This window comes from Burkholderia seminalis DSM 23518 (assembly GCF_902832885.1).
In the GTDB taxonomy this organism is placed as follows: domain Bacteria; phylum Pseudomonadota; class Gammaproteobacteria; order Burkholderiales; family Burkholderiaceae; genus Burkholderia; species Burkholderia seminalis.
Map to the genome: position 1 here is coordinate 57672 of NZ_CADFDK010000003.1, position 230686 is coordinate 288357.

The 230686-nt window shown below is 68.7% G+C and carries 198 protein-coding genes, 4 pseudogenes and 2 riboswitches (2 of these 204 only partly in view); of the genes and pseudogenes, 119 read left to right on the top strand and 83 right to left on the bottom strand.

The window, feature by feature from the left end:
• Positions 1 to 623: the end of an efflux RND transporter permease subunit gene (locus HWX00_RS10860; protein WP_175027776.1), read on the top strand. Its footprint begins 2482 nt before the window's first position; only the last 623 of its 3105 coding nucleotides appear in the window; its start codon lies off the left edge, out of view; its stop codon occupies positions 621 to 623.
• Between the two features lie 304 nt (positions 624 to 927).
• Here the strand turns inward: HWX00_RS10860 and HWX00_RS10865 are convergent, their stop codons facing one another.
• On the bottom strand, positions 928 to 2265 hold the full coding sequence (locus HWX00_RS10865) for an aminotransferase-like domain-containing protein (protein WP_175027775.1): 1338 nt from the start codon (positions 2263 to 2265) through the stop codon (positions 928 to 930).
• Between the two features lie 477 nt (positions 2266 to 2742).
• On the opposite strand from HWX00_RS10865, the gene HWX00_RS10870 reads away from it, so the two are divergent.
• Positions 2743 to 3501, top strand: a complete 759-nt coding sequence (locus tag HWX00_RS10870; protein ID WP_124609960.1) for a sulfite exporter TauE/SafE family protein — start codon at positions 2743 to 2745, stop codon at positions 3499 to 3501.
• A 136-nt stretch (positions 3502 to 3637) separates the two neighbouring features.
• On the opposite strand, the gene HWX00_RS10875 is transcribed toward HWX00_RS10870, so the two are convergent.
• Entirely contained in the window at positions 3638 to 4660 is a 1023-nt protein-coding gene (locus HWX00_RS10875; RefSeq protein ID WP_124671155.1) for an ABC transporter substrate-binding protein, read from the bottom strand.
• Between the two features lie 140 nt (positions 4661 to 4800).
• A riboswitch (guanidine-I (ykkC/yxkD leader) is annotated at positions 4801 to 4922 on the bottom strand.
• Between the two features lie 432 nt (positions 4923 to 5354).
• Positions 5355 to 5486, top strand: a riboswitch (guanidine-I (ykkC/yxkD leader).
• 57 nt (positions 5487 to 5543) lie between these two features.
• Between HWX00_RS10875 and HWX00_RS10880 the strand changes: the two genes are divergently transcribed.
• The 6 genes from HWX00_RS10880 to HWX00_RS10905 all read left to right on the top strand — a co-directional run bounded on the left by HWX00_RS10880 (position 5544) and on the right by HWX00_RS10905 (position 14443).
• Positions 5544 to 6311 (top strand): urea amidolyase associated protein UAAP1, encoded by a 768-nt coding sequence (locus tag HWX00_RS10880; RefSeq protein ID WP_034190451.1) that lies wholly within the window; start codon positions 5544 to 5546, stop codon positions 6309 to 6311.
• 11 nt (positions 6312 to 6322) lie between these two features.
• Positions 6323 to 6979, top strand: coding sequence for an urea amidolyase associated protein UAAP2 (locus tag HWX00_RS10885; RefSeq protein ID WP_034190452.1), 657 nt, complete (start codon positions 6323 to 6325; stop codon positions 6977 to 6979).
• Entirely contained in the window at positions 6976 to 10581 is a 3606-nt protein-coding gene (uca, locus tag HWX00_RS10890) for an urea carboxylase (protein WP_069706401.1), read from the top strand. Before HWX00_RS10885 ends, uca begins: the two co-directional genes overlap by 4 nt.
• The gene (gene atzF / locus HWX00_RS10895; RefSeq protein ID WP_069706400.1) at positions 10578 to 12446 is read left to right on the top strand and encodes an allophanate hydrolase; all 1869 of its coding nucleotides are present in this window, start codon (positions 10578 to 10580) and stop codon (positions 12444 to 12446) included. Before uca ends, atzF begins: the two co-directional genes overlap by 4 nt.
• Positions 12447 to 12511: 65 nt before the next feature.
• Complete coding sequence (locus tag HWX00_RS10900) at positions 12512 to 13486, top strand: ABC transporter permease (protein WP_059562099.1); 975 nt, start codon at positions 12512 to 12514, stop codon at positions 13484 to 13486.
• A gap of 45 nt (positions 13487 to 13531) precedes the next feature.
• A complete protein-coding gene (locus tag HWX00_RS10905; protein ID WP_049028185.1) occupies positions 13532 to 14443 on the top strand; it encodes an ABC transporter ATP-binding protein in 912 nt (303 codons plus the stop codon).
• A gap of 29 nt (positions 14444 to 14472) precedes the next feature.
• Here HWX00_RS10905 and HWX00_RS10910 read toward each other — a convergent pair whose 3' ends face one another.
• The 8 genes from HWX00_RS10910 to HWX00_RS10945 form a co-directional block, all read right to left on the bottom strand.
• On the bottom strand, positions 14473 to 15666 hold the full coding sequence (locus tag HWX00_RS10910) for an MFS transporter (protein WP_069706450.1): 1194 nt from the start codon (positions 15664 to 15666) through the stop codon (positions 14473 to 14475).
• Positions 15667 to 15810: 144 nt separating this feature from the next.
• On the bottom strand, positions 15811 to 17238 hold the full coding sequence (locus tag HWX00_RS10915; RefSeq protein ID WP_124609965.1) for an MFS transporter: 1428 nt from the start codon (positions 17236 to 17238) through the stop codon (positions 15811 to 15813).
• A 206-nt stretch (positions 17239 to 17444) separates the two neighbouring features.
• Positions 17445 to 17888: a type II 3-dehydroquinate dehydratase gene (gene aroQ, locus HWX00_RS10920; RefSeq protein ID WP_069706399.1), complete on the bottom strand. Its 444-nt coding sequence runs from the start codon at positions 17886 to 17888 to the stop codon at positions 17445 to 17447.
• Between the two features lie 19 nt (positions 17889 to 17907).
• Positions 17908 to 18741, bottom strand: coding sequence for a shikimate dehydrogenase (gene aroE / locus HWX00_RS10925; RefSeq protein WP_059562215.1), 834 nt, complete (start codon positions 18739 to 18741; stop codon positions 17908 to 17910).
• Positions 18741 to 19961 (bottom strand): CaiB/BaiF CoA transferase family protein, encoded by a 1221-nt coding sequence (locus tag HWX00_RS10930; RefSeq protein ID WP_034190460.1) that lies wholly within the window; start codon positions 19959 to 19961, stop codon positions 18741 to 18743. Before HWX00_RS10930 ends, aroE begins: the two co-directional genes overlap by 1 nt.
• Positions 19961 to 20419 (bottom strand): MaoC family dehydratase, encoded by a 459-nt coding sequence (locus HWX00_RS10935; RefSeq protein ID WP_034190461.1) that lies wholly within the window; start codon positions 20417 to 20419, stop codon positions 19961 to 19963. The genes HWX00_RS10930 and HWX00_RS10935 overlap by 1 nt, the downstream gene beginning before the upstream one ends.
• 2 nt (positions 20420 to 20421) lie before the next feature.
• On the bottom strand, positions 20422 to 20814 hold the full coding sequence (locus tag HWX00_RS10940) for a VOC family protein (protein ID WP_034190462.1): 393 nt from the start codon (positions 20812 to 20814) through the stop codon (positions 20422 to 20424).
• Positions 20811 to 21761, bottom strand: coding sequence for a ketopantoate reductase family protein (locus HWX00_RS10945; RefSeq protein WP_034190463.1), 951 nt, complete (start codon positions 21759 to 21761; stop codon positions 20811 to 20813). Before HWX00_RS10945 ends, HWX00_RS10940 begins: the two co-directional genes overlap by 4 nt.
• Before the next feature lie 81 nt (positions 21762 to 21842).
• On the opposite strand from HWX00_RS10945, the gene HWX00_RS10950 reads away from it, so the two are divergent.
• A complete protein-coding gene (locus HWX00_RS10950) occupies positions 21843 to 22775 on the top strand; it encodes a LysR family transcriptional regulator (RefSeq protein WP_034190464.1) in 933 nt (310 codons plus the stop codon).
• A gap of 142 nt (positions 22776 to 22917) precedes the next feature.
• On the opposite strand, the gene HWX00_RS10955 is transcribed toward HWX00_RS10950, so the two are convergent.
• The 5 genes from HWX00_RS10955 to HWX00_RS10975 form a co-directional block, all read right to left on the bottom strand.
• Complete coding sequence (locus HWX00_RS10955; RefSeq protein WP_175027774.1) at positions 22918 to 25185, bottom strand: LamG-like jellyroll fold domain-containing protein; 2268 nt, start codon at positions 25183 to 25185, stop codon at positions 22918 to 22920.
• Positions 25186 to 25314: 129 nt separating this feature from the next.
• Complete coding sequence (locus HWX00_RS36775; protein ID WP_226194316.1) at positions 25315 to 25629, bottom strand: transposase domain-containing protein; 315 nt, start codon at positions 25627 to 25629, stop codon at positions 25315 to 25317.
• A gap of 23 nt (positions 25630 to 25652) precedes the next feature.
• Positions 25653 to 27119, bottom strand: a complete 1467-nt coding sequence (locus tag HWX00_RS10965) for an efflux transporter outer membrane subunit (RefSeq protein WP_175027773.1) — start codon at positions 27117 to 27119, stop codon at positions 25653 to 25655.
• A gap of 71 nt (positions 27120 to 27190) precedes the next feature.
• A complete protein-coding gene (locus HWX00_RS10970; protein WP_175027772.1) occupies positions 27191 to 29185 on the bottom strand; it encodes a MacB family efflux pump subunit in 1995 nt (664 codons plus the stop codon).
• Between the two features lie 4 nt (positions 29186 to 29189).
• Positions 29190 to 30371, bottom strand: a complete 1182-nt coding sequence (locus tag HWX00_RS10975) for an efflux RND transporter periplasmic adaptor subunit (protein WP_175027771.1) — start codon at positions 30369 to 30371, stop codon at positions 29190 to 29192.
• 680 nt (positions 30372 to 31051) lie between these two features.
• Here HWX00_RS10975 and HWX00_RS10980 point away from each other — a divergent pair.
• Both HWX00_RS10980 and trxA read left to right on the top strand, forming a co-directional pair.
• Positions 31052 to 31492 carry a methyltransferase domain-containing protein gene (locus tag HWX00_RS10980; protein WP_226194315.1) on the top strand — a complete coding sequence of 147 codons (441 nt, stop codon included), beginning with the start codon at positions 31052 to 31054 and terminating at the stop codon, positions 31490 to 31492.
• 232 nt (positions 31493 to 31724) lie between these two features.
• A pseudogene (gene trxA, locus HWX00_RS36780) lies at positions 31725 to 32045 on the top strand (thioredoxin); the annotation flags it as partial.
• Positions 32046 to 33036: 991 nt separating this feature from the next.
• On the opposite strand, the pseudogene HWX00_RS37145 reads toward trxA, so the two are convergent.
• The 6 genes and pseudogenes from HWX00_RS37145 to ansP all read right to left on the bottom strand — a co-directional run.
• A pseudogene (locus HWX00_RS37145) lies at positions 33037 to 33141 on the bottom strand (transposase); the annotation flags it as partial.
• Between the two features lie 363 nt (positions 33142 to 33504).
• A complete protein-coding gene (locus HWX00_RS11000; RefSeq protein WP_175027770.1) occupies positions 33505 to 34326 on the bottom strand; it encodes an IclR family transcriptional regulator in 822 nt (273 codons plus the stop codon).
• A 35-nt stretch (positions 34327 to 34361) separates the two neighbouring features.
• Positions 34362 to 35168, bottom strand: a complete 807-nt coding sequence (locus tag HWX00_RS11005) for a transglutaminase family protein (protein ID WP_049034049.1) — start codon at positions 35166 to 35168, stop codon at positions 34362 to 34364.
• 8 nt (positions 35169 to 35176) lie between these two features.
• Positions 35177 to 36118, bottom strand: a complete 942-nt coding sequence (locus HWX00_RS11010) for an alpha-E domain-containing protein (protein ID WP_069245754.1) — start codon at positions 36116 to 36118, stop codon at positions 35177 to 35179.
• 64 nt (positions 36119 to 36182) lie between these two features.
• Positions 36183 to 37595 carry a circularly permuted type 2 ATP-grasp protein gene (locus HWX00_RS11015; RefSeq protein WP_069245753.1) on the bottom strand — a complete coding sequence of 471 codons (1413 nt, stop codon included), beginning with the start codon at positions 37593 to 37595 and terminating at the stop codon, positions 36183 to 36185.
• 67 nt (positions 37596 to 37662) lie between these two features.
• Positions 37663 to 39153 (bottom strand): L-asparagine permease, encoded by a 1491-nt coding sequence (ansP, locus tag HWX00_RS11020; protein ID WP_049036810.1) that lies wholly within the window; start codon positions 39151 to 39153, stop codon positions 37663 to 37665.
• A 515-nt stretch (positions 39154 to 39668) separates the two neighbouring features.
• On the opposite strand from ansP, the gene HWX00_RS11025 reads away from it, so the two are divergent.
• From HWX00_RS11025 to HWX00_RS11045, 5 genes are all read left to right on the top strand, one after another.
• On the top strand, positions 39669 to 40475 hold the full coding sequence (locus HWX00_RS11025) for a transporter substrate-binding domain-containing protein (protein ID WP_034189546.1): 807 nt from the start codon (positions 39669 to 39671) through the stop codon (positions 40473 to 40475).
• Between the two features lie 89 nt (positions 40476 to 40564).
• Positions 40565 to 41251, top strand: coding sequence for an amino acid ABC transporter permease (locus HWX00_RS11030; RefSeq protein ID WP_049036812.1), 687 nt, complete (start codon positions 40565 to 40567; stop codon positions 41249 to 41251).
• Positions 41248 to 41898, top strand: coding sequence for an amino acid ABC transporter permease (locus HWX00_RS11035; protein ID WP_034189548.1), 651 nt, complete (start codon positions 41248 to 41250; stop codon positions 41896 to 41898). Before HWX00_RS11030 ends, HWX00_RS11035 begins: the two co-directional genes overlap by 4 nt.
• Complete coding sequence (locus tag HWX00_RS11040; RefSeq protein WP_034189549.1) at positions 41885 to 42634, top strand: amino acid ABC transporter ATP-binding protein; 750 nt, start codon at positions 41885 to 41887, stop codon at positions 42632 to 42634. The genes HWX00_RS11035 and HWX00_RS11040 overlap by 14 nt, the downstream gene beginning before the upstream one ends.
• Positions 42635 to 42889: 255 nt before the next feature.
• Complete coding sequence (locus tag HWX00_RS11045; protein WP_175028479.1) at positions 42890 to 44044, top strand: aldose epimerase family protein; 1155 nt, start codon at positions 42890 to 42892, stop codon at positions 44042 to 44044.
• Positions 44045 to 44071: 27 nt separating this feature from the next.
• Here the strand turns inward: HWX00_RS11045 and HWX00_RS11050 are convergent, their stop codons facing one another.
• Positions 44072 to 44932 carry a PhzF family phenazine biosynthesis protein gene (locus HWX00_RS11050; RefSeq protein WP_175028480.1) on the bottom strand — a complete coding sequence of 287 codons (861 nt, stop codon included), beginning with the start codon at positions 44930 to 44932 and terminating at the stop codon, positions 44072 to 44074.
• Positions 44933 to 45198: 266 nt separating this feature from the next.
• On the opposite strand from HWX00_RS11050, the gene HWX00_RS11055 reads away from it, so the two are divergent.
• The gene (locus tag HWX00_RS11055; RefSeq protein ID WP_226193865.1) at positions 45199 to 45975 is read left to right on the top strand and encodes an NUDIX hydrolase; all 777 of its coding nucleotides are present in this window, start codon (positions 45199 to 45201) and stop codon (positions 45973 to 45975) included.
• Positions 45976 to 46006: 31 nt separating this feature from the next.
• On the opposite strand, the gene HWX00_RS11060 is transcribed toward HWX00_RS11055, so the two are convergent.
• A complete protein-coding gene (locus tag HWX00_RS11060) occupies positions 46007 to 46978 on the bottom strand; it encodes an AraC family transcriptional regulator (RefSeq protein ID WP_175028481.1) in 972 nt (323 codons plus the stop codon).
• Between the two features lie 94 nt (positions 46979 to 47072).
• Between HWX00_RS11060 and HWX00_RS11065 the strand changes: the two genes are divergently transcribed.
• The gene (locus tag HWX00_RS11065) at positions 47073 to 47906 is read left to right on the top strand and encodes an oxidoreductase (protein WP_034189553.1); all 834 of its coding nucleotides are present in this window, start codon (positions 47073 to 47075) and stop codon (positions 47904 to 47906) included.
• 153 nt (positions 47907 to 48059) lie between these two features.
• Positions 48060 to 48896 carry an alpha/beta fold hydrolase gene (locus tag HWX00_RS11070; protein WP_034189573.1) on the top strand — a complete coding sequence of 279 codons (837 nt, stop codon included), beginning with the start codon at positions 48060 to 48062 and terminating at the stop codon, positions 48894 to 48896.
• A 103-nt stretch (positions 48897 to 48999) separates the two neighbouring features.
• Here the strand turns inward: HWX00_RS11070 and HWX00_RS11075 are convergent, their stop codons facing one another.
• Positions 49000 to 49920, bottom strand: coding sequence for a LysR substrate-binding domain-containing protein (locus HWX00_RS11075; protein WP_175028482.1), 921 nt, complete (start codon positions 49918 to 49920; stop codon positions 49000 to 49002).
• A gap of 164 nt (positions 49921 to 50084) precedes the next feature.
• On the opposite strand from HWX00_RS11075, the gene HWX00_RS11080 reads away from it, so the two are divergent.
• Positions 50085 to 50735 carry a LysE family translocator gene (locus HWX00_RS11080; protein ID WP_124610147.1) on the top strand — a complete coding sequence of 217 codons (651 nt, stop codon included), beginning with the start codon at positions 50085 to 50087 and terminating at the stop codon, positions 50733 to 50735.
• Between the two features lie 84 nt (positions 50736 to 50819).
• On the opposite strand, the gene HWX00_RS11085 is transcribed toward HWX00_RS11080, so the two are convergent.
• Together HWX00_RS11085 and HWX00_RS11090 are read right to left on the bottom strand one after the other, a co-directional pair.
• The gene (locus HWX00_RS11085) at positions 50820 to 51527 is read right to left on the bottom strand and encodes a DUF3142 domain-containing protein (RefSeq protein ID WP_034189556.1); all 708 of its coding nucleotides are present in this window, start codon (positions 51525 to 51527) and stop codon (positions 50820 to 50822) included.
• Positions 51528 to 51534: 7 nt separating this feature from the next.
• On the bottom strand, positions 51535 to 53706 hold the full coding sequence (locus HWX00_RS11090; RefSeq protein ID WP_175028483.1) for a PA5441 family protein: 2172 nt from the start codon (positions 53704 to 53706) through the stop codon (positions 51535 to 51537).
• 450 nt (positions 53707 to 54156) lie between these two features.
• On the opposite strand from HWX00_RS11090, the gene HWX00_RS11095 reads away from it, so the two are divergent.
• From HWX00_RS11095 to HWX00_RS11105, 3 genes are all read left to right on the top strand, one after another.
• Complete coding sequence (locus HWX00_RS11095; RefSeq protein ID WP_175028484.1) at positions 54157 to 55677, top strand: hypothetical protein; 1521 nt, start codon at positions 54157 to 54159, stop codon at positions 55675 to 55677.
• A gap of 32 nt (positions 55678 to 55709) precedes the next feature.
• The gene (locus HWX00_RS11100) at positions 55710 to 56036 is read left to right on the top strand and encodes a hypothetical protein (RefSeq protein WP_051701020.1); all 327 of its coding nucleotides are present in this window, start codon (positions 55710 to 55712) and stop codon (positions 56034 to 56036) included.
• A gap of 147 nt (positions 56037 to 56183) precedes the next feature.
• Positions 56184 to 57236, top strand: coding sequence for an AraC family transcriptional regulator (locus HWX00_RS11105; protein ID WP_175028485.1), 1053 nt, complete (start codon positions 56184 to 56186; stop codon positions 57234 to 57236).
• 21 nt (positions 57237 to 57257) lie between these two features.
• On the opposite strand, the gene HWX00_RS11110 is transcribed toward HWX00_RS11105, so the two are convergent.
• Both HWX00_RS11110 and HWX00_RS11115 read right to left on the bottom strand, forming a co-directional pair.
• Positions 57258 to 58673: a hypothetical protein gene (locus HWX00_RS11110; protein WP_034189560.1), complete on the bottom strand. Its 1416-nt coding sequence runs from the start codon at positions 58671 to 58673 to the stop codon at positions 57258 to 57260.
• Positions 58674 to 58802: 129 nt separating this feature from the next.
• A complete protein-coding gene (locus HWX00_RS11115) occupies positions 58803 to 59564 on the bottom strand; it encodes a 2-keto-4-pentenoate hydratase (RefSeq protein ID WP_175028486.1) in 762 nt (253 codons plus the stop codon).
• Positions 59565 to 59860: 296 nt separating this feature from the next.
• Between HWX00_RS11115 and HWX00_RS11120 the strand changes: the two genes are divergently transcribed.
• From HWX00_RS11120 to HWX00_RS11130, 3 genes are read left to right on the top strand one after another with little or no spacing between them, the layout of a single operon-like run.
• Positions 59861 to 60340: a universal stress protein gene (locus HWX00_RS11120; RefSeq protein WP_034189562.1), complete on the top strand. Its 480-nt coding sequence runs from the start codon at positions 59861 to 59863 to the stop codon at positions 60338 to 60340.
• 15 nt (positions 60341 to 60355) lie between these two features.
• Positions 60356 to 60547: a DUF2964 family protein gene (locus tag HWX00_RS11125; RefSeq protein WP_034189563.1), complete on the top strand. Its 192-nt coding sequence runs from the start codon at positions 60356 to 60358 to the stop codon at positions 60545 to 60547.
• A gap of 58 nt (positions 60548 to 60605) precedes the next feature.
• Positions 60606 to 62342, top strand: a complete 1737-nt coding sequence (locus tag HWX00_RS11130) for a site-specific integrase (RefSeq protein WP_175028487.1) — start codon at positions 60606 to 60608, stop codon at positions 62340 to 62342.
• 62 nt (positions 62343 to 62404) lie between these two features.
• On the opposite strand, the gene HWX00_RS11135 is transcribed toward HWX00_RS11130, so the two are convergent.
• The gene (locus HWX00_RS11135) at positions 62405 to 64435 is read right to left on the bottom strand and encodes an SMI1/KNR4 family protein (RefSeq protein ID WP_175028488.1); all 2031 of its coding nucleotides are present in this window, start codon (positions 64433 to 64435) and stop codon (positions 62405 to 62407) included.
• A 285-nt stretch (positions 64436 to 64720) separates the two neighbouring features.
• On the opposite strand from HWX00_RS11135, the gene HWX00_RS11140 reads away from it, so the two are divergent.
• Positions 64721 to 65044 carry a TfoX/Sxy family protein gene (locus tag HWX00_RS11140; protein WP_034189565.1) on the top strand — a complete coding sequence of 108 codons (324 nt, stop codon included), beginning with the start codon at positions 64721 to 64723 and terminating at the stop codon, positions 65042 to 65044.
• Between the two features lie 71 nt (positions 65045 to 65115).
• Positions 65116 to 66033, top strand: a complete 918-nt coding sequence (locus HWX00_RS11145) for a hypothetical protein (RefSeq protein WP_059561308.1) — start codon at positions 65116 to 65118, stop codon at positions 66031 to 66033.
• 30 nt (positions 66034 to 66063) lie between these two features.
• Here the strand turns inward: HWX00_RS11145 and HWX00_RS11150 are convergent, their stop codons facing one another.
• Both HWX00_RS11150 and HWX00_RS11155 read right to left on the bottom strand, forming a co-directional pair.
• A complete protein-coding gene (locus HWX00_RS11150) occupies positions 66064 to 67215 on the bottom strand; it encodes a branched-chain amino acid ABC transporter substrate-binding protein (RefSeq protein ID WP_175028489.1) in 1152 nt (383 codons plus the stop codon).
• Positions 67216 to 67256: 41 nt separating this feature from the next.
• Positions 67257 to 68486: an NAD(P)/FAD-dependent oxidoreductase gene (locus HWX00_RS11155; protein WP_124610154.1), complete on the bottom strand. Its 1230-nt coding sequence runs from the start codon at positions 68484 to 68486 to the stop codon at positions 67257 to 67259.
• Between the two features lie 231 nt (positions 68487 to 68717).
• Between HWX00_RS11155 and HWX00_RS11160 the strand changes: the two genes are divergently transcribed.
• Entirely contained in the window at positions 68718 to 70130 is a 1413-nt protein-coding gene (locus HWX00_RS11160) for an aminotransferase-like domain-containing protein (RefSeq protein WP_175028490.1), read from the top strand.
• A 25-nt stretch (positions 70131 to 70155) separates the two neighbouring features.
• On the opposite strand, the gene HWX00_RS11165 is transcribed toward HWX00_RS11160, so the two are convergent.
• Both HWX00_RS11165 and HWX00_RS11170 read right to left on the bottom strand, forming a co-directional pair.
• Positions 70156 to 72330: a DUF4132 domain-containing protein gene (locus tag HWX00_RS11165; protein WP_175028491.1), complete on the bottom strand. Its 2175-nt coding sequence runs from the start codon at positions 72328 to 72330 to the stop codon at positions 70156 to 70158.
• Complete coding sequence (locus tag HWX00_RS11170) at positions 72323 to 72601, bottom strand: hypothetical protein (protein WP_175028492.1); 279 nt, start codon at positions 72599 to 72601, stop codon at positions 72323 to 72325. Before HWX00_RS11170 ends, HWX00_RS11165 begins: the two co-directional genes overlap by 8 nt.
• A gap of 307 nt (positions 72602 to 72908) precedes the next feature.
• Here HWX00_RS11170 and HWX00_RS11175 point away from each other — a divergent pair, with 307 nt between their 5' ends.
• Positions 72909 to 74333 (top strand): aminotransferase-like domain-containing protein, encoded by a 1425-nt coding sequence (locus HWX00_RS11175; protein WP_175868106.1) that lies wholly within the window; start codon positions 72909 to 72911, stop codon positions 74331 to 74333.
• Positions 74334 to 74367: 34 nt separating this feature from the next.
• On the opposite strand, the gene HWX00_RS11180 is transcribed toward HWX00_RS11175, so the two are convergent.
• A complete protein-coding gene (locus HWX00_RS11180; protein WP_034189950.1) occupies positions 74368 to 75528 on the bottom strand; it encodes an NAD-dependent formate dehydrogenase in 1161 nt (386 codons plus the stop codon).
• 234 nt (positions 75529 to 75762) lie between these two features.
• Between HWX00_RS11180 and HWX00_RS11185 the strand changes: the two genes are divergently transcribed.
• Complete coding sequence (locus tag HWX00_RS11185) at positions 75763 to 77295, top strand: FAD-dependent oxidoreductase (RefSeq protein WP_175029295.1); 1533 nt, start codon at positions 75763 to 75765, stop codon at positions 77293 to 77295.
• A 41-nt stretch (positions 77296 to 77336) separates the two neighbouring features.
• The gene (locus HWX00_RS11190; RefSeq protein WP_175029294.1) at positions 77337 to 77714 is read left to right on the top strand and encodes a DUF5594 family protein; all 378 of its coding nucleotides are present in this window, start codon (positions 77337 to 77339) and stop codon (positions 77712 to 77714) included.
• A gap of 49 nt (positions 77715 to 77763) precedes the next feature.
• On the opposite strand, the gene HWX00_RS11195 is transcribed toward HWX00_RS11190, so the two are convergent.
• Entirely contained in the window at positions 77764 to 77982 is a 219-nt protein-coding gene (locus HWX00_RS11195) for a DUF6566 family protein (protein ID WP_034189953.1), read from the bottom strand.
• A 122-nt stretch (positions 77983 to 78104) separates the two neighbouring features.
• Between HWX00_RS11195 and HWX00_RS11200 the strand changes: the two genes are divergently transcribed.
• Positions 78105 to 78743 (top strand): MarC family protein, encoded by a 639-nt coding sequence (locus HWX00_RS11200; RefSeq protein ID WP_175029293.1) that lies wholly within the window; start codon positions 78105 to 78107, stop codon positions 78741 to 78743.
• A gap of 45 nt (positions 78744 to 78788) precedes the next feature.
• Positions 78789 to 79253 (top strand): hypothetical protein, encoded by a 465-nt coding sequence (locus HWX00_RS11205; protein WP_175029292.1) that lies wholly within the window; start codon positions 78789 to 78791, stop codon positions 79251 to 79253.
• A gap of 140 nt (positions 79254 to 79393) precedes the next feature.
• Here HWX00_RS11205 and HWX00_RS11210 read toward each other — a convergent pair whose 3' ends face one another.
• A complete protein-coding gene (locus HWX00_RS11210) occupies positions 79394 to 80986 on the bottom strand; it encodes a PAS domain-containing hybrid sensor histidine kinase/response regulator (protein WP_175029291.1) in 1593 nt (530 codons plus the stop codon).
• Between the two features lie 282 nt (positions 80987 to 81268).
• On the opposite strand from HWX00_RS11210, the gene HWX00_RS11215 reads away from it, so the two are divergent.
• The 11 genes from HWX00_RS11215 (at position 81269) to HWX00_RS11265 (ending at position 93427) form a co-directional block, all read left to right on the top strand.
• On the top strand, positions 81269 to 81637 hold the full coding sequence (locus HWX00_RS11215) for a chemotaxis protein (protein WP_175029290.1): 369 nt from the start codon (positions 81269 to 81271) through the stop codon (positions 81635 to 81637).
• 210 nt (positions 81638 to 81847) lie between these two features.
• Positions 81848 to 82627, top strand: a complete 780-nt coding sequence (locus tag HWX00_RS11220) for a BON domain-containing protein (RefSeq protein ID WP_226193862.1) — start codon at positions 81848 to 81850, stop codon at positions 82625 to 82627.
• Positions 82628 to 82673: 46 nt separating this feature from the next.
• Positions 82674 to 85451, top strand: a complete 2778-nt coding sequence (locus HWX00_RS11225) for an ABC transporter transmembrane domain-containing protein (protein WP_175028770.1) — start codon at positions 82674 to 82676, stop codon at positions 85449 to 85451.
• Entirely contained in the window at positions 85396 to 85920 is a 525-nt protein-coding gene (locus HWX00_RS11230; protein WP_175028771.1) for a hypothetical protein, read from the top strand. Before HWX00_RS11225 ends, HWX00_RS11230 begins: the two co-directional genes overlap by 56 nt.
• A gap of 154 nt (positions 85921 to 86074) precedes the next feature.
• Entirely contained in the window at positions 86075 to 86854 is a 780-nt protein-coding gene (locus HWX00_RS11235; RefSeq protein WP_124669553.1) for an SDR family oxidoreductase, read from the top strand.
• Entirely contained in the window at positions 86845 to 87456 is a 612-nt protein-coding gene (locus tag HWX00_RS11240) for a D-glycero-alpha-D-manno-heptose-1,7-bisphosphate 7-phosphatase (RefSeq protein ID WP_034189961.1), read from the top strand. The genes HWX00_RS11235 and HWX00_RS11240 overlap by 10 nt, the downstream gene beginning before the upstream one ends.
• Entirely contained in the window at positions 87453 to 88655 is a 1203-nt protein-coding gene (locus HWX00_RS11245; protein ID WP_059561385.1) for a glycosyltransferase family 9 protein, read from the top strand. Before HWX00_RS11240 ends, HWX00_RS11245 begins: the two co-directional genes overlap by 4 nt.
• A gap of 3 nt (positions 88656 to 88658) precedes the next feature.
• Positions 88659 to 90404 (top strand): carbamoyltransferase family protein, encoded by a 1746-nt coding sequence (locus tag HWX00_RS11250; protein ID WP_069705788.1) that lies wholly within the window; start codon positions 88659 to 88661, stop codon positions 90402 to 90404.
• Positions 90401 to 91402, top strand: coding sequence for a glycosyltransferase family 2 protein (locus HWX00_RS11255; protein WP_175028772.1), 1002 nt, complete (start codon positions 90401 to 90403; stop codon positions 91400 to 91402). Before HWX00_RS11250 ends, HWX00_RS11255 begins: the two co-directional genes overlap by 4 nt.
• Positions 91399 to 92487 carry a glycosyltransferase family 9 protein gene (locus tag HWX00_RS11260; protein ID WP_059561230.1) on the top strand — a complete coding sequence of 363 codons (1089 nt, stop codon included), beginning with the start codon at positions 91399 to 91401 and terminating at the stop codon, positions 92485 to 92487. The genes HWX00_RS11255 and HWX00_RS11260 overlap by 4 nt, the downstream gene beginning before the upstream one ends.
• On the top strand, positions 92477 to 93427 hold the full coding sequence (locus HWX00_RS11265; RefSeq protein ID WP_175028773.1) for a glycosyltransferase family 4 protein: 951 nt from the start codon (positions 92477 to 92479) through the stop codon (positions 93425 to 93427). The genes HWX00_RS11260 and HWX00_RS11265 overlap by 11 nt, the downstream gene beginning before the upstream one ends.
• A gap of 10 nt (positions 93428 to 93437) precedes the next feature.
• Here HWX00_RS11265 and HWX00_RS11270 read toward each other — a convergent pair whose 3' ends face one another.
• Positions 93438 to 94466 carry a sigma-54 interaction domain-containing protein gene (locus tag HWX00_RS11270; protein WP_034189966.1) on the bottom strand — a complete coding sequence of 343 codons (1029 nt, stop codon included), beginning with the start codon at positions 94464 to 94466 and terminating at the stop codon, positions 93438 to 93440.
• A 351-nt stretch (positions 94467 to 94817) separates the two neighbouring features.
• Between HWX00_RS11270 and HWX00_RS11275 the strand changes: the two genes are divergently transcribed.
• A complete protein-coding gene (locus HWX00_RS11275; protein ID WP_034189967.1) occupies positions 94818 to 96185 on the top strand; it encodes a sigma-54-dependent transcriptional regulator in 1368 nt (455 codons plus the stop codon).
• Between the two features lie 17 nt (positions 96186 to 96202).
• Here the strand turns inward: HWX00_RS11275 and HWX00_RS11280 are convergent, their stop codons facing one another.
• Together HWX00_RS11280 and HWX00_RS11285 are read right to left on the bottom strand one after the other, a co-directional pair.
• Complete coding sequence (locus HWX00_RS11280) at positions 96203 to 97126, bottom strand: glycosyltransferase family 2 protein (RefSeq protein ID WP_175028774.1); 924 nt, start codon at positions 97124 to 97126, stop codon at positions 96203 to 96205.
• The gene (locus HWX00_RS11285) at positions 97105 to 97815 is read right to left on the bottom strand and encodes a PIG-L family deacetylase (protein ID WP_175028775.1); all 711 of its coding nucleotides are present in this window, start codon (positions 97813 to 97815) and stop codon (positions 97105 to 97107) included. Before HWX00_RS11285 ends, HWX00_RS11280 begins: the two co-directional genes overlap by 22 nt.
• 101 nt (positions 97816 to 97916) lie before the next feature.
• Between HWX00_RS11285 and HWX00_RS11290 the strand changes: the two genes are divergently transcribed.
• A complete protein-coding gene (locus tag HWX00_RS11290) occupies positions 97917 to 100229 on the top strand; it encodes a hybrid sensor histidine kinase/response regulator (protein ID WP_175028776.1) in 2313 nt (770 codons plus the stop codon).
• A gap of 25 nt (positions 100230 to 100254) precedes the next feature.
• On the opposite strand, the gene HWX00_RS11295 is transcribed toward HWX00_RS11290, so the two are convergent.
• Entirely contained in the window at positions 100255 to 101301 is a 1047-nt protein-coding gene (locus HWX00_RS11295) for a UDP-glucuronic acid decarboxylase family protein (RefSeq protein ID WP_175028777.1), read from the bottom strand.
• Positions 101301 to 102620, bottom strand: coding sequence for a glycosyltransferase family 4 protein (locus HWX00_RS11300; RefSeq protein WP_175028778.1), 1320 nt, complete (start codon positions 102618 to 102620; stop codon positions 101301 to 101303). Before HWX00_RS11300 ends, HWX00_RS11295 begins: the two co-directional genes overlap by 1 nt.
• 243 nt (positions 102621 to 102863) lie before the next feature.
• Here HWX00_RS11300 and HWX00_RS11305 point away from each other — a divergent pair, with 243 nt between their 5' ends.
• The 7 genes from HWX00_RS11305 to HWX00_RS11335 all read left to right on the top strand — a co-directional run bounded on the left by HWX00_RS11305 (position 102864) and on the right by HWX00_RS11335 (position 107574).
• Entirely contained in the window at positions 102864 to 103259 is a 396-nt protein-coding gene (locus tag HWX00_RS11305; RefSeq protein ID WP_034189972.1) for a BON domain-containing protein, read from the top strand.
• A gap of 27 nt (positions 103260 to 103286) precedes the next feature.
• The gene (locus HWX00_RS11310; RefSeq protein WP_175028779.1) at positions 103287 to 104315 is read left to right on the top strand and encodes an SDR family oxidoreductase; all 1029 of its coding nucleotides are present in this window, start codon (positions 103287 to 103289) and stop codon (positions 104313 to 104315) included.
• A 27-nt stretch (positions 104316 to 104342) separates the two neighbouring features.
• Positions 104343 to 104642 carry a DUF2795 domain-containing protein gene (locus HWX00_RS11315; protein WP_049035074.1) on the top strand — a complete coding sequence of 100 codons (300 nt, stop codon included), beginning with the start codon at positions 104343 to 104345 and terminating at the stop codon, positions 104640 to 104642.
• 66 nt (positions 104643 to 104708) lie between these two features.
• Complete coding sequence (locus tag HWX00_RS11320) at positions 104709 to 105275, top strand: hypothetical protein (RefSeq protein WP_175028780.1); 567 nt, start codon at positions 104709 to 104711, stop codon at positions 105273 to 105275.
• A 127-nt stretch (positions 105276 to 105402) separates the two neighbouring features.
• The gene (locus HWX00_RS11325) at positions 105403 to 106260 is read left to right on the top strand and encodes an SDR family oxidoreductase (RefSeq protein WP_049035082.1); all 858 of its coding nucleotides are present in this window, start codon (positions 105403 to 105405) and stop codon (positions 106258 to 106260) included.
• Between the two features lie 41 nt (positions 106261 to 106301).
• Entirely contained in the window at positions 106302 to 106907 is a 606-nt protein-coding gene (locus HWX00_RS11330) for a DUF4142 domain-containing protein (protein WP_175028781.1), read from the top strand.
• A gap of 58 nt (positions 106908 to 106965) precedes the next feature.
• Positions 106966 to 107574 (top strand): DUF892 family protein, encoded by a 609-nt coding sequence (locus HWX00_RS11335; RefSeq protein WP_034189977.1) that lies wholly within the window; start codon positions 106966 to 106968, stop codon positions 107572 to 107574.
• Between the two features lie 67 nt (positions 107575 to 107641).
• On the opposite strand, the gene HWX00_RS11340 is transcribed toward HWX00_RS11335, so the two are convergent.
• Positions 107642 to 108952, bottom strand: coding sequence for an NRAMP family divalent metal transporter (locus HWX00_RS11340; protein WP_175028782.1), 1311 nt, complete (start codon positions 108950 to 108952; stop codon positions 107642 to 107644).
• On the bottom strand, positions 108949 to 109656 hold the full coding sequence (locus tag HWX00_RS11345) for a UdgX family uracil-DNA binding protein (protein ID WP_175028783.1): 708 nt from the start codon (positions 109654 to 109656) through the stop codon (positions 108949 to 108951). Before HWX00_RS11345 ends, HWX00_RS11340 begins: the two co-directional genes overlap by 4 nt.
• Before the next feature lie 191 nt (positions 109657 to 109847).
• Between HWX00_RS11345 and HWX00_RS11350 the strand changes: the two genes are divergently transcribed.
• Positions 109848 to 110336, top strand: coding sequence for a response regulator (locus HWX00_RS11350; protein WP_175028784.1), 489 nt, complete (start codon positions 109848 to 109850; stop codon positions 110334 to 110336).
• A gap of 212 nt (positions 110337 to 110548) precedes the next feature.
• Here the strand turns inward: HWX00_RS11350 and HWX00_RS11355 are convergent, their stop codons facing one another.
• The 3 genes from HWX00_RS11355 to HWX00_RS11365 all read right to left on the bottom strand — a co-directional run bounded on the left by HWX00_RS11355 (position 110549) and on the right by HWX00_RS11365 (position 111886).
• A complete protein-coding gene (locus HWX00_RS11355; protein ID WP_034189979.1) occupies positions 110549 to 111031 on the bottom strand; it encodes a PRC-barrel domain-containing protein in 483 nt (160 codons plus the stop codon).
• 89 nt (positions 111032 to 111120) lie between these two features.
• Positions 111121 to 111552, bottom strand: coding sequence for a CBS domain-containing protein (locus HWX00_RS11360; RefSeq protein WP_034189980.1), 432 nt, complete (start codon positions 111550 to 111552; stop codon positions 111121 to 111123).
• A 79-nt stretch (positions 111553 to 111631) separates the two neighbouring features.
• Positions 111632 to 111886 (bottom strand): hypothetical protein, encoded by a 255-nt coding sequence (locus tag HWX00_RS11365; protein ID WP_034189981.1) that lies wholly within the window; start codon positions 111884 to 111886, stop codon positions 111632 to 111634.
• Positions 111887 to 112052: 166 nt separating this feature from the next.
• Here HWX00_RS11365 and HWX00_RS11370 point away from each other — a divergent pair, with 166 nt between their 5' ends.
• From HWX00_RS11370 to ligD, 12 genes and pseudogenes are all read left to right on the top strand, one after another.
• Positions 112053 to 112358 (top strand): hypothetical protein, encoded by a 306-nt coding sequence (locus HWX00_RS11370; protein WP_034189982.1) that lies wholly within the window; start codon positions 112053 to 112055, stop codon positions 112356 to 112358.
• Positions 112359 to 112545: 187 nt separating this feature from the next.
• The gene (locus HWX00_RS11375; protein WP_376698767.1) at positions 112546 to 112788 is read left to right on the top strand and encodes a hypothetical protein; all 243 of its coding nucleotides are present in this window, start codon (positions 112546 to 112548) and stop codon (positions 112786 to 112788) included.
• Positions 112785 to 113094 (top strand): annotated as a pseudogene (locus tag HWX00_RS11380) (hypothetical protein). Before HWX00_RS11375 ends, HWX00_RS11380 begins: the two are co-directional and overlap by 4 nt.
• Positions 113095 to 113119: 25 nt before the next feature.
• Positions 113120 to 113434, top strand: a complete 315-nt coding sequence (locus tag HWX00_RS11385) for a hypothetical protein (protein WP_034189983.1) — start codon at positions 113120 to 113122, stop codon at positions 113432 to 113434.
• Between the two features lie 212 nt (positions 113435 to 113646).
• Positions 113647 to 115080: an RNA polymerase factor sigma-54 gene (gene rpoN / locus HWX00_RS11390; RefSeq protein WP_175028785.1), complete on the top strand. Its 1434-nt coding sequence runs from the start codon at positions 113647 to 113649 to the stop codon at positions 115078 to 115080.
• A gap of 74 nt (positions 115081 to 115154) precedes the next feature.
• Positions 115155 to 115343: a DUF3008 family protein gene (locus HWX00_RS11395; RefSeq protein ID WP_049028728.1), complete on the top strand. Its 189-nt coding sequence runs from the start codon at positions 115155 to 115157 to the stop codon at positions 115341 to 115343.
• Between the two features lie 46 nt (positions 115344 to 115389).
• A complete protein-coding gene (locus HWX00_RS11400) occupies positions 115390 to 115551 on the top strand; it encodes a DUF1328 family protein (protein WP_027792525.1) in 162 nt (53 codons plus the stop codon).
• Positions 115548 to 115934 (top strand): DUF3022 domain-containing protein, encoded by a 387-nt coding sequence (locus HWX00_RS11405; protein ID WP_175028786.1) that lies wholly within the window; start codon positions 115548 to 115550, stop codon positions 115932 to 115934. Before HWX00_RS11400 ends, HWX00_RS11405 begins: the two co-directional genes overlap by 4 nt.
• Before the next feature lie 122 nt (positions 115935 to 116056).
• On the top strand, positions 116057 to 118162 hold the full coding sequence (katE, locus tag HWX00_RS11410; RefSeq protein WP_175028787.1) for a catalase HPII: 2106 nt from the start codon (positions 116057 to 116059) through the stop codon (positions 118160 to 118162).
• A 15-nt stretch (positions 118163 to 118177) separates the two neighbouring features.
• Positions 118178 to 118681, top strand: a complete 504-nt coding sequence (locus HWX00_RS11415) for a DUF421 domain-containing protein (RefSeq protein ID WP_175028788.1) — start codon at positions 118178 to 118180, stop codon at positions 118679 to 118681.
• A 37-nt stretch (positions 118682 to 118718) separates the two neighbouring features.
• Positions 118719 to 119714: a non-homologous end joining protein Ku gene (gene ku / locus HWX00_RS11420; protein ID WP_175028789.1), complete on the top strand. Its 996-nt coding sequence runs from the start codon at positions 118719 to 118721 to the stop codon at positions 119712 to 119714.
• Between the two features lie 24 nt (positions 119715 to 119738).
• On the top strand, positions 119739 to 122534 hold the full coding sequence (gene ligD, locus HWX00_RS11425) for a DNA ligase D (protein ID WP_175028790.1): 2796 nt from the start codon (positions 119739 to 119741) through the stop codon (positions 122532 to 122534).
• A 5-nt stretch (positions 122535 to 122539) separates the two neighbouring features.
• On the opposite strand, the gene HWX00_RS11430 is transcribed toward ligD, so the two are convergent.
• Positions 122540 to 123859 (bottom strand): cation:proton antiporter domain-containing protein, encoded by a 1320-nt coding sequence (locus tag HWX00_RS11430; protein ID WP_124669534.1) that lies wholly within the window; start codon positions 123857 to 123859, stop codon positions 122540 to 122542.
• 42 nt (positions 123860 to 123901) lie between these two features.
• Complete coding sequence (locus HWX00_RS11435) at positions 123902 to 124258, bottom strand: DUF3175 domain-containing protein (protein WP_034189992.1); 357 nt, start codon at positions 124256 to 124258, stop codon at positions 123902 to 123904.
• 157 nt (positions 124259 to 124415) lie between these two features.
• Here HWX00_RS11435 and HWX00_RS11440 point away from each other — a divergent pair, with 157 nt between their 5' ends.
• From HWX00_RS11440 to HWX00_RS11460, 5 genes are all read left to right on the top strand, one after another.
• A complete protein-coding gene (locus tag HWX00_RS11440; protein WP_175028791.1) occupies positions 124416 to 124832 on the top strand; it encodes a hypothetical protein in 417 nt (138 codons plus the stop codon).
• Between the two features lie 96 nt (positions 124833 to 124928).
• Positions 124929 to 125294, top strand: coding sequence for a DUF3022 domain-containing protein (locus tag HWX00_RS11445; protein WP_049029431.1), 366 nt, complete (start codon positions 124929 to 124931; stop codon positions 125292 to 125294).
• A 198-nt stretch (positions 125295 to 125492) separates the two neighbouring features.
• Positions 125493 to 126041, top strand: coding sequence for a type 1 glutamine amidotransferase domain-containing protein (locus HWX00_RS11450; protein WP_175028792.1), 549 nt, complete (start codon positions 125493 to 125495; stop codon positions 126039 to 126041).
• Between the two features lie 4 nt (positions 126042 to 126045).
• The gene (locus HWX00_RS11455) at positions 126046 to 126378 is read left to right on the top strand and encodes a DUF1488 family protein (RefSeq protein WP_175028793.1); all 333 of its coding nucleotides are present in this window, start codon (positions 126046 to 126048) and stop codon (positions 126376 to 126378) included.
• Between the two features lie 256 nt (positions 126379 to 126634).
• A complete protein-coding gene (locus HWX00_RS11460) occupies positions 126635 to 126880 on the top strand; it encodes a hypothetical protein (protein ID WP_034190091.1) in 246 nt (81 codons plus the stop codon).
• A gap of 30 nt (positions 126881 to 126910) precedes the next feature.
• On the opposite strand, the gene HWX00_RS11465 is transcribed toward HWX00_RS11460, so the two are convergent.
• The gene (locus HWX00_RS11465; protein ID WP_175028794.1) at positions 126911 to 128161 is read right to left on the bottom strand and encodes a phosphatidylserine decarboxylase family protein; all 1251 of its coding nucleotides are present in this window, start codon (positions 128159 to 128161) and stop codon (positions 126911 to 126913) included.
• Positions 128162 to 128271: 110 nt separating this feature from the next.
• Between HWX00_RS11465 and HWX00_RS11470 the strand changes: the two genes are divergently transcribed.
• Positions 128272 to 128520: a hypothetical protein gene (locus HWX00_RS11470; RefSeq protein ID WP_175028795.1), complete on the top strand. Its 249-nt coding sequence runs from the start codon at positions 128272 to 128274 to the stop codon at positions 128518 to 128520.
• A gap of 102 nt (positions 128521 to 128622) precedes the next feature.
• Here HWX00_RS11470 and treY read toward each other — a convergent pair whose 3' ends face one another.
• The 12 genes from treY to HWX00_RS11530 all read right to left on the bottom strand — a co-directional run bounded on the left by treY (position 128623) and on the right by HWX00_RS11530 (position 151340).
• The gene (gene treY / locus HWX00_RS11475; RefSeq protein ID WP_175028796.1) at positions 128623 to 131388 is read right to left on the bottom strand and encodes a malto-oligosyltrehalose synthase; all 2766 of its coding nucleotides are present in this window, start codon (positions 131386 to 131388) and stop codon (positions 128623 to 128625) included.
• Positions 131385 to 133628 carry a 4-alpha-glucanotransferase gene (gene malQ / locus HWX00_RS11480; RefSeq protein ID WP_175868108.1) on the bottom strand — a complete coding sequence of 748 codons (2244 nt, stop codon included), beginning with the start codon at positions 133626 to 133628 and terminating at the stop codon, positions 131385 to 131387. Before malQ ends, treY begins: the two co-directional genes overlap by 4 nt.
• Positions 133625 to 135496: a malto-oligosyltrehalose trehalohydrolase gene (gene treZ, locus HWX00_RS11485; protein WP_175028251.1), complete on the bottom strand. Its 1872-nt coding sequence runs from the start codon at positions 135494 to 135496 to the stop codon at positions 133625 to 133627. Before treZ ends, malQ begins: the two co-directional genes overlap by 4 nt.
• A gap of 8 nt (positions 135497 to 135504) precedes the next feature.
• The gene (gene glgX / locus HWX00_RS11490; RefSeq protein ID WP_034190002.1) at positions 135505 to 137619 is read right to left on the bottom strand and encodes a glycogen debranching protein GlgX; all 2115 of its coding nucleotides are present in this window, start codon (positions 137617 to 137619) and stop codon (positions 135505 to 135507) included.
• Between the two features lie 32 nt (positions 137620 to 137651).
• Positions 137652 to 139859 (bottom strand): 1,4-alpha-glucan branching protein GlgB, encoded by a 2208-nt coding sequence (gene glgB / locus HWX00_RS11495; protein WP_175028250.1) that lies wholly within the window; start codon positions 139857 to 139859, stop codon positions 137652 to 137654.
• A complete protein-coding gene (gene treS, locus HWX00_RS11500) occupies positions 139856 to 143269 on the bottom strand; it encodes a maltose alpha-D-glucosyltransferase (RefSeq protein WP_175028254.1) in 3414 nt (1137 codons plus the stop codon). The genes glgB and treS overlap by 4 nt, the downstream gene beginning before the upstream one ends.
• Complete coding sequence (locus tag HWX00_RS11505; RefSeq protein ID WP_175028249.1) at positions 143269 to 146661, bottom strand: maltotransferase domain-containing protein; 3393 nt, start codon at positions 146659 to 146661, stop codon at positions 143269 to 143271. The genes treS and HWX00_RS11505 overlap by 1 nt, the downstream gene beginning before the upstream one ends.
• A 154-nt stretch (positions 146662 to 146815) precedes the next feature.
• The gene (locus tag HWX00_RS11510) at positions 146816 to 147304 is read right to left on the bottom strand and encodes a phage protein NinX family protein (protein WP_175028248.1); all 489 of its coding nucleotides are present in this window, start codon (positions 147302 to 147304) and stop codon (positions 146816 to 146818) included.
• Between the two features lie 28 nt (positions 147305 to 147332).
• Complete coding sequence (locus HWX00_RS11515; protein ID WP_175028247.1) at positions 147333 to 148124, bottom strand: endonuclease/exonuclease/phosphatase family protein; 792 nt, start codon at positions 148122 to 148124, stop codon at positions 147333 to 147335.
• Positions 148115 to 150313, bottom strand: a complete 2199-nt coding sequence (locus tag HWX00_RS11520) for a VTT domain-containing protein (protein ID WP_175028246.1) — start codon at positions 150311 to 150313, stop codon at positions 148115 to 148117. Before HWX00_RS11520 ends, HWX00_RS11515 begins: the two co-directional genes overlap by 10 nt.
• Positions 150310 to 150648, bottom strand: coding sequence for a hypothetical protein (locus HWX00_RS11525; protein ID WP_124669520.1), 339 nt, complete (start codon positions 150646 to 150648; stop codon positions 150310 to 150312). The genes HWX00_RS11520 and HWX00_RS11525 overlap by 4 nt, the downstream gene beginning before the upstream one ends.
• The gene (locus HWX00_RS11530) at positions 150645 to 151340 is read right to left on the bottom strand and encodes an MgtC/SapB family protein (RefSeq protein ID WP_034190093.1); all 696 of its coding nucleotides are present in this window, start codon (positions 151338 to 151340) and stop codon (positions 150645 to 150647) included. The genes HWX00_RS11525 and HWX00_RS11530 overlap by 4 nt, the downstream gene beginning before the upstream one ends.
• A 176-nt stretch (positions 151341 to 151516) precedes the next feature.
• Here HWX00_RS11530 and HWX00_RS11535 point away from each other — a divergent pair, with 176 nt between their 5' ends.
• Together HWX00_RS11535 and HWX00_RS11540 are read left to right on the top strand one after the other, a co-directional pair.
• Positions 151517 to 151759, top strand: a complete 243-nt coding sequence (locus tag HWX00_RS11535) for a DUF6566 family protein (protein WP_034190009.1) — start codon at positions 151517 to 151519, stop codon at positions 151757 to 151759.
• A 74-nt stretch (positions 151760 to 151833) separates the two neighbouring features.
• The gene (locus HWX00_RS11540) at positions 151834 to 152541 is read left to right on the top strand and encodes a succinate dehydrogenase/fumarate reductase iron-sulfur subunit (protein ID WP_175028245.1); all 708 of its coding nucleotides are present in this window, start codon (positions 151834 to 151836) and stop codon (positions 152539 to 152541) included.
• A gap of 29 nt (positions 152542 to 152570) precedes the next feature.
• On the opposite strand, the gene HWX00_RS11545 is transcribed toward HWX00_RS11540, so the two are convergent.
• The 5 genes from HWX00_RS11545 to HWX00_RS11565 form a co-directional block, all read right to left on the bottom strand.
• Positions 152571 to 153593 carry a Rieske (2Fe-2S) protein gene (locus tag HWX00_RS11545; protein WP_226193853.1) on the bottom strand — a complete coding sequence of 341 codons (1023 nt, stop codon included), beginning with the start codon at positions 153591 to 153593 and terminating at the stop codon, positions 152571 to 152573.
• A 26-nt stretch (positions 153594 to 153619) separates the two neighbouring features.
• Entirely contained in the window at positions 153620 to 154672 is a 1053-nt protein-coding gene (locus tag HWX00_RS11550) for a Rieske 2Fe-2S domain-containing protein (protein WP_175028243.1), read from the bottom strand.
• A 12-nt stretch (positions 154673 to 154684) separates the two neighbouring features.
• Positions 154685 to 155767: a terpene synthase family protein gene (locus HWX00_RS11555; RefSeq protein ID WP_175028242.1), complete on the bottom strand. Its 1083-nt coding sequence runs from the start codon at positions 155765 to 155767 to the stop codon at positions 154685 to 154687.
• Between the two features lie 13 nt (positions 155768 to 155780).
• A complete protein-coding gene (locus HWX00_RS11560; RefSeq protein WP_034190014.1) occupies positions 155781 to 156743 on the bottom strand; it encodes an SAM-dependent methyltransferase in 963 nt (320 codons plus the stop codon).
• A 623-nt stretch (positions 156744 to 157366) separates the two neighbouring features.
• On the bottom strand, positions 157367 to 158041 hold the full coding sequence (locus tag HWX00_RS11565; RefSeq protein WP_034190015.1) for an HAD family hydrolase: 675 nt from the start codon (positions 158039 to 158041) through the stop codon (positions 157367 to 157369).
• Between the two features lie 230 nt (positions 158042 to 158271).
• On the opposite strand from HWX00_RS11565, the gene HWX00_RS11570 reads away from it, so the two are divergent.
• Positions 158272 to 159456 (top strand): sugar transporter, encoded by a 1185-nt coding sequence (locus HWX00_RS11570; protein ID WP_059561142.1) that lies wholly within the window; start codon positions 158272 to 158274, stop codon positions 159454 to 159456.
• Positions 159457 to 159531: 75 nt separating this feature from the next.
• On the opposite strand, the gene HWX00_RS11575 is transcribed toward HWX00_RS11570, so the two are convergent.
• The 3 genes from HWX00_RS11575 to HWX00_RS11585 all read right to left on the bottom strand — a co-directional run bounded on the left by HWX00_RS11575 (position 159532) and on the right by HWX00_RS11585 (position 163483).
• Positions 159532 to 160701 (bottom strand): helix-turn-helix domain-containing protein, encoded by a 1170-nt coding sequence (locus tag HWX00_RS11575; protein ID WP_226193877.1) that lies wholly within the window; start codon positions 160699 to 160701, stop codon positions 159532 to 159534.
• A 170-nt stretch (positions 160702 to 160871) separates the two neighbouring features.
• A complete protein-coding gene (locus HWX00_RS11580; protein WP_034190018.1) occupies positions 160872 to 161999 on the bottom strand; it encodes an NAD(P)-dependent alcohol dehydrogenase in 1128 nt (375 codons plus the stop codon).
• A gap of 14 nt (positions 162000 to 162013) precedes the next feature.
• Positions 162014 to 163483, bottom strand: a complete 1470-nt coding sequence (locus HWX00_RS11585) for a benzaldehyde dehydrogenase (RefSeq protein ID WP_175028240.1) — start codon at positions 163481 to 163483, stop codon at positions 162014 to 162016.
• 1046 nt (positions 163484 to 164529) lie between these two features.
• Between HWX00_RS11585 and HWX00_RS11590 the strand changes: the two genes are divergently transcribed.
• From HWX00_RS11590 to HWX00_RS36785, 11 genes are all read left to right on the top strand, one after another.
• Positions 164530 to 166689: an alpha-galactosidase D gene (locus HWX00_RS11590; protein ID WP_244131167.1), complete on the top strand. Its 2160-nt coding sequence runs from the start codon at positions 164530 to 164532 to the stop codon at positions 166687 to 166689.
• 138 nt (positions 166690 to 166827) lie between these two features.
• Positions 166828 to 167265: a hypothetical protein gene (locus tag HWX00_RS11595; RefSeq protein ID WP_154233787.1), complete on the top strand. Its 438-nt coding sequence runs from the start codon at positions 166828 to 166830 to the stop codon at positions 167263 to 167265.
• A 352-nt stretch (positions 167266 to 167617) separates the two neighbouring features.
• Positions 167618 to 168754 (top strand): muconate/chloromuconate family cycloisomerase, encoded by a 1137-nt coding sequence (locus HWX00_RS11600; protein WP_175028239.1) that lies wholly within the window; start codon positions 167618 to 167620, stop codon positions 168752 to 168754.
• 52 nt (positions 168755 to 168806) lie between these two features.
• Positions 168807 to 169742 (top strand): catechol 1,2-dioxygenase, encoded by a 936-nt coding sequence (catA, locus tag HWX00_RS11605; RefSeq protein WP_175028238.1) that lies wholly within the window; start codon positions 168807 to 168809, stop codon positions 169740 to 169742.
• A gap of 113 nt (positions 169743 to 169855) precedes the next feature.
• Positions 169856 to 171214 (top strand): Rieske 2Fe-2S domain-containing protein, encoded by a 1359-nt coding sequence (locus HWX00_RS11610; protein WP_124669511.1) that lies wholly within the window; start codon positions 169856 to 169858, stop codon positions 171212 to 171214.
• Positions 171211 to 171699, top strand: coding sequence for a benzoate 1,2-dioxygenase small subunit (gene benB, locus HWX00_RS11615; protein ID WP_034190024.1), 489 nt, complete (start codon positions 171211 to 171213; stop codon positions 171697 to 171699). Before HWX00_RS11610 ends, benB begins: the two co-directional genes overlap by 4 nt.
• 39 nt (positions 171700 to 171738) lie before the next feature.
• A complete protein-coding gene (gene benC, locus HWX00_RS11620) occupies positions 171739 to 172761 on the top strand; it encodes a benzoate 1,2-dioxygenase electron transfer component BenC (RefSeq protein ID WP_175028237.1) in 1023 nt (340 codons plus the stop codon).
• Positions 172758 to 173534: a benzoate diol dehydrogenase BenD gene (gene benD, locus HWX00_RS11625; protein ID WP_175028236.1), complete on the top strand. Its 777-nt coding sequence runs from the start codon at positions 172758 to 172760 to the stop codon at positions 173532 to 173534. The genes benC and benD overlap by 4 nt, the downstream gene beginning before the upstream one ends.
• Positions 173535 to 173619: 85 nt before the next feature.
• Positions 173620 to 174018, top strand: coding sequence for a RidA family protein (locus tag HWX00_RS11630; RefSeq protein ID WP_175028235.1), 399 nt, complete (start codon positions 173620 to 173622; stop codon positions 174016 to 174018).
• A 149-nt stretch (positions 174019 to 174167) separates the two neighbouring features.
• On the top strand, positions 174168 to 174665 hold the full coding sequence (locus HWX00_RS11635) for a low affinity iron permease family protein (protein ID WP_049030435.1): 498 nt from the start codon (positions 174168 to 174170) through the stop codon (positions 174663 to 174665).
• 136 nt (positions 174666 to 174801) lie between these two features.
• The gene (locus HWX00_RS36785) at positions 174802 to 175062 is read left to right on the top strand and encodes a hypothetical protein (protein WP_226193849.1); all 261 of its coding nucleotides are present in this window, start codon (positions 174802 to 174804) and stop codon (positions 175060 to 175062) included.
• Here the strand turns inward: HWX00_RS36785 and HWX00_RS11645 are convergent.
• Positions 175040 to 175750, bottom strand: coding sequence for a response regulator (locus tag HWX00_RS11645; protein ID WP_175028234.1), 711 nt, complete (start codon positions 175748 to 175750; stop codon positions 175040 to 175042). The two genes, HWX00_RS36785 and HWX00_RS11645, sit on opposite strands and share 23 nt — an antisense overlap.
• A gap of 599 nt (positions 175751 to 176349) precedes the next feature.
• On the opposite strand from HWX00_RS11645, the gene HWX00_RS11650 reads away from it, so the two are divergent.
• Positions 176350 to 176571 carry a hypothetical protein gene (locus HWX00_RS11650; protein ID WP_034190039.1) on the top strand — a complete coding sequence of 74 codons (222 nt, stop codon included), beginning with the start codon at positions 176350 to 176352 and terminating at the stop codon, positions 176569 to 176571.
• 31 nt (positions 176572 to 176602) lie between these two features.
• On the opposite strand, the gene HWX00_RS11655 is transcribed toward HWX00_RS11650, so the two are convergent.
• The 3 genes from HWX00_RS11655 to HWX00_RS11665 form a co-directional block, all read right to left on the bottom strand.
• Positions 176603 to 177142, bottom strand: a complete 540-nt coding sequence (locus tag HWX00_RS11655; RefSeq protein ID WP_034190040.1) for a GNAT family N-acetyltransferase — start codon at positions 177140 to 177142, stop codon at positions 176603 to 176605.
• Between the two features lie 220 nt (positions 177143 to 177362).
• Entirely contained in the window at positions 177363 to 177584 is a 222-nt protein-coding gene (locus HWX00_RS11660) for a hypothetical protein (protein WP_034190041.1), read from the bottom strand.
• Between the two features lie 65 nt (positions 177585 to 177649).
• Complete coding sequence (locus HWX00_RS11665; protein WP_034190042.1) at positions 177650 to 177913, bottom strand: HPr family phosphocarrier protein; 264 nt, start codon at positions 177911 to 177913, stop codon at positions 177650 to 177652.
• Positions 177914 to 178246: 333 nt separating this feature from the next.
• On the opposite strand from HWX00_RS11665, the gene HWX00_RS11670 reads away from it, so the two are divergent.
• Together HWX00_RS11670 and HWX00_RS11675 are read left to right on the top strand one after the other, a co-directional pair.
• Positions 178247 to 178585: a zinc ribbon domain-containing protein YjdM gene (locus HWX00_RS11670; protein ID WP_175028232.1), complete on the top strand. Its 339-nt coding sequence runs from the start codon at positions 178247 to 178249 to the stop codon at positions 178583 to 178585.
• Positions 178586 to 178626: 41 nt separating this feature from the next.
• Complete coding sequence (locus HWX00_RS11675) at positions 178627 to 179463, top strand: class I SAM-dependent methyltransferase (protein WP_034190044.1); 837 nt, start codon at positions 178627 to 178629, stop codon at positions 179461 to 179463.
• Positions 179464 to 179507: 44 nt separating this feature from the next.
• Here the strand turns inward: HWX00_RS11675 and HWX00_RS11680 are convergent, their stop codons facing one another.
• The gene (locus HWX00_RS11680; RefSeq protein ID WP_034190045.1) at positions 179508 to 179693 is read right to left on the bottom strand and encodes a ribbon-helix-helix protein, CopG family; all 186 of its coding nucleotides are present in this window, start codon (positions 179691 to 179693) and stop codon (positions 179508 to 179510) included.
• Between the two features lie 86 nt (positions 179694 to 179779).
• Complete coding sequence (locus tag HWX00_RS11685; protein ID WP_034190046.1) at positions 179780 to 180538, bottom strand: YoaK family protein; 759 nt, start codon at positions 180536 to 180538, stop codon at positions 179780 to 179782.
• A gap of 241 nt (positions 180539 to 180779) precedes the next feature.
• Here HWX00_RS11685 and HWX00_RS11690 point away from each other — a divergent pair, with 241 nt between their 5' ends.
• Together HWX00_RS11690 and HWX00_RS11695 are read left to right on the top strand one after the other, a co-directional pair.
• Positions 180780 to 181130 (top strand): hypothetical protein, encoded by a 351-nt coding sequence (locus tag HWX00_RS11690; protein ID WP_034190047.1) that lies wholly within the window; start codon positions 180780 to 180782, stop codon positions 181128 to 181130.
• The gene (locus tag HWX00_RS11695; RefSeq protein ID WP_006489184.1) at positions 181127 to 181339 is read left to right on the top strand and encodes a twin transmembrane helix small protein; all 213 of its coding nucleotides are present in this window, start codon (positions 181127 to 181129) and stop codon (positions 181337 to 181339) included. Before HWX00_RS11690 ends, HWX00_RS11695 begins: the two co-directional genes overlap by 4 nt.
• Positions 181340 to 181524: 185 nt before the next feature.
• Here HWX00_RS11695 and HWX00_RS11700 read toward each other — a convergent pair whose 3' ends face one another.
• Positions 181525 to 182445 (bottom strand): AraC family transcriptional regulator, encoded by a 921-nt coding sequence (locus HWX00_RS11700; RefSeq protein WP_049028927.1) that lies wholly within the window; start codon positions 182443 to 182445, stop codon positions 181525 to 181527.
• 139 nt (positions 182446 to 182584) lie between these two features.
• On the opposite strand from HWX00_RS11700, the gene HWX00_RS11705 reads away from it, so the two are divergent.
• Both HWX00_RS11705 and HWX00_RS11710 read left to right on the top strand, forming a co-directional pair.
• Entirely contained in the window at positions 182585 to 183550 is a 966-nt protein-coding gene (locus HWX00_RS11705) for an SDR family NAD(P)-dependent oxidoreductase (RefSeq protein WP_175028231.1), read from the top strand.
• Positions 183551 to 183871: 321 nt separating this feature from the next.
• Entirely contained in the window at positions 183872 to 185089 is a 1218-nt protein-coding gene (locus HWX00_RS11710) for an acyl-CoA dehydrogenase family protein (RefSeq protein ID WP_175028230.1), read from the top strand.
• Positions 185090 to 185119: 30 nt separating this feature from the next.
• Here the strand turns inward: HWX00_RS11710 and HWX00_RS11715 are convergent, their stop codons facing one another.
• Positions 185120 to 186307, bottom strand: a complete 1188-nt coding sequence (locus HWX00_RS11715) for an LLM class flavin-dependent oxidoreductase (protein WP_175028229.1) — start codon at positions 186305 to 186307, stop codon at positions 185120 to 185122.
• Positions 186308 to 186486: 179 nt separating this feature from the next.
• The gene (locus HWX00_RS11720) at positions 186487 to 187671 is read right to left on the bottom strand and encodes a porin (protein ID WP_175028228.1); all 1185 of its coding nucleotides are present in this window, start codon (positions 187669 to 187671) and stop codon (positions 186487 to 186489) included.
• Between the two features lie 490 nt (positions 187672 to 188161).
• Here HWX00_RS11720 and HWX00_RS11725 point away from each other — a divergent pair, with 490 nt between their 5' ends.
• Positions 188162 to 188506, top strand: a complete 345-nt coding sequence (locus HWX00_RS11725) for a DUF3088 domain-containing protein (protein WP_175028227.1) — start codon at positions 188162 to 188164, stop codon at positions 188504 to 188506.
• Between the two features lie 42 nt (positions 188507 to 188548).
• Positions 188549 to 189547, top strand: a complete 999-nt coding sequence (locus HWX00_RS11730) for an ABC transporter substrate-binding protein (RefSeq protein ID WP_175028226.1) — start codon at positions 188549 to 188551, stop codon at positions 189545 to 189547.
• Between the two features lie 56 nt (positions 189548 to 189603).
• Here HWX00_RS11730 and HWX00_RS11735 read toward each other — a convergent pair whose 3' ends face one another.
• The gene (locus HWX00_RS11735) at positions 189604 to 189924 is read right to left on the bottom strand and encodes a hypothetical protein (RefSeq protein ID WP_034190054.1); all 321 of its coding nucleotides are present in this window, start codon (positions 189922 to 189924) and stop codon (positions 189604 to 189606) included.
• A 465-nt stretch (positions 189925 to 190389) separates the two neighbouring features.
• Between HWX00_RS11735 and HWX00_RS11740 the strand changes: the two genes are divergently transcribed.
• A complete protein-coding gene (locus HWX00_RS11740) occupies positions 190390 to 191664 on the top strand; it encodes a hypothetical protein (protein WP_069705731.1) in 1275 nt (424 codons plus the stop codon).
• Positions 191665 to 191715: 51 nt separating this feature from the next.
• Here HWX00_RS11740 and HWX00_RS11745 read toward each other — a convergent pair whose 3' ends face one another.
• Together HWX00_RS11745 and HWX00_RS11750 are read right to left on the bottom strand one after the other, a co-directional pair.
• Positions 191716 to 192558, bottom strand: a complete 843-nt coding sequence (locus HWX00_RS11745) for a hypothetical protein (RefSeq protein WP_124608249.1) — start codon at positions 192556 to 192558, stop codon at positions 191716 to 191718.
• Positions 192559 to 192953: 395 nt separating this feature from the next.
• Positions 192954 to 194651, bottom strand: coding sequence for a M4 family metallopeptidase (locus tag HWX00_RS11750; RefSeq protein WP_175028225.1), 1698 nt, complete (start codon positions 194649 to 194651; stop codon positions 192954 to 192956).
• 1402 nt (positions 194652 to 196053) lie between these two features.
• Here HWX00_RS11750 and HWX00_RS11755 point away from each other — a divergent pair.
• From HWX00_RS11755 to HWX00_RS11845, 19 genes and pseudogenes are all read left to right on the top strand, one after another.
• The gene (locus tag HWX00_RS11755; protein WP_034190058.1) at positions 196054 to 196296 is read left to right on the top strand and encodes a hypothetical protein; all 243 of its coding nucleotides are present in this window, start codon (positions 196054 to 196056) and stop codon (positions 196294 to 196296) included.
• Between the two features lie 164 nt (positions 196297 to 196460).
• Positions 196461 to 197732, top strand: a complete 1272-nt coding sequence (locus tag HWX00_RS11760) for an HlyD family secretion protein (protein ID WP_034190059.1) — start codon at positions 196461 to 196463, stop codon at positions 197730 to 197732.
• Positions 197733 to 197743: 11 nt separating this feature from the next.
• Positions 197744 to 199966, top strand: a complete 2223-nt coding sequence (locus tag HWX00_RS11765; RefSeq protein ID WP_175028224.1) for a peptidase domain-containing ABC transporter — start codon at positions 197744 to 197746, stop codon at positions 199964 to 199966.
• Complete coding sequence (locus tag HWX00_RS11770; RefSeq protein ID WP_175028223.1) at positions 199967 to 201394, top strand: TolC family protein; 1428 nt, start codon at positions 199967 to 199969, stop codon at positions 201392 to 201394.
• Positions 201376 to 202966 (top strand): annotated as a pseudogene (locus tag HWX00_RS11775) (acyltransferase domain-containing protein). The gene HWX00_RS11770 and the pseudogene HWX00_RS11775 overlap by 19 nt, the downstream one beginning before the upstream one ends.
• 74 nt (positions 202967 to 203040) lie before the next feature.
• Positions 203041 to 209019, top strand: coding sequence for an SDR family oxidoreductase (locus HWX00_RS11780; protein ID WP_175028222.1), 5979 nt, complete (start codon positions 203041 to 203043; stop codon positions 209017 to 209019).
• A complete protein-coding gene (locus tag HWX00_RS11785; protein WP_175868109.1) occupies positions 209016 to 213038 on the top strand; it encodes a cytochrome P450 in 4023 nt (1340 codons plus the stop codon). Before HWX00_RS11780 ends, HWX00_RS11785 begins: the two co-directional genes overlap by 4 nt.
• Before the next feature lie 20 nt (positions 213039 to 213058).
• Positions 213059 to 214459, top strand: a complete 1401-nt coding sequence (locus HWX00_RS11790; RefSeq protein WP_175868110.1) for a flavin-containing monooxygenase — start codon at positions 213059 to 213061, stop codon at positions 214457 to 214459.
• Positions 214456 to 215172 (top strand): ABC transporter ATP-binding protein, encoded by a 717-nt coding sequence (locus HWX00_RS11795; RefSeq protein ID WP_175868111.1) that lies wholly within the window; start codon positions 214456 to 214458, stop codon positions 215170 to 215172. Before HWX00_RS11790 ends, HWX00_RS11795 begins: the two co-directional genes overlap by 4 nt.
• On the top strand, positions 215172 to 216578 hold the full coding sequence (locus HWX00_RS11800; protein ID WP_175868115.1) for an ABC transporter permease: 1407 nt from the start codon (positions 215172 to 215174) through the stop codon (positions 216576 to 216578). The genes HWX00_RS11795 and HWX00_RS11800 overlap by 1 nt, the downstream gene beginning before the upstream one ends.
• 51 nt (positions 216579 to 216629) lie before the next feature.
• Positions 216630 to 217409 (top strand): outer membrane lipoprotein-sorting protein, encoded by a 780-nt coding sequence (locus HWX00_RS11805; RefSeq protein WP_175029387.1) that lies wholly within the window; start codon positions 216630 to 216632, stop codon positions 217407 to 217409.
• Positions 217406 to 218722: a hypothetical protein gene (locus HWX00_RS11810; protein ID WP_069706213.1), complete on the top strand. Its 1317-nt coding sequence runs from the start codon at positions 217406 to 217408 to the stop codon at positions 218720 to 218722. The genes HWX00_RS11805 and HWX00_RS11810 overlap by 4 nt, the downstream gene beginning before the upstream one ends.
• 16 nt (positions 218723 to 218738) lie before the next feature.
• Complete coding sequence (locus tag HWX00_RS11815) at positions 218739 to 219155, top strand: DUF4345 domain-containing protein (RefSeq protein WP_059561056.1); 417 nt, start codon at positions 218739 to 218741, stop codon at positions 219153 to 219155.
• On the top strand, positions 219148 to 220260 hold the full coding sequence (locus HWX00_RS11820) for an esterase/lipase family protein (RefSeq protein ID WP_175029388.1): 1113 nt from the start codon (positions 219148 to 219150) through the stop codon (positions 220258 to 220260). Before HWX00_RS11815 ends, HWX00_RS11820 begins: the two co-directional genes overlap by 8 nt.
• A gap of 18 nt (positions 220261 to 220278) precedes the next feature.
• Positions 220279 to 221280, top strand: coding sequence for a lipase secretion chaperone (locus HWX00_RS11825; RefSeq protein ID WP_226193840.1), 1002 nt, complete (start codon positions 220279 to 220281; stop codon positions 221278 to 221280).
• Between the two features lie 431 nt (positions 221281 to 221711).
• Complete coding sequence (locus HWX00_RS11830) at positions 221712 to 222488, top strand: Crp/Fnr family transcriptional regulator (protein WP_175028216.1); 777 nt, start codon at positions 221712 to 221714, stop codon at positions 222486 to 222488.
• Between the two features lie 162 nt (positions 222489 to 222650).
• Entirely contained in the window at positions 222651 to 225050 is a 2400-nt protein-coding gene (locus HWX00_RS11835; RefSeq protein WP_069706210.1) for a putative bifunctional diguanylate cyclase/phosphodiesterase, read from the top strand.
• A gap of 20 nt (positions 225051 to 225070) precedes the next feature.
• On the top strand, positions 225071 to 225808 hold the full coding sequence (locus HWX00_RS11840) for an iron-containing redox enzyme family protein (protein ID WP_124608258.1): 738 nt from the start codon (positions 225071 to 225073) through the stop codon (positions 225806 to 225808).
• A 117-nt stretch (positions 225809 to 225925) separates the two neighbouring features.
• On the top strand, positions 225926 to 226672 hold the full coding sequence (locus HWX00_RS11845) for a response regulator transcription factor (protein ID WP_034190072.1): 747 nt from the start codon (positions 225926 to 225928) through the stop codon (positions 226670 to 226672).
• Positions 226673 to 226900: 228 nt separating this feature from the next.
• Here the strand turns inward: HWX00_RS11845 and atpC are convergent, their stop codons facing one another.
• Entirely contained in the window at positions 226901 to 227341 is a 441-nt protein-coding gene (gene atpC, locus HWX00_RS11850; RefSeq protein ID WP_175028215.1) for an ATP synthase F1 subunit epsilon, read from the bottom strand.
• A 9-nt stretch (positions 227342 to 227350) separates the two neighbouring features.
• Positions 227351 to 228220, bottom strand: a complete 870-nt coding sequence (gene atpG, locus HWX00_RS11855; RefSeq protein ID WP_059561356.1) for an ATP synthase F1 subunit gamma — start codon at positions 228218 to 228220, stop codon at positions 227351 to 227353.
• 147 nt (positions 228221 to 228367) lie between these two features.
• Between atpG and HWX00_RS11860 the strand changes: the two genes are divergently transcribed.
• The 3 genes in view from HWX00_RS11860 to HWX00_RS11870 are tightly spaced (at most 10 nt apart) and all read left to right on the top strand, a layout consistent with a single transcriptional unit that may run on beyond the window.
• The gene (locus HWX00_RS11860) at positions 228368 to 229327 is read left to right on the top strand and encodes a phosphate acetyltransferase (RefSeq protein WP_059561045.1); all 960 of its coding nucleotides are present in this window, start codon (positions 228368 to 228370) and stop codon (positions 229325 to 229327) included.
• Between the two features lie 10 nt (positions 229328 to 229337).
• On the top strand, positions 229338 to 230558 hold the full coding sequence (locus HWX00_RS11865; RefSeq protein WP_175028214.1) for an acetate/propionate family kinase: 1221 nt from the start codon (positions 229338 to 229340) through the stop codon (positions 230556 to 230558).
• A protein-coding gene (locus HWX00_RS11870; RefSeq protein ID WP_059561043.1) for an alpha/beta fold hydrolase crosses the window boundary here: on the top strand, positions 230555 to 230686 show its beginning. Its footprint extends 990 nt past the window's final position; 132 of the gene's 1122 nt are visible here — the first part of the coding sequence; the start codon lies at positions 230555 to 230557; its stop codon lies beyond the right edge, outside the window. Before HWX00_RS11865 ends, HWX00_RS11870 begins: the two co-directional genes overlap by 4 nt.

Here is a 230686-nt window from a genome sequence, read left to right on the forward strand (position 1 = left end):
TCGCGCAGCTGCAGCCCATCATCGCGAAGCTGCCGGGCGGCTACCGGATCGAGGAGGCCGGTTCCATCGAGGAGGCCAACAAGGCGACCAATGCACTCGCGCCGCTGTTTCCGATCATGATCGCGCTGACGTTGCTCATCATCATTTTCCAGACGCGCTCGATTGCCGCGACCATGATGGTGTTCGCGACCAGTCCGCTGGGTCTGATCGGCGTGGTGCCGACGCTTCTGCTGTTCAATCAGCCCTTCGGCATCAACGCCTTGGTCGGGCTCATTGCGCTGTCCGGCATCCTGATGCGCAACACGCTGATCCTGATCGGCCAGATCGAGGTGAACACGCACGCGGGCATGATGCCGTTCGATGCGGTGGTGGAGGCGACCCTGCAGCGCTCGCGGCCGGTGATCCTGACGGCGGTTGCCGCGATGCTGGCGTTCATTCCGCTGACCCATTCCGTGTTCTGGGGCACGCTGGCTTATACGCTGATCGGAGGAACCTTCGCCGGAACGATTCTGACGCTGGTGTTTCTGCCGGCCATGTACTCGATCTGGTTCAAGATCCGGCCCGCGGCAGGAGAAAGCCGTTCCGCGCTCGAACCCAGCGCCAGCGTGACGACGGAGGCATGAGCGCGCCGGGCGATGAAGGTATCGCCCGGCGCCTCGCGACGCGGAGTCGACCTGCGTCCGGTTGCGAGCCCGGCGGCGAACGGATTGACGCTGCGGGAAGGCGAGCCATGGCTTGCAGTCGAGATCGGGAGAGGCGATCCGGTGCGCCCCGTTTGTTCTTTGCGCGGTGACTTCGGGGCGTCGGGCCGTGGCACGGAATCGGACCGACGCCGGACGGCGACTCGATGCGGCGGCGGGAGGTGACCGGCAGGTGGGACGAGATCCGGCGTTCGCAGGCCGGCAATGCCGGCCGGGACAAGACGGACTACCGATCAGTATGGTCTTTCACCACGTTCGCGACTGTCTCGAGGGAGCGCCGGAGCGTGTCGAGGTCGACCGAACCCAGTGCCAGGCGAACGGCGTGCGGAACGTGTCTCGACGCAGCAAAGGGATGTGCCGTCGACACCGAGATGCGCTCACGCAGCAACGCCTTCGCAACGGCATCCGCCCGAACCTCGTGTGGCAGCGGCAGCCAGACGAAGTACGACGAGGAGTGACGGACCGGCTTCAAATGACCGAGGACTTCGCTCACGACGGCCTGGCGCAGGGAAGCGTCACGCCGTTTCTCCGCTTCGAGCCTTGCAACGGTGCCGTCCTCGATCCAGCCGCAGGCAATCGCCGTCATGGCGGCGGGCGTGTTCCAGACGGTCGCCCGGATCGGGCGTTCCAGTTTGCCGACCCAGTCGCGCGGTGCGTTGACCATGCCGATGCGCAGCCCCGTCGCGACGCTCTTCGACAAGCTGGACACGTACACCGTCAGTTCGGGCGCAAGCATCGCAAGCGGCGGCGGCGGCGGACGCTTCTCCAGAAAGGCATAAGCCGCATCCTCGATCAGGATCAGTCCGTGTTGCCGGGCAATGGACACCAGATGACGCCTTTGACGGGCGCTCACCACCCATCCCAGCGGGTTATGCAGGGTCGGCATCGTGTACATCGCGCGCACCCGTCTTCGCCGGCACAATTTCGCCAGGGCATCCAGATCGGGGCCGTCTGCCGCACCTGGAATCGTCACGAGTTCGAGCCGGAAAGCCTCGGCGGTCAGCTTGAAACCGGGGTACGTCAGCGCGTCCACCGCGACGACGTCGCCGGGGTCGAGCAATGCCATGGCGGTCGCGGTGAGCCCGTGCTGTGCGCCGCTCACGAGCAGCGTGTTCTCGGGTGACGCCGACAAGCCGCGGCTCGTCAGATGGCGGGCCATGGTCTCCCGCTCGTGCGGCCGCCCGCCATGGGGATGGTAGCGAAGCAATGCGTCCAGGTTGCCTGACCCCGCCAGCTCTCGCAGCGCCGTTCTCAGAAGCTCGCCCTGACCCGGCATGGAAGGGTTGTTGAAGTTCAGGTCGATCGCGCCGTCGTTCCAGGCCTGGAGATCGACGCCATGACCGCGCGGAAGCACTTCCTTCACAAACGTGCCGCGGCCGGTTTCACCGCTGACCAATCCCATTGCATCGAGCTCGGCGTAGACGCGCGTGGCGGTCGCGAGCGACAGGCCCTCTCGCGCGGCGAGATCGCGGTGGGTCGGCAGTCGGGTTCCAGGACGCAGTCGACCTTCGTGGATGTCCGCCGCGAACCGGTCAACCACTTCCTTGTAGCGAAGTCGAGGCATGTCGATTCAATACAATCGTTTGAATGTACCGATTATCTTCCAAACATCGCGCGTGATACCAACGCTTCTCGCGTCTTGTCGCAGTCGCTCGCCTTTACGCATCGACATTTGTGCAGGTCACGCGCCTCCAGGATCAGAAATTACGGTGCAATTCGACAGATTTACATACGCCGAAACCTGCGATCCGGATGACGCTTGCCGGCCCGGAAAAGAACTGAAGGGAGCCGGCCTGGCAGGCTGCTGCACGTCCAAGACATCGCCGGATGTATCCATGACAATAATTTGATTGTACTGACATGGCGAACTACGATGCGTTGTCGATTCAAGCCAGACCCGCGATTTCCGGCAGATCGCCGCACTGACGGTCAGCGCGAGCGTCACACCGACCCGGCGCGCCGGACTGCATGCGCCGTCGTTTGCGGGGTCGATCTCACCGAATACGCTTCCCGTTACCGAGGTGAAGGGAAGGGAGGCAACATGGAACTGAACGTCACTGTCATCCTCATCACTTTCGCCGGTGTTTTCCTGATCTGCTTCATGAAGGGCGCCTTCGGTGGCGGTTTCGCCATCGTCGGCATCCCGCTGCTGTCGCTCGTCATGGATCCCGTCACGGCGGGCGGCTTGCTTGCGCCGCTGTTCATTGCAATGGATCTGTTCGGTCTGCGGTACTGGAAGCCGTCGACCTGGTCCAAGCCCGACCTCGTGTGGCTGGTGCCCGGACTGGTCGTCGGCATCGGGATCGGTTATGTGCTGTTTCGCGGGCTGGACCACCGGGCAATCGCCATCGTGATGGCCGTCGTGACACTGACGTTCGTCGGAATGTGGTTCATGCGAGGGGGTGAAGTCGTGGTGCGTGCGCGCTCGTCGCGCAAAGCGGTCGCAGCCGGCATGACCTCGGGCATTACCACGATGGTCGCGCACTCCGGAGGGCCGCCGTTGGCGATGTACCTGCTGCCGCTCGGTCTTGGCAAGCAGATGTATGCCGGGACGACCAGCATGTTTTTCACGGTAGGCAACCTCCTCAAGGCGTTGCCCTGGCTGGCGCTGGCGAGGCCGACGGGCGCTGTCTGGGCGTTGATGGCCATCTGCCTTCCCGCCATTCCCGCGGGCGTCTGGCTGGGCTGGCGCCTGCATGACAGGCTGAACCAGCGTCAGATGTACCGAGCCTGTTATGGCCTGCTGATGGTCACGGCCCTGAAACTGCTGTGGGATGGTGCATCCGGATTTCTGCGTTAGAGATCCTGCGCTGTTGCTCGCGACCGGCTGGTGGCAGCGTGCGCCGATTCGACAGTCGGCCCGCGGCGGCCACCGCGCGGCCGTTCGTCGGGAACGGCCGGATCGGTAACCGGGGCGGCACGCGGGCCGGCCGCCGTCAATGCGGCGCGGTGAACCGCGGATCGATGTACGCGTCGACGTCCTGCGACTGCTTGTACACGGCGTTGCGCACGTTGAACGCGTTCGCATTGCGCGTCGAGCCGTAGATGGAGTCGAGCCCGTCGCCCTTGCGGAACGCACGTTTCGCGGCGGCCTCGTCGAGCAGGTGCGTGCCTTTCAGCAGCGGAAGGTATTGTTCCGGCGCGAGTCCGACGCGTGCCGACATGATCTTGACCGCGTCGCCCTGCGTCTTCGGATCGTTGATGTACGCGACGCAGCGATACCAGACCTTGACCACCTTCGCCCAGTCGGCCCGGCGCGCGGCGAGGCTCGTCGGCGCGACCGTGATCGCGTCGTAGATCAGCCCCGGCGCATCGGCCGACGTGAAGATCGCCCGCGCGCCCGGTGCGCGCTTCAACGCTTCGCCCGCATTCGGTTGCCACGCGGCCACCGCGGCGATGTCGGCCGACGAGCCGAGCACCTGCGGCAGTTCGTTGGTTTTCGCATTCACGAGCGTGACGTCGCTGTTCTTGAGCCCGTGCTTCTGCAGCGCGGTTTCAAGCAGCAGGTGGTCGACGAGGCCGAGTTCCACGCCGACCTTCTTGCCCTTCAGCGCCTCGACGGTGCGCAACGGCGGCTTCGCGACGATCATGTCGTTGCCGGCCGAATAGTCGGTCAGCAGGATCATCACGTTCTTCGCGCCGGACGCGCCGGTGACGAGCGCATCGCCGTTGGTCGCCGCGACCGCGTCGAGCTTGCCCGCCGAAAACGCGTCGAGCGACGCCGAGTAATCGAACCATTCGAAATCGACGTCGACGCCGGCTTCCTTGAACCAGCCCTTGTCGAGCGCGACCTGGAACGCGACCCAGCCGGGCCAGTCGCTGTAGCCGATCTTCAGCGGGGCGGCGGCTTGCGCGGCGGGGGCCGCCCACAGCGCGGCAGCCGCGACGGCGGCCCCCACTGCGTGGCGGACGAAACGGAAGGACGACAGGCGGCGGAACGCCGGGGCGGGACGGGTCATCGTTGTTCTCCAGGAGACCGGGATCGGGATCGTCGATACGGACCGCGCGCGAACGCACGGTCCGACTGCGTGACCGGTTCCTGCGGATGCGGAACGGAAAAAGCGGCCACGGAGAGGCACGATGGCCGTTGCCATCGCCAATCTCCCGGGCTTTTGTCCCGCCGTGTAGCGCATGCGCGTCCGCTCTCGCGATCGGACGAACCCGCGCCGGGCTGCTCTCGGACCAGACGTTCGGTGAACCGGAACCCTAGCACCCCTAAGATGCGACGCCGCCGCACCTCTCGGCGTCATGCCGAGCGAGAAGCGTGCCAACGGCACGCGGCGGCGCGTTTCAGCGGCGGCGCGTGGCGCGCTGAAGTTCGATGAAGCGGGCGGCGAACAGCGCGGTCAATACGCGCCGGAGCAGGTCGAGCTTGTTCATGAGGGGCGGGACATCGAGTGACGGTGTGCCGATTCAGCAATGCCCGTGCCACCGTGTATCGCACCATGCGCGATCGCATTGCACGCACTGCGCCGGTGCGCGTTCGCGTGTGCGTGGTGCGCCGCGCGCCCGGTGCGGGGGCAAGCGGACGCGGCGGCTTCGCGCATGCCGGGCGTCGGCGCGCCGCCGTACGGCGTCGTGCGGTCGGGGCGAGGACGTTGGCACGCAATTCGCTTGATCGACGTTCGAGAGGTGCGAAGCAATTTGCATCATCTTCAGGATCGCTAGGGTTCCGGTCGTGCGGCGTACGCCGCGCGATGCCTGGTCCGAGAGCAATCCGGTCTTGCCTTTGCCTCGATGCGAGGAAACGGCGAGGCTCCACGGAGGGATAAAAGCCCGGGAGGTCGCGATGTCGTTCGGTCGCCCTCTCACGCCTTTTGTCCAACCGACCCCGGAGCCGCCATGTCGCCGAGCCCCCAAGCCACCCCCGTCTCTGTCCTCGCGCCACCGCCGCACGTCGCGTGGGAAACGCTGATTCCTGCCGGAACCCATTGGTCCGGCATCCTGCGCCGCGGTCTCGCGCTGCGCATCGTCGACGTCGACGGCGGCGCGAACCTGTCTGCCGTCTTTCATCGCCAGGAAGACCTGCTCGAACGTTACAACATGGCCGACACGCTGAAGGCGCAGCACACCGCGCATCTCACGCGCGGCCATGCGCTGTACACGGACATGGGGCGCGTGATCGCGTCGATCACCGCCGATACGCTCGGCTGGCACGATCCGCTCGGCGGCGTCGGCGATGCGCGGTTGTTTGCGCACAAGTACGGCACGACGTCGTACCAGGCCGATCGCAACGCGATGATCCGCAACGGCCGCGACAGTCTCGTGCTCGAGCTCGCGAAATACGGGCTGTCGGCGCGTGACCTGGCCGCGAACGTCAACTTCTTCAGCAAGCTGGACACGCGCGAGGACGGCGCGCTCGATTTCGTCGCGGGACATTCGCCGGCCGGCAGCGCGCTGGACCTGCGCTTCGAGATGAACACGCTCGCGGCGTTCTCGACCGCGCCGCATCCGTTCGATCCGCGCCCCGACTATGCGCCGAAGGCCGTGAAGCTGATCGCGTACCGCGCGTATCCGGCCGATGGCGCGGCGCCCGACGACGACCCGTGCCGGCGCGCGTGCGCCGAGAACACGCGCGGCTTCGCCAACACCGACCGTCTGTTCGCATAAGGAGCGAGGCCATGCCGATCATCGAAAGCCGTCTCGACCCGCGCGACGCAATCCACGACGTCACGCTGAACGCGGGCGACCCGTGGCTGTACGACCTGAAGCGCGGGCAGGTCCTGCGCATTCTCGACCTCGAGGGCAACCAGGCCGTCGATACGCTGTTCTACCGCTCCGACGATCCCGAGGAGCGCTACAGTGCGCAGGACACGATCCGTGCGCAGCGCAACCTGTACCTGAGCGCGGGCAGCGTGCTCGTCTCGAGCCGCGGCAATCCGATGGCGACGATCGTCGCCGATACGTGCGGCCGCCACGACACGCTCGGCGGTGCCTGCGCGGCCGAGAGCAACACGGTGCGCTATGCGCTCGACAAACGCTACATGCACAACTGCCGCGACAGTTTCCTCAACGCGATCGCGCACTGCACATGCGGAACCGGCGCGCGGCTCACCAAGCGCGACCTGGTCGGCAATGTCAATTTCTTCATGAACGTACCCGTCACGCCGCGCGGCGGGCTCACGTTCGAGGACGGCATCTCCGCGCCCGGCAAATACGTCGAGATGCGCGCGGAGATGGACGTCACGGTGCTGATCTCGAACTGCCCGCAGCTCAACAATCCGTGCAACGGCTACAACCCGACGCCCGTGCGGCTGACGATCTGGGAGGCCGCATGAGATTCTCCAAAGTGCTCGTCGCGAACCGCGGCGAAATCGCCTGCCGCGTGATCCGCACGCTGAAGCGCCTCGGCATCGCGTCGGTCGCGATCTATTCGGACGCCGATCGCGACGCGCGCCACGTGGCGCTCGCCGACGAGGCCGTGCGAGTCGGGCCGGCACCGGCGGCCGACAGCTATCTGAACGTCGCGGCGATCCTCGCGGCCGCGCGCGAGACCGGCGCGCAGGCGGTGCACCCCGGCTACGGCTTCCTGTCCGAGCATGCCGGTTTCGCCGACGCATGCGAAGCGGCCGGCCTGCGCTTCATCGGGCCGCGCGGCGATCACATGCGCGCGTTCGGTCTCAAGCACACCGCGCGCGAACTCGCCGCCGCGCAGGGCGTCGCGCTGCTGCCGGGCACCGGGCTGCTCGACGACGTGGCGACGGCGCTCGCCGAAGCCGACGCGATCGGCTACCCGGTGATGCTGAAAAGCACTGCGGGCGGTGGCGGCATCGGCATGTCGCTGTGCCGCGATGCCGCGCAGCTCGGCGCGGCGTTCGAATCCGTCGTGCGGCTCGGCACCGCGAACTTCGCGCATGCGGGCGTGTATCTCGAGAAGTTCGTCGAACACGCGCGGCACATCGAGGTGCAGATCTTCGGCGACGGCCGTGGCGGCGCGATCTCGCTCGGCGAACGCGATTGCTCGGTGCAGCGGCGCAACCAGAAAGTGATCGAGGAAACGCCCGCGCCCGACCTGACCGACGCCGAGCGCGACGCGTTGCACGCGAGCGCGGTGCGGCTGGCGCGCGCGGTGAGCTACGCGTCGGCCGGCACGGTCGAGTTCGTGTTCGACGCGAGCGCGCGGCGGTTCTATTTCCTCGAGGTGAACACGCGGCTGCAGGTCGAGCATGGCGTGACCGAAGCGGTGACGGGCGTCGATCTCGTCGAATGGATGATCCTGCAGGCCGAAGGCGACCTGCCGCCGCTCGACACGCTTGCCGTTGCGCCGCGCGGCGCGAGCATTCAGGTGCGGCTCTATGCGGAGGATCCGCACAAGCAGTTCCAGCCGAGTGCCGGGCTGCTCACGCACGTCGCGTTTCCCGAAAACGTGCGGGTCGACGGCTGGATCGAGGCAGGCACGGAGATCAGCGCGTTTTACGATCCGCTGCTCGCGAAGCTGATCGTGCGCGGCGACACGCGGCGCGACGCGCTGGCCGCGCTGCGGGCCGCGCTCGAACAGACCGAGCTGTACGGGATCGAGACCAATCTCGACTACCTGCGTGCCGTGGCCGGCTCCGACACGTTTGCGCGCGGCGCGCCGACGACCGCCTTTCTGTCGCGCTTCGCGTTCGCGCCGCACACGATCGACGTGCTCGACGGCGGCGTGCAGACCACCGTGCAGCAGTCCCCGGGGCGCGTCGGCTACTGGAGTGTCGGGGTGCCGCCGTCGGGTCCGATGGACGATCGCGCGTTCGATCTCGCCAACGCGCTGATCGGCAACCCGCGCGACGCGGCCGGGCTCGAGTTCACGATGGTCGGCGCGACGCTGCGCTTCAATACCGCGACGCTGTTCGCGCTCGGCGGCGCGCCGCTCGCGGCCACGCTCGACGGCGAACCCGTGCCGTTCTGGCAGGTCGTTCGCGCGCGGTCGGGCGCGGTGCTGAAACTGGGCGGCGTGACGGGCGCGGGCGTGCGTGCGTGTCTCGTCGTCAAGGGCGGGCTGCAGGTGCCCGACTATCTCGGCAGCAAGGCGACCTTCACGCTCGGCCAGTTCGGCGGCCACGCGGGCCGCGCGCTGCGCAAGGGCGACGTGCTGCATCTGCACGCGGACGCCGGGCGCGGCGACGCGGGCGCGGCGCTGTCGACGGCCGACGTTCCCGTGCTGACGCATGCGTGGACGCTCGGCGTGCTCGATGGCCCGCACGGCGCACCGGATTTCTTCACGCCGGACGACATCGCGATGCTCCACGGCACGCAATGGACGGTCCACTACAACTCCAGCCGCACCGGCGTGCGGCTGATCGGGCCGAAGCCGCGGTGGGCGCGTGCGGACGGCGGCGAGGCCGGGCTGCATCCGTCGAACATCCACGACAACGCGTATGCGATCGGTGCCGTCGACTTCACCGGCGACATGCCGGTGATTCTCGGCCCGGACGGGCCGAGCCTCGGCGGTTTCGTGTGTCCGGTGACGGTCGTGCGCGACGAGTTGTGGAAGCTCGGGCAGTTGCGGCCGGGCGATACCGTGCAGTTCGTGCGTGCGGGCGCGTCGGCCGGGAAACCGGCTGACGAGATCGTGCAGTCGACGCGCGACGTCGCCGCTGCTGCCTGCGCGGCGCCCGGCGAATGCGTGCTGCATCGCGACCCGTCGGCCGGCGGCGTCGGCGTTGTCTATCGGCGCTCGGGCGATCGCAACGTGCTGGTCGAATACGGGCCGCTCGTGCTCGACCTGAACCTGCGCTTTCGCGTGCACGCCCTCATGTGCTGGCTCGACGCGCACCGGTTGCCCGGCATGCTCGACCTGACGCCGGGCATCCGTTCGCTTCAGGTGCAGTTCGATGCAAGCGTGCTGCCGCTCGAAACACTGCTCGCGCATCTGCAGGCCGCCGAGCGCGAATTGCCCGACGTGGCCGACATGCGCGTGCCGAACCGCATCGTGCATCTGCCGCTGTCGTGGGACGACCCGTCGACGCGCGTCGCGATCGAGCGCTACATGCAGTCGGTGCGGCCCGACGCGCCGTGGTGTCCGAGCAATATCGAGTTCATCCGGCGCATCAACGGCCTTGCGAGCATCGACGACGTGAAGCGCATCGTGTTCGACGCGCGCTACCTGGTGATGGGGCTCGGCGACGTCTACCTCGGCGCCCCCGTCGCGACGCCGATCGATCCGCGCCACCGGCTCGTGACGACCAAGTACAACCCCGCGCGGACCTGGACGCCGGAGAACGCGGTCGGCATCGGCGGCGCGTATCTGTGCGTGTACGGGATGGAAGGGCCCGGCGGCTATCAGTTCGTCGGCCGTACCGTGCAGATGTGGAACCGTCACCGCAGCACGCGCGAATTCGAAGCCGGCAAGCCGTGGCTGCTGCGGTTCTTCGACGAGATCCGTTTCTATGAAGTCAGCGAGGCCGAATTGAGCGAGTTGCGCGCGGATTTCATCGCGGGCCGCGCGACGCTGAAGATCGAGGATTCCGTGTTCGATCTGCGCGCCTACAACGGCTTCCTGCACGACGAGGCCGACTCGATCGCGGCGTTCAAGGCGACGCAGCAGGCCGCATTCGACGCCGAACGCGAGCGGTGGCGGGCAGCCGGCCATGCGGAATACGTCGGCGAGACGGAGCAGGACGACGCGCATGCGGCGCCGGCGGCGGCCACGCTCGACGATACGCAGCGGGCGATCGCCGCGGACGTGTCGGGCAGCGTATGGAAGGTGCTGGTGGAAGCCGGTGAGCGCGTGACCGAAGGGCAGGTCGTCGCGATCGTCGAATCGATGAAGATGGAGGTGGCGGTGACGGCAACGGAAGACGGCACGATCGAGACGATCGATTGCGCGCCCGGCGCGGCGGTGGTGGCCGGGCAGCGGCTGATGGTGATGAAGGCGGGTGCCGCCGAGGAGGTGGCATGAGCACGACGGAGCACTCGATCCTGCCGGGGCTGCAATCGATTGCCGCGCTGCGCGCGCGCTACGCGGCGGGCGACCTGACGCCGCATGCGCTCGTCGATGCGATTGCCGCGCATTTCGACGCGGGCGATCCGCACCATGCGTGGATCCGGCCGCTGACGCGCGACGAGATGTCGTCGTATGCCGACGCGCTGGCCGGTCGCGACATGGCGTCGCTGCCGCTTTACGGCGTGCCGTTCGCGATCAAGGACAACATCGACCTCGCCGGCATACCGACGACGGCAGGCTGCCCCGCATACGCCTACACGCCGGCACGCAGCGCGCCCGTCGTCGAACGGCTGATCGCGGCCGGCGCGATTCCCGTCGGCAAGACCAATCTCGACCAGTTCGCGACCGGGCTCTCGGGGCAGCGCTCGCCTTACGGCGCGTGCCGCAATGCGCTCGATCCGCGCTACGCGTCGGGCGGCTCCAGCTCGGGGTCGGCCGTGGCGGTCGCGCTCGGCGTCGCAGCGTTCTCGCTCGGCACCGACACGGCCGGCTCGGGGCGCGTGCCGGCCGCGTTCCACGGGCTGGTCGGGCTCAAGCCGACGCGTGGCGTGCTGAGCACGCTCGGCGTGGTGCCGGCCTGCCGGTCGCTCGATTGCGTATCGGTGTTCGCGCGTTCGGCGGACGATGCGCGCACGGTGTTCGCCGCCGCGCACGGCGTGACCGAAGGCGACCCGTACGGGCGCGCGTGGCAACCGCTGTTGGGCGCGGACGGCTTGCGAGCGCACGCGGCGCGGCCGCTCGGGCAAGTGCGTTTCGGCACGCCGCGGGCCGATCAGCTCGAATTCTTCGGCGACGCGTCGTATCGCGCGGCCTGGGCGGCGGCGCTCGAGCGGCTTCGCGCGACCGGCGCGCAACTCGTCGAGATCGACTTCGGCCCGTTCCTGGCCGCCGCGCGGCTGCTGTACGAAGGCCCGTGGGTGGCCGAGCGGCTCGCCGCGATCGGCGCGTTCGCCGCGCGCGAACCCGATGCGCTGCATCCGGTGATCCGCGAAATCGTCGGCGGCGCGTCGCGCTTCAGCGCCGCCGATGCGTTCACCGCGTTCGACCGGCTCGCCGCGCTGCGGATCGACGCGGCCCGCGCGTGGGATGGCCTCGACGCGATCGTGATGCCGACCTCGGCGACGACGGCCACCGTCGACGCGCTCGAAGCCGATCCGATCGCGATCAATTCGCGCTTCGGCTACTACACGAACTTCGTGAACCTGCTCGACCTGTCGGCAATCGCGGTGCCGGCGGGCGCGTGCGAAACCGGGCCGCACGCGGGGCTGCCGTTCGGCATCACGTTCGTCGGTCGCGCGCACGACGATGCGCGGCTGCTCGATCTCGCGCACGCGTGGGGCGACGGCGCCGCGAGCGCCGGCGACCTCCGGCCATCGGCAGCCGCGGTCACGCCGCGTGCTGCATCGGCCGGCGTCGTGCGGCTGGCCGTCGTCGGCGCGCATCTTCGCGGCGAACCGTTGAACGGCCAGCTCACGGAACGCGGCGCGCGCTTCGTCGCCGCCACCACGACGGCGCCCGCCTATCGCCTCTATGCGCTCTCCGCCGAGGCGAGCGGCGGCGTGGCGAAGCCGGGCCTCGTGCGCGTGCCGGACGGCGGCGCGCCGATCGCGGTCGAGATCTGGGAGATGCCGGTCGAGGCATACGGCAGCTTCGTCGCCGGCATCGCGGCGCCGCTCGGTATCGGCACGCTTACGCTCGCCGACGATTCGCGGGTGCAGGGCTTCCTGTGCGAGAGCGTCGCGCTGGGCGACGCGCAGGACATCACGCGCTTCGGCGGCTGGCGGGCCTACCGCGCGCAGTCCGGCGGCGCATTGCACTGATTGCACGGTCGCGCGCTGCCGCGGCAGCCGCGCGACCGGTACCCGAAACCGAAATGGAGATTCCCATGACAACGACCCGCAACACGACCGGCTGGCTCGCGGTGCGCCGCGAGCTGACGACGCGCGGCAAATGGACCCTCGGGCTGGCGTCGTTCCTGCTGCCGTTCGCCGTCTGGTGCCTGATCAGCTACGTGCCGTTCGTCTGGCATCCGCAAATGCGCGTGACGAATCCAGGCAGCGTCGACTATTTCCAGACCGGCATGCAGGTCGATCGCGACGTGTTCGACGACGAGCTCGCGCATGCGCGGGCCGCCCACGCCGCGGTGCCCGAAGGCGTGCGCGCGAATCCGGTCTACCTGCCGGCGCCGCATCAGGTGCTGCGCGCGTTCTACACGGCGTTCACGACGCCGCCGGCCTCCCGCGACGGCGTATGGCTGCACGAGAGCCTGTGGCACAGCATCCGCATCATCTTCTGGGGCTTCGTGATCTCGTCCGCGATCGGCGTGCCGCTCGGCATCGTCTGCGGCACCTTCAGCGCGCTCGCGCGGCTGCAGGAGCCGTTCCTGGAGTTCTTCCGCTACCTGCCGGCGCCGGCGTTCGGCGCGTTGATGGTCGCGATACTCGGCATCTACGATGCGCCGAAGATCGCGATCATCGTGATCGGCACGCTGTTCCAGCAGGTGCTGATCATCGCGAATACCACACGCAAGCTCGAATACGGGCTGTTCGAGGCCGCGATGACGCTCGGCACGAAGAAGCTGAAGCTGCTCACGCATGTCGTGATTCCGGGCGTGCTGCCGGACCTGTATCGGGATCAGCGGATCCTGCTCGGCTGGGCATGGACCTACCTGATCGTCGCCGAACTCGTCGGCACCAGTTCCGGCATCACGTGGTACATCAGCCAGCAGGCGCGCTACCAGCATTTCGACAACGTGTATGCGGCGATCCTGATGATCGGGATCATCGGCCTCGGCACCGACATCGTGCTCGGGCTGCTCGGACGCCGGTTCTTTCCGTGGGACCGCACGCTCAAGGCGTGACATCCGTTGACGCAACCCCATCGACCGTTTCTCGCAGAGGGCATCATGCAGAACCCCCAGGCCGTTCCCGATTACCTGGTTCAATCCGACGCGGTGCGCGAGCGCTTCGCGCGGCTGAAGGCCCGCGACGTGATACTCGACGTGCGGCACGTCGGCAAGCGTTTCGCGACGCCGCAAGGCGAATGCATCGCGCTCGACGACATCAGTTTCCGCACGCACCGGCGCGAGTTCGTGTGCGTGATCGGCCCGTCCGGCTGCGGCAAGTCGACGTTGATCCGGATCCTGGCCGGGCTCGAGGCGCAGTCGAGCGGCGAGGTGCTGCTGGACGGCAAGCCGGTGCAGGGGCCGGGCGCCGATCGCGGGATGGTGTTCCAGGGCTATACGCTGTTTCCGTGGCTCACGGTGAAGAAGAACGTGATGTTCGGCCTGCGCATGAACGGCAGCAGCAGCGGCGAGGCCGAGCGCGAGGCGCTGCAGTGGCTCGATCTCGTCGGGCTGACGCGTTTCGCGGACGTGTATCCGCATCAGTTGTCGGGCGGCATGAAGCAGCGTGTGGCGATTGCCCGCGCGCTCGCGAACCGTCCGCGGATCCTGCTGATGGACGAACCGTTCGGTGCGCTCGACGCGCAGACGCGGGCGCGGATGCAGGCGCACCTGCTCGACATCTGGCGCAACATCGACGTGACGATCCTGTTCATCACGCACGACCTCGACGAGGCGATTTTTCTGGCCGACCGGATCCTGGTGCTGAAAGCGAACCCCGGCGGAGTGCAGGAACTGATCGAGGTGCCGGTGCCGCGGCCGCGCGACCTCTCGCAGGTCAATACGCCCGAGTTCATCGCGACGAAAGCGCGGCTCGAGGCACTGATCCATCCGAAGGAGGCCGTCACGGCGGAAGACGAGGGTGTCAAGCCGCACATGATCCGGATGACGGACGTTTCGGACAACGTCGAGTAGCGGCGAGCGTGCCGCGACATGTCACGCGGTCACGCGGTTGCGTGGTTGATTCGGGGCAGCCATGCAAACGCGATCGTCACCAGCGTCACGCCCACCACGAGCATCGGCACCACCATGGGCCACGCGCCCAGGTGATAGCGCGGATCGGTGAAGCTCGCTGCCGTCTGGCCCGCGCTGAACGCGAAGAACATCATGATGAAGCCGGACCAGGAGACGGCGCGGCCTGCAAGGTGGGGCAGGCCGCTGACCGCTCCAGCCTGTCCGCACGGCTGATGAATGCCGTGGCCGAGGCAATACACGCCATGCCCGACGAGCAGCGGCCAGATGCTGCCGGGAAGCAGCGCGCACCCCAATGCCTGGATCACCGCGCCGGACAGGCTCAACGTCGCGCCTTGTCGTACCGTTCGCAACATGCTTTGGCGGCGCAGCAACACGCGGCAGCCAAACGTACTCAGCACGTAGACGAGCGTCCCGGTTGCCGGTATCCAGCCATAACGCTGGGGCGAGATGCCGAGCTGCCCGATGTAGATCGTCGGCGACAGCAGCAGAAAGCAGAACATGCCGGTGTACGTCGACGCGGCCAGCAGCGTCCATACCCTGAACGGGGCATTGCCGAGTATCTCGCGCACCTCCTGGGTCGAGTTCCGGCTCGGCGGGCTGCGCACGAAGCTTTCCTCGAAGCCGTACCAGCACATGACGAGCAACCCGAACGCATACACGCTCATCCCGGCGAGCACCCATCGCCATCCGGCTTGCTGGGCGACATACGCACCGAGGAGCGGGGCGAGGAACGCCATCATCCCCATCCCCATGAAACCGCGCGCCATCACGTACGGACCGTCGCCCGCCGAATACCGGTCGCGCACCGTCGCACGCGCGCATACCAGTATCGCGGCCATGGCCAGCCCCTGCATCGCGCGAGCGGCCACCAGCATCGCCGCGGTCGAGGCCAGCGCAGCGGCCAGCGCGGTCAGCGCATAGAGCGCAAGGCCGGTCAGCAGCACGGGGCGGCGGCCGAACCGGTCGGCAAGGCTGCCCATCGGCAATTGCCCGACACCGAATATCAGCGCGAAAACCGTGAGGCTGACACTGGCGGAGCCCAGCGTGGCGGCGATTTCGGGCAGCGCCGGCAGGTAACTGTCGGTCGCCACCGGCTGGGCCGCCAGCAGAAGCGGTAACATGAGCGCGAAGTTCAGGCGAGCGGGTCGCGTGGTGTCCGGCATGGCGGTTTTCGACACGGTATCGGGCATCGAGCTTCGAATAAGGGCAGCGGTTACGCAAGGTTGCTCGTGCGGCGAGGGCGGCCGCGGCGAGCTGAAATGGCTGGACGGAAGGGGCGCCGAACCCGACGCCCCGCCGAACGCCGGTTAGCCGCCGACGGATCCGGGCACGGGTTCGCGCACGACGCGATCGTGCGACAGTGCCTCGGCGCGCAGCAGGTCGTATTCTGCCTTGCCGACCGGTTGCGCGTTCGCTCGCCCCAAATCGTTCAAATGGACACGACTGGTCTCGCGTGCGCTCCAGGCCGCGAGCGACGCGATCATGGTGATGCCGAACGCGATCGCACCGACGATCAGCCAGACGTGATGGGCACCCGGCGGCGCGACCGCGGTGAACAGCGCGGGCAGCATCGCCGTGGCCGCGGTACCGAGGTTCTGCGCGATGGCCATCGCCGAGACGCGCGTGCGGGTCGGGAAGAGTTCCGGGTAAAAGGCGGGAAATACCGCGTTGTAGCCCTGGTACACCACGCCCCACATCAGCATCGACATCACGAAGGCGAGCGGCACGTTCCGGATGCTGATCGCATACAGGTAGGCGAACGCGAGCAGCCCGGCGGCCAGCGAGCCGACGATGATCGGCGGCCGGCGGCCGACGCGGTCGGACAGGTTGCCGACGAACGGGATCACGATCATCGCAACGATATTGCCCATCACCGTGATCCAGAGATAGACATCCTTCTGGAATCCGATTCCATACGCCGGCTGGACCGCATAGGCCGCGCCGAAGATCGTGGCGACGACCGGAATCACGTTCATCATCGACATGCAGGCCACGCGCAGCATGTCGGGAAAGTGGTGCCTGAAAGCGTCGGCCACCGGCGAGCCGGCTTGCGACCGGTTGCGCACCGCTTCGTCGAAGGCCGGCGACTCGTCGACCTCGCGGCGAATGATCAGGCCCGCGACGATGACCAGCGCACTCAGCAGGAACGGAATGCGCCAGCCCCAGCTGTCGAATTGCGCGGACGGCATGTAGTAGGCGAGCGGCAGGAACACGGCGGCGGCCAGCACTTGCCCGGCCTGCACGCCCTGCAGCGTGAAGCTGACGAAGTAGCCGCGCCGGCCGAACGGCGCGTGCTCCAGGATCATCGAGCTCGCGCCGGTGATCTCGCCGGCCACGGCGAAACCCTGCAGCAGGCGAAGCGTCACGAGCAACGCGGGCGCGATCAGCCCGGCTTGCTGATAGGTCGGCAGGAGGCCGACGCCGACGGTCGAGATGCCCATCAGGAACATGCAGAACAGCAGGACGGTTTTCCGTCCGCGCGTATCGCCGAGGTGGCCCAGCACGAACGCGCCGATCGGGCGGGACACGTAGCCGACGCCGTAAGTGGCCAGCGACGCGATGATGGCGGTGGTGGGGCTGCCGTGCGGAAAGAATATCTGCGGGAAGATCAGCGCCGATGCCGTGGCGTAGATGAAGAAATCGTAGTATTCGAGCACCGATCCGATCCAGCCGCTGATGGCGGCTTTTCTCGATTGGTGCCTGCCCCTGGGCTCGTCTCGCAAGGTCGTGGTCATCGTCGTCTCCGGATATTGATATGCGTGCCGGGCAAGGCGGGTGATGCGCGGCGTCGTCACTGCCCGATGTGTCGACGCCGTCGTGCGACCAGACCGCGGCCAGTCGATACGGCGCGCGGCGAGCACGCGCGGTGCGCAACGCCGCGCGCTGGCGACGGCTGCGCATGCGCGTCGGTCCCGCATCGGCAGCCGATGCGGGAATCGGCTTATTCGTCGCCGAGCGCCGAAACCGCGGCCCTCAGTGCGAGCAGATAGCTTTGGACCCCGAACCCGCAAATCTGCCCGCTGACGATCTCGGCCAGGACGGAGTGATGCCGGAACGGCTCGCGTGCATGAATGTTGGACATGTGCAGCTCGACGATCGGGCACGTGAGGATCGCCAGGGCATCGCGAATGCCGTAGTTGTAATGCGTCCATGCGCCCGCGTTGATCAGCACCGCGTCCTGGCGTTCCTCGAAAGCGCGATGGATGCGCTCGCACATCGCGCCTTCGCCGTTGGTCTGGAACGACTCCACCTGTACGCCCAGTTCCGTCGCCAGCGCTTGCAGCCGCGCATCGATCTGCGCGAGCGTGATCGTCCCGTACTGCGCGGGATCGCGCTTGCCGAACATGTTGTGATTGATGCCGTGCAGCATCAGGATCTTCTTCATGCGAATCTCCGTCGCGGGTTCAATCAAAGGGCACGGCCAGGCGATCGATCACCGCGCTGGTCTGCGGGCGTACGCCGCGCCACCACGCGAATGCTTCGGCCGCCTGCTCGACCAGCATGCCGACGCCATCCGCGATCCCGTGGACCCCTGCGTTTTTCGCGAGCCGCAGAAACGGCGTCAGACGCTTGCCGTATGCCAGTTCGTAGGCCGTGCCGGCCGGGCTGAACACGCTCGGCGGGACCGGCGGCAGGTCGCCGGTCAGGCTGGCCGACGTCGCATTGACGACCAGGTCGAAACGCCCCATCCGGGCGAGGTCCGCGTAGCCGCTGGCGACGAGCGGACCGCGTCCGGCGACCTGCTCCGCCAGTGCGCGCGCCTTGTCGACGTCGCGATTCGCGATGACCAGTTCGGCCGGTCCCGCTTCGAGGAACGGCAACAGCGCGCCGCGCGCCGCGCCGCCTGCGCCGAGCACCAGCACACGCTTGCCGGCCATCGGCAGGTTGAGGTTCGCTTCGATGTCGCGCACCAGCCCGATGCCGTCGAAGTTGTCCGCCAGGATGCGGCCGCCGTCGAACTTGAGCGCGTTGGCCGCGCCCGCCAGCCGCGCCCGCTCGCTGCGTTCGTCCGACATCGCGAACGCGTCGAGCTTGAACGGCGCGGTGACGTTGATGCCTTTGCCGCCACCCTCGAAAAACGCCCGAACCGCGGCCGCGAACGCGCCTGCCGGCGCGACGGGCCCCTCGATCGCCGTATAGCTGATGTCCTGCCGCGTCTCCTTCGCGAACAGCCCGTGAATCAACGGGGATTTCGTGTGCCCGATCGGATTGCCGATCACCGCGTATTGGTCGGTCATCATTGGCTCGCTTTTGAATAGAGGACGCCGTCGGCCTGCATCGCGTCGATCTCGGCCGAATCGAACCCGAGGGCGCGCGCGACTTCCGCGTTGTGCTGCCCGAGATCGGGCGCGACGTCGCGAATCGTCGTGTCGCAATCGGAAAACCGGAACGGCAGGTTGGGCAGGCGCAGCGTCCCGTAGCGCGGATGCTGTTGCTCGACGACCATGCCTCTGGCCTGGATCTGCGGATCGTTCAGCACTTCGTCGATGCGCTGCACCTTCGCGCACGGCACGTCGATGCCGTCCAGCAGGTCCAGTACCGACGCGACGGAGCGCGCGGCCACCCACGGCTCGACGACCGACAGAATCTCCGCGCGGTGCGCGTTGCGCCCGACGCTGTCGTGGAAGCGCGTATCGGCGCCGAAATCCGCCGGGCCGCCGTGCGTCGCGATCAGCTCGGCGAAGCGTTTCCACGCGTCGTCGACTTGCGCGGCGATCACGAGATCGCCGTCCGACGCGCGGAACACGCCGTAGAGCGTCGAGGTCGGCATGTCGTGCCCGGTCTGCTCGGGCAGCACGCCCTGCAGCGTGTAGCACTGCACCGCATATTCGTGCATCGATACCAGCGTGTCGTACAGCGCCATGTCGATGTGCTGCCCGCGGCCGCTCTTCACGCGCCCCAGCAGCGCGGCGTTGATGGCCGCGACCGCATGGATGCCGGTGTACATGTCGCCGAGCGAGATGCGCAGCAGCGGCGGCCGTTCGCCCGGCGTGCCGACCATCTGCATGATCCCGCTCTTGGCCTCGGCGATCAGCCCGAAGCCCGCGCGATGCGCATCGGGGCCGGTATGCCCGTACGCGGAAATCGAACAGTAGACGAGGCCCGGATTGCGCGCCGACAGTTCGTCATAACCGAGCCCGAGCTTGTCCAGCGCGCCCGGCCGATAGTTCTCGATGAACACGTCGGCGGAGTCGCACAGCCGCTGCATGAATGCCTTGCCGCGCGCGTCCTTCATGTTGACGCTCACGCCGCGCTTGCCCATGTTGAGCTGCAGGAAGTAGCCGCTTTGCTGGTCGTCGAGCACGGTCGCGTGCTGCCGTCCGGCGTCGCCCGACCCGGGGCGCTCGACCTTGATGACTTCGGCGCCGAGCGCCGCCAGACAGCGTCCGACATACGGCCCGGCAAGGAAGTGGCTGTAGTCGACGACGCGAATGCCTTCGAGTGGGCGAGCCTGCATTACAGTGCCTCCGGGCGGCGCGGCACCATCAGGCGATGCTCGCCGTGTTGAACGACCTGACCGTCCTGATTGATCAGCTCCGACGGCAGCACGACGATGCCCCAGCCCGGGCGACTCTTGCTCGCCCGCATCGAGCCGACGCGGAACTTGACGTGAAGCACGTCGCCGACCTTGATCGGCAGCAGGAAATCCCAGGTCCAGCCGAGCGACATGCCCGGCAGAAAGCGATAGTCGCTCTGCGTCTTCAGGCCGTCGGCGATGGACAGGCCGAACAGCCCGTGCGCGACGAGGCAGCCGAAGTGGCTGGCGTTCGCGTATTCCTCGTCCACGTGGACGGGCGTATGGTCGCCGGTGAGGTCGGCGTACGCGAGGATGCGCGCCTTGGTCACGGTGTAAGTCGGGCTCGTGCACGTGTCGCCCTCGCGGGCGTCGTCCCAGTATTTTTCGACGATCGTCATGGTCATGCCTCCGCGCGCGGGTTGATCGCCAGTGCCTGCGCGACGCAGGAAGCCGGCCTGGCCTGGATCAGTTCGACCGCCAGCCCGTCGGGCAGGCGAAGCCAGTTCCGTCCCTGCGGCATTTCCGTCACGCCGAATCGTTGTGCCGCGGCCAGCGCGGCCTCCAGGTCCTCGCACATCACGCCGAGATGGGCGAGGCGGCCTTCCGGGCCGTCGTGTTCCGGCGCGTGGATGAACTGCAGGCCGCCGAGCGTCCAGTACTGCCGCGGCGCGTCGAGCGTGCCGTCCACTTCGCGCAGGGTCATGCCGAGCACGTCCTCGAAGAAACGGATGTGCCAGCGGATGTCCTTCACCCAGATCGCGACGTGTTCGAGATAGGCTTTCGGGACGCTCATGCGGCGGTCTCCTTCCGTTGACGGTCGGCCATCGCGCGTTCCAGCCCCTTGATGCAGGCGACGAGCGTGGCATTGACCGGGGTCGGCACGCCGTAGCGCTGCCCCCAGCGCACGACCGAACCGTTGATGAAGTCGATTTCGGTGATCGAGCCCTTCTCGAGGCTTTGCAGCATCGACGTCTTGAAGCTCGCGGGCAGCCCCTCGGCGGCCAACGTCCATGCCTGCTCGGGATCGGTCATCGACAGCTTCACGCCCGCCGCCTGGGCGGCCGCGATCGCCTCGGCCACGGCCGCGAGCGACGTCGCCTTCAACAGCGGCTCGTCGTAAAGCTGCCCGTAGGTGAGGCCGGTCAGGCCGGTCAGCGCGCCCGTCGCGACATTCACCAGCAGCTTGTCCCACATCGTGCCGACGATGTTGTCGCTGATCGTCGTGGCGAGGCCCGCGGCATTGAACGCGGCGGCGATTGCCTCGACGCGCGGCGTGATGCGGCCGTCGAGTTCGCCGATATAGGTGTATTTGCCGATCACGCCGGATTCGATGTGACCCGCGCCGCGCAGCACGCCGCCGACGTAGGTCTTGCCCGCGAGGACGCGCTCGCGGCCGACGACGTCGATCAGGATGTCCTCGTGTCCGAGGCCGTTCTGCAGCGACAGCACGGTGGTATCGGGCCCCACCAGCGACTGGGCGCCGCGGATGGCCGCATCGGTGTGGAACGACTTGACCAGCACGACCACCAGGTCGGCCACGCCGACATCGGCAGCCCGCGTCGTCGCGTGGACCCGTACGTGGCGGGTGCCGCCGGTATCGTCGACGCGCAGGCCGTTATCGCGCATCGCATCGACGTGCGCGGGCGAGCGGTCGATCAGCCAGGTCTCGTGGCCACCTTGGGTGAGGGTGGCGCCGATCGCGCAGCCCAGTGCGCCGGCCCCCAGAATCGCTATTTTCAATGGCTTCTCCTTGACGTATGGCGTCACGATAGGAGTCGCCGCTCATGCCGACAATGCAATGGATACAATGTCGTCATTGCCATGGACAATAACGCCACGATGCCCGCAGACCTGCCCGACCTGAAGCTGCTTCAGCTTTTCGATCTCCTGTACGACGTGCGCAGCGTCACGCGCGTCGCCGAGCAACTGGGCCAGAGCCAACCGACGGTCAGCATCTGGCTCGGGCACTTGCGGGAACATCTGCACGATCCGCTGTTCATTCGCACGCCCGGCGGCATGGCGCCGACCCCGCAAGCCGACGCGCTGATCGGGCCCTGCCGGGAAATTCTCGAATCCCTGCGGCGCTTCACCGCGTGGGAGATCGCGTTCGATCCCGCGACGGCCCAGCGACGGTTTCGCATCTGCATGACCGACGCGAGTCACGTCACGCTGCTCCCGCGGCTGCTGGCCCATGTCCGCGCGCAGGCGCCCGGCGTCCGGCTGGAAGCCGCACGGATCGACGGCAATACGGAACGCGCGCTCGAATCCGGCGAGGCCGATCTCGCGATCGGCTACGTGCCGTGGCTGGGCGGCGGTATTTATCAGCAGAAACTGTACGACCAGGACTGGGTCTGTCTGGCCAACCGGCATCATCCGAGGATTCGCGGCCGTCTCGGCGCGAAGCAGTACCGTGCCGAAGGCCATGTCGCCATTACGGGGGGAACGGGGGCGCAACTGCTCGAACAGGCGCTGCGGCAGGCGCGCATCGAGCGAGACGTCGTGCTGGAGTTGCCGGGTTTCCTGGGTTTGGGTGCGATCGTCCAGACGACCGACCTGATCACGACGTTACCGCGCCATATCGGCCAGACCCTGGCTCAGGCGAGCGATCTGGCGGTTCATGCCTGCCCGATCCCGGTCGAAGGCTTCGCGGTTCGGCAGCATTGGCATGCGCGCTATCACCACGAGGCCGGCAATCGATGGCTGCGCGGTGTCGTGATCCGGTTGTTCGGTGCATCGCATCCGTCCACGGCGTAGGGAAGTGCGCGTGTTCGGCGGTGCCTGGAGACCGAACGTCACCGCCGGACGGCAGCCACGAACGGCAGCCACGAACGGCATGACCGGTTCTCGATGCACCGATCGTGCCGCCGTGTGGCCGGACGGCGTGCGCTTGGCGGCCTCAACCGTTCATCAGCGCCACGATCTGCGCGGCGCCGAGCGCGCCGCGGTAAATGCGCAGGTCCTCGAGCAGGCCGTTGAAGGTCGAGACGGGGTACTGCGATTTGCCGAGCCAGTTATGCGTGAGACCGCCGAGCCGGAACGGCGCGAGAAACATGCCCGTGTTGCCGGCGACCGGCTTGCCGTTCATGTAAAGCGTCGCCGTCGGGCCGGCGAGCGTGACCGCCACGTGCACCCATTGCTTGTCCGGCATCGTCGGTGCGTCGACCATCTGGTCGCCGAACCCGTTCACCGCGATCGCGAAGCGCATCGACTGATTGTCGGTGCGCCAGTCGGTACGCGGCATCAGCGTGACGTAGCTGCCGAAGCGGCCGCTCAGGTCGAGAATCGGCGCCCAGCTTTGCCCGCGGTCGTTCCAGTACACCCACACCGCGATCGTGAAATCCGCTACGTCGGACAGAATCTCGCCCGCCAGTTCGACGTACGCGCCGGCTCCGTTGAGCGACACCGCATGGGTGCGGCGTCCCGGGGCCCATGTCGCCCCGTTCAGCGTGCCGTGGTGGCCGTTGCCCGACCGGTCGGCGGCCGTGAGGCCGCTGCCCTCATCGAACGTCAGGTGCGCGAGCAACAGCGTCGAGGTTGCCACCTTCACCTCGTTCGACGCGGCCGATTCGCCCGCCGGCGTTTGCGCCGTGACGACATAGAAGTACGTGCCGGGCCCGGGCGGCGTATCGGTGTGCGTCAGCCAATCGGTGACGCCGGTGCGGAGGGTGGTGTACGGCCCCCCGGCGATCGTCGCGCGCTTGACGTTGTAGCCGCTCGCATTGCTGCATCCCCACCAGGACAGCACGACCTTGTCCGCGCTTGCGTAGCCCGTGAGGCCGCTCGGCGTCGGGGCCGGCGTGCCCGGATCGCGCGTGCACGTGAGCGTGCCGTAGCCGAGCTGGTCGTAGCCGCCGCTGGCGCTGCCGTAGTTGCCGCCGCCGCCTTCCGGCGCAACGAATTCGGCAAAGCGTTGCGTGTAAGGTGCCGCGAGACCCTTTCGATTGATGTAATGGTTTGCCACCAGGGCCCAGCAAGGGCGGCCGCCGCCTTGCGAACCGGTCGCGAACGCCGTTTGCGTGACGTCCACGTTCCGGTAGGTGGCGAACGGCACGGGGAAGAACGAGCCGTCCGCCTGCTTGAGGTTCGACTTCGCCACGTATTCGGCGCCCGCCAGGAAGCGGTTGTTGTCGTAACCGTACAGATCGATGCCCTGATTCCACGCCATCTCGCAGATCGCGCCGGTCAGCGCGATGCCGAGCTGGGCATGGCCCTGGTCGCGGCCGGCTTCCTGCCATTGGCCGAGGTAACCGGGGTGTACGAAATACACGGCCATGCCGATACTGCCGTTGCCGGCGCCGTTCTTGAAGTACGAGACGGCATCGTCGACGATATCCGCGTTGTCGCACAGTACGCCGATGGCCAGCATCGACGCGAGGTTGCACAGTTCCCAGTTGGCCCAGTAATGCGTGCGTTGGCGGTCGACAGGGCGGTGCAGGAACCCGTGGTTGATCGGATGGAAGACATCGAGCATCATCTTCTGAAACGCGGCGAGGCCGCTGGCACTCCAGCCGTCGTAACCGCGCATCATCTCGCCCACGTTCGCGAATTCGTAGCCGTAGATGCCGGCAGCCAACGCCACGTTGCTGTTGCCGCCGAGCGCCGTGAGCGTCGACGACCACCTGTCCAGGTACTCCACCGCCTTGTCGCCGTGACGCTTGTCACCCGATACCCGCCAGCACAGTGCATGGCCATAGGCGAAGGCGATGTCGCCGTAGAGGATCCAGTAGTTCTCGTTGCTCCCGCCGCGCCTGATCTCGGGCTGCGGGTTCGGGATGCTCGTCAGGCGGGTATGGAAGTTGGAGAGAAGCAGGTTCCAGCTGTCGATCCACGGGGAAGCATGTGCGCCGACCTTGGCGCGCATGCGTGCGAAATCCGCTTCGGTATGCAGTAGGCCGGGATGGGAAAAGGTGCGGATTCGAGCGGCGCCGGTCGATGGCGTACCGCCCTCGCTACCGTTCGATGCGGGCATGGTGCCCGACGACTGACCGCTACTGGCCGGCGCTGCGCGCACGCCCTCGGCAAACGCGTTTTCACTGTCTCCGCCACATCCTGCCAGAAGCGTTGCACTGAGTCCCATCAGGAAATGGCGCCGCGCAATGTTTTCGATGATACCGAGCCCGGCGACTTCCTCCGATAAGGGTGTCGCCGTGTCCTTGTCTCTCATGTATGGACTCCTTTTCTTTTGATGTAATCGAATTGTTAGTGAATGTACTAACTGTTCCGTATTTTGTTGTGAGCGGCTGGGTATTCTATCCAGCAGGGCAGGGGGGCGATCAAGAGGCAAATAACGAATTCACTGATGACATGTGTTTGTCATGTCGGCGACGTAGCGGCATCGAGACGCGCGGGGACGCCGTCGTGCGACGGTCATCGGACACTTGGGCATGGCACACGGGCGCGCGCATCCGGTATCGGCGACGGGTGGAATTCGAATGTGCGAAGGCTGCGATGAGGGCGGAGCTATCTTACTTGACGCGCGCGAGACATGACGTTGCGCCGTGGAAGGCCTTCTCCAAGGCATGAGATCCGCGTAGTCGTCGGCGGTTGCAGCGAGCGGCAATCTGGTGAACAGCCAGACCAGATAGCGATATGGCTCGACGCGGTGCAAGCGTGCGATGCTGCAAGGCTTGACTACCTTCCACCGAGCGCAACATAAAGTGCCACCTGGTTGATAAGGGCCGCATAGCGGGAGCTTGCGAGTTCGGCATCGGCGTTGCGGCTCGCCTGCTGCGCGTCGAGCAAGTTCTGCAGGGGAATTGAACCCGCCCGATATTGCCAGCCGATGCGTTGCTCGCGTTGTCGTGCTGCTTCGAGCGCATCGGCCCATTGCGTGATCTCGGCCTGATAGTCGGCACGCGCGGCAAGTGCGTTCTCTACGTCGCCGAGTGCCTGATAAAACGTCCTGGCGAATGCGACCGCCGCGGCATCATAGGCGGTTTGCGCCGAACCCACCTGCGCTTTCATCGTCCAGACGTTCAGAAACGGCGCCGCGACATCGGCTGCGAGCGTGCCGAGCGGGTTTTGCAGCAGATTGCGCAATGCGTCGCTCGCGGTACCGGCCGACCCCGTCAACGTGAGGTTAGGGTAGAAACTGGTCCGTACGGCATCCACCGTTGCGAGTGTGCTTCGCGTGCGCAACTCCGCCGCCATGACGTCTGGACGCCGAACGAGCACGGAAGCCGGCACACCCGCGGCGACGGCGGGCAACGGGGTCGTCAGACGCGCCGAAGGTACGACGAAGACTTCGCCTGGTGGCTGACCCAGCAAGATCGCGAGCGCGTTTTCGGTTTGGGTTCGCTGCGCCAGTAGCGCATTGCGCGACGCGCGTTGCGACGCGAGCGATTGACGGGCGGCAAGCAGGTCCACTGCCGTAATCGCCCCCGACGCATACCGGACATTCGTCAATGCCTGCGTTTGCTCGCTGTAAAGAATCGATGCATCGCTCTGTTCGATCTGTTCCGCCAGCAGCGCGAGCAACCAATAGTCTTGGGCGACCAGGGATGCGACGGTCATCTTGACCGTCCGTTCATCCTGCTCGGTTGCCCGCGCCTCCCAGCGCGATGCATCGGTCGAACTCGACAGCGAACCCCATAGGTCGACGACATAGCTGGCCGATGCGAGAAGCGATTTCGAGTGCGACACCACGCGCGCACCACCCAGCGAATGAGAATTCGACAACGCCGCACTAGAGCTGATCAGGGGCAATTGGTTTGCGCGGGCGAGATCGACGGCAAATTGCGCCGCGCGCAGATTGACGACGGCGGTCTTGAGATCGTGATTGCCAGCCAACGCCCGCTCGATAAGCTGGCTCAGTTCGGGATCGCCGAACGCGTTCCACCACGGGTCGATACTCGCATCACCACCGGGGTTTGCTTCCGTGTCTGCCGGCGACAATCTGGACGCATCGGGAACGTCACTCCAGCTGTACGATGCTCCGACCGACACGGAAGCGGGTGTCTGCCCCACGGCAGCAGACTCTGTCTGCCAATGCCGGGGAATCGAGACCTCGGGCCGCGTCCATGTCGTGCGCGTCAACGTCCCGCATGCGGCGACGCCCAGCGACACGATCAACAAGGCGATCGTGCCGAATCGCGACATCGACCTGGACGCTCGAGCCTGCCGTAGAGCCGTACGTATCAAAACAGCATGCAATGAATGAGGGAACTTGCTCATTCGCGGGCCAGTGCTTCTGCCGGGTTGAGGCGCGCGGCCTGACGCGCCGGGAAGTAGCCGAACACGACACCCACGAGCGCGGCACTGGCGAACGCAGTCACGATCGAGTCGAGCGACAGCACCATGTAGAAACGACTATGAGGCTCGGAAAAAAACCGGATGACACCTAACGCGAGCGCCACACCGACCGCTCCACCGGCGACGCATAGCCAGACGGACTCGATAAGGAACTGGTCGCGAATATCGGATCGACGCGCGCCGATCGCCATGCGGATGCCGATTTCATGGGTGCGCTCCGTCACCGACACGAGCATGATGTTCATCACGCCGATGCCACCGACAAGCAAGGAAATGCCCGCAATCGACGCAATAAAGAGTCGAAAGGTTTCGTTCGACGCCGTCGCGACCTGAAACAAGGCATCCGAATTGAAGGTCGTGAAATCGATGGCACCGTGGCGCATCTTCAGAACCTTGTTGATGCCGGCGAGCGCGGCGCTCGAAGGTACGCCGTCGGCGAGCCGGACGGTGACGCTCTGGAGATCGTACGATCCGGTCATACGCGACATGACCGAGGTGTACGGCATATAGAGCCCCAGCGTACCGGGTGCAAACGACATGGCGTTCGAACCCGCCACGCCGATCACATGGCACGGCAGATTTCCGACGAGTACCACTTTCCCTATCGGCGAATCGGAGCCGAACAGCGTTTGCCGGGTCTTCTCATCGACGACGACGACCGGAGCGTTCGATTCGACCAGCGACTCGTCGAAAGGCCGGCCTTCGATCATATGGATGCCGTGGACGCGAAAATAATCGGGCCCTGTGCCATGAACTGTCGCGGATACGTTTTTATTGCCCACGCGAATCGTTCCGGTGCTCGTCACTTCCGGCGTCACGCTATCAATGTAGCTTTGCGCCTGTAGCGCGTGCACGTCGCCGAGACTCAGCGTATGAATCGAGTTCGCACGCAAATCGCCGGCCATCCGTCCCGGATAGATGCTGATCGTATCCGTGCCAAACTGCCGTAAATGATCGATGATTGCTCTGCGGCTTCCCTCGCCACGAGCGACCATGCAGGCAACTGACGCAATACCGGCAATAATGCCCAGCATCGTCAGGAATGAGCGCAGACGATGGTTCGCCGCCGAGTGCATGGCAAGCCGGAATGCTTCGATGAGCCGGCCCAATGCAAGCGGCTGCGCATGCTTGCGCCGAAGCGAAACCGGAGGCTCGACCGGTGACGCAGATTGCACATTGGCGGGCTTTTCCGGTTCCGTCGATTCCGGCCGCCTATCGCCGACGATGCGCCCGTCGCGAATCTCGATGATCCGGCGCGCATGCCGGGCGACGTCCATATCGTGCGTGACGATGATGATCGTATGGCCCTGCCCGTTGAGCTCGTGGAACAGCGCCATCAGTTCTTCGCCGCTCTGGCTGTCGAGTGCGCCTGTCGGTTCGTCGGCGAGAATGATGTCGCCGCCGTTGATCAAGGCTCGCGCGATGCTGACCCGCTGCTGTTGACCGCCAGAGAGCTGCATCGGCCGATGGCTGAGGCGGTCACCAAGACCCAAACGCTCGAGCAGCTTCGTTGCTCGTCCGCTTCTTTGTTCTGCGTCGAGGCCCGCATAGACGGCGGGTGCTTCGACGTTGGCGAGTGCGGTCAAATCGTTCAGCAACTGATAGCGCTGGAATACGAAGCCGAAATGCTCCCGACGCAACTGCGCGAGTGCGTCTGCATCGAGCGACTGCGTCTCGACTCCGGCGATCCGGTAAGTACCCGAGGTCGGCGTGTCGAGACAACCGAGGATATTCATCAAGGTCGATTTTCCCGAACCCGATGCGCCGACGACGGCCACCATCTCACCTCGTTCGATGCGCAGATCGATCTGGTGCAGGACGGTAACCGCCGCCTCGCCGGCTCCATAGGTGTGGCTCACACCCTCGAGTTCGATCAGCGCCGGATTCGACGTCTGTGCGTGTGGCGTGGACATTCCGTTACCCCGCCATGCCGTATGGATCACGCGGCCCTGCGCCGGAAGACTGTCCGACGACGACACGATCTCCCGCCCCAAGGCCGCTGACGATCTGCACAACGGTGTCGTTGGCAATGCCAGTCCGTACTATCCGGCTCGTGACGTTGCCGTTGGCCGCCAGCACCCGCACCGTCGCGCGCCCGTCGCGTGGCGGTGCAGTCAGTGCAGCGACCGGCAGGACCGCCACGTGTCGCGCACGCGCAAGCACGACCGACACCTGTGCCGTCATCGAAATGCGAAGTCGATGATCGGGATTCGGCATATCGAGCCGGCCGATGTAATAGATGGCCGTATTCGTCGCCGACGAAGTTGTCGTGGGACTGGTGGTCGTGTCGGTCATGATCGAGTCCGGCGCGGGCTCGATGGCTTTCAGCGTGGTTTCATATCGACGCGACGGGTCGCCGAGAATCGTGAAATAGGCGGGCAGGCCAGGCCTGAGCCGCACCACGTCGGCCTCCGAGATTTGCGCCTTGACCTGGATCGTGTCGAGGCGCGCGATCTTCACCAGATTCGGCGTCGTCTGATTGGCGTTGACGGTTTGGCCCTCTACCGCGAGCACGGCGACGACTTCTCCGTCGCTCGGGGCAACAATGCGCGTGTAGCCAAGCGTGACGCGCGCAGTGTCCACATTGACCTGCGCTACCTTCATCTGGGCATGACTCGTTTCGACGTTTGCGCGAGCCACGTCGAAGGCTGCCTGTGTCGTTTCCAAATCGGCATGCGACCCGGCGTCATGTTCAGCCAGTTCCTTCTGCCGTCGCAGCGCGAGCCTGGCCTGGACAAGCGACGCCTCGCTCGAATGCACTGCGGCCACCGCGCTTTGCAATTGGGCCCGAGCCGTGTCCAATGCGTAGATCTGTGGCTGCGAGTCGATTTCCGCGATCAGCTGACCTTTCCTGACATGGTCGCCGAGCGTCACGTGCATCGACTTGATCTGGCCGTTGACCTGCGCGCCGACGCTAACGAGATCCGCTGCGCGGATCGTACCCACGGCCTCGACGGTCGATTCGATGTCCTGATACGAAACCTGGGCGGTAACGTATTGAATATTTGGCTTGTCGTGCCGTGTATATCTGAAGGCGACGGCCACCACTATTGAAATGGCCAAACCTAAGGTGACGTACTGGATAACCTTTTTTCTCACGACACATGCGCCTTCTTATCCGAAGTCCCAGCTTGCCTCGCTGGATGACGCGTTGCGCATATACGCGCTAAACGACATCATGTCGATGGCCGACTCAGCTTCTTGTTTGCTTGTTGATTCTGGTTGATGTCACAGAATAACCGGAGCCAATTGGAATATTTTTGCTTTCTCGTTCTAGAATACCTTCCAACCTGTCCAGCAACCTTTTCGTAAACCCCCGCTCGAAAATACATGCCCACGGCCCAACCCGGGACAGTTCGGCTTGGAAACCTTCAGGCGTATCGCTTGCTTTTTTTAACTCCAAAGCGTCTCGATATCGATCGGCAAGAATTTGCAAAAATCACGATTTTTTTGAAAAAAAATTCCAGATTATTTCGGCGAAAATTACAGAATAGGAAGTGCGCGTGCACATGGCTTACCAAATATTATTAGAATGAGGTTTCCAGTGAAATCCACAAACATCCGTCCTGCGGAACGCCGAGTATGCAGTATTTTGTTGGGATTTCATGCATCCATTTTCACTGCAGTGGACATCCACTTATTTTTCCATACGCCAAATTGGCAGTTCGAAACGTTCGTCACGATATTTACGCTCACTTACAGTGTTATCGCCTTTGCTTACTATTTAATAAATAAATATCGGCAGTGATGAATGCGAAACAGCGGGCCACGGATTTCAATTGCCCCATCCAATGGATGCGGCATTTTTAATGCCTGAAAATGATTGCGACGCGTTTGCTGCGGCGTATGACACCGGCAACGAAGTGAATGCTTGGAATGCCTTCAATGAACGACCAGCGATTCTTTCGATGGCCGGCGATGTAGCCAATCTTCGCGTGCTCGATGCGGGGTGTGGCGGTGGAGCGCATGCGGCGGCACTCGTTGAACAAGGTGCGAACCTCACCGGCATAGACGCACGCGTGGGGCTGTCGGACATCGTTCGGATCCGCCTGAAAGGGTGTGTGTCGTTGATCCTGGCAAACCTGAATGAGCCGCTACCACTTGCCGGAGAGGACCTGGAAAAGATCGCGAACCACGCGTTTTTCCTCGGGCCGCCATGGGCATTTCCATTTCGACGGCGACGCATTCCATCTGTTCGCCAGGGTGCTGACAACGCATGATTTGCAGCTGGAAATCGCCCCCGTCAAGGTGATCGACGAAGTCGCGAAGCGTCTGGAGCGGTACTGCAGGGCTACCTGATCTTATCGAAACCCTCCTCTCTATGTCTTCGATTTTGACGCGCGAGCTTGCCGACCAATTCGCCGGCCTGGCGCCGCGGAGGAGTCGCGACGACGGCCCGCAAGTCAGTGAGGCACGGCCGATTGAGATCGAACTAGCAAACAGGAACCTGAAATGAGTGATTTAATAGATGTGACCGAAGCGAGCTTCGAGTCCGATGTGACGTTGAACAGCCGCCCAGTACTGATCGACTTCTGGGCCGAATGGTGCGGACCGTGCAAGGCGCTGGCGCCGACGCTCGAGAAAGTGGCGCGGAGCTTCGATGGGAAGGTCGACATCGTTAAGGTCAACGTCGACGAGCACCCAGCACTGCGCAAGCGCTTCGGCGTGCGCGGCATTCCCACCCTGGTGCTCATGAAAGGCGCCCACTAGGCGGGCCGCATGGTGGGGTCTCGTTCGGCCACGCAACTCGCCAGCTACCTGGATGCGCACCTGGGAACCGTCACGCAACTGTCGAAGCCCGATGTCACGCTATCTGCGTTCGGCGGCGATCCGCAAGTGAAAGCAGATCGAATTGCACGTTTGCGTGATTATCTGACGCGCATGCAACCGCCACGGAGCGTCCCCATGTGGCCGGAAAACGTCAGCAGTGCGTTCACCTTTGTCGTCGGCTCGTCCGACCCGGACGAGTGGGCGACCGCGCTGGGCATGCCGACCGATGTGGTGGAACTGGCGCGAGTGCTGTCGAGCTACCGCGGCACCAATTTCAACGTCGCGGTGTTCGTCGCCGACTGGCTGGAGAGCGTACCGGTGGGCGCCAACCTCTCGGCGCTGCCGCGCCGGCTACTGAACGCCATTCTGGTGAGTCCGCTTCTCTCGGATACGCTGGGCGGGGACGCGGCATTGCTTGCGATTCGGGACGAGGTGGCCGCGCTGCATGTCGCGGAGATGGACGGCTCGCATCAGGCGGACGCGAGGTGGGCGGCCGTGGCGCAAACGGCCCAGGAGGCGGCCGCCGGGCCCACCGAAGGGAACCGGGCAAGGGCAGCCGCCGTGCTGGTAGCAGCGGCGTCTTCGTTGGCCCGGAATCCGGACATGCTGGCAGAATTCGTCGCGGCCCTTTGCAGATTCGTTCAAGCGTGCCTGAAGGCCGAATGCAACTGGAGCGATGAGGATGAGACTCGTTTTTTCAAATTGATGCGCGGCATCGACAAGCATGCGCGCGAGACCGGCGCCGAGCCGCCGAGAGGCAAAGCGATGGAGAAACGTGTGGCGGAGATCGATCCCCAACTGATGGAGCGGTTCCTCTTCCAATACGAAGAAGGCCAACGAGCCTCGAGCGAGCGGGGCAGCCAGATCGGCGACCTGCTGATTTCTCTAACCCGACAATTCGCTTGAGGGTAGTGTCAGGCTGTTCGAGAGACGGACGAGGGAGGGCAACGCGACAACACTCCAGCGACTATTTATAAAGATCGGGATCCCGACGCTACTTCGACACGAGATCCGCGTTCAACCCATGCGCGCGTGCAGCTTCCACCAGTGAACGTGTCGGAGCTCGTATTTCCGCTACGACCTGCATGCGAAACTCATTCGTGTAATTCTTTGAGCCTCATCGGCTGCAGTGATGGGCATCGCCACTATCCATATAGTTGCGCACACAATCAATTTAACATAATTAACACTCTCGTCGGACCACATGCCAGCCTCTTGGAGGCTTGTAGCGAGCGTCCCGAGCGTAACCGAGTTCGTGCGGGCAATTTGGGGGCATTTTGGCGGGAAACTGCTCGACGTCCCTTTGCCAGCAAGGCATTGCGGTCGATATTAGATTGCCGCTGAGCCAAATATGGGTAGGGGGCTATCTGCGCCTGTGGGAGTCTTATCTGGCCGATCCCCGCGAGCGATGGTTGTAGTCTGCTGCCTTCCGCCATGCCGGGCTCTCGTGCCGGGTTTCCCGTCAACAGGGGGTGTGTTGGGGTATCGACAGATGATCGGCCGTGCGGAGCAAGGCCGCAACGACCTTGTCGACCGTCGGCGCCATGTGCGCGTCGATCCGGCGCATGTACGGACAGGTCAGCACCGCGATCGCATGGTCGGACGACCGGAGGATCGGCGCGCTCAGATCGGTCACGCCATAGGCCTGACGGCTGTCCTGGCGCAGGTAGCCGGACTGCCGGATGGACTGGCATGCATACGCGAGTTCCTGCTCGTTCAGCGGCGCCTCGCCCTTGACCTTGCGATGCTCGGCCAGCATGTGCGCGCGTTGCTCGGGGCCCTGGAACGACAGCATCACGCGCCCCGACGCGGTATCGGCGAGCGCGATACGGGAGCCTAGCCGCACGGATACACCCCACGTGCCGGGGCCGTCGACCTGCGCGATCACGAGCAGGTTGCCGCGGTCGTAGACGGTCAGATGGCACGACTGTTCGACCGCATCGGCGAAGCGTTGCATCGGCGCCAACGCATCGGCGATCAGCCGGTTCATCGGCGGATGCCGGTGCGCGAGCGCGAACAGCTTGAGGCCGAGCGTGTAGCGATCGCCGCCGGTCGAACGCATCACGTAGCGGCGTGCGACGAGGCGCTCGAGCATCCGGTAGATCTCGCTCGCGTTGCGGCCGAGTTCCTTCGTGATTTCGGTGCGGGTGAGGCCTTCCTTCTGCTCGGACAGGAGTTCGAGAATGTCGAGTCCCTTGTCGAGCGCCGGGGCGCGATAGCGGTCGATCGCGTCGATCGAATCCGGCAGCTCGAAGTCGGATGGCAGGGCGCGGGTCGTTTGCATCGTCGGTGCGAGTGCCGGGATTTTCGTCGCTCGACTCATCGGGCCGGCAGGGTGACCGCGATGTCCACAGCCAGCGTTTCCGCGCCCGAATTCGACCGGATGCGGGTGACGGGCGCGGCGCTGCAAGCGTCGATGCCGGTCGCCAGCTTCACGTAGTGTTCGTCCGGGCAGAGGTTGTTCGCCGGATCGAAGCCGATCCATCCGAGCGGGTCGACGTAAACTTCAGCCCACGCATGATCAGCGGCTCCGGTGTCGTCATCGTCGCTGATCAGATAACCGGAAGCGAAGCGCGCGGGAAGGCCGAGCCGATGCGCCACGGCGATGAAGACATGCGCATGGTCGCGACATGTCCCGCCGGAACGGATCCACGCCGCTTCCGCATCGGTGGCGTCGTCGTCGTTCTCGAACCCCGATGCGAGGCGATCGTGCACGATGTCCATCAATTCGTGTAGTTGCAGCAGACGGTTCTGCGTGCTCTTCAGGGCCGACGCAAGTTCGATCAGCGAGTCCCCGGGGCGCGTGAGCGGCGATTCGCGCAGGAACAGCCACGGATTGGTCCGATCGTCCGCGGAGCCCAGCACGCCGTCCTTGTTGTGCGTCGTCACTTCGCCGCGTGAAACGATGACGATCTCCGGGTCGTCGTTCGGGCGACGCACCAGGTCGACATGGTTTCCGAATCCGTCGATGTACGACAATTCCGGCTGCCTGTCGTTTGCGAGCAATTCCCAACGTTCGACCGTTTGGCCGGGATTCGACAACGGTCGCAGTCGAAGGCGCTGCAGTGCCTGCGGCAATGGCGTGTCGAAGGTATAACGCAGGGTGTGGGCGATTCCGATATGCATTGCGGTACTCAATCGAAATTGTAGGCCTGGGCGATGTCGAGCCCCAGTTGCTGATTGCGCCGAATGAATCCGGTCAGGAACTCGTGCAGGCCGTTCTTGAAGATGCGTTCGATCGTGCTGTCGGACAGCATCGTGAGCGTCTGCGCGGCGGTGTCGTGGCACGCGTGAGCGGTGCCATGCTCCTTCACGAGCAAGTTGAGACTCGACATGACGCGCCCGTAGCAATGGCGCAGCGAACGCGGCATGCGGCCGTTCAGGAGCAGGTAGTCGGCGATGTTCATCGGCTTGTACTTCACGCCGTACACCCAGCGGTACGAGTTGTGCGCTTCGACCGACCGCAGGATCGATTCCCAGTGGTTGGTATCGAGGATCGTGCCGACGTGCGACACCGACGGCAGCAGCAGGTGGTACTTCACGTCGATGATCCGCGCGGTGTTGTCCGCGCGCTCGATGAATGCGCCGATCTGCGCGAAATCGAAGATCTCGTTGCGCAGCATCGTGCTGTAGAAGCTGCCGAGGATCAGCGCGGTTTCGCGCTTCACTTCGTCGAGCACGGCCGGCAGCTCGCTCTCCGGCACCGGCTGCGCCAGCGCGCGGCGCAGCGCGAGCCACGCGCCGTTCACGCTTTCCCACGCCTCGCGCGTGAGCGCCGTGCGCACCATCCGCGCGTTCGAGCGCGCGGCCTCGATGCACGACAGCACGCTCGACGGGTTGTCGCGGTCGCGCAGCAGGTAGTCGGTCACCGTATCGGCCGCATACGCGTCGTATTTCTCCCGGTAGCCGTCGTCCGCGCCCGAGCTGACGAGCACCGACGACCATTCGGCCGGCGCGTCGGACGTGCGCGTGAGCGCCATCCGCAGCCCGGCATCGACGATGCGCGCGATGTTCTCCGCGCGCTCGATATAGCGGTACATCCAGTAGAGCCCGCTTGCAGTACGCCCCAGAAGCATCTCGTGTCCACTCCGTCTTCGTTCGGTTCGCGCGCCGGCTGCGGCGCGCGCGGTCGCATCCGGCTCAGTCGGCCAGCACCCAGGTGTCCTTGGTGCCGCCGCCCTGGCTCGAGTTGACGACCAGCGATCCCTCCTTCAGCGCCACGCGCGTGAGCCCGCCCGGCGTGATGCGGATCCGGTCCGACACCAGCACGAACGGCCGCAGGTCGACGTGGCGCGGCGCGAGGCCGGCGTCGGTGAGGATCGGCGTGGTGGACAGCGCGAGCGTCGGCTGCGCGATGTAGTTCGCCGGACGCGCGCGCAGCTTCGCGGAAAACGCCTCGAGCTCGGCCTTCGACGCGCACGGGCCGACCAGCATCCCGTAGCCGCCCGAGCCGTGCACTTCCTTCACGACCAGTTCGTCGAGATGCTCGAGCACGTACTTCAGGCTGTCGGCCTCGCCGCAGCGCCAGGTCGGCACGTTCTCCAGCAGCGCCTTGCGCCCCGTGTAGAACTCGACGATCTCCGGCATGTACGAGTAGATCGCCTTGTCGTCGGCGATGCCGGTGCCCGGCGCGTTCGCGATCGTGATGTTGCCGGCGCGGTACACGTCCATGATCCCCGCCACGCCGAGCACCGAATCGGGGCGGAACGTGAGCGGATCGAGGAAGGCGTCGTCGACGCGGCGGTACAGCACGTCGATCGGCTGGAAGCCCTCGGTCGTGCGCATCGCGACGCGGCCGTCGATCACCTGCAGGTCGCTGCCCTCGACGAGGTGCACGCCCATCTGGTCGGCGAGGAACGAGTGTTCGTAGTACGCGGAATTGTGGATGCCGGGCGTGAGCACGGCCACGGTCGGGTTGTCGGCGTTGCCGCCCGGCGGGCACACCGCGGCGAGCGACTGGCGCAGCATCTGCGGATAGGTCTCGACCGGGCGCACCTTCACCTGCTGGAACAGCTCCGGGAAGAGCTGCATCATGGTCTCGCGGTTCTCCAGCATGTAGGACACGCCGGAGGGCGTGCGCGCGTTGTCCTCCAGCACGTAGAACTGGTTCTCGGCGGTGCGCACGATGTCGACGCCGATGATGTGCGTGTACACGTTGCCGGGCGGCCGGAAGTCGATCATCTCCGGGATGAACGCCTCGTTGTGCGCGATCAGGTGCTTGGGCACGATGCCCGCGCGCACGATTTCCTGGCGGTGGTAGATGTCGTCGAGGAAGGCGTTCAGCGCCATCACGCGCTGCTCGATGCCGAGCGAGAGGCGGCTCCATTCGGCGCCCGAGATGATGCGCGGGACGATGTCGAACGGAATCAGCCGCTCGGCGGCCTCCGCGTCGCCGTAGACGGCGAACGTGATGCCCGTCTTGCGGAACACGCCTTCCGCGTCGTGGGCTTTCTGGGCGAGGCTCGCGGGATTCTGCGTGTCGAGCCATGCCTTGACTCGCGAGTAGGGCGGGCGAACCTGATCGCCCGCAAGCATTTCGTCAAACGGTGCCATTGAATTGTCTCTTGTTCTGCGAGGCGGCCTGCGTCGGCCTCAGGCCGTCCGCCAATTGCGCGTCGGCTCAGTCGTTGCCTTTTTCGAGTACTTGCTGGGTCAGCGTGACCGACGGGATGGTCGGTTTGAGCAACCCGCGGCGTGCGCGGCTGCTCAGCCATTTCCAGCCGGCCACGAGCAGCAGCGCGACCAGCGGGATCGAGGCGATCGTCCAGGTGCCGTTCGGATAGTCGAATGCCATCAACACCAGCACGCCGAGCAGGAACAGCAGCGTGAGCCACGACGTCACGGGCGCGCCGGGCATCCTGAACGACACGTCGTCCACCTCGCCGCGCCTGACCGCGGCGCGGAACTTCATCTGGCACACGACGATGAAGCCCCACGTGCTGATGATGCCGAGCGACGCGATGTTCAGGACGATCTCGAACACGTTCGACGGCACGAGATAGTTGAGCAGGACGCCAACCACATAGATCGCGACGGTCACCAGAATGCCCGCGTACGGCACGGATTGCGCGCTCATTCGTCCGAGGAATGCGGGGGCCGAGCCGCCCATCGACAGCGAACGCAACACGCGCCCGGTCGAATAGAGGCCCGAGTTGAGGCTCGACAGCGCCGCCGTCAGCACCACCAGGTTCATCACCGAGCCGATGCCCGGCACGCCGAGCGCGCCGAAGAACGTGACGAACGGGCTCTGGCCCGCCTTGTACGCACTCCACGGCAGCAGGCAGACCAGCAGAACGACCGAGGCGACGTAGAAGATCGCGATGCGCCAGATCACGTTGTTGATCGCGCGCGGCAGCACCTTGCGCGCATCCTTGCACTCGCCGGCCGCCGTGCCGACCAGTTCGACGCCCGCGAACGCGAACACCACGCCCTGCACCAGCACCAGCGCCGGCATCAGTCCGTGCGGAAAGAACCCGCCGTTGTCGGTGATCAGATGCATGCCGGTGTCGTGGCCGGCCACCGGCACGCCCGTGCCGAGGAGCACGGAGCCGATCGCGAGAAACAATACGATCGCGGCAACCTTGATCAGCGCGAACCAGAACTCCATCTCGGCGAACCACTTTACGCCGATCAGGTTCATCGTCGCGACGATGCAGAGCGCGACGAGCGCGAAGATCCACTGCGGCACGGCCGCGAACGGCGCCCAGTAATGCATGTACAGCGCGACGGCGGTGATGTCGACGATGCCGGTCATCGCCCAGTTCAGGAAGTACATCCAGCCTGCGACGAACGACGCCTTCTCGCCGAGGAATTCGCGCGCGTACGACACGAAGCTGCCGCTGCTGGGGCGATGCATCACGAGTTCGCCGAGCGCGCGCAGGATCAGGAACGAGAACGCGCCGCATACCAGGTAGACGATCGCGAGCGACGGTCCGGCGGCCTGCAGGCGGCCGCCGGCGCCGAGGAACAGACCGGTGCCGATGGCCCCGCCGATCGCGATCATCTGTACCTGTCGATTGCCGAGGGTCTTGTGATAGCCGGCTTCGTGCGATTCGAGCCAGCTGCGTTTGTTGGTTTCGCCCGTTGTCGACGGTTCCGGAAGCGATGCCATGATTGCGTCCTCGTGCTCTGAAGTGATTGCATTCGTCCCGATCGCGGGACGATCGGGAACGACTCGTACCGGAGAACCCGGGCGCGGAATCAGGCGCGCCCGTCCTGCTTGCGATTTGCCGATCGCGGCGAAACGCACGGTATGTCGCGAACGTATTCGGCCGTAATTCCCGTCACAAACGGAATGCAAATTTGGACTGAACCTGTTCGAATCCGTGCATATGGGCCACGACGATCGCGCCGCAAAACGCGCCGGCCGGCACCGCGCATGCACGGCGGTCGTGTTTCCCGGGTGAACCGGTTAGGTAATTTGGTGCGCCCGCGCGCGCTGCGGGGGCAACGGCTGTCGCCGATGCCGACTCATGCACCGAAATGAGGAATGCGGGTTGCCGGCATTTCCCGCTCGTGCCGGCACGGCAAGCGTTTCACGGCAATGGCCCGGTTTTTGCTGGAGTTGCATCGGCCGCGCAACGGTTGCGCGCTGCCCGACGACATACCAGACAAGGAAGATTCACCGTGAGCCCGACGACTCGACCGTTCCCCCGACGCACCTGGCTGGCTGCGCTGATCGCCGCACCCGTGATGGCGCTGTTCGCCGCTGCACCGGCACATGCCGACGCGCTCGACACCATCGCGAAAAACGGCGCGCTGCGCGTGGCGGTGCCCGAAGACTATCCGCCCTTCGGCTCGGTCGGCACGGACATGCAGCCGCAGGGCTACGACATCGACATGGCCGAGCTGCTCGCCAAATCGCTCGGCGTGAAGCTGAAGCTGGTGCCCGTGAACAGCGCGAACCGGATTCCGTACCTGACGACCAACAAGGTCGACATGGTGATCTCGTCGCTCGGCAAGACGCCCGAGCGCGAGAAGGTCATCGACTTCTCGACCGCGTACGCGCCGTACTTCCAGGGCGTGTTCGGGCCGGCTGACGTGAAGGTGAGCGGGCCCGCCGACCTGACCGGCAAGACGGTCGGCGCCACGCGCGGCGCGCTCGAGGAGATCGCGCTGACGCAGCTTGCGCCGAACGCGACGATCAAGCGCTTCGAGGACAACAACGCGACGATCCAGGCGTTCCTGTCGGGGCAAGTGCAGCTGATCGCCGCCGGCAACATCGTCGCGGCGGCCATTCTCGCGAAGAATCCGCCGCGCCGGCCCGAGGTCAAGTTCGTGATCAAGAATTCGCCGTGCTTCGTCGGCGTCAACAAGAACGAGCCGCGCCTGCTCGCGAAGATCGACGATGCGATCACGCATGCGAAGCAGGACGGCACGCTGGGCGCGATGTCGCGGAAATGGCTCGGCCAGCCGTTGCCGGCGGGGCTGTGACGGATCGCCGTGTTGCCTGATACACCGCCGCGGCCGGCGCCGCCGGCGCGGCGGGTGTCGTTGTCCGAACCTGAACTTACTCAATCGTCATGAGCTACCAGCTTCAATTCGGCGATCTCGCCGAATACGCCGGCGTGTTCGCGAGCGGCGCGGCGATCACGCTCGCGCTGACCGCGGTCGCGACCGTGCTCGGCGTGGCGATCGGCGTGCTCGGCGCGGCCGCGTACAGCGTCGACGCGCCGGTGGTCGTGCGGCTGCGCCCGCTGATCGGCGCGTACGTCGAGGCGATCCGCAATACGCCGTTCGTCGTCCAGCTGTTCTTCATCTTCTTCGGATTGCCCGCGCTCGGCGTGCACATCGACGAATACACGGCCGCGATTCTCGCGATGACGCTCAATCTCGGCGCGTACTCGGTCGAGATCGTGCGCGCGGGCGTCGCCGCCGTCCCGAACGGGCATCTCGAGGCGGCGTCCGCGCTTGCGATGTCGCGCGCGCAGATGCTGCGCCACGTCGTGCTGCCGCAGGCGCTCGCCAAGGTGTTTCCCGCGCTCTCGAGCCAGATCGTGATCACGATGCTCGGTTCGGCGGTCGTGTCGCAGGTCTCGGTGGCCGACCTGACCTATGCGGCGGGCTACATTCAATCGCGCAACTTCCGCGCATTCGAGACGTATTTCGTCATCACGCTCGCGTACCTGGCGATGGCGCTGCTGCTGCGCGGCGCGCTCGGTTCGATGGGGCGCCGCCTGTTCTCCCGTCGTGTGCGAGGTGCGCGATGATCGATTTCACGTTCGGGCAGATTCTCGCCAACCTGCTGCTGGCCGCGCGCTGGACGATCGTGCTGTCGATCGTGTCGTTCCTGTCCGGCGGCCTGGTCGGCCTCGGGGTGCTCGTGATGCGCGTGTCGGGTTCGCCGGTGTTGCGTGGCGGTGCGAAGCTGTACATCGAGGTATTCCAGGGCACCCCGTTGCTGATGCAGCTGTTCATCGTGTTCTTCGGCCTGCCGCTCGTCGGGCTCGACGTGCCGCCGTGGGTCGCGGCCACGGCCGGGCTCACGTTCTTCACCAGTGCGTATCTCGCCGAAATCTGGCGCGGCTGCGTCGAGGCGGTGCCGAAAGGGCAGTGGGAGGCCTCGGCGAGCCTGGCCATGAGTTATGTCGAGCAGTTGCGTCACGTGATCCTTCCGCAGGCCGCACGCATCGCGATCGCGCCGACGGTCGGCTTCGGCGTGCAGGCCGTGAAGGATACGGCGCTGGTGTCGATCATCGGCTTCACCGAGCTGACCAAGGTCGGCATCGCGATCTCGAACGCGACGTTCCGGCCGTTCGTCGTGTACGGGCTCGTCGCACTGATCTATTTCGCGCTCTGTTACCCGCTTACCCGTTATGCGCGCACGTTGCAAAGGAGATGGCATGTCGCTCGTTGAAACCCGTGGTCTCGAAAAGAACTTCGGTACCCATCATGTGCTCAAGGGCATCGATTTCTCCGTCGAGCGCGGGCAGGTCGTCTCGATCATCGGCCGCAGCGGCTCCGGCAAGAGCACGCTGCTGCGCACGCTCAACGGGCTCGAGAGCATCGACGCGGGCACGATCTCGGTCGACGGCGAGCGTGTCGATGCGCGGCACGCCGACCTGCGCGCGCTGCGGCTCAAGGTCGGGATGGTGTTCCAGCAGTACAACCTGTTTCCGCACCTGAGCGCCGGACAGAACGTGATGCTCGCGCAATCGGTCGTGAAGAAGGCGCATCGCCAGCAGGCGCGCGCGATCGCGGAATTGATGCTCGAGCGCGTCGGCCTTGGCGACAAGTTCGACGCGTTTCCGGAACAGCTGTCGGGTGGCCAGCAGCAGCGCGTGGCGATCGCGCGGGCGCTCGCGATGAAACCGAGCGTGCTGCTGTGCGACGAGATCACGTCCGCGCTCGATCCCGAGCTCGTCGGCGAGGTGCTGGGCGTCGTCGAGCAACTCGCGCGCGAGGACATGACGCTGATCATGGTCACGCACGAGATGAACTTCGCGCGCGCGGTGAGCGACCGGATCGTGTTCATGCACCAGGGCCGGGTGTGGGAAACCGGGACGGCCGAAGAGATCTTCGAGCGGCCGCAGACGGTGGAGCTGACGCGGTTTCTGGGCAGCGTCCGGAATACGGAAGCGGTGGCGCGCTGACAGGCCACTCCTGAGCGGTGCCGACATCGGCGCCGGCTCGACACCGACGTTTCAGCCTGCCGTGCGCCGCGCGGTATCCGGTGCGCGCGAGCCGGACGTGCCGCCGTATCGATGCGCTTCCGTGCGATCATGCGCGTGCGATGGCGCGGCGCCGTGTTCGGATCCCCGAGACGAGACCGGTTCCGCCTGTCGCCCGGCGGCGTGCGGGCACGCAGCTTGCGCGCAGCCGCCCGTCGCAACGCTTCGGAGGCTTCCATGAAACGACCACACCCGCTGATCGCGATCTGTGCGGTCGCAACGATCGGGTTCCATGCCGGTATCGCCTCGGCGGCGCCCGACGTATCGATCCGCCGCGCCGATTACGGAAAGACCGCCGCCGGGCAGCCGGTGGCCCAGTACACGCTCGCGAACCCGCGCGGCGTGACGTTGAAGATCATCACGTACGGCGGCATCGTGACCGCGCTCGACGTGCCGGACCGGTCGGGTCACGTCGCCGACATCGTGCTCGGCTTCGATTCGCTGCGCGATTACGAGGCCCACAACGGCAACATCCATTTCGGCGCACTGATCGGCCGTTATGCGAACCGGATTGCCGGCGGGCGTTTCGCGCTCGGCGGCGGCACGTGGAAGCTGCCGGTCAACGACGGGCCGAACACGCTGCACGGCGGCCCCGACAGTTTCGACGCGAAGGTGTGGACGGTCGCCGGTACGCGGAGCGACGCGGACGGTTCGAGCGTCACGCTGCGCTACGTGAGCCCCGACGGCGAGAACGGTTTCCCCGGTACGTTGACGACGGACGTGACCTACACATTGACGCCCGACAACGTCATTCGCATCGACTATCGCGCAACGACCGACAAGGACACGGTCGTCAACCTGACCAACCACAGCTACTTCAACCTGGCGGGGCAGGCCGGCGGCAGCGTCGAGCGGCAACTGATCGAGATCGCCGCATCGCGCTTCACGCCGGCCGACGCCACGTCGATTCCGACCGGGCAACTGGCGAGCGTCGCGGGCACGCCGATGGACCTGCGCCAGTTGACGCCGATCGGCGCGCGTCTGCGCGACGCGGATCCGCAGCTCATGATCGCGCACGGCTACGACCAGAACTGGGTGCTCGACCAGGGCGGCCAGCCGGCACCGGCGTTTGCCGCGCGCGCTTACGACCCGGCGTCGGGGCGTTTCCTCGAGTTGTACACGACCCAGCCGGGGCTGCAGTTCTACACGTCCAACGGGTTGAACGGCAGCGTCGCGGGCAAGGGCGGAACGCTTTACCGGCAAACCGATGCGTTCGCGCTGGAAGCCGAGCATTTTCCCGACTCGCCGAACCATCCGGCGTTCCCGACGACGGTACTCAAGCCGGGCGAGACGCTGCACGAAGTGACGGTGTGGCGGGTAGGGGCACGATGAACGAAGGCGACGCCCGGCGCGCGCGCGTCATAGGTTGACGACGCCGCGGCCGATTTCGATCACGCGTCCGCCGACGCCTATGTCGCCCGTTGCGCCGATCGACAGCCGCAGCCGGCAAGGCCGGCCGACGGCGTCGCCCTGTTCGACCAGAAACGCGGCGGGCAGATCGTGTCCGGCGGCAAGCAACCAGCCGCCGAGATTCGCACAGGCCGACCCGGTGCCCGGATCTTCCGACACGCCGCCGCCCTGTTTCACGAAGAAGTAGCGCGACACGACCGTCCCCGGGCGCTCGGCGTCGAACGCGAACACGTATGCGGTCCTGCGCCCGAGCCTGCTGCGAGGCCAGATGTCCAGGCAGGCGCTGTCGGGCTGCGCGCGTCGCACGGCGGCGGGATCCCTGAGCGCGACCAGCAGTTGATCGGCTCCGGTGTCGACCCACTTCGGCGGCGCGAGCAGATCGTCCTCGGCGAGCCCCAGCAGCGCTGCCGTCTGCGCATCGGACAGCTCGCACGGCGCCGTGTTCGGCATGCCCGCATGCGGCGCGGTGAAGGTCCAGACGTCGTCGCGCGCGTGGACGTCGACGATGCCCGCCTTGAATTCGAGTGCGAGCGTATCGCCGGTCTTGCGCAGGTCGCGCACGACGTGCGCGGTGCCGAGCGTCGGGTGGCCCGCGAAAGCCATCTCGTAGCCCGGCGTGAAGATGCGGACACGCGCATGCGCACGCGCCGACGGCAGCACGAAGGTCGTCTCCGACAGGTTGAACTGCACGGCCAGCGCCTGCATGGTCGCGTCGTCCATGCCGCGTGCGTCGTCGAACACGCAAAGCGGGTTGCCGCCGAACGTCGATTCGGCGAAGACATTCAACAGGCGAAAGGCATACGGCGTCATGTGAATCTCGCGTGAGGGGGCGCTTATCCGGCTTCGAAACCGGATGAACCGGCCGTGGGTACCGGCGTGATCGACGCACGGAATGGCCGTGCGGTACGCCATTGTGCCCGCAAGCTGCGCGGCGCGGCGCGGCGCACCCGCGATCCGTTTTTCATGCATCATCGGGTGTCTCCGATGCGTCGACGACGAACCGGCACGGGTATTCCACCCCCTGCCACGATGGCGAGAATTTCTTGCGTGGAAGCAGGCAGTCGCGCGCGAGGCGCGTGCCTTTTTCGATCGCATCCGGACCCGGGTTCATCGTTTTTACGACAACGACGCCTTGCCTTTGCAGCACCTGTCGGGTTCAGCGTCGCCCAGCGCTTGCAGGTTCAACCATGCGGGAGGAAGACATGGCATCCGACGGAAGCGCCCGGAATGCGGAGAAAGCGCGGGCCGCTTCACCGCAGGCCGTGCTGGAAAAGATCGTGCGTGGCGTAAAGGGCTTCGGGATTCCCGCCGACACGGACTGGCCCACGGCAGCGCAATATCTGGCGGGCGACGACGGCCAGTGGAAATTGTCCGCCGTGCTGGTCCCGATCGTCGCGCGGCGCGAGCCGACGATCCTGCTCACCAAGCGGTCGTCGGGACTCAGCGAATACGCGTCGCACGTGAGCTTTCCGGGCGGGCGTCCGGCGGCGTCCGATGCCGGTATCGGCGCGACGGCGCTGCGCGAGGCGTTCGAGGAAATCGCCCTCGATCCCGGCGCGGTGCAGGTGGTCGGATGCATGCCGATCCATCGCACCCGAAAGCGTCGTCACGCGATTTTTCCGGTGGTCGGCATCGTGCCGGAAGCCGCCGCCTGGGAGGCCGCGCCGGCCGAAGTCGAGGCAATCTTCGAGTTTCCGTTTTCCGCGCTGCTGAATCCGGCGCTGCCGCGGCAATACGTCGACGGCGAACGCGCGGGCGGCTGGTACTGGGCCGATCAGCCGCAGGACATCTGGGGCGTGACCGCGTTCATCCTGAAGTCGCTGGCCGGCCTGGTGCTCGACGCCGATCGATGAGCGCCTGCGTCGCGCCGGGTTCCGGTGTCGATCAATGCGACGACACGAACACCGCATCGTCGAATGCATCCGGAATCGCGAAGCTGTCGCGCATGCGCCGCGTCTCCTGCGCCGGCGTCAGGCCGAACAGACGCTTGAATTCCCGGCTGAACTGCGACGGGCTCGTATAACCGACCGCATAACCGGCGGCCTCCGCCGTCAGGTCCTGACGCACCATCAACAGGCGCGCCTGATGCAGGCGCGTCGACTTCAGGTATTGCATCGGCGACACCTGCGTGATCGCCTTGAAGTGACTGTGAAAACTCGGCACGCTCATGCCGGCCGCGTCGGCCAGTCGCGACACGTCGAGCGGCTGCGCGTAGTCGGCATGGATCACGCGTAACGACCGCCCGATCCGGCCGAACTGTCCGCGCATCGCCAGCGCGCCGCGCATCGCGCTGCCCTGGGCGCCGGTGAGCACGCGGAAATACAGTTCGCGCAGCAGCGCCGGGCCGAGTATCGCGGCGTCGAGCGGCCGGTGCATCGCCTCGACGAAACGCAGCACCGACGCGTGCATCGCTTCGTCCATCGGCGTCGACATCATGCTTCTCGGTGCGTGCACGGGTTCCGCGCTGCCTTCGCGGTCGATCTGCGCGGCGAGTTCGGCGGCCAGCGTGAAATCGAGGTGCAGGTACAGCGCGAGCAGCGGGCGCTCGGGCGTGGCGTCGGTTTCCATGCTGAACGGGACGGGCACCGACACGGCCAGGTAATGGTGTTCGTCGTACAGATAGCGCTCGCCGCCGAAGTAGCCGCACTTGGAGCCCTGGCACACGATCACGATGCCGGGGTCGTACAGCACCGGCGTGCGCGACAGCGCGCGGTTCGAGCGCAGGATGCGCACGCTCGGCAGCGCCGTCAGGTTGTAGCCTTCGTCGGGCGCCAGCGTGCGCAGCAGCGTCACCAGGCGTTTCCGGTCGCGCGGCGACAGCGACGGATATCGGGCGGAGGTTGGGGCGTCGCTCATAGTTTTGTGCAAGAAAATCAGCGGAATCGGGCTTAATCGACATCGATCGTCAGACTAGTATGCATGCTTCAATCGACATTCGGGAGAAGCACACATGGCATCCGGCAACATCATGCTCATCACGGGCGTCAGCAGCGGATTCGGTCGCGCGCTGGCGCAGGAGGCGCTGGCGGCCGGTCACACGGTGGTCGGCACCGTGCGCAGCGCGCAGGCGGCACGGGAATTCGAGGCGCTGTCCGCGCATGCGGCGGTCGCACGCGTGCTCGACGTGACCGACTCCGATCGCATCGACGGCGTCGTCGCGGACATCGAGGCGAACGTCGGGCCCGTCGACGTGCTGGTGAACAACGCGGGCTATGGGCACGAAGGGATCATGGAAGAAGCGCCGCTCGCGGAGATGCGCCGGCAGTTCGACGTCAACGTGTTCGGCGCCGTCGCGATGATGAAGGCGGTCGTGCCGTTCATGCGCGAACGCCGGCGCGGCCGCATCCTGAACATCACGTCGATGGGCGGCCACATCACGATGCCGGGCATCGCCTACTACTGCGGCAGCAAATTTGCGCTGGAAGGCATTTCCGAATCGCTCGGCAAGGAGCTCGAGCCGTTCGGCATCGCGGTGACGGCCGTGGCGCCGGGATCGTTCCGCACCGACTGGGCCGGCCGCTCGATGGCGCGCACGCCGCGCTCGATCGCCGACTACGACGCGCTGTTCGACCCGATCCGCCAGGCGCGCGAGGAAAAGAGCGGCAAGCAGTTGGGCGATCCCGCGAAGGCCGCGCGGGCGATGCTCGCCGTCATCGGCGCCGACCACCCGCCCGCGCATTTGTTGCTCGGCAGCGATGCGCTGCGGCTGGTGCGCAACAAGCTGTCGGCGCTGGACGACGAAATCCGCGCGTGGGAGGCCGTGACGGTCTCGACGGACGGCTGACGCGCGCGGTGCGCGGGGCAAAACGGCGCGTTCGCTTCCTGCGGGTGGATGATTGGCCCGGGCATGTCACCGTCGAATCGGGTTTCACAATAATCCCCGATAATGGTCGTCGGCCAGTGCGCCACGTTCATTCACCTCACAGGAGTCATCGCGATGCCATACGTCACCACGAAGGATCACGTCGAGATCTTTTACAAGGACTGGGGCCCGAAGGATGCGCAGCCCATCGTGTTCCACCATGGCTGGCCGTTGTCCAGCGATGACTGGGATGCGCAGTTGCTCTTCTTCGTGCAGAAGGGCTATCGCGTGATCGCGCACGACCGGCGCGGCCATGGCCGCTCGGCGCAGGTCTCGGACGGCCACGACATGGATCATTACGCCGCGGATGCATTCGCGGTCGTCGAGGCGCTCGACCTGCGCAATGCGGTGCATATCGGTCATTCGACCGGCGGCGGCGAAGTCGCGCGCTATGTCGCGAAGCACGGCGAGCCGGCCGGCCGGGTCGCGAAGGCCGTGCTGGTGAGCGCGGTGCCGCCGCTGATGCTGAAAACCGCATCGAACCCCGAAGGCCTGCCGATCGAGGTGTTCGACGGTTTCCGGAAAGCGCTCGCCGACAATCGCGCGCAGTTTTTCCTCGACGTGCCGAGCGGCCCGTTCTACGGGTTCAACCGGGAAGGCGCAACCGTGCATCAGGGCGTGATCCGCAACTGGTGGCGCCAGGGCATGGAAGGCAGCGCGAAGGCGCACTACGACGGCATCAAGGCGTTCTCGGAAACGGACCAGACCGACGACCTGAAGTCGATTTCCGTCCCGACGCTCGTGCTGCACGGTGAAGACGACCAGATCGTGCCGATCGCGGATGCCGCGCTGAAGTCGGTCAAGCTGCTGAAGAACGGCACGCTGAAAACCTACCCGGGTTATTCGCACGGAATGCTGACGGTCAATGCGGACGTCCTGAACGCCGACCTGCTGGCGTTCGTGCAGGCATAACGACGTCCGGCGCACGCCTGCCTGCGGCGGGCGGCGTCGCGATGCGCGGCTGGCGATCCGTCGCCCCCGTTGAACGGGGCGGCGCGATGGCCGGCCGCGCGTTTCAGCCCACCCCGTTGAAGCGGACGCCCGGATGCGCGAGGCGCGGCATCCGGGCGGCCAGAAACGCATGCAGTTCGCGCACCTGCGCGGCCTTGCCGGAGTCTTCCGGCCAGACGAGGTAGTACGCGTCGCCGGTGCCGACGGCCGTCTTGAACGGCAGCACGAGCTGCTTCTCGTCGATCGCCTTCGCGCACAGCGCGAGGTCGCCGATCGAAATCCCGTGGCCGGCGATCGCCGCCGCCATCCCCTGTTCGAGCATGTCGAACACCTGCCCGCGCGTGATGTCGACGTCCAGAGCGTGGCCGCTGCCCTGGAGCCAGCGGCGCCAGTCGCGCCGGTCGGGCGACGGGTGGATCAGCTCGCACGCGGACGGGTTCGCTCGTGCGACCGTCGCGGTCGCGCGCGAGCACACCGGAATCAGCCACTCGTCGAACAGCTTCACGCAATGCGTGCTTTCGCCGAACCCGCCGGCGCCGAGCAGGATCGCGCAATCGTAGGATTCGCTGAAGAAATCGACGGTATCGACATCCATCCACACGCTCGCGATCTGCACTTCGAAGGCCGGCCGCGTGGCGCGAAACGCGGCGAGTGCGTCGAGCAGCCAGCGCATCGTGAGCGTCGACGGCGCCTTGAGCCGCAGCACGTCGCGCTGCGTCCGGAACAGCATGCACGCTTCCTCGACCTGCCGGAAGCCGCGCCGCAAGCCCGACGCGAGGATGTGCGCTTCCGCCGTCACGGTCATCTTCGGCCCGCGCCGGACGAACAGCTTCCGGCCGAAGTAGGCCTCGAGCGTCTTCACGTGCTTGCTGACCGCGCTCTGCGTCAGGCTCAGTTCCTCGGCGGCCAGCGTAAACGAGCCGGTGCGCGCGGCGCTTTCGAATGCGCGCAGTGCGTAGACAGGGGGAAGCGGTTTGGCCTTCATGGGTTTCGAATATGAATAAAACTCATGTCATGCGGCAGGATTTTCCGCTTTTCGTCAGTGTCCCGGACGCGTGATACTCCGGGAAAGGCGAAATTCGGTATGCCGGGCTTCCATGATGCCACCGTGACCGGCTCGCACGTCGAACGGTAGAACAACTTTTTGTCATGTCACTCCATTACCCGCTGCTGTTCGCCTATCTTGCCGCGATCGTGCTGCTCATCGCGACGCCCGGCCCGGTCGTCATGCTCGTGACGGGCACCGTGGCGCGACGCGGTTTCCGCCAGGGCATGCTGACCGCGGTGGGCGCGAATGCCGCGAGCCTCGTGATGATCGCGGGCGCGATGCTGATGGTGTTCGGCGTCGTGCTCGTCAGCGATCGCCTGCTCGACGGGCTGCACGTGATCGGTTGCGTGTTCATTGCGGTGCTGGCGATCCGCAGCTTGCTCGGCGAATGGCGCACCGGCCGCATGCGCGGCGGCGACGATGACGCGCGCGCCCAACGGGAACCGCGGCCGCGCGGCTTGCCAGGCGTCGTGCGCGGCTTTCTCGTCGGCATCGCGAATCCGAAGGACCTGCTGTTCTTCGTCGCGTTCTTTCCGCAGTTCGTCGCGATCACGCCGGATTCGCGCGTGAGCCTGGCGATCCTGGCCGCGCTGTGGATCGCGGTCGATTTCACGATCCTGACCGGCTACATGGCCGCGATCAATCATCCGCTGCTTCACCGGAAGCAGCGCTGGATCACCGCGGCATCGGCGTTCGCGCTGCTCGTGATCGCGCTCGCGGGGCTCGCCGGCACGATCGCGCGTGCCGCGTAGGACATTGGCGATCTGCGTGACCGGCGCCGCGTTCGCGATCACGCGTGAGGAGCGACGGCAGGCGGGCCGGCCCGGTTCCGGCCGCTAGCCGTTGCGCAGGAACACGACGTAGCCGCGAAACCACGGATTCGACGCGAGGTACGGCGGCGCGTCCCACTCGCCGCCCTGGATCACGCCGATGCGAAACGGCAGCTGCAGCCGCGCGACGCGCGGCAGGTAGTCCGCATAGTCGCGAATCGTGCTGCGCCCCTGGTAGGTCTGCACGACCACTTCGTCGACGATGCCCCTGAGCTGGTTGACCTGGTCGGTATCGATGCGGCTGCTCCAGTCGAGCAGCCCCGTGATGCTCAGCCGGCAATCGGCGGGCAGGCTCGCGCGCAGCGTCCGCAGGAATTCGAGGTAATCCTGCAGATGGCGCGTGCGCGCGTCGAAGTCGATCTGGATGCCGGTGATCGTGCGGCCCGACGCGCGCCAGCGCTCGAGCTGCGCGAGCATGATCTGCGTCACGCGCGGCGTCCAGCGCAGCGTGTGCGCACGATAGACGAGCCACACGCGTGCGCGGGGCGCCGGCGGCAGCGCGACGCCCTGCGCGATCACGCGGACTTGCGATTCGTCGCGCGGCGCCGCCTCGATCTGCCCTTGCAGCACGTAGACGGTGCGCGCGTCGCGCACGACCGCCTGCGGCTTCACGCCCGCCCACAGCCAGAACGCGTCGTACCGGGCGGCGTCGACGGTGCCGCCCAGCGCGACGCGCGCGGCCAGCAGCAGCGCGACGCACGCGATGCGCGTCATGCGGCGCTCACCAGTAGTAGCGGAGCTTCTGCGCCCACGGGCTGCCCGGATAGGCGGTCTTCAGCGTATCGAACCAGCGCTTGCGCGTATTCTTCGGCACTTCCTTGCCGCCGCATTCGTTGCTGCCCGACGGCGCATAGCACTTGATCGCGCGGTAGAACGCGTAGGCGCGGTCGTTCGGGTTCGCCTGCGCATCGGCCATCACCGTCACATAGCTCGACATCCGCTCGTACGGCTTGCCGGCGAACTGCGACGGCGCGTTGCCGAGGGTCGGCGGCGCCGTGCGCGGGGTGCTCGACGGCGGCGCGTAACGCGCCCACGGCGAAGCATCGCCCTCGAGGTTGGCCTCGAGCGGATTGAGTCGCACGAAATCGGCGAGACAGTTCAACCCTTTCGCGTCGGCGGGATTCTGCTGGAGTACCGTCGCGATGTCGCGCGCGGACGGGCACGTGTAGCCGTCGTCTTTCCGCGGGCCGGCCGCGACGAACGGCTTCAGCGGGTCGGCCGGCGTGCCCGACACCAGCGCGGTATCGGCGATGAACTCCGCGTAGTGCGAGCGCGTGAGCTCCTTGTACAGCAGCGTGTACAGCGCGGCGTCGCGCAGCGCGGCGCCGGCCGCCGGGTTTTGCGCCTGTGCGCGCAGCAGGTCCGCATTGGCCGCGCGCCTCAGCAGGACCGCGCGAATCGCAACGTTCTGCACGAGCGAATCGTCGGCGAACACGTCGTTGACGAGCCCGGCCTGCTCCAGGTTGATCGCGAGCGCGAGTTCGAGCGCTTCGCGCTGGAAGCGGAATTTCGCGAGCGGGATCAGGTCGCGCCACAGCTGGCGTGCCTTGTCGCTCTGGCCGCTGTCTTCCAGCGCGAACGCGCGCAGCGCCTGCTGGCTCAGGCCGAAGTAGTCGAGCGGCGCGGCGGGCGTCTGCGGCAGCAATTCGAGCGCGGCCTCCGGCTTGTGCCCGATCTGCACGTACCAGGTCGCGAGCAGATAGTCGTACAGCACGGGCGCGTTCGCGAAGCGCGGCTTCTGCGCCTGCAACTCGTCCAGCGTGATCGGCTTGCTGCTGCTCGAATCGCCGCTGTCCGACACGCGCATGCGCATCAGGTCGACGGTCGCGAGCACGGTCGGCGACTGGATCTGGCGCGCGTCGAAATCCGGTCCGAACAGCAGCTTGCTGTCGAGTTCGTTCGCCAGCTGCATCAGCGGCACGTTCGACGTCGCCGGCGACCAGCGCGCGAGCGCGTGGCCGTAAAGATCGGCCTGCTGCGTCACGTTCCCGCCGAGCCACGCGACCCGTCGCAACAGCCCCGTCGCGGACACCGCGTAGCGCCCCTGCGGATACACCTTCAGGTAGGTGCGAAACACCGTATTCGCGGCGTCGAGCGACACCTTCGTCACGCGCGCCCGCGTCGGCGTCGGGCTGTCGTTGTCGAACACGTTGGCCTGCGCGGCGTTCAGCTGCGCGCGCCCGGCCATGTAGAGGCCGGTTTCCTTCAGCCACGGGTTCGCACTGTGCGACGCCTGCGCGAAAGACCGGGTCGCGGTGAGAAAGTCGGCGCGGTAGAACGCGTTCGTGCCGTCGAGGTACGCGGCGAACTGCTGGCCGAGCGGCGACTTGACCGGCGGCTTCGTCCAGACGGCGCTCGCGCCGCCGGCGGCACAGGTCTTCTGCGCGATGTCGGCGCGTGCCGTGCGCAGCCGCACGGCTTCGTCGGCGGGGAGGCCGCCGGCGCCGGTCAGTGCGTCGTTGAACGCATCGGCGCCTGCGTTCATGCTGCGGCAGATGCTGCCTTCGCCGTCGGCATACCGGTTCGACGAGGCATCGGCGTCCGGCGTGCCACCGGTTTTCTCCGGTTCCTTCTGGCCGATATAGATCCATCCGGAGAAGTCCATCGGGAACGGCACGATGATCTGATTGATCCGGTCTTTCGCCGGGATGGTCTTCGGGTCCGGAAACACCTGCGCGACCCTGGCGCTGTCGACCATCATCAGCATCGCGTTGACGCGCGTGTCGTTGGCGGGGCTCAGCATCGGCAGGTTGGCGCACGAGTAGCCGGATTGCCGGAGCGTGGTCGGCGCATAGCAGCCGTCGTCCCCGCTGGCGTGGGCGGCCGGAATCCAGAGCAGGCTGGCCGCCAGCGCGGCGAACAGGTTTCGGTGCAGCAATGGGTTGCTTGGCATTTTTCTTGTGCTGGGTAGGGGGCCGCGATGGCCGGGTCTCTCAGGCGGGGCGCGTCGCCCCGGCGCGTATCGTACCTCACGGCCGGTAACGGTTGCCGGCACGCGCAGGCCGGTCGCGTCGATCGCCGCCGGGTGAAACGGAAGTCCACCCAGTGTGGACGCAACGCCACCTTGAATCGGGACTGCCTGAATTAAGATGCAGCCGGCAGTGACGGACATCCGACGGTAGACGACCTGTCGTCGTCCTCGCTGCCCGACGGGGGGGCCGTCTGCCGAAAGCGGCGTTCGCACCGATCCTAACGACGGCTTCGATCATGACAGGGGCGCGAACGAATGCCGGTTTCCATGCCTTTTAAATAGTATTGCTTATCAATCTTTCGGGCGGTGCGATGCGTGTTTCTCCGCATCGCAGACGCGCGTGCGCCGGCAAATGAAAACAAGAGGATTCCGATGAAACCCATTACATGGATGGTCATGGCAGCCGCGCTCGCGCTGACTGCATGCGGCGGCGACGACGTCGCGCCGAACGGCGGCGCGTCGCTGTCGACACCGAACACGCCCGGTTCTCCTTCCGGTTCGACCTCGCCCGGCGGCGGTTCGAGTGGCGGCGGTGCAAGCGGCGGCCCGACGGGCGGCGGGACCGCGCAACCGCAGGCCGGCTGGTCGCAGGCCGCGGCGGTCGACGGCAAGGGGCCGGAGGGCGAGCCCAGCGTGACGATCGACGCGAGCGGCAACGCGCTTGCGACCTGGATGACCAACGGGCCCGCCGGCGCGAACGGCAACGAGATGTGGGGCGCGCGCTATGTCGCGGGCTCGGGCTGGGGCAGCGCGACGCGGCTCGACACGGGCGACGGCTCGCATTCGATGAACACGACGAGTTCGAGCCCGCCGCAGCTGGTCGGCAACGCGAGCGGGCAGGCCGTCGCATTCTGGACCGAATGGAAACCGGGCCCCAACACGTACGCGCTGTGGGCGCGCCCGTACAGCCCGGCCGGCGGATGGGGCGCGGCATTCGAACTGGTGCCGGACGTGGCGGGTTCGACCTATTCGGCCGGGATCGACAGCCAGGGCAACGCGCTCGTCGCGTGGACGCAGTCAATCAGCCTGCTCGATACGCGTATCGCGTGGTCGCGCTACACCCCGGCCGGCCAGTGGTCGCCGGCGGCGGTGATCCAGATGCCGGTGCAGACCGGGCCGGGTGCGGTGACCGGCGACACCGACAACGTGCGGCCGATGATCTCGGTGCTGGCGTCCGGCCGTGCCGTGCTCGCGTGGCGGCAGACCAACCATACGCACTCGGCGCTGTGGACGGCCACGTACGACGCGACCAACGGCTGGACCAACGTGAACCAGGCCGTGTCGAACACGAGCCTGTTCACGACGATCATCTCGCCGGTGGCCGGCATGGACGCGAAGGGCAACATCACGCTGCTCTGGGGGCAGATCGACGTGACGAACGGGAAGATCTACACCGCCACGATGTCGCAACGCTATGTGTCCGGAACCGGGTGGCAGCCCGCGCAGCCCGTTTCGCCGGCGATCGTCGAGCCGACGGGGTTCATCGCGACGCCGATGCTGACCGTCAACGACAACGGCGTGGCCGCCGCGATGTGGGCGGAAGGCGGCGCGGCGCTGCAGGTGAGCGTGTCCGATGCGAGCGGGAACTGGGGGCCGCTGCAGCGGCTGACTGAACACCTGAACGGCGCGGCAGGCCAGTACCCGCCGCTCGTGATCGATGCGGCCGGCAACGTGACGGCCGCCTGGCAGGACACCGGCTTGCCGGGGGCATCGGCCGTCATCGCGGCCAGCTACCGGAAGGGCGCATGGAGCGCGTCGACGGTGGCGGCACAGAGCGCATCGTGGCCGGCGCTGGCCGTCAACGCGACGGGGGCGATGGCGCTGGCGTGGCTGTCGTATGTCCCGAGCGTCGGCAGCCAGGTGCAGGCAAGTTTTTACACACCGGGCTCGTAACGGGTTCGCGCCACGAATTTGAAGGAGAAAACATGAAAAGAACCTTGCATTGCACCGTCGGGACCGCCTTGGGCGTCACGGTCGCCGCCCTCGTGCTGTCCGCATGCGGCACGACGCAGATGAACATGGTCGACGTCCAGACGTCGACCGCGAAGACGCTCGGGCTCGCGTCGTCGGACGAGATCACCATCGCCAACGTGCAGTACGCGAAAAAGGACGGGCTGGGCGGCCAGAAGGTGAGTTACGACGCGACGACCGGCAAGGGGCGGCGTTTCGGCTGCACGGTGTTCATGATTCCGGGGCTCACGCCGCTCGATCGGCCGACGTACAACAACTGGGAATGCCATCCGCAACGCTGATGGCCGCGGTGACGACGGCGCCCGTCAGCGGGCGCCGGCCGACCGCTTGAATGGACGAATGGCCGCGTCGGCCTTGCGCCGGCGCAATTTGGTCCGATAATCGACGAACCGATTCCTCCTTTTCCACCGGTTCGATAAAAAACTGTCATGGATCAAGCGGCATTCGTCCCTGTTTTCAAGTTTCGCACGATCGACTATCCCGAGCCGGACCGGTTCCACGTCTGGGTCAAGGACATGCTGTGCGATTACCGGCTCGATGACGACGGCGGGCTTGGCCCGTTCGACGCGGAGGCGAGCGGCGCGGCAATCGGCCCGCTGATCCTGTCGGGCCGGCAATGGCGCTCGCGCGCGCCGACCTATACGGTTCGCAGGACGCCGCGGCGCATCCGCCTCGACGGGCAGGATTCGATCCGCTTCACGCTGCTGCTCGGCGGGCGGCTCGCGAGTCATACGGGCGGCCCCGAGCTGGTCAAGCGCGCCGGCGATCTGTTCGTCTACGATGTCGCGCAGATCAACGACTGTCGGGTCGACGCCGGCGACGTGATCAGCCTCGTCGTGCCCCGATACCTGTTGCCGGGTCATGCGGCGCAAGCGCACGGCCAGACGCTGACGAGCGGCGTGGGCCGCCTGGTCGCGGACCAGATGCTGTCGCTGTTCCGGAACCTGCCGAACCTGCGCACGCACGAAGTGCCGAGCGTCGTCCAGTCGATGTTGCTGCTGCTGGCCGCGGCCGTGGCGCCCACCGCGCAGGCGTTGAGCGATGCGCGCGGCCCGATCGACCATGCGCTGGTCGACCGGGTGCGCCGCTACATCGACGTGCACCTGCTGGAGCCGGACCTCACGCCCGAGCGGATCTGCCGCGACATCGGCGTGTCGCGGGCGCGGCTCTATCAGTTGTTCAAGGAGGAGGGCGGCGTGATGCGGCGGATCACGCGCAGGCGGCTGCGTCATGCCTACCACGTGCTGGGCGATCCGCAGCGCCGGCACCGGCGCATTGCCGAGATCGCCTGGGCGCACGGCCTCCCCGACGAGAAGTATTTCCACCGGCTGTTCAAGGCGGAGTTCGGCCATACGCCGAAGGAAACGCTCGAGTACGCGGCCGCGCCGGTGCTGCTGCCTTGCGGCGCAACCGACGCGCGATGGGCCGACGGCGGCCGGCTGGCGGGGTGGACGTTGCCGTTCGGCGTGCTCACCCACTGAGCGGACCGGGCCGCTCGTCGGTCATGCGCACACGCTGCTGGCGACCTCCCCGTCGTCGGCGTCGCCGATCGCGGCCCGCAGGTCGTCGATCGCCACCATCAGTTCGCGCACCTGCCGCAACGACGGATACTGATGCAGCACGGCGTGCCATTGCGGCACGGTCAGCAGCGCGTGCCAGATGACGCCGAGGCCGTCCGGATCGGCATCCGGGCGCTGCTGCGCGAGCGCGCTCGCGTATTCGAGGCTCGCCTGCGCCGACAGCAACTGCATCCGGCTCCCGGCGCCCAGCAGGCGCGGTGTCGCGTCCGCGGCGGCGTCGCAGCAATAGAGCACTTCCCGTTGCAGCGCGGCGGCGTCGGTGGTCAGCGCGCGCAGCGACGCGCCATGCACGCGCACCGTGCCCTGGTGCGTCTCGAACGCGTAGACCGTGTCCGGATCGGCCTGCGCCAGCAGGTTCAGGCCGCGCAGCAGCCGCGGCAGATCGGTCGTCGCGGCATCGGCGGACGCTTTTGCTTCGACGAGGAAGCGGACGTTCCATGCGGATGCCGCGTCGTCGCTTCGTGCGCGTTCGAGCAGGATCGCGTCCCACTCGGTCTTGGCACGGTCGTGGCGGCCGGGGATCGATGACGGCACGCGCATCGACGTGACCACCCGGTAGGACCGCTGCCCGTCCACCGCTTCGAGCCTGCCGGCCAATGCGTCGAGCGCCTGTGCCGCGAGCGCCTCGACGGCCGCGCCGCGCTGCTGGGAGGCAACGCCTTGCGCGACCGCGATCGTGCTGCCTTCGAGCGGCCCCTGGCGGACCCACAGCGCGCGGTAGCGGCGGACGTCGTCGTCGGAAGCCAGCCTGTCGAGATGCAACAGGCGTTCGAGCGCGGGGCTGTCCTTCAGCTTGACGATGTCCTGCTCGAAAGCGGTGTCGGTCGCCATCTCGGGCAGCGCGAGCAGTTGCCGCAGCGTCGCATGAAGGTCGGCCCACGACGCCGTGGTGGCGGCCGCATGCAGTCGCGCGAGCGCGTCGCGTTGCCACGTCTGGGCGCTGCGTTCGAGTTTGGCCGGGTGCGCGATCGCATTGACGGCCGAGTACAGCGCGCGCCGGTCCTGCTCGGCGTGCGCGGACAGCGACGCATATTCGCGCACGTTCGGCGCATCGTGCCGCAGTACCGATGCCTGAAACGACGGATCGCCGGATCGAGGGTCCATCGCGTCGCGGATCATCCGCGCGAGTGCATCGATGAAGCGCTGCCGCAATGCCGTGCCGGGCGCCTCGCCGTCCGCCCGCATCCGGCGCGCTTCCTCGATCACGATCGCGAGGGCGGTGGCCGGAGGCGTGGCGTCGGTCAACGACGCTGCGCTGTCGAGCGGCGGCAGCCGGTAGCGACGAGCGACGATGCGCAGGGTTTCGTCGAGCAGGGCGGGCAGCGGTGTCAGCGACATGGCGGGTTAGGGCGTAAAGGCGGTTCGCGGGGGGCGGCCTTCGGGCCGGAACGCGCGACGTTGTGCAACGGTATCACGGCGGGCGGCAGGTGCACGGCGCCGTGCGCCTGCCGCCACGCGCCGGATCGATCACGCCGTCAACGTCACCGACAGGCTGCCGAGCTCGCCGAAGCGAACCGTCAGCGCATCGCCGAGCGGCACGTCGATCGCACCCGCATACGAACCGGTCGTCACGATCTGCCCGGCGCGCACCACCTCGCCGCGCGCCGCGAGGAAATTGACGAGCCACACCAGCGGCTTGAGCGGATCGCCGTCCGGATGGCGGCCGTCGATCGTGCGGTTCAGCGCGCCTTCGAACGACAGCGCCAGCGTCTCGAGCGGCACGTTCAGCCCGTCGGGCACGACCGGGCCGACGCACAGCCCCTGGTTGAATTGCCCGTCGGCCAGCAACTCGAACTTCGACGCGCGCGCGGGCTCCGCGTAGCGGCAGCCGAGCACCTCGAGCACGATGCGCACTTCGCGGATCGCCGCGCGCACGTCGCTTTCTTCATAGGGCCGCGCGCGCGTGGGCAGGTCGCGGTCGAGCACGAATGCGATTTCCGGTTCGATCCGCACGATCGGACCGCCGACGACGCGGTACGGCGCATCGGCTTCGCGGATCGTCGACGCGAAGATCGGCGCGAGGATCACGCGGTCGGGCGGCGGCAGCGCGCATTTCCATCCGCCGACGGGTTCGCCGAGCAGGTCGGCCACGCGCTGCTGGATCGCGAGCGCGGTGTCGACGTCCTCGGGGCGCAGCGCATCGGGCAGCAGCGGGCCGGGCGAGCCGGCATGGCGGGCGGCGACGAGATGCTGGGCGGCGCCGTCCACGCGTTCGGTAGTCGTTGTCATGTCGGTTGAGCGAGTTGAAAGTGGGGCCGGCAAAAAAGGGCCGGACGAAAGTCGCACATCCGATGATAGCGCCTTCGGCGCGATGGCCGCTCGAAAGCCCCTCGGCGGGCCGGTCGTCCGCCCGGTTCGCCGCGCTGCCGACGACGCAAGGGGCCGGTCCTGCGTCGCGTCGGTTTGCCGCATGCACGGTTCCGGCCGGGGTTGACGATCGTCAATATCCGGCCCCCGCGTCGGCCGATGATGGTGACATGGCCGCGTGCGAGGGGGCGCGCGGCGTTCACCCCAGCGAGGTTCGTATGTACGAAAAGATCATGGTGGCCGTCGACGGCAGCGCTTCGTCGAAACGGGCGCTGGCCGAGGCCGTGAAGGTGGCGCTGGCGGCCGGCGCGCACGTCAGCGCCGTGTACGTGGTCGACAAGTCGGTGTTGTTCACGTATGCGGGACGTTTCGATCCGCACGCGCTCATCGAGGAAATCCGCGACGACGGGCGCAAGGTGCTGCGCGAAGCCGAACAGGTCATCGCGCTGGCCGGCGCGAAGGGCGAGGCCGAACTCGTCGAGACCGAGAGCATCGGCGAGGATATCGCGGAACGCCTGCAGCGCTACGTGAAGGAACGCGGCATCGATCTCGCGGTGGTCGGCACGCACGGGCGGCGCGGTATCCGCCGCGTGCTGCTCGGTAGCGTCGCCGAGCACTTCGTGCGCGGCGCGAAGTGTCCGGTGCTGCTGATTCGCGGCGACGATGCCGACGAGCCGGCGGCTGCCGCGGCAGCGTAACGCGGACGACGCGCGATGATACGTCGCCAGTACCGCATCGTCGTCGCGGCGATCGCCGTGTTCGTGTCGCTCGCCGGGATGATGGCCGTCGTGACGGGCTTGCTGTTCGATACCCCGACGGCGCTGCGCGGCGGCGCGATCGCGTTGATCGTCGGCGTGGCCGGCTTCGTCGTGATGCTCAATCCCGGGCCGAAAGGCGAGGAGTGACGCCGGGACGCGCGGCCGCGTGTACCCGGCCGCGCACGCTTCTGTCAAACTGGCGCCCATGAAACCGCGCCTCATTTCACCGCCTTCCTCCGATGCCGCGCCTGCGCCCGCAGGCTTTCCCGACGCCGACGAACTGGCCGCGCTGCGTGCGTGGTACGCGGGCATGACCGTGCGCCAGGCCGTCGAACGCTACCTGCCCGATCGCCTCGGCGCAGGACGGTCCGCGCGCGGCGTGATCGGCGCCATTCGCCGCCGCCTCGTGCGCGTCGCGCGGCTGGCCGGCCGCCCCGATCTCGCGGAACGGCTCGGCCATCCCAACGGTGAGCGTGTGCGGGAGGCCAAGGCCGCGACCGAAGCAATCGGCCTGCTGCGTCACGCGCGCGCGCCGTTGCCGCAGATCAGCGACGACGTCGGCCTCTGGCTGCCCGCGCGCGCGGTCGTCGCGCTGCGGGCGCACGGCATCGCGACGCTGGCCGACCTGACGGTACGCATTCCGCGCCGGCGCCAGTGGTGGACCGCGATCGCGGGCCTCGGCGTGGCCGGCGCGCGGCGCATCGAGGCATTTTTCGCCGAGCATCCCGACCTGACGGAGCGGGCGCGCGCGCTGATCGCCGCGACGCCGCGCGGCAGCATCGTGCCGTGGGAGCAGTTGAAGCTGCCGCACGAGGTCGACGGCTCGGCCGGCACGTTCCGCGCGCCGCACGCGACCAGCACGCTCGACGCGGACAACGATTACGCGGCCGTGCACGCGTGGCTGTCGCTGCACGAATCGGCCGCGACGCGGCGTGCATACCGCAAGGAAGCCGAACGGCTGATCCTGTGGGCCATCGTCGAGCGCGGGCGCGCGCTGTCGTCGCTGACGACCGAGGATGCGGTCGCCTATCGCGCGTTCATCCGGCGCCCGACACCGCACGAACGCTGGGTCGGGCCCGTGCGGCCGCGCGGCGCGCCCGACTGGCGGCCGTTCTCGGGCGCGCTGTCCGCGCGGTCGGCGGCGTACACGCTGTCGGTGCTCGGGGCGTTGTTCCGCTGGCTGATCGAGCAGCGCTACCTGCTCGCGAATCCGTTCGCGGGCGTGAAGGTGCGCGATACGCGCGGCGCGAACGCACTCGACACGTCGCATGCGTTCACCGAAGGCGAGTGGCTGCTGGTCCGCACGATCGCCGACGGCCTCGAGTTCCGGACGCGCGCGGCTGACGGCGCGCCGCAGCCGGGCTGGACGCCGGCCGCCGCGCAACGGCTGCGCTTCATTCTCGATTTCGGCTATGCGACCGGGCTGCGCGCGAGCGAGCTGGTCGGCGCGACGCTCGGCGGCATCGAGACGGATGCGCACGGCGACGCGTGGCTGAAGGTGATCGGCAAGGGGAGCAAGGCCGCCCGCGTCGCGCTGCCGCCGCTCGCGCGCACGGCGCTCGACCGCTATCTGGTCGCGCGCCGGCTGCCGGTCACACCGGTGCGCTGGCGGCCCGATACGCCGCTGATCGCGAGTCTCGCGGAAGACGAGGCGGCCGCGATCACGAGCGTGCGGCTGTGGAAGGTGATGCAGCGCTTCTTTGCGCAGACGGCGGATGCCGTCGAAGCCGATAACCCGGCGCTCGCGCAGAAGCTGCGGCAGGCGAGCCCGCACTGGATGCGGCATACGCATGCGACGCACGCGCTTGCGCGCGGGGCCGAGCTGACGACCGTGCGCGACAACCTGCGGCATGCGTCGATCTCGACGACGTCGATTTATCTGCACGGCGACGACGTGAAGCGCGCGCGGCAGATGTCGAGCGCGTTTGCGGCCGACAAGTAAGCGGATGGCGCGGCGGCGCTCGCGCCCGTTTGCACCCGTTTGCACCCGTTTGCGCGAGCCGGTCAGTCGGCGGCCGGGCCGTCGCGTTCCGCCGCCACGCGTGCAAGCCATTCCGCGTAACTCGATGCGACGCGCTCACGCAGTTCGTCGTCGTGCCACACGCGGATCACCTGGCCGCTCACGCCGCCTTGCGCGGGATCGAGGTCGATGCAGAGATGATTGCCGCTGCCGTCGTGCGTGAACGGAATCCACTTGAGGTTGTACCAGTCGTCGCGGACGCCGGCATCGGGTTCCGACGTCATGCCGGCGAAATCGCCGCCGGAAACGAGTGTCCGCCAGATCGTCCATTGCGCGACGATCTCCTGCGCGCCGAGCAGCGCATCGCTTTCGGTGAAGACGGCGTCCGGATCGGCTTGCCCGTCGTGCAGCCGGAGGCTGTCGATCACGTCGTCGGGCAGCGTCGCGCCCAGTGCGGCAGGCAATTCGGCCAGCACATGATCGTCGGCCGGCCCGTTCAGGCCGCCCGGCAAGCTGGCGGGATGAGCGGCGATCGCGCGTTCGATGCGTTGCCACGCTTCGCGAACATCAGGCGTCGCGGGGCCGGCAACCGGTACGTCGGGAGAAGGTGAGGTCTGCCGCGGTTGCGCCGGAACGTTCGCGGTTTCGTCCGGCGTCACGCCGGCGTGCGAGGCGCGCGCGCCCGTGCCGTCCAGCCGCAGAAACAGAACGGGCGTCCCGGCCGGCAGTACCTCGACGCCCGCCGGGATCGCGACGAGCGCATCGGCCTCGGCGACACCGCGAATCGGCCCGTCGCCCTGGAACGGCAGCAGGCGGACTCGCGATTCGCCGCGTTCGGTGGCGGACAGGCAGCCCCATCGCATCCCGTTGCATTCGGCATCGGGTTCGATGTCGTGCGCGGTCGGCGCGGTTTCCCAGCAAGGGCCCGGCGCCGCAACATGTTCCAGCAGGTCGAGCACGTGCGGAACGATCGTGTGCATCAGCACGGCGACGCCGCTCGCATGGCCGGGCAGATTGACCAGCACGGCCTGGTCGTAACCGACGCATGTTTCCGTTCGGTAGACGACGCCGTCCGGCCGGGTGGATTGCACGGTCCACTTCGTCGGCGGCGAACGGTCGTCGCTTCGCCCGACATTGAACCGCTCGCCGGGTGTCTGCCTGATCCGGATCGTCTCGCGATCGTTCGCGTAGACCGTCTGCGCATTCAGGCCTCGCATCTCGAACGGCGCGCTCGCCGGCAATCCGGCGCCGACAATCAGGTCGTAGCGCCCGGAAAGCGCGCCCAGCTGTTGCTTGAACGCGCTTTCGTCGCGTTCCGTATCGGGCGAGCACGGAAACGACGAGGGCAACGGCAGGGTTTCCGCGGCCGGCACCGCGTATCCCCATTGCCGCAGTACCGCGCGGAGATACGGACCCAGCGAGTCGAATCGCTGCCAGGGCTCGCGTGCATGGCCCGGCGGCACCACGTCGTACCCCGCGATCACGACGCCGATCCGCGGCCGCTTCGTGACGACGACGTCGCGCACGCCCGCGGCTATCAGCCCCGCCAGCCGTGCGGGCGTGATCCGCATCCCTTTCGCGAGCAGCACCTGTCCTTTCCGGAATTCGCTGCCGACGGCGATCACGTGCTGTCCGGCCGCGAGCGGCGCATGGAAGCGCAGGCGTGCGCCCGCGTTCCCGTCGATCCATCGATGCTCGGCCTTCGGCGCAACCGCGTCGGCGTGCGCCGGCATCGCGACGTAGGCCGGAATGCCGGCCGCTTGCCGTGCGTCGAGTGCGCGGGCGGCCGGGCTGGCCGTTCGCGACGCCAGCGGGGCCAGCCGGAGTTCGCAATCGAGCTCGACGGGTTCGCGGCGGGAGGCCGTCGCGGTATCGGCCGCGCGCAGCGCGTAGCCGTCGCAGGCGGCGAGCGGAACGGACGGAACGTCGTCGGGGGCGATGACGTCTTCAGCCGTGACGCGCCATGCGGCGTCGTCGACCGGAACCGTCTCGCGCCGCATCGCGCCGGGGACGAGAGACCGGCATCGTTCGTAGGCTTGCCCGAGCCATGCGGGAAGGTTGGCGGGTACGCTCATCGACATCCTCGTCGTGATTCGTGATGCTTCATTGTGCGGCCTGATCGCCGGCGCGTCGCGCCCGACATACGATCGAGGCCGGATTTTCGTGAAGCGCCATTGGACGATTCATCGCGCCGCGATGTAACTGTCAGCTGTGTCAGGAGACGGCCGGCCGGGAACGCCGGTCCATGACCGAACACGCTTTCCGTCGACGAATGGATGACGCGCCACGGCGTATCCGCCGAGGCAACGGAACGGTCGGTGTACGCTGCGGTCATAATTTTTTTTTGCAAGGAGCAGCGCATGGCATCGAGCCAGGGCACGGTCGATTTCATCGTCGAGCAGAGCGCGGCGGCCGGTACGGTATCGGCGCGCAAGATGTTCGGGGAATACGGCATCTATTGCGACGGCAGGATGGTCGCGCTCGTCTGCGACGACCGGCTGTTCGTCAAGCCGACACCGGAAGGACGCGCGTATCTCGGCGCCTGCGAAGAGGCGCCGCCGTATCCGGCCGCGAAGCCGCACCTCGTCATCCCCGGCGATCGCTGGGACGACCGCGAGTGGCTGGCCGCGCTGATCCGGATCACCGCCGCGCAGTTGCCGATGCCGGTGAAGCGGAACCGATAGCGGCAGCGCGCGGAATGCAGGCGTATTCTGTGACACAGGCGCGCGCCCATCGCGCGGCAGGGAGTACAAGAATGGAGACATCCGGACATTCGCGCGGCACGTGGCGTGCCCGCCGCGTCTGGCACGCGTGCGTCGCGGCGCTGTGCGTCGGCTGGAGCGCGCTGTCGTTCGGCGCCGATGGCGCGAACGGCGCGGCCGCGTTGCTCGATCGTTATCGCAGCCTCGGCGCGCAACTGAAGGACAACGCGTTTCACCGGCCGTTGTACCTCGAGTCGGCGGAGGCGTCGTCGTCGCTGAAGGGCGACATCTACGCGGTGGTCGACTATCCGTTCGCGGTCGTGAGCGGCCAGCTCGACGATGCCGCGCAGGGCCCCGCGAACTGGTGCGCGGTGCTGATCCTGCACCTGAACACGAAATACTGTCATGCGTCGAGCGGCGGCAACGGGCCGGTGCTCGACGTGAACCTCGGCCGCAAGATCCAGCAGAAGCTGTCGGACACCTATCGCGTGCAGTTCCGCTATCGCGTGGCGGCCGCGACGCCCGACTACTTCCAGGTCGATCTGGCCGCCGACAGCGGCCCGATGGGCACGAAGGATTACCGGATCGCGCTGGAGGCCGTGCCGGTCGGCGCGTCGCGCACGTTCCTTCACCTCACGTATTCGTATGGTTTCGGCACGGTCGGCCGGATGGCGATGAAGACCTACCTCGCGACGGTCGGCAGCGACAAGGTCGGGTTCACGAACGTCGGTGCATCGGCCGCGCAGCCGCAATACGTCGGCGGCGTGCGCGGGCTGCTGGAGCGCAACACGATGCGCTATTACCTTGCGATCGACACGTATCTCGCGACGCTCGACAAGCCGCTCGACCAGCGCCTCGCGCGCTGGTTCGATGCCACCGAGCAGTATCCGCAGCAACTGCACGAAGTCGAGCGGAGCGCGTATCTGCAGATGAAAGCGCAGGAGGTGCAGCGGCAGCAGGCGGCGCGGTGACGCCGCCCGCCGCCGGCTGCCCGGCGTCGATCAGTTCGACGCGCCGCCGACCGTGCGAATGCTGTGCCACTGCCCCTGTTCGACGCGGAACAGCGTGTATGGCGGCTTGATCAGGTCGCCGCGCTCGTCGAACGAGATCTTGCCGGTCACCCCGGTCACCGCCACACCCGGCAGGCTCGCGACGATCTTGCCGCGATCGAGCGAATCGGCCTTGCGGACCGCCGCGATCATCGCGAGCGCCGCATCGTAGGCGAACGGCGCATACAGCTCGACGTCCTGGTTGAAGCGCGCCTTGTAGCGCTGCGCGAACGCGACGGCCGACGGCAGCTTGTCGAGCGCGGGGCCGGGCTCCAGATCCTGCGTGCCTTCGCCCGCGTTGCCGGCGATCTTCAGGAATGCGTTGCTTTTCAATGCGCCGGCGCCGAACAGCTGCGCACGGATGCCGAGCGAGCGCATCTGCTTGACGAGCATCGCCCCCTGTTCGTCGAGCCCGCCGAAGAACAGCAGGTCGACGTTGTTGCTCTTCATCGTCGTCAGGATGCCGCGGAAATCGACGGCCTTGTCGTTCGTGTATTCGCGGCCGACGATGCTGCCGTGCGCGTCCTTCACGCCTTTCTCGAATGCGTCGGCGAGGCCCTGGCCGAACGCGGTGCGATCGTCGATGATGCCGATCCGCTTCGCCTTCAACTGCTCGACCGCGAAGCGGCCGGCCACCACGCCGCCGACGCCGTCGTGCCCCATCGTGCGGAACACGTTCTTGAAGCCCTGCATCGTCAGCTGCGGATTGGTCGAGCCGGGAGTGATCATCGCGACGTTCGCCTGCTTGTAGACGGCCGACGCGGGAATGCTGCAGCCGGAATTGTAGTGGCCGATCACGCCGACCACGCCGTCGTCGACGAGCTTCTGTGCGACCTGGATCGCGATGCGCGGATCGGCCTGGTCGTCCTGCACGTCGAGCACGAAGCGCACCGGCTTGCCGCCGATGGTCGGATACTTTGCGTTCTCCTCGTCGAGGGCGAGCTGCGCCCCGTATTGCAGATCCTTGCCGACGCGCGCGACCGGCCCCGTCAGCGGGCCGGCGAAGCCGATCTTGACGGTTTCCGGGTCGGCTGCGAGCGCCGACCCCGCGACCGTGCCGATCGAGCAGACGGCCAGCCATACCAGCCAGTGACGACGATTCATGATGCTTCTCCTTGCGTGGGTGGAAGGGGGCGTGGCGCGCGTCAGAATCGCGCGGCCCGGTACGGCGCGAGGTCCAGCGGCGGAGCGCGCCGGGCGACGAGGTCGGCGACGAGCTGTCCGGTGATGCCGGCGAGCGTCACGCCGAGATGCTGATGACCGAATGCATGGATCACGCGCGCACTGCCGCGTGCGTGGCCGATGACGGGCACGCCGTCGGGCAGCGTCGGCCGGAAGCCGAGCCAGTTGCGCGTCGGCGCGCCGAGCGACGGCACGGCTTCGCGCGCGGACCGCGTGAGCAGCGCGACGAGCGACGGGTTCATCGGCGCGTCGAAGCCGCCGAGCTCGACGGTGCCGGCCGCGCGCAGCCCTTCGTCGAGCGGCGTCATGTAGAAGCCGCGTTCGGCCCAGCCGACCGGCCGCGTGACGCGCTCTCCGGGCGCGCCGAACTGCACGTGATAACCGCGCTCGGTGTCGAGCGGCACCGCATCGCCGCATGCGGCCGCGAATTCGCGCGAGCGGGCGCCCGCGGCGACGACGACGTGATCGAACGCGCGGACCGTCCCGCCCGCCTGCACGTTCACGGTATCGCCGGCAGGCGTGATGCGCTCGACGCGCGCGCGATCGAGCGTCGCGCCGCCGGCGGAAAGGTGCGCGAACAACGCGCCGAGAAAGCCGTGCGGATCGGAGAAATGCCAGCTGCCGACGAACAGCACGCCGCGCGCGAAGATAGGCGCGAGCGCGGGTTCGAGCGCGCGGATCGCGCCCGCGTCGAGCGTCTCGAACGGCACGCCGAGCCGGCGTCGCAACGCGAGCGACGGTTGCGCGGCATCGAACGACGCCTGCCGCGCGTACAGGTACAGGCATTCGCGCGGCCGCACGAACGCCGCGAGCCGCGGCGAAGCGAGCAGCGGCGCATAACCGTCGGCGGCGCGCGACAACAGGGCGGCCAGCGCGCTCGCGCTGCGTGCGTGGCGCGCGGGCGTCGATGCGAGCAGGAACCGCGCGAGCCACGGTGCGCCGTGCAGCAGGTACGGCCAGCGGATACGCAGCGGGCTGTCGGCGGCGAACAGGAAGTGCGGCAGCTCGCGGAACACGGACGGCCCGTTCACCGGCACGCAGCCGTACGGCGCGAACGTCGCGGCATTGCCGAACGATGCACCCTCGCCGACGCCGGCCGGATCGAACAGCGTCACGCGATGCCCGTCGCGCTGCAGCCATGCCGCCGCGCCGAGCCCGATGAAGCCCGCACCCACGATGGCGACGTTCGCCATGACGCTTCCCCTCCGGTCCACAAGGTTCACACAAAGTTGCGATCAAGAATCACACAGTAATTTTTTGTGTGCAATCAAAAAGAGATTGTGTGGTGTTGGTGTTTACCCGATTTCAACCCGCTGATTCCGCAGACTTTTCCTTAAGCGTTTGACGGGGCGGGGATGTCATATACAATCGCTGGGCAAATCAAAACGGCAGACAAACGCTTTTTGTGTGGTCATGGGCGACAAATGGAATCAGACAAACTTTCCGGCGAGCGTGACGGCGGCCTGCCGGCGCAGGCGAAGCGGCCGACTTATGTCGAGGTATCGAGCTCGATCGAGGAGGAAATCCGCAGCGGCACGTATCCGCCGGGCAGTCGCCTGCCGCCGCAGCGCCAGCTCGCGACGGAGCTCGGCATCAACGTGTCGACCGTGTCGCGTGCGTACAAGGAACTGCAGCTGCGCGGCCTCGTGATCGGCAGCAAGCGGCGCGGCTCGCTCGTCACCGGCGGCGCGATGCCGAGCATCGCGCCGGCCCGCGCGGCGCTCGCGGCCGGCAACGGCGTGATCGACCTGACCGTGAACCGCCCGGCGACCGGCGAGTTTCTCGCGAGCCTCGCGCAGACGTTCGGCACGCTGCCGAGCGACCCGCGGTTCGCCGCGCTGCAGGAATACCAGCCGCCGCAGGGCCCGGACTGGGCGCGGGCGGCCGGTGCGCAGTGGCTTGCCGCGCCCGGCTTCACGCCGTCGCGCGACCAGGTGGTCGTCACGAGCGGCGCGCAGCACGGGCTGTATGCGGTGCTGAACAGCCTGATCGGCACCGACGGCGTGATCGTCGCCGATCGCCTCACGTACTACGGCCTCAAGGCGCTCGCGCCGGTATTCCAGTTCGAGATCGTCAGCGCGCCGGCCGACGACGACGGCTTGCTGCCCGACGAGATCGAGCGGATCTGCCAGCGCATGCCGGTCAAGGCGATCTTCGTCGTGCCGAACCTGCAGAACCCGACCGTGACGACGATGAGCCTCGCGCGCCGGATGGCGCTCGTCGACATCGCGCGCCGCCATCACGTGACGATCATCGAGGACGACGTGTACGGCCCGCTCGTGCGCGACCGGCTGCCGGCGATCGCGGGGCTATGTCCCGAGCTGACGTTCCATCTCGGCGCGACGTCGAAGATCCTCGCGCCGGGGCTGCGCCTCGGCTACCTGAGCTGCCCGCGCGACAGCGTCGCGCTGTGCGCGGAAGCCGTGCGCACGACCGCATGGATGCCCGCGCCGACGTCGATGCTGATCGCCACGGTGTGGATCGAGGACGGCACCGCCGAGCGGATCATGGCCGCGCAACTCGCGGAGATCCGCGCACGTGTCGATTTCGCCCGCGAACTGCTGCCGGCCGGGCAGTTGAAGGCCGACCCGGCGTGCATGTTCGTGTGGCTGCGGCTGCCGCCGCCGTGGCGTGCCGACGACTTCGCCGCGAATGCGAAGGCGCGCGGCGTGATCGTGATGCCGTCGTCGACGTTCGCGGTCGACCGTGCGGAAATCGAGCACGGCGTGCGCATCAACCTCGCGTGTCCGGCCACGCGCGACGAACTCGTCAACGGGCTGCGGATCCTGGCGGGCACGCTGAAGGACCGGCCGCGCGCGCTGTTCGGGTCGATCTGACGGCGGGCACGCACGTTCGCAAGGCCTACTCGAGCAGATGCGCGACGACGTCGACGATCCGCTGCAGCAGCGCCTCGTCGTAGGGTAGCCACGGCACCGCGCGCAGCGGCGACGGCGGCGGCTCGAGCGGGGCGTCGACAGGCTCGCCGTCGCGCGTCACGCGGCCGGTCGCGCAATGCACCGACCACGCGCCGACGTGCACGTGGCGATCGTCGATCGTGATCTTCCCTTGCGCAACCGGTTCGGCGAACACGAGCGACAGCACGTGTTTGCGATGCCGCGCCATCACGCCGAGCGGCAGCGCCGACAACCGGTTCAGGCGCTGCCGGCGTTCGGTTTCGAGGTCGCGCTGGCGGGCCGGGTCCGCCGCGAGCGAAGCGGCGGCCGCGCGTGTCGCGGGGTCGTCGAGCGCGAACGCGGCCACGCTCACCAGCAGGTCGACCGCCCGCGCCACTTCGGAGAACACGACAGCGTCGATCTCGCCGATCGGCACCGGCACCCAGCGCCGGTCGTGCCGGCGCTCGAAGACCAGCCGGCGCGACGTGCCGTGGCCCTCCGTGCCGGGATAGAGCCGCGCATCGACGAGGAAGGTCGCGCGCACGTCGCCGAATTCACGGGCGAGCCCGTCGTCGTACGCGCGGATCGACCAGCCTTCGCGGCGCGCGACGCCGAGCAGCGGCCGGCTCGACAGCACGTGACCTTCGAACATCGCGGAATCGCTCGCCGACGCGTCGCCGTCGGCCGGCACGTAGTACTCGCGGAACGCCTGCCGCACCGGCTGCCGGAGCGTGCGGTCGACGATCGCGCGCTGCCACGCGAGCCGCTCGTGCGCGTCGGCCAGCAGCGGATGCCATAGCCGGATCGTGCAGTCGTCGGCGATCTCGCATGCGTGCCCGGCCGCGTCGCGCGGCACGACCTTGCCTTTCGCGATGTCGGGGATGAACGATTGCGTCGAGCCATCGCGGCCGCACGCTTGCCAGATCATCCGCACGGAGAACGCGGCGCCGGCCGGCGTATCGACGAGACGCTCGCGCCATTCGGCATGACCTAGCGACATCGGCTGCCAGAAGCCGGCTTCCATGCAGGTGGCAAGCATCGCGAGCTGCTTCTTGTCCGGTTTCGCGTCGAGCGTCATGCGCAGCGCGGTGTGCGGCCGCTCGCCGAGCGCACGTTCGGCGGGTTTCAGGTTGCGCGCGAGCTTTTTCTGCACGCCCGCGTGACGCACCGTGGCGAGCGCGTCGCGCAGCGCGCGCACGCTCTCCGGCGTCGGGATCGTCTCGACCGCATGGCCGAGCGCAATCGCGAGCGACTGCGACGGCACTGTTTTCGCGGTCGTCGGCGCGACGCATACGCCGGTCAGCAGCGGCCCGATCAGCGGGCGCAGCCATGCTTCGTCGCGATAGGCGGCCACGCGCGCGGCGCGCGCGACGACCTGCGCGTCGTCGGTCGTGAACGCGCGATCTGCCTCGTACGGCACGGCGCCGGCGTGCAGCGCGGCGACCAGTCGCGCGGCCTCGGTCAGCGCGTCGCGCGCGAACGCGACGTACGCGGCGTCTTCCGCGAGCGTGACGGCCGGGTCGCCGAAGTCGAGCCACAGCCGTTTCGGCGCGAAATAGCCGTCGTTCGTCGCGGCCAGCGCGAGCAGCGCGGCCGGCCCGAGTTCGGGCAACACGTCGAGTTCGCGCAGGCGAAACGGCGAATCCGCCAGCGCCTGCGCGTACGCATCGCGCCGCGCCGAGAAGTCGCGGCGGCCAGCGAACCAGTCGAGCGCATACGCGCCATACGCGGATTTCGCCCGCGGTTCGCCGTCTTCCGGTTCGCCCGCGATGCGCGCCAGTTCGGCTTGCAGCGCGGGCGACGGCAGCGCATCGAGACAGGGCAGGTCTTCCAGCGCACGTTTCCATCCGCCGGGCGGAATGTCGCGGAACAGTTCGAGCGCGGCATCGGCGTCGACGAGCGGCACGAGGCCGAGCGCGTCGATCTGCCCGCGCAGCCAGCGCGTGAATTCGGCGCGTGGGTCGTCGTACGCGTGGTCGCGCAGCATGATGTCGTGCTCGGCGCGACGCAGCGCCGGCCAGACCGTACCGAGCGTGTGCGCATCGAGCGTCGACAGGTCGATCGGCGCGCCGGTAAAGCGCGGATGGTCGGCGCTGCCGGTCAGTCGCGCGACGAGCCGCGCGGCGAGGTCGCGATCAGTCATCGGCGGTTTCCGGGCCGGCGGCGCGCGATGCGCGGGCAGTCGTTACGTTCTGACACCATTTCATCATCTGTACTGGTCGGGCGTTGCGGATCAAGGCGCCGGGGGCGGCGGCCCGTTCGATCGCATGCGCGGCGGGGCTGACTCCGGTCATGAAAAACCGTGCGGCCGCACAGTATTGCACTCCCGTCGAGACGGTCGGACGAATGCCCGTGTCGCGGTCGTTCCAGGCCGATCCGGCCGCGCCGCGCGCGGTTTCCGGCCGCCAGGCCATTTCATAAGACGTACAGTTCTCCCGCCATGCGCGATTCGCGCCGAACTGTACTCTTGTTCGCGTGGTCGATGTGTGTACTCGCCGCCAACTGTTCTGCTCTTAAGATTCCACCATCAAGTGCACAGTGCCGCGGATCCAGTCGTACCGGAACCCTGTCGGCGCATCTTCAAGAGAGAGCCGCGATGGAAAAGGCAAAACCGGAGGGAAGGATCAGGAATCACGACGGCCCGGTCGGCGGGCGAAACACGTGCGTGCCGGACGCACACGGCAGGGCGGCGCGGCTGCGCATGCCGGCGGGAGACGCACGATGAAACTCTACGAAAAACTCGCGGACGACATCGAGCGCCTGATCCGCCAGGGCGTGTACCGGCACGGCGACCGGATTCCGTCGGTGCGGCAGGCGAGCCAGCAGCACCGGATCAGCATCACGACCGTGCTGCACGCGTATCTGCTGCTGGAAAGCCGCGGGCTGCTGGAAAGCCGGCCGCAGTCGGGCTATTTCGTGAACCTGCGCCGCGACGACGGCCACGCGCCGGTGCGCGAGCTGCGGCCGTCGAAGCCGATCGCGATCTCGTCGTCGGTCGACGTGAGCCGGCTCGTGCTGTCGACGCTGCGTTCGATCGGCACGGACGACGCGGTGCCGCTGGGCTCGCCGTATCCGGACCCGAGCCTGTTTCCGTTCGAGAAGCTGAACCGCTACGCGTATGCGGCCGGCCGCGACAAGTCGCTGTGGGGCGTGACGGACGGGCTGCCGCCCGGCCATCCGCGCCTGATTCGGCAGATCGCGCGCCGCTACCTGGAAAACGGGATGTCGGTGGACCCGAACGAGATCATCGTGACGGTGGGCGCGACGGAGGCGATCAACCTGTGCCTGCAGGCGGTGGCGAAGCCGGGCGACACGATCGCGGTGGAATCGCCGACGTTCTACGCGATGCTGCATGCGATCGAGCGGATGGGGATGAAGGCGATCGAGGTCGCGACGCATCCGGAGTACGGGATCGACATCGCGGCGCTGGCCGCGATCGCGAAGTCGCAGCCGATCGCGGCGTGCATGGTGATGCCGAACTTCCAGAACCCGCTCGGGTTCCAGATGCCCGACGAGCGCAAGCGCGAACTGGTTGAGTTTGCAACGAAAACCGGCATGCCGATCATCGAGAACGGCGTGTACAACGAACTGTACTTCGGCAACATGCATCCCAGCACGCTGAAATCGTTCGACCGCCATGACATCGTGCTGCATTGCTCGTCGTTCTCGAAGAGCCTGACGGCCGCGTACCGGATCGGCTGGGCGCTGCCGGGCCGCTATCGGGAACAGGTCGAGAAGCTGAAGTTCCTGAACACGCTCGCGACGCCGTCGCTGCCGCAACTGGCGATCGCGGAGTTTCTCGAACGCGACGGCTACGAGCACCACCTGCGGCGGATTCGCAAGGCGTATGCGCAGCAGGCGAACCTGATGCGGGCGATGGTGTCGCGGTTCTTTCCGGAGGGCACGCGCATCTCGAGCCCGGCGGGCGGCTACGTGCTGTGGATCGAGCTGCCCGCGCAGGTCGATGCGATGCGGCTGTACCAGCTCGCGCTGGAGCAGGGGATCACGATCGGCCCCGGCTACATGTTCTCGATCGCGGACAGCTACCGGAACTTCATCCGCCTGAACTACAGCAGCCCGTGGTCGCCGGAGATCGAACAGGCGGTCGTGACCGTCGGCAAGCTCGCCGCGCACTGTCTCGACTGACCGTACCGCCGTGCGTTGCGCGCCGCGCCCGGCGTCATGTCAGGCGGTACGACTGCGCGCCCGTGCCCGCGAGCGTGCCGCCGTCGACGATCAGGTATTCATTGCGGATCGGCTTGCCGTCGAACCAGCATTGCAGGATTTCCAGCGTGCCGGCCGCATAACGCGCCTGCGCGGACAGCGACGTGCCCGAGATATGCGGCGTCATCCCGTTGAAGGGCATCGCGCGCCACGGATGGTCGGCCGGCGCCGGCTGCGGAAACCACACGTCGCCGCCGTAGCCGGCGAGATGCCCGGACGTGACGGCATTCACGACCGCGTCGCGGTCGACCAGCTTCGCGCGCGCGGTGTTGATCAGGTACGCGCCGCGTTTCATCCGCGCGATCATCGCCGCGTCGAACAGGTGCTCGGTCGACGGGTACAGCGGGATTTGCAGGTTGACGATGTCGACGGCGCTCGCCAGCGACGCGGGATCGGCGTGATACGTGAGCGCGAGTTCCTGTTCGATCGACGGGTCGAGCCGGTGGCGCTGCGTGTAGTGCAACTGCAGGCCGAACGGCTTCAGCCTGCGCAGTACCGCAAGCCCGATGCGCCCGGCGCCGACCGTGCCGAACTGCATCCCCTCGACGTCGTAGCTGCGCGACACGCAATCGGCGATGTTCCAGCCGCCTTGCTGCGCGACTGCGTGCGACGGCAGGTAGTTGCGCACCAGCGCGAGCGTCGTCATCACCACGTGTTCGGCCACGCTGATGCTGTTCGAGCCGGTGACTTCGGCGACGGTGATGTGCGCGCGCGCCGCGGCGTCCAGGTCGACATGATCGGAGCCGATCCCGGCCGTCAGCGCCAGCTTCAGCTTCGGCGCGCGGGCGATCCGGTCGGCCGTCAGGTACGCGGGCCAGAACGGCTGCGAAATCACCACGTCGGCTTCGGGGAGCCGGCGCTCGAATTCGGAATCGGGGCCGTCCTTGTCGCTCGTGACGATCAGCGTGTGACCGTGCGCTTCCATGTAATCGCGCAACCCGAGCGCGCCCGATACCGAACCGACGAGTTCGCCGGGCCGGAAGCCGAGCGGGCCGGCCGGCGTTGGCGCGGTCTGGCCGTCCGCGTACCGCGTCACGACCGGAATCGTGTCGCGCACGTAGCGCGGCGGATAGCCGTCGACGGGATCGGGGTAGAGCACGCACAGAACGGTGGCCATCGGGAGCGCTCCTGATGAGGAAAGAGAGGCGGCACGCGGATTGCGCAGGTGGCGCGACGCGTGTGCGGCGTGGCGGATGTGTTGCGCCGCAACGTGGGTGACGTTCTACGCCCGTCATGGATCGCGCACAAGCTACAGTCCGCGTTTGCGTGCGCTGCGAGGTCGTCTGTACCTGTTATTTTCAGGAGGGATGTCGATAATGGGATCGTTACCTGACTTTCCGGGAGCCACGTCATGAGCGCAAGCGACGATTCGTCTTCGCGCCCCGATCTCGCGGCAGGCATCGCGCTCGACGATATCGCCGACGGCGCGATGATCGAGGGCCATGTCGGCGATGCGGCGGTGCTGCTCGTGCGCCGTGCCGACGAACTGTATGCCGTGGGGGCGCAATGCCCGCACTACGGCGCCCCGCTGGCCGACGGCCTGCTGGTGGGCGACACGATCCGCTGCCCGTGGCATCACGCGGCGTTCTGCCTGCGCACGGGCGAGCTGCAGCGCGCACCGGCGCTCGACGGGTTGCCGTGCTGGCGCGTCGAACGCCGCGATGGCCGCGCCGTCGTGCTCGATGCACGGCCGGCACCGGTGCCGCCTGCGCCGGAAGCGGCCGGGCTGCCGGCGTCGGTCGTGATCGTCGGCGGCGGCGCCGCCGCGATCGCGGCGGCCGTGACGCTGCGGCAGGAAGGCTATCCGCATCCCGTCACGCTGTTGAGCGCCGATCGCGATCCGCCGTACGACCGGCCGAATCTGTCGAAGGATTACCTCGCGGGCACGGCCGATGCCGACTGGCTGCCGCTGCGCGCGCCGTCGTTCTATACCGACCGGCGCATCGACGTGCGGTGCGGCACGCGCGTCGCGCGGATCGATCCCGCGCGGCACGCGGTCGAGCTGGCCGACGGCAGCCGCGTCGAATACGGTGCGCTGCTGCTCGCGACGGGCGCCGAGCCAAACCGGCTGACGGTGCCGGGCGCCGACCTGCCGCACGTGTGCGTGCTGCGCTCGCGTGCCGATTGCGACGCGCTGATCGGCAGGCTGAAAACGGCGCGCCGCTGCGTGGTGGTCGGCGCGAGCTTCATTGGTCTCGAGGCGGCCGCCGCGTTGCGCACGCGCGGGCTCGACGTGCAGGTCGTCGCGCCCGATGCGCGTCCGATGGCGCGTGTGCTCGGCGACGCGCTCGGCGATACGATCAAGGCGCTGCACGAATCGCACGGCGTCGTGTTCCATCTCGGCGCGACACCCGCGCGGATCACGCAGGACAGCGTGACGCTGTCGACCGGCGACGTGCTGCCGGCCGATGTCGTCGTGATCGGCATCGGCGTGCATCCGAACGTGGCGCTGGCGCAGGACGCCGGGCTCGCCGTCGAACGCGGCGTGACGGTCGACCGGTTCCTTCGGACGAGCGCGCCCGGCATCTACGCGGCCGGCGATATCGCGCGCTGGCCCGATCCGCTGACCGGCGAGCGGATTCGCGTCGAGCACTGGGTCGTGGCCGAGCGGCAGGGGATCGTCGCCGCGCGCAACATGCTCGGCCAGCAACGGCCGTTCGACGCGGTGCCGTTCTTCTGGAGCCAGCATTACGACCTGACGATTCGCTATGTCGGGCATGCGGAGCAATGGGACCGCGTCGAGATCGACGGCGACCTCGGCGCGCACGACTGCTCGATCGCGTACTGGCGCGGCAACACGCGGCTCGCGGTCGTGACGGTCGGCCGCGATCTCGACAGCCTGAAGGCGGAAGCGGCATTCGAGCAGCAGATTGCAGCCGCGTGACGGCGGCGTGACGACACGAACCAACCTGGAGTGGAGAAGAGATGAATTCCGATGTCCGTGCCCGTTTCGAAACCGAGTTCGCGCCGCGCATCGCCGCGCGCCTGCGCGGCCTGTACTCGCCCGGCGACGTGAAGGTCGACGTCGTGCCGCATGACGGGCAGGGCAGCCCGACCTGCGTCGACGTCGTCGGCCTCACGTCGACGGTGGGGCTGCCGAACCGGCTGAATGCGCGGCTCGCGTGGCGCGACGATGCGATCGCCGGTCTGCTCGCCGAGCCCGACCACGGCCGCTTCGACCGTTATCTCGCGGCGCTGCCGGTCACGATCGAGCGCTGGCAGATGGAACTGCCGGTCGATTTCAGCTCACGGACCCAGCGCGATCGCGAGATCCTGATCGGCGACCTCGATTTCGATGCGTGACCCGCGCGGTGCGATGCCGGCCGACGACGCGCCGGCGAACCGCGCACCGTTACCGGTCGCGCGTCTTGACGATCACGCGGCCCTGGTCGATGCCGCCGCGCAGCGCCTCGTCGCACGTGAGCCATTCGGGCGTGACGAGCTCGGGCGCGGGCAGGTCGACCGGCGCGCCGTCGCGGAAGATCCGCACCTGCGCGACCCACGCGCCGTTTGCGTTGCGCGTCGCTTCGACGCGTATCTCGTGATCCATGAAGGTATCGGTGGCTTGCATCGGTCGGGGCCCTCCGTCGTGCGTGAACGCGGTGCGTCGATCGTATCAGCATGGCGCGCGCCGCGCACTGGAAACCGGCCGGATTCCGCATTCGATTCGGCCTGCGAAACGGGAGCAAGCCTGTGGGCTTCGATCTGACCTTTTCCATCAAGGTGTTCGCGGCGCTGTTCGCGATCATGAACCCGATCGCGAACATTCCGGTGTTCCTGTCGCTGACCGAGGGCTCGGCGGACGGCGTGCGCCGCAAGGTCGCGCTGACGGCCGCGATCGGCGTGTCGATCGGCTGCATCGTGTCGGCCGTCGCGGGCGGCGCGATCCTGCACGTGTTCGGTCTGACGATCGACGATTTCCGCCTCGCGGGCGGGCTGCTGGTGCTGCTGATCGCGCTGTCGATGCTGCATGGTTCGCCGAGCCGCCAGCATGCGCCGGGCGACGACGAAGGCGCAGATCCGGCGGCAGCCGAGCGCGTCGCGATCTATCCGCTGACGATCCCGCTGCTGGTCGGCCCCGGCACGATCGCGACGATGATCGTGCTCGGGCACAGCGCGTTCACGACCGGACAAGAGCTTGCATTCGCGCTCGGGCTGGCCGCGTTTCTCGTGCTGCTGGCCGTCTCGCTGCTGTCGGCGCCGCTGATCGGCCATTACCTGTCGCCGCGCGTGACGGCCGTCACGCAGCGGCTGATGGGGATGATCCTCGCGGCGATCGCGATGCAGATGATCGTCGCGAGCCTGAAGGCCGCGTTCGGGCTGCCGCATTGAGCGCGGGCTGCCGGCACGCGACCGTTTGATTGCATGGAGTTGTCGATGAACACGCTGATCGTGTTGTCCTATCCCGACCTGGAGGCCGCCCGTCGCGCGCTGGCGGAACTCGGCACGTTGCGCGACCGGCACGTCGTCGCGCTGTCGGGCGTCGTGATCGTCGAATGTACGACCGACGGACAGTTGCGCGCGCATTCGGTCGATCCCGGCCGCGTGTCGTCCGGATCGCTGCTCGACAGCGTGGTCGGACACATCGAATCGTCGCTCGCCGCGTGGCGCGAGCGGCCGGTGGACGACGCGCTGACCGATCGCGTCGCGCGCAAGGCGCGCCCCGGCGCCGTCTCGCTCGGGCTCGCCGCGACGCAGCTCGACATCTATGCGCTGAGTGCGGCGCTGGCGCCATTCGGCGGCGAAGTGACCGACACGACGCTGTCGATCGACGACGAACTGAAACTCGTCGAAGCGATCTCGAACGCGCGCGACGGCGGCCGCGGCGCGGCGACGGACTGAAGGTGAAGCCGACGCCGGCGCCATGAAGACGCGAAGAACCGAAACCGGGAGCACGGCGCTGGACGATCGGTGCGACAACGGCATGGCCGCGTGCGACGCCTGCGCGGCGATGTGCCGCGCGATGGCCTGAGCACGGGCGGCTACGGCGTACGCTGAAGCCGGCGGGCGACGCGCTGCAGCAGCGCGTCGAGCACGGCCATCTCGACAGGCTTCACGAGATGGTCGTCGAAGCCCGCGCGTTCGGTCCGCGCGAGATCCGACGCGCGCGCATGGCCGGACAGCGCGACGCAGGTCGTGTCGCGCAACGCGTCGATCGCGCGCAGTTCGTACAGCAGCGTGAAGCCGTCGATGTCGGGCATCGTCAGGTCGAGGATCATCAGATGCGGGACGTAGTCGCGGGCGAGCGCCAGCGCTTCGTCCGCCCGGTAGGCGACGCGCGGCGCGTGTCCCTTCATCTGCAGGAGCACGGCGAGCGTGTCGGCGGAATCGCGGTTGTCGTCGACGACGACGATGCGCAGCGGCGTGGTGACCGGCTGCGCGGGTGCGGCCGGCTCGGGCTCGCCGACGCGTTCCGTGCGTCCCATCCGGTCGATCGGCAAGCGCACCGTGAACGTCGCGCCGCGGCCGGGCCCGGCGCTCTCGGCCGAAATGCGCCCGCCATGCAGCTCGACGAACGTCCGGCAGATCGCGAGACCCAGCCCGAAACCGTCGGACGGCCGGCGCCCCGGCGCGCCTTCCTGCTCGAACAGGTCGAAGATCGTTTCAAGCGCGCCCTGCGCGATGCCGACACCGTGATCGGTGACGCGGATCGCGACCACTGGCCCTTCCGTGCGCGCACCGACGTCGATTCGTCCGCCGGGCGGCGAGAACTTCGACGCGTTGTCGAGCAGGTTGTGCAGCACCTGGACGAGCCGTGCATCGTCGCCGTGCAGCACCACGGCATCGGACGGCAGGTCGACGTGGATGTGTTGCCCGCGCGCGGCCAGTTTCGGCTGGATGCTTTCGACACCGCGACACACGATATCGCGCACGGTGACGGGGCGATCGTCAAGCTCGACCTTGCCGGCCGTGATACGTCCGACGTCGAGCAGATCGTCGACGAGCCGCGTCAGTTGTCCGACCTGACGATCCACGGCGTCGCGGCACTGTGCCAGCGTGGGCGCCGGATCGGGCAGGTTCTGCAATATGCCGACCGAATGACGCAGCGGCGCGAGATGGTTGCGCAGTTCGTGCGCGAGCATCGCGATGAACACGCTGAGCCGGTGTGTCGACGCTTCGAGTTCCTCGAGCCGCTTGCGCTCCGTCATGTCGCGCGTGATCTTGATGAAGCCGCACAGCTGGTTACCGTGATCGTGCACGGGGGTGATCGTCACGCTCGCCCAGAACTGCGAGCCGTCCTTGCGCACGCGCCAGTCCTCGTCTTCGAAGCGACCCTGCGTGGCCGCCTCGTCGAGCGCGTGCGACGGCCGGCCCGCCGCGATCGCGTCGGGAGGATAGAAGCGCGAGAAGTGCTGGCCGACGATCTCGGCGGCGCGATAGCCCTTGATGCGCTCGGCGCCCGCGTTCCAGGTCGCGACGTTGCCGTACGGATCGAGCATGAACACCGCGTAATCGGTGATCGAGCCGACGACCGTCTGGAAACGGAACTCGGCGAAGCGATGCAGCAGGTCGCGCGCGTCGGGCAAGCCGGGCGGCGAGGGGTGCGGGAGAGGATCGGCGTCGTCTCTATTCATCGTTGCGTTACGGCGGATCGAAGGCGGGCAGGCAAACGCTGCCCGGCCGCCGCCGGGCGAACCGGCGGCGGCGACAGGAATCGGATTGGCACCCCGGAAAGCATAAGGGAACTCGATTCACCTGATCAATGGGCGCGCATCCGCTGTGCCATCCGCCGCCGCGGCGGCCGGAACGATGGCCGGCCGCCCGACGCGGCACGCCGGTTGCACGACCGTTCCGTCTGCCGGTTGGCCGGCGGCCGGGTGGCCGCACGCGACGGCAAGCCATGCAAGGAGATCGACATGAACAGCACGCTGAACCCCGACAACGAACCGGCCGGCCCGGACGACGACAACGCCACCCGCGGCCGCGACGGCCGCGCGCTGGGGCCGAGCGACTCGTCCGACAGCGGCAGCGACACGGCCGGCGCGCGGCGCCATCCGTTCGACATCGATTCGCCGCTCGACGAGCATGCGCTTGAACGCGGCGACGCGTCGCTCGACAGCGACACGGACCGCGCAGGCACCGGCGAGCGTGCGTCGGCCGACGGCGATTCGACGTTCGACGACGGTGCCGACATCGAGCCCGACCGCACCGAGCGGCTGAGCGAGCCCGGCGGCACCCGGGAAGCGGACGATCCCGCCGAACCGGACGACGGCGGCGCGTCGTGATGCCCGGCGCGCAAAAACTGCAATCGCGTTGCAGATTGGCGCGCCCGCATGCGTCCGGTCGCGGCGTCCGGCGGCAGGGCGGCGATGCGGCATGGATGCATCGGGCATCGGCGGCGATACCGGCACGCGACTTGCGTTCGACCCGGACGACGCGCGCCGCGACCCGGCATGGGGCCGTGCGCGGCGCAGGCGCGATCAAGGAGGGACACGATGCAACGACGATATCCCGGACGGTACGGCGCGCGCGGCATCCCGGACGACCCGGCGCGCTGGCCGGAGGAAGACCATGAATCGGCCTCCCGCCGCTTGGCGAGCGAGGACGTCGGCCCCGAAGACTGGGGCAGCGCATGGACCGAGCGCGCCGCGCGGCCGGCCGACCAGCGGCGCGGCGCGGCCGACGCGGACTGGCCGGGCGGCGCGCGCCCGCCGGCGCGGGGCGGCGAACCCGGCTACGGCGAACCGGGCCCCCGCGCGGAGGGCCGCGAAGGCCGCTACGGCGGCGAACGTGCCGATTTCCGCGGCCGTGACCGGATCGGCGGGTACGGCGACGAGCGCGACCCGCGCGCTGGCGGCGCGCCGGACCGGTCGCGTGCCGGCAGCGCGGCCGAACGCGATGCGTTGCGACACTGCCGCGGGCCGAAAGGCTATACGCGCTCCGACGAGCGGATCCGCGAGGACGTCTGCGAGCGGCTGGCGCATGCGCTCGACATCGACGTGAGCGATGTCACCGTGCAGGTGCAGGACGGCTGCGTCATCCTGGACGGCACGGTCCCGGCGCGCTGGATGAAGCACGACATCGAGGATCTGGCTGACGGCTGCATGAGCGTGCGCGACGTCGATAATCGCGTGCGCGTGCGCCGCGAAGGCGAGCACGATACGGGCATGGTGCTGCATCCCGACCAGCGGACCGTCACGCCGACGCTGCCGGCCGCACGCGATCCCGAACCGGGCGCCGTCGTGCCCGGCCGCGAGCGCAAGCCGCACCATTGACGGCCGTGCACGCCGCGCCGCGATCCCGACCGCGAGCCGCTTACGCATGACGGCCGGCATCGACGATACGCGGCCCGCGCGGCGCGGCAGCACCGCGGGCCGCGACCGTCGCGACGAGCGCGGCCTGCGGCTGCGGATTGCGGCCGAACTGGGGCGCGCGATCTGGCATTACCGTGCCCGCGTTCTGGCGGCGATCGCGCTGCTGATGCTCGCGAAGGCGGCGGCCGTCGCGGTGCCGCTGCTGCTCAAGGACATCGTCGACGGCTTCGGCCGCGCGGCCGGCCAGCCTGTCGCGTGGCCGGTGCTGCTGCTGTTCGCGTACGCGGTCGTGCGCTTTGCGTCGAATGCGCTGAACGAAGTGCGCGACATGACCTTCGTGCAGGTCACGCAGCATACGGTCGTATCGTTTACCGTACGCACGTTCGGCCACCTGCACCGGCTCGGCGCGCGTTTTCATGCGCAGCGCGAGACGGGCGCGGTCGTGCGCGACCTCGAGAAAGGCACGGCCGGCATCGGCTATCTGCTCGGTGTCGCGGTGTTTACGGTCGTGCCGACGGCCATCGAGATCGGCTCGGTGATCGCGATCGTGATCGGCAAGTACGGCAGCGGCTTTACCGCGATCATCGTCGTCACGTTCGGCGTCTACGCGGCCTGTACGGTTGTGTTTACGCGCCGGCGGATGCGTGTCCAGCGGCGCGTGAACGCGCTCGAGGCCGAGTCGAACGCACGCGTGGTGGACAGCCTGCTGAACGTCGATACGGTCAAGTACTTCGCGCGCGAGGACGTCGAGCGCGACCGGCTCGAGCGCGTGCTCGACGCGTGGCGCGAGGCGGGCATCGACAACCAGTACGCGCTGTCGACGCTGCATATCGGCCAGAGCGCCTGCATCGGCGCGGGGATCGCCGCGGTGATGCTGCTCGCCGGCCAGCAGGTGGCGCGCGGCGCGATGACGGTCGGCGATCTCGTGCTGATCAACGCATACATCATCCAGATCAGCCTGCCGCTGAACGCGCTCGGTTTCGTGTTCCGCGAGGCGAACGACGCGATGACGAACGTCGAGCGGCTGTTCGGGCTGCTCGATGCACGCGGCAAGCCGGGCGAGGACGGCGACGCGCCAGGGGCGCAGCCGCTCGCGGTGCGCGGCGGCGCGATCGAGTTCGCGCATGTCGACTTCGGCTACGAGCCGGGCCGGCAGATCCTGTCGGACGTGTCGTTTCGCATCGAGCCCGGGCAGACGGTCGCGGTGGTCGGCGGCAGCGGCTCGGGCAAGTCGACGCTCGCGCGGCTGCTGTTCCGGCTGTACCAGCCCGACGCGGGCACGATCCGGATCGATGGCCAGGACCTGCGGCTCGTCACCGAACGCAGCCTGCGCGACGCGCTCGGCATCGTCCCGCAGGACACGATCCTGTTCAACGACACGCTCGCCTACAACATCGCGTACGGCAAGCGCGATGCGACGCGCGGCGACGTGATCGCGGCCGCGCGCGGCGCGCAACTCGACGCGTTCATCGAACGGCTGCCCGACGCGTACGACACGCGCGTCGGCGAGCGCGGCGTGCGGCTGTCGGGCGGCGAGCGGCAGCGGGTCGCGATCGCGCGCGCACTGTTGAAGGCACCGCCGATCGTCGTGTTCGACGAGGCGACCTCCGCGCTCGACACGCGCGCGGAGCGCGCGATCCAGCAGGAGCTGATGCGCGTCGCCCGGCACCGCACGACGCTCATCATCGCGCACCGGCTGTCGACGATCGTCGACGCCGACCGCATTCTCGTGATGGAGCACGGCCGCCTCGTCGAACACGGCACGCACGACGCACTGCTCGCCAGCGGCGGCGTCTATGCGCAGATGTGGTCGCTGCAGGCGAAGCAGCGCGAACTGGCGCGCACGGAGGCGAAGTTCGCGCGGCAGCCGGTCAGGATCAACCCGCTCGTGTCGCAGGTGCTCGATTCGCTGGCGGACGACGCCGCGCGGCGCGGCGTGCCGGTGTTTCGCCACCTGTCGGACGAGGACCTCGTCGTCAACGCCGATCCGGCCGCGTTGCGGCGTTTCGTATGGGAACTGTGCCGCGGCGGGATCGACGCGAGCGGCGGCGGGCACCTCGAGGTGCGTACCGCGCGTCACGATCCGGAGGCGCGGATCACGATCGCGTGCGCGGACGCCGACGCGCTCGAGCTGTCGCTGCTCGACCTCGAACGGTTGCAGGGTGCGATCGAGGAAGCCGGCGGCTACGTGGTGCGCGAACGCGACGATACGGGCGTGACGCTGCACCTGTCGCTGCCGATGTACGTGGTGGCGCCCGAGCCCGTGCAACCGGCCGGCGGCATGCCACCCTCCGATGCGCCGGCCAGGCCGCTCGACGGCCTCGTCATCGCGTGCGTGGACGATCACGACGAGGCGCGCGACGCGCTCGCCGCGCTGCTGCAGCTCGCAGGCGCTCACGTGCATGCGTACGCGTCCGGGCAGGCCTTGCTCGACGACCTGTGGCGCGCGCGCCGGGCGGACTGGCCGGCGCTGCTCGTCTGCGACATCGATCTCGGCGACGACGAGGATGACGGCTATGCGGTGATGTCGCGCGTGCGCCAGCTCGATGCCGCGCGCGACCGCGCGGGCCGTGCGCCGCTCGAGGCGCTCGCGCTGTCCGGCCACGCGCGCGAACGCGACCGCACGCGCGCGGTCGAGGCCGGTTTCCATGCCTACCTGACCAAGCCCGCGGTAGCGGCCGACCTGATCGCGGCGTTGCGTGCGCTCGCGTTTTCCTCTGGAGAATCCCATGCCGAACCTTCCCCGCCCGATGCCCGACACACTGATCGACCGACGCGCGGGTAGCGCGTTCGCGGACCGCCAGGCCGCGGTGGCGGCCGTCGAGCTGCTGCTGCCGAGCCTGTCGGCCGCGCTGCAGAGCGACTTCGTCGGCGACAGCGGCTGCCTGCACATCGTGATCATGGATCCGGCGCTCGGGCCGCACGACACGTCGTTCGAGGACGCGATTCTGTACGAGTTCTCGCTGCCCGACCCGAAGGACTGGGACGCCGACTACCGTGCCTATGCGCGCGCGAAGGCGCGGCTGTCGTGGGAGACGGGCCGCGACGGCCATGTCGTGCAGGCGCTGGAGCCGTACCGGTTACGTGCGGGCGACACGAATCTGTGGGGCGGGGTCGCGCTCGGCGGAATCGTGGTCGGCGTGTCGGGCGCGCAGCCGTGGTTCGACGAGGCGTTCGCGGGCTGCATCGCGCACTGCCTGCGCGCGCTCGCGAAGCACCGCGCGCAGGCGACGCCCGACGCGCTCGCAATCTGAGTTCGGCCGCGCGGCCCGTTTTTACAGCCGCTTATAAAAAAGCCAGCGATCGCCCGCCGGCGCCCGATGCGGCGCGGGCGCACGCGGCTCGGCACGGTTTTCGCTGTACCTCATGCACCGACGCTTGTCACGACAAGCGTCCCCCATCAGCAGCATGACGCTCGAACGTCGACAGGAGGTGCAGGTGAACGCGACTCACGAATCAGCCAGACCCGCGCTCGCGGGACGAACCGCGCTCGTGACCGGCGGTGGCCGCGGTCTGGGCGAAGCGATATGCGAGGACCTGGCGCGGCATGGCGCGCACGTGGTCGTCGCCGATCTCGACGGCGACCGCGCGGCGGCCGTCGCGCAGCGGCTCGAACGCCACGGCGGACAGGCGGTCGGCCGGCCGCTCGACGTGCGCGACGAGGCGTCGGTGCTGGAGGTCGTCCGCGACGCGCGCGAATCGCTGGGCGATCTGGACGTGATCGTCAACAACGCGGCGATCGACGTGACCGCGCCGATCGACGACGTGAGCGTGGACGCCTGGCGCCAGGTGCTGATGACGAACCTGTTCGGCCCGTACCTGATGTGTCACGCGGCCGTGCCGATGATGAAGGCGCGCGGCGGCGGCCATATCGTCAATATCGCGTCGACCGCGTCGAAGCGGGCGTGGCCCAATGCGTCCGCGTACCACGCGACGAAGTGGGGGCTGCTCGGCCTGTCGCATGCGCTGCATGCCGAACTGCGCCCGAGCGGCGTGCGCGTGTCGGCGATCGTCGCGGGCGGGATGCGCACGCCGTTCCTGCTCGACCGCTTTCCCGACATCGACGAGGACACGCTGCAGCCGCCGGAGAACGTCGCGGCCGCCGTGCGCTTCGTGCTCGCGCAGCCGCCGGGTACCGTCGTGCCGGAAGTGATGGTGCTGCCGATGAAGGAGTCGTCATGGCCCTGACGCGCGAACGGCGGCTGCCCGGCGCGGTGCTGCTCGACAAGGACGGCACGCTGCTCGACGACGTGCCGTACAACGTCGACCCCGCACGCATGCGTCTCGCGCCGGGAGCGGCCCGGGCGTTGCGCGCGCTCGGCGCGACCGGCATGCCGCTCGCGGTCGTCTCGAACCAGCCGGGCGTCGCGCTCGGCCGCTTTACCGAAAACGAGCTTGGCGCGGTCCGCCAGCGTCTCGCCGAACTGTTCGAAGCAAACGGTGCGACGCTGGCGGATTTTTTTTACTGCCCGCATCACCCGCAGGGCAGCGTGCCGCGCTATGCCTGCGACTGCCTGTGCCGCAAGCCGCGGCCCGGCATGGTGCGCCGCGCGCTGGCCGCGCTCGGCGCCGTTCCCGAATGGAGCTGGATGATCGGCGACATCCTCGACGACGTCGAGGCCGGCCGCACCGCGCGCTGCGGCACGATTCTCGTCGATTGCGGTCACGAGACCGAGTGGCGCGTCGACGCGGCGCGCACGCCGCACCATGTCGTCGACCGGATCGACCTGGCCGCCGACATCGTCGTGCGCGAAGCCGTGCGCCGGCACGGCACGTGGGGGCGGCGATGAACGCCGCCTGGCACCGCGCGCGCCGCATCCTGTGCGTGCGGCTCGACAGCCTGGGCGACGTGCTGATGACGACGCCCGCGCTGCGGGCGCTGAAGGAGGGCGGCAGCGGCCGCCGGCTCACCCTGCTGACGTCGCGCACGGGCGCCGCGCTTGCGCCGCACCTGCCGATGGTCGACGACGTATGGTGCTACGACGCGCCGTGGGTCCGGCATCCCGACGTGCGCGGCGACCCGGTGGCCGATCTCGACATGATCGACCGGCTGCTGGCCGGCCGCTTCGACGCGGCCGTGATCTTCACCGTATACAGCCAGAACCCGCTGCCCGCCGCGATGATGTGCTGGCTCGCGGGCATCCCGCTGCGGCTCGCGCATTGCCGCGAGAATCCGTACGAGCTGCTGACCGACCGCGTGCCGGAAACCGAGCCGGACGCCCATGTGCGCCACGAGGTCGCGCGTCAGCTCGCGCTGGTGCGGGCCGTCGGCGCGACGACGTCGGACTGGCGGATGGCGTTCGAGCCGGGCGACGCGGCCCGGCGCGCGGTCCACGCGCGTTTGCGGGCCGCGCTGCAGCGCATCGGCGGCGCGCGCCGGCCGGAGGCAGGCCGGGCGCGCTGGCTGGTCGTCCATCCGGGCGCGAGCGCGGCGTCGCGGCGTTGGCCGGCCGAGCGGTTCGGCGAAGCGGCTGCCGCCGTCGCGCCGCTGTTCGACGGCATCGCGGTGACGGGCAGTGCGGGCGAACGCGCGCTGATCGACACGGTGTGCGAACGCGCCGGGCCGCGCGCGGTGCCGCTGGCGGGCGCATTGCCGCTCGGCGAGCTCGGCGCGCTGATCGAGAGGGCCGACCTGCTGCTGTCGAACAACAGCGGCCCCGTGCATCTCGCGGCCGCGCTCGGCACGCCGGTCGTCGACCTGTACGCGCTGACCAATCCGCAGCACACGCCGTGGCGCGTGCCGCACCGCGTGCTGAACGTCGACGTCCCGTGCCGCAACTGCTACCGCAGCACATGCAACCAGCCGGGCCATCCATGCCTGCTCGGCGTGCGGGTCGACGATGTGGTGGCCGCCGTGCACACGCTGCTGCACGACCGCGCGCGCCATGCGCAACGCACGGCCGCACGGGCCGCCGCACGCGGCGCCGAGCCGGTCGCGATGTCCGCATCGAACGTGATTCCGTTCGCGCACGTCATCACGAGGAACTGACGCATGCCAGACCCGATCCATACGCTCGGCATCAATGCCGCGTTCCACGACAGCGCCGCGTGCATCGTGCGCGACGGCGTCGTGATCGCGGCGGCCGAGGACGAACGCTTCACGCACGTGAAGCACGCGAAGCGCCCGGTGCCGTTCTCGACCTGGGAGCTGCCTTACCACGCGATCGACTATTGTCTGGACGAGGCCGGCATCACGCTGGCGGACGTCGATCACGTCGCGTATTCGTACGACCCGTGGCTCGAACTCGACCGCGAGGGCGGCCCGCCGGTGCTGACGTTGCCGCTGTCGCCGTCCGCGCACGCGCCGCGCGACGACGGCGCGTCGCCTTGGCATCCGCTGTTCCTGTCGTCGATCGTCAACGCGCCGCGCCAGCTCGCGGGCGGCGCGCCGCATCATCTGCAGCGGCGTTTTCGCGGTGTCACGCACGACGGACCGTTTCGCTGGCATTTCGTCGAGCACCATCTCGCGCACGAGGCGAGCGCGTTTCTCGCGGCGCCGTTCGGGCGCTGCGCGGTGATGACGATGGACGGGCGCGGCGAGCGGGCGACGACCAGCTACGGCGTATTCGACGGCCGCAGCTACCGGCGGCTCGGGCAGGTGAACCTGCCGCACTCGCTCGGGCTGCTGTACGAGCGCCTGACCCGCCATCTCGGCTTCCTGCACTCGTCCGACGAATACAAGGTGATGGCGCTCGCGTCGTACGGCAAGCCGGTATTCGCCGACGCGATGCGCCAACTGGTGCGGTATCGCGGCGAAGGGCGCTACGACGTGGCCGATGCCGATCTGGTTGCGCTGTTCGGCGCGCCGCGTGAACGCGGCGGCCCGATCGAGCCGCATCATTACGACATCGCGCATGCGTTGCAGCTCGTGCTCGAGGAAACGACGCTGCAGGCGGTCGACTGGCTGGCCGCCGAGACGGGCGAGCGGCAGCTCGCGATGGCGGGCGGCGTCGCGCTGAACTGCGTGATGAACGCGAAGATCCGCGATCGCGGCCCGTTCGACGAGGTCTGGGTGCAGCCGGCCGCGGGCGATGCGGGCACGGCGCTCGGCGCGGCGTTGTGGACCGACTTCCGGATGCGCGGCGAGCGCGGCGGCTGGCGGATGGATCACGCGTATCTCGGGCCGTCGTACGGCGACGACGCGATCGAGGCGTTCCTGAAGGACGCGCAGTTGCCGTACCGGCGGCTCGCCGACGTCGCCGCGCAGACGGCCGCGCTGCTCGCGGAGAACCGTGTGATCGGCTGGTTCCAGGGGCGCATGGAGTTCGGCCCGCGCGCGCTCGGCGCACGCTCGATCCTCGCGTCGCCGATCGACCCGGACATGCAGCACAAGCTGAACCGGATCAAGGATCGCGAGGACTTCCGGCCGGTCGCGCCGGTGGTGCTCGAAAGCCGCGCGCATCACTGGTTCGCCGGCGGCCGGCAGACGCCGCTGCGCGCGCCGTTCATGCTGTTCGTCTACGACGTCGTGCCCGAACGCGCCGCGCGGATTCCGGCCGTGCGTCACACCGACGGCACCGCGCGCGTGCAGACCGTCGACGAGCGGCAGCATCCGCTGCTGCATGCGCTGCTGACCGAGTTCGATGCGCTCACCGGCGTGCCGGTGCTCGTCAACACGTCGTTCAATACGCGCGGCGAGCCGATCGTCTGCACGCCGCGCGATGCGATCGAATGCTTCTGGACGTCGCCGCTCGACGCGCTCGTGATCGGCCCGTTCCTGCTGGAGAAGCCGAGATGAACGCGCGCGCCACGCACCTGCCGCCCGTGGTGTCGGTCGTCGTGCCGACCTACCGGCGGCCCGACCTGCTCGAACGCTGCCTTGACGCGCTTTGCGTGCAGGTGTTCGACCCGACCACCTACGAGATCGTCGTCGTGGACGACGATCCGGCCGGCAGCGCGCGCCCCGTCGTCGACGCGTGCCGCGCACGCGTGACCGACGTGCCGGTGATCCGCTACATGACCGCGCCAGACACGCAGGGGCCGGCCGGCGCGCGCAACGTCGGCTGGCGCAGCGCGTGCGGCGCATTGATCGCCTTCACCGACGACGACACGATTCCCGACCCGACGTGGCTGCGCCACGGTGCGGCCGCGCTGCTCGCCGAGCCGTCGGCGGCCGCCGCGGCCGGCCGCATCGACGTGCCGCTGCGGCCGTGTCCGACCGACTACGAACGCGACGCGGCTGGCCTTGCGCACGCGGAATTCGCGACCGCGAACTGCTTCGTGCGTCGCGCGGCGCTCGAGCGGGTGGGCGGCTTCGACGAACGCTTCACGCGCGCGTGGCGCGAGGATGCGGACCTGATGTTCGCGCTGCGCGAGCATGCGGGGCCGATCGTCGGTGCCGACGCCGCGCGCATCGTGCATCCGGTGCGTCCCGCGCACTGGGGGGCGAGCGTCGGCCAGCAGTCGAAGGTGTATTTCGACGCGCTGCTGTACAAGAAGCATCGCGCGACCTACCGGCGCCACATCCGGCCGGTGCCGCCGTGGCACTACTACGCGGCCGTGCTGGCGGCGCTCGCCGCGATCGCGTGTTTCGCGGCCGGATGGCCGGCGCCGGGCGCGGCGTGCGCCGTCGTCTGGGCCGTGATCACCGCGGCGTTCTGCGTGAAGCGATTGCGCGGCACGCAGCTCACGCCGTCGCACGTCGCGGAGATGATCGTCACGTCCATCGCGATTCCGCCGGTGTCGGTGTACTGGCGCATGCGAGGGGCGCTGCATTTTCGGGTGCTCTTCCTATGATGCTCGACCACGGTTTCGACGCCGGCAGCGCGCGCGGCCCGAGGCGGATCGCGGTATTTCGCGCGCTGCAGCTCGGCGACATGCTGTGCGCGGTGCCCGCGTTGCGCGCGCTGCGGCACGGCGAGCCCGATGCGCGCATCACGCTGATCGGCCTGCCGTGGGCGCGCGAGTTCGCGTCGCGCTTCTCGGACTATATCGACGGCTTCATCGCGTTTCCCGGCGCGCCCGGGCTCGCCGAGCAGCCCGAACCCGACGCGGCCACGCGCGAGGCGTTCGTCGCCGAATGCCGTTCGCGCGACTTCGACCTCGCGATTCAGCTGCACGGCAGCGGCGCGCACACGAACGCGATCGTCGCGTCGCTCGGCGCGATGCGCACGGCCGGTTTCGTGCCGGCCGACGGCGGCACGACCGCGCTCGATTGCGCGCTCGCGTGGCGCGACGACGAACCGGAAGTGACGCGCTACCTGGCGCTCACCCGCAAGCTCGGCTACGCGGATCGCGGCGACCACCTCGAATTCCCGCTTGGCGGCCTCGACCATGCGCTGTGGCAGGTACTCAGCGACGAACACGCACTCGATCCGGGGCGCTACGTGATCGTCCATCCCGGCGCGCGGATGGCGTCGCGGCGCTGGCCGGTCGAACGCTTCGCGCTTGCCGCGCGGCAGCTTGCCGACGACGGCTGGCAGGTCGTGCTGACCGGCACGCGCGCGGAAATGGCGCTGGCCGGCGCATTCGCCGAGCGCCTCGCGCGGCCGTGCGTGAACCTGTGCGGGCGCACGCCGCTCGGTGCGCTCGCGGCCTTGATCGCCCGCGCGCGGCTGCTGTTGTGCAACGACACGGGCGTGTCGCATATCGCGGCGGCGCTCGGCACGCCGAGCGTCGTCGTCGCGTGCGGCAGCGATACCGCACGCTGGGCGCCGCTCGACGGCGCGCGCCATCGCGTGCTCGCCAATTATCCGGCGTGCCGGCCCTGTATGTTCGACACCTGCCCGTACGGGCACGAATGCGCGACGGCCATTGGCGTCGGCGACGTGATCGGCCAGGCGGGCGACCTGCTCGCGAAGGAGAGACGTCATGTCACGTAAGCGGTTGCGCGTGCTGACCTGGCACGTGCATGGCAACTACCTGTATTACCTGTCGCACGCGCCGCACGACTTCTACCTCGTGACGAAGCCACAGCATCCGCCCGGCTATGCGGGCCGGGTCGGGCACCTGCCGTGGGGCGACAACGTGCACGAGGTGCCGGTCGAGTGCGTGCGCGACACCGAATTCGACTGCGTGCTGTACCAGCATGCGAATCATTACCGGCACGACCGCCTGCGGCTGCTGAGCGACGCGCAGCGCGCGCTGCCGACGCTGTTCGTCGAGCACGACCCGCCGCGCGAACATCCGACCGACACGCTGCACCCGGTGCAGGACCCGAACGTGTTGCTCGTGCACGTGACGGCGTTCAACGCGCTGATGTGGGACAGCGGCGTGACGCCGACCCGCGTGATCGAGCACGGCGTGCCGACGCCCGAGGGCGTCGAGTATCGCGGCACGCTGCCGAAGGGCGTGACGGTGGTGAACCATCTCGCGCGGCGCGGCCGGCGCCTCGGCGCGGACCTGTTCGAGGCCGTGCGTCACAGCGTGCCGATCGACCTGGTCGGGATGGGATCGGCCGAACTCGGCGGGATCGGCGAGGTGCCGAACCCGGCGCTGCCGCAGTTCCTGTCGCACTACCGGTTCTTCTTCAACCCGATCCGCTACACGAGCCTCGGGCTCGCGGTGATCGAGGCGATGATGATCGGGCTGCCGATCGTCGCGCTCGCGACGACCGAGATGGCGCAGCTCGTCCGGAGCGGCTTCAACGGCGTGGCCGATACGCGGTTGAGCGTGCTGGTCGATGCGATGCGCATGCTGATCCGCGAGCCGGAACTCGCGCGCGAGTGGGGCGCGGCTGCGCGCCGCGACGCCTGCGAACGCTTCGGCATCGAACGGTTCGCGCGCGACTGGGACGCGGCGCTGCGCGATGTGACCGCGTGACGCGCGCCGCTTACGGGTTCGCGGCGGGCGAATCGGGCGCGCTGCTGCCGTTTGGATTCGGCTGATATGCGCCGCCGCTAACCGCATTGCGCTCGTGTTCGGGCAGCAGCGCGAGGCGGTTGTACAGCGTCTTCAGGCTGATGCCGAGCGCCTTCGCGGTGCGCGGCTTGTCGCCGTTGAAGTGCCGCAGCGACGCGACGATGAAGCGCTGCTGCGTATGCGCGAGCGTCGTGCCGATATGCAGCGTCATCGCGTTGTGACGCACCTCCTCGCGCGGCGGCTGGCGGCGCGGCAACTGCAGTTCGATCTGCTCGTCGGCAAGGATGAACGCGCGCTCCAGCGCGTTGCGCAGCTCGCGCACGTTGCCGGGCCACGTATACGCGCGCAACGCCTTCATCGCCTGCGTGGACAGCCGCTTTCGCGTACGGTGCCGCGCATTCAGTCGTTCGACGATCTGCAGCGCGATATCGCCGACATCGTCCTCGCGCTGCCTGAGCGCGGGCACATGCAGCGCGACCGGCGCGATCCGGTAGAACAGGTCCTCGCGCAGCCGCCCGGTGCGCAGCGCCTCGACGGGATCGTGATGGGTGGCCGCGACGATCCGCACGTCGAGCGGAACCGGCTCGTGGCCGCCCACGCGCACGATCGTGTTCGTCTCCAGCGTGCGCAGCAGCTTGACCTGCAGCTCGGCCGGCATTTCGGCGATCTCGTCGAGAAACAGCGTGCCGCCGCGTGCGGCTTCGAACATGCCCACGTGCTGCGAAATGGCGCCCGTGAAGCTGCCTTTTTCGTGGCCGAACAATTGCGATTCCGCGATGTCGTGCGGGATCGCGCCGCAGTTCACGGGGACGAATGGCCCGCGCCGGCGCGGGCTCATGTCGTGAATGAGCCGCGCGACGATGTCCTTTCCGGCACCGCTTTCGCCGACGATCAATACGCTGATGCGCGTCGCCGCCACGCGCGATACCTTCAACAACAGATCCTGAATCGTACGCGAGCGACCGAACAGACGTGCACCCTCATCGACTGATTTCGACATGATGTGAGATCGAATTGGGAAAATATGACCGAATGCGTCGAAGCTGGATGAAAAAATGACGTGGCACACGTCGTTTTTCATGTATCGAGGATACATTTTGAGCCAATTTCGCGGCATTGAATCTGGCAATGCAGGTAGCGTCGACAGATAGATTTATTAGATGAACGACGAATGCGCAACCTCGTTCTTCTATACTGCCTAAGCACTTGTTTGTCAGTGCAGGACAGCTTGTCTGCCCGTTCGCGTACGGCGCAAAACGCGCCGCCGCGGCCTGCGCGGCGGCGCGTTTTGCGCCGTACCTGTCGCGGTGCCGGCCGACGATCGCGCCGGGCCGCATTTCAAGGAGCCTCGATGCCATATGTCCTGATCGTCGAAGACGATGCCGATACGCGAACGATGCTGGCCACGCTTGCGCGCACGCAGCAGCTTGCGTGCGATACGGCGGCCACGCTCGAAGAGGCGCGTACGCTGGTCTCGACGAATACGCCCGATCTCGTGCTGTGCGATCTCGTGCTGCCGGACGGCAACGGCATGGATCTGTTCGACGCGTTGCCCAAGCGCGCGCATTGCGAAATGGTGTTGACCACCGGCCACGCGAGCCTGGAAACCGCGATCGACGCATTGCGGCGCGGCGCGACCGACTATCTGGTGAAGCCGCTCAACATGCAGCGGCTGAACAGCATCTTTGCGCGCGTGCCGCGCACGACCGCGCTGCACGAGGAAATCGCGGAGCTGCGCTCGGAGCTGAAGCGCCTCGGCCGCTTCGGCCGCATGCTCGGCAGTTCGCCCGCGATGCAGGCCGTCTACGACGCGATCGGGCGTGTGGCGCGCACCGAGGCGTCGGTCCTGCTCACCGGCGAATCGGGCACCGGCAAGGAACTCGCCGCGCAGACCGTGCACGACCTGAGCCTGCGCCGCCGCGGTCCGTTCCTCGCGGTGAACTGCGGCGCGATCGCCGCGAACCTCGTCGAGAGCGAGATGTTCGGCCACGACCGCGGCAGCTTCACCGGCGCGGAACGCCAGCACAAGGGCTTCTTCGAACGCGCGGACGGCGGCACGCTGTTTCTCGACGAGATCACCGAAATGCCGCTCGAATCGCAGGTCAAGCTGTTGCGCGTGCTGGAAACGGGGCGCCTCACGCGGCTCGGCTCGACGCGCGAGATCGACGTCGACGTGCGCATCGTCGCCGCGACGAACCGCGATCCGGAAGCCGCGATGGCGGACGGCAAGCTGCGGCCCGACCTGTTCCACCGGATCAACGTGTTCCCGATTCCGCTGCCGTCGCTGCGCGAGCGCGGCGACGACATCCCGATGCTCGCGGATGCGTTCCTGCAGCGCTACAACGAGGAAAGCGGCCGCAACCTGCGTTTCGCGCCGGCCGCGCGCGAAGCGCTGAAGACCTACGAGTGGCCCGGCAACGTGCGTGAGCTGCGCAACTTCGTGCAGCGCGCGAGCATCTTCACCGATGGCGACGTGATCGACACGCTGCCGCCGCCGATCATGGACGAGCTGTCGAACATGGTCGATTCGCACGAGGATCGCGTGACGGTGCCGTTCGGCACGCCGCTCGAGGAAGTCGACCGCAAGCTGATCCTCGGCACGATCGCCCAGTGCGGCGGCGTGAAGGCGCAGGCGGCCGAGGTGCTCGACGTCAGCCTGAAGACGATCTACAACCGGCTCGCGCAACTGGAAGACGAAGCGGAAAAACCGGATTCCTGATGCCGTCGCGATCGCGCTCATGCTCCCGTTCCCGTATCACGACGCGTCTCGCGATCGAGACGGCGGCGCATGCGTTCGATCTGCGGCGCGATCGCACGCCGTTCGCGCAGGATCCACGGCAGGCCGGCGAACGTGCGCGCGATCGCGCGTTCGCGGCGCAGCAGCGGCAGCCGGCGCACGGTGTGCAGCCATGCTGGCGCGGCCGGCCACCGGAGCCATGCGGTCCACACCGCGTTGCGGGCGGCGACGCTGGCGCGTGCCGGCCCGTCCCGGCGCGGCGACGGGTAGTGATGCACCGTGAGATGAGACGCATACACGAGCCAGTGGCCGGCACCGTACAGGTCGAACGCGAGCAGCGCTTCCTCGCCGCCGAGGAAGTAGCGCGGGTGATAGCCGCCTGCTTGCACGAACGCGTCGCGCCGGAATGCGGTCGCGCCGGCCAGCAGCCCGAGGATCGGGCGGCCGGGGAGCGCGACGGGGGCGTCGAGTGGGCTGTCGGCCATCGTCCGACAGGTCGGGTCCTCGCGCTGTGCGGGGCCAACCAGCACGCGCGCCGTGACGGCCGCGACGTGCGGATACGCATCGAGCAGGTTCGCGGCTTCGGCGATCGAACCGGGCGCCCACCACGTGTCGTCGTCGCAGAACGCGACGTGGCGCGTGCGCGCGACGGCCGCGCCGAGATTGCGGCCGGCGGCCCCGAGATTGGCCGGCGCATGCACGAGCGTCGCGTGCGCGAAGCGGTCGCGAATCAGCGCGGCCGTCTCGTGGTCCGATGCATTGTCGACGACGACGATCGCCGGCCGGTCGGGCAGCGAGGTGAGTCGCGCCAGCGTGCGCGCGAGTTCGGCCGTGCGCCGGCAGGTCAGCACGACGGCGGTCACGCGCGGCTCGGCCGGCGGCAGCGCGACGCGCGCGGGCGTTACGCGGATGTGACGTCGCATGTGAGCCGCCAGTACATTTCGGGTTCGTGGAGATCGGCGCGCATATGAGGCTCGAACAGCGCAACCTGGCTCGCGTACGCGGCGACGGCGGCGGCTTTCGCGGCGGCGCCGCGCGACTGGCTGCCGGCCGGTGCGCCGACCGGATGCGCGATCCAGCCGCGTTCGCGCCAGTCGATCACGCGTTGGGCCATCAGGCCGCGGATACGGCGATACGGCACGTCTTCGTAGAAGCGCCAGACGCGCGACGCGTGCTCCGGCATGTCCGCGTTGTGCGGCAGCAGCGACAGCACGGCCTGCTGCACCTTCAGGTGATCGCGATGGAACAGGCCAACCGGCGCAAGCACGCCGAAGCCGTCGTGGGTATCGATCGCATCGGCCACGCGCGCGGCGATGGCGGTCGAGGCGGCCGGCACGCCGTACTGGTCGTCGAGGAAGTCGAGCCAGACGGGGTGCGCGCCGAGCAGTGCGAGCGCGCGGGCGTCCTCGGCGCGGCGCGCGCGCACGGCTTCGTCGGCGAAGTCGAAGCCGGCGCGGCGATCCCAGGGCGGTGCGGGCGTGCCGCGCGGCGGAATGCCCGCGAAGACGGTGACGACGATCGAACCGGGCGCTTGCGCGAGCAGTTGACCGCAACTGAAGACGGCATCGTCGAGATGCGGCGAGACGACGAGCCAGCGTGTCGGAATGTTCATGACGTGACGGTTCCCGTGGTGGGCGGCTGCGCCGCGGGTTCCGACGGGCCCGCACGCGCCGTGCCTGCCCGCCGCCGGTGTTCCCGCGAGGAGCGTATCCGATGATCGACTTGATCCGGCCGCCGGCCGGAAACTACGCAACGGCGGTGATGCTGGTCGCGATCGCGACCGTGCTGCAGGCGCTCGCGATCCGTTTCGGCGGCGTGAACCTGCCGTTCGCTCTGTACTACCCGCTGCTCGCCGGCGCCGCATGGGCGACGTCGTTCCTGTTCGGCGTCGTGTCGACCGTCGTGAGTGGATTGCTCGTGTGGACGCTGTTCCTGTCCGATCCGGCTGCCTATCCCGCTCCGCTGCCCGAACGGCTTGTGCAGCTTGGTACCTTCTTGCTCGTCGGTGCGCTGGTTTGCGCGATCGCGTCGATGTTGCGACACACTCGGGTCGCGAACGACCGCGTGCGCCGCCACGAGGCCGCCGCGCGCCGGCAGCTCGAAGCGGTGCTGCGCGCGCTGCCGCACGGCGTGATCGCGACCGATACGAAAGGGCGGGTGACCTACATCAACGCAGCGGCGGCCGAACTCGCCGGCTGCCGGCCGGACGACGCGGCGGGGCGGCCCGTGCGCGACGTGCTGAAAATCGTCGACCGTGACGGGCGCCGCGTGCAGACGACGCCGCTCGACCGCGCGCTCGATGGCGCGGACGCCGTGTCCGACCGGCACTGGCTGCAACCGGATGGCGCTGGCGAGCCGGTACCGATCGTCGAGGTGGCGTCGCCGCTCGGCGACGCGGACGGCAACGTCGGCGGCGCGGTGCTGCTGCTGCGCGACGCCGGCGCGGATCGCGCGCGCGTCGACGCGTCGCGGTTGCAGCATGCGGTCGTCGACGCGTCGCCGGATGCGATCGTCGGCATCGACGCGAGCGGTCGCATTGCCAGCTGGAATGCAGCTGCTCAGCGGATCTTCGGCTACGACGAGGCGGACGCGCGCGGCCGCATGTTCGACACGTTGATCGCGATGCGCTGGTTGCGGCGCAATCCGCTGACCGCATCGTTCGACGCGATGCGCGAACCGGTCGGGCCGCTCGAGTTGCTGTGCGTGCGGCGCGACGGCCGGCGTTTTCGCGCGACCATGTCGGCGTGCCCGGTACGCGGCAACGCGCGCGAATGCGTCGCGCTGTCGCTGACATTGCGCGAAACCGGTGCGCAGCGCCGTCGCGACCTCCGCGCACAGCGTTCGCTGCAGGGCGCGCGCGATGCGCGCGACCAGGCTGACACGTCGAACCGGCTGAAGGACGAACTGCTGGCGACGGTATCGCACGAACTGCGCACGCCGCTGAACGTGATCTACGGCTGGATCGAGGTGCTGCGCAATTCCGGCGATCACGCGCTGCAGCACCAGGCCGTCGACGCGATCGACCGCAGCGCGCGCTCGCTCACGCGGATGGTCGGCGACATTCTCGATGCATCGTCGCTCGCGACCGGCAAGCTGCGGCTCGACACGACGCCAGTCGACCTCGTGCGGCTGTTTTCCGATTCGGTAGGCACGTTCCAGACGGCCGCGTCGTCGGCCGGCATCGCGCTCGAATTCGATTGCGACGCCGCGTCGTGCATCGTGTCGGGCGACGCCGAGCGCTTGCGGCAGATGCTGTCGAACCTCACGTCGAATGCGCTGAAATTCACGCCGGGCGGCGGCAGCGTGACGGTCCGGCTCGCGCGCGACGACACGCGCGCGGTGTTGACCGTCGCCGATACCGGGCAGGGCGTCGCGCCGGAATTCGTCCCGTACGTTTTCGACATGTTCCGCCGCGCGGACGATTCGCCCGCATCGTCGCGGCGCGGGCTTGGGCTTGGCCTGTCGATCGTGCGGCATATCGCCGAACTGCACGGCGGCCGCGTGACCGTGGCGAGCGCGGGCCGCAATCGCGGCACGACCTTCACGGTGACGCTGCCTGCCGGCTGGCAACCCGCAGGCGCGATGGCGTGGGGCATCGCGCAGGCGGTCAGGGAGCCGCGCGAGCCGTTCGCGCTCGATGCGCAGCGGATCCTGATCGTCGACGACGATGCGACGACGCGCGCGAGCCTCACGGCCGCGCTGACCACCTTCGGCGCGGCCGTCGCGATCGCGTCGTCGGGCCGCGAAGCGCTCGCGGTGGCCGCCGACATGCGGCCGACCGTGGTGCTGTCCGATCTCGCGATGCCCGACGGCGACGGCTTCTGGCTGCTCGACGCGTTGCGGCGCGGGTCGACGAACGGCAGCGGCGGCCAGGCCGACGTGTGCGTGCTGGCCGTCACCGCGCACGCGGGCCCCGCCGACGAACGTCGCGCGCTGGAGGCGGGGTTCGACGGTTACCTGTGCAAGCCGGTCGACGTACGCGAGCTGGCAAGCAAGATCGCGCACGCGACGAAGCGCGACGGCTGACGCGCCGGCCGGGGCCGACAAGGCGTCACGTCGCGGGAGCCGGCCGGTTCTGCGTATGCACCTGCGCGAGCAGGTGCGACGCGATCCGCGTGCTGCGCACGAGGTCGCCGGGCGCATGGTGCGTGACCTGGCGCTGGATGAAATACCGGGCGGTGTGCGCGAGCCCGTTCGCCAGCGGCGTCGTCGCACGCCAGCCGAGCCGCCGATGCGCGGCGTCCAGGTTCGGCCGCCGCTGGCGCGGATCGTCGGACGGCAGCGGCCGGAACTCGATCGGCACCGTCGTGCCGACGATCCGCACGACCTCGCGCGCGACGTCGATCATCGCGATCTCGACGTCGCTGCCGAGATTGACCGGCTCGCACGCATCTCCCGGCTCCGCCATCAGCCGCATCAGCGCATCGACCATGTCGTCCACGTAGCAGAACGAGCGCGTCTGCCGGCCGTCGCCATACACGGTCAGCGGCGCTTCGGCGAGCGCCTGCGTGACGAAGTTCGACACGACGCGTCCGTCGGCCGGATGCATGCGCGGGCCGTAAGTGTTGAAGATCCGCGCGATCCGCACGTCGACGCCGTACTGGCGGTGATAGTCCATGAACAGCGTTTCCGCGCAGCGCTTGCCTTCGTCGTAGCACGCACGGACACCGGTCGGGTTCACGCGGCCGCAATACCCTTCGTCCTGCGGATGGACATCGGGGTCGCCGTACACCTCGCTCGTCGACGCCTGCAGGATGCGCGCCTTCACGCGCTTCGCGAGGCCAAGCAGGTTGATCGCGCCGTGTACGCTGGTTTTCGTCGTCTGCACGGGGTCGCGCTGGTAGTGGACGGGCGACGCGGGGCACGCGAGGTTGTAGATCTCGTCGACCTCGACATAGAGCGGAAACGTCACGTCGTGCCGCATCAGTTCGAAGTTGGGGGCGTCGAGCAGGTGCGCGATGTTGTCGCGGGTGCCCGTGTAGAAGTTGTCGACGCACAGCACGTCGTCGCCGGCCGTCACGAGGCGTTCGCACAGATGCGAACCGAGAAAGCCGGCGCCGCCGGTCACGAGCACGCGTTTTCGATCGTGGCCCTTCATTACGTATTCTCCTTGCGGTGGGCGAGTAAGCCCGGCGTGGCGGCCACGGGCGTGCGCCGGCCGGTGCCGGCCGAGGTGCCGGCGCGCTGCGGGTGCGCGACGTCGCGGTAGATGTCGACGAGCCGGTCGGCCACGCCTTGCCACGTGTAGTGCCGGTGCGCGCGCAGGTAGGCGGCGCGCCCGAGGGCCTCGCACAGATCCGGTTGCGCACGCAACTGCACGAGGCGTGCGGCTAGCGCAGCCGGGTCGCGCGGCGGCACCAGGTAGCCGGTCGTGCCGTCGTCGACCGTCGTGCGGATGCCGCCCACGTCGCTGCCGATCACCGGCGTCGCGCAGGCCATCGCCTCGACCGGGGTGATGCCGAACGGCTCGTACCACGGCGTCGTCACGAACACGTCGGCGGCGCTGTAGTACAGGTGCAGCGCGTCGCGCTCGCGCCGGCCGACGAAGGTCACGCGGTTGGCGATCCCCAGTTCGTGCGCGAACGCGGCGAGCCGTGCGAGTTCCGGATCGCGCGCGGGGTCGGGCGTCGCCTGGCTGCCGCCGACGACATAGAGGTGCGTCGGCCGCCGCGGATCGCGCGGCATGCGCGCGAGCGCGTCGATCACCGTGTCGATACCCTTGCGCGGCACGAGGCGGCCGAGCTGCAGCACGACGAACGCGTCCTGCCGCCAGCCGAGCCGCGCGCGCGCGTCGACGCGCGGCACCGGCCGGAATTCCTGAAGATCGAAGCCGCACGGCACGATCTCGATGCGGGTCTTGTCGGCGCGATAGTGCGTGATCAGGTCGAGCGCGTCCTGCGGGCATTCGGCGATCAGGCGATCCGAGCGCCGCGCGAGCGTGTCCTCGATCGCGAAACGCGCGTCCGGGAACCCGTCGGCCGCGCCCTGGTGCAGGCGCCGCACGCGGCCGAGCGCGTGGAACGTGGTGACGAACGGAATGCCGAGCTGCCGCTTCACGCGCAGCGCGACGTCGCCCGACATGAAGAAGTTCGCGTGCATCACGTCGACCGGGTGGGGTTCGCGCCGCATGCGCGCGATCATCGCGTCCGCGAACGCGACCATGTACGGCAACAGCTTCTCCTTGGGCACGTCCGACGGCGGTCCGGCCCGCACGTGGATCACGCGCATGCGCGTGCCGATCGGCACGACGTCCGGCAGGTGCGGATTGTCGCAACGCGTGTAGACGTCGACGTCGAGCCCGCGCTCGGCCAGTTGCTTCGCGACGTTCGCGACATAGATGTTCTGGCCGCCGGCGTCGACACCGCCGATCACCCCCAGCGGCGACGCATGTTCACTGATCAACGCGATTCTTTGCATGGCATTGCTCCCGGTATCGGGGCCGCGCAGACGGGCCGCCGTTGTCGCTCGTTCGGCAAACGGCATGCCCGGTGCATTGCCGGGGAAACCGCTTCCCGGCGTGCCGAAAAAATTACAACGCGTTGGATGAAAGGGCGTCCGATCGCGGTTTCCCGCGTACTTGCGCCGCTGCCGGCACGGCACACGACTTGCGCGGGGGATACGCACCCGCCGGCCAGGCCGGCCTGACAAAAGGAGGTCACGATGAAGTCATTCCCGCTGCAAGCCCGCTCTCCCCGAAACCGCCGTCGGCACGCGTTGCGCGCCGGCATGGCGGTCGCGATCGCCGCCGCCGCGGCGTGCGCGGTGATCGCGCCGAACGCGAGCGCGGCAGGCGACGACGCCGCCGCCTCGTCGTCATCGCAATCGAGCACGGGCACGAAGATTCGCGACGCGACGATCACGACCAAGGCGAAAGCCGAACTCGTCGGCACGAGCGGCCTGTCGGCCGGCGACATCCACGTGAAGACGCGGCACGGCACGGTGACGCTCACCGGCAGCGTGCCGGACGAGCAGCAGCGCACGCAGGCCGTGAGCGTCGTGAAGCAGGTCGACGGCGTGCAGGGCGTGCGCGATCAATTGACCATCCGGCCCAAGTAACGGGCGCCGCGCCCAGGGAGTCCAGTGATGAACTGCATGCTCAAACCGGTCGGCGAACAGACGATCGTGATCACCGGCGCGACGAGCGGCATCGGCCTCGTCACCGCGCGCAAGGCGGCACGGCGCGGCGCGAAGCTCGTGCTGTTCGCGCGCAACGAGGACGCGCTGAACACGCTGTGCGAGGAAATCCGCCAGCACGGCGGCCTGGCGGTGCCGGTCGCCGGCGACGTCGGCAACGTCGAGGATCTGCAGCGCGCGGCCGCGAAAGCGGCCGACACTTACGGCGGCTTCGACACGTGGGTCAACAACGCGGGCGTGTCGATCTTCGGCACGGCGGCCGCGGTGCCGCTCGAGGACCAGCGGCGGCTGTTCGACACCAACTACTGGGGCGTCGTGCACGGCTCGCTCGTCGCGGCCGATCATTTCCGGCGCAAAAGCGATTTCCACGGCGGCGCGATCATCAACATGGGCAGCGAGGCGTCCGATGCGCCGGTGCCGCTGCAGAGCGCGTACGTCGCATCGAAGCATGCGGTGAAGGGCTTCACCGATTCGCTGCGGCTCGAGATGGAGTCGGACCGTCTGCCGGTGTCGATCACGCTGATCAAGCCGGCCGCGATCGACACGATGTTCGTGATGCACGCGAAGAACTACATGAACGTCGAGGCGAAGCTGCCGCCGCCGATCTACGACCCCGATCTCGTCGCCGACGCGATCCTGTTCGCGGCCGCGCACCCGCGCCGCACGCTGTTCGTCGGCGGTGCCGCGAAATTCACGTCGGCGAGCGCGTATCACGCGCCGCGCCTGTTCGATCGCGTGGCGGCCACGCTGTTCTCGCGCGGCCAGCGCACGGTGCGGCCGGCACGGCCGCGCGACGACAACGCGTTGTACGAGTCGCGCCACGCGCTGCACGAGCGCGAAGGGATGGACGGCCCGGTGCTGCGCGGCTGCGCGTACAACGCGGTGGTGCAGCGGCCGAAGGTGGCCGGCGCGGTCGCGCTGGGCGCGGCGGCGCTGGTGTTCGCCGCGCTGGCGCGTTCGCGCCGGACATCCACGTGATTTCATTCATTTGCAAAGGAGTTCGACATGACATCCCGACAACACACGGGCCACGAATACAGCCATTCGCGCGCGCACGAAGGCGAGCGCGTGCAGCAGGACCACGACAAGGGCGGCCACCAGACTGGGCACGGCAAGGCGCCGAGCCCGGTCGACGTGCAGAAGGCGCTGAAGGGCATGGACTATCCCGCGAGCAAGGCGGAAGTCGTCCAGTGCGCGGAACGTTCGCACGCGGACGCCGGTGTGCTCGACATGCTGCGCCGGATTCCCGATCGCGAGTACGCGACGCCGGCATCGGTATCGAAGGAACTCGGGCGGCTGATGTAAGTGCCGCCGCGTCGCGCCGCGCGGGTTGCCGCGCGCGGCGCCTGACCCGTCACGAGGAGGACGAGCATGGCGATGATCGTCGCAGGCCGCTTCACGACGTTCGATGAAGCGGAAGGTGGGGCGCGCCACCTTTACGAGCGCGCGTTCGGCCCGGACGACGTATCGATCTTCTTTCTGAATCCGGGCGGCCAGCATGCGCGCTTTCCGATCGGCGGCGACGTGTATGCCGATACGGCGGCGAAGCCGGGCGGCCGCGGCGCGATGATCGGTGCGATGCGCGGGTTGCTGATCGGCGCCGCGGTGGGGCTGGTCGTCTATGCGGTCGGCGTGCGCTACTGGTTCGTGCCCGCGGCCGGCGCGCTGGCCGGCGCGTATCTCGGCGCGTTCGGCGGTGCGCTCGGCCGGATGCGCGGCGAGCCGGCCGAAGGCAAGGGCACGCTCGAGCGGAGCGAAACGGGCGTGATTCTCGCCGCGCGCGTGACGCCCGACACGGCGAGCACGGCCGAAGACGTGCTGCGCGCGACTGGCGCGCGCTCGATCGAGCGCGTCGAAGGCGACTGGCAGGACGGCGAATGGCGCGATTTCGACCCGGTCCGCCGGCCGGACGAACCCGCGTCGGGCGGCCCGCGCTGAGTACGCGCTTTCCTGCATGCGCTTGCAACGCCGACCGGGAAAACGCGGCAGCAGCGCCGCGCGCCCGCGGGTCGCGCGCGGCATGCCGCTTGCGCAACAGGAATGGCACCCGTTCAAGGAGGAACCGATGACTACCGCACAGACGCCCCCGCCCCAGCAGCAACGCCATCAACCGGGCACCGAACGCGACATGCATCCGAAGCCGCGCGACGACGCGGCCGACTACGTCGGCAGCGGCAAGCTGGCCGGCAAGGTCGCGCTCGTGACGGGCGGCGACAGCGGGATCGGCCGCGCGGTCGCGGTCGGTTTCGCGAAGGAAGGCGCGGATGTCGCGATCGTTTATCTGAAGGAGTCCGACGATGCGGCGCACACGAAGCGGCTGGTCGAGCAGGCCGGCCGGCGTTGCGAGGCGATCGCGTGCGACGTCGGCGAGCGCCGGCAGGCACGCGACGCGGTGGCGCGCACGGTCGAGCGGCTCGGCCGGCTCGACGTGCTGGTCAACAACGCGGGCGAGCAGCATCCGCAACCGGGCATCGAGGACGTGACCGAGGAACAGCTCGAACGCACCTTCCGCACGAACGTGTACGGCATGTTCTTCTGCACGCAGGCCGCGCTGCCGCATATGCAGCATGGCGGGCGGATCGTCAACACGGCGTCGGTGACGGCCTATCACGGCAGCCCGAGGCTGCCCGACTACTCGGCGACCAAGGGCGCGATCGTCGCGTTCACGCGTTCGCTGGCGATCGAGCTGGCCGAACGCGACATCCGCGTCAACGCAGTTGCGCCGGGGCCGATCTGGACGCCGCTGATCCCGTCGACCTTCACCGCCGAACAGGTCGCGAAGTTCGGCTCGAACGTGCCGCTCAAGCGGCCGGGGCAGCCGGACGAACTGATCGACTGCTACGTACTGCTCGCGTCGGACGGCGCGAGCTACATGACGGGGCAGACGCTGCACCCGAACGGCGGCTCGATCGTCGGTGGCTGACGGCCGCCGGCGGCTTCCACGCAAGCACTAGGAGAAAGCAGATGAGACATCCGGACTGGACGATCGCGATGCTCGCCGCAGGCGCGTTCGCCGTGTCGGGGCTCGCCCGCGCGCAGGCGCCGAGCGAGCCGCCCGCTTCGAATTCGCACGTGCCGGGCGGCGTGATCAATCCGTCGTCGGGCGCGGGCGATGCGCGGATCGCGAAGGCGCCGCAAGGCGGCGACGCGGAATTCATCGACAAGGCCGCGCTCGCCGGCAAGGCCGAGGTGCAGGCGAGCCAGCTCGCGCTGAAGCAGGCGCAGTCGCCGGACGTGCGCGCATTCGCGAAGCGGATGGTGAGCGATCACGGCAAGGCGAATGCACGGCTCACCGAGCTCGCCGCGAGCAAGGGCATGAAGCCGCAGGTCGAACAGATTTCGGACCCCGACGTCGAGGCGCTGCGCGGCAAGAACGGCCACGACTTCGACGTCGCGTATGTCGCGGCGGTCGGCCCCGACGCGCACCGCAAGGCGGTCGCTTTGTTCGAAAGCGAGGCGCGCGACGGCAGGGATCCGCAGTTGCGCGAATTCGCGAGCGCCACGCTGCCGACGCTCCGGCATCACCTGAGCATGGCGCAGGCGCTCGAACGCAAGGTGGGCGCGCGATAACGCGTGCCCGTTCAACCCCGGGCCGCATGCGCGGCCCGTTTTTTCCGGAGAGAGAGTCATGGCCCATCGGCAACCGAAACACGAAGGCATCCGCGAATTACTCTGTCAGGCCTACGAAACCGAGCTTGGCGGCGCGAAGATCTACGAGGCCGCGCTGCAGTGCGCGACCGACGACGATCTGCACAAGGAGTGGGAGAAGTACCATCGCGAGACGCTGCATCACCAGGAGGTGCTGCGCAAGGTGTTCGAGACGTTCGGCATGGACCTCGACGCGCAGTCGCCCGGACGCAGCGCGGTCGCGGCCACCGGCCAGTCGCTGGTCCACGTGATCGAGCAGGCGCAGAAGCACGCCGATCCTGCCGTCGCGCAGGTCGTCGCGGCGGAATGCGTGGTGCTCGCCGAAACCAAGGACCACCTGAACTGGGAGCTGATCGGCTACGCGGCCGACCAGTTGTCGGGCGATGCGGCGAAGACGCTGAAGGACGCGCACGACGAGGTCGAGGCCGACGAGGATCACCACCTGTATCACACGCGCGGCTGGGCGCGCGAGATGTGGATCGAGTCGATGGGCTTCAAGGCCGTGCTGCCGCCGCCGGAGGAAGTGAAGAAGGTCGAATCGGCGGCCGAGGCGGCGCGCGCCGAACGCTCGCGCGGCAAGATGATGTGACGCGCGATGCGGACCGGGCAGCCGTTCGCGCGGCTGCCCGGTTGCCGACGCAACCGTCTCGTGACGCTCAGGTGAGCAGGTCGACGATCATCGTGGCCACGGCCGCGGCCATCAACGCGACCGCGAGCCAGCCGAACGCTTGCGCTGCCGGACCGCTCCCGGACTGCCCGGCAGCGTCGCGCTGCCTTGCGAGCAGCATCACGAGCACGAGCATCGGCAACGCCGCGACGCCGTTGAGCACGGCGCTCCAGTACAGCGCCCGGATCGGATCGATCGGGCCGACGCAAATCGCGATGCCGACGATCACACATAGCACCAGTACCGCGTAGAACGCGGGCGCGCGCCGCACGGGTTCGTTCAGCCCTTCGCGAAACCGCCAGGCTTCCGCGCAGCCATACGCGGCGCTGCCGGCGAACGCCGGAATCGCGAGCAGCCCGCAGCCGACGATGCCGAACGCGAACACGACGAACGCGGCTTCGCCGGCGATCGGCCGCAGCGCCTCGGCCGCTTGCGCGGTGGTGCCGATATCGTGCCGGCCGTGCGCGAAGAACACGGCCGCACCGATCACCATGATGCAGAACGACACCGCATTGGTGACGATCATGCCCGTCCACGTGTCGAGCGTGACGCGCCGCTCGGTGCCGGCCTGCGTATCGGTCTGCGTGCCGGTCCCCTCGTCGCGCTGTTCGGCCGCGGTTTCCTCGACTTCGAGCGCGGCCTGCCACACGAACAGGTACGGGCTCAGCGTCGTGCCGAGCACGGCGACCGCGGTCGTCGCATACGCGTGCGTGAACGCGATCTGCGGCAGCACGAGCGCATGCAGCACGCCGCGCCAGTCGACATGAACGAGGCCGAGTTCGAGCACGTACGCGATCAGCCCGAGCGTCATCCATTTCAGCCAGCGCGCATAGCGTTCGTACGACAGCGTCACCTGCAGCGCGAGCGAGGCGATTCCGTAGAGCGGCGCATACCAGTAGCCGCGGCCGCCGGCGACGAGCGCCGTCGCGTCACCCATCGCCGCGAGATCGGCGCCGACGTTCACGACGTTGACCACCGCGACCATCACGATCAGCGCCTTCGCGAGACGGTCGGAGAAGTGCGTGCGAATGCCGGCGACGAGGCCTTCGCGGTTGCGGCGTCCGACGAAGGCCGCCGCGAGCTGCACGGCGACCATCATCGGCAGCGTGACGACGATCATCCAAAGCATGTTGAAACCGAACTGGCTGCCGGCCTGCGCGTAGACCGCGATGTTGCTCGGATCGGCATCGGATGCGCCCGCGAGCAGTCCTGGGCCGAGCCGCTTGTACCAGGGTTTCGCCGTGGCGGCGGCGGGCGAGGTCACGGCCGCCGGCCCTGCGCCTGGGTCCGGCGCACTCATCCGGCGTTGCCGTGCGCGCCGCGCGTGCCGCCGCGGCGTGCGTCGCGCGCGAGGTCCGATGCGGTGCGCAGCGCGTCGACGAGCGTCCGGTACGCGTGCTCGCGCGAATCGGCGCCGCGCGTGCGCAGCACGTACGACGGATGATAGGTCGCGACGACGAGCTGCCCGCCGGCGGTACGCACCGGCGCGCGCGTGCGCTCGAGCGTCGCGTCGTGGTCCTGCAGCACCGCGCGCAGCGCCGTGGCGCCGAGCGCGACGACCACCCGCGGGCGCACCGCATCGAGTTCGCGTTCGAGCCAGTAGCGGCACGCGGCCACCTCCCGCTGCGCGGGCGTCTTGTGCAGCCGCCGCTTGCCGCGCGGTTCCCATTTGAAGTGCTTGACCGCGTTGGTCAGGTACACATGCGTGCGTTCGATCCCGGCTTCGTCGAGCGCGCGGTCGAGCAGGCGGCCGGCCGCGCCGACGAACGGCAGGCCCGCGCGGTCTTCCTGGTCGCCCGGCTGCTCGCCGACCAGCATGATCGACGCGTCGCGCGGTCCCGCGCCGGGCACCGGCTGCGTCGCGTGTTCCCACAGCGTGCAGCGGCGGCACGCGTCGAGCGTCGGCGGCGCGTCGTCTTCGGCGGACGACGGTGTTGAGCGGCCCGGCGGCTGGCGGGTCACGCGGCGCGCCCCGCGCGAGTCGACGCCGGATCGCGCCGCCATCGGGGGGAACGGTCTGGCGCTCGGCCTGTCGCCCGCGCAGCGGGGTGCAGACCGGACGGAGAAAGCCGCATCGCTCGCATCAAGGACTCCCGTGTCGACGATGCGAACGACGCAGCAACCGGCATGCCGCGTGCGGTCGTGACGGGTGCGCGGCTTGCGGGGCCGTCCGGTCCAACGACAGGAGAAACGCGATGCAACCCGATCCCGGCGACGATCCGGCCGCCGCCGACGTGCTGCTGTGGCGCGCGCCCGACAGCGTGCCGCGCCGCCCGCGCCGCGTGCTGGTCGTCGACGACTATCGCGACGCGGCCGACGCGTTGCGCCTGCTGCTCGAGGCGCGCGGCTTCGAATGCCGCATCGCCGACGATCCGTTCGCCGTGTGCGACGTCGCACGCGACTGGCAACCGTTCGCGGTGCTGCTCGACATCGCGATGCCGGGCCTCGACGGGCTGCAGCTCGCGACGCGGCTGCGCGCCGATCCGCGCACGGCCGACATGCTGCTCGTCGCGTGCAGCGGGTTCGCGTCGCGACGCGATTGCGAGGAGGCGAAGGCTGCGGGTTTCGACGCGCATTGCGCGAAACCGCTGACGCCGCACCGGTTGCTGGGCTATCTGGAATCGGCGAGCGGCGCTGGCGGTGGCGCTGCGAGCCCCGACGAGGACGTTACACGGCGCTTGTAAAAAGGCGGCCGGATCGCCTGCCGCATGCAGCCGGACCGGGCGCCAGGCGGCGCTCGACGGGTTCGGCATCACATGGGTCGAGGACGTCGGCCGAGGCTGCCGCGCGTTCACGCGTGCGTCCGGCGCGGCCGCGGCCCGCACGAAAACGCCCCGCGCGGGGCGGGGCGTGTCGCAAGCGGATGCGCCGGCGAACCGGCGCCGCATCGTTGCGATCAGTGACGGCCGCGCGTGCGCGGATCGTCCAGTTCCTCGGTCGGGTCGGTCAGCCCGAGTTCGTCGCCGGCGCTCCAGTACGGCGCGCTGCCGTAGAACTCGTGCAGCGGCTCGGCCCATTGCGGGTCGGCCATCGCCGGCCAGTGGTCCTTGTCGAACCCCGGCGCGTTGCGGATCCGCTCGGACGATACCGACAGCAGGAAGCACTTGCGCTCGGTGTCGAGCGTGAGCGCGCTCCACGGAATCGCGTGCAGCTTGTCGCCGATGCCGAGGATGCCGCCGCTCGACAGCACCGCGTAGGCGATCCGGCCCGAGCGCACGTCGAGCATGATGTCCTTGATCTTGCCGACGTCGTCGCCGTCGGTCGTATAGACCTTGTTGCCTTCCAGCGTATCGGCCGCCATCACGTCGGGGCCGGGGCCGGCCGCGGTCGCGGCGCCCTTGCCGATGATGCGGGTCTGACCTTGATCGGAAGTCTGCATGGTTTCCTCCAGGCTGCGTGGGGCGCGACCGTGCCCGGGGCGGGCCCTGCGGGTCGCGCGGGTTGTCGGGACGGGCGAGGATCGCGCCGTCACGTCTGCTTCGGTTGCGACACGCTTTCGAGCGTGTTCGCGACGTCGTCGCGCTCGGGGCTCGCGGAGCGCGTCGCGATGTCCGCGAGCGACAGCATGCCGACCAGCCGCTTGTCGTGATCGACGACGGGCAGGCGGCGCAGTTGCGCGTCGGCCATGTAGTGCTGGATCTCCTCCAGCGAATCGTCGTCGAAGCACCATTCGATCGGGCCGGACGCGACCTCGTGGATCCGCGTCTCCGGCGGCTTGCCGGCCGAGATCGCGCGCACCGCCAGATCGCGGTCCGTCACCATCCCGATCAGCCGGTTGTTGTCGCATACGGGCAGCGCGCCGATGTCGTAGCGCTCCATCAGTTGCGCGGCATGACGGATCGAATCGGTCGGCGCGATGCGCACGACGTCCTGCGACATGATTTCGTTGACGCGATGCATGAAGTCCTCCTTGCGGGTGGGTACGGTGTGTCGGTCATCCGAACCAGCAAGCCGTGTGCCGCACGGCGCGCGCGGCCGCTCACGTGTCGCCGCGTTCGCGCTTGTCCTGCCGCGGCGCGTCGTCGTGCGTGCCGGGCGGCGTGTCGGGTTCGATACGCGTGACGCCGCCGGTCGCCGGCGGGTCGCTCGCCGGAAAGGTGTCCTCGAGCTGTTTGTCGATATGGCGTTCCGAGTGGCGCGTGTGCGTGCGGTCCTGGTGTTTCAGCGGCGGCGACGGGTCGTCGTGCCGCTCGTGGGCCGGCGCGTCGTGGCCGGACCGGGTCGAATCCTTCATCGCGAGGCTCCGTATCGGTGACGATGACGCGGGTCTTCCCGCAACGGACGTTCCCGGCGCGCGCGAGGCACGCGACTTGCCGCGTGAACGGCGACGGCGAACACGACACGACGACGATGCGCGGCGCAACCGGTGCCTGCCGTGCGCGTGTCCAGCGGGAGGCACGATGACGATTCCGAAACGACGACCTGGCGTGCGCTACGAGGTCAACGTATGCGGCGGCGCATTCGATTCGGTGAAGCACCATTTCAACGAATGGAAGCATGAACCGCTGATTTACCGGCCCGAGCGCCGGATGTTCGAAGGCAAGGCCGACGTGCGGCCGCTCGGCGACGAGACGTTCGGCGCGACCGAGCCCGCGCGCTTCGCGCTGCAGCGCGCGTGCGAGCCGTCGGACCCGTATGCGCTCGCGGCACGCGTGACGGACGACGGCCGCGAGCTGTGGCTCGTGATGGCCGCGTATGACGCGTAGCGTGGCGCTTGCAAGTTTTGCAGTGGACGGTGTAGCGAAGGCACGGCGTGTCGGGGGGAGCCGCTCGCATGCGCGTTCATGCCGGTCCGCGGGCGACGCGCGCGACGGCATGCGCATTGCGCGACCGCTGTACCCGAATGCCGCCGCTACCCGCAGTACGGTCCGAACCCGCAACGATGGAATGCCGATGAAACACGATCCCGTGCAGTGGCTGCAGCGACCCGAGCCGCCGCTTCCCGACATCGAGCCCGACCCCGAACCGCCCGATCCGGACGACCTGCCGCCCGACATGCCGGAACCGCACCGTCAGCCCGCGGGCGACCCGCCCGGGACCGCGCCGCCGGAACGCGACCCGCCGTCGCGCGAGCCGCCGGTGCGTGCTTGGGCGGTGAGCAGGGTGCGACGAACCCATCGGGAGGCACCGCGATGAGCCTCCGCGTGAAACCCGGCATGCTGCGCGAGATCGCCGAGACGCTCGGCCGCCATTTCGAGGCGCGCGCTGCCGTTCCATGTCGAGGAACAGCCGGCGGGCGCGTTGCATATCGGCTTCCGGGTCGACAGCCATCCGGCATCGTTGACCGTGACGTTCGACGCGCGCGCATTCGCGGCGCTCGAACGGGCCGGCATCGAGCGGCAGCGCGGCACGCTCATGCGGGTCGCGGCCGAATTCGACGCGATGATGGCGCGCCGCGCACCGACCGCCTATGCGGGCGATTTCCATTTCAACCGGCTTTGAGCCGCCGATCCGAGGGAGGATTTCGATGAACACGATCCAGACGATCCGCGCGGGCGCCTGTGCGTTCGCCGCCGTGTGCGCGCTGGGCGCCTGCACGCAGCCGACAAACGGTCCGTACGGCGCCCATGCGGCGCCGCCCGCGCCGCCGGACGGCCGCGGCGCGCAGTCGACCACGACGATGCCCGATGCGAATACGCGCTACGACACGCGTCCGTCGCCGGGCAACATGATGCCGCAAGGCGCGGCCGGCGGTGAACCGGCCGACGTGCCGCCGCCGGGGCCGAACGGCGCGCAGGGCGACCAGCCGTTGCCGGGCACGCCGCCGCCGATGCAGTACTGAACCGGCGACGCATGACGTGAGGCAGGGGGCGGCATGAGCGAAATGCGTGCCCCAAACTTGCCGCCGGCTTGTAAAAAAGCGGCCCCGAGCGGCGGCGACCCGGGGTAGGAACCCGCGAGAGCCGCGGCGCCACGCGCTTTGCCGGATTGGCACGAAAGCTGCATGAATCCTGGACACGATTGAACACGAACCGAACCGTCAGGAGGCTTTCGATGCCCGTCTCGCTTGCGCTGCAGATGCGACAGCATCTCGCACTTACGCCGAGGCTTCAGCAGTCGCTGCGGCTGCTGCAGTTGTCCTCGCTCGAATTTCAACAGGAACTGCGGCAGGCGCTCGACATGAATCCGTTTCTCGAAGACGGACAAGGCGACGACGAACCTGCCGCCGATACGGCGGCGCAGCCGGCCGAAACGGCCGCGCCCGACCCGGCGCCCGAACCCGACGAAGGGCGCCCGCCGGACGGCGAGGTGCCCTTTACGGCCGCGCCCGCGCCGCGCGGCACCAATCGTCAGGGCGACGACGGGGGCGGCCTGTCGCCCGGCGAATGGATCGCCGCCGAACCGTCGCTGCATCAGCAACTCCACGATGCGCTGCGGCTCTATCCGTTGAACAGGCGCGACCGTGAAGCCGCGCGCATGGTGATCGACGCGCTCGACGACGACGGTTACCTGCGCCAGGAGCTGGCCGAGCTGCTGGCCGCGGCCGATCCCGCGCTGCTGTTGTCCGAACAGGATCTCATGGTCGCGTTGCGGCTCGTGCAGATGCTCGACCGCCCGGGGATTGCCGCGCGTTCGCTGTCCGAATGCCTCGTGCTGCAGCTCGAGGCGATTCCGGCCGGCACGCCGGCCCTGGCGGAAGCAAAAGCGATCGCGCGCGAGCATCTCGAGCGGCTCGCCCGCCGCGAGACGGCCGAAATCCAGCGGCGCCTGGGCTGCAATCAGGAGACGCTGCACACGGCATGCGCACTGGTGCGCGGGCTCGACCCGCGCCCTGGCAATCACTACGGCAGCACGCGCGGCGACTACGTGGTGCCCGACGTGATCGTGCGCCAGGTGCGCGACGAGTGGATCGTGACGATCAACCCGGCCGTGCTGCCGCGCGCGCGCCTGCACGAGCGCTACGCGACGCTGTTCGCGCAGTCGAGCGGCGAGCGCGATTCGCCGCTCGGCCAGCAGCTGCAGGAAGCGCGCTGGCTGATCCGCAACGTGCAGAAGCGCTTCGACACGATCCAGCGCGTCGGCGAATGCATCGTCGCGCGGCAGCGCGATTTCTTCCGCTACGGCGAGATCGCGATGAAGCCGCTCGTGCTGCGCGACATCGCCGAGGAACTCGACCTGCACGAATCGACCGTGTCGCGGGCGACGGGCAACAAGTACATGGCCACGCCGCATGGCACGTTCGAATTCAAGCATTTCTTCCCGCGCAAGCTCGAGGCGGCCGGCCGCGGCGTGTGTTCGGCATCGGCGGCGAAGGTGCTGATCCGCGACATGATCGCGGCCGAGCGGCGTACCGATCCGCTGTCCGACGTCGCGCTCGCGGCGTACCTCGCGGGGCGCGGCATTCTTCTTGCGCGTCGCACGGTGACGAAGTATCGCCAGGCGATGAAGATTCCGCCGGCCGACCTGCGGCGTCGCGATGCCGCGTGACGGCTTGCCTGACGAATCCACCGCGCGAGGCTGCCCGTCGTAGCGGCCCGCGCACTCACGACAGGAGCGCAACCATGCCAGCAAAATCCCAGGCCCAGCAGCGTGCCGCAGGCGCCGCGCTGTCCGCCAAGCGCGGCGAAACGAAAATGAAGGATCTCAAGCCGCCGTCGAAGTCGATGGCCAAATCGATGAGCGAGAAAGAGCTCGAGAAAATGGCTTCCACGCCCGTGCGCGGCAAACCGAAACACAAGCACGATGCGTGACCGACGACGACGTTTGGTGACGACCGCTGTCCTTCAGGAGGGTTCCATGCTTCGATACGCCATCATCTTCTTCATCATCGCGATCGTCGCCGCCGTGTTCGGCTTCGGCGGCATCGCGGCCGGCGCGGCCGAGATCGCGAAGATCCTGTTCTACATCTTCGTCGTGATCTTCCTGGTCACGCTGCTGCTGGGTGTCGTGCGCCGATGAGCGATGCACCCGACCGTTCGCAGCGCGTGGCCGAACTCGAACACGCGCTCGCGATCGGTTTTCCGTCGCAGTCGACCGTCGTCGTGCAGGCGGACGACGCGTCCGGCCGGCTGACGATCCACGTGTCGTGGGTGCGCGTGCCGTCCGACCAGGACGCGCGCGAATGGCGCTGCGCGGTCGACCTGCGGTTCGATCCGGACGTGATCGCGCGCTATGCGTCGCTCGACGCGGCCGACCGGCTGCGCGTGCGCACGCAGCTGTGCGATCGCGCTCGGCGCGCGGTCGACGAGTACAAGCCGCGCGTCGAGGATGCCGCGATCGAATGCAGCGTGACGCTCGACGTGACACGCACCGAATTCGACGCGGCGCTGCGCGCGCCCTGACCCTTCGCGGCCGGTCGCGGGTGCGGTTCCGCCCGCGCCGGCTTTCGCCGCTGTCCGCACGCGCGCGCCGTAGCGCGAGGGCGCGTGTCGCGGCGGCCTCACACATGCCACGAGGACTCTCGATGACCCATTCCCCCTCCGCCGGCAAGACACCGCCCGCACCGTCGCCCGACAGCGCGAAGTCGCGCCAGCTCGAAGAAAACCGTTCGCGGCCCGACCGCGAGGCGTTGCGCACCAACCAGGGCGTGCGGATCGCCGACAACCAGAACACGCTGCGCGGCGGCGCGCGCGGCCCGTCGTTGCTCGAAGACTTCATCATGCGCGAGAAGATCACGCACTTCGATCACGAGCGCATTCCGGAGCGCGTGGTGCACGCGCGCGGCTCGGCCGCGCACGGCGTGTTCCGCGTCTACGAGCCGATGGCCGACTACACGAAGGCCGCGTTCCTGCAGGATCCGGCCGCCGAGACGCCGGTATACGTGCGCTTCTCGACGGTGCAGGGACCACGCGGGTCGGCCGACACCGTGCGCGACGTGCGCGGCTTCGCGGTGAAGTTCTATACGGAGGAAGGCAACTACGACCTCGTCGGCAACAACATGCCGGTGTTCTTCATCCAGGACGCGATCAAGTTTCCCGACTTCGTGCATGCGGTGAAGCCCGAGGCGCCGAACGAGATGCCGACCGGCGCATCCGCGCACGACACGTTCTGGGATTTCGTGTCGCTGGTGCCGGAAGCCACGCACATGGTGCTGTGGCTGATGTCGGACCGCGCGCTGCCCGCGAGCTTTCGCGCGATGGACGGCTTCGGCGTGCACACGTTCCGCTTCGTGAACGCGGCCGGCGACGTGCGTTTCGTGAAGTTCCACTGGCGCCCCGTGAGCGGCGCGTATTCGCTGCTGTGGGACGAAGCGCAGCGGATTGCCGGTCACGACCCGGATTTCAACCGGCGCGACCTGTGGACTGCGATCGAGCGCGGCGACTATCCGGAGTTCGAGCTCGGCGTGCAGATGATCGATCCGGCCGATGCGGACCAGTTCGACTTCGATCTGCTCGACCCGACCAAGCTGGTGCCCGAAGAGCGCGTGCCGGTGCGGCCGATCGGCCGGATGACGCTGAACCGCAATCCCGACAACTTCTTCGCGGAAACCGAACAGGTCGCGTTTCACCCGGGCCACGTGGTGCCGGGCATCGACTTCACCAACGACCCGCTGTTGCAGGGGCGCCTGTTCTCGTACACCGATACGCAACTGAGCCGGCTCGGCGGCCCGAATTTCCATGAAATTCCGATCAACCGTCCGGTGTGCCCGTTCGCGAACAACCAGCGCGACGCGATGCACCGGCAGACGATCAACGTCGGGCAGGCGTCGTACGAGCCGAATTCGACGAGCGGCGGCTGGCCGCGCGAGACGCCGCCCGCGCCGTCCGGCGGCGGCTTCGAGACCGTGCACGAGCCGCTCGAGGGCGAGAAGGTGCGCGTGCGCAGCGAATCGTTCGCCGATCATTTCTCGCAGGCCGCGCTGTTCTACCAGAGCATGACCGGGATCGAGCAGCGGCACATCCGCGACGCGTACTGCTTCGAGCTGGGCAAGGTGACGCAGCCGCGGATTCGCGAGCGGGTGGTCAACGACATCATCGCGCGCTTCGATGGCGGGCTCGCCGCGCAGGTCGCGGAACGGCTCGGGCTGCCCGCGCCGCACGCGGCCGCGACGCCGGCCGTCGCGCAGCGCTCGCCGGCACTGAGCCTGATCGGCCGCGCGAAGCCGGGCGTCCGCTCGCGCAAGATCGCGCTGATCGCGACGCCGGGTACGAGCCAGGCGCTCGTCGAGCAGGTGCGCGACACGCTGCAGGCCGCGCACGCGGTGCCGACGATCGTCGCGCCGACGCTCGCGCCGATCGGCGGCATCGTGCCGGGGGCGACGCTGGCCGGCATGCCGTCGGTGATGTTCGACGCGGTATTCGTCTGCGGCGGCGACGACGATGGCGGCGATCTCGCGCACAGCGCCGACGCACGGCACTTCGTGCGCGAGGCGTTCAAGCACCTGAAGCCGATCGCGGCCGTCGGGTCGGGGCGGCAACTGCTGCGCGCCGCGCACCTGCCGGACCCGGCCGAAGGCGTGTGCGTCGGGCAGGCCGTCGATCTCGACGCCGTCCTGAAGGCGCTGTCGGACCACCTCGGCCAGCATCGCGTCTGGGCGCGCGAGCAGCAGGCGGCCGAGTTGCCGGCCTAGCGCCGCCGCGCGATCATGGACGTCGTCGTCGCGCTGTTCGGACAGGGCCGGATGCTCGGCCCCGGGCAGATGGCGCTGCGCGCGGTCGTCGTGTCCGCGATCGCGCTCGTGCTGATCCGCGTCGCCGGGCGGCGCGCGTTCGGCCAGCGTTCGCCGTTCGATTACGTGGTCGGGATCCTGCTCGGCGCGATCCTGAGCCGCGCGGTGGTCGGCGCGTCGCCGTTCGTGGCGACCGTCGCGGCGTCGTTCGCGATCGCGCTGCTGCATCGCGCGATCGGCTGGGCCTGCGTGCGCTCGCGCCGGCTCGAGCGGCTGCTGGTCGGCGCCGAGCGCGAGGTGTATCGCAACGGCCGCTTCGACGACGCGCAGATGCGTGCCGCGCTGCTCACGCCGACCGACATTCGAGAGAGCGTGCGGCAGGCGCTCGGCGCGAACGACCTGTCCGACGTCGACGCGGCGATCCTGGAGCGCAACGGCCACGTCAGCATCGTGCGGCGCAGCCGCCGCCGCAGGCCGTGACTTGAGCCGGACCCCACACGCGGCAAGGAGGACATCGATGGCACGGATGATCTGGAAAGGCGCGATCAGCTTCGGGCTCGTTCACGTGCCGGTGCAGCTGTTCCCGGCCACGCGCACCGTGAAGCCGTCGTTCCGGCTGCTCGACAAGCGCTCGATGGACCCGGTCGGCTACCGGCAGATCAACAAGCGCACCGGCAAGGAAGTCACGCGCGAGGACATCGTGCGCGGCTACGAGTACGAGAAGGAGCGCTACGTCGTGCTGACCGACGACGAGATCCGCGCGGCGAACCCCGAATCGACGCAGACGGTCGACATCGTCACGTTCGTCGACGAGGACGCCGTGTCGTTCCTGTATCTCGACACGCCGTACTACCTCGTGCCGGACCGCAAGGGCGAGAAGGTCTATGCGCTGCTGCGCGACGCGCTGAAGGACAGCGGCAAGATCGGCATCGCGCACGTCGTGATGCGCGACCGCCAGCATCTCGGCGCGCTGATTCCGGTCGGGCCGCTGCTGGCGCTCGACACGCTGCGCTGGCAGGAGGAGCTGCGCCCGCTCGACGAACTGTCGGTGCCGGCCGACGACGCGAAACGTGCCGGTGTCAGCGCGCGCGAACTCGCGATGGCGAAGAAGCTGATCGAAGACATGTCCGGATCGTGGTCGCCCGACGCGTATCACGACACGTTCCGCGACGACATCCTCGAGCTGGTCGAGCGCAAGGTCCGCGCGGGCCGGATCGAGGAGATCGAGGACCGGCCCGCGCAGACGGGGCGTGCGGCGTCCAACGTCGTCGATCTGACCGAATTGCTCAAGCGCAGCCTGAAGGGTGGCGGGCGCGCGGGCGGTGGGGACGACGATGCGGATACTGAAGCATCGGCGCCTTCGCGTGCGGCCGGCGCGCGCCGCAAACCGGCGGCGAAAGCGCCCGCCAAAGGAGCGGCGAAGGCGCCCGCGAAACGTACGGCCGCGAAGCGCGGCGCCACCGGTGCGCACTCGGCGAAGAAGGCCGCCGCGCGCCGCAAGCACGCCGCATGACGCCGCGTGACGGAGGATGACGCGATGGCTGGCAAGCTCGATCCGTATCGCCGCAAACGCCGCTTCGACGCGAGCCCGGAACCCGAGGGCGCGCACGGGCGGCGGCGCGCTTCCGCCGATGCGACTACGCGCACGGGGCGCAACGCGCGACCGTCCGCGCGCGCGGCCAGGCCGCTGCGTTTCGTGATCCAGGAACACCACGCACGGCGCCTGCATTACGACTTCCGTCTCGAACTCGACGGCACGCTGAAGTCGTGGGCCGTGCCGAAGGGGCCGAGCGTCGACCCGTCGGTGAAACGGCTGGCCGTGCACGTCGAGGATCATCCGCTCGAATACGCGTCGTTCGAAGGCGAGATTCCGGCCGGCCATTACGGCGCGGGTTCGGTCGTCGTCTGGGACGAAGGCACGTGGACGCCCGACGGCGGCGTCGCACAGGCACGCGCCGGCTATCGTGCCGGCAAGCTGACGTTCCGGCTCGACGGCGCGAAGCTGCACGGCGGCTGGGCGCTCGTGCGCAGCGGGCGGCAGCAGGGCCGCCAGGCGCAATGGCTGTTGATCAAGGAACGCGACGACGACGCGCGCGACGCCGAGACGTTCGATGTCGTTGCCCAGCGGCCGGGCAGCGTGCATGACGGACACACGCGGGCCGCGCGCGATCCGGCACCGGCCGACGCGGCGCCTTCCGTGCGTGCATCGCGCCGCGCCCGGCGCAACGCGTCGGACACGCGCGGCGCGGCGCACGACGACGGGCTGGAAAGGCCGCCCACCGACCTGTCGCAGGTAGACGGCGCCGTGCGTGCGGCGTTGCCCGAGCGCGTCGCGCCGCAACTCGCGACGCTGGTCGATGCGCCGCCGACGCACGGCGACTGGCGCTACGAGGTGAAATTCGACGGCTACCGGATCCTCGCGCGGATCGCGGGCCGCGGCGCGCGGCGGCACGTCACGCTGATGACGCGCGAAGGCCGCGACTGGACCGCGAAGCTGCGCTTGCAGCGCGATGCGCTCGCGGCGCTCGACGTCGACAACGCGTGGCTCGACGGCGAGGCCGTCGTGCTCCGCGACACCGGCCTGCCGGATTTCCAGGCGCTGCAGAACGCGCTCGGCGCCGGGCGCTCGGACGCGGTGACGCTGTTCGTGTTCGACCTGCCGTTTCTGGACGGATACGACCTGCGCGACGCGCCGCTCACCGCGCGTCGCAGGCTGCTCGAACCGCTGCTCGCCGGCAGCGACCCCGCGCGGCTGCGCTACTCGCCCGATCTCGGCGACGATATCGCGTCGCTGATCGCGAGCGCGTGCGACACGGGGCTCGAGGGGCTGATCGGCAAGCGCGCGGATGCGCGCTATCGCGGCGGCCGCTCGCCCGCGTGGATCAAGCTGAAATGCAGGCGGCGACAGGAGTTCGTGATCGGCGGTTATACCGAGCCGTCGGGCAGCCGGCATGGCTTCGGCGCGCTGCTGCTCGGCGTCCACGAGCCCGCCGCGGGCGGCAGGCGGTCGCACGGCACGCCGCCACTGCGTTATGTCGGCCGTGTCGGCACCGGGTTCGATACGCGCCTGCTCGACCGGCTCGCGGCCACCTTGCGCGAGCACGAACGCGCCACGACGCCGTTCGACCCGCCGCCGCGCGAACGTTCGCGCACGCGCGTGCATTGGGTCGAGCCGATGCTCGTCGCCGAATGCGAATTCGCGGAATGGACCGGCGACGGGATCGTGCGGCAGGCGGCGTTCGTTGCGCTGCGCGAAGACAAGCCGGCGCGGCAGATCGTCCGCGAGGTGCCGCGCCACACCGACACGGAGACGACGATGGATGGACCCCGCACCACGCACGACCCGCACCCGCCCGCCGCGCCTGCCGAATCCGCGCACGGCCGCCCGCCGCGCACGCGCTCCGATGCGTCGGCGGGCCGCACGCACGGCGAATCCGGTGCCGCCCAGGTTGGTCGGGTCCGCATCACTCACCCCGATCGCGTACTCGATCCGCAAAGCGGCACGCGCAAGATCGACCTCGCGCATTACTGGCAACGTGTCGCGCCGTGGCTGCTGCCCGACCTGAAAGGGCGGCCCGTATCGCTCGTGCGCGCGCCGGGCGACATCGCCGGCGAACTGTTCTTCCAGAAGCATGCGGAGCGACGCGAGATCCCGTTCGTCACGCAGCACGAAGGACTGGATCCCGGCCACGGGCCGCTGCTGTCGATCGACAGCGTCGACGCGCTGCTCGGCGCCGCGCAGATGGGCACGATCGAGCTGCATACCTGGAACGCGCATGCGTCGAACATCGAGCGGCCGGACCGCATCGTGTTCGACCTCGATCCCGATCCGGCGCTGCCGTGGCGCGAGATGATCGACGCCGCGCAGCTCGTGCGCGGGCTGCTCGACGCGCTGGGACTCGTGTCCTTCTGCAAGACCAGCGGCGGCAAGGGGCTGCACGTGGTCGTGCCGCTCACGCGGCACGCGGGCTGGGACGACGTGAAGGCGTTCTCGCGCGCCGTCGCGCAGCACGTCGCCGGCACGTTGCCCGAGCGCTTCACCGCGACGATGGGGCCGCGCCACCGGCGCGGCAAGATCTTCGTCGACTACTTGCGCAACGGCCGCGGCGCGAGCACGATCGCCGCGTACTCGGTGCGCGCGCGGCCCGGCATGGGCGTGTCGGTGCCGCTCGACTGGGACGAGGTGCCCGCGACGACGGGTGGCGCGCAATGGACGATTGACACGCTGCACGAACGGCTCGATACGCTGAAGCGCGATCCGTGGGAAGACTATGCGAAGACGCGCCAGCGCGTCACCGCCGCGATGCGTGCGCGGCTCGGCGTGCAAACGTGAACGCGTCAGCGCCGGTGCTGCAGCCGGTAGTACCAGTTCATCAGCGGCGTCGCGGAGATCCCATGCGCGACCACCGATGCGCAGACGACGGCCAGCACCGGCGCGGCGAGCGGGCGCACCGCATCGGACGGCCCGTGCTCGAGCGCGAACAGCAGGTAGTAGAACGAGCCGATTCCGCGAATGCCGAACCATGCCATCAGGCGCCGCTGCGCGTGCGTCGCGGGTGAACCGGCGAGCGTGAGCAGCACCGCGAGCGGCCGCACGGCGACGAACAGCACGGCGGCCAGCGCGGCGGCGCCCCAGGTGAACAGCGCGCCCGGCAACGTCGCGAGCACGCTGCCGACCATCGTCATCACGACGGCTTCCGCGATCCGTTCGAGTTCGATCGTGAAGCCGAGCACCGATTCGGCCATGAACGCGTGGGCCTTCTCCGGATGCTTTTCGGTCGCGACGACGTCCTCCGAATCGATCTGGCCGATGACTTCGCGCGGCTTGCGGTCGCCGCTCGCGCGATGCTCGACGCGCCGCATCGCGACGCCGGCCGCGAACGTCGCGATGAAGCCGAACGTGTGCGCGAGCTGCGCGGCGCCGAACGACAGCACGATCAGCGCGAGCGCGAAGAAGCCTTCGAGGCCGAGTGCCTGCGCATGGCGCGTGCGCAGCCAGCCGATCGTCCAGGTCGTCGCCCAGCCGAGGCCGCCGCCGATCGCGGCCGCACCCGCGATGCCCCACAGCGCGGCGAGCGCGAACGTGCCGGACAGCGGCGCGATGCCATGCGTCGCGTTGCTTGCGCCGCACAGCGCGAGCCCCGCGAGCGCGAACGGCAGCGCGATGCCGTCGTTCATTCCGCCTTCGCCCGACAGCGCGAAGCGGACGAGATCGCGATCGCCCGGATCGTGCACCTGCACGTCGTGCGCGAGCACGGGGTCGGTCGGCGCGAGGATCGCCGCGAGCAGCAACGCGGGGCCCCAGCCGAGCCCGAGCGCGAGCACCGCGCAGGCGGCGAGCAGCGGCACGGTGACGACCATCGCGAGCAGGCCGAGGCGGCACGGCACGAGCCACAGCCGGTCGGACAGCGGCACGCGCAGCCGCAGCCCGATCGCGAACAGCGACACGAGCAGCGCGATTTCGACGATTTCACGCAGCAGCCGGCCGTCGCGTTCCAGGTCCAGATGCAGCAGGCCGGCGCCGGCCGGGCCGAGCGCGACGCCGAGGATGAGATAGACCATCGCGGTGCTGCAGGGCAGGTGGCGCAACGCGGACGTCGCGAGGCCCATGCCCAGCAGCACGGCGCCGATGATCAGGTACCAGAGCGTCTCGTGCATGGGTGCGCTCGTGGCTGGCGGGCAACGCAGGCGCGCAAGCCGTCAGGGCTTGCGGCCGAACGCCTCGCGCAGTTTCCGCTTCGCGCGTTCGAGCGTCGTGCGGCGCGTTTTCGGGAGGTTGCGGCCCGCGCGGTTCACGTAGAAGTTCAGCATCGACATCGCCGACTGGAACGGCGATGCCTTGCGGCGGCGGCTGTGCTCGGCCGAACGCTTCAGCGAGGCGGCGATCGCGGCCGGATCGTCGGATTTGAAGATGTCGGGCTCGAGGTCGAGCGCATCGCTTTTTTGCGTGACTTCGCCCGACCAGCGCTTGCGGTGTTTCGGGTCGGCGCTGCGGGCGCGGCCGGCGCGGCGCGTGAGGCGCTTGCCGTGCGCATGGGAAGCGGAGGCGGAAGGCATGAAGGCGGCTCCATATGGGGTCGGGGGAGGGTCGTACGGTGAGAGGCGCCGCAAACCGCGTGCCGCGCGGCGCGCCGGTGCCGGTGACGGCATGGGCCTTGCTGAAAGGTACGGGCAGGCTTTTCCATGACCGCATCACCACCAGGGAGACAACACCATGGAGTCAGTATTGGAATCGATGTGCGTCGCGCGGCGCGTGCTCACTTGCGCGGCTGTCGCGATCGTTGCGGCCGCGCCGGCCGCATGGGCCCAGAACACGCAGCGTCCGGACGAAGGAACGGGCGCACCGAATCCGTCGATGGACATGTCGACGCCGGACACCAACGGCAATACGGCCGCGCCGCCTCCGCCCGCCAGCCCGAAGCGGCACGGCGCGAAGCACGGCATGCCGTCGCACAGCGGGGCGGCAGGCCACGTGAAGCCGGGCGGCGGCCCCAACGGTGCGGGTGCGGGCGGCAGCGGTGCCGCGGGGGGCGGTGTCGGTGGCGGTACGGGCGCGGGCAACGGCGGCTCGCCGGGGGCGACGGGCTCGGGCGGCGGCGGGGCCGGCGGCGCGGGTTCGAGCGGATATTGAGGCGGTAATCGACGGTGTCGTGCCGGCGCGGCCGGCACGGCGCGATGGCGGCGCGGTTTCCAGGACCGGCGCACCGCCACCACGCAGGAGGACATCATGCAATCGAATTCCCGGATTTTGCTGGAGAACGAAGAGATCGACGGCGACGCGATCGACGCGGACGATCTCGACACGACCGTCCAGGTCGATGTCGAAACGGGCCGGATCATGTTCCATGCGGCATGGGCGCTCACGCCCGAAGCGCCGCCCGAGGCCGCGCGGCATGCGGTCGTGCTCGCACTCGACTGCGACACGATGGAGCGTTACGCGGATCTCGACGACGGCGCACGGATGCGCGTGCACGCGATGCTGCACGAGGCCGTGCAGCAGACGCTCGACCAGTTGCCCGACACCGACGAGCACCTGACGCTGACGGTCGAACTGACCGACGCGATGCTCGACGCCGCGCGCCATCTGCAGTAGCCGTGGCGGATCGCCCTGCCGCATCGGATTACATCCCGTTGAAATCTTTGCAGCCGGTACGTGGCGACGTCGAATGGCCGGCCGCGCGCACGCGCGCGGCGGCCTTCGCGTGATTGCGGGGTGGTTCCCCGGCCGGTACGCCGATTGCGGCGCAATCGACGCGGCACGACGTGTGCCGCCATTCCGACGGAGGCATTCATGAGCGGCAGGCTGGATCATTGCAGGGTAGCCATTCTCGCGGTCGACGGTTTCGAGGAAGCCGAACTCGTCGAGCCGCAGCGCGCGCTCGCGGCCGAAGGCGCGCAGGTCGACGTGATTTCGCAGCAGCGCGGCGAGATCCAGGGTTTCCGGCACGTCGACAAGGGCGAGCGCGTGAAGGTCGACCGCACGTTCGACGAAGCGCGCGAAGGCGACTACGACGCGGTCGTGCTGCCCGGCGGCGTCGTAAACGGCGACGCGATCCGGATGCTGCCGGCCGCGCGTGAATTCGTGACGGCGGCCGTCGGCGCCGGCAAGCCGATCGCGGCGATCTGCCACGGCGGCTGGCTGCTCGTGTCGGCCGAACTCGTCGTGGGCCGCACGATGACGAGCTGGCCGAGCCTGCAGGACGATATCCGGCACGCGGGCGGCAAGTGGGTCGACGAGGAGGTGGTGCGCGACGGCAACCTGATCACGAGCCGCAAGCCGGCCGACCTTCCCGCGTTCAACGGCGCATTGGTCGATCGCCTCGCGGCGCGGGGCGCATAGCGCGATGCCCGCCGATTCCGCCCGCCACGTGACGCTGACCGCCGCGCCGCCCGTGTTCGACGGGGCGGCGCTGCAGTTGCGTTTCGTCGTCGAGGTCGATGGCACGCCGCAGACCTGGGCGATCACGGTCGAAGCGCTGGAAGATCATTTCGGCGCGCGCTCCGCGCTGGAGGCCGACCTGCGCGACGCGTTCGAACGCGGCCGTGCGCGCATCGAGGCGGCATGTGCGGACCTGCTGGCGAACGGCAATGACGGTGATGTCGTGCTGCACAGCGGGTATTTCCGGGCGCCGGCGGGCCGCGCGCGGGCAGGGCTGTTCCCTTCCGGGCGGCGCTGACCCGCGTGCCGTTCCCGTGCCGGGATTCGGGCGCACCCGGGCCGCCGGCCTTACACGCAATTGAAAACTTTTCCAGCCGGGCGCACCCGCCGTCCGGTGCCACATCGCGGGGCAGGCACGCCGCCCGGACATCGATCGCCTCACGCCGGCTGGCACGGACCCTGCATGTTCATCCCGTTGCCGGCGCACGATGCGCGCCGCACGCCGATGCGGCGCCGGGAGCGCGTCGCGCGCAGCCGTCAACGGGGAAACGAGCATGCTGACCGCCCATGAATTTGCCGCGCTGTTCCTGGCGCATCACGCGCCGGAACAGATCCAGATCGATCGCGACGACATCGTCGCCCTCGTCGAACAACACCTGATCGTGATGCAGCACGACGACGCGTCGGGCGAGCACCGTCCCGCGCTGACGGCCGACGGGCTGTCGGTGCTGCGCAGCGTGCAGCGGCATGACGCGGCCGAATCCGGCGCGATCGGCCTGAGCGACACCGCCGACGCGTAATGTTTCGCGCTTGCGCGCTGCGCGCGCCGCTCACCGCGCAATCGCCACGGCCGCGTTGACCCGCACGACGGGCGCCGGGCCATCGTGCGGCGGCGCATGCAGGAAGCGGTCGATCACGCCGGCTTCGAACAGCAGGCAGTACGTCGACCCGCCGAACTGGAAATAACCGATCTCGTCGCCCTTGTCGACGCGCTGCCCCGGCACGACCTCGATCACGCACGACGACACGTCGCCCATCCCGACGAACACGGCCGCCACGGTGCCGATACCGGGGTCGTCGCAGGAAAAGGCGACCACCGCACGCGCGGCGACGGACGTCATGTAGCCTTGCGAATCGTTGAGTCCGGCAGGATCCGGGCCTTCGGCTTCGGCGACCGAGTAGTAGGCGCCGTCGACCCGGTACGCATGCGTGACGACACCACGCACCGGCGCATGCCAGCGATGGTAGTTGTAGGCGCTGAGATAGGCCTGGTAGACGTCGCCGCCGACGAAGCGTTCGGCCAGCGACAGCCGCGCGGGCGTGAAGAGATCGCGCAGCGAATACGGCTGCGCCTTGATCCAGAACGTGTCGCGCAGCTTCACGTGCGTTTCGGTGTGATACGGCGCGGCCTCGCACGCGCTGACGATCACGTGCGGATCGTCGGGCGCCGCGACCGGCCGCGCGCCGTCGCGAAAGCGTCGCGTGAAGAAATCGTTCCACGAATCGAACCCCCAGTGCGGCTGGTCGTCGCGATACCGGAATTGCGACAGGCCGAGGCGCTCGTACGCTTCGTCGCAGAACCAGCCGTCGGGCGCCGACGTGTCGAGATGCGCGCGCGAGTGCGGGCCGCCGAGGAAGTCGCACCACACGGTCAGCATGCGCTTCAGGTGGGCGTTGACGGTCTGGTCGCGAAACACCGCGTGGCCGGACGGCATGCACATCGGCCAGTCCAGGAACGCATTGATCGGGCAGACGATCAGGCTCGCTTCGCTGAACGGCGGCGTGTAGGTCATCAGGTGGTCGAGCACCGTCATCAGTTCGCCGATCGACGCATAGCCCAGCCGGCGGCCCGATTCGACCGCTTCGTCGATCGCGCGGGTCAGGCCCATGCGCAACACCGCGTGATCGTCGAACAGCCGCGCGAGGTCCTGCACGGCCGGCGTGCGCAGCCGGTCGCCGGCATGCGCGCGCGCTTGCGCCGCGACTTTCTCGCGGAACGCGGCCATATGAGCCTCTTCGCGCGCCATCCAGTCGCCGAGCCGGCGGCGCGTGGCGGGCGGCGGGTTGGAATGGGTGGACATTGTCTCCTCCGGACGTCGGTTCGCGTGAAGCGCAGCAAGATGCCTGCCCGGCGGCGGCACCGGAATTGCGACGCTCGTTCGACGACTGTTTCATGACACGGGAGAGCAAGATGAACACGACTTCGAAGGCACGACAAACGAAGGAGGCCGAGGCGACCGACACGCGCCGCGGCGGCGGACAGCGTACGGTGACGCCGACGCGCCGGCGGGTGCGTGCCAGCCGGGCCGCGCCGCGCGATGCGCGACGGCCGACGGAGCACGACGCGAGCGGGCCGGTGGCGGCGCACGACGGCCACGGCGAGGACAAGCCGTTATGGGAAGACGACCGCGGGGCGATGCCGCCGGAAGAAGGGTCGTGAGGCCGTCATCGCGCAGCGGCTGCGGCACGGCGGGGCCGGCGATCGGCCGTTGACGATCGTGTGCTGCCGGCGCGCGGCACGCGCCGGCAGGGTGGATCGGCTTCAGCGTCCGGCACGCGCCGCAACGAGCACCGCGACCGGCAACCCGCTCAGGCAGCGCTCGAGCGCCAGCACGCCGTCCGTCGCGTCGATCTCGGCGCGCCCGTCGAGCCAGTCCGTCCACGGCCCTTCCATCGCGCGCGGCAGCACGACCGCCGTATCGCCCCACCGCGCGGGTTCCACGCGCGGCAAGCCGGGCGTTTCGCCGAGCAACCGGCACGCGAGCCGCGTCGCGATCACCACCACGGCGGCCGTGTCGTCGCACCGCGCGAACGCGATAGCGTGACGTGCGAGCCTGCCGCGCACGCGCAGCGGCGCGTACGCGCCCTCCGCGAAGGTCGCCGGCCAGCGCGCACGCAGCGCGAGCATCCGCTCGACCAGCGCCCGCTTCACGCGCGCATCGGGCCACGCCGGCAGGTACGACGCGACCGGTCCGTCAACGCGCTCGGCCGCCAGCGTGGCGAACGGCACGTCGCGCCGGTTGTCCGGATCGACGAGCGAGTGATCCCAGGATTCGGTGCCTTGGTACAGGTCCGGCACGCCGGGCGACGCGATCCGCAGCGCCGTCTGCGTCAGGCTGTTGACGACACCGGCCGGCGCGATCCGCGCGACGAACGCATGCAGCCGGTGCGCGAAATCGCCGGGGCCGCGCGGCGTCAGGATCGCGCGGACGAACGCGTCGCAGTCCCGTTCGTAGCGCTGCTCGGGCGCCAGCCAGTCGGTATGCCGCTTCGCTTCGCGCAGCGCCTTCGTCTGCCACTGCGCGACGCGTGCGGCGAGCGCGTCGAGACCGGCCGCATCGTCGGGGGCGAGTGCGGGCGGCCAGCAACCGACGAGCGTCTGATACAGCATCGCCTCGGCGGCCGGCCCCGGCGCCCACGCGAGGTCGCGATGCGCGCGGCCGCGGTGCGGCAGGTTCAGCGCCGACCAGTCGAGCGACACCGCGCGCCACGCATCGGGCAGCTCGCTGAGCACCGCGAGCCGCGCCCGCGTGTCCTCGCCGCGCTTGTGGTCGTGCGTGGCCGTCGCGACGAGCCCGTGCGGCACGGTGCGCGCGCGGCGCCGGTTGCGCGCATGGAACGCGCCGCGCGACAGGCTGAAGTCGCCGGCATCGGCGCCGACCTCGTTGCGCGACAGCAGCCGGCCGTAGCGGTAGTGGGCCGTATCCTCGACGCCTTTCGCGGCGAGCGGCGCGGTGAGCTGCGCGAACGCGATGCGCGCCGCATGGCGCTCGGCCGGCGCCGCCCGCGGCACGCGCACGACCGGCAAGCCCAGCCATGCGGCGACCCGGTCGAGCGCGAACCGGTCGGCCGGCTCGACGGCTGCCCGCGCGCTTTCGTAGGCTTGCGCGAGCACGCGGAGATCGGTGTCGGCCAGCCCGTTGCGCGGTGACGGATAGGTGCGGTACACGGGCAGCCGCACCGCGAGTTCGCCAAGTACGCGCTGAATCGCGATCCGGCTGACGTCCCGCGTCGCGGGCGACGCGCGTGCGACGCCGTGCAGCAGCCGCGCGACCCGCGCATGCTCGGCGGCGAGCTGGCGCATCAGCACGCGCCGCTTGCCGTCGAGCACCTCTTGCGCGAACGTGCGCGATGCGCCCGACACGGCGGCCCAGTGCGCGGCGAGCGGCTCGGCGCCGGCGGGGTCGTGCAGCAGCGCGCCGACATCGTTCATGAAGTCGTAGCCGGTCGTGCCGGCGACGGGCCAGTCGGCGGGCAGCGCCTCGCCGGGCGCGAGGATCTTCTCGACGACGACGTACGGCGGTGCCCGACGCTGAGTGGCGAGTCGCGCATCCAGCCGCCGGCAGTACGCCGGCGGATCGGCGAGGCCGTCGACGTGATCGACGCGCAAGCCGTCGACAAGCCCCGCCGCATGCAGGCGCAGCGGCAGCGCATGCACGGCGTCGAATACCGCGTCGTCGTCGACGCGGACGGCCGCGAGCGTCGCGATGTCGAAGAAGCGCCGCCAGTTCAGTTCGTCGGCAGCCGTGCGCCACCACGCGAGCCGGTAGTGCTGGCGTTCGAGCACCTGGTGCAGGCGGATGCGCGAACGCGCGAGGCGCGGGTCGGCCCCGCGCAGCACCGCGTCGAACGCGTGCGGGCCGTGCGCGGCCGCATGATCGCGCAGCGCCGCATGCGCGGCGGCCAGCCGCGCGCTGTCGCGCGCCGGCGCGATGTCGAAGCGTTCGGCGAGGGCGTTCAGGTCCGCGCGGTTCGCGAGGCGCAGGATCTCCGCATACGTGGCGGCGGCCACCGGCAGCCGCCGTCCGGGGCATGCGACGAAGAAACGTCCGGCGGCCGCGTCGACGCCGAGCGTGATGTCGCCGGCTGCGAGCGCGTCGGCATAGGGCACGCCGAGGCACGGCAGCAGCACCTTGCCGTCGAGCGCCGGATCGGGCGGGTGCCAGTCGATATCGAAGTAGTGCGCGTACGGGCTCGCCGGTCCCCATTCGAGCACGTCGTTCCACCAGCCGTTCGACGATCCGCCGACGCCCATGTGGTTCGGCACGATGTCGACGATCACGCCGAGGCCCCTTGCGCGCAGCGCGTCGACGAGCCGGACGAAACCGGCTTCGCCGCCGAGTTCGGGATTGAGCATGCCGTAGTCGACGGTGTCGTAGCCGTGCCGCGAGCCCGGCTCGGCCGTCGCGACCGGCGACAGGTACAGGTGGCTCACGCCGAGCCGCGCGAAGTAGTCGGCGTGCGCGGCGGCGTCGTCGAACGTGAAGCCCGCATGAAGCTGCAGCCGCAGCGTCGCACGCGGTGTCATGCGCCGCGCCTCGGTGAACGGCGCGCGTGTACGATGGCCGCGATGCGTTCGCGCACGTCGGCGTCGACCAGCGTGTCGATCGTGCGCGGCAGCCGCTGCCGCCAGTTCGGATGGCCGCACGGCGGCCCCGGCAGGTTCGGCTGCGCGTCGAGCGCGAGCAGATCCTCGAGCGGCACGATCGCGAGCGGCGACGGGCCGTGCGCGACGTACGCGAGGATCGCGCTCACCGGCGGTGCGGCGGCGGGCGGCACGGCGGTGCCGGCCGGTGCACAGCCGGCTTGCTGCATCGCGTGCCACAGCGCCGCGCGCTCGGTCGCGCGTGCCGCATGCGCGGCGGCGAGGCCGGGGGGCGGGACGGACGGCGGGGCGGGAGGCTGCAAGGCGTCGCCGTTTTCCGGCGGCTGCACGGGGTCGTGCCCGGACGGCGCGCTTTGCACGATCTCGTCGGCATCGTGCGCGCTGGCGTCGTCCGGCGCGGGGGCGGCCACCTCGCCCCCGGCGGGCGCGCCCGTTTCGCTGCGCGCCTTCGCGGCGTCGGCCGCGGCCTGGCGCCAGGCGAGGTCGACCCCGCGCCACCAGCCCCCGACGGTCGGCAGATCGTGCGTCGACGTCGTCGCGATGGCGTCGCGGTCCCAGGCGGACGGCGGCCGGAATGCGCCGCCGGCGTCGCGCTCGAACCACAGCACGCGCATGCCCGCGATGCCCTGTGCGCCGAGTCGTTCGCGGAATCCGGCCGGCACGGTGCCGAGATCCTCGCCGATCGCGATCGCGCGATGGCGGGCCGCCTCGAGCGCGACGAGCCGCACGAGATCGTCCAGTGGATAGCGCAGGTAGGCGCCGTCGCGCGGCGAGCCGCCGTCCGGGACGATCCACATCCGCGCGAAGCCGAGCACGTGATCGATGCGGATGCCGCCCGCGTGCGCGAAGGCGGCGCGCAACAGGTCGACGAACGGCGCGAAGCCGTCGGCGCGCAGCGCGGCGGGCGTCCACGTCGTCACGCCCCACGCCTGGCCGGCCGCGTTGAACAGGTCGGGCGGCGCGCCGAGCGACACGCCGCGCAGCAGCGCCGTGCCGTGCGCCCACGCGTCGCTGCCCGCGCGATCGGAGCCGACCGCGAGATCGGCGATCAGCCCGGTCGCCATGCCCGCGCCGCGCGCGGCGTGCTGCGCGTCGCCGAGCGCGCGCGATGCGCACCATTGCAGGAACGTGTGGAACGCGATCGTGTCGGCGTGCTCGTGCGCGAACGCCTCGACTTCCGCCGATCCCGGCGTGCGCCACGGCGCCGGCCACTGCCGCCAGTCCGCGCCGATCCCGTGCTCGATGCAGAACGCCTGCAGCGCATCGAAGCGCGCATGCGCGTCGAGCGCCGCGCCGCCCGCCGCGCGAAACCGCTGGTATGTGTCGCGCGACGGGTCGTTGCCGGCGCGCCACGCGTCGAAGCACGCACGCAGGCGGCGCAGCTTCATCGGCAGCACGCGCGGCCAGTCGATCAGCAGCGCGTCGGCCGGGCCGGCGGGCGCGTGATGCGCGCCATCGGCGCCCGGCACCGCGTCGCAGTCGAGATACGCGACGTTGTGCCAGCGCCGCGACGACGGCGAATACGGGCTGTCGTGCGCGGGAAGCGCCGGATAACCGGCGTGCGTCGGGCTGATTGCGACGGCCTGCGCGCCGTGTCGCGCCACCTGGGCGACCAGCCGCGCGAGGGCCGTGTAGTCGCCCGCGCCGTCGTCGCCGCCGCGGCGCAGGCTGTAGAGCTGGGCCGCGATGCCCCAGCGGCCGCCCGTGTCGTGCGCGTGCGCCAGGGTGTCGAACGGGCGCGCCCGCTGCGGTGCGATCGCGAGCCCGATGCGCTGCTCGCCGATGTCGAGCGCGTGATAGCCGGGCATCGAAAGGGGCGGCAGCAAGCCGTGCTCGCCGGCGCCGCCAACGCGGCCGTCGACGTGCCCGCCGGTCTCGAACGAGATCCGGAAGCGCGCGCCGGGCGGCGCGAGCGTCGCGGGCAGGGCGAGCGGCAGCCCGGCGTCGCCGGTCACGAGGCGCGGCGGCGCCGCGTTCCCGTCGGCGAGTGCCGCCGCGCTGTCGACCCGCTGGGCCGCGGTGCCGCACGGCCAGCCGAGCGCATCGACGAGCGCGGCGAGCGCGACGTCGTCCACCCGCCGCGCGACGCCGCCGGCGTCGGTCCAGTCGGTTTCGAGGCCGGCCGCGTGTGCGAGTACCGCGATCGAGACGTCGGTCGTCATGATCCTGCCAGTCCGTTCGCGCGGTGATGCCGCGCATCGTGGTTGACCGCGCCGTCGCGCCACGCGATGCAGGCACGTGGCGGCATCCGCAAGTCGCGCAGCCGGTCGCGGGCGCGCGGCGGCGTCTCGAACACGAGCTTGCCGACCGGCAGCGCGGGCAGCACCGCATCGTGCGGGCCGAGGTTCAGCGCGATCGTCAGCGTGCTGCCGTCGCCGAGCCGCCAGCGCGCGACGAGTGCCTGCGGCTCGTCGTCGCCCGCGAGCAGGTCGACGCCGAGCACGTGCGCGCCGGGCAGATGCGGCGCCACGAGCGCCATGCGCACGGCCAGCGCGCTGCGGTAGAAGCGCTGCCAGGCGGCCGCGTCGGCCCAGGAGTCGTCGGGCGGGTGGTGCAGCGACGACCGGACGAAGGTCGCGATGTCGTTCGGATCGGGAATCCGGTCGCGATGCGCGGGATCGGCGAACGCGGGAAACGCCGCGAATTCGCGGCGCCGGCCTTCGCGCACGGCATCGGCAAGCGCGCCGCGATAGTCGGTGAAGAACTGGAACGGCTGCGTGCTGCCGTCTTCCTCGCCCATGAACAGCAGCGGGATCGGCGGCGCGAGCAGCATCAGCGCGGTGACCGCGCGTACCGCGTCGTCGTTCGCGAGCGCGCGCAGGCGTTCGCCGAACGCGCGGTTGCCGATCTGGTCGTGGTTCTGCAGGAACGTGACGAACGCGGTGGGCGGCAGGTGCGCGCTCGGCTCGCCGCGCGCGGCGCCGTCGTGCAACGGCGACGGCTCGCCCTGGTACGCGAACCCTTCGGCGAGCGTGCGGGCGAAATGGCGCAGCGGCGCGTCGGCGTACGCGCGGTAATAACCGTCGCGTTCGCCGGTCAGCAGCACGTGCGCGCTGTTGTGGAAGTCGTCGTTCCACTGCGCGTCGAACCCGCCGGGGCCGAGCAGGCTCGCCGCGTTGCGCTCGTTCTCGAGCACCAGATGGATGTGGCGTGCGTCGCCCGCGTACGCGCGCACGCGGCGCGCGAGTTCGCGCAGCCACGCATCGTCGTCGATCGCGTGCGCGGCGTCGATGCGCAAGCCGTCGACGCGAAATTCGTCGAGCCAGTACAGCGCGTTGTCGATGAAGAACGCGCTCGTCTGCGGGCACGAGAAGTCGATCGCCGGCCCCCATGCGGTCTGCCGGTCCGCGCGGAAGAAGGCGGGCGCGTAGCGCGGCAGCAGGTTGCCCTCGGGGCCGAAATGGTTGTACACGACGTCGAGGAACACCTGGAGACCGAGCCCGTGCGCGGTATCGACGAGCGCCTTCAGTTCCTCGGGCCGCCCGTACGACGTGTCGGGTGCGAACGGCAGCACGCCGTCGTAGCCCCAGTTGCGCGCGCCGGGAAACGCGTTGACGGGCATCAGCTCGACCGCGGTCACGCCCAGCGCGGCGATCGACGGCAGCCGCCGTTCGACGCTCGCATAACCGCCGCAGGCGCCGACGTGCAGTTCGTACAGCACCGTCTCGTGCCACGGGCGGCCGCGCCATGCATCGTGGCGCCAGCGATAGGCGCCCGGATCGACGACCTGGCTCGGGCCGTCCACGCCGCCGGGCTGGAAGCGCGACGCGGGATCGGGCACGACGAGACCGCCGTCGAGCCGGTAGCGATACAGCGCGCCGGGGCCGCACGGCGCGACCGTTTCGAACCAGCCGTCGCCGACGGGTGTCATCGGGATCACCTGCTCGGTGTCGTCGTGCAGCTCGACGGCGGCCGCACGGCTCGCGGGCGCCCACAGCCTGAAGCGCGTGTGGCCGGCATCGATGCAGGTGGCGCCGAACGACGAGTCGAATGCATGCGTGCCGGACGGGCCGGCGGAACGGGTTGTCATGGCGATCCTCACGAAGGCGGGTCGAGCGGCACGGCCGCGACCGCGATCGCGGCCGCATGCGCGGCGACGTCGAGACCGTCGGCCGGCCAGGTGCGCGGGCCGGCGTCGGGCGTGGCCGTATCGACCAGCACGCGATACTCGAGCACCGGTGCGGGCGGCACGAACACGATCGTCTCGGACGACGCGTTCAGCATCACGAGCAGCGCCTCGGTGCGCCCGGTGCGGCCCGTGCCGACCCGCCGCATCGTCAGCGCGCGGCGCTCGCGGTCCTGCCACGCGGGGACGGTCAGCGCGTCGCCGTGCTCGTCGAACCAGCCGATCTCGGCCATCCCCGGCGCGCCGTCGCGATCGCCGGACGGATAGCCCGGCGCCGACATCACCGGGTACATGCGCCGCAGCGCGGCGAGCCGCGACACGAAGCGCATCAGCGTCACGGCTTCGTCGCCGCGCGCGAGATCCCAGTCGAGCCACGACAGTTCGTTGTCCTGGCAGTACGCGTTGTTGTTGCCGTGCTGCGTGCGGCCGAATTCGTCGCCGGCCACCAACATCGGCGTGCCGAGCGCGGTGAACAGCGTCGCGAGCATCGAGCGCGCGACGCGCGAGCGTACCGCGCGAATCGCCGCATCGTCGGTCGGCCCCTCGACGCCCCAGTTCGCGCTGCAGTTGTCGTCGCGGCCGTCGCGGTTGTCCTCGCCGTTCGCGTCGTTGTGCTTGGCCGAGTACGACACGAGATCGGCGAGCGTGAAGCCGTCGTGCGCGGTGACGAAATTGACCGACGCCCACGTATGGCGCCGGTGGTGGTTGAACAGGTCGGCAGAGCCGGCGAGCCGCGCGGCGAGTTCCGGCCGCTGCCCCGCGTCGCCGCGCCAGAAGCGCCGCACGGTGTCGCGAAAGCGGTCGTTCCATTCGGCGAAGCCGGGCGGGTGGCGGCCGAGCTGGTAGCCGCCGGGGCCGAGATCCCACGGTTCGGTGATCAGCTTGCGCTGCGAGAGCACCGGGTCCTGCCGCAACGCGTCGAAGAATCCCGCGCCGGGATCGAAGCCGTGCGCCTCGCGGCCGAGCGTGACACCGAGATCGAAGCGGAAGCCGTCGATGTTGAACGCGGTGGCCCAGTAGCGCAGCGAGTCCATCACCATCTGCAGCACGCGCGGATGCGACAGGTTCAGCGTGTTGCCGCAGCCCGTCTCGTCGACATGAAACCGCTGGTCGCCCGGCACGAGCCGGTAGTAGCTCGCGTTGTCGAGGCCGCGCCACGACAGCGTCGGGCCGAGCTGGTTGCCTTCGGCGGTGTGGTTGTAGACGACGTCGAGCACGACCTCGATGCCGGCCGCATGCAACTGGCGGATCGCGATGCGCATCTCGTCGAGCCGCCGCGTCGCGAGATACGCGGGCTCCGGCGCGAAGAACGCGGCCGTGTCGTAGCCCCAGTAGTTGCGCAGCCCGCGGTTCACGAGCGCGCGCTGCTGCAGGAACGCGTGGATCGGCAGCAGTTCGACCGTCGTCACGCCGATCGACAGCAGATGATCGACGAACGCCGGATGCGCGAACGCCGAAAACGTGCCGCGTTCGGGCACGCGCAACCCGGCGCGCCGCATCGACGCGCCGCGCACGTGCGTCTCGTAGATCACGGTGTTGCGCCATGGCACGCGCGGGCGCCGGTCGGTGCTCCAGTCGAATGCCTCGTCCACCACCACGCATTTCGGCATCGCGGGCGCCGAATCGCGGCGGTCCAGCGACAGGTCCGCGCGGTTCGAATGCACACGATAGCCGAACAGCGCGTCCGACCAGCGGAACTGGCCGACCAGCTTGCGCGCGTACGGGTCGAGCAGCAGCTTGGTCGGGTTGAAGCGGTGACCATGCTGCGGCTGGTACGGGCCGTCCGCGCGAAACCCGTACACGGTGCCCGGATGGGCGTTGGGCAGGTAGCCGTGCCACACCTCGTCGGTGCATTCGGGCAGGTCGAGGCGCGCGAGTTCCTTGCGGCCGGTCGGATCGAACACGCACAGCTGGATGCGCTGCGCGTGGGCGGAAAATACCGCGAAGTTGGTCCCGAGGCCGTCCCAGGTCGCACCGAGCGGATAGGCGCGGCCGGCTTCGAGGCGGGCGGGCAGGGCGGTCGGCATGGGGCGAATCTCCGAGTCGAGGGAACGGGAAATCACGCGGGGGTCAGCCACAGCGTCGCGAGCGGCGGCAAGCGCAGGGTCGCGGACCACGCCTCGCCATGGGCGGGCACGGCCTCGGCCCACACGGCGCCGTCGTTGCCGGCGTTGGTGCCGCCGTACGGCGCGGCATCGGTGTTCATCAGTTCGCGCCAGTGGCCGGGGGCGGGCAGCCCGAGGCGGTAGCCGGCGCGCGGCACGGGCGTGAAGTTGCAGACGGCGACCACCAGGTGCCCGGCGTCGTCGCGGCGCGCGAACGCGAACACGCTGTTGTCGCGGTCGTCGCCGATCAGCCAGGCGAAGCCGGCCGCGTGGCAGTCGAGCGCATGCAGCGCCGGTTCGGCGGCGTAGGTCCGGTTCAGGTCGCGCACGAGCCGCTGCACGCCGCGATGGGCCGGCGCGTCGAGCAGGTCCCAGTGCGGCGTCGCATCGTGCGCGAACTCCGCCCATTGCGCGAATTCGCTGCCCATGAACAGCAGCTTCTTGCCCGGATGCGCCCACATGAAGCCGAAGTACGCGCGCAGCGTCGCGAGCCGCTGCCATGCGTCGCCCGGCATCTTCGCGACGAGCGAGCCCTTGCCGTGCACGACCTCGTCGTGCGACAGCGGCAGCACGAAGCGCTCCGAGAACGCGTAGACGAGCCCGAACGTCATCCGGTCGTGGCGATGGCGGCGGTGGATCGGGTCTTCGTGCAGGTACGCGAGCGTGTCGTGCATCCACCCCATGTTCCATTTGAAGTCGAAGCCGAGCCCGCCGTCGCGGGTCGGCGCGGTGACGCCCGGCCACGCGGTCGATTCCTCCGCGATGGTGACGACGCCGCCCGGCGCGGCCGCGCCGTGCAGCGTGTCGTTCAACTGGCGCAGGAACGCGACCGATTCGAGGTTCTCGCGGCCGCCGTACCGGTTCGGCACCCATTCGCCTTCCTTGCGCGAATAGTCGCGGTACAGCATCGACGCGACCGCGTCGACGCGGATGCCGTCGACGTGGTAGCGGCGCGCCCACGCGAGCGCCGACGCGACGAGGAACGCGCCGACTTCGGCACGCCCGACGTTGAACACGCAGGTGTGCCAGTCGGGATGCAGCCCTTCGCGCGGATCGGCATGCTCGTACAGCGCGCTGCCGTCGAACTGCGCGAGGCCGTGCGGATCGTCCGGGAAGTGCGCGGGCACCCAGTCGACGATCACGCCGATGCCGGCCGCGTGCGCGCGGTCGACGAACCGCGCGAAGCCGTCGACCGGCCCGAAGCGCGCGGACGGCGCGAACTGCGCGAGCGGCTGGTAGCCCCACGATCCGCCGAACGGGTATTCGGCGATCGGCATGAATTCGACGTGCGTGAAGCCCATCCCCTGCACGTAAGGAATCAGCCGCTCGGCGAGCTCGTCCCACGTCGCGCTGCGATTCATCTCCTCGGGCACGCGCTGCCACGACTCCGGATGCACCTCGTAGATCGACCACGGCACGCGGTAGCGGTCGGCGCGCGGCCGCGCGTGCATCCAGCCGTCGTCGTGCCACGCGAATGCGTCGAGCGCCGCGACGTCGGCGACGACGGACGCCGTGCGCGGCGGCGCTTCGGTCGCGCGCGCGCACGGATCGGCCTTGTGCGGCAGCACGCGCCCGTCGGCCGCGCGCAGCTCGTACTTGTAGCACTCGCCCGCGCCGATGCCGGGCACGAACAGCTCCCACACGCCCGACGGCCGGCGCAGCCGCATCGGATGGCGGCGGCCGTCCCACGCGTTGAAGTCGCCGACCACCGACACACGCTGCGCGTTGGGCGCCCAGACCGCGAAGCGCACGCCGTCGGTGCCGTCGATCCGTGCGGGCGTCGCGCCGAGGCAGTCGAGCACGGCGGCCGGGTCGCCGGACGAAAGGCGCGCCAGTGCGGCCTCGTCGAGCAGCGTGCCGAACGCGTACGCGTCGTCGATCACCTGCCGCGCGTCCGGCCAGTCGATCGCGAGCCGGTAATGAGTCGCGCCGCCGTTGCGTGCGATGGTTCCCGCGAAGCAGCCTGCGCGATCGACGCACGCGAGCGTCGCGAGTTCGTCGCCGTCCGGCGCCAGCGCACGCACGCGTTCGGCGCCGGGCAGCAGCGCGCGCACGACGGTCCGGCCGGCCTGCCCGTGCGGGCCGAGGCACGCGAACGGATCGGGATGGCGGCCGGCGAGCAGCGCATCGATATCGGTGCGGTCGAACAACGTATCGGTCATCGCGTGTCTCCGTCGTCGTCGGGCGGGCCGCCGTCGCCGAGCAGGCGTTCGACGAGCGCCGCGAGCCCGCCGACCGGCACGCTCAGCCAGTCCGGCCGGTTCGCGGCTTCGTAGCACAGCTCGTACGACGCCTTGTCGATCAGGAACAGCGCGAGCAGGCGGTCGGCATAGCGCGGATCGACGAAGCGTGCGGGAGCGAGATCGGCGGCCGCGCGATAGCAGTCGACGAAGCGGTCGGCGGCCGCCTGTCCGAAGCGGTCGAACAGCGCACGCTTGCGGCCGACCGCCTGCGGCGGCGCTTTCTCGATCGCGAACTGCGCGGTCGCGCTCACGTACGACAGCGAACGCAGCAGGCCGGCGACGTCGCGCAGCGGATGCGATTTCGCGCGGCGGTGCGCGAGCGGGCGCGCCGGTTCGCCCTCGAAGTCGATCAGCAGCGCGTCGCCCTGGACGTCGAGCACCTGGCCGAGATGGAAATCGCCGTGAATCCGCAGGCATTGCGCGTCGAGCGTGCGCGGCACGAGGTCGCCGAGCGCCTGCACGGCGGCGTCGCGCGACGCGAGCAGCGTGTCGGCCGTCGCGCGCATCGCGGGGTCGAGCGTATCGAGCCGCGTGCGCAGCACGTCGAGCGCGCGCTCGAACGACGCGATCGCGTCCGCGCACCAGCCGTCGACGTGGTCGGGCGTGGCATGCTCCGGTGCGAACGCGGGGTCGCCGGACGGCTGTGCGAGCGCGACGTGCAACTGGCCGAGCCGCGTGCCGATGATGCCCGCGAACGCCGCGTAGCCGAGCAGCGCATCGGGTGCTTCGTCCGCGTCGGCCGTTTCTTCGTCGTCCGCGGCCGGCAGCGCGAGTTCGTCGACCGCCCGCCGCAGGAAGTCGAACGACCGTGTCCACGCGTCGCCCTGGTTGTCGACGTAGCGTTGCAGGATCGCGACCGTGTGCGGCGTGCCGTCCGGATCGACGTGCACGACTTCGCCCGCGAGCGTCGCGGTGTTCGCATAGCCGATGCGCGTCAGATGCCGGCTCATTTCCGCTTCCGGGTGGATGCCGTGCGCGACCTTGCGCACCAGCTTCAGCACGATCGCGTCGCCGATCACGAGCGAGCTGTTGCTCTGCTCGGCCGCGAGCCAGCGGATGTCCGCGTCGTCGCCGGGATCGAGCGCCGCGAGCGCCTCCTCCGGCAGGAACGCGAGCCGGCCGCCGTCGGCGGTCGGCACCGTCGCGCCGTCGCGCAGCTTGCGCAGCATCCCGCGCGCGAACGCCGGCAGCGCGAACGCATCGGTCAGGTACCCGACCGTATGGCCGCGCCGCACGCGCGCCAGCGCCAACTGCGCGAACAGCGGCTGCGAGGTCTCGCCGCCCCATGCGGTGGCGAGCGGCACGACGTAGCGTTCGACGCCGCCGTCGCTGGCCGACACCCACGCCTCCGCATACTGGAACGGCTCGTCCGGCATCGGCGTGACGACATTCAGCCACGCGTCGCCGATCGCGCGATCCTTCGACGCGAACCAGCGCCGCCGCGCGAGCCAGGACGCGAGCGCGTCGTGCGCGAGCGCGTGCAGCTGCGCGACGTCCGGCCGCGTTTCGCCGCGCCGCATCACGAGCGTCACGTATTCGGGCAGCGGCTCCGCGTGCGGCTGCCGCCACGACGGCTCGCGGCCATGCTCGGCGAGCACGAACCACAGGAACCCGTACGGCGGAAAGGTGAGGAGATACGGGAGCTGACCGATCGGCGGAAACGGCGAATCGGACGTCATCTCGATCGGCACGCGGCCCGCGAATTCGGACAGGTCGAGCTCGACGGCCTGCGACGCGCGCGACAGGTTGGCGACGCACAGCACCGGCTCGTGGCCGTCCAGCTCGCGCAGGTACGCGAGCACCTTGCGGTTTTCCGGCCGCAGGAAGCGGATCGTGCCGCGCCCGAACGCCTGCGAGGCGCGGCGGGTCGCGAGAATGCGCCGCGTCCAGTTCAGCAGCGAATGCGGGTCGCGCGTCTGCGCCTCGACGTTGATCGCGTCGTAGCCGTACAGCGAGCCCATGACCGGCGGCAGCACGAGCAGCTCGGGGTCGGCGCGCGAGAAGCCGCCGTTGCGGTCCGACGACCATTGCATCGGCGTGCGCACGCCGTCGCGGTCGCCGAGGTGGATGTTGTCGCCCATCCCGAGCTCGTCGCCGTAGTAGATCACCGGCGTGCCGGGCATCGACAGCAGCAGCGAGTTGATCAGCTCGATGCGGCGCCGGTCGCGCTCCATCAGCGGCGCGAGCCGGCGCCGGATGCCGAGGTTCAGCCGCGCGCGCCGGTCGCTCGCATAGGTCTGCCACAGCAGGTCGCGCTCCGAATCGGTGACCATCTCGAGCGTCAGTTCGTCGTGGTTGCGCAGGAACACGGCCCACTGGTTGCTCGGCGCGAGCGCCGGCGTCTGTCGCATGATGTCGACGATCGGGAAGCGGTCCTCGCTCGCGATCGACATGTAGATGCGCGGCATCAGCGGAAAGTGGAACGCCATGTGGCATTCGTCCTCGTTGCCGAAATACTCCTGCACGTCCTCCGGCCACTGGTTCGCTTCCGCGAGCAGCATCCGGTTCGGGTATTCGGCGTCGATCGTCGCGCGGATCCGCTTCAGGATCGCGTGCGTCTCGGGCAGGTTCTCGTTGTTCGTGCCTTCGCGCTCGACCAGGTACGGCACCGCGTCGAGCCTCAGCCCGTCGATGCCGAGGTCGAGCCAGAAGCGCATCACCTGGATCACTTCGCGCACCACGGCCGGGTTGTCGAAGTTCAGGTCGGGCTGGTGCGAGTAGAAGCGATGCCAGTAGTACTGGCCGGCCACCGGGTCGTGCGTCCAGTTCGACGTTTCGGTGTCGAGGAAGATGATCCGCGTGCCCGCGTATTTCGTGTCGGTGTCGGACCACACGTAGTAGTCGCGATGCGCGGAGCCCGGCTTCGCGCGGCGCGCGCGCTGGAACCACGGATGCTGATCCGACGTGTGGTTGATCACGAGCTCGGCGATCACGCGAATGCCGCGCGCATGCGCTTCGCGGATGAAGCGCCGCACGTCGGCGAGCGTGCCGTAGTCGGGATGCACGTCGCGGTAGTCGGCGATGTCGTAGCCGTCGTCGCGGCGCGGCGACGGGTAGAACGGCAGCAGCCAGATCGTGTCGACGCCCAGTTCGGCGATGTAGTCGAGCTTTGCGATCAGGCCGGGGAAATCGCCGATGCCGTCGTTGTTCGAGTCGTAGAACGACTTCACGTGCACCTGGTAGATGATCGCGTCCTTGTACCACAGCGGATCGTCCGTGCAGAGCGCGGGGGCGCGGCGGCGCGCGCGACGCCGGCGCGGCGTGCCGGCCGGCGCGAGCGACGGGAATTGCGCGCGGCGCACGTCGTCGAGGGAATCTTCGCGTTTCATCATCCATGGGCTCCCGAGGAGGGGCGGGCGACGTCCGGTGCGGGCGCCGCCGCCCGCGCGGCGTCCGGCGACGGCGCGAGCCGCCAGATTGCGTAGGGCCGCACGTGCGGATCGAGCGACACGTACTGACGATGCCCGCGCCACGTTTGCGCGTGGGCCGCATCCTGTTCGAGCGCGTCGAGCGGTTCGCCGTCGACGAGCCCGAAACCGCGCCACAGCGCGGCGTCGAGCGTGAAGTTCGCGGCCTGCGGATGCCACGGGTCGAGGCTGATCGCGACGACGACCACGCTGTCGAACGCCGGCGTCGCCTTCACGAACACGAGCACGTTGTCGTTGTCCGCCTCGACGAATGCGAGGCCCAGATGCGTCTGCAGCGCCGGGTGATCGCGCCGCGCACGGTTCAGCCGCGCGATTTCCGTGCCGATGTGCGCGGCCTTGCTCCAGTCGCGCGCGCGCAGTTCGTACTTCTCGGCGTTCGCGTATTCCTCGCTGTCCGGCAGCGGCGCCGACTCGCCGAGCTCGAAGCCCGAGTACATGCCCCACGAACCGGCCAGCGTCGCCGCGAGCGCCGCGCGGATCACGAACTGCGCGCGCGGCGCGTTCTGCAGGTGGCGCGGGTTGATGTCGGGCGTGTTGACGAAGAAGTTCGGCCGGAAGAATTCGCGCGCGGGGCCGGCCGTCAATTCGGTCAGGTAGTCGATGAAGTCGCGCTTCGATTCGCGCCACGTGAAGTACGTGTACGACTGCGAGAAGCCGATCTTGGCGAGCCGGTACATCATCCCCGGCCGCGTGAACGCCTCGGACAGGAACACGACGTCCGGATGCCGGCCGCGCACGTCGCCGATCATCCATGCCCAGAACGGCAGCGGCTTCGTGTGCGGGTTGTCGACGCGGAAGATCCGCACGCCCGCGTCGACCCAGAACAGCACCGCGTCGCGCAGCGCGAGCCACAGGGCCGGGAGCGCATCCGGTGCATAGAAGTCGGGGTTCACGATGTCCTGGTAGCGCTTCGGCGGATTCTCCGCGAAGCGCAGCGAACCGTCGGGGCGCCACGCGAACCAGCCGGGATGCTCGGCGAGCCACGGGTGATCGGGCGAGCACTGGATCGCGAAATCGAGCGCGATCTCGAGCCCGTGGTCGCGCGCGGCATCGACCAGCGCGCGAAACGACGCGAGCGTGCCGAGGTGCGGATGCACGGCCGTATGGCCGCCGTCGGGCGAGCCGATCGCATACGGGCTGCCGACGTCGTCCGGGCCGGCGCTCAGGCTATTGTTGCGCCCCTTGCGCGCGGTCGTGCCGATCGGATGGATCGGCGGGAAGTACAGCACGTCGAACCCCATGTCGCGAATGCGCGGCAAGTGCGCGAGCACGTCGTCGAACGTGCCGTGCCGCCGCGGATCGTCGCTCGCCGAACGCGGAAACATCTCGTACCAGCTCGAAAAGCGTGCCTTGCGGCGTTCGACGTCGACCGGGTAGGTGGTGTCGTCGTGCGTGGCGAACGGGCGGTAGCGCAGCGCCGCGAATGCGTCGGCGAGCGGCGGCGCGGCGAGCAGCGCGCGTCGCGCATCGGGCGGCGCGTCCTTGAACTCGGCGACGAGGCGCTCCATCCGCGCGCGGGCGCGCGGGTCGACCGGATCGGCGAGCTTGAGCGCGGTCGAGAGCAGCAACTGCGCCTCGCGCAGTTCGAGCGTCACGTCCTGGCCGGCCGCGTGCTTCTTGGCGACGTCGTCGACGAGCGACGCCCAGTCGTCGCGCCAGGCGATCACGCGGAATTCATGCCGGCCGAGCCGGTCGAGCGCGACGCGCGCATGCCAGCGGTCGTTCGGCCCGGCTTCGAACGGGACTTCTCGCCACGCGTCGTCGCCGTCGGCGCGCCACTGGAGCGCGGCCGCGAGATGCGCGTGACCGTCGGTGAAGATCGACGCATGGACGACGAGCGACTCGCCGATCACGCGCTTGACCGCGAAGCGGCCGCCGTCGACCGACGGCTCGACGCGCTCGATCGCGATCCGGTCGGCCGCAAGCGCGGCCGACAACGCTTCGCGCTCGCGCGCGGCATCGGGGCGCGTCGTGACGGCGGGCGCCGGCCACGCGTGCAGCAACGCGCAGGCGCCGGGTTCGAGCGTCAACGGTGCGAGCGCGGCAGGCGGCTGCGTGTGCGCGCCCGCCTGCGTGGCGACACGCGTGAAGCCGCCGGGCACGCCGGGCAGGATCGTCGCGGGGTCGACCGTCGCCCGTGCGTCGAGAGCGGGATTCAGCGCGATCAGCAGCGCCGCGTCGTCGTGTTCGAGCGACGGGCCGGTACCGCGCAGCAGCACCGTCGCGGCCGCGCCGGGCGCGCTTAGTTGCGCGATCTCGCCGCGGGCCGCCGCGACGGGCGTCGCACGCCGCCACGCGTTCGCATCGGCGATCGCGCCCGACAGGTCGAAACGCCCGTGCTCGAACGCGGCGCGGTAGCGCCCGGCGTCGGCATCGCGCGCCATCAGCGGCACCGCGACGCCGCGCTCGAAGCCCATCGGCACGAGCCAGCCGGTGCCGACGGCCGCGGCCGTCCACAGCGCGCGGCGATATGCGCGGGCGACGGTGTCGTCCGGCGCGTCGGGCCAGTCGTCGGCGAGACGCGGGCCGTCCAGCGCGTCAGGGAACGCGATCGGCGAGCCGATGCGCCGCAGCAGCCGGTGCTCGTCCGCGAACCACGGCGCGTGCAGGTCCCACCAGCGTACCGACGAAAACACCGCGTCGAATCCGGCCGCCTCGAGCTGCGCGAGCGCGTCGCGCGCATGGCCGGGCACGCCCGCGAGCACCGCGACGTCGGGGCGGGCGCGGCGCAGCGCCGCGCGCCAGCCCGGCCACCAGTCGGCCGGCAGGTGATGCGGCGCGTCGATCAGGAAGCCGGCCGCGCCCGCATCGGCGAAGTTGGCGAGGTGCGCGCACCACCAGGCGGCCAGCGCGTCGCGTACCGCTTCGTCGCCGCTGTTCGCGTGCGCGATATCGAGCGCATGCGCGGTGCCGCGCGGGTCGATCAGCGCATCGTCGTGCGTGCGCTCGACGTACCAGTCCGGATGCTCGGCGCGCAGCGGGTTGTCGCGCGCGATGCGGTCCGGCACGACTTCGAGCAGCAGGCGCAGCCCGTGGCCGTGCGCGAGCTGGGCGAGCCGCGAGAAGGTTTCGAGCGCGCTCGCGCGGGTCGCGAAGGCCTGCGCCGGCCGCCGGTAATCGGCCACGTGGCGCGGAAAGCCCGCGACGCTCGCGGCCCAGAACGCGCCGACGAGCACGTGATCGAAACCCATGCCCGCGATATGCGCGAACGTCCGCGACCACGCGTCGAGCGGCCCGACGAGGCGGGCATCGCAGAAATAGAGGTGCGGAGCAAAAGTCGGCGTGGAGTCCATGGCGTGGCGCGGGGCGGGTGGCGGCAGTCGATGACGCTGGTGCCTCGCAACGCGCGTGCCTGCCCCGCGGTTTCCCCGCGGGCAAGGCGCGTGCGCGACGCCGGCCGGGGCCGGGACTGTCGTTTTTACATGACTGCCGGGCACGCGCATGCAGTTACATGCGCGGGATCGAGCGGATATCGGTGCTGTTGCCGCTGCCGCGATCGTCATCCGCGGCGGGCAGCGGCACGCCCGGGTCATAGCGCACCACGGCACCGTGTTCGATGCGATGCGCGAACGGCGGCGGCGCATCGACGTCGTCGCCGAAGCGTGCGCGCACGAACGCGCGCAGCAGCGCCACGCGCGCGTCGCGGCCGTGCGCGCCGCAGGTCGACGGCCCGTCGACAAAGGTTGCGTCGCATTCCACGTCGTCGCCGTGGCGGGCGATCCGCAGGTCGTCGACGCGATCGAGCACCGTGCCCGCGTCGGCCCACGAGGTCGACGGCGCGAACGGCGCGTCGAGGTGCCGGAACGCGTCGCAGGCGGCCGTCACGACGACGGTCGGCGCGACGGCCGTGAAGCGCAGGGTGTCTTCGTCGTCCGCGCACAGCGCGCGGGCGCACCAGTAATCGAGATCCTTGCCGTCGAGGGCGTCGGTTTGCATGGGTCGCTCCGCCGAATCGAAAAAGGGCTCAGCGCGCAAGCAACGTGCCCGTCGCGGGTGTCGCGCGCATCCGCGCCACCAGCGGGTAGTGGTCGGACGCATGCCGCGCCCGCGCGCTGCGATGCACGACCACGTCGACCAGCAGCTCGCCCGGGTGGATCCAGATCCGGTCCAGCGAGAACACCGGGCACACGGTCGGGAACGTGCGCGGCGCCGGCGCGCGCCGGAACCGCGTGACGAGCCCCTGCAGCGCGCGGCCGCGCACGAACCACTCGTTGATGTCGCCGAGCAGGATCACGGGCATCGCGCCTGTGTCGAAAGCCGCGAGCAGCCGCTGCACCTGCGCGCTGCGCTCGCTCGCCGACAGCCCGAGATGGGTCGCGACCACGCGGATCGTGCCCGCGCCGCAGTCGATGTCGGCGTCGAGCGCGCCGCGCGGTTCGCGCTGGCGGAACGACAGGTCGAGCGTGCGCGCCGCGCGGATCGGGCAGCGCGACAGCACCGCGTTGCCGTAGCGGCGCTCCGGCGTGTCGATCGTCGGGCCGGCCACCGCATGCATGCCGGTCGCGTCGCGCAGGTGGGCGAGCACGTCGGGCGCGCGCGTGCCGCCGAGCGGCACTTCCTGCAACGCGATCACGTCCGCGTCGAGTTCGTCGATCACGGCGGCGATCCGGTCGGCCGCGCGCGCCGGCCACGCGCCGTAGCCGCCGCGGATGTTGTAGGTCGCGATCCGCAGGTCGCGCCCGCCCGGCGCCGCGGCGGGCGCGCCGTCGGCGGCGCCGATGATCGGCGGCGGCGCCGCGTGCGTGCTCAGCGCCATCGTCTCAGCATCCTGACGAGCAGGATCGATACGCCGACCAGCGCAAGCCCGATCGCGGCGAGCCACGCGAACGCGGCGGGCCGGGGATGACTGAGCGCGGCCGTCAACTGGTGCGCGAACGTGACGGTCAGCACGATGCCGGGCAGCATCCCGATCGCCGTGCCGACCAGGAAGTCGCGCAAGCCGATGTGCGACGCGCCGGCGACGAGGTTCACGACCGAGAACGGGGCGATCGGCAGCAAGCGCAGCACGGCCATCGCGAGCACGCCGCGCCGGCCGATGTGTTCGCTCAGCCGGTTCGCGCGTGCACCGGCCAGCCGGCGCACCGCGTCGCGCCCCAGCCAGCGGCCCAGCTCGTAGGTGACGGCCGCCGCCGCCATCGTGCCGATCGCCGCATACGCGAGCCCCGGCCATGCGCCGAACACGAGCCCCGTCACGGCGATCAGCAGCGTGACCGGGATCGCGAGCGTCGCCGCGATCACGTAGCCGGCCAGCAGCAGCACCGGCGCGGCAGGCAGTTGCGCGATGCGGGCGGCCGCATGCGACAGCGACGCGACGTTCAGGTGTGCGCCGAGCGGCGTGAAGCGCCACGCGAGCGTGAGCGCGGCGACCAGCAGCACGGCCGTGCCGAGCGCGAAAAAGCGTGCGGTGAGCGGACGATGGTGGTCGTGCGGCACGAATTCGCGGACGAACCGGTCCGGTTCGATCGGCTGTTCCGGGTCGAGCCACGCGCTGACCGGCACGAGCGCGTCGAGCTGCGGCGCGACGGCCGGATCGAGCGTGCGCAGCGTGCGGCCCGGTTTCGCGCGCAGCCGGTCGAGCGCCGCGTTCGGCCGTTCGGCGCCCGCGAGCGCCTCGGCCACTGCCGCGGGCGTCGTGCCGAGATGTTCGGCCAGCAGCCGGTCGCGCATGCCGGCGATCGCGGCGCGGATGCGTGCATCGCCGGCCGCGACGAGCGCCACGCAGCATTCGGTGTCGAGCACCATCGAGCGGTTGTTCAGGTTCGCGCTGCCGATCACGATGCATTCGTCGTCGACGATCGCGAGCTTGCTGTGCACGTTCACGCAGGCGTCGCCGAGCCCGTCGACGTGCGGATACAGCAGCCGGTAGCGGCCGAAGCGGTCGGCCGACGCCAGCGTCGCGTGCAGCCGCGCGCGCAGCACGCCCATCGTCGCTTCCTGCAGCCAGCCGCTCTGCACGCGCGGCGCGACGACCGTCACGTCCGGCCCGTGCGCGTCGGCGAGGCGGGCGGACAGCGTCTCGCGGACCACCGCCGCGGTGAAATACTGGTTCTCGACATACAGGTGCCGGCGCGCCGCGCGGATCGTGTCCTCGACGAGCGCCTGCACCTGTCGCACCGGCTCGCGGCCGCCGTGGCGCGGTACCGTATAGGCGATGCCGAGCCGCACGTCGCGCAGGTCGACGCGCGCGTCCGGCGGCCATGGATCGTCGTCGTCCGGCCGCTCGAGGTGGCGCTGCGCACGGATCGCGATCGGGCGCCCGCACGCCTGCAGCCAGCGTGCCCGCGCCTGCTCGCCGATCGCGGCGGCCGCATCGCCGTCGAACATCGCCTGCACGTCATGGAACGGCGCATAAGGCATTCCGTGCTCGTCCCGGCGGCGCGGGTCGCCGGCCGCGTGCGCGGGCGTGTCCCAGCGCGCCCGCGTCAGGTCGAGTCCGCCGACGAACGCGAGCCGGTCGTCGATCACGACGAGCTTCTGATGATGCGACGCGCCGCGCGGATGCGCGTCGTCGAGCCGGAACACGATGCCGCGATGCGCGCACCAGCCGGCGCGATACACGGGCGGCCAGTCGCGCTCCAGTGCGTAGATCATCGCGAAGTCCCACGCGAGCACGTAGATGCGCAGGTTGTGGCGCGCTTCGGCGAGCGCGTGCAGGAAGGCCGCGAGCGTGTCGGGCAACCTGTCGCCGGGGGCGCCGGGCGCGAGCCGCATCCGGCTGTCGACGTCCCAGCCGACGATGAACACCGTATGGCGCGCGCGCAGCAGCGCGGCACGCAGCGTCGAGAAATACGCGTCGCCGTCGACGAGCATCGTGAAGCGGTCCGCGCCGCGGATCGCGTCGCAGTTGCGCCCGCGTTCGAGCAGGCCATGCCGCGATACGTCGCCGGGCCGGGCGGCGTCGGCGGTCGGCTCGGCGGCGCCTGTCGTGCGATCCGGCACGCTCATCGGGCGTCGCCGTCCCAGCCGCCGTCGATGCGCTGCAGCAGCGCGCCGCAGCGTGCGCGCAATGCCAGCAGTTCCGGCGAATCCGCGTCGAGCCGCACGTAGGCGCCGCGGTGCGGGTCGCCGTTGGCGATCGCGATGTCGTAGATGCCTTGCGCGATCGTCGTCGATGCGTTCGCGATCCTGATCCGCTCGAGCCATCCGCATTCGGCGCGATGGCAGGCGAGCCATGCGCGCAGCGCGCCCACGAGCTGGCTGGCGGTGAGCCAGTTGCCGGAGCGCATGCGCGCGGCCAGCTGGCTCGTCACGAGATAGGAAAGCAGGTCGGTCCGGGTCACGCGAAGCTCCTTGGCACGTTGTCGGGTTGGCAGGTTCGTACGCAGGCGATGTTCCGCAGCGTCTCGCAGATCGCGGCAAATTCCGGTCCGCTCGTACGCGAGAAGGAGACGGAAATGTCGTCGGTGTCGGGATCGTCGTCCGACTGCTGGACGATGAACCGCTTCACGCGCACGCGGCCGGGGCCGAGCGCCTCGTGCAGCGTGCCGAGCGTGAGGCCGCCGCGCTCGGCCACGAGCTGCAGCGTGCGCTGCTGGCGCTGCGCGATGAAGCGGCGTTCGAGCGGCTTCACGCCCGCGAGGATCGCGAGCACGATCGCCGTCGCGCCGATCGACGCCAGGTACATGCCACCGCCCGTGGCAAGGCCGACGCCGGCCACGGCCCACAGGCTTGCCGCCGTCGTCAGTCCGCGCACGACTTCGCCGCGCAGCAGGATCGATCCGGCGCCGAGAAAGCCGATGCCCGACACCACCTGCGCGGCGACCCGGGACGGATCGAGCACGACGCCGTTTTGCCCGCGCACGTCCTCGAAGCCGAAGGTCGACACCAGCATCACGAGCGCGGCGCCCACGCACACGAGCATGTGTGTGCGCAGCCCGGCGGCCCAGTTCAGGCGCTCGCGTTCGAGGCCGATGACGCTGCCGAGCAGCGCCGCGAGCAGCAGTCGTCCGAGCAGTTCGAGGTGGCCGATCATGATGTGCGCTCCTTCCGGCCGGCGCGAGGCGGTTCGCCGGCGATTCGATGGACGAAAGGGACGCAAGCCGCGTGCCGGGCGGGCACGGCGCGTGCGCGCAAGGCCGCCGGCGTGCGCGGCGGTCATGCTGCGCGCATTTTTTGCACTGGTATCGCAGATAAGGACAGGAGGCCACCGTGCAACATCAACAGGATGCACAGGTCCGCGACCCGTATCGCGGTCACGAGATCCTCGTGTGGGCGCGGCGCGATGAAAGCGGCGCGTGGCGCGACGAGGTGCAGGTCTATGTCGACGGCGCCCGCATCGAGATGGTCGTGCCGGCACCGGGCGGCCCCGAGTGGCTGACCGAACTTGAGGCGCTGCGCGCGGGCGTCGAGCGCGGACGTTACCTGATCGACAAGCGCGTGGACGACGACTGACCGGCATCGCACTGGCGGGCCGCATGCGGCGACGGCGCGCCGTTACCGCATGCGGCCCGCATCTGGAGGCATTGATGAGCGACCCCCGCACCCTTCATATCTATCGCTACGACCCCGATCGCGACGCGCGGCCGTACATGCAGCGCTACGAGATCGACGTGAACCCGGACGACCGCATGCTGCTCGACGTACTCGGCCGCGTGAAGCGCGACGACGAGACGCTGTCGTACCGGCGTTCGTGCCGTGAAGGCATCTGCGGGTCGGATGCGATGAACATCAACGGCCGCAACGGGCTCGCGTGCCTGGCGAACATGCAGACGCTGCCGCGCGACATCGTGCTGCGGCCGCTGCCGGGGCTGCCGGTGGTGCGCGACCTGATCGTCGACATGACCGATTTCTTCAACCAGTACCACTCGATCCGGCCATACCTGATCAACGACATGCCGCCGCCGGCGCGCGAACGCCTGCAATCGCCGCAGGAGCGCGACCAGCTGGACGGGCTGTACGAATGCATCCTGTGCGCGTGCTGCTCGACCGCCTGCCCGAGTTACTGGTGGAATCCGGACAAGTTCGTCGGCCCGGCGGGGCTGCTGCAGGCGTACCGCTTCATCGCGGATTCGCGCGACCTCGGGACGGCCGGGCGGCTCGACGACCTCGAGGATCCGTACCGGCTGTTCCGGTGCCGGACGATCATGAACTGCACGGACGTGTGCCCGAAAGGGCTGAATCCGACCCCGGCGATTTCGGAGATCCGGACGATGCTGGTCAGGCGGACGGTGTGACGCAGGCACCCCGAGGCCGTCGGCGCCTGTTATTTCCCGGCGAACGCGTCGGCATGCGCGGCGCGATGCCGGGCTTCGGTTCGATCGCTGCCCGGATAGAACTGCCGCGCCCATCGCTGAAACACCGGGTACGGCCCGTCGCCCGCGCCCGGCGTACCGTAGCCCGTGTAGTCGCGATTGCTCCACACCATGATGTCTTCCTTGAACACCGGCACGAGCCACAGTCGGTGCAGCAACCGGCCGAGCGCGGCGTAGACGACGCGCTGCAGCGGGGCCGGCCACCTCGACAGCCACGAAAAGCGGAACGAGATGCCGTCCCGGAAGGTCCAGCGCAGCGGCGCGATCTGCACGCCGCACGCGAAGATCTTCGCTTCGAGGCCGATCGCCTTCATTTCATGGTCGGACGACACGCACCCGAGGCCGTGCACGCCGATCAGCGTGCTCCATCTGATGTTCTTCCACGCCATGTCCACCTGCATCGAAATACGCGGGCCGTCGATCACCGGGGCATGCGGTTTCATGTCCTTCCAGCGATGCAGCGCGCCGAAATGCTCGAGGTCGTAGCCGTTTTCCGGCAGGTTCTGCATCACGCCGCGCAGCGTGAATGCCTGGCCGACCGGCGCCGAGAAGCCGGTCATGTCCACGTCGGGCAGTTCCCAGGTCGGCGCCAGGCCGTCGGCGTTCTGCCACACGAATACGAAGCCGTTCCATTCGCGCACGTGCCGGGTGCGAAGCGTCAGCCCTTGGGTGCCGTGCGGGCAGCGGGCGGTGGCGCGCCGGCCGTCGGGGCCGTATGCGTAGTGATGGAACGGGCAGACGATCTGCTCGCCGTCGACCGTGCCGCCGTGGCCGAGATGCGCGCCCTGGTGCGGGCAATACGCGTCGACCGCGCAGGCGACGCCCGATGCGGTCCGGTACAGCACGACATCGCGTCCCATGAACGGCGTCGTGAGCACGCTGCCGCGCTTCAGCTCGCGGCTGAAACACAGTGCGAACCATCCGTCCGGATAGGGCAGCGGCGCGGTCTCGTCGGCGGGGCCGGTTGCATTCATCGCGTGCTCCTGCGTCGGCTTGGCGCTCATCGCGAGAATGCCCGATCGACGTAGGCGACGGCTGCCGGCCCGGCGCCGTCCTGCCCGTCGGGCGCATCGCCGCCGGGCGCCGGATAGAACTGCGCGGCCCAGCGCCGGAACGTCATGATCGGCATCTCGCCGGCCATCAGCGTCGGGCGCGCGTCGTAGTCGCGGTGATGCCAGATGCGCAGGTCGCGCTTGAACTGGGGCACGAACCACCACCGGTAAGCGGCGCTCGCGAGTACCTCGTGCAGGGCCCGGCGCAGCGGCGACGGCCACGCCGACGCGCGTTCGACGCGCAGTGCCACGAATTCACGGCACGTCCAGCGATCGGGTTCGATCTGCGTCGGGAACAGCACGACCCGCGCATGCAGCCCGAGGTCCGGCAGTTCCATGCGCGCGGCCATGCAGCCCAGGCCGTGCATCGTGATATCCAGCAACAGCCGTTGCCCGAGCAGCACGAGCGTCGAGCGCATCGTCATCCGGTGGCCGTCGGCTTGCGGCGGCTCCAGCACCGGATTCGACCAGCCGTGCACCGGACTGAAATGGTTGACGTCGACGCCGTTCTCGGCCGGATTCTGCAAATTGCCGTTCAGGGTGTGGCACGCGCCGCGCGGCCGCGAATAACCATCGAGGTCGAGGTCGGGCAGCGACCACGACGGCGGTGCGCCCGCACGGTCCTGCCATGCGAGCACGAGGCCGTTCCATTCGCGCACGTGGCGGTGCCGCAGCGTGGCGGCGGGCGGCTTGCCGTCCTGCCCGGCGCGCACGCAGGTGCCGTCCGGCGCGAACGCGAGGTGATGGAACGGGCACACGATCTCCTCGCCGCGCACGACGCCGCCGTGCCCGAGATGCGCGCCGAGGTGCGGGCAATGCGGCGCGACCGCGCGAATCAGGCCGGATGCCGTTCGATAAAGCACGACGTCCTCGCCCATGAAACGCGTGACGACGAGCGCGCCGGGTCTGACGTCGCGGCCGTAGGCCAGCGCGAACCAGCCGTCCGGATAGCGATGTCGCGAGGCGGCGGGCGCGGACACGGGAGGGATCGATGCGTGCATGCGCGTCTCCGGTCACCGGTGCGAATCGTGCCGCTCCGCCGCCGCGATTTCCTCGAGCGTCGGCAGCGCCGTCATCGCGACTTCGCCGCCGGCGAAGCGCCCGCCGCCGAGATCGTCGCCGTGGTAGCGGGTGCTGAACGCGTGGAATTCCGCGTTGCCGGCGCTCATGTAGCCCAGTTCCGTCACGTACGCCTGCGTGTCGGCGTCGCCTGCCAGCTCGCCCGTCGCGATCGCGTCGCGCGCGTCCATCAGGCGGCGCTCGTTCGAGGTGCACAGCGCGGCCAGCCGGTCGAGCGCCGCCTGGACGTCCAGTTGCTCGACGCGCATCAGGATCCACACGGCATTGAATCGCTCGTGCGCGGACCACTCCTTGCGAAACGAAAACAGGTCGTTGACGAGGATCACCGAATCGATCGCCGCGTCGCGCGCATCGGCCAGTGCCGGGTGTTTCGCGAGGCGCTCGCCCATGTCGATGTCGAGCGCGTATTCGGTGAGCAGGGTGATCCAGTGCCCGAATCCCTCGACCCGGCGAAACGCCAGATAATCGGCGAGCGACAGGCGCGACGCGTCGGTCGCCGTCGGATTGGCCTGGGTGCGGATCTGGTCGCGGATGCATTCGACGAACCGCTGCCAGAAGTCCGGGCGCGCGTCGCCCGCGGTGCGCATCAGGCGCAGCGTGTCGTGCAGCAGTCGCGCGGAAGGCGCGTCGGCCGGCGGCAGCTTGCCGTCGACGGCCGCGAGGAAATGCTCGCGCAACGTGTCGAGCCCCGCCTGATCGCCGGTGCGCGCGAGATGCGTGAACGCGTCGTCCATCAGCGTCGTGACGTGCATCATGCGGTGGATCGTGTACACGCGATCGGGCCGCGCATTCGGGTAACACAGGCTGCCATAGGCGGGAATGCGCTGCGCGAGAAAACGGCGCGCCGCTGCCTCGCTGCGATAGTGCTGCAGGATGGTCGGGTAGTCGTCGATCGCGAGCTGCCGCTCGATCGCTTCATGCCGCTGGTGCCGTGCGACGGGCAGCGACAGACGCGGCAGCGGCAGCACCAGCGTCTGCGTGGCGCTCGCGATGCGTGGCGTTTGGGAGGCGTGCATGCGAGTCTCCCGGTCATGCGTCCGGCTTGACCGCGACGACGCTGTAGGTCGACACCTTGTTCTTGATCAGCGCGACGGACCAGTTTTCGGCGAGCACGCGCAGTTCTTCCAGCGTGTCCGGCGCATGGTGCGGAAAATGGCGATCGATGTTGGCCTTGGCGTCCATCAGCCAGCGCGCGACGTCGATGTTCGACGGCAGCACGCGCATGTCGCGGATGGCGAACCCGGCGTCGACCAGCACCTGCCTGAAATAATCGGGCGTCTTGCGGTGTTTGCACGCGATCCGGTCGATCTCGTCCGGCGTGTCGGACTGATATTCGCTCAGATCGACGTTGTACAGATTATCCGAGATGACCACCGATCCGCCGGGGCGCACGCGGGCATGCAGCGCGCGCATCGCCTTTTCGTACAGTGCGTTCGGGAAATGCGAGATCACGCCGCGAATGATCACGAGATCGTACGGCGTCGCGGGATCGGGCAGTCGATCGACGTCCTGGGCGTTGCACTGATAGAGGTTGATGCGGCCCGCGAGCCCGTGCTGCGCATGAAAACGTGCGCAGTAGTCGAGCTGCTCGCGACTGACGTTGACCCCGTCGAGACACAGGCAGTCGGGGAAGCGGCCGGCCAGATACTTGAGGATGTAGCCCCAGCCGCAGCCGATGTCGAGAATGCGCTCGACGCGCGCGGGAGCCGGGGCGTCGAAGCCCGCGAGGTGAAGCTGGCGTTCGAAGTAGCGCATGCCCGATTCGTCGAGCGAGATCGGCGGCGTGGAGCGGGGATCGTCGTAAACACCGAACTGGAACAGCAGGTACTCGCCGATCGCCTTGCGCCAGTCGTCCGGACTGCCGGCATAGGTCGTCTGCACTTTCCGTTCGTAATCGTTCACCGTCTCGCCATGCAGCACGCGGATAGGCAGCGCGCGCTCCAGGTGGGGCGCGCGCAGTTCGGCGCTCGCCCGTTCGCTGAGCTGATTCATCGAAATCCTCGCGTCGTCTATTGCCGAAAAAACCGGACGAAACAATGCCTGCCGATTGAGCGGCAGCGCAGGTCTTCACGAGACGTCGGCACGAAAATGCGCCCGCCGATACGTGAGATCGAATAAATCGATGTAATGCTTCTGTCGAAGCGTTATGAAGGTGAAAGATCCGTGCGCATTTAAAGGTCCCCGGATAAATGGCGGAAAGGGTGCAGAGACGAAGCATCGCAACCCCGGCCCCATACCATGTGCGGGCCTTCTGGCATTGCGGGATCGCGCCGGCCAGCCGGTTCGGCGCGGTATGTCGCTTGCGTTTTCACGATTCCGATACTGCGATTGTGAAACGGAAGCGAAGTGTATTCGTTATATGAGAGGCAATTCGTTTTTTCAAGAATCTTCCAGCCTGTTTTAAAAACACCGGGAAAGCAGGCGCTAATTAAAATATTGAAATCGCAATGGTCAACGGCGATTGCGATTATTTCGATTCGATGAATCGAAGCCGGGCGCCGCGCCGCGAACGATCGCGCACGCGGCCGCCTGGCCGGACGAGGCCGGCCGCATGACGTCAGGCTCGACGGGAACGCGCGCTCGCGCCGAACGAGCCGGGCGCGGTGAACGGGCGCCTACGGCCGCGCGGCAATCTCGTCGAGATGCCACAGCAGGTCGGCCGGGTCGTCGTACACGCGCAGCGCGCCGGCGCGCTCCAGTTCGTCGCTGCCGTAGCCGCCCGACAGCAGCCCGACGCCGAGCGCGCGGCAGCGGGCGGCGGCCAGCATGTCCCAGATGCTGTCGCCGACCACGACGGTGTGCTCGATCGGCACGTTCAACTGCGCGGCGGCAGTCAGGAACAGGTCCGGGTCCGGCTTCGCATACTTGACCTGATCGCGCGTGACGACCACCTGCTTCGCCGGATCGACGCCGAGCGCCTCGAGATTGATGGCGGCCGTTTCCATCCGTCCGCTGGTGGCGATCGCCCAGCGGATGCCCGCGCCGGACAGCGCGGCCAGCAGTTCGCGCGCGCCCGGCAGCGGACGCACCTGCGCGCGCAGCCGCTGGTAGGCGGCCGCATGCAGCCGCGCGAGCCGTTCGACACGCTCGGCGTCGATGTCGCCCGCCGTCTCGCGCAGCAGCTGGTTCAGGAACAGGCCGCCGCTCATCCCGATCTTGCGGTGGATGCGCCATACCGACAGCTCGATGCCCTCCGCGTCGAGCGCTTCCTTCCACGCGAGCACGTGCTGATAGACGCTGTCGACGAGCGTGCCGTCGAGATCGAACAGAAACGACGTTTCAATGCGCATGTGAATCTCCTGGTCCGGTGACAGGCGGGCGAAGCGTCCGCGGGAATCGTGGTCGATGGAGACATTATCGGCGCATGGCCGTGTCGTCGCCATGTCCGGCCGCCGGTACGGCGACGTGTCAGGCGCCGCTGGTACAATCGCCCGATGCGCCGGGCCGGGCCTTCTGTGCCGCTTTCCGCGCCGCGCCCGTGCCGTACACACCCCCAACCCTCGTCTCGTCGATTCCACGCATGGCAACACCGGACGCCATCAGTTCCAGGCACTCGTGGTGGGGCGTACTGGCCCTGTCACTCACCGCCTTCATTTTCAACACCACCGAATTCGTGCCGGTCGCGCTGCTCAGCGCGATCGGCGACAGCCTGCAGATGCAGCCGACCGCCGTCGGCCTGATGCTGACGATCTACGCATGGGCGGTGGCCGTCGTGTCGCTGCCGCTGACCTTCGTCACGCGTCACGTCGAACGGCGCAAGCTGCTGGTCGGCGCGTTGCTGGTGTTCATCGGCAGCCACATCGTGACCGGCGTCGCATGGAATTTCACGGTGCTGATGATCGGCCGGCTCGGCATCGCGTGCGCGCATGCGGTGTTCTGGTCGATTTCCGTCCCGCTGGCGGTGCGGCTCGCGCCGAGCGACCGCAAAAGCCGCGCGCTGAGCCTGATCGCGATGGGCTCGGCGATCGCGATGGTCGCCGGCATTCCGCTCGGCCGCGTGATCGGCGAGGCGTTCGGCTGGCGCGTCACGTTCCTGATCATCGCGGGCGCCGCGGCCGGCGCGGCGCTGGTGTTGCGCGCCACGTTGCCGGTCCTGCCGAGCCAGGGCGCCGGCTCGCTGAGCAGCATCGGCGTGTTCCTGCGCAAGCCGGCCCTGGTGGCGCTCTACGCGATTACCGTCCTGGTCGTGTCCGCGCATTTCACGTCGTACACGTACATCGAGCCGTTCGTCCAGAGCGTGAACCACGCGAGCAGCAGCCGGATCACCTACGTGCTGATCCTGTTCGGCATCGCCGGCCTGCCGGCCGCGCTCTGCTTCAATCGCGCGTACCCGCGCGATCCCGACCGGTTTCTGCTGACGTCGATCGTCGCGTTGTCGGGTTGCCTGCTGGTCCTGTTCCCGTGCGCGCTGAACATCGTCACGCTGTCCGTGCATACGCTGGTGTGGGGCGGCGCGATCGTCTGCTTCGGCCTCGCGATGCAGGCGTGGGTGCTGAAGCTGGCGCCGGACGCGACCGACCTCGCGGTGTCGATCTACTCCGGGCTGTACAACGTGGGCATCGGCGCGGGTGCACTGCTCGGCAACCATATCGCCGGGGACTACGGGCTGCCGTGGATCGGCACGTTTGGCGGCGTGGTCGGCGCGTTCGCGGTCGGGATCGCGTGGCTCGCGTTGCGGCTTCATGCGCGGCAGGCAGTGGCTTAGGGGCCGCGCAAGCCCGTTATCGGCATGAACGGGCCCCAAGCGCCATTGTCATGCGGCCCGCTTCGTCCCGCGTCGTCAATGCGGCGCGTCGTATGGGAGCCCCGCCGCATCGCGCTGCCGCAGTTTCGCGTACAGCGTCGTGCGTGAAATGCCGAGTTGCCGCGCGGCCGCCGACACGTTGCCGTCATGCTCGTCGAGCGCCCGGCGGATCGCGTCGAGCGACTGTTCGCGCAGGCTGACGCTGGCGGGTGGGCTGACGGCCGGCGCCGCGTGACACACGTCCGCCGCGTCGGCGAGCACGTCGGCGTGGCGCGCGGCGGTCGCCCGATCGAGCGGTGCGCGCACGGTGCGCACCCAGATGTGGCTGCCATCGTCGCGCGCGATCCGCTGCGGCGTGCGCGACGGTGTCAGCAAGCGACGCTGCTGCGCGGGCGTCGCACCGGGAAACAGTTGCCGGAGCTCGACCGGTGCGGCCGGCCCTTCGGGCGCGAGGTCGAGCATCCGGCGCGCCGGACGGCTCACCGCACGCACGCGGCCGGACCCGTCGAGCGCAATGACGCCGGCGAGCGGCGTGCCGAGCCAGCGCGGATCGTATTGCACCTGCAGCAGATGGCAGTCGCGCAGCATCGCATAAAGCCGCTGCTCGGCGGACAGCGACGCATGCCGGAACGGCTCGAGCAGTTGCGCGACATTGCGCCGGCCGGTGCCGGTGATATCGAGCGCGCCGATGACTTCACCGTCGAAGCCGACCAGCGGTACCGCGAGACAGAACACCCGCGAGAACGCGTCGAGATAATGCTGCGCGCCCGCGACGATGGTCTCGACGCCGTCGTGAATCACGCAGCTCGGCGCGGTCGTGCCGATGTTCGGTTCGACGATCCGGCGCCCGGCGACGATCGGCGTCAGCAGCGCGTCGTCGCATTGGGGGCTGCGTCGCGCGTGGACGACCGTGCCGTGCGGATTGACGCACATGATCGTCCATTCGCTGCCGCCGAATGCGGCCCACAGCGGCTCGATTTCCTGCGCGACGCAGCGATAGAGCCGCCGGTCCGCGCGCGATTCGTCGTGCTCGCGCTGCATTTCATAACGGGCGGTTTGCCACGGCCGGAGCCCGGCATCGCGCGAGCGCAGCCACGAGCGCGCGACGCCGGCCGGCAACGCCGTGTCCGGCAGCGGCTCGCCCGCGGCGAAGCGGGCGCGGAGCCGGTCGAGGTCGACCGGCCGTGCAGGGGATTCGGGGGCCATGTTCACGCTGCGCTCCATGTGGGTCGAAGGTCCGGGCGCGCGTGCCGCGCCGGCGTGTCGAGCGAATGCGTAATATAGCCCGGTGCCCGGAATGCGGCATTTTCCTTCCCCGAGGGCGTCGTTGCGTGCCGCCGCGAGGCGTCGGCGGCACGCGCGGCGCCCGCGTGCGCTCAATGCGGCAAGCGCAGGATCGGCTTGAGCGTGATTCCCGTGCTGCTGTCTTCCGCCGCCTGGTTGATCTGCTCGAGAGGATAGAACTTCACCAGCCGGTCGAACGGAAACCGCCCCTGCAGATACAGTTGCACGAGTTGCGGAATGAACGTCTGCGGCACGCTGTCGCCTTCGACGATGCCGCGGATCGTGTGGCCGCCGAGCAGCAGGCTGTTCACGTCGAATTCGGCCTTCGTGCCGAGCTTCGGCGCGCCGACCACGCCCATCGTGCCGCGCGAGCCGAGCGCGTCGATCCCTTGCGACAGCACCGCCGGCAGCCCGGTCGATTCGAGCGCATAGTCGACGCCACCGCCGGTGATCTCGCGGATCGCGGCGACGACGTCGACTTCCCGGCTGTCGAGCGCGTGCGTCGCGCCGAGTTCCAGCGCCAGTGCGAGCCGCGACGGGACGATGTCGACCGCGATGATCGTCGTCGCACCCGCGATGCGTGCGGCCATCACGGCACTCATGCCGACCGCCCCCGCGCCGAAGCTCGCGAAGCTGCTGCCGGGGCGCACCGCGAGCGAGTTGATCACCGCACCCGCGCCGGTCTGGATCCCGCAGCCGAGCGGGCCGAGCAGTTCGAGCGGCGCTTGCTTCGGCACCTTGATCGCGTTGTTCTCGCGTGCGAGCGCGTAGCTCGCGAACGACGACTGCGCGAAGAAATGATCGTGCAGCGGTTGTCCGGCTTCGTCGCGGATGGCCGTCTGCCCGTCGGCGTCGGCGCCGCCGAAATTCAGCGCGAAGAACTGCCGGCAATACGCGCCGTGACCGCCGACGCACGACGCGCAGTGGCCGCACGCGCCGTAGGTGAGCACGACGTGATCGCCGGCGGCGAGCGTCTTCACGTCCGGGCCGACCGCCTCGACCACGCCGGCGCCTTCGTGACCGAGCACGGCCGGCAGCGGTACCGGGTAGTACTGGTCGCGCACGATCAGGTCGGTGTGGCACAGGCCCGTCGCGACGACGCGTACCAGCACCTCGTCGGCGCGCGGCGCGCGGAGCCGCGCGGATTCGATCGTGAAGGGCGCGCCGGCGGCGCGTGCGACGGCCGCGGTGACGGCGCGCGTATCGTTTTCGGTGTACATGGTCGGTCTCCTCGTCAAATCGGGTACAACGGCGCTTCGCCCTTGATCGTCAGCCACTGCCACTGCGTGAATTCTTCCCAGTTCGCGCTGCCGCCGATGCTCGCACCATTGCCCGATGCGCCGACGCCGCCGAACGGATTGATCACTTCGTCGTTCACCGTCTGGTCGTTGATGTGCAGCAGCCCCGTGTTCAGGCGTTCGCCGATCCTCAGCGCGCGGCCGACGTCGGCGGACAGGATCGCCATCGACAGCCCATATTCGGTTTGATTGGCGAGGGTGATCGCGTCTTCGTCGGTATCGAACGGCACGACGATCGCGACCGGCCCGAAAATTTCCTCGTCGAACGCCGGATTGCCCGGCGTGACGCCGCTCAGCACGGTCGGCTCGAAGAACAGGCCGCGATGGCCGCCGCCCGTCTCGACGCGTGCGCCCGCGCGGCGGGCTGCATCGACCACGCTCGCCGCATGGTCGCATTGTGCGGCATTGATCAACGGTCCGAGGCCGACGTCGCCGGTAGCCGGGTCGCCGACGCGCAGGTTTTGCGCCTTCTCGACGAGCTTCGCGACGAAGCGGTCGTGGATCGCACGCTGCACGAGCACGCGGCCGGTCGCCATGCATATCTGGCCTTGATGCAGATACGCGCCCCACGCGGTGTTGGCGACCGCGCGGTCGAGATCGGCGTCGTCGAGCACGATCAGCGAGTTCTTGCCGCCGAGTTCCAACGATACCTTCTTCAGATGGCGGCCCGCCGCTTCGCCGACCTTGCGCCCGGCCGCGGTGGAGCCGGTGAACTGGATCATCGCGACATGCGGATCGGCGACCAGCGCGGCGCCGGCCGCACCGTCGCCGGGCAGCACGTGCAGCACGCCCTCGGGCAGGCCGGCAAGCTCGAACACGCGCGCGATCGCGACACCGCCGCACACGGCGGTGCGCGGATCGGGTTTCAGCACGACCGCGTTGCCGAGCGCGAGCGCCGGTGCGACCGCGCGCAGCGCGAGGTACAGCGGGAAGTTGAACGGCGAGATCACGCCGACCACGCCGCGCGGGCGGCGGCGCGCGAGCGACAGCCGGCCGGCCGCCGACGGCAGCACTTCACCGGCTGCGCGCGACGGCAGCCCGGCTGCTTCATGCAATGCCTTGATCGTAACGGACGTTTCGAACGACGCCTTCGCGCGCGTCGAGCCGCTTTCGCGCACGAGCCAGTCGACGATCGCATCGAAATGCGTTTCGGCGACGGCCGCCGCGCGGCGCAGCACCGCCGCGCGCTCGTCGTAGGGCAGGGCGAACCATGCGGGTTGCGCGCGATGGGCGGCGATGGCGGCTTCCGCGATGGCCGCGCCGTCGGCGAGACCGATGCGGCCGAGCGTGTTGCCGGTCGCCGGTTCGATCACGTCGGCCGCGTGCGGGCTCGCGTCCCAGCGGCCGGTGAAGATCTTGCCGCGCCAGATGTCGGCGTCGAACAGTGCGGTGTTGCTGCTATCCATGTGCGCTCCTGTGGAAATTCGGATCGCCGGATCGGGCAACGCGCGGCCCGCTCCAGCATGCCCGCGAGGGTAGGCGGGCAGGGCGAAACGGGGCTATCCGGGTTTCTTCCCACGCGCGGGAGGCGTATGGATTGGGGCGTGTTCGCGATGCGGTGTGCGGAAACTGAACAGTCGCTGTGAGTTTTGTTACCGCATTCTGTTTGATGACACTGCAGGTGTGGCTGGTGCGGCGGGACCGGTGCCTGATCTGAAGGCCCGGCGTGAAAACCTGCGCGAAGACTTTCGGTCACGCGTGATCGGATCGGCCGTTATCGATCCGCAAAGGATATCTGGCGCCCCCGATTGCAGTCATTTTCAAGAATGCGCTTTGGCCTGGCAGCCCCATTCCGCAATTAACTCGAGGCGATGCCGGTGACGTGCCTGATCGATCGTGGGAGCGGGTGCGCGTGGCCATGGATCTTCCGCGGAGAACCACACTTCGTGCCGTTGTCGCCGGCCTGTCTGACGGACGACACCGAGGCTGAGATCGAGGCCGTATGAGCCGGAGCCGGATTCGGCCGGTGCGCGGCGTACCTGGTTCGGCCGTACGTCCAGCAGGGGCGCCTGGTGCGCCTGTTGCCGAGCCTCGAACCGGAACCGTGGAGGCCGCACGTCTATCGGCCGCGGCCCGATGCCACGGCGTATCCGGGGGGGTACGACGAACGCGTGGCGAAGCTCGCGCACGCAACGTCGCGAGCGTAGCGGCACGCCTGTCCGGTTTTACTTCAAACCGGCAATAACGACGCGGATTGTTTCCGCCTGGTCGATCAAGTGTCCAAAGAGTGGGTTTTCGCGGACGATCGCGGCAAGCATCGACGTCAACGCGATGGGCGACCGGAACACCGTCATCTCCCAATATGTGACCGCGTGCCGCAAAGATTGAAACGGGGAAACGAACGTCATTAATCTGCGTACGCGCACGATGCTGACTGGCGTGCGTCGTTCACAACAATCGGGAGACGAAGATGAAGGGGGTCAATCATTTAGGAATGTTGATGATATGCCTCGTGGCGGCAGCGATTGGCCTGTCGGCATGCGGCGGCGACGATGTCGGTTCGTCGCCGGGAACGAACACGTCGGCGACGGGGACGACCTCGACCACCGGCACGACGTCGACGACTGGCGGCGGCACGACCCCCACCGGTACGTCGCCGACCGCACTGCAGCAGATCGCGGTGAATCCGCCGCCGATGGGCTGGTCGTCGTGGAACAGCCTCGAGGAAAACGTCAGCTTCGATACGATCAAGGCGCAGGCCGACGGCCTGGCCGCGCTGAACGCGAACCTCGCGACGGGCAACAAGTACCAGTATGTGAACATCGACGAAGGCTGGTGGACGTCCAGAAAGCGCGACGCGAACGGCAACTTCATCCTCAACGTCGACATGAACGGCAATCCCACCAACCAGTGGCCGGGCGGGATGAAGGCGATGGCCGACTACATTCACGGCAAGGGGTTGAAGGCCGGCATCTATATCGACTCCGGGCCGCAGGGCTGCGGAAACACGAACGGCACGCATTTCGTCGGCAGCGACTACGCGCACCACGATCACGACTTCCTGCAGTTCGCGCAGTGGGGCTACGACTTCGTCAAGGTCGACTGGTGCGGCGGCAGCGCGGCCGGATACGATCCGCAGCAAGCCTATACGGCGATCTCGCAGGCGATTCAGAAAGCCTATGTCGCCACCGGGAAGCGGCTGGTGCTGAACATGTGCGACTGGGGCACGCTCGGCAAGAGCGGTTATCCCGACTACAACCTGGGGCCCTGGGACTGGGGCGCGGGGATCGCGACTTCGTGGCGCACGACGGGCGACATCTACGGGCCGGGGAGCGGGGTGCCGAAGTTCGGCTCGGTGCTCGGCAACTTCAACGGCAACTATCACCCCGAAGGCCAGCACACCGGTTACTACAACGATCCGGACATGATGGTGGCCGGCATGGGCATGACGGCGGCGAACGACCTGGCGCACGTGAATCTGTGGGCCATCGCCGGCGCGCCGATGATACTCGGCAACGACCTGTCGAAGTCGCTGTCGAGCGATACGGCGAGCCTGCTCACCAATCCCGAGCTGATCGCGATCGACCAGGACATGCTGGGCCTGCAGGGCTTGAAGGTCGCGGATGCCAACGGGCAGCAGGTGTGGGCGAAGCTGCTGGCCGGCGCGGGCAAACGCGCGGTGCTGCTGTTCAATAACGGCACGGCGGCGAGCGACATCACGGTGACGTGGCAGCAACTGGGCTTCGCGGCCGGTACGTCGGCGACCGTCCGCGATGTCTGGGCGCACAAGGATCTCGGCGCGGCGACCGGTGCCTACACGGCCGCGAGCGTGCCGGCCGGCGGCACCGTGATGCTCGTGTTGAGCGGCACGGACCTGCCGTCGACCGCCTACCTGCCGGGCACGCTGTCGGGCGGCGCGACGGTCGCGGACTGCGCCGCGTGTGCGAGCGGCAAGAAGGTGACGGGCCTGGGCGCGGTGACGTTCAACAACGTGACCTCGCAAACGGCGGGCGGTTATGTCCAGATCGCCTACCTGAACACCGGGACGGAAACCGCCAGCGCACAGCTCGCGGCGAACGGCGGCAACGGCACGACGCTCGCGTTTCCGCCCACCGGCAATACCGTCGGCACGGTAACGGTCTTTGTCAACCTGCAGTCCGGGCCGAACACGTTGACCTTGTCGGGCACCGGCGGTACGACGGCGGCACCGGACGTCACGTCGGTCGCCGTGGTGGCCGGCCCGGTGAAGGTTCCGCCCCCGCCGCCGCTGGCTTACGAGGCCGAGGCAGCCGGCAACACGCTCGGCGGGGCGGCGCGCGTGTCGTCATGCGGCGCGTGTTCGCGCGGACAGGACGTCGGCTACATCGGCAACGGTGACGGGACCAGCAACGGCACGCTCGCGATCAACGGCATTTCGGTGCCGGCGGACGGCACCTACAGCATCGTGATCGCCTACGTGAACGGCGATTCGACGCCGCGCAGCGCGCAGCTCGGTTTCGACGGCGCGGCGCCCGTGTCCGTGTCGTTCCCGTCGACGGGCGGATGGGGGAACGTGTCGACGGTGACGGTGACGGGCACGTTCAGGCAAGGAAGCGCCAACACGCTGAAGTTCTCGAATCCGACGGGCTGGGCGCCCGACATCGACGGTATCGGTGCGCCGGCAACGCAGTGACGTGCGCATGGCGCGGCGCCCCGCTCGCGGGCCGTCGCGCCATTCATCGGAACACGCGCGGCAAGCCGACATCGTGCGGCATCATCATGGTGCCGACGCACCCGCACGCGGTGCCCGATATTCGACTGGAGAGGCTCGATGCCGATACCCCGGATTGAAACGCGCGACGCGATGGGCGACCCCGACGTGGTCTATCTCAACCCGGCGCACGTGCTGTGGATGTCGCTGCCGACCGCCGCGCACCGGCGGCCGGGCGGCACGGCCATCCGCGTGGACGACCGCGTGAAGGGCGGCGCGCTGCTGCTGGCCGACGATCCGCCGGCCGCGCAGTTGCTGCAGGACCTCGGGCCGTTCGTGACGGTGACACTGGCGAACCCGTCGTCCGACTATCCGAACGGTGTCGTGCACGTCCGTGCGCATGCGATCGTCAAGGTCGCGACGGACGATCACGAGAAGCCGCTGTCCGAGCGCACGCTTGGCTGGGTCCATGTCCAGGACGGCTCGGCTTTCAAGGTCGACGATTACGCCGGCGTCGCCGCGCAATGGCAGGCGACGATCGCGGCGGCCTGCCGCTGACCGACGATGGCACGGCGGCCCGTCGTGCCGCCACGGTCCGGCAGTTTTTTCCCTCAGGAAAACCCTGATCTTCCCGTATCGACCGCCGATTTCCTCGCTTATGGCCGGTGCGCGGGCGACCGCGGCGCACCGCTTCCCCCACCGTAGCGCGCATTCGCGCACACCCCGCTCCAGCAAGGCTCCGTATCTCTCTAATTAGCCAAAATAGGTATGGTGCGTCGCAATAATACGCGCATATTGCCGAGGTTCGATACCTGTCAGGTATGAAATTCGGCGACCAAAAGTATTGGACGCCCCATTTCCCCGCCGCGTATAAATCCGTTCCATGAACAGCCCCCAAGCCGCACGCGCCATGTCTTCCGCCACCATCGAACGCATCGAAACCCGCCTCGTCGACCTGCCGACGATCCGCCCGCACAAGCTGTCGGTGGCCACGATGCACGGCCAGACGCTGATGCTCGTGAAGGTGTTCTGCAGCGACGGCGTGACGGGCCTCGGCGAAGGCACGACGATCGCCGGCATGGCGTACGGCCCGGAAAGCCCCGAGGCGATGAAGCTCGCGATCGATGCGTACCTCGCCCCGGCGATCGTCGGCCGCGACGCCACGCGCATCCAGACGCTGATGGCCTTCCTCGGCAAGCTCGCGAAGGTCAATCACTTCGCGAAGAGCGCGCTCGAAACCGCGCTGCTCGACGCGCACGGCAAGCGGCTCGGCGTGCCCGTCGGCGAGCTGCTCGGCGGCCGCCGGCGCGATCGCCTGCCGGTCGCATGGACGCTCGCGTCGGGCGACACGTCCACCGACATCGCCGAAGCCGAGCGGATGCTCGACCTGCGCCGCCACAACGTGTTCAAGCTGAAGATCGGCGCGAAGTCGCCGGAGACGGATATCCGGCACGTGGCCGAGATCAAGAAGGCCGTCGGCGATCGTGCGTCGGTGCGCGTGGACGTGAACATGGCATGGAGCGAAACGCAGGCCGCGCGCGCGATTCCCGCGCTGGGCGATGCGGGCTGCGAACTGGTCGAACAGCCGGTCGCGTCCGCCGCGGCGCTGGCGCGCCTGATGCGCCGTTTCCCGGTCGCGCTGATGGCCGATGAAATCCTGCAAGGCCCCGACAGCGCCTTCGACATCGCGAAGCATCACGGCGCGGACGTGTTCGCGATCAAGATCGAGCAGAGCGGCGGCCTCTTCGCCGCGCAGCGCGTGGCCGCGATCGCGGATGCCGCCGGCATCGAGCTGTACGGCGGCACGATGCTCGAAGGCGCATTCGGCACGGTGGCGTCCGCGCACCTGTTCGCGAGTTTCGCGAACCTGCAGTGGGGCACCGAGCTGTTCGGGCCGCTGCTGATCACCGAAGAGATCCTGACGCAGCCGCTCGACTACAGCGACTTCGAACTGGCCGTGCCGGACGGCCCCGGTCTCGGCATCGAGCTCGACGAAGACAAGGTCAGGCGTTTCACCCGCGACGGACTCGTGCGAGTCGCGCGCTAGCCCGAGTCAGGCAAAGCCGTCATTCCCCCAAAATACACGTGGAGACACCATCATGAGCGTCAAAGTTTTCGAAACCCGGGAAGTGCAGGATCTGCTGAAGGCCGCGTCGAACGCGGGCGGCGCCGGCGGTCACGCGCGCACGCAGCAGGTCGTGCTGCGCCTGCTCGGCGACCTGTTCAAGGCGATCGACGATCTCGACATCACGCCCGACGAAGTGTGGGCCGGCGTCAACTACCTGAACAAGCTCGGTCAGGATGGCGAGGCAGCGCTGCTCGCGGCCGGTCTCGGTCTCGAGAAGTACCTGGACATCCGGATGGACGCCGCGGATCAGGCCGCCGGCCTCGACGGCGGCACGCCGCGCACGATCGAAGGGCCGCTGTACGTCGCAGGCGCGCCGGTTCGCGACGGCGTGTCGAAGATCGATCTCGACGCGGACGACGGCGCGGGCCCGCTCGTGATCCATGGCACGGTCACGGGCCTCGACGGCCAGCCGGTCGCGGGCGCGGTGGTCGAATGCTGGCACGCGAACTCGAAGGGCTTCTATTCGCACTTCGACCCGACCGGCGCGCAGACCGACTTCAACCTGCGCGGCGCGGTGAAGACGGGTGCCGACGGCAAGTACGAATTTCGCACGCTGATGCCGGTCGGCTACGGCTGCCCGCCGCAAGGCGCGACGCAGCAACTGCTGAACGGCCTCGGCCGCCACGGCAACCGCCCGGCGCACGTGCACTTCTTCGTCGACAGCCCCGATCACCGCAAGCTGACGACGCAGTTCAACATCGACGGCGATCCGCTGATCTGGGACGACTTCGCGTACGCGACGCGCGAGGAGCTGATCCCGCCCGTGGTCGGGAAGACCGGCGGCACGGCGCTCGGCATGAAGGCCGATGCCTACCAGGACATCGAATTCAACTTCGTGCTGACGCCGCTGGTGCAGGGCCAGGACAACCAGATCGTCCACCGCCCGCGCGCAGCCGCGACGGCGTAACCGCCTGGCGGCGCGGCGCGCATGCGCCGCCGCCGGCCGGGTTTCCGCGAGATTCAACCGAAACCGATGCGAGCGTGCTTGCAGGACGCGGCACGCGCATGGAAGGAGACAACATGTCCGCCACGATCGACCCCACCAACGAACTGGATCACCTGCTCGCCACCGCCGTGCAGGACGACAAGGAGGCCGGCGTATTCCGCTGCCGCCGCGACATCTTCACGAACGCGGAACTGTACGAGCTCGAGATGAAGCACATCTTCGAGGGCAACTGGGTGTACCTCGCGCACGAAAGCCAGATTCCGGCCAACAACGACTACTACACGACCTGGATCGGCCGCCAGCCGATCGTGATCACGCGCGACAAGGCCGGCGAGCTGCACGCGGTCATCAATGCGTGCGCGCACAAGGGTGCGATGCTGTGCCGCCGCAAGCACGGCAACAAGGGCAGCTTCACGTGCCCGTTCCATGGCTGGACCTTCTCGAACACCGGCAAGCTGCTGAAGGTGAAGGACGAGAAGACGACGGAATATCCGGTGCAGTTCAACACGAACGGGTCGCACGACCTGAAGCAGGTCGCGCGCTTCGAAAGCTATCGCGGCTTCCTGTTCGGCAGCCTCAACCCCGACGTGCTGCCGCTCGAGGACTACCTCGGCGAAGCGCGCGTGATCATCGACCAGATCGTCGACCAGGCGCCGAACGGGCTTGAAGTGCTGCGCGGCAACTCGTCCTACATCTACGAAGGCAACTGGAAGATGCAGATGGAGAACGGTTGCGACGGCTACCACGTCAGCACCGTGCACTGGAACTATGCGGCGACGATGGGCCGCCGCAAGGAAGACGGCACCAAGGCCGTCGACGCGAACAGCTGGAGCAAGTCGGTCGCGGGCGTGTACGGCTTCGACAACGGCCACATCCTGCTGTGGACGCAGACGATGAACCCGGAAGTGCGGCCCGTGTACCGGCATCGCGACGAGATCCGCGCGCGCGTCGGCGACGTGCAGGCCGACTTCATCGTGAACCAGACACGCAACCTGTGCGTGTACCCGAACGTGTTCCTGATGGACCAGTTCAGCACGCAGATCCGCGTGGTGCGGCCGCTCGGCGTCGACCGGACCGAAGTCACGATCTTCTGCTTCGCGCCGAAGGGCGAGAGCGACACCGATCGCACGCTCCGCATTCGCCAGTACGAGGATTTCTTCAACGTCACGGGCATGGGCACCGCCGACGATCTCGAGGAGTTCCGCGCGTGCCAGGCCGGTTATGCCGGCGTCACGGCGATGTGGAACGACCTGTCGCGCGGCGCGCCGCTGTGGGTCGACGGGCCGGACGAGAACGCGACGAAGATGGGACTGAACCCGCGCATCTCGGGCGAGCGCAGCGAGGACGAAGGGCTGTTCGTGTGCCAGCACGAACACTGGGTGCACGTGATGCGCGATGCGCTGAAGAAGGAACGCGGGGAGGTGGCGGCATGAGCTTCGATTACCGGACCATTTGCACGACGCTGTATCGCGAAGCACGGCTGCTCGACGATCGCCAGTGGGACGAGTGGCTGACCTGCTATTCGGAGGACGTCACGTACTGGATGCCCGCGTGGGACGACGACGACCGGCCGACCGACGACCCGCAGAGCCAGATCTCGCTGATGTACTACCCGGACCGCGGCGGCCTCGAGGACCGCGTGTTCCGGATCAAGACCGAGCGCAGCGGCGCATCGACGCCCGAGCCGCGTACCAGCCACAACGTGACGAACGTCGAGGTGCTGGCCGAGCGCGATGACGAAGTGGACGTGCGTTACAACTTTCACACGCTGAACCATCGTTACCGCGTGACCGACCACTTCTTCGGCACGATGTTCGTCACGTTGCGCCGGGCGGGCGATGCGCTGCTGATCTCGCACAAGAAGATCGTGCTGAAGAACGACTACATCCGGCAGGTGCTCGACGTCTATCACGTCTGACGCCGTCGTTTTGTGATGAAAGGAAGTGGAGGCGACACCATGTCCAGCTACACGATTGCACTGAACTTCGAGGACGGGGTAACCCGCTTCATCGATTGCAAGGCCGGCGAGAAGGTTCTCGACGCGGCCTTCCGCGCGAAGATCAACCTGCCGATGGATTGCTCCGACGGCGTGTGCGGCACCTGCAAGTGCCGCGCCGAAAGCGGCCGCTACGACCTCGGCGACGATTACATCGACGACGCGCTCACCGAAGACGAGAAGGACGGCGGCCTCGTGCTGACGTGCCAGATGGTGCCGCAAAGCGATTGCGTGATCGCGGTGCCGACCTCGTCGGTCGCGTGCAAGACCGGCCAGAGCGGCTTTGCCGCGACGGTCACGAAGGTCGAACAGCACAACGACGCGGCCGTCGTGCTCGAGCTCGACGTCGGCGCCGCCGCGCCGGCGTTCCTGCCGGGCCAGTACGTGAACATCGACGTGCCCGCGAGCGGCCAGCACCGCTCCTATTCGTTCTCGTCGGCGCCGGCCGATGCGAAGGTCAGCTTCCTGATCAAGAAGATTCCCGGCGGCGTGATGAGCACGTGGCTCGAATCGGCGCGGCCGGGCGACACGCTGCAATTGCACGGCCCGCTCGGCAGCTTCTACCTGCGCGACGTCGCGCGGCCGCTGCTGTTCCTCGCCGGCGGCACCGGCCTCGCGCCGTTCCTGTCGATGCTCGAGGTGCTGGCGCGCGGCGGCTCGCGGCAGAAGGTGCACCTGATCTACGGCGTGACGCGCGATCTCGATCTCGTGCTGGTCGACGCGATCGAGGCCTATGCGGCGAAGCTGCCGAACTTCAGCTTCGCGACGGTCGTCGCGGATGCCGCGTCGGACCATCCGCGCAAGGGCTGGGTCACGCAGCACATTCCGGCCGACGCGTTGAACGACGGCGATGTCGACGTGTATCTGTGCGGGCCGCCGCCAATGGTCGACGCGGTGCGCAAGTATTTCGACGACGAAGGCGTGAAGCCGAACAGCTTCCACTACGAGAAATTCACGCCCAACCTCACGGCAAAGGCGGCATGATCATGCAACGATTCTCCGGCAAGGTCGTCGTCGTCACCGGCGCGGCGCAGGGTATCGGCCGAGGCGTCGCGCTGCGCGCGGCGGCCGAGGGCGGCAGGGTGCTGTTCGTCGATCGCGCGGATTTCGTCGCCGAGGTGGCGGCCGAGGCGAGCGGCGGCGAGACGGCGGGCTGCGTCGCCGATCTCGAAACCTACGAAGGCGCGCAGGCGGCGATCGCATACGCGGTGCAGGCGTTCGGCGGCATCGACATCCTGATCAACGGCGTCGGCGGCGCGATTCGCATGCGCCCGTTCGCCGAATTCGAGCCGGCGCAGATCGACGCGGAAATCCGCCGCTCGCTGATGCCGACGCTTTATGCCTGTCACGCCGTGCTGCCGCACCTGATCGCGCGCGGCGGCGGCACGATCGTCAACGTCTCGTCGAACGCGACCCGCGGGATTCGCCGCGTGCCGTACTCGGCGGCGAAGGGCGGCGTCAATGCGCTGACGTCGGCGCTCGCGATGGAGTACGCGGCGCACAACATCCGTGTCGTGGCCACCGCGCCGGGCGGCACGCATGCACCGCCGCGTCGCGTGCCGCGCAATGCGGCCGGCGACAGCGCGCAGGAGCAGGCGTGGATGGCCGAGGCCGTGCGGCAGGTGACCGAGTCGACGTACTTCAAGCGCTATGGCAGCCTCGACGAGCAGATCGCGCCGATCCTGTTCCTCGCGTCCGACGAGGCGAGCTACATCACCGGCACGGTGCTGCCGGTCGCCGGCGGCGATACGGGTTGAGCGGCGTGCCGCTGGACTTCGTCCATCGACCGCTTTCATCGACAACCAGACGGCCGGCGCGACGCCGCCGGCCACGGAGACCTCCATGCGTGATCGCAAAGCCATCGTTCCGGCGGGAATGGAAGCGGTGTACGAGAAAATCGGCTACGCGCCGGGCCTGCAGGTCGGCGACACGCTGTACGTGTCCGGCCAGATCGGCCGCGACGCGGCGATGCAACAGGTCGACGGCCGCGAGGCGCAGATCGTGCAGGCGTTCGAGAACCTGCGGCTCGTGCTCGAGGCGGCCGGCGCATCGTTCGGCGACGTGGTCGACCTGACGACGTTCCATACCGACATGCGCGACCTGCCGCTGTTCATGGAGGTGCGCGACCGGTATCTGCACGCCGATCCGAAACCGGCATGGACGGCGGTCGGCGCGCACATGCTGGGCGGCTCGCCCGGTTATATCGTCGAGATCAAGGCGGTGGCGGTGTTGCGGGACTGAGCGCGGCGTCGTCGCGTGCGGGACGGCACCTGCCGGGCACACGAAATGCTCGCTCGGCGATGGCGCCCGCATGCGGGCCGCACCGCAGCCGCGCGCTCGCGGCCCGTGCCTGCTCGCGCCATGACCGACAGTCTTGTCCGGGAGGCGCCATGCGCGAATCGAACGAATCATCACGAGCAAGTGTGCATGCGGGCGGCGCAGCCGCGGCCGACCGGCGGGTGGTACCGGCCAGACATCCCGTCACGCGTGCCTTCGAACGTTTCGCGTCGCACGTGACCTTGTGGGCCGGTTCGCCGATCGCGTTCGGCAGTGCAGTCGCCGTGACTGCGCTGTGGCTCGCCAGCGGGCCGGTGTTTCATTTTTCGGACACGTGGCAGCTCGTCATCAATACCGGGACGACGATCATCACGTTCCTGATGGTGTTCCTGCTGCAACGCAACCAGAACCGCGACAGCGTTGCGCTGCACCTGAAGCTCGACGAACTCGTCGCCGTGACGCGTGCGGCAAACGACCAGCTGATCGGAATCGAGGACGCGTCGGAGGACGAGCTGCGCGAGCTTGCGCGGAACTATCTCGAACTGGCGAAGCGGGTCGCCGGCCGCGACGGTGCCGGCGGGCGGCCCGAAACGCGCCCGGAAGAGTCGTGACCGGCGCGAAGGCTCGCGTTGCCGTCGACGACGTCGGGTATCCGCTTTTTCAAGCGTTTGTCATTTCGTCCCCGTCGGGGCCGGACGATCCGTCTGGCGGCGCGGACCGTGGAAGGCGGTTACATCGAGTGGAGGCGTGCCGACGACCGCGCGCGAGCCCCCCGACGCGACGTCTCCGCATGCGGAGACCGATACGCCCGACGCGCCGGGCATGCAAAGCGGGCTGCAGAGTCTCGCGGTCCTGCTGACGGCGCTGTCGCGCATTCCGACCGAACGGTTCGGCCGCACCGTATTCACGGCCGCCGATGCGCTGCATGAAGTCGGCGCCTGGCGCCGTCGCAGCACGAACACGTTAGGGTTGCACACGCACCGCGTCACTCCCACGCGTGCTTGCTGAACTGATAACCCTTGGAGCGAATGGTCTTGATCCGTTTAGGCTCGGTCGCGTCGTCGCGCAGTTTGCGGCGCAGCTTCGAGATGCGGCCGTCGATCGAACGATCGAGGCCGTCGAACGCGATGCCGCGCAGCAGCAACGTCAGGTCGGCGCGGCTGACCACTTCGCCGGCGCGGCACGCAAGGGCCCACAGCAGGTCGAATTCGGTCGACGTCAGGCGCGGCACGCTGCCGTCGGGAAGGTGGACGCGGCGATCCGTGCGGTCGATCGAGAGCTTGCCGAACGTGAACCGCTGCGGCGATTCCGGCCGGCGGTCGGCCGGCTGCGGGCGTGCCCGCCGCAACTGCGCCTTGATCCGCGCGAGCAGGATGCGCGGCTCGACCGGCTTGCGGAGAAAGTCGTCGGCGCCCAGTTCCAGGCCGAGCAACTCGTCGAACGGTTCGTCGCGGGCCGTCATCATGATGAGGATGCCGTCGTATTGCGTGCGCGCCGCGCGGCAGATCTCGAAGCCGTCCTTGCCCGGCAGGTTGATGTCGAGCAGCACCAGGTCCGGGCGGCTCGCGATGATCGTCGTCGCCGCGCCCGTGCCGTCGGACAGCGTGTCCACCTGGTAATGATGCTGGCGCAGATAGTCGGCGATCAGCGCGGACAGGGGGACGTCGTCTTCGACGAGCAGGATTCGGATGGGCATCGCGGAACGAGGGGGAAACGGGAAAGTGGCGAGCGGTCAGGCCCAGTCCGAACGCGGGGTAGCCGACGCGACGTGCATGGTACTGCGCGACATTCGGACGGAATGTGACGAAATCTGATTCGTTCGGTGAGCGTATCGATGGGGGGACCGCCGCTGCCTGGCGAAGCGGCGAATGGCTGTCGGCGTGCAGACGCACGTTTGGCCGAAACGGTCGGCGCGATAGCCGGCGCGGGGCCGGCGAGGATGCGCGATTGGGCATCCTTCAGACGAAAACGTTTGCGGAAAATCCGTTGTTCCCCCCGTCGTCTGTATGGGCAAAACCGAGGCCAGGCAAGGTTACTCGACATATCATTACAAAATATTACCAATGTCGCCGAGTATCCGTCCCTACAATTTCGGCACCTGTCGCGCGCGCCGGACGGATCGCGATTCGTTGCAGGTGCGCGGGGCGGGGAGCCGGGTCGCGCCACACGAAATCCACGCGGGGATCATCGCGCCGAAGGCGGCACCGCCGCCTCGAGCCGCGCTTTCCGCGCGGGCACCCGATCCGTTTCCCGTCCGGCAACACGAAGCGGATATTCGCTTCCTTTGGGAATGGCATGAGATTCAGAAAACGCACCAGTTATGTCGATGCAACACGGTGGTTCGCCGACGGCGATCATGACCGGGTGAAGAGCCGTCACGGCGTTTGGGCCATCGCGACGCCGGAAGGCTGGCGCACGGTGAAGCCGGGCGACTGGATCCTGCTCGATGAATGCGGAAACTGCTGGCCGATGGACGACAGTCTTTTCAGGCATTTCTACGAACCGGCAGCGGAGTGAGGCGGCCGCCGGATTAACGCGGTATTCGCGTCTATCGACGCCTGCGCGAGAACAGCAACGAATCGGCGTCGTTGAAGCGGATGCGTTCCGGTTCGCCATACCCGGCCTTCTCCGCCACACGGATCGACGCGACGTTGGTCGGCGCGATCAGGCACACGCTGCGCTCGAAGCGCTGCTGCCCGTCGAGCCACGCCAGCGCGGCCGCGAGCGCCTCGGTCGCGTAGCCCTTGCCGTGCGCCCAGCTCGCGAGCGCCCAGCCGGCTTCCGGCACGCCGCGCACCGACGGCTCGATGTTCCGGTGGAAATCCGCGAAGCCGAGATCGCCGACATAGCGCCCTGACGCCTTCTCGCGAATCGCCCAGTAGCCGTAGCCGAGCAGCGGCCACAGCCCGCGATACGCGAGCATGCGCATCCACGAATCGCGCGGCGCGGACGGCTGGCCGTTGAAGATGTGCGCGACGACCGCCGGCTCGGCCCACATCGCCGCAAGCGCGTCGAAGTCGCCGAGCGGATGGCCTTCGAGGACGAGGCGGGGCGTGTCGAGAACGGGCGGGGAAGAGACCGGCGGCATCGAGGTTTCCGGAACAGGGTTGAACAGAACAACCAGGCCGTCAAGGCGCCGAAATCATATCAAAACCCCTGCGCGGCGGTGGCGGCGTCGCGCGGCCGCTGTTGCCCGATGCAACGGGCAATCCGCATGGCCGCGGGCATCCCCGCCGTGGAACCCCGTGCGGCCGCAACCGGCAATCGGGCTCCTCCCGTGCAAGGCAAGGCCGCTCGCGGGCGGCGGCCTATTTCCGGCTTTTCAGGAAGGTCCGCCCTTCGGCCGTGATCGACGCGCCGGAGCGGCCGTGCACCGGATGACTGACGAAGCCGGCGCTGACGAGCTCCCGCGCGATCGACCAGCCGAGTGCCGGCGCATCGCGTCCGTAGCGGACATCGGCGAGGCGTTCCAGCGCCCAGATGGCGGAGGCGGACAGGTTGGGGGTGTTGGACATGTCGGTATCGCTCATCGCTTCCTCGGGGAGTGGAGATTCGGGGGGCGCGGCGCAATGCCGCGAGACGGGTGGCGCAAGCATCAGCGCGCCTGGAGCAGCGGCAGCAGCGCGTGCAGCGCGGCTTCTTCATCGGGCCCGGTGGCCAGCACCTGGGCCGACGTGCCGCCGTGTACCTGCAGCGACGCGATGGCCGCGCTGTCCTTCGCGTTCCCGCTGAGCCCGTTCGCGATCAGCAGGATGTCGCTTTCGAAGCGGCGCGCTGCGTCGGCGGTTGCGTCGCGGGCGGCGGCACCGCGGTTGCGGTTCCACGCCGAGCCGATCTGAACGTACACAACGGTTGCCACGATGCTGGAAATCCTCCGGACGGGGGCGGGATCGATGTGCGGCGTGCACCGTCGGGCCGGGCTTTCGCGGTTTTCCGCGGGAGCGCGGCGCGCGATCCGGTGCGAACTTGCAGACATCCTCAGTAAAGCTGCCTTCAAGTTCGCTGAATATCGTGAAGTCGAGGATTATAATGCATCGGTCAGGATATGTGTATTGCATTATAATGTCGTGTGCGCCGATGGCGACCTGCGCGTCCCTGGCAGGCGTGTCCCGGTTGCATGACCGGCCGGGTGCGCAACCTGCCCGCCCGGCATTTTCCTGATCGATCCAACTCCTCCCGAATGGAAGCTGCAATGAACGCCGCCCCCGCCTGCCCGCAATGCGCGATGGAAAACACTTACCCGGACGGCACGCTGACCGTCTGCGCCGACTGCGGCCATGAATGGTCGGCGGGTGCCGAAGTGGTCGACGAACCGGCGGGTGACGTCGTCAAGGATGCGAACGGCAACGTGCTGTCGGACGGCGATTCGGTCGTGCTGATCAAGGATTTGCGCGTGAAGGGCTCGTCGATCACGCTGAAGATGGGTACCAAGGTGAAGAGTATCAGGCTCGTCGGCGGCGATCACGAAGTCGATTGCAAGACCGACATGGGCGGCTTCATGCTGAAGGCCTGCTACCTGAAGAAGGCCTGAGCGCACGTCGCGCCCGGCCGTTTTCGCCTGATTGCCCGCCCATGATCGACGATCCAGCTTCCTACGACGCGTTCGTCAAATTCCTGGCGACGCCGCTGAACGACGGCCGGCCGTTCGTGCTGGAGACACGGCATGCGCTGTCGCTGCACTTCGATCATTTCGCGACGCAGAGCTTCATGTCGCTGCGCGATCCCGTGCGGCTCGAGCTCGGTTATACGCGCGTGATGATGGGTTTTCTGCTGCTGCAGCCCGAGCCTGCGCACATCTGCATGCTCGGGCTCGGCGGCGGCTCGCTCGCGAAATATTGCTACCGGCACCTCCCCGGTACGGCGATCGACGCGGTCGAGATCAATCCGGACGTGATCGCGCTGCGCGACATATTCAGGATTCCCGCCGATGATGCACGGTTCTCGGTGATATGCGCCGACGGCGCGGATCATGTGAACCGGGCGGACGTCCGGACGGACGTGATCCTGCACGACGCGTTCGTCGCCGACGGCACGCCGGGCCGGTGTACCGGCCCGGCCTTCCTCGACGCGTGCCGCGCGCGCCTGGGCGACACCGGCGTGCTGGCGATCAACCTGATGGACGACGATCCGGCGCTGCCCCGGCATCTCGAGCACCTGCGAACGGTGTTCGGCGCGTCGTATACGCTGGTGCCGTGCGGCGACGACAACAACTTCGTCGCGTTCGCATGGAAGCACGACACCCGGCTGCCGTCGTTGCGGATCCTGCTCGAACGCGCGCTCGCGTGCGAGCAGGCCGGCACGCTGAAGCTGGCGGCCACGGCGAGGCGCATGAAGGCAGGGGAGAACGTCGATCCGCGGCGGCTGGCGCGGCGCGCGCAAGCGCGCGGGCGATGGGAAATCGGCGCATGACCGGCGTGTGACCGCCGTCGCGGGCGCGGCCGGTGTGGCCGCGTTTACTTCACGCGCTTGCCGAGCGCGCTCTTGGTCTTGTACGTGACGCCGTGCCGGTCGAGATAGTCGCGGATCAGTTGCCGGACGACTTGCGACGGCGTGAGATCCTGCTCCGCGCAGAGCATTTCGAAGGCTTCCTTCTTCGCGGGGTCGATCAGGACGGTCAGGCGGGCGGTTTTCGTTTCCATGACGGGTCGAGCGTGGTCGGTATGTTAATCAAATTATAATCGATCCGACTTCGGTGCCGCCGCCGGAACGAGGGCCTCGGGGCCGATCAGCGGCTGCCGCGGAGCAGCGCGAGCAGATCGTCGATCACGGGAACGATCGCGAGCATTACGAGCACCGCGGCGAGCGGCACCGTCGATACGTAGCCGACATGCTTGAAGCCGATCGCGCCGGCCAGCCCGCCGACGAAGAACGACGTGAGCATCATCGCGTGAATCCTCAGTTTCGAACGGTTGGCGATCACCGCATGCGCGTCGACGTCGATGGCCGACCGGTTCCAGTAGAACAGCTTCCCGAGCTCGATGCCGAGATCGGTCACGATGCCCGTCATGTGCGTCGTGCGGATCTCCGCGCCCGAGAGCTTCGTGATCGTCGCGTTCTGCAGCCCCATGATGAAGCACAGCAACGTCACGGTCACGGGCACGAAGAAGGTTTCCCACAGCGCGAGGTGGCTGCCGAGCAGCCCGAACAGGAGCAGCAACGCGGCCTCGACCAGCAGCGGCAGCACGAACTGGCTATGCAGCCCGCGGCGGCGCCCCCAGTTGACGAGGATCGCCGAGCAACTGGCGCCGAACAGGAACGACCCCAGCGAACTGATGCCGGCCAGGGCCAGCCGGACGTCGCCGAGCGCCGTCTGGTCGGCGATCGCGGACACGATGCCGCTCATGTGCGACGTGTACTGCTTGACCGCGAGAAAGCCGCCGGCATTGGCCGCGCCGGCGACGAAGGCCAGCGAAAACCCGAGCTGACGGTTCGCGGTCGCGCTGCGGTGTTTTCCGGTCAGGTTTCGAAAGTACTGCGCTGGCATAAGGGTTTCGCTCAATCGCCGCGGATCGCGGGCACGGACGGGAAAGCCGGCGCCGGGCGGCAGGGTGGGCACGCTGCCTGCGCCGGAGACCGGGTCTGTCGAATCATGTGATGAACATGATAATGTCATTATCATACTCTGTTAGCCGGATGGGGCTTTCAGTACAATATGCCCGGTACGACCGGCCTGTGGCTTCGCTGCCGCGCGGCCCGCGTTTGCGATTCCTTCGACCCACCGCTTCATGACCCCGATCAAGTTCATCCTTCGCTACACGGCGATCCCGTTCACGGCCATCGTGGCCGTGGTGCTCTGGACTGTCATACCATCGTCGAAAGAGATCGATGCGAGACAATATGCGGCGCTGTCGCGCGCCTACGCGAGTTTCCCGCTGCCGTTCCGGCGCGAGATCTCGGAAGCCATGGATCACGGCCGGCTCAACGACCGGCGCTACCAGGCGCTCGTGCGCGATTCGCTGGGCAACGGCGTCGCGCTGGACTGGCCCGCGTCAGGCGTCGGCGGCATCGCCGACGAACGGAATAAACTGGCCGAACTGATTCAGGCCGATTCGGATCTTCAAAGGCAACAGCAATGAAAACCCTGCTGGTTTCTGTGGCATTCGCGATGATCATCGCGAGCTTGATCTTCGCGCTGTATTTCATGAATCACGATCGCGGCAAATCCAAGCGGATGGCGTGGTCGCTCGCGGCCCGCGTCGGGCTGTCGGTCACGCTGTTTCTGTCGCTGCTGATCGCGTACAAGCTCGGCTGGATCGAGCCGACCGGATTGCCGATCGGACGTTGAGCGGGGCGCCTCGCGGCATGCGGGGCATTCTCGTAAATGCGAGTTTGGTTATCTAATCGCGGTGTTGTGATAAGAAAACTTATCCTGACGTCGTTGATGTAAATGAATCCCGTTGGCGGAAGTGCCGCTTCGGCTGTGCCGCCGAGGCCATTCGCGGGCGCCAACAGACGCAGAGGCGACCGGCGCTAGCGGCCCGACCCGTCGGCCAGGCCATGCCGATACGCGCGCGGCGAACAACCCACGATGCGCTTGAATGCGTGTCCGAACGCGCTGTCCGAGTCATAGCCGAGCCGCTGCGCGATCGCCGATATCGAGACGTTCGAACGTCGCAGCTCCCGCATCGCAAGTTGTATCCGCCAGCGCAGCACGTATTCGAGCGGCCCGAATCCCAGCCGTCGCTTGAAGTGCAGCGCGAACGTCGAGCGCGACACGTGGCAGCAGGCCGCGAGTGCGTCGACGCTCCAGCGTCGCGCCGGCTCTGCGTGAATGGCGGCCAGCGCCGCGCTCACCCGCGAATCCGCGAACCCCGCAAGCCACCCGACATCGCCGTTCGCACCGTCGTCCACATAGCGCCGCAGGATCTGCACCAGCATCATGTGTCCGAGATGCCGGACCATCAGCGACCCGCCTGGCGACGACGCACCGAATTCCTGCGCGAGTTGCTGCAGCGCCCAGCGCAGCACCGCCGCCTGTTCGGAGCCGCCGTTCACGACGACGACGGGCGGCAGGCTGCCGAGCAGCAGCGGCATGCCTTCTTCGTACACGAAGCGGCCACCGATCAGAAAGCAATCCGCCGGCTCGCCAAAGTGCGCGATACCGCGTTCGACGTTCCGATAGACGTCGGCGGCCGGCACCGGGGCGAGCGCGGGATCGCTCGCCAGCGAAAACGCGCGCGGCGAAGCGAGCAGGAAACAATCCCCCGGGCGCAGCCGGACAGGCGGCCCCGCTCCGTCGACGGTCAGCCAGCAGCTTCCTTCGACCACCGCGTTGAACTTGACCCCGTCGGGCGGCGGAATCGCGACTGCCCACGCACCGCCGGCGCGCAGACCGGTGAAAAACGAATCGCGCGTTTCCAGCAGCGACAGCACTTCCGACAGCGGATCCATGCGCAACTCCCGGACGATCTCGACGAAAAACCGGATTCTATTGCATTCACAGTCCGGGTGCGTGCCCCGAGAATGGGCTCGTGCGGTGACGTGACCGGCGGGCGGCCGCGTGCCGTGCGTATCATTCCTGGAGCCTTCAATGACGAGCAGGCAACACCCCCTTCATTCCGGATTCGGCGCCGCGTCGACGGCGAGCGATGTATTGGCCGGTCTCGACCTTCGAGGCAAAACCGCCATCGTCACAGGCGGCCATTCGGGTCTCGGCCTCGAGACCACGCGCGCACTGGCGCAGGCCGGCGCGCACGTCATCGTCGGCGCGCGGAGCGCCGATGCCGCGCGCGACGCGACGCGCGGGATGGCCGGCGTCGAGAGCGCGGCACTCGACCTCGCCGATCTCGCGAGCGTCGCCGCATTCGCCGCGCGGTTCGTCGACGCGCGGCGCGACGTGCATATCGTCATCAACAGCGCGGGCGTGATGGCGTGCCCCGAGACGCGCGTCGGCGACGCCTGGGAAGCGCAGATCGCCGTCAATCATCTCGGCCACTATGCGCTGGTCAACCGGCTGTGGCCCGCGCTCGCGCATGGGCACGGCGCCCGCGTGGTCGCGGTGTCGTCGCTCGGGCACCGGCTTTCGCCGATTCGCTGGGATGACGTTCAGTTTGCGCACGGCTACGACAAATGGCTCGCGTACGCGCAGTCGAAGACCGCCAATGCGCTGTTCGCGGTGCAACTCGACGCGCTCGGCGCCCGGTTTGGCGTCCGCGCGTACTCGTTGCATCCGGGCAAGATCGCGACGCCGCTGCAACGTCATCTCACCCGCGAGGAGATGATGGCGCAGGGCTGGGTGGACGAGCACGGCGTGCCGATCGACCCGACTTTCAAGACGCCGGCGCAGGGCGCGGCGACGCAGGTGTGGGCCGCAACGTCGCCGCGCCTCGCCGAAATCGGCGGCGTTTACTGCGAGGATTGCGACATCGCGGTGGTGACGCGCGGCAACGAGGAGTCGGGCGTGCGACCGCACGCGATCGATCGGGAGGATGCTGAACGTCTGTGGGCGTGGTCCGCTGCGTTGACGGGTGTCGACGCCTTCGCGCCACGCCGCTGACGCCGGAGCGAACGCCGGGAACCGCTCGGGCCCGGGCCGGGATGGCGAGTCGGCGCACGGGTTCTGCCGGAACGGCGCGGCGGACTGAGCGTTGTCTCTGCGCGCCGCGAGCGGATGGTTTCGTGCGCGGGCATCATCGTGACCGTGCGTCGCCGGCCCATCCGGCGCCGACACGGCAGCCATGCGCGACCATTCCCGGCGCACGCATAACAAAAGCTGAAATCGGCTTTTCACGTGCGCGGGACGCGTCCCTATACTTTGCGATGCCGCGATCGCACTTCGCCGCGACGCACCCGATCACCTCCCACAAGGATTTACCCGATGACTGCCCGTGATGCCGTCGATCCACGCGACGCGTTGCGCGACGCGCTCGCCACGCTGCCCGATCTCGCGAACGCGATCGGCCAGGATGCCGCGCAACGCGAGGCGCGCCGCGAACTGCCGTTCGAGGGCTTCGCGATCTTTCGGCGCTCGGCACTGGGCGCGCTGCGGATTCCGGTGGCACGCGGCGGCCTCGGCGGCACGCTGGTCGATCTGTTCGATACGATCGCGACGCTGGCCGCCGCCGATTCGAATCTCGCGCACGCCTTGCGCATTCACTACGACCAGACCGAGACGCTGCGGCTGTCGCCGCGCACACCGTTCAACGACGTGCAGCTCGAACGCGTGCTGGCCGGCGCGATCTTCGGCGGCGCGTCGACCGAGCTCGGCACGTCGCGGCCGGGCGAAAACACGACCGTGTTGCGCCGGGACGGCGATCACCATCGGGTCACGGGACGAAAATACTATTCGACGGGCACCGCGTTTGCCGATTTCGCGCGCATCAACGTGGAAAACGAGCAGGGCGACGCGCTGGCCGTGATCATTCCCGTCGCGCGCGACGGCGTGCAGGTGCTCGACGACTGGGACGGGATGGGGCAGCGCATGACGGCGAGCGGCAGCCTGCTGCTCGACAACGTGCAGGTGTTCGCGGACGAAGTGACCGCGCGCGACGGGTCGACGCTCGTCGGCCGCCATTGCGGCGCGCTGCGGCAGCTGCATCTCGTCGCGACGGCGGCGGGCATCGTGCGCAACGTGGTGGCCGATACACGTCGCTACGTGCTCGTGCACGGACGCCCGGCGCTGCACAGCCCGGCGCCCACCGCGCACGACGACCATTTCGTCCAGCAGGTCGTCGGCGAGCTGTCTGCGCACAGCCACGCGATCGACGCGCTCGTGCGCGAAAACGCACGGGCGCTCGATCGCTCCGCCGACGCGATCGAAGCGGGCGACGCCGACGCGCATGCGCACGTGCTCGACAGCGCGCTCGCGACCGCGCGCACGCAGCTGATCGTCAGCAAGCTCGCGCTGCATGCGGCCGAGCGGCTGTTCGAAGTCGGCGGCGCGTCGGCGACGGCGCGCGCGCACAACTTCGACCGGCACTGGCGCAACCTGCGCACGATCTTCAGTCACAACCCGCTGCTGCACAAGGCACGCGTGATCGGCGACTACGAACTGAACGGCGTGACGACGCACCTGACCGAAGGGCGCGTGTTCTGATCGCACCAGGCCGGTTGCCGCGGCCGGACGTCAGCGCCGCAAGCCGGCTTCGCGCAGCAACGGCAGCACGCGTTCGCCGAAGAAGTCGAGGTCGGGCCTGAAGTCGTAGAAGCTCAGCTGGATACCGTCGATGCCGGCGCGGTGCAGCCGCACGATGGTGTCGGCGACTTCGTCGGGCGAGCCCGTGATCGAGATGTTGCCGCCGATCGCACGCGCGGCCGTCTGCGAACGCTGGTCGAAGCCGCCGCGCCACGCATGCGCGTCGCTGTCGAAACGGTGAAAGCTGCCTTCGTCCGCGTGCGCGACGATCGCGTCGCGGTACGCGCGCGCTTGCGCCGCCGTCTCGCGGCAGATCACGAGCGGATTGAGCAGCGTGCGGATCGTCCGGCCGCGTGCGGCAGCGGCCGCCTTCACGCGGGCAGTATGCGCGGGCAGCGCGTCGATCGCCCGTTCGGCGTCGGGGCCGGCCGGGCTCGTGACGAACACGATGTCCGAATAGCGCGCCGCGAATTCGATGCCGGCGTCGGAGCCCGTTGCGTTGATCAGCAACGGGCGGCCGTAACGCGGCTTCGGCGTCACGAATGCGCCGCCCAGGCGCCAGTTCGACAGTGCCGGCGTATAACTGAAGTTGTCCGGTTGCGCCCACAACTGCTGGACCGCATCGAGGAATTCCGCGGCCATCTCGTAGCGTCGGTCGTGCTCGATCCGGTTCCAGCCGAACATCTCGTGTTCGATCGCGCGATGACCCGTCACGACGTTGATGCCCCAGCGCCCGCGCGAGATGTGATCGAGCGTCGCGGTGAATTTCGCGAAATGCAGCGGATGCCACGGCCCGTAGAGCACGTGGCTCGTCGCGACGAGGATGATCCGCTCGGTGCGCGCGGTCAGCGCGGCCAGCGTCATGAACGAGTCGAGCGCCTGGCCGTCGAACACGCCGCCGTAGCCGCCTTTCGGCAGCCACTGCGACAGCGCGAACACCAGATCGAAGCCGAGTGCCTCGGCGCGCACGACCAGATCGGCGTTGTAGTCGAAGGTCCAGTCGGTGGAACGCGGCAAGGTCGACGCGCTCCATCCGCCGGCCTGGATCGGCAGGAACAGCCCGAGCATCAGCGGCTGCGCGAGCGCTCGCGACACGGGGCTGTCGGGGAAATCCGCCGGTGAACGGACGTCGACGAACGGCGACGGCGCGAGCGGGGCGGCAAGGGAGGTGTCGCTCATGGCTTGCTCCTGGCGAGGGTGGCGCGCGCCGGGCAACGGCGACGGGCGCGACGCCCGTCCGGTTCGGCGTTCACGCAGGCGGCCTCGCGCGGCGAAACGCACATTCTCGGCAACCGGGCACGGCGCGGCAAACAACGAATCCCGCTTTGCTTATCGCGCCGCCCCCGATACGCGTGCCGTCAGAACTTCACGCGCAGCCCGCTGACGAACGCGAGCTGCCGGTTCGTCGACGACGCGCTGCCGATGTTCGAGATCGCGGCGATCTTGCGATAGCCGCCCGACGTGGCCGTGCTCGCATCGCCGGCCGCGAGCTGGTAGATGCCCGATACGTAGATGTCGGAGCGCTTCGACAGCGCATAGTCGAACCCGAGCGTGAACTGGTGCCAGCGCGGCTTCAGCGTCTGGCCGCCGGTGCCCGGCAGGCCGCTCGCGCGCCCGTCGGTGAACGTATAGACGCCGATCAGCGTGGCGGCCGGCGTGATCTGGTAGCGCGCGTTCACGTCGTAGTTGTTGAACTTGCGCGACGAGCCGTCGACATAGTCGAGTTGCGTGCGACTCCAGGCAAAGCCGACCGTCGCGCGGCCGAGCGCGTAGTTCGCGCCCAGCGCCCCGATCTGCTGCTTGAGCACGCCGCCGTTCAGCCCGTAGAAGAATGCGCCGCTGTAGTCGTTGCCGGTGGTCGAGGTCGCGCCGCCCACCGCGCCGCTTGTGTTCGACGTCGCGTTCGGGTGATTGAACCGCACGTAGCCGCCGCCGACCGACAGCGGGCCGTTCACGTAGTTCGCCGATGCACCCCACGCGTTGTTGTTCGAGAAACCCGTGCCCGCTCCGCCGTTCGCCTGGTTGCTGAATGCATAGAGCAGGTCGGCCGTGAAGCCGGCGATCGTGTCGCTGCGGAACTTCACCGCGTTGTTCAGCCGGAAGCTCTGGTTCAGGTTGTCGTTGTCGCCCACGTGAGTGGCCGGCGACCAGAAGCCGGCGCCGGAGTACTGCGCGACGAGGTCGGTGATCGGCTCGTACTGGCGGCCGAACGTCAGCGTGCCGAGGCCCGACCTGGCGAGACCCACGTACGCGGAGCGGCCGAACAGTCGGCCGCCCTGGCCGAGGCCGCCGTCGCTCGGCCGGAACCCGCTTTCGAGCGTGAAGACCGCCTGCAGGCCGCCGCCAAGATCTTCCGCGCCTTTCAGGCCCCAGCGGCTGCCGCTCAGCTTGCCGCTCGTCTGCTGGATGTTGCTCGCGCCGCCCTGGTTGTTCGTATACGCGATGCCGGCGTCGACGACGCCGTACAACGTCACCGAGCTCTGCGCGTACGCACTGACCGAACCGATCGAAACCAAACCCAGTACTACCGATTTTTTGATCATCGCTATCCTCTGTTTTTTATGGGTACGTCCGTGAGGATCACGATGCTATTGACGACAGACGCGCCGATGAACGGTCGATCCGTGGTTTGTAAATCGTCGCGCGGCCGATTTGTAATGTGCAGGGTCGCCGGCCCGGCATGTCCGTCGTGATCGCGTCCGGCGTGCATGCTGCGGCGAACACATCGCCTGGACCGCATACGGCGGGCAGCGGTAACCCGTGCGTGATGTCATATCGATCGATGAAATCGTTCGATATCCGCAATATGTGCAGACCCGACCGCGATGTTTTTATGCAACGCCCGCTAGGCGGCGTAGCACCGATGCGCTATGCGGTCCCGCATATCGATTCCGCAAAACGTTGGTAGGGCCGCACGACGCGTGACGGTAGAGTCGGGCATCCGGTCGCGGGCCGGCATGCGCCGGGAATCGACGCGCACACGGGTGCAAGCGTCCCGGCCGGGTGGATCAACGAACATGGGAGCCGATTGACATGAGTCGCGATGTACTGTTTCTGCTGGAACCGGGCTTTGCCGATCCGAAGCATCCGGGCCAACGCTTCGTCTGTCCGCATGGACTGTCGATCGAAGGACTGCTGGCGAGCGCGCCCGATCGTGCCGGCCGCCTCGACGTGAAACGCGTCGGGTTCGAGTGGCCGCGGGCCGCGGTGATCGACGCGCTCGACGATACCCATCAGGGCCTGCCGGTCCTCGTGCTCGGCCGCGACCAGCCGGCGCCCGACGACGCGCAGACGCTCGGCGACGTGCGCTTCGTCACCGACGCGCGCCGCATTCTCGAGCTGCTGGCCGAGCGCCACGGATTTCCGGCGCTGCATTGACACGCCGGTTCCGGCAACCCATTCAATCGACAGGAGCATCCGATGTCGTCAATCTCGGCGTCACGCCGCCGCCTGCTGCTCGCCGGCGCCGCGGTCGTGGTGGCACCCCTGGCCGCGAGGTCCGTGTTCGCGGCGCCGGCCGTCAACACCGATCTCGCCGGCACGACGTTGCGCGTCGCGACCTACAAGGGCGGCTGGCGCGCGCTGCTGCAGGCGGCCGGGCTCGGCGACACGCCGTACCGGATCGACTGGCGCGAGCTGAACAACGGCGTGCTGCATATCGAGGCGCTCAATGCCGATGCGCTTGATATCGGTTCGGGCAGCGAAATCCCCGCGGTGTTCGCCGCGCGCCAGAAAGCCGACGTGCGGTTCATTTCGCGGGTGCGCGAAGACCTGAACAACCAGGTCACGCTCGCGCGCAAGGACACGCCGATCCGCAGCATCGCGGCGCTGAAGGGCAAGCGCGTCGGCTATGTGCGTGCGACGACGTCGCACTATTTTCTGTATCGCCAGCTGACGGAGGCCGGCCTCGGTTTCGACGACATCCAGCCGATCAACCTGTCGCCGACCGACGGGTTGTCTGCGTACGATCGCGGCGACATCGACGCGTGGGCGATCTACGGCTACAACGGCCAGCTCGCGCGCAATCGCTACGGCGCGCGCGTGCTGAAGACGGGGAAGGGCTATCTGTCGGGAAATTTTCCGGTGTACGCGAATCCCCGGGTGCTCGACGATGCGCGCCGGCGCGCGGCCACCGCCGATCTGCTGCTGCGGTTCCGGCACGCGTATGCGTGGGCGAACGGGCGCTTCCGCGACTATGCGCTCGCGCAGAACCGCGAGACGCGCGTGCCGGTTGCCGATCTCGTCGCGATGTTCGACCAGCGCAGCGAAGACTTCGCGCTACTGCCGGTGACGCCCGACGTGGTCGCGCAGCATCAACAGGTCGCCGATGTGTTTACCCGGATCGGCGTACTCGACGGGCCGGCCAACGTCGCACCGTTGTGGGATACGTCGTTCAATTCGGTGGTTGTGGCGGGGTGACGCGCCGCCGCCGGGCGCTGCTCATGTGAACGGGCGATGCGACGGGCCCGGCGGAATCAGGAGAACGTCGTCGCGACCATGATGCCGAATACCAGCCCGATCGCGATCCCGCTGAGCCGGCCGTAAATCGACGCGCGAACATTGTCGTCGAGCACGAACGGCGAGCGCTTGTGCTTCCAGATCGTGCTCAGTGCCACCGGGCGGGTGAGCAGCGCGATGCATGCGATCAGCACGGGCGTGGCGATGAGCATCGCGATGCGCTGCCCGTTCCAGTCGACGCCGTGCATGGCGAGCGAAACCAGCGCGGCGAGCGGCACCTCGACGCACAGGCCGAGCAACGAGCCGCTGACGAATGAATCTCCCGGGGACTGGAACATGATCGGTCCTGGCGTTCGAATGAAATCGGCAACGCGGTCGAGCTGCCGAGGGAAAACTTCACGGCCGGCGCCCGCGGCCGGTCGACCGTGGGCGGCATCGGCGAGGATGACGGCCGGATGGTAAGGCAAATTGCCGGCCGGTTGTCGGTCATTCAAGCTATTTAACAAATGCCCGGCGCCGCGGCATTTTCATCCCGCATCGGGCGCCGGCGCGATCGTGATCGTCGGGCAATCGGGCCGGGTACGACGCACCGGCGTGCGTCTTCAGGAATCCGTCGTTCTTCATTACAATCGGACATCGCTTGTCGAGCGAACGGATGCGTCGATACGAAGCCGCTGAAATGGATTCACCGCGATATCGTATGACGATAACGAATATTCGATTGCTGCCCGGCAACCGGTCTCGCGCGCAAGAACCTGCAGCCGGACTGACTCGATACGCGCCACCTTTTCGCCACCACACGCATGAACACGTCCGATAACAACGAGACCAGCCGCCGCCATCTCGTCGCCTTCGCGATCGACGACAACCGGCAAGCCTGGTACGAGATGGTCATTCCGTTCATCGTCTCGCTGCGCGCGACGGACTACCGCGGGCGCATCGGCGTCATCGGCTACGGCTTGTCCGCCGACAAGCAGCAGCGGCTGCGCGATAACGGTATCGAAGTCTATGCCGGGGCAGGCGTCGGCGACCTTTCGTGGGATCGCTACATCTCCGCGGCCGCGGTCTTCGACGCCGATCCGGAACTGCAGACGCTCGCGCTCTACGACGCCGATATCTGGTTCCCGGGGCCGCGATTCGATATCTTCGACGTCGCGACCGATGACGATCTGCTGCACGTCGCGCCCGATGCCCACTTCTGCGCGTTCGTGATGTCGCCGATCATCGGCGAGCGGCGGGACGCGCTGGTCCGTCAGTGCGTCCAGGACGTACTCGATCGGGTCGGGCATCCGTTGCAGGCGGGGCTTGTCGTGGGCGGCCGAGCGCCGTGGGCGCGGTTTGCGCAGTATGTCCGCGAGCAGGCTGGACGCATCGGCCTGGACTTCGCCGGGATCCACGGGCTCGATACGACGTTCCTGCATCTGTGGGGCGGGCTGGGGCAGGTTCGCCTGGTCGGCTGCGAACAGAATTTCGTCACGAAATGGGGGCTTCACGAGCGGCACGATTTCGATGCCGTGCAAATCCTGCTCGAGCATCAGGGCAAGCCGATCCGCGGCCTGCACATGACGGGCGACGTGCGCTTCCTCAATCACTGGCGATATCTGTCTCGCGATGCCGAGCAGGCGATCGCGCTCGGCCAGGCGTTCGCGTTGCCGCCCGAACCCGGCATGCGGGAACAGCCGGCCGCCCTCGACGCGCTTCCGCTCGAACGCCTCGCCGCCAACGGGCTGGCGCTCGTGGCCGCGCACGAGGACGTGCTGCCGGATGTCCCGCGTCTCGCCGCGGGAGCGTCGTTCCGGCACCCGCAGGGCAGTGCGCTCAATGCATGGGCGTCGCACACGGTCGAATTCGAGGTGACGCGCGAACGGACGGTGCTGGACATCGGGCTGTCGCACCTGAGCGGCCAGCCGTCGGCGCCCCGGGCGCATGTGGCGCGCAATGGTGAAAGCGTCTCGCTGCAGGCGCCGTACAAGATCAGCGTCTCGACGCAACCGGGCGACCGCATCGTGTTGAGCGCGCTCACGTTGCCGGGGCAGGCATGCCATACCGCGTGGGATATCGTCGTGCGACACGCGTGATGCCGCGGCTGCCAGGCATGCAGTAGGCCGATACGTGCCGGCGCGGATGCGTCAGGCGGCGAAGATCCGGCGCTGGTAGTCGAGGATCAGGCGATCGATGTCCTGCGCGGCGCGCGGCGGCTGGCTTTTCGGTTCGAGCCAGAGCCATCGCATCATCCGGTAGCGCGCCTCGACGCACATCAGCCAGGCGTCCCAGTCCGACCAGTGGCGCAGCAGCGGGATATTGCGAATGTCCCGCAATCCGTCGCGGATCTCGTACACGTGGAAATGCTGGCTCGCGCGCTGGCTCAATTCGTCGAATGCGCGGGCGGCCTGCTCCGGGTCGGACAGCAGGAAATCGTGGATCTCGATGATCACGTGGCTGCCGGAGAGCTGTTCCAGCAGCGTGTCGTCGAACAGGTCGAATTCCGCGCCTTCGATATCGCACAGGATGACGCGTTCGGCCGGCGCGCCGCCGCGCTCCGACAGGATCGCCGGCAGGTCGCGATCGGCCTTGCCGTAGACCGCGACGCGATCCGCCAGCCCCATCTCCGCGGCGCGGTGCTGGATGGCCTGGCGGCGCTGCTCGTCCATCTCGAAGCACAGGCTGCGGGCAAAGACGTTGTTCCGGACCAGGCCGATGCCGAAGATCCCGTCGGCGGCCCCGAGATCGACCAGCACCTTGTCGGGTGACCCGAGCGCCTCGAGGATCGCGCAGACGGCAATTTCATAGGTGCCGAGCAGGTAGCCGCCGACCGCGACTTCCGCCCAGTGACTGAAGCCGATCGGAAACCCGCGAAGGATGCCGTACTGGACGATCGAGCCGGTCTGCTCGCGCAGCAACTGCGACAGATAGTGCAGGCGAAGATTCGCGGCCTGGATCGAGCTTTGGCTGAAGTACTGCGCGTGGTCCATTTTTTCGTTCTCGCTGGGTGAGGAAGCACGTCGGAGCATGCGGCGATGGCCGGACGGGCGTCTTCCGCGGAGGCGAGCGCGTCGTCCTGCTCGGACGAGAATATAGCGCGTTGCCGGCGTATCGCCAGCATGGCATGAACCCGGACGATGCCGGGCGGCGCAATGGGTTGAACGAACGTGTCGTCTGCTTGGGCGGATGCTTCGGTCACGGTGCCGCGTCGACGCCTCTGCAATGATCCGCCGGTCAACCGCCCGAGAATCGCAGGCGGTTGACCGGCAACGGTCCCCGTCGTTCGCGTGAACGTCGCGTGACCGCATCCGGCCAGCCTTCGATGTGAAGGACCGAAGGACGGCTGCGCGATCGCCCGACGTTCGACGGGTTCACGCACGCACCGTCAATTCACCCCGACCGCGCTCCAGGCCCGCGCGACCGTTGCGCTTTCAGCCGAGTTCGCGCCATACAGGTCGTTCGCCGCCTGGATCGACGCCCGTCGCGCGTTCGGGTAGCTCGAGCTGGCGTTCAGGTACACGGTCAGCGTGCGGTACCAGATCTTGCCGGCCTTCTCGCGGCCGAGGCCGCTGAAGGTCGTGTCGCCGTTGCAGACCAGTTGCGCCTTCGACAGGCCGGTGTCGGTCGACGGCACCGACGGGCCTTCCGACAGCAGGTAGAAGAAGCGGTTGCCGACGCCCGACGTGAAATGCGGATCGTGGCGCGGATTCGACCACGAGAAGCCGCCGGACGGGTAACAGCTGAACGACCGGCCGTCGAGATCCTGCTTGTACATCTTGCGCAGGCCGCCGCTCACCACGCGCGCGCCGATCACGTAGTTGCCGGGATCGTTCGGGTTGTTCGCGTAGTACTTCACAAGCGTGCCGAAAATGTCGGACGTCGATTCGTTCAGGCCGCCCGCGTCACCCGAATAGTTCAGGTTGGCGGTGGCTTCGGTCACGCCGTGACTCATCTCGTGTCCGGCGACGTCGACTGAAACGACCGGTTTCGGCAGGCGAGTGCCCGGATCGCCGTCGCCATACACCATCACGTGCGACGACAGCCAGGCCGCGTTCGCGCCGGTCGTGCCGCTGCCGGTGTTGAAGACCACGTGAGCGTAGCTCTTCACGCCGCGGCCGTCGTTGAAGATGCCGTTGCGGTTGTGCGTGGTCTTGTAGTAGTCCCACGTCAACGCGAGCCCGTAGTCGATGTCCGCGGCGACCGTCTGCCGGTCGGTCGTCGTGTTGTTGCCCCACACGTTCGTGCTGCTCGTGAAGATCGGCAGGTCGGTCGCTTGCTCGACATCGTCCGAGCTCAGCCCGCGGCCGTCGTAGACCGATCCGCTGCCGCGGCCCGGATCGAGCATCCGGTACGCGTTCGTGCCGGTCTGGTCCGTGGTGAGCGTCAGGTTGCCGTAGTACAGCGAGCGGCCGGTGCCGGTCGCGGCGGCGGTCTTGATCAGGTCTTGCGCGTCGAGCACGGTGCCGGTGCGTGCGTCGACGTAGTACAGCACCGCATCGCCGTGCGCTTCGGTGGCCTTGCCGTATACGCGTACCGCGTAGGCCAGAACCGGCGCGACGTCGCGCGCGAACACGACGAGTTCCGCGTCATCGACACGGCGTACGTCCGAGTTGAAATGCGCGGCCGCGATGCGCGTGGCCCTGGACGCGCCAACATCGGGTGCGTTGCGTACCACCGCGCGGTTTCCGACCTTGCCGATCGCGGCGGCGAGATTGATCGGCGCGGGCTGGGTCAGGCTCGCTTGCTTCAACTGCCCGTTGCGCGAATGGACGACAACGTCGCCGCCTATCACGGGCAGGCCCGCATGGAAGCGGTCGAAGCGCACGTGCTCGGTGCCGTCGGGATCGACGATCACGTCGCGTACCTGGAACTGATCGCCGTCCGCCGGCGCGTTCGCCTGCGGCCCCGCGAACTTCAACGTGCGTGCCGTGCCGCCGGTGGCGAGGCTGAAGGCGGACGGGTTCTGCTGGATCAGTTGCAGCGCTTTGTCGACCGCGGCCGACGGGTCGCCGGCCTGGGCAAAAGCGCTGAGACTCGCGACGGTAATCGCGGTGACGGGCAGCAGTCGAGACAGTTTCTTCATGTAATTCCCCAGATTATGAATGGGTTTGTTCGAGGAATGAATCAAGTGAAGACTTCCATACAAGACATGTCGCGAACAGCAGAGGCATGCTAGAGGGTGGTTTTTATAATTACAAGATATTTCCGGTTGGATTAAATTTTCATATCGCTATCGTTAATCAAGTCATGATTTGGTGATGGATTTGAAATGGTCTTGTCGGCTTCGTCGGAGGCCTCGCCGGCATTGCATCGGCGGTGGATGACTGCGAGGCGTCTCGTGATGCTCAGCGCGGCGCGGGACGCGGCTCGACGTGGGTCGGGAGGAATGAGCGAAGTGGAGCGGATTGAAAGCGGCCGCAGAAACTTGATTTATTAAACGTCGGTTTTGATTGTTGTCATTTGATACTGAATTTGCGAGCATGAATAATGATTGAGATATTTCAGTTTTTTGATGGCGAAGACTTTGAATCCACGTTGAGATTTGGGAGGACGCCCGCTACGTAGCGAAATTTTGAACGTGAGGCCGTCAGATATTTTGATGCCGTGTTGATCGTGACCCGATGGCGGGTAATCCCGGTCGTGCCAGCTGCTGCCGGACTGATCGTGTGACGGATATCGAGGCCGGCGACAGGCTTGCCGGGACCGGCCCAAACGCAGACGCTGCCGGTAGCTGCTTCGTCGAAGCGGGCGGCGCACCGCCGCGGGCGCGGGTGGCCGGGTTTATCCGGCCGACGGCTCGATGCTTGCAAGGGAGCGACGGATCGACCGTGGAGACACGAGCTTTCCAGAATCAACTGAGGGCATTCAATCGCAGCAGGCAAGCTCGGAATTATCAATAAAAAAGAGCAAATATCCGCAAAATATCGGGTTTGCCCGATGGTGCGGTATCGTACAAAGAACGTCGGCAAAGTGACGGATCATTGGCCCGTCGGATTCAGTGCTGTAAAAAAACCTGAGGTGAAATCTGATGTCGACCCGCCATTCAATGAAATTTCGTTGATTAGGTGAGCGGCATTTAGCGCGCGATTATTCTCGGTCGATCCTCGGTCGGGCAGTCGTTCTCGTTGAAATTTCGTACTCCATGACGTGCGGGCGCCGCGGCATCCATGCACGGGGGCACCTGTACGTCCGTTACTCGACGTCTTTCAGACGGATGCCGGACGGGGCGAGGAGTGCTCGCATAGCGCCGCTGAATTACCGTCCGGTTGCCGATTACGGTGAAAGGTCGACCGATTGATCTCGGCCGCCGGGATTTTATGCGCCGTTTGAGCAGGATTGATGCAAGGGTTTAATTCGGATTGGTCGATATGTCGCGTCGTTCGAAAGTTTAAATCTATTTAACGTGTTGATCTGCGTCGCAATCGCGGCGTTGTTCGATGCCCCGCTAGATGGATTATCTAGCAATTTGAAACTGGAGAAATGCAATGCAAGAACTGAATCAACAGGAAATCGCACAAGTTTCCGGCGGCTACTACAGCGGCCCGGGCATCCCGTCGGCGTTGGGCAACATCATCGAATGGGGCGGCAGCACCGCGGAGAGCATCGGCAATGCGCTGACGTTCGGCATCTTCGCCGCACCGGTCAAGCAGGCATACAACATCGGCGAGACGATCACGACCGCCGCGGTGAACCTGCTGGACGGCCTGTTCGGCGGCCCGCAGTACTGAGTTGCCTGCATTGAGGCGACGCGGTAGCGGCCGCGTCTCCCGATGATGGAACTGACGATCCGGTATGCACGGGTCTTCCATGTATACCGGATCGCTTTTGCCTGTTCCGACGCGTGGAAGCGGAATGGACGCCGATACCGATATTGGGCGACACGTTGGTGAAAATGGAGTTCGGTCTTTTTCGTTCTGAAGCGGCACAGGCTCGGCGCATGCGGGTGCTGGGCGACATCGTGCTGGTGCACCCTCTGTCCATGACGCTGCTGACGGTCGCCGCGATGGTCATGGCCACCTGCGTGGTGCTGTTCTTCACGTTCGGTACGTATACGCGGCGCACGACGGTCTCCGGTGTGGTGATGCCGGATGCGGGCCTGGTCAAGGTCTATGCATTGCAGCCGGGCATCGTCGTCGAGCGCGACGTGAAGGAAGGGCAGCGCGTGACGCGCGGGCAGACGCTCTACACGGTGTCGACCGATTTGCAAAGCGCGGCGCAAGGTGCGACGCAGGCCGCGTTGATCGCGCAGGCGCGGCAGCGCAAGGCATCCCTGCTCGCGGAAATGGACAAGACCCGCAGCCTGCAGCAGGACGAGCGCGACACGCTGCGCGCGAAGATCGCCAACCTGAAAGGCGCGCTCGCGCAAATCGACGACCAGCTCGCGGCCCAGCGGCTGCGCACGTCGATCGCGGCCGACGGCGCCACGCGCTATCGCCGCCTGCTCGCGCAGGATTACATCTCGAAGGACCAGGCACAGCAGCGCGAGGCCGACCTGCTCGACCAGCAGTCGAAGCTGAACGGGCTGCTGCGCGACCGTGCATCGACGCTTCAGTCGCTCACCGAGGCGAGCAACGAACTGTCGGGGCTCGGCTTCAAGCAGCAGAACCAGCTCGCGCAGATCGACCGCAACGTGATCGACGTCGACCAGAACCTGATCGAAAGCGAGGCGAAGCGCCGGATCGTCGTCACCGCGCCGGAGGCGGGCATCGTCACGGCCGCGATCGCGGACGTCGGCCAGTCGGTCGATACGTCGCGGCCGCTCGCGAGTGTCGTGCCGGGCGGCGCGCGCTGGCAGGCGCACCTGTTCGTGCCGAGCACGGCGATCGGCTTCGTGCGGGCCGGCGAGCCGGTGCTGGTCCGCTATCAGGCATTCCCCTATCAGAAATTCGGCCAGTACGGGGCCACGGTCGTGTCGATCGCGCGCACGGCGCTGTCGGCGGCCGAACTCGCGAACGACGGCGGCCCGGCGGCGACCCCGGGCGAGGGGCGCGACGCGACGTTCTACCGTGTGATCGTCGCGCTCGACGCCCAGCACGTCACCGCATACGGCGCGCAGCAGCCGCTGCAGGCCGGCATGACGTTGCAGGCGGACATCCTGCAGGAACGCCGGCGCCTGTACGAATGGGTGCTCGAGCCGCTTTACAGCCTGACCGGCAAACTCTGACGGGCGCACGCATGCGATTACTCGATCGACTCTCGTTCGGCCTCGGCCGCAAGCTGCCGATGGTCCTGCAGACCGAAGCGGCCGAATGCGGCATCGCATGTCTCGCGATGGTGGCCGGTTATCACGGCCATCACGTGGATCTCGCGACGCTGCGCGCGCAGTTCCCCGTTTCGCTGAAAGGCGCGGGCCTCGGGCGCGTGATCGAGATCGCGCAGCGCCTGTCGCTCGGCACGCGCGCGGTGAAGCTCGACATGGCGCAGCTCGGCCAATTGCGCCTGCCGTGCCTGCTGCACTGGAATTTCAACCACTTCGTCGTGCTGAAGGAAGTGAACGGCAAGACCGCGACGATCCACGATCCGTCGCACGGTATTCGCAAGGTATCGCTCGCCGATGTCTCGCGCGCGTTCACCGGCGTCGCGCTGGAGCTGTGGCCGAACGCCGGCTTCGCGCCGCGCGCGGCGCGGCCGGCGGTCAGGCTGCGCGAACTGCTGGGCCCGGTGTCGGGGTTGTCGCGCTCGCTCGCGCAGATCCTGGTGCTGGCGATCGCGCTCGAAGTCTTCATGCTCGTGCAGCCGTTCTTCCTGCAATGGGTGATCGACGAAGTGATCGTCAGCGCCGATCGCGACCTGCTGACGGTGCTCGCGCTCGGCTTCGGCCTGTTGCTGCTGATGCAGCAAGCGACCGGCGCGATTCGCGCGTGGGCGCTGATGTATGTCGGCGTGACGCTCAACATCCAGTGGCGCGCGAACGTGTTCACGCATCTGCTGAGCCTGCCGGTGCGCTATTACGAACGCCGCCATCTCGGTGACGTCGTGTCTCGCTTCGGCTCGATCGACACGATCCAGCAGACGCTGACCACGTCGTTTCTCGGCGCGGTGATCGACGGGCTGATGACGCTCGTCACGCTGGCGATGATGTTCGTCTACAGCCGCACGCTCGGCTTCGTCGCGCTGGCGACGATGGCGCTGTACGCGCTTGTCCGATGGATGTGGTACGGCCCGTTGCGGCGCGCGACGGAGGACCAGATCGTGCACGCGGCCAAGCAGCAGAGCCATTTCCTCGAGACGGTGCGCGGCGTGAAGACGATCAAGCTGTTCAACCGCCAGACGGAGCGGCGCGCGAGCTGGATCACGCTGCTGGTCGAGCAAGTGAACGCGAGCCTGCACGTGCAGAAGCTGCAGATCTTCTATCAGCAGCTCAACGGGCTGCTGTTCGGCATCGAGAACGTGCTGGTCATCTGGCTCGGCGCGCGGATGGTGATGGACGGCCAGTTCACGGTCGGCGTGCTGATGGCGTTCAACGCGTACAAGAGTCAGTTCGACAGCCGGGTCGGCAGCCTGATCGACAAGTATTTCGAGGTCAAGATGCTGCAGTTGCAGGGCGAGCGGCTGGCCGACATCGTGTTCGCGGAAGCGGAACCCGACGCGAGCCTGCGCAGCGTGCCGGGCGAGGCGGACACGCTCGACGCGAGCATCGAGATCGACGGGCTGTCGTTCCGCTATGCGGACGGCGAGCCGCTGGTGCTGGACGGCGTCAATGCGATGATCGCGGCCGGCGAATCGGTCGCGATCGTCGGGCAGTCCGGTTGCGGGAAGACGACGCTGATCAGCGTGCTGCTCGGGATTCACGAGCCGACGGGCGGCGCCGTGCGCATCGGCGGGCTCGACGTGGCCAGGCTCGGCATCGAGCGGCTGCGCGCGCTGGTCGGCACGGTGCTGCAGGACGACGTGCTGTTCGCGGGGTCGATCGCGGAGAACATCAGCTTCTTCGATCCGGAAGCGGACCCGGACTGGGTGGCCGAGTGCGCGCGCATCGCGGCCGTGCACGACGACATCGCGGCGATGCCGATGGGCTACAACACGCTCGTCGGTGACATGGGCACCGTGCTGTCCGGCGGCCAGAAGCAGCGCGTGCTGCTGGCGCGCGCGCTGTACAAGCGGCCGCGCATCCTGGTGCTCGACGAAGCGACGAGCCATCTCGACATTCAGCGCGAGATGCAGGTCAATGCGGCCGTCACGCAGCTCGCGATGACGCGGCTCATCGTCGCGCACCGGCCGGAGACGATCGCGTCCGCGCAGCGCGTCATCATGCTGCAAGGCGGGAAGGTCGTGCTCGATCAGTCGACCGCGGCGATGCGCGCGGCGGTCGCGGCGAAGTCGCATGCCGGCGTGCCGGCCGCGTCCCGGCCGGCACCGCACGATGCCGGGCCGGTAGAGCCGGTGGCGGGGCGCTAGATGATGAAGCGATCATTCGCCGTCGTGCTGACCGCCGTTGCGCTGGCCGCCGCGCTGCCCGCAAGCGCGCAGATGCTCGACATCTATCGCACGCGCGACGACGTCGCGGCGACGCAGGCCGGGTCGATGGCATCGGCCACCGCGTGCGGCGCACGGCGCCTCGACGACCGGCCGCTCGCGCTGGAGGACGCGATCCTGCTCGCGATCTGCTCCCATCCGCAACTGAGCCGCACGTGGGCGGATGCACGCGCGGCGACGGCCGAGGTCGGCGTGTCGAAGGCCGCGTACCTGCCGACGCTGAACGCGACGGCCGGGATCCAGCGCGACAACGTGAACACGACCTATACGGGCGGATTCTCCGGCGATCAGCGCAGCACCAGCCGTTACGGCATGCTCAACCTGAGCTGGGTGCTGTTCGATTTCGGCAAGCGCGGCGCGAACCTCGACCGTGCGCGTGCGTTGCTGCGCGCGGCCAACGCGGCGCACGACGACGCGTTGCAGAGCGTCTTCTTCGACGCGGCGCAGGCGTTTTATGCGCTGCGCGATGCGCAGGCGGCGCTCGAGGCCGCCCAGGCGGTCGAACATGCGGCGCAGGAGAGCCTGGCCGAAGCAAGCGCGCGGCATGACGGCGGCGCCGGCACGCTCGGCGACGCGTTGCAGGCGCAGACGAACTATCGCAAGGCGCTGCTCGACCGCGTGAGCGCGGAGGGCGACCTGCAGAACGCGATCGGCACGCTCGCGACGACGCTCGGCGCGGACGCCGACACGCCGCTGCGGATCGCCGACGCGGAACCGTCGCCCGATCGCGACGATTTCACGCGCGGCGTCGCGAACCTGATCGCCGAGGCGAAGCGCGATCACCCGAAACTGATCGCCGCCCGCGAGCGGCTCGAAGCGGCGCGCGACCAGATCCGCGCGGTGCGCGCCCAGTCGCTGCCGACGATTTCGCTGATGGGCAGCCTCTCGCGCAACAACCCGTCGTACCAGCAGCAGCCGTCGCTGTTCCAGTTGCGGAGCAGTCACAGCAACTCGATCGGCATCCAGGTTTCGATTCCGCTGTTCGAGGGATTCGCATCCGGGTATCGCATCGCGCAGGCGAAGGCGCAGGCCGATGCGCAGGAAGCCGATGTGCGCAGTACCGAACTCAAGGTGTCGCTCGACGTGTGGAAGAGCTACCAGAGCTTGCAAACCGACACGACGAACCTCGACAACTCGCAGCATCTGCTCGACACCGCGCTGCATTCGCTCGACATCGCCCGCGGCCGCTACAAGGCCGGGGTCGGCACGTTCACGGAACTGCTGAATGCGCAGTCGGCGCTCGCGGATGCGCGCCGGCAGCGCGTGCTCGCGGTGTCGAGGTGGCGGACCGCGAGACTGAAGCTGGCCGAGAGCCTTGGGAGGTTGGGATTATGGAACGACGCGAGTTGAACGGTACCGGGCCGAACGTGGGCGACGCGCAAGCGTGCGGCTGCGCGTTCCTGTTCCCGGGACAAGGGGCGTTCTATGCGGGCGCGTTGCGGCAACTCGGGCGAGAACACCGCGGCGTGCGGCAGACGCTCGACGCGATCGACGCGGTCGCGAGCGAGCGGCTCGGCCAGCCGCTGACCGGCGCGCTGTGGCGCGACGATGCGGGGCTCGATACGTGGCTGCGCGAGGCGCCCGACTTGTTGCAGCTCGGGATCTTCGGCGCATCGGTCGGGATGTTCGGCGTGCTGCGCGAACGCGGCGTCGTCCCCGACCTGCTGATCGGACACAGCTTCGGCGAAATCGCGGCGCTGGTGTGCGGCGGCGTGTATTCGATCGAGCAGGGCGCGCGCATCGTGTGCGACCGGATTGCGTCGTTGCAGGCCGCGGCGCCGGCCGACGGCATGATGGCCGCGATTTCGGCCGGCGCCGACGCGACACTCGCGCTGATCGACGCGAGCGCGATCACGCACGGGGTGCGCAACGTCTGCATCGCGGTCGAGAACCACGCGTCGCAGACCGTCGTGTCCGGCCCGCGCGACGCGCTGGAAGGTTTCGTCGCGGCCTGCGCGGCGCGCGGCGTGACCGCACAGACGCTCCGGTCTCCGTATGGCTTTCATCACCCCGACCTGGCCGGCGCGCGCGCAGTTCGCCGCGCGGCTTGCCGCCTATCGACCCGGCGCACTCGCGATTCCGGTGTATTCGCCGATCCTCGGCCGCCGCTATAGCGGCGCCGACGATCCCGGCATGCGGCTCGCGTCGCATTTCGTGATGCCGGTGCGCTTCGCGGACGCGATTCGCGCCGCGCGCGCGGACGGCATCGCCCGCTACGTCGAGTGCGGCGCGCTCAATGCGCTGGCACGCATCGTCGTGCGCATCGCCGGGCCGGGCGCGGTCAGGACGTTCGGCGGCCCGACGAGCGTGGCAGAGGAATCGAGCGTCGTCACGACGATCACCCGTTATTTCCAGGAGGACAGCATCATGAAGGACGATATTCGCATCGGCAACGCCGGCTCCGGCTTCGACGCGTTCTGGCAAGCGCGCGGACCGCACATCGTCGACTGGCTCAAGGGCGAACTGCGTCACGCGTTCGACGCGGCGGGCACGGTGTCGGGAGGCACCGCACCGACGGCGACGCCACTCGCGCCGCAGCCGGACCCGATTCTCGCGCCCGCGCCGCGCCTCGCGGCAGTGGGTGGAGCGGCGCTGGCGCCGGTTCCGGCGCCGCCGAGTGAGGGGGCGCCCGCGGCGGTTGCCGCGGCGCGGCCCGCGCACGTGCCGCGCGAGCGGCTGTTCTCGGAGCTTGTCGATATCTACGCGCAGGCGATGGAATATCCGGCCGAGGTGTTCTCCGAATCGATCGAGCTCGAAGCCGAACTCGGTATCGACTCGGTCAAGCAGACCGAGATCATCCAGCGCATCACCGCGCGCTATGCGTTGCCGCCGCTGCCCGCGAATTTCCGCAGCGGCGACTTCAAGGCGATGGGGCAGATCGTCGATTTCGTCTACGAAAACCAGGGAAAGGCGCTCGCCTGACGGCCGTGCGCCGAAACGTTGGTCGGCAGGGGGGCCCTGCCCGTAATCACAAGTTCTCGATAGGCAGGCGATCCATGTCGAATACCAGCATGCGCGGCAAGCTCGTTCTCGTGACGGGCGGTGCGAAAAACGTGGGCAAGGCGATCTGCAGGCGTTTCGCCGAGCAGGGCGCGCACGTGATCCTGAATTTCTTCCATTCGCTCGACGCGTCGAAGGAGACGGCCGAGGAACTGCGCGCGCTCGGCGCGACCGTCGACGTGATCCGAGCGTCGGTCGCGCAGCAGGCGCAGGTCGACCGGATGTTCGACGAGATCGAACGGCGCTACGGCCGCCTCGACGTGCTCGTCAACAATGCGGCGTCCGGCGCGCTGCTCGGCGTCGACGAGATCGGCGCCGAGCATTTCGATCGCGCGCTCGACACCAACCTGAAAGGCGCGTTCTGGTGCGCGCGCCGTGCCGCGGCGCTGATGGCGCGCTCGGGCGGCGGCGCGATCGTCAACGTGTCGTCGGTGGGCGCGACGCTCGTGCCCGCGAACTATCTCGTCGTCGGCACCGCGAAGGCGGCACTCGAATCGCTGACGCGCTATCTCGCGGTCGAGTACGCGGGGCGCCAGATCCGGGTGAACGGCGCATCGTCGACGCTGATCGACGGCGACGTCGCCGCGCAGTTTCCGGACCCGGAGAACACGAAGCGATCGAGCATCGCGGCGACCCCGCTGAAGCGGCTCGCGCGCGCGGAGGATCTTGCCGATCTCGTCGTGTTTCTCGCGTCGGATGCCGCGCGCTGGATTACCGGACAGGTGGTCGTCGCGGATGGCGGGTTGTCGCTGTGCAGCGAGGGATTGTCGCCGCGCGCGGACTGGGCGACCGCCGGGCAGGATGCGGGCGCGGCCGCGGCCGCTGCCGTCGCGCAACCGGCTGCCCGTACGGCCGCCGCTGCCGACGACGCACCGGACAGCGACGACATCGCCGTGGTCGGCATGGGTCTCGCATTGCCCGGCGCAAGCGATCCGGACGCATTCTGGCGCGCGCTGCTGGACGGCCCCGAGCTGTTCGGCAACGTGCCCCCGGATCGGTGGGACTACCGCTCGTTCTACTCGCCGGATACGTCGGCGGAAGACAAGAGCTACCAGTCGCGCTCGGTCTTCATCGAACAGTTCGAGCCGTGCTCGACGGTGCGCGCCGAGCTCGACGCCGGCACCGCGCCGCGCGAACTCACGACGCTGTGGCTGCGCCACGCACTATGCCAGGCGCTCGACGGCGTGACGCTGCGCGACGCCGATCGTGTCGCGTTTCTGGTCGGCTACACGGCGGACGGCAGCCAGCATCTCGAGGAAGGCATGGTGCTGGCCGCCGCGCGCGAGCGCCTGAACGCGGTGCTGGCCGACGCCGGCGTCGACGCGGCCGAGCGCGCGCGCCGCGTGGCCGCGATCGATGCGGTGCTGAGCGCGCGCTATGCGCGCGGCGCGGGCGATCTAGCGTCGTTCTTCCCGCACCGTGTCGGCCTGAACGCGATGAAGGGCGTGCTGCCGGACGATGCGGAATACATGATGGTCGACACCGCATGTTCGTCGTCGCTGTATTCGATCGATCTCGGGATCAAGGCGCTGCTGCTCGGCAAGCAGGACGTGGTCGCGTGCGGCGGCGCGTTCGCGCTCGCACCGCGCGGCTCGATCCTGTTTTCGAAGCTGCACGGGCTGTCGCGCAGCGGCGAGGTGCGGCCGCTCGATCGCAACTGCGACGGCGTGCTGTTCGCGGACGGCGCGGGCGTCGTGATCCTGAAGCGCCTGGCGCGGGCGCGCGCGGACGGCGACCGCATTCTCGGCGTGCTGAAGTCGTTCGGCTCGTCGTCGGACGGGAAGGGCAAGGCGATCTACGCGCCGAATTCGGCCGGCCAGCGCATCGCGATCGACCGCGCGTATGCGCGCACCGCGACGGTGCCCGCCGACGTCGACTGGGTCGTGGCGCATGCCACCGGCACGCCGGCCGGCGATCTCGCCGAATTCCAGAGCCTGCGCGACGCGATCCGGCGCGATCGTCCGGTGCAGGTGACCTCCAACAAGTCGCTGGTCGGCCATACAGGCTGGGCGGCCGGCGTCGTATCGGTGATCCAGGTGCTGCTCGGCTTGCGCCACGAGGTCATCCCGCCCCAGCATCGCTTCAGCGAACCGCCGCCGGAATTCGAACTCGGCGGCACGAGCCTGCGGATCCCGGTGGCGCCGGTGGCGTGGCCGGTCCGGCGCGATTCGACGCGCGTCGCGGCGGTGTCCGGTTTCGGCTTCGGCGGCACGAACGGCCACCTGATCGTGTCGGAGTACCGCGCCGATCTGCCCGCCGGCGGCGCGAGCGGCCGCTTCAAGCGCGAACCGCTGGCGATCGTCGGTTGGTCCGCGAAGTTTCCCGGTCTCGACGGCGACGCCGAGGTCGCGGCCTGGCTGCGTGGCGAAGACCGCGCGCCGGACGCGAGCTTCGGGATCGGCTATCCGCTGCCGAGCTTCGCGCGCGTGAAGATGCCGCCGGCCGTGTTGCGCGCGCTCGATCGCTGCCAGCTGATGGCGCTCGATGCCGCGCACGATCTGCGCGAACGTCTCGGCACGTTCTGGCAGGAGCATGCGGACACGATCGGGCTCGTGATGGGACATATGGGGCCCACACGTAACGCGGCGCTGTATGCGAGCCGCTGCTATCTCGACGACATCGCGGCGGCGGTGCTCGATGCGACGCGGCCGGACGAGCGCGCGACGACCGAGCGCCTGCTGGACGGCTTGCGCGACGCGACGCAGCGGCTCGTCGCGCCGACCACCGAAAACTCGTTTCCCGGGATGATGCCGAACGTGATCCCGGCGCGCGTCGCCAATTACCACGATCTGCACGGGATGAACATGACGGTGGACGCGGGCCACGCATCGACGCTCGCCGCGTTCGAGGCGGCCGAGCGGTTCCTGTGCAGCGGCGAACTCGACATGGCGATCGTCGGCGGGATCAACGGCAACGCCGCGGAGGAGGTGGGTCCGGCATTCGGGCTGCCGCTCGCGGAGGGTATCGTGCTGTTCGCGGTGACGACCGTGCGACACGCGCAGGCCGAAGGGCTGCCGGTGCTCGCGGTGGTCGGCGGCGGCGACGCGCGGGCCGCGGTCGAGCCGGCCGCGCCGTGCGACGCGACGGGCCGCGCGGTCACGTACGCGGGCGCGGATGCGGCGATCGACGTGCTGCGCGCGATCGTTGCGCGTACCCCCGACGTGACGCTGGCACGCGACAGCGGCGGCGACCGGCCGCGCTATGCGCTGCACGTCGCCTGCGAGCCGGCCGCCGCGCAGGCGGCCGCCCCGCATGAACCGCAAGCCGCGGTTGTAGCCGCGCCGGTGCAGGCCGTGCAGCCGGCGCCGGCTGCCGCACCCGTCGGGCCCGGGACGTTGCTGCCCGGCACGTTGCGCCGGACCGGCGTCGCGGCCGACGGCGAGCCGCTCGGCGTCGCACGATACCGGATCGAATGGCGCGATGCGCCGTGGCGGCCCGCCGGACGATCGACGCCGTTCATCGCGCCGCGTTGCGTGATCGTCACCGACCTGCCGGAAGCGCTCGCGGCACAGGCCGATCCGGGCCCCGGCTGCGTGGTGTTGTCGACGCGTCCGTTCGCCGCGAGCCGGCCGGGCTGGCACTGGATCGAGCGAATCGACGAAACCGTGCTCGACGGGCTGCCCGACGACATCGGCCACGTGCGCGTGCTGACGTCGCTCGATGCCGGCACGCTCGCCTCGGGCACCGCGGCGCCGGCCGCGCCCGCGCGGCTCGCGCTGCACGATCTCGCGTTCCTCGCGATCAAGCGTTGCCATGCGGCACTCAAGCGCGACGGCAGCTTCGTCGCGCTGCTGCTCGATGCGCTCGCGGGCGAGGTGCCGCACCCGGATGCCGGGCTCTACACCGGCCTCGTGAAGGCGCTGGCGATCGAGATGCCGGAAGCGCGCCCGGTGGCCGTGCTGACCGATGCCCGCTCGCTGCCCGATGCGCTGCGCGACGCCGAGCATGAAAGCGGCGCGCGTCACTGGCTGCCGGTCGTCGCACTGGGCGGCGGGCGTCGCCGCACGCCGCGCGTGATCGAGGACGCGGGCGAGCTGCGCGCGGACGAGCGCCTGGCGCTCGGGCCCGACGCGGTCGTCGTCGCGGTCGGCGGCGCACGCGGGATCACCGGCGAGCTGATGAAGACGCTGGCCGCGCACGTGCGCCCGACGCTGTACCTGATCGGCAGCAGCGCGCTCGACGAGGTCGACGCGGACCTGCTCGCGATGGACGACGAAGCGTTCGCGAAGACCCGCCCCGATTACATTCGCCAGCAGAAGGCACGGCATCCGGAGCAGCCGCTGCCGGCGATCATCCGCGCGTTCGAGCGGCGTGCCGACGCGCGCACGGCGTGCATGAACATCGAGGCGATGCGCGCCTTCTGCGGCGCGCATCGCGTGACGTACCTGCGCGCCGACGTGATGGACCCCGGCAGCGTGCGCACGGCCATCGACACGATTCTCGCGCGCGAATCGCGCGTCGACCTGCTGGTCAACGCGGCCGGACTGAACCGTTCCGCATCGGTGCTCGTGAAGTCGCTGGACGATTTCGTCGCGGTGCGCGACATCAAGGTGCGCGGCTACTGGAACCTGCGCGGCGCGTTCGGCGACCGGCAGCCGCGCCTGTGGTGCAACTTCGGGTCGTTCATCGGCCTGACGGGCCAGGCCGGCGAAACCGACTACGCGTCGGGCAACGACTTCCTGAACACGCAGGCGTCGTATCACCGCGCGACGCTCGGCCACGACGAATTCACGATCGGCTGGACGCTGTGGCGCTCGGTGGGGCTCGGCTCGAATCCTGTCACGCGCGCGTTTCTCGAGAAGAGCGGCCTGTTCACGAGCATGCGCACCGCGGAAGGGCAGCATCATTTCATGCGCGAGCTCGGTCTCGGCGAGCGCGCGGCGATGTCCGTGCATCTGGGCGAGGCCGAGCGACGGGCGATCGAGACGCACCTGCCCGGCTACTTCGAACTCGACGAAGCGGAAGCGGCGCCGCACGTCGCCACGCCGCGCGAGCCGGATTTCTATCTCGGCCGCGAGCTGGCGCGCACCGGCGACAGCGTGAGCTTCGAGCGCGTGTTCGATCTCGAGCGCGATGCGTATCTGCAGCATCACGTCGTCAACGGTTTTCCGACGCTGCCGGGCACGTTCGTGCCCGAAGTGGCCGCCGAGGCCGCGCTGCGGCTCGTGCCGGGGCTCAAGGTCGTCGGATTCGCGGACGCGGCGTTCCTGCACTTCCTCCGCGTCTACGACGCGAAGCGGCCGAGCGCGAAGCGCATCCACGCGCGCATCGCCGCGCGCGACGGCGACGCCGTGCTCGTGCACGTGCGGATCTCCGGCGACGTGCTGGCGCCCGGCGGCCAGGTGCTCGTGCGCGACAAGCCGCACTTCGAGATCACCGTGCGCCTGGCCGCGGCCTACGCGCCCGCACCGGTATGGAGCGAACCGCCGGGCGGGACGTTTGTGCCCGTCGCCGATCCGTATCACTTCGACGCGGCGCCGGTGAGACTGACCGGCATGTTCGTGTCGACGACCGACACCGGCATGAGCGAAACGGGCAAGCAGGCGCGCTTCCGGCTGAACGTGCCGGACGGCGATCCGGTGTTCTCGCGCTTCGTGGTGCCGAGCATCCTGCTCGACGGTCTTGCACGCGTGGCGGCGCTCGATCATGTCGCCGGCGACTACATCCCGCTCGCGGCGCCGATGTCGATCGGCCGCATCGACCTGTACGAAGCCGGCAACGACTGCGAGCTGGCGGCGCGCCATGCGTCGATCGCGCTGCGCGTGACGCCGCGCGCCTTCGCGCTCGAAGGGCCGGCGAGCAGCGGCAACCGGTTCGTCGCGGTGCGCCCGGACGGCCGCATCGTGATGCAGATGCGCGACGTGACGGGCATCGTGACCGGCTACGTGCACCGCGTGACCGGCGCGTTCGCCACGCGCGGCGAGATCGATGCGCGGCTCGCCGCGCCCGCGGCTTCCGAACAGGTGTCGGCATGAGCACGAAGCGTCTCGCGCCCGGCCCGCGCGGCAGCGTCGTGATGGGCAATCTCGCGGAATACAAGCGCAATCCCGTCACGATGCTGCTGAAGCTGCAGCAGCAGTACGGCGACATCGCCCGCAACCGGCTGGGCCCGTTTCTCACGCACGCGCTCGCGCATCCGGACGGCGTCCAGCACGTGCTGCAGGACAATCACCGCAACTACGTGCGCGGCCGCTTCTACGACAACTTCAAGATGTTCTTCGGCGACGGACTGCTGACAACGGACGGCGAGTTCTGGCGACGTCACCGGCGCGTCGTGCAGCCGCTCTTTCACCGCAAGCAGGTGGAAGCGCATACGGCCGCCGTCGGCGACGCGGCGCTCGCGCTCGTCGAGCGCTGGCTGAAGCGGCCCGCGCACGCGCCGTTCGACGCCGTCGAGGAGATGATGCGCGTGAGCCTGCGCATGCTCGGGTTGATGCTGTTCAACGCGGACATCTCGCGGCACGCGGACGAGGTCGGGCCGGCGGTGCGCTTCGGCATCGAGGCGATGATGCCGCAGGGCAACATGAACGATTTCGTGCCGCGCTGGATGCCGACGCCGTTCAACCGCCGGATCGCACGCGCGCGCCGCGGGATCGACACGATCGTCGATGCGATCGTCGCGGAGCATCGCGCGGGACGCAGCGACACGAGCGACGTGATCGCGCTGCTGCTCGCCGCGCGCGACCCCGACACGGGCGCGCCGCTGACCGAGCGCGAGGTGCACGACGAGGTGATGACGGTGTTCCTGGCCGGCCACGAAACGACCGGCAGCGGGATGGCGTGGGGGCTCTATGCGCTCGCGCAGCATCCGGACGTGCTGCGGCGGCTGCGCGAGGAGCTCGATGCGGTGCTCGGCGGTCGCGCGCCCACGGCAGACGACATTGCGCGCCTGCCGTATCTGGTGCAGACCGTCGACGAGATCCTGCGGCTCTATCCGCCGATCTGGGGCTTCACGCGCGACCTGGTCGACGACGACGAGATCGGCGGCTATCACGTGCCGGCCGGTTCGTCGGTATTCATGTCGCCGTACGTCACGCATCGTCATCCGGCGCTGTGGGCCAACCCGGACGCATTCGATCCGGAGAACTTCGGATCGCACGCGCCGACGCGGCACAAGTACGCGTACTTTCCGTTCGGCGGCGGGATGCGCAAGTGCATCGGTTATCAGACCGCGCTGCTGCAGATCCGCGTGCTGATCGCGGTGGTCGCGCAGCACGTCGATCTGAGCGCGGTGTCCGGTCGTTCGCTCGACACGGGCGCGACGATTTCGCTGCGCCCGCGTGACGGCATTCAGCTGGTCGCCCGGCCGAGATCGCGCGAACGCACGAGCGCGGCGCCTGCCGGGCGCGACGTGCAGGTGCCGGCTTCGCGCGGCACGGCGTGTCCGTTCACCGGTGCGCCGGCAACGACGGCCGGCGGCGAGCGGGCGGCAAGCGTGGCGGCGCCGGCCGCGCCCGCGCCTGCTGCCGGGCCGACGCTGCCGCCCGACGTGTGGGCGTTTCTGCAACGCGACGCGATGGCACCCGAAGCCCGGCGCGGCATGGACGTCGAAGCAGACGTGGACGGCGCACCGACCCACCGCTTCACGTGGCGGCCGGTCGAGATCGAACCGCTGCCCGAACGGCCGGCGGCCGAACTGAGCGGCAAGCGGATCGCGATCGTCAACGGCCTCGGCCGCACGGCCGAGCGCGTGGTGGCGGCGCTCGCGCGCGCCTGCGCGAAGCCCGCGGTGTTCGCCCCCGCCGACGGCGTCGATCCGGCGGCGGCCGCGAACGCGTTCGTCGCCCAGTCGGGTCCGTTCGACGGGATCGTCGATCTCGGCGTCGAGGCACCGTTCTCGCTCGACGTGCGCGATCAGTGGGAAGCGCCGCTGCGCCGCACGGTCGCGTTGCTGCAGGCGTGCTACGGCGACTGGGTGCAGGAGGAAGCGACGTCGCGGCTGTTCTATCTCGCCGTGACCTGGCTGGATGGACTGATGGGATACGGCGACGACACGCTCGTCCAGCCGCTCGGCGGATTGTGGGCGGGGCTCGCGAAGACGCTGCCGCAGGAATTGCCGAACTGCAACGTGCGCGTGCTGGACATCGCGCCGGACGAAACCGGCCGCGTCGACGGGTTGATCGCACGCGAGCTGTATCGCTGGGGGCGCTTCGAGGTCGGTCATCGCGACGGGCGCCGCCACACGCTCGTCGCGACCCGCGACGACCTGCCGGCGCAAGCGGCGCCGGACTGGGGCCCCGACGACGTCGTGCTGTTCTCGGGCGGCGCACGCGGCATCGGGTTCCTGGCCGCCTGCGAGATCGCGAAGCGGCATCGCTGCACGGTCATCGTCACCGGCCGCGACGCGCCGCCGGCCGGCGACGAACCGTGGCTCGCGCTCGACGACGCGGGCTTCAGGCGCTACGGGCTCGACCTGCTGCGCCAGGCGACGCCGGAGCGGCCGCCCAAGGCGATCCGGCACACGCTGCAGCAACTCGAACGGCGCCGCGAGCTGAAGGCGTCACTCGACGCCGCGGCCGCGCTCGGCCTGCCGGTGCGCTACGCGGTATGCGACGTGACCGATGCGAACGCCGTGCGCGCGTTGTGCGACGCATTCGGCGCGCGGCTGCGCGGCGTGATCCACAACGCCGGGATCGACCAGCCGGTGCGGTTGCCGCGCAAGTCCGCGGACGAATTCGTCGGTACCGCGCGCGTGAAGGTGCTCGGCTTCATGAATCTGTACGCGGCCGTGCGCGAGCGGCCGCGTGTCGACTGCTTCGTCAACGTCGGCTCGCTGACCGGCCGCTGGGGCGGCATGACGGGCGAGACCGACTACGCGGCCGCGAACGAGGCGCTCGCGCGGCTCGGCTGGTGGGCGCGCCGCGATGCGCCCGGGCGCGCGGTGAAAACGCTCGTGTGGCCGACGTGGGACGGCGTCGGCATGATCACGAACCTCGCCGTCACGCGGCGCTATGTGACGCCGATGCGCATCGCCGACGGCATTCGGCACTGGCTGGCGGAGCTCGCGCCGCCCACGCTGCCCGCGGCCCCCGGCGACGGCGAACCGATGTACATGGGCGCCGTCGGCCGTGCGTTGACGCCGATCCAGCTTCGCGGCTTCGATGCGGTCGACGGCTTGCCGAATCTCGGCGAACTCGCGACGCGCCGGCACCACGCGGGCGAGCCGCGGCGATTCCGGCCGTTCGCGTTTTTCTCGACGCGCTATCGCACGGCCAACGCGCCCTATACGCGCGCATTCCGCTTCGGCGGCCGCGCGGCGGTGCCCGCGTCGCTGCTGCTCGAGCACGCGCGCGTCGTGGCCGACTGGGTTGCGCCGCCCGACGGCGAGCGCGCCTACCTGCATGAAGCCGCCGACGTGACGATCGCGCTCGATGCGCTCGCCGACGCGCTCGATGCGCACGGCGATCTCGCGCTCGACACCGACGTGACCGGCCGTACGGCCGGCGACGGCTGGCACGTGACGGTGCGGTGCGCGTCGCTCGCCGGCCGCGTGCTGCTCGATGCGACGTTCGTGTACCGCGGTCATCCGCCCGCGGGGACGACGGTGCCGCTGCCGCACGACGGGCAGGACGATGCGGTCCGGCCGGCCGTGTACGCGATCTGGCGCGGCGACCTGCTGCCCGATGCGGACTGGCGCGGCGGCATCGCGCAGGTCAGGGCCGCCGACGCCGATACGTTGTGGCGCGCGCCGGGCGACGGCGACGCGCGCGACGCGGCGCCGTGCCCGCAGGTATGGCTGCCGGTCAATCATCTGGAGAACGTGTTGCGCGTGCTGCTCGGCGCGTGGCCCGCAGACGGCGAGCCGCCGCGCACGTGGCGCATCGGCGGCATCGCATTCGGCGCCGCGTGCGCCGCCGACGCCGAATTGCTGCTGCGCTATCCGGACGGCCGCTTCGCGATCGCCGATCGCGGCGGCGCATCGATCGCCGATCTGCGCGACGCGCGGCTGGCCGGCGCGACCGGCACGCAGGCCGCGGCCGCGCCGGCTCTTTGAACGGAAAGGGGAGATCCACCATGACGGAGCGCAACGACGGCGCGCGGTACTGCATCATCGGCGCGGGCGCGGCGGGAATCACCGCCGCGAAGAACCTGCTCGCGGCCGGGATCGGCTTCGACGTGATCGAGCGCGAGGACGACGTCGGCGGCAACTGGTACTACGGCCGGCCGAGCGGCGCGGTGTATCGCTCGATTCACATGATCAGCTCGAAGCGGTTCTCGGAATACACCGATTTTCCGATTCCCGACGACTACCCGACGTATGCGCGCGGCGACCAGGCGCTCGCGTACCTGCGTGCGTACGCGCGGCGCTTCGGCGTGTACGAGCGGATCGAGTTCGGCCGCTCGGTGCTCGAGATCGCGCCGGTCGACGGCGGCTCGGGGTGGCGCGTCGAGCTGGATCGCGGCGAAGTGCGCACCTATCGCGGCGTGATCGTCTGCAACGGGCATCTGTCGCATCCGCAACTGCCGGACTATCCGGGCCGCTTCGACGGGCTGCAGCTGCATTCGTCGCAATACCGTACGCCGGAGATCTTTCGTGACCGGCGCGTGCTCGTGGTCGGCGCGGGCAATTCGGGCTGCGACATCGCGGTCGAGGCGTCTCATCATGCGCGCGCGGTGTTCCACAGCACGCGGCGCGGTTACTACTACTGGCCGAAATTCCTGTTCGGGATACCGGCGGACCAGTGGGCCGAATGGCCGCTGCGGCTGCGCATGCCTTTGTGGGCGCGCCGCTTCTTCGGCGAGCGGCTGCTGCGGCTGACGACGGCCGGGCAGCCGGAGGACTACGGACTGCGCAAGCCCGACCACAAGCTGTTCGAATCGCATTTCATCATCAATTCGACGCTGTTCTACCGCCTCGGCCACGGCGATCTCGATGCGCGGCCCGACGTGCGCGAACTGAAGGGCGATCGCGTCGTATTCGCCGACGGCCGCGAGGAGCCGGTCGACGTGATCGTCTACGCGACCGGCTATCAACCGAGCTTTCCGTTCATCGACCAGGCGCATCTGCAATGGCACAAGCAGCAGCCGTCGCTGTACCTCAACATGTTCGACGCGCAGCATCGCGACCTGTTCTTCATTGGGCTGTTCCAGACGTCGACCGGCAACTGGCCGCTGATGGACTACCAGGCGCAGCTGCTCGCACGCTATCTGCATGCGCGCGACGCGGCGCCGCGCAAGGCCGCGCACGTCGACCGGCTGATCCGGCGCGGACGGTCCGACTGGAGCGGCGGCATCGCGTTCCATCGCACGCCGCGGCACGTGATCGAGGTCGAGCATTTCGCCTACCGGCTGCAGTTGCGGCGGCTGATACGCGGCCTGCCGGCCGTGCCGGCCGTGCCGGGCGCGGCCGGCACCGATGCGCGCGCCGCGCCGGCGGCCCCGGCGGCGCCCGTGCGCGCGGGAGGTGCGTCATGAGCCTCGTGAACGTCGAACACCTGTCGAAGACCTACCTGCTCGACAGCGTGCGCGTGACCGGGCTCGCCGACGTGTCGGCGACGCTCGAGGCCGGGCGCTTCACCGTGTTGAGCGGCCCGTCGGGCAGCGGCAAGACGACGCTGCTGAACATGATCGGCTGCATCGACCGTCCCGACAGCGGGCGCGTGACGATCGCGGGCCACGATACCGCGTCGTTGTCCGACGATGCGTTGTCCGATTTCCGCGCGCGCCATGTCGGCCACGTGTTCCAGACCTTCAACCTGCTGCCGGTGCTGTCCGCGTACGAGAACGTCGAGTACCCGCTGCTGATGGCGGGCTGGGCGCCGGCCCGGCGCGCGGCGCGCGTGCGCGACCTGCTCGACGCGGTCGGGCTGGCCGACAAGGGACGGCACCGGCCGAGCCAGCTGTCGGGCGGCCAGCGCCAGCGCGTCGCGATCGCGCGGGCGCTGGCCGCCGAGCCCGCGATGGTGCTGGCGGACGAACCCACCGCGAACCTCGACAGCGCCACCGGCCACGCGATCATCGCGCTGATGCGCACGATCCAGCGCGAGCGCGACGTGTCGTTCATCGTGTCGTCGCACGATCCGCAGGTGGTGAGCGTCGCCGACGAGGTGATCCGGATTCTCGACGGCCGCATCGTCGGCCGGGAACGGGCCGGCGACGGCACGGTGGCGCAGGAGGTGTGCCGATGATCCATACGCTGATGCTCGCGCTGCGCAACCTGCAGCGCAACCGCCGGCGCTCGCTGACCACGCTGCTCGCGATGATCGTCGGCGTCAGTGCGATCCTGCTGTTCGGCGGTTTCAGCCGCGACATCACGCTCGGACTGCAAACCGACTTCGTGCAGCGCAGCGGCCATCTGCAGATCCAGCGGCAGGGCTATTACCTGTACGGCACGGGCGATCCGGCCGCGTACGGGATCCGCCGCTATGCGGCGCTGATCGACCTCCTGCGGCGCGACCCGCAGCTCGCGCCGCTGCTGCAGGTCGTCACGCCGACGCTGCAGTTCGGCGGCATCGCCGGCAATTTCGCGGCCGGCGTGTCGCGCACCGTGATGGGATTCGGCGCGATTCCCGACGACCAGTACCGGATGCAGCAGTGGAACGCCTACGGTTTTCCGCTGCGCCCGCGCGCGTTCGCGCTGCGCGGCAGCGCCGACGACGCGGCGGTGGTCGGTCTCGGCGTCGCGCGCGTGCTGCATCTGTGCGGGCCGCTGCACGTGGCGGACTGCCGCGATGCGCCGCCGGGGCCGGCCGCGCCCGCCGCCGCCGGCCCGGACGCGAGTGCGCCGGCCGACGTGCTCGCGCTCGCGCAGGGCGAGGCCGGCTCGCAGCCGGCCGGCGACGGCGCAACCCACATCGAGGTGCTGACCGCGAGCGCGGGCGGCGCGCCGAACGTCGGCCGCTTCTCGGTCGTGAAGGCCGAGCAGCAGGGCGTGAAGGAGCTCGACGACGTATATCTCGCGGTGCGCCTGCCGCAGGCGCAGCGGCTCGTATACGGCGGCGCCGAACCGCGCGCGACCGCGCTCGAGATCCAGCTCGCGCGCACGGCCGATCTGCCGGCGGCGCGCGCGCGCATCGAGCAGCTGCTGCGCGGCGGCTTCGACGGCCAGCCGCTCGACGTCGTCGATTTCGCGACGCTGAACCCGTTCTACGACCAGACCAACCGGATGTTCTCGGTGATCTTCGGCTTCGTGTTCGTGCTGATCAGCGCGATCGTGCTGTTCGTGATCAGCAACACGATGAGCACCGCGATCATCGAGCGCACGGTCGAAATCGGCACGCTGCGCGCGATGGGCATGCGGCGCGGCGGCATTCAGGCGCTGTTCGTCTGCGAGGGCGCGCTGCTCGGCGTGGCCGGCGCATCGCTCGGCGTGCTGGCGGCGCTCGCGATTGCCGCGGCCGTCAATCACAGCGGGCTGGCCTGGACGCCGCCCGCGCGCATCGACGCGGTCGCGCTCACGGTGCGCGTGTGGGGCGAGTGGCGAACCATCGCGGTCACGTTCGCGGGGCTCGCATGCGTGGCCGGGCTGTCCGCGTGGCTGCCGTCGCGGCACGCGGCGCGGCTGTCGATCGTCGATGCGCTGCGGCATGTGTGACGCCGTGCGGATGCGGTCATTTTCGTTCATTTCACTTTCGGGAGAGCGCACGTGCGTCGCCTGTTCGTTTCATGCTGTCTGAGTCTTTCGTTCCTGGCCGGCGCCGCGCACGCGCAGCCGGCGCCCGATCCGCAGAAGGTGCTCGCGGCGAGCGACGCGATCCGCGCGCCGGCGAAATCGTTCGTGCTGACCGCGACGCTGATCGAGTATCGGTCGGGCAAGCAGGTGGACGGCAATACGCTGTCGATCTATTCGAAGCCCGACGCGCCGGGCGGCGCGTTCCGCACGCTGGTGCGCTTCGTCGCGCCGGCGCGCGACACGGGCAAGCTGATGCTGAAGAACGGCAACGACCTGTGGTTCTACGATCCCGCGAACCAGGCGAGCGTGCGAATCTCGCCCGACCAGCGGCTGCTCGGGCAGGCCGCTAACGGCGACGTCGTGACGGTCAATCTCGCGCACGACTACACGGCCGAGCTGAAGGGCGTCGAGGACATCGCCGACGGCGACCGGCAGACCCGCCGCGCCTACCGGCTCGGGCTCACCGGCCACGGCGACGGGCTCACGTACCGCCGCATCGAGATCTGGATCGACGCGGCGAACAACCGGCCGCTGAAGGCGCGCTTCTATTCGGAAAGCGACCGGCTGCTGAAGACCGCGTTCTACCGGCGCTACACGATGCAGCTCGGCGTCGAGCGGCCGACGGAGACGGTCATCATCGACGGGCTCGACAGCAACTGGGTCACGGTCATGCGTTTCTCCGACTACGCATGGCGCGACATTCCCGATGCATGGCTGCAGCGCGACTACCTGTCCCGCTTCCAGGCGCAATGACGGCGCGGCGTCGATGTCGGGTCGCCGCGCTCGCGTTCGTGCTGCTGCCGGCGCTCGCGCGTGCGGCGCCGGCCGGCGCGGAGGCGACGAGCGGGGCGGGCGGCGTGGATGCGGCCGATGCCGCGGCGCTCGATCTCGCCGACCGGTCCGCCACCGCGCCGGCCGATACCGCGAAGCCGTGGAAGCTCGACGTGCAGGACGCGTTGCGTGCGAGCCGCTATCGCGACGGCGCGCACGCCGGGCGCAACCAGCTGTCGGTCGAATTCGAGTACGGGCAGTGGCTGACGCCGACGTTCGCCGCGCACTTCTCGATGCGCTTCGACCGGTTCGATCCGCTCGGGACCTCGCGCACGTCGTCGCGCGACGTGACGCTCGTGAAGGAGGCGTACGCGAGCTGGCGCGCGGCGCCGACGTTCGTTGTCGACGCGGGGCGCGTCAACGAGCGGCTCGGCGCGGCGATCGGCTACAACCCGACCGACTTCTTTCGCGCGGGCGCGGTGAGCCTCGACGTGCCGCCCGATCCGGACAGCCGCCACACGAACCGGCTCGGTACGGTCGCGCTGCGCGCGCAGCAGGTGTGGGACACGGGCTCGCTCGCGGCGCTGCTGTCGCCGCGGCTCGAGCGCCGCAGCCTGCCGGGCGACCCGGCCGCATCGTCCGACCTGCAGCGTACCAACGGCGTCGATCGCTGGATGCTGGTCGCGAGCCAGCGGCTCAGCACGGCGATCCAGCCGCAATGGATCGTCTACGGCGAAAGCGGGCAGGCGCCGCAGTTCGGCCAGAACCTGAGCGTGCTGCTCGGCAACTCGGTGGTCGCCTACGTCGAATGGGCGGGCGGCTACCGGCGCTCGCTGATCGCGCGCGCGACCGGTGCGGCCGGCGACAGCGCGTTCCGCACCAGCTCGTCGGTGGGCGCGACCTGGACGTTGCCGATCGACCTGTCGCTGAGTGCCGAGTTCCAGAGCAACGGCGGCGGCGCGGACGCCGCGCAATGGCGCGCGCTGCAGCGCGCGAACCCGGTCGCCTGGGGCAGTGCGGTGCAGACGTCGATCGCCGCGCAGGAGCTGCAAACCCGTCACGGCGTGTTCCTGATGGCGGCATGGCGCAATATCGGCGTGCGCCGTCTGGATCTGTCGGGCTTCATGCAGGCCGATCTCGGCGGCGGCCGGCAATACTGGGTCGAGCTGCGGCGGCGCTTCGACCGGTTCGACGTCGCGCTGCAGTGGCTGCATCAGGGCGGGCCGTCGTGGAGCCGCTTCGGTGCGATGCCGGAGTCGACCAGCGTGCAGGTGCTGGGCATTTTCTATCGATGACGCAAGGAGGTTTCGAATGAGCAAACGCGCGCTTCAGACGGCGACCGCCGTGCTTGCGCTGGTCCCGTCGATCACCGGGGTGCTCGGCATGATGGGCATCCACGATCCGCTGTACGCGTCGCTCGGCCTCGCACTGCCGGCCGACGCGACGCTGGACGGCAACCTGCGCTTCTACGCGGGCGTCTGGCTCGGGCTCGGCCTCGCGGCGTTCTCGGTGATTCCGGGGATCGAGCGCCAGGGGCGACTGTTCGCGACGCTGTGGACGATGATCTTCCTCGGCGGCATCGGACGGCTGATTTCGCTCGCGACGCTCGGGCTGCCGTGGCCGCCGTTCGTCGGCTTCACGGTGCTCGAAGTCGTCGGCGCGCCGTTGTTCATCGCGTGGCAGCGGCGCGTGGCCGCTCACGCAACCATGGGGAACGCGCATGCATGACATCGACATCGATATCGCTCGGCGCGCCGTGCCGCTGCGACGCCTTGCGCGCGCGTGCGCGCGGTTCCTGGCCGCTGCCGCGCTGCTCGCCGGCGTTGGCCTGGCCGCACCCGCGGCGCGTGCGCAGACAGCGGCCGGCGCCGCGCTCGACGACTATGCGGCGACCCGCTATCCGATCATTCTCGTGCACGGCCTGACCGGCACCGACGACTATTTCGGCGTGGTGCCGTACTGGTACGGGATGCAGGCGGACCTGCAGCGGCATGGCGCGACGGTCTACGTCGCCGACCTGTCGGGGTTCCAGAGCGACCTCGGCCCGAACGGGCGCGGCGAGCAACTGCTCGCCTATGTGAAGCAGGTGCTGGCGGTCACGGGCGCGGCCAAGGTGAACCTAATCGGACACAGCCAGGGCGGGCTGACGTCGCGCTACGTGGCGTCGGTCGCGCCCGCGCTCGTCGCGTCGGTCACGACGATCGCGACGCCGCACCGCGGCTCGCAGTTCGCCGACTTCGTGCTCGCCGCGCTGAAGCTCGACCCGACGGGCATCTCGACGCCGGTGTTCGGTGCGCTGCTGAACCTGTTCGGCATCCTGACCAGCGACACGCACAACACGAACCAGGATGCGATCGCCGCGCTCGACGCACTCGGCACGGCGCGAACCACGCGGTTCAACCAGCTGTTCCCGAGCCCCGGCCTCGGCGCCGGTGCCTGTCGCACCGGCGCGCCGACCGAGACGATCGGCGGCAACGTACACCTGCTGTATTCATGGAGCGGCACCGCATATCAGCCGGTGTCGCTGCTCGGCATCGTGACGGGCGCCGTCGATACCAGCGTGATTCCGGTGATCGATCCGGCGAATCTGCTGGATCCGTCGACGCTCGTGTTCCTGACGGCCGGCAACGTGATGGCGCTGGCCGGCGCGGGGCCGAACGACGGCTTCACGTCGACCTGCAGTTCGTTGTTCGGCACGGTGATCTCGACGCGCTACCACTGGAATCACTTCGACGCGATCAATCAGTTGCTCGGCATCCGCGGCGCGTATGCGGAAGATCCGGTCGCCGCGCTGCGCGTGCATGCGAACCGGCTGAAGCTGCAGGGCGTTTGAGCGATGACGGTCCGGACGATGCTGTCTCGCACCGTGCTCCATGGCGCCGTCGGCGTGCTCGCGGCCACGGCGGTATGGCATGCGCTCGACCGGCCGGCGGCGTCGCCGCAAGCCGCTGCGCTGCCTGCCGCGCGCGTCGTGGTGCCCGACGCGGCGGTGCCGCGGCCCGTGCCTGCCGCGTCCGACGTCGCGCCGCCCGCGTCGCTGGCGGGCTCGCGCGCGCCGCGCCTGCCGCTCGGGCCGGACGGGCGTCTCGCGAAACGGCGTGCGGTGCGGGAATTCTTCGATTACTTCCTGCTCGCGCAGCACGACCTGACGCCGGACGCGCTCGACGCGCTGGTTGCGCGGGAGGTCGCCGCGCAGCCGATCGGCGGGCAGGCACAGCGCGAAGCGCTCGACCTGTGGCCGCGCTATCGCGCGTGTCTCGCCGCGCTCGATGCGCAGCCGGGCGCCGTGCAGCCCGGCATGCGTATCGATCCGGACGCGCTCGCGGGCCAGCTCGAGCGACGGGCGGCACTCGCGAGCCGCTGGCTCGGCGACTGGAGCGCGCCGTTCTTCGCCGACGAGTTCCGGCAGCAGCATGACGACCTCGACCGGATCCGGATTGCGCGCGACCCGGCATTGAGCGACGCGCAGAAGCGCGAACGCATTGCGGCGCTCGACCAGTCGTTGCCGCCGGACATGCGCGATGCGCATGAGCGGCTCGCGCGGCAGCGCGAGGCGGTTGCACGGCTCGACGCGCAGCGCGCGACGCCCGATGCGCTGCGTGCGCAGCTCGGCGCCGACGTCGCGGCACGCGTCGTACGGCTGCGGCAGGACGACGATGCGTGGCAGGCGCGCTATCGCGACCATGCGGCCGAACGTGAGCGGCTCGCCGCGCAACAGCTTGGGCCCGATGCGCGCGATGCCCAGCTCGCGCAATTGCTGCGGCGCGATTTTCCGGATCCGGCGGACGCACTGCGCGCCGCGTCGCTGGACGCGGACAGCGCGGACATCACCGCTCGCCAGCGCGCGCGATAACCGCCCGGCGCCGGCATCCCGGGCAGGCGCCGTCATGGATCTTCCACGTTCTCCGTTGGAGAAGTGTGGGATATGTCACTCAGTCCGCATTATTTCGATGGGGGAATGATTTTTATTTTCAGGATTAACTGCATTCCATTGCATTGGCCACTATTCGGAATTTTCAATGATTCTCCGGGAAGGTGCCTTTTCAAGGGAGGCATTTAAATCGCCGATAATTGATTGACCATGCAAATATCCTCGGGAAACACCTGAAACTGTCAAATTACTTCATGTAACAAAGCCGGAGTGGCGCGAACGACAGGGCTGCGTGATACCTTTTTGTTTAATTAGACCGTAAGGAAAACGGCAAAACCGGAAAACCGGTTCGTTTTAACGCTGCATGAAGATTCGGTGGCCGAGGGGCAGCAATACAACGTACGAGGTGCACCGTGATACATCAGGCCGACAATGTCATCGAGTTGCCGCATGCGCTTGGTGCCAATCAATTCCTGTCTGCGCTCGACGGAATTAGCCGCGCGGAATTGGCGCCTCATTTGATGCTTTCGAATCTCAAGACCGGCCAGCTGCTGTGCGACGCCGGCGAGAATCTGGAGGCCGTCTACTTTCCGGTGACGGCGGGTATTTCGCTTCAATACACGACAGGCGGCAAGACGACGCTCGGCGTGACGGAGATCGGCCGCGAAGGCATCGTGTGCGACGACGTGATCGGCAGCACGATGCAGCGCCGCGTCGTCGTCTATCACGGCGGATTCGCGTATCGGCTGCATGCGCGCCGCTTCGTCGACGCGTGCGATGCATCGACGGCGATCAGGCGGCAGGTCTTCGTGCGGATGCAGCTGGTGCTGGCGCAGGCGTCGCAGGTCATGTTCTGCAGCCGCCATCACGTGATGCGACATCAGGTGGGCCGCTGGCTGCTGATTGCCTACGAGCGCTCGCGGAGCATCGAAATCCCGGTCACGCACGGCACTTTGGGGCAGATGCTGGGCGTGCGCCGCGAGACCATCACGGATACCGTGCGACAGCTCCACGAGCTCGGCCTGATCCATCAGCATCGCGGCGCCATCGTGCTGACGGATCTCGCCCGTCTCGAAGGGCAGGGCTGCGACTGCCATCGGGTCATCCGCGACGAAACGCGCCGCATTCTCGCGATCGATGCCGGTACCGGGGCCGGTGTCGGGCTGTCGCGACGCGTCCGGACGACCTAGTGGCCGCAGCCTCCTGCCGCGCGGCCGGCACCGGCGTGCCGCCGCGACGGCGTGTGCGCCGGCGCGTCGCGCGCAGGGAAGGGGCGAGATCCGGGCGCAAGACGCGTCGCGACGCGGCTGGCCGGCGGTATCGAGAAGAATCAGAAAAGCAGTCAATCAGGTATGGAAAACATTTCGAAGCTCCAGAGTCAGCGCAGCTCGTTTCACGTGTGGCCATGGAGTCCGGCGCTCGGCATCCTGCCGATCGTCGTCGTGATCGTCGCGCTGGCCGGGTTCGTCGCGGTCAGCCTGATCGTGATCATGTCGCTGCGCGTGTACGTCGGCGGCGAAAGCAGCTGGTCGAAGGCGCAGAAGGACGAGATCATCCTGCTGACCCGCTACGGACAGACCGGTGACGAAAAGCTGTTCGACGATTACCTGGCGGTTGACCGCACCCTCACGTTTCTCGGTGTCGCCCGCCGCGCGATGATCAGCGTGCCGCCGGACCACCGCGCGGCGCGCCAGGCGCTGATCGACGCGGGCATCAATCCCGTCGATGCGGTCGCGGTGGTGTGGTTCTATCCGATCCTGAGCAGCTTCGCGCGCCTGAACGCCGCGTTGCAATACTGGGAGGACGCGGACCGGCAACTGGTCAACCTGCGCGCGATCGCGAACGCGCTGCGCGCGTCCGTGCGGGCGGACGACGTTCGACGCACGAGCCGCCTGAACCGCGCGGTCTGGGACTTCAACTCGCACATCGAGCCGCTGCCGAAACGCTTTTCCGACGAACTGAGCGCCGAATTCCGTTCGGCCGTCATCCAGCTGTTCCTGTCGTACGTCGCGGCCTCGCTGCTGATCGTCCTGCTGTCGGTGCGATGGGCGAGCCGCGCGCAGCGCCAGCAGGCGTCGATGCAGACCGAGCTGGACCGTAGCCAGGCGTTCGCGGAAGCGGCGCTGCGCTCGGTGGCCGATGCGATCGTCACGATCGGCCTCACGCGCAGCATCGAGACCGTCAATCCGGCGGCCGAGCAGCTGCTCGGCGCGCCGTCGCGGCTGTGTGTCGGCAAGCCGATCAACGACGTGCTCGACCTGATCGATACGTCGACCGGCATGTCGATCAAGCTGCTCGCGTCGCTCAGCAACAGCGGCGATCACACGTTCACCCGCGATCTCGACCTGATCCGCGTGTGCGGCGCGGCGGTGTCGGTGCGCGCATCGCTGTCGAGAATGGACAACGCCGCGGGCCGCTGCGTCGGTTACGTGCTGATCCTGCGCGACATGACGCGTGAATACCAGTTGATCGAGAAACTGACCTGGCAGGCGTCGCACGATGCGCTGACCGGCCTGATCAATCGCACCGCGTTCGAACAGCGCCTGGGCGACGCGTTGACCCACCGCGGCGGCGGCATGTTGATGGTTCTCGACCTGGACGGATTCAAGGAAGTCAACGACGTGTGCGGGCACGCGGCCGGCGATGCGCTGCTGCGCGACGCGACCGCGGTGTTCGCGCGCTGTCTCGCGGACGACGACGTGTTCGGCCGGCTGGGCGGCGACGAATTCGGCATCCTGTTGCCGGCCGGCCGCAACGGCTCGCCGGACGACGGCAAGGCCGAGCGCATCCGCGCGTGTCTCGAGGATTTCACGTTCCTGTGGGAGGGCGAGCCGTTCAAGATCAGCGTGAGCATCGGCGTGCTGGATCTCGCCTGTCGGCCCGAGAGTGTCGAGAAGGCGATGCAGATGGCCGACATCGCGTGCTACATCGCGAAGGACCGCGGCCGCAACCGCGTGCACGTCGCGGATTCGCGCGACATGAACTCGGGACGTCAGGCGTATCACATGCAGTGGAGCCGCCGCGTGAAGACGGCGCTCGAAACGAATTCGTTCCAGTTGTATGCGCAACGCATCGTGCCGATCCAGCCGGCGCACGGCGCGCAGGAGCGCGCGGAGATCCTGCTGCGCATCCCGGACGCCGACGGCAAGCTGATCTCGCCGGTCTTCCTGCCGGCCGCCGAGCGCTACGGCCACATGACGATGATCGACCGCTGGGTCGTGCGTAACGTGATTCGGCGGCTCGCGCGGCTCGAACGGCGCCAGTACGTCGAATACAACGTGAACCTGTCGGCGATGTCGATCACCGACGAGCGCTTCGTGGAGTTCGCGATCGCCGAGCTGTCGGCGTCGGGACTGGACCCGACGCTGCTGTGCTTCGAGATCACGGAGACGAGCGCGGTCCGCAACCTGGAGGTCGCGTCGCGTTTCATGCACGAGCTGCGCGACCTCGGCTGCCGCTTCGCGCTCGACGACTTCGGCGCCGGCATGTCGTCGTTCTCGTATCTGCGCCAGTTGCCGATCGACTACCTGAAGATCGACGGCGGCCTCGTGGCGACCATGACGTCCGACAGCGTCAAGCGCGGCATCGCGTCCGCCATCAACGACATCGCTCACGTGATGCAGTACCGCACCGTCGCCGAGCACGTCGAGGACGAGGCGACGGCCGAGATGCTTCGCGCGCTGGGCGTCGACTATTGCCAGGGCTACTACTTCAGCCGCCCCGCACCCTGGCAGGAAGGGGGATTCCATTGAACCAAGCGAGGAACGAACGCATGAGTGCTCCATTTGAACTGACCGGCGACCTGATGGACCTGACGAACTATCCGGCCTGGCTGCGCGACGTGGTCGGCGCGACCGACGAGCTGAAGGCCCGTGTCCGAGCGCATCCGGTGTTCGCGGCGATGAGCGGCGGGACGCTGCGCGCGTCGCAACTGCGCGCGTTCTTCGTCACCGGCTGGGCGGTGGTCAGCCAGTTTCCGGAATACATGGCGATGAACCTGGTGAAGACCGCGGCCTATCGGTCGCGCGGCGACGAGAAGGCGCGACGCTATCTGATCCGCAATATCCGCGTCGAGCAGAACCACGTCGATCACTGGGCCAACTGGGCTGCGGAATCGGGCGTGACGATCGACATGCTGCTGCACGGCGATGCGCCGCTGGACGGATTCGCGCTGAGCCACTGGTGCTGGAAAAGCAGCAGCGCCGACGCGCTCGCGCCGAGCATCGCCGCGACCAACTACGCGATCGAAGGCGTGACCGGCGAGTGGAGCGCGTTGCTGTGCGCATCGCCGTATGAACGGCAGTTCGACCCGGCCGTGCGGCATCGCGCGATGCGCTGGCTCAAACTGCATGCCGACTACGACGACCGGCATCCGTGGGAAGCGCTCGACATCGTCGCGACGCTGCTCGGCCAGTCGCCCGCGGCCCGCGACGTGCGGGACGTCGAGGCGTCGATCCGCAAGAGCCTGAGCTATTTACTGACGAGTCTCGATTGCTGCATGCATGTGTAGTTGGCTGCGCCGCACGTTCGCGGGTTCGTGCAGGCCGCGCCCGGCCGCTCCGGCCGGAAGGCGGGCCGGCGTGACGTCGCGATATGCCGTGCGGGCCGTCGTGCTGGACGATTTTCCATGGCCACCCACGTTCTTGTCGTAGAGCCCGATCCGCGCATGGGCGACCGGATCCGCGCGCTCCTGCGCGGCTGCCAGATCGCCACGTCGGCGCTCGACGACGCGTCGCGGCTGCTGGCGCACGTGACGGCCACGCCGCCCACCCTGATCGTGATGCGGGTCGAACGGCCGGCCACGACGTTCTACATGGCGCTCGGTGCGCTGCGGCGCGCCGGTCACGACATGCCGGTGATCGTGATCAGCCGCGACGCGCAGGTGCTCGACAAGGTCGTTGCGCTCGAAATCGGCGCGGACGACTATCTGGTGGAGCCGTTCGACCCGATGGAACTGATCGCGCGCGTGCGCAGCGCGATGCGCCGCTACGCGCCGAACCGTCCCGTGTCGGTGCGCGCGCCGGTGAATCCCGAATCGTATGCATTCGGCGACATCGAGGTGAATTTCGTCACGCGGCGCGCCACCCGCGCGGGACAGGACCTCGGGCTGCGTGCCAGCGAATTCGCGTTGCTCGCGCTGTTCATCTCGCAGCCGATGCGCGTCCTGTCGCGCGCGGAGATTCTCGCGCTGCTGGGGCTGAGCGTGGCCGGGCGCTCCGAGCGCGGGCTCGACGTGCTGATCTTCCGGCTGCGCAACCTGGTCGAGCAGGCGGTCGGCGATTATCGCTACATTCGCACCGTGCGCGGGAAGGGCTACATTTTCGTGCCGCTCGGCAGGCTGGCAGACGAAGCGGATGCGTTGCCGCACGCGTGAGCCGGGCGGCGGCCGTTCCGGGCCGGGATTCGGCGGAAATCGCCCCCCCTGCGAACGGCGTTTTCGCGCTGCGTCTTCATGCAGACCCGCTCGGGCTGTTCGGGCTGCTCCAGCGTCGAGGAAGGGCGGGGAGACTTTCGCGGACCAAGGTCCAAAACAAAAATAATGGTGGGCGATGGAAAAATCCCGTCCAATTGCGATGCCGTGCTTCTCACTACTGCCATCAGGTCACTCCCGCGATGCGGGTTGCCGCAGTGCCAGCGCGAAGAAGCGCCGGATCTCATCCATCAATTCCGTGCGGGCCGACGCGAAATCGAACGCGCGCCGGTTTTCGTGCGCGTAGCGCTGGCGCCAGTCGTCGGCCGCATGCCGCGCTTCGCGTGCGCGCAGATCGTCGAGTTCGGGCGTGCGCAATGCGTGATCGGCGATCAGCGTCACGCCGTCGCGGCTGACCTCCAGCGCACCGCCCGCGACGAGGAGACGGCGATGCTCGCCGGTCGGCGCATCGACGAGCATCACGACGCCCGGCCGGATCCGCGTGAGCAGCGGCGCGTGATGCGGATAGATCCCCAGTTCTCCGCTTTCCCCCGGAACGACGACGAAATGCGCGTCGCCGGCATACAGCACCGCTTCCACGCTCACGATGTCGAGCCTCATCGACGTCTTCATGCGACTCCTTCAGACCGCCGCCGCGCCGGCGACGATTTCGCACAGCTCGGTGGTGATCTGCGCCTGTCGCGTCTTCTGGTACAGGTGCCTCAGTTCGCGCAACACGCGGTCGGCGTTGTCCGTCGCGGTCTGCATGCTGAACATCCGCGCGCATTGCTCGCACGCGTAGTTCTCGACGACGGCCTGATAGAGCATCGCCTCGACGTAGCGCAGCAGCAACGTGTCGACGACGGGTTTGGGCGCGGGCTCGTACAGATAATCGGACGCGGCCGCGCCGTCGGTCGGCGCGCTGGTGTCGAGCCCCGCGATCGGCAGCATCGCATCGATGCGCGGTTCGTACGCGAGCGGGCTCGTCAGCCGGTTGTACGCGACGTGCACTTCGTCGAGCTCGCCGTTGACGAACGCGGTCAGCGGCACGAGCAGCGCTCCGAGCAACTGCTCGAAGTGCGGCTCGGCGGCCAGGCCGCTCGCGCGCGCCGTGATGGTCGCGCCGTGGCGCAGCAGCGGCGCGATGCCGCGCGCGCCGATCACGCTCAGTTCGCATGCGACGCCGGCCCGGTCCCAGCGTTCGAGCGCATCCACGCATTCGACCAGCAGCCGCGCATTGAGCGGGCCGCAGAGCCCGCGATCGGTGCTGACGACGATCAGGCCGACGCGGCGCACGGTATCGCGTCGCGCCATCAGCGCCGATACGTAGTCGGGACGGTCGCGCAGCACGCGTTCCGCCATCGCGCCGATGCGCGCCGCGTACGGGCGGAACTCACGCGCGCGTCGCTGCGCGCTCGCCATCTTGGTGCGCGCCATCATTTCCATCGCCTTGGTGATCTTGCGCGTGGACGAGGTACTGGCGATCTTCGAGCGGATTTCGCGTATGTGCATGTCAGGGAGGGGCGTCGGGGCCATCCGGATGTCATCGTGCGGCTTCATGCTATCGGGACTTCACCTGAAACGATTGACTGAAATCAAACGACGTCGCCCGGTCCCGCACCAGAATCCGTTCACGTGATCCTTGCAAAGGGGCAGTCGATGACCGAGTTGCGCACGCATCAGAAATACGAAGCGCTGATTGCGCGTTGCCGCGCGTTACGCCCGGTGACGGTCGCGGTCGCGCATCCTTGCGACGAGGTATCGCTGCATGCGGCGGCCGCGGCCGCTCGGGCCGGTATCGTCGTGCCCGTCCTGGTCGGCCCGGTGGCGCGCATCACGATGCTCGCCGCGACGCTCGGTGTCGACCTGTCCGGCTATCGGCTCGTGGATGCGCCGCACAGTCATGCGTCGGCGGCACGCGCCGTCGAACTGGTGCGCGAGGGCGACGCTCAGGCGCTGATGAAGGGCAGCCTGCACACCGACGAGTTGCTGGCGGAGGTGGTGCGCGCCGATACGGGGTTGCGCACCGGGCGGCGCCTGAGCCACGTGTTCATCATGGACGTGCCGACTTACCACAAGCCGCTGTTCATCACCGACGCGGCCGTCAATATCCGTCCGACGCTCGAGCAGAAGGCCGACATCGCGCAGAACGCGATCGATCTCGCGCACGCGCTCGGCATCGCCCGGCCGAAGGTGGCGATCCTGTCGGCGGTCGAGACGGTCAGCTCGAAGCTGCCGTCGACGCTCGACGCGGCCGCGCTGTGCAAGATGGCCGAGCGCGGCCAGATCACCGGCGCGCTGCTCGACGGGCCCCTCGCGTTCGACAACGCGATCAGCCCGGAGGCCGCGCGCCTCAAGCATCTCGGTTCCGAGGTCGCGGGCGATGCGGACATCCTCGTCGCGCCCGACCTCGAGGCCGGCAACATGCTCGCGAAGGAGTTGACGTTCCTGGCGAATGCCGATGCGGCCGGCATCGTGCTCGGCGCGCGCGTGCCGGTGATCCTGACGAGTCGCGCCGACAGCGAACGCACGCGCCTGGCGAGCTGCGCGGTCGCGGCGCTCGTCGCGGCGGCGGCGGCGCCCGTGGCCACGCCGGCGGTTGCGGCCGGCACGCACTGACGGCGCCGCGATGCGACATCCCGTCCTGGTGCTCAACGCCGGCTCGTCGAGCCTCAAGTTCTCGGTCTACGACACGCACGAGGATCGCTCGCTCGATGCGGGCCTGCACGGGCAGGTCGAGAACCTGCATGGCACACCGCATCTGTTCGTGGCCGATGCGCACGGCGAGGTGCTCGCCGACAGCGCCGTCGCGCGACCGGGGCATCAAGGCGCGATCGAGGCGCTGCACACGTGGTTCGCCGCTCACGTCGGGCGAGAGGCCGCGTTCGACGGCGTCGGGCACCGGGTCGTGCATGGCGGTCCGTATTTCACCGCGCCGGTGCGGATCGATGCGCGCGTGCTCGATGCGATCGCGTCGCTTTCGCCGCTCGCGCCGCTGCACCAGCCGCATCACGTCGACGCGATCCGCGCGGTTGCCGCCGTGGCGCCGAACCTGCCGCAGGTCGCGTGTTTCGACACCGCGTTCCATGCGACGGTACCGGCGCTTGAACGGGAGTTCGCGCTGCCGCGCGCGCTGACCGAGCAGGGCATCGTGCGCTACGGGTTTCACGGGCTGTCGTACGAGTACATCGCGACGGCGCTCGCGGCACTCGATCCGTCGTGGGGGCGGCAACGGACGGTCGTCGCGCACCTCGGCAACGGCGCGAGCCTGTGTGCGCTCGCGAACGGCCGCAGCGTCGCGACGACGATGGGGTTCACGGCCGTCGACGGACTGCCGATGGGCACGCGCACGGGCGCGCTGGACCCGGGCGTGATCCTGTACCTGCAGCGTCACGCCGGCCTGTCGCTCGACGAGGTCGAGCATCTGATCTATGCCGAATCGGGCTTGCTCGGCGTGTCCGGCGTGTCGAGCGACATGCGCACGCTGCTCGCGAGCGACGCACCGTCGGCCGCGCATGCGGTCGAGCTGTTCGCCTATCGCGCGGCCCGCGAACTCGCCGCGCTGGCCGGCGTGCTCGGCGGCCTCGACGCGCTCGTGTTCACGGCAGGCATCGGCGAGCACGCGCCGCGCGTGCGTGAACGGATCTGCAGCCGCGCGGCGTGGCTCGGCATCGTGCTCGACGACGCGGCGAACGCCGCCGGCCTGCCGGTGATTTCGAGCGACGCGTCGCGCGTGACGGTGCACGTGATCCCGACCGACGAGAACCTGATGATCGCGCGGCACACGCGCCGCGTGCTGGACGACGCAATCCCTTCCATGCCGTATCCGACCTCGCGAGACCTCCGATGACAGCACGCGACACGTCTTCCCCTGCCGTCAGCGCCCCCGCGCTGCCGATTTTCTGGCCGATGGCCGCCGCCACGGCGATGTTTGCGGCCGGCTCCGAGATCACGGCGCGCAATCTCCGCTTCCTCTCG

Bases quoted from the DNA above. Each gene is read 5' to 3' on its own strand.
- HWX00_RS11815 (WP_059561056.1), top strand. From the start codon at position 218,739: ATGAGCAAACGCGCGCTTCAGACGGCGACCGCCGTGCTTGCGCTGGTC.
- rpoN (WP_175028785.1), top strand. From the start codon at position 113,647: ATGCCCGTCTCGCTTGCGCTGCAGATGCGACAGCATCTCGCACTTACG.
- HWX00_RS10940 (WP_034190462.1), bottom strand. From the start codon at position 20,814: ATGAGCGTCCCGAAAGCCTATCTCGAACACGTCGCGATCTGGGTGAAG.
- HWX00_RS11040 (WP_034189549.1), top strand. From the start codon at position 41,885: ATGTCGCTCGTTGAAACCCGTGGTCTCGAAAAGAACTTCGGTACCCAT.
- HWX00_RS11730 (WP_175028226.1), top strand. From the start codon at position 188,549: ATGTCGTCAATCTCGGCGTCACGCCGCCGCCTGCTGCTCGCCGGCGCC.
- HWX00_RS11335 (WP_034189977.1), top strand. From the start codon at position 106,966: ATGGCCCATCGGCAACCGAAACACGAAGGCATCCGCGAATTACTCTGT.
- HWX00_RS10910 (WP_069706450.1), bottom strand. From the start codon at position 15,666: ATGCCGGACACCACGCGACCCGCTCGCCTGAACTTCGCGCTCATGTTA.
- benD (WP_175028236.1), top strand. From the start codon at position 172,758: ATGATCATGCAACGATTCTCCGGCAAGGTCGTCGTCGTCACCGGCGCG.
- glgX (WP_034190002.1), bottom strand. From the start codon at position 137,619: ATGCCGACCGCCCTGCCCGCCCGCCTCGAAGCCGGCCGCGCCTATCCG.
- katE (WP_175028787.1), top strand. From the start codon at position 116,057: ATGACCCATTCCCCCTCCGCCGGCAAGACACCGCCCGCACCGTCGCCC.
- HWX00_RS11395 (WP_049028728.1), top strand. From the start codon at position 115,155: ATGCCAGCAAAATCCCAGGCCCAGCAGCGTGCCGCAGGCGCCGCGCTG.
- HWX00_RS11115 (WP_175028486.1), bottom strand. From the start codon at position 59,564: ATGACAACGACTACCGAACGCGTGGACGGCGCCGCCCAGCATCTCGTC.
- HWX00_RS11710 (WP_175028230.1), top strand. From the start codon at position 183,872: ATGACTGCCCGTGATGCCGTCGATCCACGCGACGCGTTGCGCGACGCG.
- HWX00_RS11305 (WP_034189972.1), top strand. From the start codon at position 102,864: ATGAAGTCATTCCCGCTGCAAGCCCGCTCTCCCCGAAACCGCCGTCGG.
- HWX00_RS11570 (WP_059561142.1), top strand. From the start codon at position 158,272: ATGGCAACACCGGACGCCATCAGTTCCAGGCACTCGTGGTGGGGCGTA.
- HWX00_RS11825 (WP_226193840.1), top strand. From the start codon at position 220,279: ATGCTGTCTCGCACCGTGCTCCATGGCGCCGTCGGCGTGCTCGCGGCC.
- HWX00_RS11220 (WP_226193862.1), top strand. From the start codon at position 81,848: ATGCAACGACGATATCCCGGACGGTACGGCGCGCGCGGCATCCCGGAC.
- HWX00_RS11195 (WP_034189953.1), bottom strand. From the start codon at position 77,982: ATGCAAGCCACCGATACCTTCATGGATCACGAGATACGCGTCGAAGCG.
- HWX00_RS11435 (WP_034189992.1), bottom strand. From the start codon at position 124,258: ATGCCTTCCGCCTCCGCTTCCCATGCGCACGGCAAGCGCCTCACGCGC.
- treS (WP_175028254.1), bottom strand. From the start codon at position 143,269: ATGAAACGCGAAGATTCCCTCGACGACGTGCGCCGCGCGCAATTCCCG.
- HWX00_RS11630 (WP_175028235.1), top strand. From the start codon at position 173,620: ATGCGTGATCGCAAAGCCATCGTTCCGGCGGGAATGGAAGCGGTGTAC.
- HWX00_RS11100 (WP_051701020.1), top strand. From the start codon at position 55,710: ATGAAAAGAACCTTGCATTGCACCGTCGGGACCGCCTTGGGCGTCACG.
- HWX00_RS11750 (WP_175028225.1), bottom strand. From the start codon at position 194,651: ATGAAGAAACTGTCTCGACTGCTGCCCGTCACCGCGATTACCGTCGCG.
- HWX00_RS11345 (WP_175028783.1), bottom strand. From the start codon at position 109,656: ATGGCGGCGCGATCCGGCGTCGACTCGCGCGGGGCGCGCCGCGTGACC.
- HWX00_RS11400 (WP_027792525.1), top strand. From the start codon at position 115,390: ATGCTTCGATACGCCATCATCTTCTTCATCATCGCGATCGTCGCCGCC.
- treY (WP_175028796.1), bottom strand. From the start codon at position 131,388: ATGACACCGCGTGCGACGCTGCGGCTGCAGCTTCATGCGGGCTTCACG.
- HWX00_RS11065 (WP_034189553.1), top strand. From the start codon at position 47,073: ATGGCATCCGGCAACATCATGCTCATCACGGGCGTCAGCAGCGGATTC.
- HWX00_RS11070 (WP_034189573.1), top strand. From the start codon at position 48,060: ATGCCATACGTCACCACGAAGGATCACGTCGAGATCTTTTACAAGGAC.
- atpC (WP_175028215.1), bottom strand. From the start codon at position 227,341: ATGAAGACGTCGATGAGGCTCGACATCGTGAGCGTGGAAGCGGTGCTG.
- HWX00_RS11145 (WP_059561308.1), top strand. From the start codon at position 65,116: ATGGAGACATCCGGACATTCGCGCGGCACGTGGCGTGCCCGCCGCGTC.
- HWX00_RS11845 (WP_034190072.1), top strand. From the start codon at position 225,926: ATGGCCACCCACGTTCTTGTCGTAGAGCCCGATCCGCGCATGGGCGAC.
- HWX00_RS11160 (WP_175028490.1), top strand. From the start codon at position 68,718: ATGGAATCAGACAAACTTTCCGGCGAGCGTGACGGCGGCCTGCCGGCG.
- HWX00_RS11635 (WP_049030435.1), top strand. From the start codon at position 174,168: ATGCGCGAATCGAACGAATCATCACGAGCAAGTGTGCATGCGGGCGGC.
- HWX00_RS11835 (WP_069706210.1), top strand. From the start codon at position 222,651: ATGGAAAACATTTCGAAGCTCCAGAGTCAGCGCAGCTCGTTTCACGTG.
- HWX00_RS11030 (WP_049036812.1), top strand. From the start codon at position 40,565: ATGAGCTACCAGCTTCAATTCGGCGATCTCGCCGAATACGCCGGCGTG.
- HWX00_RS11735 (WP_034190054.1), bottom strand. From the start codon at position 189,924: ATGTTCCAGTCCCCGGGAGATTCATTCGTCAGCGGCTCGTTGCTCGGC.
- HWX00_RS11150 (WP_175028489.1), bottom strand. From the start codon at position 67,215: ATGAATCGTCGTCACTGGCTGGTATGGCTGGCCGTCTGCTCGATCGGC.
- HWX00_RS11810 (WP_069706213.1), top strand. From the start codon at position 217,406: ATGACGGCGCGGCGTCGATGTCGGGTCGCCGCGCTCGCGTTCGTGCTG.
- HWX00_RS11530 (WP_034190093.1), bottom strand. From the start codon at position 151,340: ATGATCGGCCACCTCGAACTGCTCGGACGACTGCTGCTCGCGGCGCTG.
- HWX00_RS11385 (WP_034189983.1), top strand. From the start codon at position 113,120: ATGAACACGATCCAGACGATCCGCGCGGGCGCCTGTGCGTTCGCCGCC.
- HWX00_RS11790 (WP_175868110.1), top strand. From the start codon at position 213,059: ATGACGGAGCGCAACGACGGCGCGCGGTACTGCATCATCGGCGCGGGC.
- HWX00_RS11510 (WP_175028248.1), bottom strand. From the start codon at position 147,304: ATGCAAACCGACGCCCTCGACGGCAAGGATCTCGATTACTGGTGCGCC.
- HWX00_RS11580 (WP_034190018.1), bottom strand. From the start codon at position 161,999: ATGTACACCGAAAACGATACGCGCGCCGTCACCGCGGCCGTCGCACGC.
- HWX00_RS10865 (WP_175027775.1), bottom strand. From the start codon at position 2,265: ATGCCTCGACTTCGCTACAAGGAAGTGGTTGACCGGTTCGCGGCGGAC.
- glgB (WP_175028250.1), bottom strand. From the start codon at position 139,859: ATGACCGATACGTTGTTCGACCGCACCGATATCGATGCGCTGCTCGCC.
- HWX00_RS11370 (WP_034189982.1), top strand. From the start codon at position 112,053: ATGACGATTCCGAAACGACGACCTGGCGTGCGCTACGAGGTCAACGTA.
- HWX00_RS11325 (WP_049035082.1), top strand. From the start codon at position 105,403: ATGACTACCGCACAGACGCCCCCGCCCCAGCAGCAACGCCATCAACCG.
- HWX00_RS10930 (WP_034190460.1), bottom strand. From the start codon at position 19,961: ATGCAGGCTCGCCCACTCGAAGGCATTCGCGTCGTCGACTACAGCCAC.
- malQ (WP_175868108.1), bottom strand. From the start codon at position 133,628: ATGACGACCGACGTCTCGATCGCGGTACTCGCACACGCGGCCGGCCTC.
- HWX00_RS11295 (WP_175028777.1), bottom strand. From the start codon at position 101,301: ATGAAGGGCCACGATCGAAAACGCGTGCTCGTGACCGGCGGCGCCGGC.
- HWX00_RS11035 (WP_034189548.1), top strand. From the start codon at position 41,248: ATGATCGATTTCACGTTCGGGCAGATTCTCGCCAACCTGCTGCTGGCC.
- HWX00_RS11695 (WP_006489184.1), top strand. From the start codon at position 181,127: ATGAAAACCCTGCTGGTTTCTGTGGCATTCGCGATGATCATCGCGAGC.
- HWX00_RS11205 (WP_175029292.1), top strand. From the start codon at position 78,789: ATGAACACGCTGATCGTGTTGTCCTATCCCGACCTGGAGGCCGCCCGT.
- HWX00_RS11320 (WP_175028780.1), top strand. From the start codon at position 104,709: ATGGCGATGATCGTCGCAGGCCGCTTCACGACGTTCGATGAAGCGGAA.
- HWX00_RS11595 (WP_154233787.1), top strand. From the start codon at position 166,828: ATGCCGATACCCCGGATTGAAACGCGCGACGCGATGGGCGACCCCGAC.
- HWX00_RS11185 (WP_175029295.1), top strand. From the start codon at position 75,763: ATGAGCGCAAGCGACGATTCGTCTTCGCGCCCCGATCTCGCGGCAGGC.
- HWX00_RS10965 (WP_175027773.1), bottom strand. From the start codon at position 27,119: ATGTCGCGATTCGGCACGATCGCCTTGTTGATCGTGTCGCTGGGCGTC.
- HWX00_RS11010 (WP_069245754.1), bottom strand. From the start codon at position 36,118: ATGCTTCTGGGGCGTACTGCAAGCGGGCTCTACTGGATGTACCGCTAT.
- HWX00_RS10970 (WP_175027772.1), bottom strand. From the start codon at position 29,185: ATGTCCACGCCACACGCACAGACGTCGAATCCGGCGCTGATCGAACTC.
- HWX00_RS11795 (WP_175868111.1), top strand. From the start codon at position 214,456: ATGAGCCTCGTGAACGTCGAACACCTGTCGAAGACCTACCTGCTCGAC.
- HWX00_RS11430 (WP_124669534.1), bottom strand. From the start codon at position 123,859: ATGCACGAGACGCTCTGGTACCTGATCATCGGCGCCGTGCTGCTGGGC.
- HWX00_RS11170 (WP_175028492.1), bottom strand. From the start codon at position 72,601: ATGGCCTGGCGGCCGGAAACCGCGCGCGGCGCGGCCGGATCGGCCTGG.
- HWX00_RS11290 (WP_175028776.1), top strand. From the start codon at position 97,917: ATGATCGACTTGATCCGGCCGCCGGCCGGAAACTACGCAACGGCGGTG.
- HWX00_RS11780 (WP_175028222.1), top strand. From the start codon at position 203,041: ATGTCGAATACCAGCATGCGCGGCAAGCTCGTTCTCGTGACGGGCGGT.
- HWX00_RS11235 (WP_124669553.1), top strand. From the start codon at position 86,075: ATGACGCTCGAACGTCGACAGGAGGTGCAGGTGAACGCGACTCACGAA.
- HWX00_RS11505 (WP_175028249.1), bottom strand. From the start codon at position 146,661: ATGGACTCCACGCCGACTTTTGCTCCGCACCTCTATTTCTGCGATGCC.
- HWX00_RS11785 (WP_175868109.1), top strand. From the start codon at position 209,016: ATGAGCACGAAGCGTCTCGCGCCCGGCCCGCGCGGCAGCGTCGTGATG.
- HWX00_RS11270 (WP_034189966.1), bottom strand. From the start codon at position 94,466: ATGTCGAAATCAGTCGATGAGGGTGCACGTCTGTTCGGTCGCTCGCGT.
- HWX00_RS11355 (WP_034189979.1), bottom strand. From the start codon at position 111,031: ATGCAGACTTCCGATCAAGGTCAGACCCGCATCATCGGCAAGGGCGCC.
- ligD (WP_175028790.1), top strand. From the start codon at position 119,739: ATGGCTGGCAAGCTCGATCCGTATCGCCGCAAACGCCGCTTCGACGCG.
- HWX00_RS11755 (WP_034190058.1), top strand. From the start codon at position 196,054: ATGCAAGAACTGAATCAACAGGAAATCGCACAAGTTTCCGGCGGCTAC.
- HWX00_RS11095 (WP_175028484.1), top strand. From the start codon at position 54,157: ATGAAACCCATTACATGGATGGTCATGGCAGCCGCGCTCGCGCTGACT.
- HWX00_RS11610 (WP_124669511.1), top strand. From the start codon at position 169,856: ATGTCCGCCACGATCGACCCCACCAACGAACTGGATCACCTGCTCGCC.
- HWX00_RS11405 (WP_175028786.1), top strand. From the start codon at position 115,548: ATGAGCGATGCACCCGACCGTTCGCAGCGCGTGGCCGAACTCGAACAC.
- HWX00_RS11105 (WP_175028485.1), top strand. From the start codon at position 56,184: ATGGATCAAGCGGCATTCGTCCCTGTTTTCAAGTTTCGCACGATCGAC.
- HWX00_RS11350 (WP_175028784.1), top strand. From the start codon at position 109,848: ATGCAACCCGATCCCGGCGACGATCCGGCCGCCGCCGACGTGCTGCTG.
- HWX00_RS11450 (WP_175028792.1), top strand. From the start codon at position 125,493: ATGAGCGGCAGGCTGGATCATTGCAGGGTAGCCATTCTCGCGGTCGAC.
- HWX00_RS11225 (WP_175028770.1), top strand. From the start codon at position 82,674: ATGACGGCCGGCATCGACGATACGCGGCCCGCGCGGCGCGGCAGCACC.
- aroE (WP_059562215.1), bottom strand. From the start codon at position 18,741: ATGACCGACCAATACGCGGTGATCGGCAATCCGATCGGGCACACGAAA.
- HWX00_RS10875 (WP_124671155.1), bottom strand. From the start codon at position 4,660: ATGACCCGTCCCGCCCCGGCGTTCCGCCGCCTGTCGTCCTTCCGTTTC.
- HWX00_RS11140 (WP_034189565.1), top strand. From the start codon at position 64,721: ATGGCATCGAGCCAGGGCACGGTCGATTTCATCGTCGAGCAGAGCGCG.
- HWX00_RS11760 (WP_034190059.1), top strand. From the start codon at position 196,461: ATGGAGTTCGGTCTTTTTCGTTCTGAAGCGGCACAGGCTCGGCGCATG.
- HWX00_RS11330 (WP_175028781.1), top strand. From the start codon at position 106,302: ATGAGACATCCGGACTGGACGATCGCGATGCTCGCCGCAGGCGCGTTC.
- HWX00_RS11005 (WP_049034049.1), bottom strand. From the start codon at position 35,168: ATGCATATCGGAATCGCCCACACCCTGCGTTATACCTTCGACACGCCA.
- HWX00_RS11275 (WP_034189967.1), top strand. From the start codon at position 94,818: ATGCCATATGTCCTGATCGTCGAAGACGATGCCGATACGCGAACGATG.
- HWX00_RS11770 (WP_175028223.1), top strand. From the start codon at position 199,967: ATGATGAAGCGATCATTCGCCGTCGTGCTGACCGCCGTTGCGCTGGCC.
- HWX00_RS11075 (WP_175028482.1), bottom strand. From the start codon at position 49,920: ATGAAGGCCAAACCGCTTCCCCCTGTCTACGCACTGCGCGCATTCGAA.
- HWX00_RS11740 (WP_069705731.1), top strand. From the start codon at position 190,390: ATGAACACGTCCGATAACAACGAGACCAGCCGCCGCCATCTCGTCGCC.
- HWX00_RS11240 (WP_034189961.1), top strand. From the start codon at position 86,845: ATGGCCCTGACGCGCGAACGGCGGCTGCCCGGCGCGGTGCTGCTCGAC.
- HWX00_RS11585 (WP_175028240.1), bottom strand. From the start codon at position 163,483: ATGGATAGCAGCAACACCGCACTGTTCGACGCCGACATCTGGCGCGGC.
- benB (WP_034190024.1), top strand. From the start codon at position 171,211: ATGAGCTTCGATTACCGGACCATTTGCACGACGCTGTATCGCGAAGCA.
- HWX00_RS11865 (WP_175028214.1), top strand. From the start codon at position 229,338: ATGCGACATCCCGTCCTGGTGCTCAACGCCGGCTCGTCGAGCCTCAAG.
- HWX00_RS11455 (WP_175028793.1), top strand. From the start codon at position 126,046: ATGCCCGCCGATTCCGCCCGCCACGTGACGCTGACCGCCGCGCCGCCC.
- HWX00_RS11155 (WP_124610154.1), bottom strand. From the start codon at position 68,486: ATGGCGAACGTCGCCATCGTGGGTGCGGGCTTCATCGGGCTCGGCGCG.
- HWX00_RS11085 (WP_034189556.1), bottom strand. From the start codon at position 51,527: ATGACGCGCATCGCGTGCGTCGCGCTGCTGCTGGCCGCGCGCGTCGCG.
- HWX00_RS11415 (WP_175028788.1), top strand. From the start codon at position 118,178: ATGGACGTCGTCGTCGCGCTGTTCGGACAGGGCCGGATGCTCGGCCCC.
- HWX00_RS11565 (WP_034190015.1), bottom strand. From the start codon at position 158,041: ATGCGCATTGAAACGTCGTTTCTGTTCGATCTCGACGGCACGCTCGTC.
- uca (WP_069706401.1), top strand. From the start codon at position 6,976: ATGAGATTCTCCAAAGTGCTCGTCGCGAACCGCGGCGAAATCGCCTGC.
- HWX00_RS11445 (WP_049029431.1), top strand. From the start codon at position 124,929: ATGCAATCGAATTCCCGGATTTTGCTGGAGAACGAAGAGATCGACGGC.
- HWX00_RS11745 (WP_124608249.1), bottom strand. From the start codon at position 192,558: ATGGACCACGCGCAGTACTTCAGCCAAAGCTCGATCCAGGCCGCGAAT.
- HWX00_RS11360 (WP_034189980.1), bottom strand. From the start codon at position 111,552: ATGCATCGCGTCAACGAAATCATGTCGCAGGACGTCGTGCGCATCGCG.
- HWX00_RS11555 (WP_175028242.1), bottom strand. From the start codon at position 155,767: ATGCACGCCTCCCAAACGCCACGCATCGCGAGCGCCACGCAGACGCTG.
- HWX00_RS11015 (WP_069245753.1), bottom strand. From the start codon at position 37,595: ATGGCACCGTTTGACGAAATGCTTGCGGGCGATCAGGTTCGCCCGCCC.
- HWX00_RS11130 (WP_175028487.1), top strand. From the start codon at position 60,606: ATGAAACCGCGCCTCATTTCACCGCCTTCCTCCGATGCCGCGCCTGCG.
- HWX00_RS11820 (WP_175029388.1), top strand. From the start codon at position 219,148: ATGCATGACATCGACATCGATATCGCTCGGCGCGCCGTGCCGCTGCGA.
- HWX00_RS11440 (WP_175028791.1), top strand. From the start codon at position 124,416: ATGGAGTCAGTATTGGAATCGATGTGCGTCGCGCGGCGCGTGCTCACT.
- HWX00_RS11600 (WP_175028239.1), top strand. From the start codon at position 167,618: ATGTCTTCCGCCACCATCGAACGCATCGAAACCCGCCTCGTCGACCTG.
- HWX00_RS11080 (WP_124610147.1), top strand. From the start codon at position 50,085: ATGTCACTCCATTACCCGCTGCTGTTCGCCTATCTTGCCGCGATCGTG.
- treZ (WP_175028251.1), bottom strand. From the start codon at position 135,496: ATGACAACCCGTTCCGCCGGCCCGTCCGGCACGCATGCATTCGACTCG.
- HWX00_RS11050 (WP_175028480.1), bottom strand. From the start codon at position 44,932: ATGACGCCGTATGCCTTTCGCCTGTTGAATGTCTTCGCCGAATCGACG.
- HWX00_RS11645 (WP_175028234.1), bottom strand. From the start codon at position 175,750: ATGCCCATCCGAATCCTGCTCGTCGAAGACGACGTCCCCCTGTCCGCG.
- HWX00_RS11575 (WP_226193877.1), bottom strand. From the start codon at position 160,701: ATGGCCCCCGAATCCCCTGCACGGCCGGTCGACCTCGACCGGCTCCGC.
- HWX00_RS11180 (WP_034189950.1), bottom strand. From the start codon at position 75,528: ATGGCCACCGTTCTGTGCGTGCTCTACCCCGATCCCGTCGACGGCTAT.
- HWX00_RS11700 (WP_049028927.1), bottom strand. From the start codon at position 182,445: ATGGATCCGCTGTCGGAAGTGCTGTCGCTGCTGGAAACGCGCGATTCG.
- HWX00_RS11515 (WP_175028247.1), bottom strand. From the start codon at position 148,124: ATGGCGCTGAGCACGCACGCGGCGCCGCCGCCGATCATCGGCGCCGCC.
- HWX00_RS10915 (WP_124609965.1), bottom strand. From the start codon at position 17,238: ATGACCACGACCTTGCGAGACGAGCCCAGGGGCAGGCACCAATCGAGA.
- HWX00_RS11650 (WP_034190039.1), top strand. From the start codon at position 176,350: ATGAGATTCAGAAAACGCACCAGTTATGTCGATGCAACACGGTGGTTC.
- HWX00_RS11285 (WP_175028775.1), bottom strand. From the start codon at position 97,815: ATGAACATTCCGACACGCTGGCTCGTCGTCTCGCCGCATCTCGACGAT.
- HWX00_RS10950 (WP_034190464.1), top strand. From the start codon at position 21,843: ATGGACAATAACGCCACGATGCCCGCAGACCTGCCCGACCTGAAGCTG.
- HWX00_RS10900 (WP_059562099.1), top strand. From the start codon at position 12,512: ATGACAACGACCCGCAACACGACCGGCTGGCTCGCGGTGCGCCGCGAG.
- HWX00_RS11660 (WP_034190041.1), bottom strand. From the start codon at position 177,584: ATGAGCGATACCGACATGTCCAACACCCCCAACCTGTCCGCCTCCGCC.
- HWX00_RS11685 (WP_034190046.1), bottom strand. From the start codon at position 180,538: ATGCCAGCGCAGTACTTTCGAAACCTGACCGGAAAACACCGCAGCGCG.
- HWX00_RS10870 (WP_124609960.1), top strand. From the start codon at position 2,743: ATGGAACTGAACGTCACTGTCATCCTCATCACTTTCGCCGGTGTTTTC.
- HWX00_RS11090 (WP_175028483.1), bottom strand. From the start codon at position 53,706: ATGCCAAGCAACCCATTGCTGCACCGAAACCTGTTCGCCGCGCTGGCG.
- HWX00_RS11560 (WP_034190014.1), bottom strand. From the start codon at position 156,743: ATGAATCAGCTCAGCGAACGGGCGAGCGCCGAACTGCGCGCGCCCCAC.
- HWX00_RS11255 (WP_175028772.1), top strand. From the start codon at position 90,401: ATGAACGCGCGCGCCACGCACCTGCCGCCCGTGGTGTCGGTCGTCGTG.
- HWX00_RS10935 (WP_034190461.1), bottom strand. From the start codon at position 20,419: ATGACGATCGTCGAAAAATACTGGGACGACGCCCGCGAGGGCGACACG.
- HWX00_RS11190 (WP_175029294.1), top strand. From the start codon at position 77,337: ATGAATTCCGATGTCCGTGCCCGTTTCGAAACCGAGTTCGCGCCGCGC.
- ansP (WP_049036810.1), bottom strand. From the start codon at position 39,153: ATGGCATCGCTTCCGGAACCGTCGACAACGGGCGAAACCAACAAACGC.
- HWX00_RS11860 (WP_059561045.1), top strand. From the start codon at position 228,368: ATGACCGAGTTGCGCACGCATCAGAAATACGAAGCGCTGATTGCGCGT.
- HWX00_RS11675 (WP_034190044.1), top strand. From the start codon at position 178,627: ATGATCGACGATCCAGCTTCCTACGACGCGTTCGTCAAATTCCTGGCG.
- HWX00_RS11310 (WP_175028779.1), top strand. From the start codon at position 103,287: ATGAACTGCATGCTCAAACCGGTCGGCGAACAGACGATCGTGATCACC.
- catA (WP_175028238.1), top strand. From the start codon at position 168,807: ATGAGCGTCAAAGTTTTCGAAACCCGGGAAGTGCAGGATCTGCTGAAG.
- HWX00_RS11245 (WP_059561385.1), top strand. From the start codon at position 87,453: ATGAACGCCGCCTGGCACCGCGCGCGCCGCATCCTGTGCGTGCGGCTC.
- HWX00_RS11725 (WP_175028227.1), top strand. From the start codon at position 188,162: ATGAGTCGCGATGTACTGTTTCTGCTGGAACCGGGCTTTGCCGATCCG.
- HWX00_RS11175 (WP_175868106.1), top strand. From the start codon at position 72,909: ATGAAACTCTACGAAAAACTCGCGGACGACATCGAGCGCCTGATCCGC.
- HWX00_RS11110 (WP_034189560.1), bottom strand. From the start codon at position 58,673: ATGTCGCTGACACCGCTGCCCGCCCTGCTCGACGAAACCCTGCGCATC.
- HWX00_RS11460 (WP_034190091.1), top strand. From the start codon at position 126,635: ATGCTGACCGCCCATGAATTTGCCGCGCTGTTCCTGGCGCATCACGCG.
- HWX00_RS10880 (WP_034190451.1), top strand. From the start codon at position 5,544: ATGTCGCCGAGCCCCCAAGCCACCCCCGTCTCTGTCCTCGCGCCACCG.
- ku (WP_175028789.1), top strand. From the start codon at position 118,719: ATGGCACGGATGATCTGGAAAGGCGCGATCAGCTTCGGGCTCGTTCAC.
- HWX00_RS11210 (WP_175029291.1), bottom strand. From the start codon at position 80,986: ATGAATAGAGACGACGCCGATCCTCTCCCGCACCCCTCGCCGCCCGGC.
- HWX00_RS11690 (WP_034190047.1), top strand. From the start codon at position 180,780: ATGACCCCGATCAAGTTCATCCTTCGCTACACGGCGATCCCGTTCACG.
- HWX00_RS11655 (WP_034190040.1), bottom strand. From the start codon at position 177,142: ATGCCGCCGGTCTCTTCCCCGCCCGTTCTCGACACGCCCCGCCTCGTC.
- HWX00_RS11060 (WP_175028481.1), bottom strand. From the start codon at position 46,978: ATGAGCGACGCCCCAACCTCCGCCCGATATCCGTCGCTGTCGCCGCGC.
- HWX00_RS11670 (WP_175028232.1), top strand. From the start codon at position 178,247: ATGAACGCCGCCCCCGCCTGCCCGCAATGCGCGATGGAAAACACTTAC.
- HWX00_RS11375 (WP_376698767.1), top strand. From the start codon at position 112,546: ATGAAACACGATCCCGTGCAGTGGCTGCAGCGACCCGAGCCGCCGCTT.
- benC (WP_175028237.1), top strand. From the start codon at position 171,739: ATGTCCAGCTACACGATTGCACTGAACTTCGAGGACGGGGTAACCCGC.
- HWX00_RS10955 (WP_175027774.1), bottom strand. From the start codon at position 25,185: ATGAGAGACAAGGACACGGCGACACCCTTATCGGAGGAAGTCGCCGGG.
- HWX00_RS11120 (WP_034189562.1), top strand. From the start codon at position 59,861: ATGTACGAAAAGATCATGGTGGCCGTCGACGGCAGCGCTTCGTCGAAA.
- HWX00_RS11000 (WP_175027770.1), bottom strand. From the start codon at position 34,326: ATGCAAACGACCCGCGCCCTGCCATCCGACTTCGAGCTGCCGGATTCG.
- HWX00_RS11265 (WP_175028773.1), top strand. From the start codon at position 92,477: ATGTCACGTAAGCGGTTGCGCGTGCTGACCTGGCACGTGCATGGCAAC.
- HWX00_RS11215 (WP_175029290.1), top strand. From the start codon at position 81,269: ATGAACAGCACGCTGAACCCCGACAACGAACCGGCCGGCCCGGACGAC.
- HWX00_RS11045 (WP_175028479.1), top strand. From the start codon at position 42,890: ATGAAACGACCACACCCGCTGATCGCGATCTGTGCGGTCGCAACGATC.
- HWX00_RS11540 (WP_175028245.1), top strand. From the start codon at position 151,834: ATGAGCGACCCCCGCACCCTTCATATCTATCGCTACGACCCCGATCGC.
- HWX00_RS11260 (WP_059561230.1), top strand. From the start codon at position 91,399: ATGATGCTCGACCACGGTTTCGACGCCGGCAGCGCGCGCGGCCCGAGG.
- HWX00_RS11280 (WP_175028774.1), bottom strand. From the start codon at position 97,126: ATGCGACGTCACATCCGCGTAACGCCCGCGCGCGTCGCGCTGCCGCCG.
- HWX00_RS11340 (WP_175028782.1), bottom strand. From the start codon at position 108,952: ATGAGTGCGCCGGACCCAGGCGCAGGGCCGGCGGCCGTGACCTCGCCC.
- HWX00_RS11550 (WP_175028243.1), bottom strand. From the start codon at position 154,672: ATGCACGCATCGATCCCTCCCGTGTCCGCGCCCGCCGCCTCGCGACAT.
- HWX00_RS11125 (WP_034189563.1), top strand. From the start codon at position 60,356: ATGATACGTCGCCAGTACCGCATCGTCGTCGCGGCGATCGCCGTGTTC.
- HWX00_RS11315 (WP_049035074.1), top strand. From the start codon at position 104,343: ATGACATCCCGACAACACACGGGCCACGAATACAGCCATTCGCGCGCG.
- HWX00_RS10885 (WP_034190452.1), top strand. From the start codon at position 6,323: ATGCCGATCATCGAAAGCCGTCTCGACCCGCGCGACGCAATCCACGAC.
- HWX00_RS11545 (WP_226193853.1), bottom strand. From the start codon at position 153,593: ATGAATGCAACCGGCCCCGCCGACGAGACCGCGCCGCTGCCCTATCCG.
- HWX00_RS11680 (WP_034190045.1), bottom strand. From the start codon at position 179,693: ATGGAAACGAAAACCGCCCGCCTGACCGTCCTGATCGACCCCGCGAAG.
- HWX00_RS11470 (WP_175028795.1), top strand. From the start codon at position 128,272: ATGAACACGACTTCGAAGGCACGACAAACGAAGGAGGCCGAGGCGACC.
- HWX00_RS11300 (WP_175028778.1), bottom strand. From the start codon at position 102,620: ATGCAAAGAATCGCGTTGATCAGTGAACATGCGTCGCCGCTGGGGGTG.
- HWX00_RS11465 (WP_175028794.1), bottom strand. From the start codon at position 128,161: ATGTCCACCCATTCCAACCCGCCGCCCGCCACGCGCCGCCGGCTCGGC.
- HWX00_RS11165 (WP_175028491.1), bottom strand. From the start codon at position 72,330: ATGACTGATCGCGACCTCGCCGCGCGGCTCGTCGCGCGACTGACCGGC.
- HWX00_RS11715 (WP_175028229.1), bottom strand. From the start codon at position 186,307: ATGAGCGACACCTCCCTTGCCGCCCCGCTCGCGCCGTCGCCGTTCGTC.
- HWX00_RS11720 (WP_175028228.1), bottom strand. From the start codon at position 187,671: ATGATCAAAAAATCGGTAGTACTGGGTTTGGTTTCGATCGGTTCGGTC.
- atzF (WP_069706400.1), top strand. From the start codon at position 10,578: ATGAGCACGACGGAGCACTCGATCCTGCCGGGGCTGCAATCGATTGCC.
- HWX00_RS11520 (WP_175028246.1), bottom strand. From the start codon at position 150,313: ATGAGCGTGCCGGATCGCACGACAGGCGCCGCCGAGCCGACCGCCGAC.
- HWX00_RS11365 (WP_034189981.1), bottom strand. From the start codon at position 111,886: ATGAAGGATTCGACCCGGTCCGGCCACGACGCGCCGGCCCACGAGCGG.
- HWX00_RS11135 (WP_175028488.1), bottom strand. From the start codon at position 64,435: ATGAGCGTACCCGCCAACCTTCCCGCATGGCTCGGGCAAGCCTACGAA.
- HWX00_RS10905 (WP_049028185.1), top strand. From the start codon at position 13,532: ATGCAGAACCCCCAGGCCGTTCCCGATTACCTGGTTCAATCCGACGCG.
- HWX00_RS11230 (WP_175028771.1), top strand. From the start codon at position 85,396: ATGCCGAACCTTCCCCGCCCGATGCCCGACACACTGATCGACCGACGC.
- HWX00_RS11840 (WP_124608258.1), top strand. From the start codon at position 225,071: ATGAGTGCTCCATTTGAACTGACCGGCGACCTGATGGACCTGACGAAC.
- HWX00_RS11705 (WP_175028231.1), top strand. From the start codon at position 182,585: ATGACGAGCAGGCAACACCCCCTTCATTCCGGATTCGGCGCCGCGTCG.
- HWX00_RS11250 (WP_069705788.1), top strand. From the start codon at position 88,659: ATGCCAGACCCGATCCATACGCTCGGCATCAATGCCGCGTTCCACGAC.
- atpG (WP_059561356.1), bottom strand. From the start codon at position 228,220: ATGCACATACGCGAAATCCGCTCGAAGATCGCCAGTACCTCGTCCACG.
- HWX00_RS11765 (WP_175028224.1), top strand. From the start codon at position 197,744: ATGCGATTACTCGATCGACTCTCGTTCGGCCTCGGCCGCAAGCTGCCG.
- aroQ (WP_069706399.1), bottom strand. From the start codon at position 17,888: ATGAAGAAGATCCTGATGCTGCACGGCATCAATCACAACATGTTCGGC.